Raw genomic sequence first — 230,686 nt, 5'->3', positions numbered from 1 at the left:
TAGCTACAGCGTTTACCCGTCTTAACGAGACTGAGCTTTCTCAAGTGATGAGTTTATTAGCCCTTGCGCATTATCAAACTTCACCAGACGATCTCATGCGCCTAATGGACAGCCCTGACCTTATTTTATTCGTGCACTTTCACCATTCTCGTGTTGTGGGCGCCGCGGTAGTCAATAAAGAAGGCGGTAATGCGCTTCAAGAGTTGGGGGATGATATTGCCATAGGGAAACGAAGACCTAAAGGTCACTTGAGCGCTCAACGAATTACATTGCTCACCGCTAATGGTAAAAATGCTGCGTTAACCTACTGGCGTATCAACCGTATTGCTGTACACCCTAAGTATCAAAGAAAGGGATTTGGTAAAGCTATTCTTAGTGAGATAAAGCAGGCGGCAAGCAGAAAAAAAGTGGATTTTTTAACTACCTCTTACGGAATCGACGAACATGTAAATATGTTTTGGGATGCCAATCATTTCAAGTGCGTGTATAGGGGTGAAAAAAGAAATAAAGCTAGTGGAGAAGTGAGTGCGCTAAGCATTTATTCACTTTCAAGCCGCGCAGAAGAAGAAGAGTCTATACTTAACAATATCTACGAGAGTCACCAAAAACAACTTCCTTTCACTTATATTAGCTACCAGTTGCAAGACCTGTACATCAAAAAGCTATCGCACTTTGTAAGCGGATATAGGCATCTAGAAAGCGTTTGGCCTATAGTCTCTTCTCTGGCAAAATCTATATCCGAAAATACGTGTAGATATAACAATACGATTAAGCGGCAAGATACTTGTTCTAAACACCAGGCGAGCTCAATCAACTTTGGCGATTGCTTTAACGATGCAATATTCGCAACCTACCCCCAATGCACTAGTGAAAAACTAATACCCTTGTTATCAAAACAAGAACTCGACTATGCAATACTGGCAGACGTTATAGAAACCTCAGGAAAAAAGGAGACTAATAATAGCCTCAAATGCTTAGTACAGCGCTTTTTGTGCAATGTAGAAAGTCAAAAGGATTAGTAAAACAAAAAAGCCTCCGTGAGGAGGCTTTTTGAACAAGCAAATCGATTAAATGCTTATGCCGCGATTTTTCGCTTTTTCCATGATGTAAGGTTCCCACGCCGATGCGTTGCGGCGAAGAGAGCGATCTTTCTTAGCTTCTTGAATATGTCTGAAGGCTTCTTTGAAGTTACCCGCGTAGAAATTCGCTTCCATAAGTGTGAAGTGAACTTTAGCAGGCTTTTCAACACCTCTATCAAGCGCATTTTCTAATGCCTTAATAGCGCCTTTATAGTCTTCAGCAACAAGTAAAAGCGTGCCTTGCTTTTTGTAAAGCTCTGGATCAGAACTCATCTCAGCAGCTTTACCATAAAGCGACGCCGCTGTTTTAAATTCCTTCGCAGAGTGATAAGCATTAGCTAGACTAGCTAACATTTTTTCATCTTCTTCAAGCAAGCCGGACTTTATGTACTTTTCCATAACCTTGGCACCGCGATACGGCATGCCATTTGTTTGGTAAAGTTGAGAAAGTGCTTTTATCTCGCTTTCTTTTTCAAGATAACCTTGAATGTAAGCAAGTTCGAATGTAGACAAAGCTTTCTTATAATCTTCAACAGAAAGATAGAAGAAACCTAACTGACTCCACCAACGCGGCTCTTCAGGGAATTTACGTACAAGTTCCTCTGCCACAGCCACAGTTTCTGGATACATCTTACGCTCGTAGAAAGACGTCAGTTTCAATACATACGGGTTTTTGTTTGGCTCTTCGTATAAAGCTATTGCTTTATCTGCTGGCTCTATCATCTTGTCTAATTGCTTAGATTCATAATAAGCCTGAGTCAAACGCGTATATACATCGGCGTCTTCTTTACAAGTGAAATCCATCCACGCGTTATACCACTTAACGGCGTCAGTAAACTTCTCTTCCTGCATACTCAAATCGCCCAATAACTTGAGAGTCTGAGAATGCTCCAGATCGTTTAGTACCTTCGGCTGAACAGAATCAGCCAAGAAACCGTAAGCCTTCATCCCTTTGCCTTCTTGAGAAGCAAGTAAGTTACCAATGAAGCGTTTTACATATGCTTTGTCAAAATCATCAGAAGGGTCAATATCGTATAGGATATTCAACGCTTCATCGACTTGGTCTTCATTGTAAAACTCAAACGCTTTCTGTACTTTTTTACCAGTACGCTCGCCTACCAACGTAGTTTTGCCCTTTTCATATCCAGGACACACCACTGCAGAAGACTGCGCTAAGGCAGCAGACGATGTGAACATCGCCCCCGCGCCTAGCACTAAAGCAACAGCTGACATTTTAAATGAACGTATCATCATAATCATTGCTCCAGTTTGAAGTCTAGTTGTACGAACATACCAGTTTGTTTAACAGCTTTGCCATCAACAATCTTAGGCTTGTATTTCCATTTGCGAAGGGCACGGCGTGCCTCGCGGTCGAAAATACGCTTTGGTTCAGCTTCGATAACTTCGATATCATCAACACCACCAACTTCGTTGATAGTGAACGACAACCTAACCCAACCTTCACGGCCATCACGCGCCGCTTGAGGTGGATACTTAGGATCGATACGAACGATAGGCGTTGCTTCACCATCACGCTGCATTGCACCAACGCCACCAATGTTTACACCAACACCACCTGTGTCTACAGCTGGAATAGCTAGGCTAAATCCGTCTGTGTCAGGTTCCGCAGCTTCCGGCTCAACTTGCTCCATTTTTGGAGGCTGAGGCGGTGGAGGCGGAGGTGGAGGCGGAACACGTTGACGCGTTTGCGTCTGGTCGTCTGGTTCCTGCATCACAATATCGATCACTGGCGCAGGCGGCACTTCGTCTGCAGGCCTAGATGAGTTTTCAATCAACTTAGCCATTAGAACGAATAGGGCAAATGCAACACCAGCACCTAATAATATAGATACAATTATACGTAACATCTTATCCCCTTGCCGCTACCGAGACTCGGTTAACGCCAGCGGCTTTAACCTGATCCATTATCTCAACTACTAAACCATGCTTTGCTTTAACATCAGCTTGGATGATTACGTAGTCAGTTGGCTGCTCGGTAAGCAGTCTTTCAATATTCGCTCTTACGCTGTGCGGCTCTACTTCACGTTTATCTAACCAAACGTTTCCATCTTCAGTTACGGCGATAAAAATGTTGGCGTTTTTGTGAAGAACCGCCTGGCTCGCATCTGGCTTGTTAACTTCAATCCCTGCTTCTTTAACGAAAACAGTGGTAACGATAAAGAAGATAAGCATGATGAAGACAATATCCAACATGGGAGTCATGTCTATCTGTGCATCTTCTTCCTCGGTTCTGACTTTTCGAGCCATAATCTCTCTCTCTAATGATGTGGCAGGCTATCAACTAGCCCTTCTCTTGCCAGCTTCACTTTCGCTTCAAGACGTGAACTGATGAACAGTCCAGATAGCGCTGCTACCATTCCCGCCATAGTTGGGATTGTAGCCATAGAGATACCAGCAGCCATAAGACGTGCGTTACTGGTTCCTTGTGTGGCCATTGTCTCGAAAACGCTGATCATTCCGGTTACCGTTCCAAGTAGTCCAATAAGAGGACACATTGCAATGATGGTGCGTATTATCAGCATTCTTGCGGTTAAGTCGTCTGACGCTTGAGAAATCCACGCGTCACGGATTCTATGCGCATACCATGAAGTGGTATCAGCTCGTGCATCCCATTTAGCGATGATGTCTTTCTTCACCTTTGGAAAAACAGAGGTTAAATACCAATAACGCTCAATCATTAAAACCCACATGAGAAAGAGCGCGGCAGCAACGAAGTAAAGTACGTCACCGCCGGTAGCGATAAAGTCCCTGACCGATTCGAATAATCCAATCAGGTAATTCATATTACGCCTTCTCCGACTCTGTATGAGCAGCAACGATGCCCGCTGTTTGCTCATCAAGAATGTGGATGATTGACTTGCTGCGAGAAGCTACGATGCTGTGAGTAAGAATTAGCGGAAGTGCCGCAATAATACCCTGAGCAGTAGTTACAAGAGCCATTGAGATACTTCCTGCCATCATACGTGGGTCACCAGTACCGAATAATGTGATGGTTTGGAACGTCTCAATCATACCAAGTACTGTACCAAGTAGACCAAGTAATGGTGCAATTGCTGCGAAGATCTTAATTACGTTAATGCCGCTTTCGATACGTGGAAGTTCACGAAGAATTGCTTCATCAAGTTTAAGCTCTAAGTTTTCTGCATCGGCATTTTTGTTCTCTTTGTATACTTTCAGAATACGACCAAGAGGGTTGCCTTCAGAAGGGTTGCTTACATTCTTGAGCTGTGAGCGCATTTTGCCGCCAACAATAGTAAGCGTGATCAGTTTATACACACCAATCAGTAGACCAATAGCTAGCATTAGCGTGATGGTATAACCAACTGGGCCACCTGCGTGGTAACGCTCTGACATAGTTGCTTTTTGCTTCAATAGGCCAAGAATTGCACCTTGTGAAGGGTCAGCATAGAAAGGTACAAGACCAGACGTTGCATCAATTAGGTCATTAGCAGACGCTACAAAGTGCGCATCAGGCTGACGGCCAAGAGGCTGTACAACTTCTGCTTCAGGATCGTATGCCAAGTAACCGTCTTCACCGATTAGGTTAAACGTACCGATACGAACGATTTCTTGCTGTGATGAACCACCGTCTAGGTTTACTACTTCAGTAGTGAACTTAACAACGTCACCGCCTTCAGTCATTTCTTTTTGAAGTGCAAACCATAGGTCTTCTAGTTCTTGAATGTTAGGAAGACCTTTAGAGTCTTCAGACATTGCTGCTAGGAATTCACCGCGGCCTTCAAACTGAGCACTAACAATTGATGTAGAGATACGACCGTGAGCTTCAGAAGATGCTTGACGAACAACACCGAACATTTCGCCAAGAGTACCTGTTGCTTGGTCTAATTCAGCTGCCTTTTCGTTCAACGTTACTTCGTTATCAGAAAATTGCTGCTGTAGACGATCGCCACGATCTTCTTCAGCTTTAAGTTCGCTTTGTGCTTTTCTTAAAAGCGCCTGCTTATCAGCACGAGCAGATTGGAACTCCGCCTCACGCTGTTTGTCTAGACGTGCTTCAGATACACGATTTTGCTGGACCTGGTCTAACAGATCCTTAAGGCTCTTTGCTTCCTGAGCCTGTGCTCCGGTTGCCGCAACTGCAACTGTTGCAGCGGCTAAAAGAGATTTGAATACTGGTTTCATTAACAATTACTCCGCTGCACTAATTGGTAGTTTGATTAGATCTGCAGGAATGACGTTGTTAGCCATCTTAACTGCATCAACAACTGATGAAAGATATTCATCACCAAGTTTTTCCCATGTGCGGCTCTCGTTATTCCATACCCACGCGTGAGTTTGGTCTAGTGAAAGCGCTACTAGTGCTGCACGGCCTAGGTTAAAGAAGTCAACAGTAACTTCTGTACCTGCATCGTCAATCGTACCTTGGTAAGAGTTGATCTTAGTGCCGTATTCAACTTCAACTAAGTATGCTTCAAGAACCTGACGGAACTGCTCAGAAACAGTAACGTTAGAGTTAGCCATAAGGTCACGTAGACGTTCTACACGCTGAAGACGCTCTTCAAGGTGAATAGGACGGTCTAGTTTGATGAACTTCTCTAGACTGTCGATCATACGGAACATAAGCGGAACAATGCCCTGCTTAGTTTCTTCGATGCTGTCAATTTGACGCTGCAAAGAATCGATCCCGCGCTGCTGGTCAGCAACAAGGCTAGCTAGATAATCATTGTAGACTTTTAGGTTTTCTGTCTGATCTACTGTTTGACGATACTCTACAAGTAGCTCTTGAGATTGTTCAAACAACGTGTTGATTTTTTCTTGCGATTTCGCCGCAGCCGCATGAATTTTCGCTTCTTCTCTGTGAAGATCTTCAAGCGTATCTGCAGAGACTGCGCTACCTGTTAGTGCGAATGCACCCATAACAGTAGAAGCAATAAGAGTTCTCTTGCTCATTTTGGACATAGTTCCCAACCAAATTTCTTATTTGAATCCTCGCCGATAGGAAAATATTCGGGCAAGGGGCGTATTAAATTTTTACAATGTTGTTTCAAAAATGTGGTACCTGTGGCGCTAACCAGTACCACGAACCTATTATACTCACATGGAATGTAAGGGTTAGTCAAGCAACACTACACGGCTAGCAAGGAAATGGCGCGCTGCCTGAACAAAAAACAGACACCTCGGAACGTACAACCTCGTACTTTAGTTTTGTTACTTACCCATTTAAAGTTTCACGCGTATTTTGTTTTAAAATTGTTGCGTTATCGTTTACCAAACCAGCCCGTAAGAGCATATCGTGGTTTTTTAGCGAACGGCATGAGATAAGTTACGCTGTGAATATTTTCTACTGTGAATATGCTTAGGGTATTAAAATTCGGAGTCCAACTTTCAGTGGTAGTACCATCTTCATTAAATAATTGCACCAATCCGCCCCAGTCTGGATGCCATTCTGGCGACAAGTTAAATACGTAAGCTAATTTTCTTCCTTCTTGTTCCACCACATCTTTGTGACGAGTGAGAAATTGGCCAGGTACAATCCGAGTAGCCTGCATACTGGCATAATTCAAATCTCCCACCCCAGTCATTTCACTCATAGCGCTTAATACCCTTTAGCTGTTTATCGCTGAAAAGAAGTGGTTGAGTACTGTATTAGTCTCATTTTCACTAATATCGCGTCGCCCGAAAGAAAAGCCATTTCCTTTCGCCGCATTTTCCACGAGATTGAAATAGATTTGCTTTCTTTGTTCGTCATTCAACGCTTTCCACTCTTAAGCAGAAACCACTATGCGTTTGCCATCAACCGTCATAGCAGTATCGAAAGTCACATTTTCACTCAACGCTTGGTATAAGTGAGCTGCTTCTTCAAAAGACAAAATGTCGCAAACACGAAGTTTTTTGAGTTAGAAGTGACGAGGCAATCAAAATATCGAGTAGGGTGAGGCTTGCGCCTCATCCCTCTTATATGGACTCCCTGAAGTAATCAACATCTTTTGAAAAATTAGTAGTAGATGCGCTCTTATATACGGGCTTTAAATGGAGAGCTACTCCTGCCCTTCGATGTATACGCACCAACAGTTCAATTCTCACACACAGTGTTTAGTCACTTGAGAGGACTGGCTGAATTCTGCTGGTTGGTCTTACCATTTATTTTCGCAATTTGTTGATTTACTAACTCTTAGGCTGCTAACAGTATCGGATTGTAATCGTCATTATTCTTTATTAGAGCAACAGCGGTTCTCACCGTTTTATTTGCTAACGCGATGGCAGCAACCTTCTTTCCCCTTCGGTCAACTAACGCCTTCAGCCACTGCTCTTTCACAGTCTTAGGCTCTCTGGATACTGCTTTATTCACTACCGACATTGCTCCCTGATAGAGCAAACTTCGCAATCTTTTATCTGCACAGTTTTTAGAAATATGTCCCAATCGCTCTTTACCGCCGGTCGAATGCTGCTTCGGTGTCAAACCTATGCATGCTGATGCATCCCGGCCTGTATTGAACTCTGTCGCATTTCCCAATCGAACGGTTAACCCCAAAGCAATCAAAGGGCCTACGCCTTCGAGTTTACTTAATTTCTGGCAAACAGGATTATGCCGCGTGTGTTCTGCTATGAGCCTGTCATAACTTTCTATTTGAGTCGTATAGAGTTGTAACATTTGTGACTGCGCAGCCAAAGCCTGACGATAATTCATCGGCAAGCCGTTTTCTGCATCTTCTAAAATGTCAGGCAGCGCAGTGACTAAATGATTTAACCCCTTTGCTATCACAATCCCGAATTCCGTCAACAGTCCTCGTATCTGGTTTGCCAACGCCGTCCTTTGCTCCAACTGCAGCATTCGCACCCGCTCCAGGGCCTGAAGACCCTGTTCATCTTCCTCCATGATGCCACAAGAGTTTATATGAGGTAATTGAGCCGCAATACCGATAGCGTAGGCGTCATTTTTATCTGTTTTTTGCTTTAATTGCAGCCCTTTTACTGCGCGAGGATGAATGATTTTTACTTGATGACCATGCCGCCTCGCTAAACGCGCCCAGTAATTCGAGCCACCACAGGCTTCCATTGCCACTAACGCTGACACATGGTTTCCCAGAAGTGCTATCAATGCTTTACGACTCATTGCTTTGTTATAATCAATTTTTCCGTCACTGTTGAACTTGCAAACCTGAAAGGAATGCTTTGCAAGGTCAATTGCAATAATTGTATTCTTAATCATGTATGGACCCCTTTGGCTAATTTGACAATTAAGACCGTACCCCTTTCAGGGAAGGGAGTCCATACATCTCACAGAACCGTACGTACGGGCCTCGTATACGGCTCCTGCATACTTCATATCACTTGCTAAGTGACACAATGCTAATTTGCAATCTAGTATCGTGCGCCCTATGGACATCGTTCATTTTCTAACATTGTGGTAACTTTCATTGCAGGGTTTGGCGTTCTAGCACTGAGGCAATCTACCAAATTTGACTACAATTACTTCCCATATACGGCCTGTCTCACCAGACATCACTATTCCTAGCGCACCGATTCGACTTGTCCCGCTGATCAGGCGGCTTGTGTATCAATGATAAAAAAACTCACAACTCATCAGAGTCTTAAAGTCTGCTTCCCCCCTTCGCAATCCATTTAAGCTTTTGGCTAAAATAGATCCTATCAAACACAATGCTGATAGTCGGCTTGGTTTTACCCTCCACACCATTACTGGCTTTCATCGGCCTAGCCTTACTCACTACTACGGGTTCTATCTGGTAACCACGTTATGCCACCTCACACTCGCAACATTCTTGGATCACTCCTTGAACGATACGTCCAACCATTTGATTGGATCTAATGCCAGGCTTCCCCAGTTACTGTGCTGGTAACCACGTTATGGCTCCCTGTTAGAAATTCCACCCTCAAACACAAAACAGGACTGACTGAGTATCGGGCTTCGCGCTATTTTGCACGCTTACCCTCCTGTCTTGCCGAATCAGGTTCACTTGCGTTGTGTACCTCTAACTTCCTATGGCTTGCTTCGGGCCGGCCCCCGGAGACCCTGCCGTTGGCCAACAACGCCCTTGCCATTCGGATTATCTTCCCCTCAGTCAGGGTGATTCAGGTTTCTTTCAACCTGACGGGTTTGCCAGCTTCGCTGGGCAAACAAAAAAGCCGCCCTTCGAAAAAGGGCGGCTTTGTTTACTTTTTATACTCAGCAATATGTTTACTGAAGAGTACTAAGCTTTTTTACTTAAAACTTATGGTTAACACGTAGGCTGAATCGACGGCCTAAACGCTCATCAATACCAAAATGGCCTGCAGCAAATGCAATATCGCCATTTTCGTCTGGTTTGCGATCAAGAAGGTTCAGTATGTTCAGCTGTATATTTGTCGATGAATCCAGAGTATATCCGATACTTAGCTCATGAATCGCACGCCAATCAGTCTCGTTGGTGAAGTTACCTTGGAAAGTACCATCTTCAAGCTCAGTATAACTATCCGCGTATAGACGCTGATCTAACGCATCAATTTTAACTGGGTTCTGCCAACGAATACGATGACTTACGATCCAGTCTTCGTACAACCAGTTGATATCAACCGTACCAATCCAATCAGGGTCGGCAAAGTCACCAACATCTTCCGTAACTTCTGCGGCAGGAGTTGCCTGGAATTCGTTAGTAATATTATTTTGCGTCGATGAATTCACACTCAAGTTACCGTACTCGCCTAAATCATGAGTATAGAACAATGAGATAGAAACCGCTTCAAACGTAGAAAGTGCAACGTTCGCCGGCTGATTACGAGCTTCAATAACTTGGAAGTCATCGCCACGTACAAATGTATTACAAGCTGGTTCATTCGGGAAGTTATTGGAGTCATAACATGTCGCCGCCAACGTTTCAAAATCAACTTGAGCAATAAAATCTTCAATTTCTAGATTATAGTAGTCAACACTCAGCTGAAGGCCCTCTACAAACTCAGGCGTGTAAGCGAAACCGTAAGAGTAGGATTTATTAGTTTCAGCGCCTAGTTCTGGGTTACCCGAAATCAAGCCTGTTGGGATGGTTCCGTCTTGAATGCTTGAAACAAAGGTGTCGGTATCAATACCTTGTGATTCACAGTTGGCTTTTCGTGCTGCTGGATTTGGACCTAAGCCCACAGAGCGTGCATCACAAGGGTCATCTCCAGATATGAATGATTGTTGCTTAGGCTGGAACAATTCATTTATAGATGGGTTCCTAAACGCCGTTGCATAGGTAGCACGGAACGAGAGGTCATCAATTACCTGCCACTTCATGCTGGCTTGGTAAACGTCCTCTTCTGTTGTTCTGTCTTGGAAACCTGCAGGCGCATTTGTATTGAACTCTTGATTTCGGAAAGCACCGCTTAATTCAAAATATTGAACAAAGGGGATGTCCATATCTTCAGATACGATTGGTGCAACAACCTCAACATAATATTCATTAGTGTCGAAACCACCGCTTACAGGACGGTCAATAGTTGAACGAGTAATAGGAACACGTCCGCCTACTGCAGGCTCGTAGTCACCCTTTTCTATACGACGCTCAACACCAACTACGAAATCTAGTGGGCCTGCGGGAAGTTCGAACGCTGTACCACCAATGTTTGCCGTGTAAACAGTTTGCAAGTTACTCGCTTGAGACATTTGCGAACCACCAGTGATGAAGTCTAGTGCCTCAGGCGATGCTTGAGACCCGAATAGGTTAAGCGGTTGACAGCCATCTAGGAACGGAAGGTCCTCATCAACAAGACCCGAACCAGAAGCACGTGAGTTAAATCCTTCTAGTGTTCCTGCCGCTAAATCTGCATAGGCACCACAAATAATGTCTCCACGCTGGAAACCACCGGTGAACTGAGAGCGAGCTCCCTGTAGAGCAGCCAACGCATCATCTAGTGTGTCTAGACCCTGTTCATCACGAATTCGTTCAAGCATAGTGTCGTCGACACGCTGTGCATCAACTGCATTTAGGAAGCGACCATCGACAATACCTGTAGTTCTGATATTAATATCTGAACGGCCGTGAACTACAGACACATCCCAGTAGAAATCTCTGTCTAAAGCTTCGAATTCGCCCTCTAACATACTGCTTGCACGCCAAACGTGTGTTTCGTTTGAGTTGCCACCAAGGCTCACTAGATCATTGTTAAACCGGTGAACAGAAAAGCTGTCTGCGCCGTACCCAGTATTTACTATCGTCGAGCGCGCCTGTTCAGATAGGAATGGGTTGTTGATACTCATGTTAATAGCAGCAGATGTCCCGCCGAAGAAACCGGTTTGGAAACCACCTTGGTTTACCAATTCACTTCCTTTTGTGTTCGCATACATGAAATCGTTTTTAATTCTCACATTATCGGCAAGGTCATAATTAAATGACGCGTATGTGTTCATACGTGAGGTAGGAGAGCGAATTTGCGCCACGCTGTCGAAGAAATCTAAACCACAAACGCCTTCGCCACCTTGGGTAATCAAGCTACGTGCTTGTACTGTACCTGGCTGGCACTGTTGTAGGTCCCCATTTTGGCTGAACTCGTAAAAGTTTCCGTCTGGCATAGAGCCCAACCCAAACGCCGGAAGAAAACCACCGCCGGCAGGAGTGATAGCACCATTCTGTGTAAACAGCTGTAGATTTAATTCATTATAAACAAGACTTACAGATTGTCTGTCGGCTGCGTCAACCGTACCGTCGCCATTGAAGTCATCTGGCAAACCATCTCCATCTAAATCAAGCAACTCGTTTTGTGCAGAGTCAAAACCTGGATTGTTGTTACACAAAAAATCTTGGTCGCACAGAAGCAAACCATTGTTTCGTGTATACTCAATACCGAAAGTTATATTACCGCGACCATCGTCGAAATTACCACCACCTAGTGCGCTAATTTGGAATGTTCTAGCATTGCCATCTTCGTTACCGTCGTACTGCGCAGTTACCTCAAAGCCTTCATAATCATCTTTCAAGATTACGTTAACGGTACCTGCGATTGCATCAGCACCGTAAGTCGCAGCACCGGTTAGTGGAACCACTTCAATACGTTCAATAAGCGCAACTGGTATGGCGTTAATGTCAACCTGAGAGCCACCCTGAGAAGCAGATTGAGAACTTACAAAACGCTTACCATTCACTAGTGTAAGCGTTCGTGAGGTTCCAAGGTCAAACAAGTTTGCTTGGTTTTGACCAGCATTCTCAGCATCCTGAGCGCCAGCAGGAGTTAGTGAGCCACCGAACAATGGCGATGCATTAAGTAGGTCTGCGGCGTTTGTGAATCCACGCACATCTAAATCTTGTTCACCAAATGAGAATACAGGTGCACTCTCGCTCAGCTCAACGCGGCGTATACGAGAACCTGTGACCGTGATTTTTTCAACTGCTTCATCAGCAGTTGCGTCGTCGTTCGTTGTTTCTTGTGCCAATGCAAGATTACTTGCTGATACTGCGAGTGCAGAACCAAATACGCAAGCTAACTTGACTGACGTAGCCAACTTAGAATTTTTAAACATGTAAGTCTCCCTGGACCTAGTATTTTTGTCTGTGTGTTTTTTTTCGCTTTTGCGAATATTTTTGTAAGGCTTTCGCCCAGCTTCTATAGAATACAAAAAACGACTGGGGGTCAATACGCAGTGGTACAATTGTTTGCTGAAAAGTTCAATTTTTTTTTGAATAAAGTCACGAATTGTAAAGCCTTGCGTACAAAACATACTTTTATTACATTTTTCTTAATGCATGGCTACTTTTTACACTAAAGTATAAAAAGTAGCCATGCAGCAGCGTTATCGAAAACGAGAAAAAGCTTTTTACAGTCAAAAAAGTCGACGCTTGAGTCTTAGCTTATCGAATTTAAATAAAATCCAAGCTTTCGTTTTATGGCATTCGGTAACTCGGGTAAGGCCGATTTTGGCAACAAAAAAGTAGCCATATTAAAAAAATCGAGAAATATGCGATTAGACTCAGTAGTACGTTTTAAATAATGATGGCCAGAAGACCCACCGGTACCAATTTTGGTACCCAGCATTCGTTGTACCATCATGGCGTGCCGATAACGCCAGATGGTTAACTGTTCATCAATTTCAGTTAATGCTGTAATAAGTTGAAAAGGTAGATTGAATACTGGCTCTTCAGAATATTGCTTTATAAATAAGGCTGACAATAAGGCTTCGTGGCTAAGCCTAAACTTGTCTTCTTTGCGCAGCTTTTCGAACTTTTCATGGTCGAACAGTGCATCAAAGTTTTCTGTGGTAGACTGCCAATCTTTCAGCTCTTGACGCTTATCTGCAGTTGAGAGAGTGTCGTTTGTAGATATTGTGTCGTGGTCATCGGTAAGCATTTCTGCGGTGGCTTTTTTATAATACTCCCAAAAGTCGAAATCATCGGTTTTTAGTAATGGCATTCTTGATAGCCATTTATCGACCAAATCGAATAGGCTAGGCTTTTTCTCTAAGCCTTCAAGCAATGCTCTGTCATCATCTGTTAGGCGACTATAAAAACTCTGCTTATCAAAATCGACGCGAAACTCTCGCTTTAACCCAAGCGAAATTTCCAACCGCTTGAATTGAATGCTTTGGAAACCAGAGGCAGGCACCAAATAATCTCTAAATGAAAGAAACTGCTGCGGCGTCATGGTTTCCATTACCGCAATTTGATCATTCATTAATCGCTGAATGGTAATCACTCGCTGCAGGCGATGCACAACCTGAGTGAGCTGCTGGTCTTTCACTACCTCTTGATTGAACGTATCAATTGTGGCGTTTAGCTCGTGTAGAATTTGTTTAAACCACAACTCATAAACTTGATGCACAATAATAAATAGCATTTCCTCGTGCGCTGCATCTGAATACTTTTCACTTTGAAGTTTTTGTGCGCCGAGGATTTTGTCTAACTGTAAGTAGTCACCGTAATAGCAGGGCTCTATATTCTTTTTCATAATGTTTGTCTCTGTCTGGGTACTGATATACGCGAAGCCGTTTTATATAAACCTTGCCACTTACTTTTGCTTTTCTTTCTATTAAATTTTCCCTTTATTTATTTTTCATTGTGGCGTATTCGACTTATATAGAATACAAGCTATACCTTAATAGTGACAGGGCACTGTCTATTGAGTAACGTAAACGACTGTAGAAAAAAGTGTGCAATTTGAGCGATATGCATACATTCAAGCGCGCTATCAAATTTTTTGCTGAACCGCAACGAGTGGCGGTTACCCAACGGATGAGAGGTAAATTTAATGAAACTTGATGATGATATTCATAACTATTACGAACATTTGGTTTTGGAGCGAATAGCAAAGTTAGGATTGGATAAATCAAAGTCGGCAGACTATCTTGCAGACTTGTGCTGTTTGGCACTGAATCAAGTGCCACCCCGCTATATTAGGTTTGAAGTAGACATGGCATTTTACCTGCCTCAGAGCGAACGGAAACAAATGGAAATGAACGTGGAGTATGCCATAAGCAAAGCGCTGCGGTTTTTGAATGATGCCGAACATGACGCTGAAAGAAGCGAATCACAAAAAGAAGAACAAGCAGACTAGTTGTAATTATGAGAGGAGTTTGGGTGGCAGGCCTCCAGCCACATCCCGGCACATGAGTCGTCTGCTGCGGCTGCTCCCTTCCAGGCCTGACCGAGTTCACAGAGTATCATTGCGGGAGGACCAAAAGCCCACCATAGAAAACTGCAATTAACGAGTCGCTTGCGCCCTCCTAATTGCGGGGCGCATTATGACTATTTGAATGCTAAGTTTCAAGCCTTATTAGAAAATCTCTCTTCCGCTATTACATTTGCAATTCGATTGGTGGCTGTATTTTCTTTTTCGGCGCGAACATATATTTCTTTAAGCGTGTCGCCAATTTGTTCAATGTGTGCACGCAATGCTTCATTCGAGCTAGATTCCATGCGCTGATGGAAAATATCAATAACGCCACCAGCGTTAATAACATAATCAGGCGCATACAGAATGCCTCGCTGGCTTAGCAGCTCACCCATCTCTTCTCTGGCTAGCTGATTATTTGCCGCGCCTGCAATGACTTTCGCTTTGATATCTGGCAACGTCTGGTCGTTTATCGCCGCCCCTAATGCGCAAGGTGCAAGTACATCTACATCAAGGCTTAGTATGTCTTCTGGGGCAATTACTGTAGCACCTAGCTCTTTTTCGGCTTTTTCTAGACCTTCAGGGAAGATGTCAGCAACGTAAAGTTTCGCGCCTTCCTCGTAAAGGTGCTTGGCTAGTCTGTAGCCAACGTGTCCCATTCCTTGAATAGCAACAGATACACCATCTAAGCTGCGCTTTAAACCGAACTCTACTGACGCTTTAAGCCCAACAAAAACGCCGTATGCCGTCGATGGTGCTGGATTGCCATTCGCCTCTTCTCCAGCGTAGTGATACTTTGCGCTAACACCAGCGATATAGTCAGATTCTTCTGCCATGATTTGCAAATCGGTTACCGCAATACCCGAGTCTTCCGCAGTAAAGTATTTGCCGCCTAACGAATCAACAAACTTACCCATTGCTCGCATCATTTCGGGTGTTTTGGCTTTTCTAGGGTCGCCAATAATCACTGACTTACCACCACCCAGTTCAAGATTTGCCAGTGCTGCCTTGTATGTCATGCCCTTTGATAATCGCAACACATCAGTCAGCGCTTCGCTACTATTTACATACGGCCACATACGGCACCCGCCAAGCGCTGGTCCAAGGTTAGTATTATGAATAGCAATTATTGCACTAAGCCCCGCTTTCTCATCGTGATAGAAAGCCACGTGCTCATGATTATCGAATTCTGAGTGGTCGAAGACTGACATACATTCCCTATTTTTTATTTGCCGATTATTCGCTCTAGTCTAGCCGAAGACTCTGAGGACAAGCGTTGCGAGTTTCTTACATGGTTTTTGTAAACCGAAAGACAAAGGAAATGAATACTATTTTACTAGGACAGCTATCCTATAATTTTTTTTACTATATAATAGCTATCATAAGAATGATGGAAATAGCTGTTATGAAATTAGATAAGTTTGACCGTGAAATTTTGCGCGTCCTACAGCAAGATGCCACAGTTTCTATGGCTGATTTAAGTCAACAAGTAGGACTTTCTCACACACCGTGTTGGCGCCGCGTAAAACGGATGGAAGCCGACGGTATCATTTTAGGTAAAGTCACCTTACTCAACAGTAAAAAGTTAAATTTAGGCGTGTCGGTTTTTATCTACGTCACACTAAAAAATCACGATGGCGACTCGCTGACAGACTTTGAAACTGCGGTACAAAACATCGATGAAATTGTCGAATGCCATACGACCAGCGGAGAGAAGGATTATTTGCTGAAAGTCATTGTTGAGAGCATTGAAGAGTATGAATTTTTACTAAAAACCAAATTGACTCACTTACCTTTGGTTGATCATTTAAGCTCCACGTTCGCGCTTAAACAGGTGAAGAACACGACAGAACTGCCGATTAAGCGTCAGTAGATATTCAAATAAAGAAGGGGCCACATAATCGTAGGCCCCTTAAAATTGAATGTCGTTTTGACTATTTGCTTTTAAACACGCTTCTTTTTACTTCACTTCGACAACAACGTTCACGTAGCATCCACTTGGTTTTCTGGTCGAGCCTTTTCAAACGCATCTAATTCGTTGCAATTATCTGCAATCTTGCTGATAAGCGGATAGTGGTTCATATCAACATTAAAACGCTTTGCATTGTAAACTTGCGGCACTAGGCAAATATCAGCCATAGTAACGTTGAAATCGAAGCAGTACTTCCCTGCTTGGGTTTGAAGTCGCTTTTCAATTGCATCAAAGCCTAATGTGATCCAGTGGGCCGCCCACGTTGCCACATCGTCTTGGCTTGCATCAAAGCTTCCTTTAAGTGCGTTTAACACACGTAAATTACCTACAGGCTGGATGTCGCAGGCAATATCTTGCGCGAGGGCACGAACTCGTGCTCGCTCATTTTTGTGCTCTGGTATGAGTTGATGCTCACTGTCAAACCGCTCGTCTAAATACTCAATGATAGAAAGCGATTGGTTTAAAATGATATCTTCGTCTTCATCGACCAGCGTAGGCACAAGTTCAGCGGGGTTCAGGCGCGCATAATCCATACTGTGCTGCTCACCGCCGTTAGCCACTAAATGAACCGGCACATATTCGTACTCTACGCCTTTCAAATTAAGTGCGATTCGAACTCTATACGTTGCCGTAGAGCGCCAATAGCCATACAGTTTAATACTCATCTCACTGTTGCTCCCATACATTAAATAGGGTTGAAAATAGCATCAAATTTTAGCGCAACGGCTTAACTTGCTGTTCGATTGCACCAAAAATGCTAACGCCATCTTTGTCGAGCATTTCCATGCGAATGCGGTCGCCAAACTGCATAAATGGGGTTGACGGTTTGCCGTCTCGAATTGTCTCAATCATTCTCACCTCAGCAATGCAGGAATAACCTACGCCGCCTTCCGAGATAGCTGAACCATGTTCTGTTCCCTGTTTGTTCGACACCGTTCCTGAACCGATAATTGCACCGGCACCTAAATTGCGACTTTTAGCTGCATGGGAAACGAGCTGACCGAAGTTAAACGTCATGTCTTGGCCAGCTTCAGGCTTGCCAAACAACTCGCCGTTATAAATAGAACGCAGCGGTAAATGCACTTTACGGTCTTGCCAAGCATCACCTAATTCATCTGGTGTCACGGCTACCGGGGAGAAGCTAGAAGCAGGTTTAGATTGAAAAAAGCCAAATCCTTTCGCTAACTCGCCTGGAATAAGTCCACGAAGAGACACGTCGTTTACTAACATGATTAAACGGATGCGCTCGGCGCCCTGCTCAGGTGTACACGCCATTGGTACATCATCAGTAACAACGGCCACCTCACCTTCAAAGTCGATTCCCCACTCGTCACTGGGCAAAATGATATCGTCATTAGGGCCAATGAAGTCATCTGAACCGCCTTGATACATCAGAGGATCGGTCCAAAAGCTTTCTGGCATTTCAGCACCGCGAGCTTTTCTCACCAATTCAACATGATTAACATAGGCGCTGCCGTCTGCCCATTGGTATGCTCTGGGTAGTGGAGACTCACATCGGCTCGTGTCGAAAGAAACACTCTCGCCAACATTGTCGTTTAGTTGCTCGTAGCGGCTTTGCAGTTGCGGAGCAACCTCTTGCCAATTATCGAGTGCATGTTGCATTGTAGGTGCAATGTCGCTAACTTCGCAGGCCCTTGCTAAATCTCGTGATACCAACATCAAGATTCCATCTCGGCTTTCGTTTTTATACGTTGCAAATTTCATTATTTTTCCTCGATAAACAATTGGTATGTTAACAATAATTACATTTATGCCATTACATGCGGGTGAAAGAGAAGTAAGTAGAGGCACAAGTTTATCGTGGGTGTAAGAAAGGGTGTACGCGTAGATTATGAAAATGGCAGGTAAACACCTAAGCTAGCTTGCCGTAGACGTGTTGTAAACCAAACACAACACGTCTATATCGGTAATAATCACTTAGCTAAAAAAAACAAATTAACAGCGTATTATAGTGAAGCCTAGAGTTTTACCGTCGCTTTATTTATGCCGTATTCTCGTAACTTGTTTGCTATGGCCGTGTGACTTAACCCCAGCTTTTTTGCCAGTTGGCGAGTACTTGGGTAAAAAGGGTAAAGACGCTTGAGGAGGTCTTTTTCAAATTTTTTCACCTCTTCGTCAAGTGTCCCTTCAAAGTTCTCATCAATATACGTAACACTAGGAGCACAACTAGGCAACTGAATATCTTCTTTGGTAATTTCTTTCCCATCAAGAAGCGACAGAGCGCGATAAAGCGCATTTTGTAGCTGCCTTACATTTCCAGGCCATGGATATTGCTGTAAGAAGTCGACACAAGACTTACTTAATTTCGCAGGTCTGCGCCCTAGCTTGGTACTGTGCTGCAAAATAAATGACTCGGCTAACGGCACAATATCCTGCCTTCTATCTTTCAGCGACGGCATAACAAGGCTTAACACGTTAAGGCGATAGTAAAGCTCTTTTCTAAATCGCCCCTCTTCTACTAGCTGACCTAAATCTCGACAGGTTGTGCAAATAAAACGTACGTCCACAGAAACCGGCTGTGCATCCCCTACTCTTCTGAACTCGCCGTCTTCTAGCACCCTAAGCAATTTAGCTTGAAGCTGGGAAGACATGTCTGCAATTTCGTCTAGTAGTAGTGTTCCCCCCTTGGCCTGCTCAAGCAGACCCACTTTACCGCTTGACTGATTGTAAGTGCCAGCGGCACATCCAAATAGTTCGGTTTCCGCTACGCTGTCTGGTAAAGACGCACAGTTTAAAGCAAGGAAAGCGCCTTCACTGCGCCGACTCGACTGATGGCAAGCCCGCGCTATCATCTCTTTACCTGTACCGGTTTCACCAAAAATCAAAATGGGCGCGTCTAAATCAGCCACGCGTTTTGCTTCGTGAACAGCGCGCTTCATAAAAGATGACTGAGTGACAAACCTGTCAAAACTGTCTGTGGGAGACTGGTGAAAAGCAGTAAACTGCTGGCCTAGCCGCATTTCAGATTTCAAAATAACCACGGCTCCCGCCATGATACTTTTCTGCTCGCCATCAGCTACAGTAATGGGCAACATATCTGCAAGATAATCTTGTTGAATAAATTTTACTTTTGACGATTGCGGGCCGGGCGCTTTGCCGTCCATCCACTTCGTAAAGTTAAAACCTTTGACAACTTCACTTATCTCCATGCCGATTATTGTTTCTGAGGGAAGCTCTAATCCAGCACTCACCGCTTCATTGCAAAGAAGAATATGGCCTTTTGCATCTACAGAAAATACTGGGTCTGGCAATGTGCGAAGTATGGCCGACAGTTGATTTTTTTCACGCTCGCCGGGCATAAATAACGTGGTTTTGACATCGTCGATACCGTCAATTCTACGAATTTGGGGCATGAGATGTTGAAAATCTTCAAATTCAATGTTTGGGAAATTAAGAAAGATTTTTCCTACCGGATCTATTTCGATTCCGCGTAAGTCTATTTCTTTGTTTACGAGAATATCCAGTACGTCTTGAGCAATACCAAGACGGTCCTGACAGCTGATTTCTAGTCGCATAGGGTAAATTATTTATTTGTAAAGATATATGTACAAGATATCATACTTTTACAAAAAGATAACAAGATAATTGTTACTAAAAATTAAAAAACGGGACAGTAGGAAAAATACTACCACTAAAAAAGGGAGACATATTCTGTCTCCCTTTCTTTAATAAGTTTGAAGCGATTTAGACACTTTCGGTTAATATACACCCAGGACTATTAATGTTTTGGGCAGTTTCTAGCACCTAAAATTAACCTGCTTTTTTCTCTTTCGGCTCGAACAAGGGTTCGAACAAACCTAGCGATTTAGCTTTACCAACAAGCGCCATAATGTCCATCTCTGCCAGCTCAAAAAGATGATCAAACTCTGGAAGTATATAATACAGGGGCTGCATGATATCTATTCGGTAAGGCGTTCTTAGCGCATCCAGTGCCAATAGAGGCTTTCTCACAGGCACATCACTATCTAGCGCATAAATGGTCTCACCCGGGGACGACAATATACCGCCACCATAAATTTTTAACTCGTCCTTTGCTTTCACTAAACCAAACTCGACGGTAAACCAGTACAGGCGTGCAAGATAAATCCTGTCTTCCTTACTCGCAGCAAGGCCAAGCTTTCCGTAGGTATGGGTAAAGTGCGCAAAAGCAGGGTTTGTCAGTAATGGACAATGACCAAAAACCTCATGGAAAATATCGGGCTCTTGAAGATAATCAAACTCTTCTCTTGAGCGGATAAAGGTAGCTACTGGAAATTGCTTGTTCGCCAGTAGGCGGAAAAATTCTCCAAAAGGAATTAACGCGGGCACTTCAGCAGTTTGCCAACCGGTTTTCTCTTTGAGCACTTTGTTAATATCCGGCAATTGAGGAATGCTATTCTCACTCAAATTCAGCAGGTTCAAACCGTCTATATATTCATCGCACGCTCGCTCTTTCACTAACGGAATTTGCCGTGCGTAAAGCTCAGACCATATCTGATTTTCTTCTTGCGACCAGGCTATATGACCTTTATCGTCAGATTCTCGCGATGCATATTGCGTTGTTTTTGGCATAACTTCTAAACCAATAAATTGCTGATTAACTTGATGGTTAGTCTAACCAAAAAGAATCTTCCGAAAAGCATTCCACTATATTGAGCTGCTCGAAACACTGTAACAATGTTTTTACATAAAGCCATAAAGGGCTGATTAAAAACAAAAAAGCCACCTACATTGAGGCGGCTTCTTGTTACTATGAGCTAAAGTTATAGCCTGCTAATTTCTCTGTTTAACTGGTATTCTTTTGAGGTGACATAGGTTTCTATTTTACGTAACCGAACTTCGGTTTTTTCAAAACGTTTTTTTATGTCATGAAATGCTTGCCTCGGCGGCTCACCGGCTTGCCAAACCTTGGTTTTCACTTCCACTTTTGCTTCTTTTGTTTGGCTACTCGCGGGGTTTACCCAGCCCTTGCCCTTTGAAAACTCCTGTGGGGCGGCTTTGCTGCCCTCTAGGTGTTTAGGTTTTTTATCCAAGATAAACCAAGCGGCTATGTACGCAACAAAGATGAACGGACCGGCTAATAAAAAGAAACCGGTGACAACGAGGATCCTTACAAGCCATGTTTCTAATCCAAAGTATTCAGCAATACCTGAGCATACTCCGGCTATTTTTGCGTTGTCTGAATTGCGATAGAGCTGCTTTCCATTTCTCATGCTCTATTCCTCCACTCTGGAGCCTCACTATCGAGAATAGATTCAAGAGTCTCGATACGTTCACTCATTTTCTCAGCTTTGTCAGCCAGCGCACTTAACTCTGCATACTCTTCAGAACTTAGACCCTGATTCACTTGTTTTTTACTTCGATAGTGCAAAATTAACCAAATTGGGGCGACAAAAATAGTAAACACGACTAAAGGCATTACTAATATCGCAATCATTCCTTCTTCCATCTCGAATTCTCCAACAGTCTCTGATTTACCAGCTTCGCTTAGTCGCGAAGCTGGACGCAAGTTCTTATTATTTATTCAGATTTTTCAGTATTTTTATTGGCGCTTTTCATTTTTGCTTTAAGCGCAGCAAGCTCATCATCAACCTTGTCACCAGCTTCCAGTTCAGCAAACTCATCGTTTAACGATTTTCTGCCCAAGTCATAGGCATCTACTTGCGACTCTAAATCGTCAATTTTACGCTCATACTGCTCAAAGCGCCCCATTGCGTTATCGACCTTGCTGCTATCGAGAGTTTTCTTAACCTCAAGACGCGAACTCGCTGTCTTTTGACGCATAATAATGGTTTTTTGACGGCTTTTCGCATCGGCAAGCTTTTCTTGAAGCTGACCTATCTCGTCCTGTAGCTTGCTAATTTGCGCCTCAACATTAGCGAGTTCGTTTGATAACGTTTCTGCTGCGTCTGCAGACTTTTTCTTTTCTTGCAGCGCTGCTCTTGCTAAATCGTCTCTGTCTTTGCTTAATGCAAGCTCTGCTTTTGACTGCCAGTCTGCGGCATCGCTCTCATATTTAGAAATCTGACTAACAATTTCTTTCTTGTTAGCAAGGGTCTTTGCTGAGGCAGAGCGCACTTCAACCAGCGTGTCTTCCATTTCCTGAATGATAAGTCTTACCATCTTTTCCGGATCTTCCGCTTTGTCTAAAAGCGAATTGATATTTGAGTTCACAATGTCTGTAAAACGCGAGAAGATACCCATAATAATTACCTCTTAATAGAAATCTGGTCATCATGTAATCTTGAGAAAATATGACTGAGCCTGTTTTAGTACACTATTGATACGTGAAAGTCTTAGTGGACCACTGATACTGATTATTTTGTATTGAAACTTACCCTTCTTGTGTATGTCGCTTTTCAAAATACTTGTTGGTATGTTTATTCAATATGCTTGCCAACCTTACCAAACCTGTAAGCGCCTAAAATTTCAGCCTTTTTTTAATTTCAAATAATACTCGTTTATCAATTTTTTTTGTTCTACACTATTTGTTAGTCGAAATGACTAACTAATGAGAGATTTAATGAGTAGGTATCGCCAGCAAGACAATTTGCTAGGACAAGCAAATAGTTTCTTAGAAGTATTAGAGCAAATTTCACAAATTGCCCCACTAGACAAGCCGGTGTTAGTTATTGGCGAACGCGGTACAGGTAAAGAGTTAATTGCAGCACGCCTGCACTTTTTATCGAAGCGCTGGGATCAGAATTACGTAAAGCTGAATTGTGCAGCATTAAACGAAAGCTTACTAGAAAGCGAGTTATTTGGTTACGAGGCTGGAGCTTTTACGGGAGCAGCTAAGCGGCGAGAAGGTAGGTTCGAAGTTGCGCATAACGGCACACTTTTTCTTGATGAACTTGCAAACACTTCAGGGCTAATTCAAGAAAAGCTGTTGCGCGTGGTGGAATACGGTGAGTTTGAACGTGTTGGAGGGAGTAAGTCGGTAAAAACTGACGTACGCTTGATAGCTGCTACCAATGAAGATTTACCCGCCTTAGCCGATGCCGGTGAGTTTAGAGCGGACCTACTCGACCGTCTTGCTTTTGACGTTATTACCATTCCTCCTCTTCGCGAACGAAGAGAAGATATAATGATGTTAGCTGAAAACTTTGCCATTAATATGGCCAGAGAAATGGAAATGGAGCTTTTCAGTGGTTTTACTGAAAAGGCCAAGCGCACATTACTCGAATACGAATGGCCGGGTAACATTCGCGAATTAAAAAATGTAGTGGAGCGTGCTGTTTACAGAACGAATAATCCGCATCTTCCGGTACATGAGATTGTTTTAGATCCATTCGAGTCGGCATTTAGACCAAAGGGAAGAGTTCGCACTCAGGATAGAGTAACAAGCGGTGCCACCAAAGAAGCCCCTAAGCCTGAGGCAGCACCTGCTAACGTGGCAGACACGGTTCAGGAGGTTTCCTCTAACAAAAATTCACTGCTCACAGATTACCCCATCGATCTTAAAGAACGTTCACAGCAATTTGAAATTGATATTATCAAACAAGCTCTCTCAGACAGTCAGTTTAATCAGAAAAAGACAGCAGAAAAACTGAGCCTAACGTATCATCAGCTAAGAGGTTACTTGAAAAAGTACAATCTCTTAGACTCATCTGCACAAACCAGTGAGGATTAATTGATGTTAGCCAGTATGTTAAAACGCGTTGCAGTATGTGCCTTAACGGCAGTGTGCGTGGTGTCTTGCGCAAAGCAAAACAAGCAACCCTTTTACAGTACTGGTGTGGTTTACTGCTCTGAGAGTAACCCAGTTACATTTAACCCGCAGCTTGACACATCAAGCACAACATCTGATGCGACATCGCATCAACTTTACGACAGATTACTCGACTTCGATCCAGACTCTGGCCGTATTGTTCCTAGCCTCGCTAGCAGTTGGCTGGTGTCAGACGACGGTTTAACTTATGCCTTTCAATTACGTAGAGATGTTGAGTTTCACAATACCGATTACTTCACCCCTTCTCGTAACTTTAACGCCAGCGACGTGCTCTTCAGCATTAATCGGTGGCGATTGCCCACCCATCCATTTCACAACGTTTCGAATGGAAGCTATCCCTATTTTGAAAGCTTAGGATTAGCCGACAACATAGCTAATGTAGAGAGAGTAAATGGCTATCGCGTAGAAATTACGTTGAAACGCAGAGACAGTTCGTTCTTAGCTAACTTGGCTACTGATTTTTCTGTGATTTTGTCTCAGGAGTACGGCTCTCAACTTTTTAAAGAAGGCAACCCAAGCCAGATTGATCAATTGCCTGTTGGAACCGGCCCGTATAAATTCGAAAGCTTTCGAAAAGATAGCTATATCAAATACCTTCATCATGAAAATTATTGGCGCCGAGATATTAATGCTAGCGCAAATGGCCTTACTGAAAATATTGATGAAGGTATGGAAGGGAACACCGAGGACAATACTAAAGATAACAATGAGGAGCTTGGCGTAGCCAATGCCGACACTAGTGTAAAACAACTTATTTTTGATATTACGCCCCGAAGCTCTCTAAGGCTGGCAAAGCTGATGACTGGAGAGTGTGACGCTACCGCTTTTCCTGCGCAAACCGAGCTTGAAGTTATAAGAAATAGAGAAGACTTAACCCTTGCTGAAAAGCCTGGCCTGAACATTGGTTTTTGGGCTTTTAACACTCAACGGGCTCCTTTTGACAACCCAAATGTAAGACGTGCCTTAGCCATTGCAATTGACAAAAACACGCTTCTTGAAGCGGTATATTTCGACAGTGCTTCCCGAGCTAAGAGTCTTCTACCGGCGGCTAGTTGGGCGTATCAAAACGACGCTGACGATACAGCATACAACCCTGTTTTAGCGAGAAGACTGCTCGCCGAAGCGGGAATTGAGCCGGGCTTCTCAATGACAATTTGGGCAATGCCGGTAGAACGCGCATACAACCCTAACGCGATGAAAATGGCTGAACTGATTCAACGTTATCTGCGAGAAGTGGGCGTAGAAGCCAACATTGTGACTTATGATTGGAAAACGTTTAGGCGACACCTGCAGGAAGGATTGCACGATTCAGTATTAATTGGCTGGTCTGCAGATAACGGCGATCCGGATAACTTTTATCGCCCGCTACTGAGTTGTGGCGCTATCCCCTCTGGCACAAACCGAGCCATGTGGTGCGACAAAGATTATGATAGGCTAATTAATGAAGCGTTAAAAACAGAAGATCTCGACAAGCGTAGAGCCATTTATCATCAAGTAAATAGACTCATGTTTGAACGCCTTCCGCTTGTTCCAATTGCACACGCTTATCGCTATCAAGCATACAGAAATGAGGTGAAAGGGATGACCATCAACCCCTTTGGCGGCGTTCGTTTTGGTGGAGTAGAAAAAGTACTGTGATTCGGATCCTAGCTCGCTACAGCATTCTTTTTGTGCTAACCCTTCTGGTGTTGGCGGTGATGTCGTTTTCGCTCGCGTATCTATTTCCCGGTGATGTCCTGGCAAATCTCACTGGTATTGTGCCGGCTAACGACGAACAAAGAGCCGCTTTGGAAAAGCAATTTCGCCTAGATCGGTCTTACTTAGTTCAGTTTTTCTATTACATGGGAGACTTGTTTAGTGGCGAGTGGGGTTACAGCTTTACTTCCGGCATACCACTGCGCGAAGAAATTGGAATTGCCATGCCGGCTACTATTGAGTTAGCCACTTACTCCATGTTGATGGCACTGGTTATTGGTATTCCGCTTGGATACTATGCTGGCATGCGTTGCTACTCTTCCTCCGACTACATCATTAACACCACCAGCATTACAACTTACTCTTTTCCGGTATTTTGGTTTGCATTATTACTCATACTCGTTTTCAGTCTTCAGTTAGATAAGGCACCGCTTTCAGGCAGAATAAGCTTGTTATTTGATGTTGAGCCCGTGAGTGGGTTTATATTAATAGACATTTTACTCTCAGATTTGGAGAACAAGCGATTAGCATTTAAAGATGCTATGTCTCATCTCACACTTCCTACTATTGCCATTGGTGCTATATCTACAGCATCGATAGTGCGAATCACGAGACGCTCGGTGATTGACGCAAAAAACCAGCCTTACATCGCCGCCGCAATGTCTAGGGGATTGTCTGGGAGCCAGATTTTTTTTAGGCACATACTCAGAAACGCGCTGCTTCCCATATTGCCGCTAATGGCGATTCAAATAACCACGCTTATCACTAATACTATGATTGTGGAAACTCTTTTCTCATGGCCTGGTATTGGCAACTGGCTCATTCAGGCTATTTATCAACGGGATTATCCGGCTCTTCGCGTGGGAATGCTGGCGGTATCCTCGCTGGTGATTATGCTCACCATTACAGTTGATATGTTCAACAGACTTATAGATCCAAGCAGAGAGAAGTACGAGCATGCCGCAATTTAGTTTGTACGAAGAAGAGTTTCACCCCTCTCCTTGGCAACGTACATGGCGAGCGTTCAGAGCCAGCCACATTGCCATGGCCGGCGCTGTGCTGCTTGCCATATTTGTGATTTTTGCTATTTTCGCACCGCTTCTTACGCCATACGGTGCCAATGAACAAAACATAGACGGCCTTTTAGTACCGCCTAGTTGGATGGGTAATGGCTCCATATCTCATCTCTTCGGCACCGATTCGCTGGGAAGAGATTTATTTACTCGAGTTATTTATGGGTGTCGTATCACCTTGGGCTCCGCCTTTATTACGGTGGTACTCGCTATGCTAATTGGCGTAAGCCTTGGCGCTTTTGCAGGCATGCTTCGCGGTGTGCGTTCAAGTATTGCCAATCACTTTCCCGATGCGCTTATGGCAATTCCAACATTACTCATTGCTATTATCATCGTTGCTATATTCGGCACTGGGCTAGTCAATAGTATGTGGGCAATTACGTTGGCTCTCATTCCTCAGTTTGTTCATCATACCCGCAGCCTTGTGCGCAGTGAAATGAAAAAAGACTATATTGTGGCATCCAAGCTTGATGGTGCAAACAAGTGGCAATTGTTCACTTACTCAATATTACCCAATATGACTGAAATGCTAGTAGTTCAAGGCACTATTGCGCTATCAATAGCAGTAATCGATATAGCGGCTCTTGGCTTTTTAAATTTAGGCGCACAATCTCCGCTACCTGAATTAGGTGCCATTTTATCTGATGGTCTGGATGTAACCTACTTAGCTCCATGGAATGTTGCTCTACCCGGAATGACGATTTTTCTTCTCGTGCTTTCTATAAATGTAGTAGGCGACGGACTCCGTTCTGCCTTAAGAAAAAGGGTTAATCACTAAAATGCCAATGTTAGATATTAAAAACCTGACGCTAGAGATGCATAGCAGTGAGGGCACTATTAAGGCATTAGATAAGGTCAACCTGTCTGTAAGCAGCGGCGAAATTCGCGCGTTGGTTGGAGAATCAGGCTCTGGTAAGAGTTTAATTGTGGCGGCAATTTGCGGAGCTCTTCCCACGGAGTGGACACTTACTGCAGATAGAATGAGCTGGAATGGTGATAACTTACTGGGCATGTCGGCTCAGCAGCGTCGGGAAGTTATGCGTCGTGAGATAGCGGTGGTTTTCCAAAATCCTCAAGCGAGTTTGGACCCCTCTGCCACACTAGGAGAGCAACTAGAAGAGAGTATTCCCAGTGAGTTTGTGCAGGGAAACTGGTTTTGGCAGCGAGCTCAGCATCGTAAAAAAATTGCCATCAGTACCGTTCATAAAGTAGGAATTAAGCACCATAAGCATTATTTAAGTGCCTATCCCCATCAAATACCCGCAGACATTGGTCAAAAGTTTATGATTGCCATGGCGCTTGTGTCTCAACCTACACTTCTTATTGCAGACGATCCCACACGAGGAATGGAGCCTACAACCAAAACACAAATTCTAAAGCTCTTTACTCGACTAAACCAAACCCGTTCTTTATCTATTTTGTTTGTGAGTCACGACCTGCTTGCCATTGCCAGTATGTCGCATACCATGACGGTGCTTTATGCTGGACAAACCGTTGAATCTGGCAGAATGAAGCATATTAAAAAGCGTCCGCTGCACCCGTATACAAAGGCTTTGCTAGACAGCGCACCGAGCTTTAGGAAAGATTTACCTCCTAAGTCTCACCTGCCGACTATTGCTGGATCAATTCCTACTTTGCAACATTTACCCATTGGCTGTCGACTTGGACCAAGATGCCCGAGAGCTCAGCGCGCATGCGTTCAAACGCCTGTAGTACGCAAAATTCACGACCACAGTTATAGTTGCCACTTTCCGCTACATATGGAGAAGCTATGACCGACGTAATGCACGTTAAGCAATTAACCTTTTTGCACAATGAAAAAAAGCGTTGGTTAAAGCGCCCTGAAGTTTTTAAATTGGGCCCCATTGAGCTTACCGTTAAACGGGGAGAAACCGTGGCTATTATTGGCGAAAACCGCTCTGGTAAATCACTATTGGCAAAGCTGCTTGTGGGCGCCGTTCGTGCCGACGAGGGTGAAATAGAAATTAATGAACACAAGTATTTAGCCAAATATAAATCTAAAGATGGTCAACGCAAGCGCACTCATGACATTCGCATGATTCTACAACATAGTAGTGAAACCATGAATCCATCGGTGCCCGTTGGACGCATTCTTGATGAGCCTTTGCGTTTGAATACTCAGCTAGATGCCTCTGAGCGTAAAGAAGTGATAGAAGATACTCTGGTTAAAGTGGGCTTGTTACGGGAGCACTATTACTTCTATAGGAATATGCTTTCAGACGGTCAACAACAACGCATTGCGTTAGCACGAGCAATAATGCTTAAACCTAAAGTACTTGTGGCAGATGAGCCTTTTGCTGCGTTAGATCCTTCCATACGCTCACAAACCGTGAACTTAATATTGGCTTTACAGCAAGAACTTGGGTTAGCCTTTATCTTTATTAGTCACAACTTAGGAATTGTGCGTCACATCGCAGACAAAGTGATTGTGATGGAAAAAGGGCAAATTGTTGAAGAGGGCAAAACGGAAACAATCTTTCGCTGGCCTCAGCATACCAGAACCAAAAAATTGGTTACGGCTTACCATTCTCTCGTACCCCAGCAAACCATTCGATAACAAAAAACGGTGCCTCATTAAGCACCGTTTTTGATATCTGAATTGAGGACGATTTTACGTCAGTCCAAGAGACAAATTATGTTGTACCATCAGTCCGCATAGATAATTAACCTACCAACGCGAGAAGTATTCCTGCGGCAACGGCCGAGCCAAGTACACCTGCCACATTAGGGCCCATGGCGTGCATCAACAGAAAATTATGAGGATTGGCTTCCAGACCCACTTTATTTACCACCCTAGCTGCCATAGGCACCGCAGAAACACCTGCAGCACCTATGAGCGGATTAATATCTCCGCCGCTCAGTTTGCTCATTAACCTGGCCATAAGTACCCCAGTGGCGGTACCAATTGCAAAAGCGATAGCCCCTAAACCAAGAATACCGAGGGTTTCTACCGTAAGGAAAGCTTCTGCTGACAGTTTCGAACCAACCGCAAGACCAAGAAATATGGTAACTGTATTAATAAGTTCATTTTGAGCCGTTTTGCTTAAGCGGTCTACCACCCCACATTCTTTCATTAAGTTTCCAAAGCAAAACATACCAACAAGGGGCGTTGCTGCAGGTAAGAATAAAATAGTAAGAAACAATACCGCCAGAGGGAAAATGATTTTTTCTCGCTGGGACACAAATCGTAATTGCCCCATCTTTATTTCGCGCTCAGCCTTTGAGGTTAACGCTTTCATAATAGGAGGCTGAATAATGGGAACTAACGCCATATACGAATAAGCGGCTACGGCTATTGCTCCCAATAAATCTGGTGCTAATCGCGATGCCAAAAAAATGGCTGTAGGACCGTCCGCGCCGCCGATAATGGCAATTGCACTGGCATCTTTTAACGTAAACTCAAATCCGGGCAACAAATTCAATGCAATAGCACCAAACAGAGTGGCAAATATTCCAAACTGAGCGGCGGCCCCTAACAGCAGCATTTTAGGGTTAGCAATTAATGCGCTGAAGTCAGTCATTGCACCAACGCCCATAAAAATAAGCAGTGGAAATACTCCGGTATCTATGCCAATTTTGTAAATATAATGCAGCAACCCACCGGCCTCTGAAAAGCCGGCTATGGGGATATTAGTAAGCAACGCGCCAAAGCCTATGGGCAGTAGCAATAGCGGCTCAAACTTCTTTACAATAGCCAAGTAGAGCAAGCCGAACCCCACTAGCATCATAACAAGCTGTCCCATCTCAAAATGGGCAAGCGCAGTACTTTCCCAAAGCAATAGTAACTTATCCATGTACTACCCCAACGCAATCAGTGGCTGCCCACTGCTTACGGCGTCGCCATCATTCACCAGAATATCGCTCACTGTACCTGTATAGGCCGAGCGAATTTCCGTCTCCATTTTCATCGCTTCTAATATAATGACCACATCGCCTTCTGAAACGGAATCTCCCTTGCGAACGAGAATTTTAAACACATTTCCAGCCAAGGGCGCATCAATAGACTCGCTCGCCTGAGATGGTGCAGGGGTTGACGATGAAGTGGTCTGCGATGAAACCTCTTTGGGTGTTTCATTTTGCGCTGCGCCTGAGGTTGCAGATGTAACACTGGTAAGCGTTCCAGATGGGGCCACTTCTACATGGTATACTTTACCATCAACATTAACGTCGTAAGAGGCTGTTTTTTCTGATGCTATGTTTTCAGAGGCTATGTTTTCAGAAGCCCCGTTATTAGAACCTATCTCATTCAAACCAATAGTGTTAGACGCAGTTGTTGCATCTGCTGATTTATCATCTTGTTTAGATGTCTTAGCAGGCGCTGCATCATAGACTTCGGGGGGCGCCTCAAAAGCATCAGGATTACCGCGATTAGTCAGAAATTTAAGCCCAATTTGAGGAAAAAGTGCGTAAGTCAGCACATCATCAATTTTGGCGTCGCACAGCGTTATGTTCTTTTTGTCCGCTAGCTCGTCTAACTCTTTTTCAAGCTTATCAAGTTCTGGCTCGATATTATCAGCAGGTCGGCATGTTATCGGCTCACTGCCATCTAACACACGCGCTTGTAACTCAGCGTTAACGGGGGCGGCGGTAGCGCCATATTCACCCTTTAACACCCCCGCGGTTTCTTTAGTGATACTTTTATAGCGTTCGCCGGTTAATACATTTAATACCGACTGAGTACCTACAATTTGCGACGTCGGCGTAACAAGAGGTATAAAGCCGAGATCTTCACGAACTCGAGGAATTTCTTTTAGCACCTCTTCAAACTTATCTTCTGCTCCTTGCTCTTTAAGCTGGCTTTCCATATTCGTAAGCATACCACCTGGAACTTGGGCGAGAAGTATACGCGCATCCACCCCCTTTAAGCTGCCCTCAAATTGACTGTATTTCTTTCTTACCTCTCGAAAATAGCTCGCAATCTCTTCTAAATGTGGCAGCGAGATACCTGTATCTCGCTGCGTTCCCTCCACAATCGACACCATGGTTTCAGTGGCGGTGTGCCCGTAGGTCATACTCATAGAGGATATTGCGGTGTCAAGCATATCAATGCCTGCATCAACGGCTTTTTGATAAGTTGCAGTACTGAGGCCAGTAGTAGCGTGACATTGCATAGCAATGGGCACGTGAACTGTTTCTTTTAGCCCCGAAATTAATGCCTCACATTCATAGGGTTTGAGTAAACCTGCCATATCTTTAATGCATATGGAATGTACACCAAGGTCTTCCAGCTGTTTGGCCATGTCTAACCACAATTCTAAACCGTGAACAGGACTTACTGTATAGGAGATAGTTCCCTGAGCATGTGCTCCGCTGTCGATTGTGGCTTTAACCGCTGTTTTGAGGTTTCGGATATCATTCATTGCATCGAAAATTCGAAAAACATCGACGCCACTCTCGTGCGCTCGTTCAACAAAGCGCGTTACTACGTCATCGGCATAGTGCCGGTACCCCAGGAGATTTTGTCCACGCAGCAGCATTTGTTGTCTAGTGTTGGGCATCGCTTTTTTTAGTTGTCTAATGCGCTCCCAAGGATCTTCTCCCAGATAGCGGATACAAGCATCAAAGGTTGCTCCTCCCCATGACTCTACAGACCAGAAACCAGCGCTGTCTAACTTCTCTGCAATGGGAAGCATATCTTCAATACGCATTCGGGTTGCCAGTAACGATTGATGCGCATCACGTAAAACAAGCTCAGTAAGGGCAAGAGGCTTAGTCATGGTAAATCCTTGAAATTATGAATTCTTATTGGTTTTTCGATGTGCGTGTATAGCGGCAGAAATTGCGGCGATGACATTCTTTTCGATGCCTGAGCCATCAGTGATTGAACCTTCAACGCTTGGTTGTTGCGCATTAGCCCTTCTGTCAGCCACAACTGATTCTGAGGCTACTTCGCCTGGAAATACGCTACAGAATTTCGCTATTAAATGAATGCCTAATATAAGCAAGCCAAGAAAAGAAAAGACAAACACCATGCCTATTAGCATTAAAGAAGCGGCCTCTAATAGAAGGCTAGCAACAGAATCGGTATTCATGCGTGCTCACAAGTTTGTTGTTGTGGTTAAATAACTATCACGGGGTCACTCAAACTTCAACAAAGCTAAGGAACATTTAGTAAAAAGCGAGGAAATAGATGGAGGACGAGTAAGAGAAATGACTATCTCATGGCATGCTGTTTTGACAGAGATAAAAAAACCCACCTCAATGAGGTGGGCTCTCTTATATGGCGCGTGTGGAAGGATTCGAACCTCCGACCGCCTGGTTCGTAGCCAGGTACTCTATCCAGCTGAGCTACACACGCGTAAACTGTTTTACTTTCAATTTTTACATCGAAAGGTGACGCTTCAAGTAAGTGGCGCGTGTGGAAGGATTCGAACCTCCGACCGCCTGGTTCGTAGCCAGGTACTCTATCCAGCTGAGCTACACACGCGCAATAAACTTTTTGTCGACCGCCACTATCAACGAATAATGGCGGAGAGGGAGGGATTCGAACCCTCGGTACGAATTAACGTACGGTTCCTTAGCAGGGAACTGGTTTCAGCCACTCACCCACCTCTCCTTGAGTGCGGGATGCATTTTACGGATTCACTGGCTTGAGTCAAACCTTTTTTAGGAAGAAAGTGTTCGTCCGCTGTCATTTTAAACGATTCGTTTAAAAAACACGTAATTTGAATGCTGGTTAAACAGTATAAACACGATTTCAAAGAATGCCATGCATAAATTGGCTTATACCGCTGTGTATAGATATGTGTATAGATGCTTACCCACTCAGCGAGACTTAAAACGTTGGAGTGGTTCTACATCAAGGTGACCCAACAATAATAAAAACACCAACAAAAAAGGCCGGCGTGCGCCGACCTTTCCCAGTGAAGCTCTATTAACGCTTACTCTGCAGAATCGGGCTGTCCGCCCTTTTCAGCTTGAATGCGCATATATATCTCTTCACGGTGCACAGAAACTTCTTTTGGTGCGTTAACACCTATTCGTACCTGATTCCCTTTTACGCCTAACACAGTAACAGTAACATCGTCACCAACCATAAGCGTTTCACCAACTCGACGAGTCAAAATAAGCATTCGCTTGCTCCTGTTCCTTTATATTTAACGTTTCCATTATAGTTCGCTTACTCGCCGGCACGACCCAGCGGAAGCACAGTGATTCCCTGTCTCTGTGTCACTTCAAAAACTCACTGTTATATGCACTTATCATTATAGCTTATCTTGTAACCAAGCGTTAACCGAATCTAACGCCTTATTAAGATTTTCCGGTTGGTCTCCACCAGCTTGTGCCATATCTGGCCTACCGCCGCCTTTACCACCAACCTGAGAGGCTACAAAGTTAACCAATTCACCTGCTTTAACTTGTCCGGTAAGTTTTTTGGTTACGCCAACAATCAGGTTAACTTTAGATTCGTTCGCTACACCTAATACTACGATACCTTCGCCTATTCGGTTCTTTATATCGTCCATCATTGAACGTAACGACTTGGCCTCAACACCTTCAAGGTTCGCAACAAGTACCTTAACACCGTTTATTTCTACCGTATTACTAAGCATATCAGCACCCTGCTGACTTGCCAGTTTTTGTTTCGCCGCAGTGAGCGATTTTTCTAATTCTTTAGTATGACTTTGCAATACAGACACGCGATCTACTACATTAGTTGGGTCTGTTTTCAACATTGCAGACAGTGAAGCTAGCGTAGTTTGCTGGTTCTGAATCATTTCTATTGCATATTCGCCAGTGACAGCTTCTATCCGACGCACGCCTGAGGCTATACCGGCTTCGCTTACTATTTTGAAAAGACCGATATCACCGGTTCTTTCAACGTGAGTACCACCGCAAAGTTCTACTGAGAATGGCCCCATGGTAACAACGCGAACTTTTTCGTCGTATTTTTCACCGAATAATGCCATGGCACCTGACGCTTTAGCATCTTCAAGTTCCATAAGTTGAGTGGTTAGCGCATGGTTAGCCCTTACTTCTGCATTTACTCTTCGCTCAATCTCAGCAATTTGCTGTGCAGAAAGCGATTCGAAATGAGAAAAATCAAAACGCATACGAGGCGCCTCAACAAGAGAGCCTTTTTGTGTGACGTGGTCGCCAAGAATTTCACGCAGTGCCGCGTGTAAAAGGTGCGTTGCACTATGGTTCTTTTTAATCGCTTCTCGGTTTGCAATGTCAATAGCAGCTTTAACGGTATCTTCTTTCTTCACCGTACCTTTTGCCACGCCTCTATGAGCAAAGGCTTTACCCATTTTTTGCGTGTCAGAAACCACAAACTCGCCATTAGCAACTCGTAAAACTCCTTTGTCACCCGATTGACCACCGCTTTCCGCATAAAACGGCGTATTATCTAGCACCACTACGCCCTCTTGGCCGTCTTCTAAGGTACTTACAAACTCATTGTCAGCAATAAGTTCAACGACAGTAGCGCTGCCTTCAACTTCCGTGTAGCCGGTGAAAGCAGTTTCTTGCTCTACCACCAACCTGCTGTTGTAGTCGGTTCCAAAGTTACTGGCTTGTTGTGCTCTTGCGCGCTGCTCTTGCATTGCGGCTTCAAAGCCTGCTTCGTCTATTTTTAGCTCGTGCTCGCGGGCAACATCGTTGGTCAAATCAACTGGGAAGCCGTAGGTATCGTAGAGTTTAAATACGATATCGCCTGGAATAGTATCGCCTTTTAACGACTCAAGCGTATCGTTCAGCATTGCCATGCCGCGAGCTAGTGTCTTGCTAAACTGCTCTTCTTCTACACGAAGTACCTTTTCAACCACTGGCTTTTGATCAACAAGCTCCGGATAGGCTTCTCCCATTTCACTCGCTAGAGATGCGACTAACTTGTAGAAAAAGATGTCGTCTGCGCCAAGTTTGTAACCATGACGTACAGCTCGGCGGATAATTCTTCTAAGAACGTAACCACGACCTTCGTTCGATGGCATTACCCCGTCGCAAATTAAGAAACTACAAGAGCGAATATGATCAGCAATAACGCGCAGCGATTTGTCTTCCAAATCAGTGGTACCAACGATATCAGCCGCTGACTTAATAAGGTTTTGAAACAAGTCTATCTCATAATTACTGTGTACATTCTGGAGTATTGCAGAAATGCGCTCTAGTCCCATTCCCGTATCGATAGAAGGTGCCGGAAGCGACTCCATACTGCCATCGGCCTGCTTGTTGTATTGCATGAATACAAGATTCCAGATCTCGATAAAGCGATCACCATCTTCTTCTGGCGTTCCAGGAGGGCCACCCCAAATATGTTCACCATGGTCGTAAAAGATTTCAGAACAAGGGCCGCAAGGTCCGGTATCACCCATAGACCAAAAGTTGTCAGATGTACTTATGCGAATAATTTTCTCTTTAGGAACGCCAATGTGGTTTTCCCAAATATCAAAAGCTTCATCGTCTTCAGAGTAAACCGTAACTAACAGCTTTTCTTTCGGTAGGCCTACTTCTTTAGTCAGGAAAGTCCACGCAAACTCAATGGCTTCTTTTTTGAAATAATCACCGAAGCTAAAGTTACCTAGCATTTCAAAGAAAGTATGGTGACGGGCTGTATAACCTACATTTTCCAAATCATTGTGCTTACCGCCAGCTCGAACACAGCGCTGTGATGAAACCGCGCGGTTGTAGCTTCGCTTATCAGCACCAAGAAGCGTATCTTTGAACTGGTTCATACCTGCATTAGTAAAAAGAAGCGTAGGGTCGTCTGCCGGCACGAGTGAGGAGCTTGCTACGGCGTGATGGCCATGACTTTTAAAATAATCGATAAACTTATTGCGTAAGTCAGCAGTTGATATTGTCATTGAAAACCTAACTTCCTTTATACTAGTAATGGGACGGTGCGAAACATTTCCTCATAAATAACTGCCGAGCGAAATGTTAACAAAGGGATATTCACAAACAGTTGTGTTTATCTCGCACAAATTTGCGCAACAATACCACGATTCAGTCATTTCTGTTAAGTGTAAGACGCTTTGTAATGGCGCAAATCTGTCATATATTTCGCTAATTTGAGGGTGTTTGGGTGCTTACTCGTTGCTCACTGCGTAATCGATATGGTCTTGATAAAAACCACGGTATTGTAGAAAGCGTTTTTGCTTTTGGCGCAGTGCGTAGTCGGTTTCAAAAAAATCACCGAACTTTTTGGTCTTTACTTTTTTCGCGCTTTCAAACCAATCGGCTTCTATTTCAATAAGCGCGTCTCGCACTATGCCCTCATCTACGCCGTATTGCTGCAGATCTAACTTTATGACTCTAGGCCCCTTCCCCTTTAAGTAAAGCGTGCGCGCTCTGCTACAGGCAAACCGGTGATCGCTTTGCAAGTCTCTGTTGCGAAATTCATCCAATATGGGCAGGAAATCATCGCTTTCAATTCCCTTTTGAGAAAGCTTGCGCACTACCTCACTGTAACTATGCTCTCGTCGTGCCAGCATGCTAGTAATCGCGTCAATAATGATCTTTCTGTCAAACTCTGACATTTTTGTGAACTAGCCCCTTATCAATTTTCGTAAACATTTTGTTTAATATAAACGTGGCGTGTCGTTTTTGTCATAAAGGTTTTTGTCATAAAGGTTTTTGTCATAAAGAAAGTCCGCAATAACAAGTAGCCATAAATAATGAGCACATTCTAGCTTTACCGCTTGAGAGTCGCACCCCCTAACGCAAAATTACTGCTGAAATAACAATGTGCGTAAATCAATGAACGAAAAAATAGTAATACATGACAGCATAGCAACCATTGCGAAAGAACAGTGGAACCAGCTTGCACACAATGCTGGGCCTTTTCTTCAGTATGAATTTTTAAGCGCATTAGAGGTTTCTGGTTGCTGCGGAGGCGACACGGGTTGGCAGCCCTTTCATGTTACGGTGGAACGCGAGGGCAGTATTGTTCTTGCCGTTCCCGGCTACCTCAAAACTCATAGCTACGGAGAATACGTCTTCGATCATGCCTGGGCCAACGCTTATCATCAGCATGGATTGGAATACTACCCTAAATGGATTGCGGCGGTACCTTTTACACCGGTTACGGGACCACGACTATTAGTAAAAGAGGAAAACCTACTTAGCGCTGATCTCGTTCACGATATTGGCAATTCATTGAAGACAGAATGTGAATCTCGATTCGGTGAAAGCCTTTCCTCTCTTCACTGGTTGTTTGTCGGCGAAGATGAAGACCAGGCTCTCGATGAAGAACGCCAATACTTAACTCGCCACAGCGTTCAGTTTCAATGGCATAACTACAATTATGCCGGTTTCGATGACTTTCTTAGCGCACTGACGTCAAGAAAGCGAAAATCTATTAAAAAAACTCGAAAAGCGCTGTTAGGCAAAGGGATCCGCTTTTCACATCGAACTGGCCGTAGTATTGATGCAGACACTCTCTCTTTCTTTGTTAAGTGCTATCAATCGACTTATCTAAAACGAAGCGGTCATGTGGGATATCTTAACAAAGCATTTTTTGAAACCCTGGTGAACACGATGAGCGAACGCATTCTTATTGTTACCGCCGAAGAACACCAAGTGCCCATTGCCAGCGCTCTATTTTTTTATGACAGCTCAGGCCTTTACGGCAGATATTGGGGAGCGTTAAAGCAGGTTGATAGCTTACACTTTGCCTGCTGCTATTTTGAGGGAATAGAGTTCGCCATTAACAACAAGCTACCTCACTTTAACCCCGGTACCCAGGGCGAGCACAAAATACTCCGGGGCTTTGAACCCGTTTACTGTAAATCTAAACATCAACTTTTAGAGTTTGCTTTTCACGATGCTGTCGCAAATTTTTTACAGCAAGAAAACCAACATATCGTTCACTATTTTAATCAGGCACAGAATGCTTTACCTTTTAATCAGGAATTTGTGCCTACTTTAAAAACAAAAAGTGTCATTCATCCTAACGACGACACATAAAATCAAAACGAGAAATCTTATGAAATATAAATTATTAGCCGTAGCAGTTGCGGCATCACTAGGCCTTGCCGGTTGTGGTCAACCAGAACAAGCAAAAGAACAGATGACCAAAGCAGAGCCTGCGGAACAACCAAAAACGGAAGCTGAACTGGGGTCATTCGGTGTAGACCTTTCTGCACGCAACGAACAAGTGAAGCCTGGTGACGACTTCTTTATGTATGCAAGCGGCACTTGGTACGACAACTATGAGCTACCCGCTGACAAAACTCGCTACGGTGCCTTTACGGCACTTGCAGAGCGCAGTGAAGAGCAAGTAAAAACCATTATTGACGGGCTAACAGAAAAAGAAAACCTGAATGCTGACGAAAAGTTAGTGAAAGACTTTTATGTTTCATTCATGGACACAGACACAATCAATGAAAAAGGAATTGCTCCGATCAGCGATGTGTTGGACACCATTAACAACATCGAAAGCACAAAAGATCTGACCGCAGCATTTGGTAAAAGCTGGCTATACGGTTACAGCACGCCTATTGGCGGTGGTATGTGGTATAACCGACTCGATCCTAACGAATATCAGCTAAGCGTTGGTGTGGGTGGCTTAGGTTTACCCGACAGAGACTACTACTTAAGCGATAGCGAGCGATTTGTAAAAATTCGCGAAGCCTATGTTGCGCATATTGAAGAGATGCTTACCCTTGCTGGCGAAGAGAACGCTGCTGAAAAAGCGGCAAATATTATGGCCCTTGAAACACAGCTGGCAGAAGTACAGTGGCCGCGTGAAAAACGCCGTAACCGCGATCTTACTCTTAACCAGATAGAGCGCAGTAAGCTTACAGATACTTACCCTGGCTTTGACTGGGATGTTTACTTCGCACAAATGGACTACCAAGTACCTGAGCTAAACATCACTCAGCCAGAACCGGTGAAAGATGTCATCAAGCTTATCAATCAAGCAGACCTTGCAGATTGGAAATCGTACCTTAAGTATCACACCATCTCTAATAATGCGGACTTGCTCTCAGAAGATGTCTATATGGCCAACTTCGATTTTTACGGTCGCACGTTAAACGGTCAGCAAGAGCCACGTCCGCGCTGGAAGCGCGCGCTAAGCCAGATGTCTAGCACCCAGTCACTTGGCTTTGCGATAGGCAAAATTTATGTTGATGAGTACTTCCCTGAAAGTTCTAAAACTCAGATGGCCGAATTGGTTGAAAATCTTCGCGCAGCCTTGGGTGAGCGCATAGACACACTAGACTGGATGGGTGAGGAAACAAAAGTAAACGCTAAAGAAAAGCTGATGGCTTTCCGCCCGAAAATTGGCTACCCAGATGAATGGCAGTCTTTTGATGGCGTCACGATTAGTGATAGCGACCTGGTTGGTAATGTTCGCAATTTACGTGAATTCTTCCATGCAGAGTCTGTTGAACGTGAGCTTAAAAAAACCGACCGTGAGCGTTGGGGCATGACACCACAGCGAGTTAACGCTTACTACAACAGTTCGTTCAACGAAATTGTATTCCCTGCTGCTATTTTGCAGCCTCCGTTTTTCGATCCCAATGCCGACCCTGCGGTTAACTATGGTGCAATTGGTGCCGTCATTGGACACGAAATGGGACATGGTTTTGATGACCAAGGCTCTAAGTCAGATGCAAACGGTATTCAAACTAATTGGTGGACAGACGAAGATCGCGCCGCATTTGAAGAAAAAGCAGACGCGCTTGCTGCTCAATACAGCAAATATGAGCCAATTGAAGGCAACTTTGTAAACGGTAGAAACAGTTTAGGCGAGAACATCGGTGATGTGGGCGGCTTGGCAATGGCATATCACGCTTACAAATTAAGCCTTAATGGTAAAGAAGCGCCCGTTATCGACGGACTTACTGGCGACCAACGCTTTTTCTTAGCATGGGCTCAAGTTTGGAAAGAGAAACGTACTGAGCAAAGTATGCTAAATCAGCTTCGCGCAGGTACTCACGCTCCAGGGCGCTTCCGTGCACAAGCACCTCGTAACCACGATGCGTGGTATGAAGCGTTTAACGTGCAGCCTGGCGATGAACTGTACCTTGCTCCAGAAGAGCGCGTACGTATTTGGTAATAGGTATTGAAAGACTGTATTCAGCCGAACTAGTAAGGATTGCTGGACGGATTCAGTTCAGCTGCTATACATGATTTAAACTGCTTAAGTTAAGAGGCATCATAGTAATCTATGATGCCTTTTTTATTGGGCCTAGGGTAATTTAGCGATGGAGATACGTAAAAACGTTACTAGATCTGTAATGTAAGCCCTGGAGTTGAATAGCACTTTTGATTTAGGTTTAAGGCTGATTAATAGCCCAAAATAACAAAACTTACGATTTGCCGTGTTGTGCTATCAAGTCTCTTACGTATTGTTTGATTCGAGTGACTGGCTCTGCAAAATCGCCATGTCCAACGCTTCCCATAGAATAGCGTAACCAGTAGCCATCAATTAATGCTGACGTTGATGCCGCTGCATGTCTTGCATGTGCTTTTGGCAAAAGTTGACGGTAGCTAAAGGCTAAATTGCTCTCTAAACGCTTATGATTAATACATTGAAGCCTGTGCAAGTTTTCATTATGAAGTGAAAGAGCCCAAAAGTTAAACCATGTATTCGTTGCGGAGGCTGCCCCTTGCGTTTGAGAGAAGTTATTTTCGATTATAAAATCTATGCGAGCTAGAGGGTCTGAAATCTTTTTGGTTATTTTTAGCGCCTCTAAAAGATAACGCATCGTCGCTTCAATCAGGCCCTGCTTATCGCCGAAATAATGGCTTATAATGCCTGACGACAACCCGGCTCGTTTGCTAATTAAGCTAATTGTTGTGCCGTGATACCCCACTTCGGCCATGACAGCTAAGGTTGCATCTATTAACTGTTTTTTGCGAATCGATTCCATACCGACTTTGGGCATACTACCACTCCTGCTTATCAACTTAACACGCGTCTCTGTGCGTTAAATGCCTCATAATTTTATGCACGCATTGTAAATATCAACACTCCTTTATTCCACTAACTTCACTCAGTAAGGCATAAAATGCGATTGTTGCACAAAAATAAACGACACAATTAAACTCACAAATAAAAAAGCTCCCTGTTCGTGAAGAACAGGGAGCTTTGTATATTAAACATTGCTTTGGCGGTTTACTCTTAACCGCGTAGCATCAATTAAGATTGAGCGGCTGCTTTTAAAGGCGCTTGATCGTCGGCATCACCATTACCGCCCACTTTCTTTTTTGCAAATACCAACGCTTCATGCAAAGTTTCAAAATTAGGTATACCTGGATGAGCTTCATTCACCCCTTCTAAAACCTTGTTAAGCTTTTCATTGGCTCCGCACAATATTAACTGCCTACCTGCCGCTAGAGCATCAGAGGTTACCGTATCAACCGCCATTGCGGCAGAAACATCCATAAGCGGTACGCGAGAGAAGTCTAGAATCGTGAACTGAGAGCCTGCAGGCACTCGTTCGCGAACGCGATGGCCAAGGTCTGCTGCAGCACCAAAGCTTAGCGGGCCGCCAAAACTAAAGATAGAAACCTTGTCTTTAAGCTCTTCAAACAATGCGTTCTCTTTCGGGTCGTTGAGCTCTTGAGGTATTTTTTGCAGCTCTTCAATTTGCAATTGCGCAACCTGCCTAACATACGCTAGCGCGCCAAGTACCACACCAACACCTACTGCGGTGATAAGGTCTACAAACACCGTTAAAGACAGCACTACTAGCATTAGAGCGAAGTCCCATCTTGGGCCTTTGTGAGCACGTTTTAGGTAGCCCCAGTCAATGATGTCTAGGCCAACCTTGACCAGAATACCCGCAAGTACTGCGTGCGGTATCTGTGCTGCAAGTGGGCTAAGACCCAACACGATGGCAAGCAATACGAGTGCATGCACCATACCCGACACGTTGTATTTACCGCCACTACGAATATTAACTACGGTACGCATGGTGGCACCTGCGCCAGCGATACCGCCAATTAAACCTGCAAATGTATTACCAATACCTTGACCAATAAGTTCTTTGTTACTGTCGTGGCGGGTACGCGTCATGTTATCCGCAACAAGAGACGTTAACAGACTGTCTATTGCACCAAGCAACGCTAGTACGAACGCAGCTTCTATCACCAACCATAGTTTACTTTGGTCGTATACAGGTAGCTGTAAGCTTGGTAAACCCGTTGGAATATTTCCAAGCACAGGTACACTTAACGCCAAACTCACTAAGGTACCGATAATTAGTGCCGCTAAAGCACCAGGAACATACTTTCCTAGCGACGCAGGCCATTTATAAGCAATGATAAGCGTGCCCAAACCAAGCGCTAGTGTAGAGAAATTGATATCTGCCAACGCAGTTGGAAGGTAAGAAAGGGCACCAATTGTTCCACCAGGAGGCTCATGGCCAAGCAATCGACCAATTTGCAGAATAATAATGATAGCGCCTATCCCTGACATGAAGCCAGATATCACTGGATAAGGAACAAGCCGGATGTACTGTCCTACGCCAAATAATCCGAAGGCTATTTGGAAAACACCGGCTAGCATCACTGCTGTGAAAATTAAGCTAGCGTCACCTGATAGACTGGCAAACAAGCCCGCCAGCACAACAACCATAGGGCCCGTTGGACCAGAAATTTGAGCGGGTGTACCGCCAAAAAGTGCAGCGAAAAAGCCCACTGCAATTGCGCCGTACAGGCCAGCCATAGGCCCAAGACCTGAAGCTACACCCAGTGCTAGCGCTAAGGGCAATGCAACGATACCGGCGGTTAAACCACCAGTAAGATCACCCCTTAAATTTGAAAAATTAACTTTTACCACAAATGTTCCCTCTTATTCAGCAGCGTTTGCACGTTTAAATCTAGCTTCAGCTTCTGACTGATCCATAGTGATAAAGTCACCTGTTTCACTGCTGTAACAAAGCATGTCACCGCTACCGATATTATACACCCAACCATGAAGTTCAACTTGACCTGTTGCAATTTTTGCTGCAACCGCAGGGTGAGTGCGAAGGTGCTGTATTTGTTGAAGTACATTTTCTTTGGTTACGGCTTCTAAATCGTCAATAGACAATTTATCGTGACCGCAGCGCTCTTTTACCACATCAGTGGCTACACGGCAGTGACCTAGCCACTCTTTTACATGAGGTAGAGAATCAAGCCCTTCTGGGTTAATTGCCCCTTTCATAGCGCCGCAGTCTGTGTGTCCACAAACAACAATGTGAGAAACGCCTAACGCTGCAACGGCAAACTCGATAGACGCTGTCATACCGCCTGTTTGATTACTGTGCGGTGGAACGATGTTACCCGCATTACGGCAAATGAATAGCTCACCCGGCTCTGTCTGGGTCACTAAGTTGGGGTCGATGCGAGAATCTGAGCAGGTTATGAAAAGAACTTCTGGATTTTGACCATTAGCTAGCTTTTGAAAGGTCGCCTTTTTGCTAGGGTACACTTCCTTTTGAAATTTGGTAACACCTGAAAAAACATGATCCATAGAATACTCCCGGTATTTTAATAGTTATAATGATATTAATACTCTAGTGTCACTTGATAGATTAATAGTTTAATATAGTAGCTCGTGATACCCAGTCGCTATCACGCTAGCGTTTTTTATTGAAAAATATAGTCGAAAGTAGGAAATATCAGCATGCAATTAGGCGGCAAAGCCCCTTCGTTTAACCAGATACGCTACTTTGTAGCTGTTGCTAAATACCTCAATTTTCGACAGGCTGCCGGCGCACTAGGTATTAGCCAACCCACGTTGACTAGCCAAATAAATGCGTTGGAGGACACACTCAATTTAACGCTTTTTGAGCGCTCCCGCACTGGAACCCTACTTTCACCGCAAGGTAAAGCCTTATTGGCGAGTGCAGAAGAGGTATTGCAATCAACTCAACGTTTTACCGAAATGGCTAGAGATCTGTCTAAAGGGGAAATCATTACCTATCGCCTCGGCATTCCCCCTACACTAGGCCCTTATCTACTTCCGTTTGTGCTACCTGACTTACACAAACTTAAACCGGGGTTGAGATTTTACGTGAGGGAAGCCTCTCCTGATGATCTACAACACGGTTTATTACGAGGAGAATATGATCTGATTTTGTCGCCACTTTCGACAGAAAACTCCCAATTAATTACCTATCCCCTTTTCAAAGAGCCACTTAAATTTGTCACGCCTTCTGACCACTTCCTATCCGGCAAAGCCTTCGTGCATCCACAGGATATCAGTGGTGAAAAAGTACTTACGCTGGAAGATAGACATCATTTCCATCATCAGGTACAGCGAATATGCGAAGATATTGGTGCAGATTTACAGCGTGATTACGAAGGAACGAGCTTAGATACATTGAGGCAAATGGTTGTGATGGGAATGGGAGTGGCATTTTTGCCCGGCCTTTATATTCACTCAGAACTGCACAAACCTGAGGCTCTGCATGTCTGTGAAATTGCAGATATGCCTATAGAAAGGCAGCATTCACTAGCATGGCGAAATACCTCACCCAGCAGACAAACATTCCGAGAGATATCCATAATTCTAAAGCGGATAATCGAGGCGAGACTGGCAGATGCCGTAAGCATGTGTGATTAGGGCTTTATTGAATGATTGATAGACAACACCTGCGTATTGTAAAAGCAATACAAACACACGGAACAATGACAGAAGCAGCTAAGTCGTTGTTTTTGACACAATCAGCGCTAAGTCATGCTATGAAAAAATTAGAGCATGAGTTTGACGTTCCTTTGTGGCAAAAAGAGGGAAGGCATTTAATACTCACTCAGGCAGGAGAGAGTTTGCTGGGCTTGGCTCAGCGCATACTACCTCAGTTCGAACATACCGAATCGCAGCTTCGTAGATTTGCACAGGGAAAGCAGGGAATTTTGCGTATTGGTATGGAGTGCTACCCTTGTTTTGAATGGCTGCTCAAAATAGTGGCGCCTTTTTTAAAAGCGTTCCCCGATGTTGATGTGGATGTACGAAGGGCCTTTTCCTTTGGTGGGCTTCAGGCATTGCATGGGTATGATATTGATGTGCTGATCACCCCTGACCCTTTGCATTTAGATGCCATTACTTATACGCCCGTTTTTAGTTACGAGCAGGTATTAGTGATGCACAACGACCATGAGCTGGGCGATAAAGCATTTATAACACCGCGAGATTTAGTTAAAGAAACACTTATTTCATATCCAGTAGAGAGAAGTCGGCTAGATATCTTTTCGCAATTTCTAACGCCTGCCAACGCGTCGGTGAAAAGCCATAAAACAATAGAAACGACTGAGATCATTTTACAAATGGTGACGGCAGGCAGAGGAGTAACTGCGTTACCGAAATGGCTTGTAGAAGAATCGAAAGAATGTGAGAGCCTTATATATAGGTCTCTTGGCGAGAAGGGTTTAGAGAAAACCTTGTACGTGGGGCATAGGAAACAGTCAGATACACTAGGGTTTATTGACAGTTTCGTTGCTATGGCCATAGAGCAAGGTAAACAAGCAAAACGCACGGAGTAATGCCTCCGTGCACAATAACTATATATGTATAGAATACCTGGCTTACAATGCGCTTAGCTATAAAAACAAAGGTATGCCGAAGCTGACGACACTTTGACATCAAAAGACACATTCGCATCTACATTAAACTCGGTGCCCGCTGGAAAAGACTCCCAACTTTCACTGCCTGGTAGTTTTACTGTAAGTTCGCCCTCAACAACTTTCATAAGCTCTTTTTTAGTCGTATCGAAAGTATATTCCCCCGGCGACATAACGCCCGATGTACAAGGCCCGCTAGCCGATTCAAATGATATTGAGGTGACTTTGTTATCAAAGTAGTGATTCACTGCAAATGTCATGGTGTGTTCCTATCTGTGTTTTAAGAAAAAGAACGTTTTTAGTTAAAACGTCATTGTTGCATTGGCGGTTTTGCCGTGCGATTTGTCGCAATGCTTCAGAGCATTGCGTTTATGAGTTTATGTATAAAGAAAATTAGGGGGTTTACTAGCGCGCTTTTGACCTAGCTTTTAGTCCAAACCAGCATCATATTGTTTGCTGGCATCGATATTTGCTCACTTAGCATTAAATTTGGCGCCCAACTCAACAGGTCGTCAATATCACGGTAACCGCCATAGCCTCGCTCAACAAGCGATTTATGAAATTCTTCATTACTTGCTGATGAAAAAGCCCCAGCTTGGGTAAAAGGCCCGTATTGGCAAAACACTCCCCCTTTGGGCAAGTGGTTCATTACCGATTTCATCAACAATTCTACTTCGTCTTTCTGCATGATATGGGCGGTATTGGCGCTAAAAACTCCGTCGAAACTACCTTCTGGAAATGAATCAACCCCAACGGTATACTCTATTGGCTTAGCTAAGTTGGGTAGTGAAGACTCACTTACCCATGCATTAATTCCGTCGTGATAATGTACTTGGTCGCTTGTTTGCCACAATAAATGAGGCAAATGAGCAGAAAAATATGACGCGTGTTGGCCAGTACCACTGCCAATTTCAAGCACCTGTTTACTGTTAGCAAACGCCCTTTTTAACACGGCTAAAATAGGGCGCTTGTTGTTTTCACATGCTTGACTAAATGGCTTATCCATAACTTTGTCATCCATTCTGATTATTAACGACAGCGGCAGTTAGCGGGCTCTAATCGCTTAAATTTGGCCCCAGCCATTTTTCAGCTTCTTCCAGCGTCCAGTTTTTACGCTTCGCATAGTCTTCAACTTGGTCAGCTTGAATTTTTGCTACTGCGAAGTATTTGGACTCTGGATGGGCAAAGTACCACCCGGACACTGACGCTCCCGGCCACATTGCGTAACTCTCGGTAAGTTTCATCCCGGTATGTTCCTGGGCAGCAAGCAGATCCCAGATAAGCTGTTTCTCAGTATGCTCTGGACATGCAGCATAGCCTGGCGCAGGTCTAATACCCTGGTACTTCTCTCTTATTAACTCATCGTTATTCAGAGTTTCATCTGGCGCATATCCCCAGTATTTCAGTCGAACCTGTTGATGCAGATATTCAGCAAAGGCCTCAGCGAGTCGATCAGCTACCGATTTAACCATGATCCCGTTGTAATCATCGCCCGCTTTTATATAAGTGTCTGCTAGACTGTCTTCACCTATTCCACTAGTCACTGCAAATGCACCGACATAATCGGCAATGCCGCTTTCTTTATCCGCAACAAAGTCGGCAAGGCAGTAGTTGGCAAATTTGTCCTTCTGGGTTTGCTGACGCAGGTGATGGGCGACGCCTTTCACAGTAGTGCGGCTCTCATCTGCGTAAATCTCAATATCATCCCCCAACCTATTGGCAGGGAACAACCCAATAACCCCTTTTGCCTGCAAGGCTTTATCTGCAATGATTTTGTCTAGCATTGCGTTCGCATCTGCAAACAGTGAAGTTGCCTCTTCACCGACTACCTCATCATCTAGAATACGGGGGTACTTACCCGCCAGTGACCAAGTTAAAAAGAAAGGAGTCCAATCTATGTATTCACGCAATGTGGCTAGATCAGCGGTAATCGGTGTAACACCAAGCTTTGCAGGCGTTACCGGCGGTGTGGAAAAATCAACCTGACAGCTGTTCTCCCGCGCTTTTTCTAACGTGACGGGTTTACTGCGCGGCTTCTTGCGCGCGTGTTGGTCGCGCACGGTATCGTACTCTTTAGCTAGCTCTGTCGCATAGATATCTCTAGAGCCTTTATTGAGTAGCTTCTGACACACTCCCACGGCGCGGCTTGCATTAGGTACATAAGCAACTGGGGCGTGATAATTTTGCTCGATTTTCACCGCGGTATGAGCTTTAGACGTAGTAGCTCCGCCAATTAACAGCGGCATATCAAAGCCCTGTCGCTCCATTTCTTTTGCCACATGTACCATTTCATCGAGAGACGGTGTAATGAGGCCCGATAAACCTATCATGTCCACATTCTCTTCTTTGGCTTTTTGAAGAATATTTGCAGCGGGTACCATCACACCCATATCGATGACTTCAAAGTTATTACATTGCAGTACAACACCTACGATATTCTTACCAATGTCGTGTACATCACCTTTTACCGTTGCGAGCAATATCTTTCCATTACTCTTATTGTCATCTGACTTTTCTGCTTCGATGTAGGGCTGCAAGTGAGCAACCGCTTTTTTCATAACTCGCGCAGACTTCACAACCTGTGGCAAAAACATTTTGCCTTCACCAAACAAGTCCCCTACTACATTCATGCCATCCATCAATGGCCCTTCAATAACATGAAGAGGGCGTTCTGCTTGCTGTCGAGCCTCTTCAGTATCGTCAATAATATAGTCGGTAATACCCTTTATGAGAGCGTGTTCTAAACGCTTGTTTACACTCTGCTCTCGCCATGAGAGATCTTCTTTTGCAGCGGCTTTGCCGTCGCCCTGAAACTGTGGCGCAATATCTAACAAGCGCTCTGTACCATCGCTGCGTCTATTTAAAATAACGTCTTCTACAGCTTCGCGAAGCGCTTGTGGAATTTCGTCATAAACTTCAAGCTGACCCGCGTTAACTATTGCCATATCCATACCGGCTCTAATAGCGTGGTACAAGAATACAGAGTGCATGGCCTCGCGAACCGGGTTGTTGCCGCGAAAAGAGAACGAGATATTCGATAAACCGCCTGATATATGGGAATAAGGGCAAGTTTGGCGAATAACGCGAGTGGCTTCAATAAAATCTACAGCGTAATTGTCGTGTTCTTCAATACCCGTTGCTACAGCAAAAATGTTGGGATCGAAGATAATATCTTCTGGAGGGAAACCAATTTCTTCTGTTAGAACCTTATAGCTTCGCTGACAAATTTCTACTTTACGCGCTTGCGTATCTGCCTGCCCCTTTTCGTCGAAGGCCATTACTACCGTTGCAGCGCCATAGCGTTTAATTTTCTTTGCCTGGGCGAGAAATACCTCTTCACCTTCTTTTAAGCTGATAGAGTTAACGATAGCTTTGCCTTGGACACATTTCAGTCCAGCTTCAATCACGTCCCATTTTGAAGAGTCAATCATAATAGGTACACGACTAATATCAGGCTCAGACGCAATAAGATTTAAAAACGTCACCATTGCCTGCTTAGAATCAAGCATGGCCTCGTCCATGTTGATATCTATTATTTGTGCCCCGCTCTCGACTTGCTGGCGTGCAACGTCTAAGGCAGCTTCATAATCGCCTTCTAATATAAGCCGTTTAAAGCGAGCTGAACCGGTAACGTTCGTTCGCTCACCAATATTAATAAATGTAGAAAATCCTGCGCTCATATTGCCCTCCTAGTGTACAAACGGCTCTAGGCCTGACAGACGCATTTTTGGTTCAAAAGCTGGTACTACTCGAGGTTTAATGTCTGCTACTGCCTCTGCAATATCCCGAATATGATCGGGCGTGCTACCACAGCACCCCCCCACAATATTAACCAGCCCTGACTCAGCCCATTCTTTGATATGTGTGGCCATTTCAGGCCCTTCCATATCATATTCTCCGAACTCGTTTGGTAACCCTGCATTAGGGTGGGCAGAAATAAAGCATTCGGCGATAGCCGCTACTTCGTCAACATACTGACGGAGCAAGTCTGGACCCAGTGCGCAATTAAGGCCGAAAGAAAACGGGTTAACATGACGCATCGAATAATAAAACGCTTCCGCTGTTTGGCCAGAAAGCGTGCGACCGGAGGCATCGGTAATTGTGCCCGATACCATGACTGGTAAGGTAACGCCTACTTTTTCAAATGTTTGCTCAACCGCAAACGCCGCTGCTTTTGCATTTAATGTATCGAAAATAGTTTCCAGCATAATGAGGTCGGCTCCGCCCTCAATTAGCGCTTCTGTTGATTCACTGTAAGCCTCCACCAATTCATCGAAGGTAACATTGCGTTTCCCGGGGTCATTAACATCAGGAGAAATCGATGCCGTGCGATTAGTGGGCCCTAGCACGCCAGCAACAAAACGAGGTTTATTTGGTGTTTTAGCGGTATATTCTGCTGCCGCCTTTTTAGCTAGCTTTGCTGCCGACACGTTTATGTCGCGAGAAGTAGCCTGCATATCATAGTCGGCCATAGCGATAGTGGTGGCGTTAAACGTGTTTGTTTCGATAATGTCAGCGCCTGCATCTAAATAATCACAATGAATTTGATAAATAATATCAGGCTGAGTGAGGACAAGAAGATCGTTATTACCTTGAACATCGCAATGCCAGTTAGCAAACTGTTCACCGCGGTAATCAGCCTCTTCTAGTTTATGCTGTTGGATCATCGTGCCCATAGCACCATCAAGCACTAAAATTCTTTCCTTTGCTGCACCGGCTAAACTTGCCTGTGCATTTGAATCAAAAACGTTTTTCACTCATTACCTCTTTGGCTGTGATTTTTCAGCTAACTGACTCAGATCGTAAGGTGTAGTTTGGTAAACGTAATAGTTTAACCAATTTGTAAATAACAAACTTCCATGAGAGCGCCACTGAACTATTGGCGACTTGGTTGGGTCGTTGTCAGTGAAATAATTTTTAGGTATCGCCGGGTTTTGACCCGAGTTCAGATCCCGTAAATATTCATCTTTCAACGTCTCTGCTTCGTACTCAGGGTGTCCGGTGACAAACACCATTCGCTTGTCTTCAGACGCTACAATATAGGCTCCAACTTCATCCGACTCGGCTACAACGTTAAGCCCCTCTACACCGTTATACAGTGAGGTATCGATATGGCCATAGCGAGAATGTGGCGCTGAAAATGTTGGGTCGAACCCTCTGAGTAATTCGTTGTTCGGGTCGTTGACGTTATGCTGATAAACACCTGAGAACTTTTCTTCTCGCAGCTGCCGCGTTACACCGTAAAAATGATACATTGCTGCATGTGCAGCCCAGCACAAGTAAAGCGTAGAATTAACGTGACGCTGAGCCCACTCTAGGATTGTTGTCATATTATCCCAGTATTTCACGTCTTCATAGTCGAGTAGCGCAAGGGGGGCACCAGTTACAATTAAACCATCGTATTTTTTGTTCGCCACACTGGAAAACTCGTGATAAAACGCATCCATGTGCGACTGCGGCGTATTTTTGGGCGCCTGATTGTCAATACGAATAAAATCTACATTGATTTGAAGGGGAGTATTCGACAGCAAGCGCAGCAGCTGCACTTCAGTCTCAATTTTGTTTGGCATTAAATTAAGAATGCCAACTTCAAGAGGGCGAATTTCCTGACTTGATGCTCTATCCATATCCATGGTGAATATATTTTCACCCAGTAAAACATTCTGAGCAGGAAGTTGCACAGGAATACGGATTGGCATAATTAACTCCAGTCGAAGATTGCGATGACTGTATTGTGGCGAATACTATGAATATGTCAACATCTTTACGTCTAGACGTCTAAACAGAAAGTGAGTGCCTGCCGAGAGTGCTACAAAAATTAGTTATCCGCTAGCGCACTGAAGGTGAGCAATTAACGGCTCATATATTCGTGATATTCACTATTTTTGCGACTTGTGAACCATTACCAACATTTCGGCTTCAGCACGAGGTATATCACAAGACTCTATGATTTCTTCTATACTCGCACCTTTTTTAACTAAATCTGCAGCACGCTGATATAACTTTAAAGAAGGATCTTGAAATTTGAGGTCGCGAACCTGACTTTCCAGCTCTTGTTGCTTTTCTTCAACGCGTTGTAAATGCTTGCTTATTACCAAACTTCTCGCCTGCGCTTCTGTTTGTTGGTTATTCGCATCAGTTACTTTTGTTGACATCACTGCAAGTTCGCTTGTCATGCTACCCTGCAATTCTTTTAACAACCCAGCCGTGCGGCGTAAGTTTGCATATAACACGCAAGTAACCGCAATAAGCCCAAGAAGGACAACAGCAATGATAATTTCGACAAGAGAAGGAGCAGCAAGCTGCAAATCCATGTGCTACACACCTAACTGAGGAAGAGATACAAAGAAAAAGCTGACGCAATCAGCGTCAGCTTCGCTTTAAATTAAATACTACTTAGTTCATCCCATTCTTCGTCGCTTAGTAACTTGTTCAAGTCAACAAGAATAAGAAGCTCGCCATCGCGATTACTAACACCTTGAATGAACTTAGCACTTTCTTCAGTGCCCACGTTAGGCGCACTGTCGATTTCAGAAGATTTCAAGTAAACCACTTCTGCTACGCTGTCCACCAGTATGCCGACCACCTGCTCGTCTGACTCGATAATAACAATTCTGGTGTTATCGGTAACTTCCGTAGGCGGTAAACCAAAGCGCGCTCGCGTATCAATAACGGTAACCACGTTACCACGCAGATTGATAATACCCAAGACATAGTCAGGCGCGCCCGGAACCGGTGCTATCTCGGTATAACGCAGGACTTCTTGTACCTGCATAACATTAATACCGTATGTCTCATCACCTAGGCGATACGTCACCCATTGAAGGACTTCATCGTTGGTGTCCGTACCGTTATTTTTCATTTTTTCATCGCTCATGAACCTGGCTCCCGTACTATGGCGTCTGGTCGTTGCTGCCTAAGCCTTTGTTAAGCATAGATATTAATTCTTCAACGTCAATTAATGCACACATCTTTTCTTTAACCATCCCTGCTAACCAAGGACGTTTACCTGTAGATTCGCGCCATTTGACATCATCTTTTGTTAAATTAACGGTGTTTACCAGCTTTTCGCTAGCCAACCCCCATGCACTTTCTCCCAACATGATTAGGTAACGATAGTCGAGAGATTCAGCAAGTGCCTCGTTATATTTCTCTGGCATCACCCACTTCGCTGAGTCTACTACATTCAGTTTAGACTCTCTGTGTAACATTACACCCATAAACCAGTCTGGTTTTCCAAAAAGTGGTGCAATTTTATCAATTTGGTGGATACCACCAAGCGTAGTTAATGGAACCGCAAGCGTTAAACCCGCCACCTCAAAGAATAATGCTTGAAAGCGAAAATCTAGACTATCCTTTAATGCAATTTTTGTTTGCGCATGTGCGGCGTTTTCATCTGCTGGAGTGATATCGTCTTCAACACGAGTTTCTCGTATTTGCACTTCTTCAATATTCAGCTCATCTTCTACAGCAGTGCTTTTTTCTGACGCTACCGCAGGCTCAATTATTTCAACATTCTGCGAAAGTGGCACATCGCATTTGACCACAGGTTCATCAGCGATATGCTGTGATGCCTGCTCTAAAAGTTTAGCAGCTCTTACCGTTGCATCATCCACTTCCACATTATCGGACACCACCTGATTTGCACTGATATCTACGGATACAGCGGGCTCTTTCAGCAGGCTATCTAGGTAGTCTTCCATAACGTCTTCACGGGCAAATGGAGATTGCTTACTCATTGCTATTTATTTCTCCAACTCTTCGAGCAGTTTTCCATAAGCTGCGACGCCTCTGGTTTTGGGATACGCCGCTGATATTGGTAATTGAACCAAACTCGCATCTCGAAAATGCGTGTCTACCGGAATAACACCATGCCAAACTCGTTCACCGTAGTCGTTCATCAATCGCTTTCGCGATGCTAAAGCGGCATTTGTTCTTTTATCGAACATGGTTGGAATAATGCACGTATCGAAGGATTTACCTAGGGAACGCCCCATTATTTCCATTGTGCGGATCATCCTATCCAACCCCTTTAGCGCTAAATATTCTGTTTGCGTGGGTACAATCACCTTATCGCATGCAGCCAGAGCATTCACCATTAGAACACCGAGTACGGGCGGGCAATCAATAATGGCAACGTCGAATTCATGATGGACCTTGGCGAGTGCTTTTTTCAGCACCAACCCCATACCCTGTTCGCTTCCCATGGTTCTATCGAGAGTGGCAAGGGCCATAGTTGCCGGTAAAACATAAAGATTATCTAGCTTTGTTGGGCACAAGCAATCCATTACGTTATCGGCAGTAAGACTACCGGACTTGATAAAAATATCGTAAACAGATTGACTTAGCGCCTCAGCATCTATGCCAAAATAATAACTGAGCGAAGAGTGGGGGTCGGTATCAATCAACAGTACCCGCTTTCCTTGCTGCGCTAGCAAGCCGCCCAAGCTTACCGTGGTGGTTGTTTTTCCTACTCCACCCTTTTGATTCGCGACTGTCCACACTTTCATGACAACAAACCCACTAGGCTATCCATTCACTACATCATTTCAGTAAGAATACAGCTGCTCATATCATCAACATTTATATTTTGAGTCGAGATATTTGCCACAGCAACCGCTTGGGGCATTCCGTACACCACGCAAGAGTCTTGATCTTGGGCCCAAATTGTAGCGCCCTTTTCTTTAAGCTTTCTGCAACCCTCTCGACCGTCTGCGCCCATTCCCGTTAAGATAATGCCTAAAACATCTCCAGAGAAAGCTCTCTCTAACGAACTGAATGTCAAATCGACACTAGGCTTGTAATTTACTTTATCTGCAATGCTTGCATCTACAATTGAAATCTTTTTCTGGGCGCCAACAGTCTCTATTAGCATTTGCTTACCGCCGGGCGCTAAATAAGCTTGACCGGGCATGAGAATGTCACCGTGCTCAGCCTCTTTTACGCTGATATCACAATTCGCGTCTAGGCGCTGGGCAAATGCTGTGGTAAAGGTTCCGGGCATGTGCTGAACCAACAGAATTGGATATGGGAAGTCTGCTGGTAAAGGCATAAGCACCTTCTGCAGCGCTACTGGACCGCCCGTTGAGGCACCAATAGCTAAACATTTATACCGCTTCCCTGTCGCCCTGACCGAAGAAACAGTTGGCTGCTTTGCCGCGTCTTTGTGCCCAGAAAGTAAACCTGACGTTTTAAAAAACGCCTGCTTAGGTGCGTTAGGCGGTAATCTACGAGTTTCCTGTGAGCGAAATGTTGGACGCTTTAACCCAATTCCTCTACGCGCAATGAGCCTCACTTTGGTACACAACAAACGTGTCGCATCTTTGCGGTCTTGCGATATATCTTCAAACTTTTTAGGAAGAAAATCGAGTGCACCGGCTTCAAGGGCATCAAGCGTTGCTTGTGCCCCATGATGTGTTAATGATGAAAACATGAGAATAGGAATAGGCTTTTTTTCCATAATCGCCTTTACAGCAGAGATACCATCCATAACGGGCATCTCAACATCCATTGTAATTACATCGGGAGCCAACGCGTCAATTTTATCTAGTGCGTCTCTACCATTTCTCGCTTCACCTACAACCTCTAACTCTCTGTCTTCGTCTAAAATTTCTCTCACTCGACGACGATAAAATGTAGAGTCGTCCACGACCAGGACTTTAAAGACCATGGATTACTGTTCCTATTGTTTGTAAGCCTTTGCTATTAAGATTTCTGTTAAGGCTTACGAGCATACCGTTTTAGAAGGCTCGGAATATCTAAAATAAGCGCAATACCGCCATCTGACGTAATTGTTGCGCCTGCCATACCAGGTGTTCCTTGCAATAACGCATCAAGCGGTTTAATGACTACCTCTTCTTGACCTATTAGCGCATCAACCACAAAACCCACTTGGCGAGTGCCCACCTGAACCACAACCACGTGGCCTTTTTCTCTATCTATTGATTTTTGGCCTCGAATCAGCCAATCGCCAAGGAAGAAGAGCGGTATAGCTTTTGAGCGAACAATCATGGTTAGCTGGCCATCAACTGTGTTGGTCTTTTTGATGTCCATATTAATAATTTCGCTTACTGAGCCCAGGGGCAAAGCGAAGGTTTGTTTACCCACGATGATCATAAGCGTTGGCAATATTGCCAGCGTCAGCGGTACTTTTATTTCTAAACGGGTACCTTTACCAAGCTGTGAGTCGATATTAACCGTACCGTTGAGTTGATTGATTTTGGTTTTCACCACATCCATACCAACGCCACGACCCGATATGTCACTTATCTCTGTCTTTGTAGAAAAACCTGGTGCGAAGATAAGGTTAAAAGCTTCCACATCTGACATACGTGCTGCCGCGTCTGCGTCTAGTACGCCGCGATTGATCGCAATCTCTTTTAGCTTCTCTGGGTCCATCCCCTTACCATCATCTTCGATAGTAAGCAGTATGTGGTCACCCTCTTGTGAAGCAGAAAGCTTAACCGTCCCCATTCGTGGTTTGCCAGCCGCAGCACGTTCATCCGGCATTTCAACGCCGTGATCCACGGAGTTTCTCACCAAGTGAACAAGTGGATCGGCCAATGCTTCTACCAGATTTTTATCTAAATCCGTTTCTTCACCTACAAGTTCTAGCGTAATTTCTTTTTTAAGGCTTCGCGCTAAATCTCGAACAACCCTAGGAAAACGACCGAATACTTTCTTGATAGGCTGCATTCGGGTTTTCATTACCGCACCTTGAAGGTCGCCGGTGACTACATCTAAGTTTGCTATCGCCTTAGACATACTTTCGTCGTTTGTATTGATGCCGAGGCTAATTAAGCGATTTCGCACTAATACCAGCTCGCCCACCATATTCATAATTTGATCGAGACGCTTAGTATCAACACGAACCGTCGTTTCAGCAGGTGGAGCAGAAGGTGCTTTCTTATCATCTTTTTTCGCAGCTTCACGGCTTGGCGCTTTTGGCTCTGCTTTGGCAGCAGCTGGTGCAGGTGTGCTCGCTGGAGTGGGTGACGCCTGCTTGGCCTTTTGAATCGCATCAGTCGCTGCTTTGTCCACAGCAGGCTCTGGTGCTTTCGCCGGTGCCGCTTCTGGTGCACTTGATGCTTGGTTTGTGGGGCCTTGTCCTGAACCATGAAGCTGATCTAAAAGAGCCTCAAACTCGTCATCGGTGATTTCATCGTCGCTTGATGAAGCATTTTGGGCTGGTGGTGCGGCTGGCGCTGCAGGTTCTTCTGCTGCGCTAAATTTGCCTTTGCCGTGAAGGTCGTCAAGGAGAGCTTCAAATTCGTCGTCGGTAATATCTTCTGCGTTGCTGTCTGAAGCTGAAGTACTGCCCGCGCTGGGAGTTGGTGCAGCTTCTTGCTTAGGCGAAGTACTCTTACCTGGCGCAGATGAGCCGTGTAGCTCATCGAGTAAAGCTTCAAACTCGTCTTCGGTGATTTCGTCAATTTCACCGTCGCCTTTTGAGGTATTGTCACTTGATGAAGATGGCGTCGCTTCAACCAACTCCAGTTCAGGCTCCGAACTGAAATCAGGTTCAGCAGCTTGTGGAGCGGGAGCATTATCAAAAATGTTCTCGTCTGGTGTTTCTGGGCGACTTAACTTGTGCAATTTGTCTACAAGCTGTGCATCAGCCGGCTCAAGCGGCTCCTGCGCTTTAACTTTCTCAAACATGTCAACAACGACATCAGTAGCCTGCAGAATAATATCCATTAGCTCTGGTGTCAGTGTGCGCTGTCCGTTTCTCATTACGTCAAAAACGTTTTCAGCGCCATGACAAATTTCAACAAGCTCAGTGAGGGACAAAAAGCCCGCACCGCCTTTTACCGTGTGATATCCGCGAAAAATTGCATTTAGCAAATTCGCATCTTCAGGATTGTTCTCAAGATCAACGAGCTGTTCTTGTAATTGTTCAAGTATCTCTCCGGCCTCAACCAAAAAGTCCTGTAGTATTTCCTCGTCAACATCAAACGACATGCGCCCGCTCCCCTAAAAACCTAAGCTAGACAGAAGATCATCAACATCATCTTGGCCAGATACAACATCATCGCGAGACTCAGCGTCAATAATTGGCCCTTCTGCTTGTACACCATCAACCTTATCGGCTTCGCTAGGTAATGGTTTAGTTTGTTCTAAACCGTCCCGCTCACCAAACATGGTGAGCATGTTAACTAAGCTTTCTTCGACTTCTTTTACTAAGTCGATAACACGGCGGATTACCTGACCGGTAAGGTCTTGATAACCTTGTGCCATCAGCACTTCTGTCAACAACTGCGTAAGTTTAGCTGACTGAGAAGCTCCCTCCTCTAGCAATTCGTCTAAATCTTTGCACAAGGCTTTGAATTCGCCCACTTCAATTTGCCTTGTCATGAGCTTTTTCCACTCTGGCATCACATTCTCTATACGAGATGAAAGCAACTCGGCAATTGGCATGCTGGCTTCAACGGCATCCATTGTAGTATTAGCAGCTTTTTCAGTTTCTTCAATAACGTAAGTTAGGCGGGTCTGTGCGTCAGGGATATCATCTGTGGCTAAGTTCTTGATGCGATCATCTATTTGAAAGTTGTTTAACGCGTCGTGAAGTTGACGGGTAAGCTTTCCAACCTCGGCAAAAAGCTCTACGTTTTCTTTCATCGACGCTGCTTCAAAGAGCGCATTGGCTGAAGCGTTATCCCCAGCTTCAAGATAAACAACAAGCTGTTTAGCTTCTTCTAGTGATAATGGAACGTTTGCATTCGTTGTCATCCAGTAAACCTCGTTTCTCTGGTGAGCGTCTGGATCAACCTAAACGTTCGAATATTTTATCTAACTTTTCTTTTAACGTAGCGGCTGTGAAAGGCTTAACTACGTAGCCATTAACCCCAGCTTGCGCTGCGGCAACAATCTGCTCTTTCTTCGCTTCCGCCGTTACCATCAGTACCGGCAGATGCTTAAGTTTATCGTCGGCACGAATTGCACGAAGCAAATCGATACCCTGCATACCCGGCATATTCCAGTCGGTCACAACAAAATCGAAATCACCCTGTTGTAGCATGGGTAACGCCGTACTTCCGTCGTCCGCTTCCTGGATGTTTGCGAAACCCAAATCTTTTAATAGGTTTTTAATGATACGTCTCATGGTAGAGAAATCGTCTACCACAAGAATCTTCATGCTCTTATCCAAAATAGCCTCCATTGAGGGGTTAATTGTTTTAATTTCTATTCTTCGTCAGCTCGCCACGACTTCATTCGTGATTTGAGTTTTAACATGGCCTGACTATGAATTTGACTCACTCTCGATTCACTTACATCAAGAACTTCACCAATTTCTCTAAGATTCAGTTCTTCATCATAGTACAAGGAAAGCACTATCGCTTCTCGTTCGGGTAAAGTAGTGATTGCTTGGGCCAATGATTTTTGAAACGCGCCTTGCATCAGGTCTTCAAGGGGAGCATCGCTTCCTCGACTTTGCTCGGTGGTGATGACGTCCTCAGAGACACCTAAATCTTCAATTCCAACTAACTTCCCTGCGTTTACCTCATTGAGCATCTGATGATAATCTTGCAAGCTAACGTTTAGTTTAGTGGCAATATCAACATCTCTTGCATCTCTGCCCGTTTCACTTTCAACCTGCGAAATCGCTTCTGTAATCGCCCGTCCATTTCGATGAACAGAGCGTGGAGTCCAATCTCCTTTGCGAATTTCATCTAGCATCGCGCCGCGGATACGAATGCCTGCGAAGGTCTCAAAACTCGCTCCCTTCGAACCGTCAAAATTCCGCGCAGCTTCTAAAAGGCCAATCATTCCAGACTGAATAAGATCGTCAACAAGCACACTTGCTGGCAATCTTGCCATTAAGTGGTGTGCTATGCGCTTTACTAGGGGCGCATGTCGCTCGACTAACTGCGACTTATCAGTTTGTTGTTGATAAGCGGCCGCCTTACTATTCAACGTTGATTCCCTACTGCTTTTTCTGCGATTAACTGCTCAATAAAAAATTCTAGGTGTCCGCCAGGCTGAGTCGGGATTGGCCAAGATGCCGCCCTATTTGCTAGCTGACTAATTGCTACTGATGCTGGTGAACCTGGGTAAGCATCGACAATAGCTGTTTGTTTTCTCACCGCACGACGAATATTTTCATCAAATGGTATGGTTGCCACTAATTCTAGCGCAACATCTAAGAAGCGCCCGGTAACTTTACTCAGCTTGCTGAAAAGCTCTTGGCCTTCGCGCACATCTCTAACCATATTGGCGACAACTTTAAACCGAAAAACACCGTGTTCGCGGTTAAGTAGTTTTATCAGCGCATAAGCATCGGTAAGTGATGTAGGCTCATCACACACCACTACCATGATGTCCTGAGAGGCTTTTGCAAAGCTTAGCACCATATCTGAAATACCGGCCGCGGTATCAACAAGCAATACGTCTATCGGCGAGCGTAGTTCGCTGAATGCACGAATAAGACCCGCGTGCTGTGTTGTAGACAACTCTGCCATCGACTGAGTGCCCGATGTAGCAGGCGCAATCTTTATACCGTGAGGCCCAGTGACAAGTACATCGTCTAAGGTGCATTCACCAGATAAAACGTGAGAAAGGTTTTTTTCAACGCGAAGCCCTAACATGACATCTACGTTGGCCAATCCTAAATCGGCATCGAGCACCATCACACGTTTGCCCTGCTTAGCCATAGCAATTGCCGTGTTAAGCGTGATATTTGTCTTACCAACGCCACCTTTACCTCCGGTGACGGCGATAACTTTGATTAACCGTGATTGCTTCATTTTTCTTAAGCTACTCGCTTGGTCGTCAATCATACTACTTATGCTGTTTTAATATCGTTGTTATTACTAGTATGATCCAAACCATATTTTTTATAAAGCTTTGCAGCAGCGGAAACTAAAGATTTCGCTTCTGCAATCTTAATGTCTTCCGGTACTTTTTGACCGTCGGTGACATAACTAACCGGTAACTGGTACTCAACTGCCGCGCTAAGCACTTCGCCTAAAGAATAGCACTCATCTAACTTAGTGAAAATACAACCACTTAGCTCGATGTCATCATAGGCCTTAATGATCCTCTGTAACGCAGGATATTGTGTATTTGCTTGCGCTACCAAATATTTTTTCACTGGCGGCATCTGACCATTGTCAAAATGCTTAATTTGTTTAATTAGTCGGCTATCTCGTTGACTAAAACCAGCCGTATCAATCAATACTAGTCGCTTATGGCGAAGTTGAAACAATAAATCTGCAAGTTCTTCACTCGACTGCGCTTTTCTCACCGTACAACCAATAATTTTACCGTAGGTTGCCAGCTGTTCAAATGCAGCAATTCTGTATGTGTCTATGGTAATCATAGCAACAGAGTCGGCGCCATACTTCTGCGCATAGCGTGCGGCCAGTTTCGCCACAGTAGTTGTTTTACCCGTTCCTGTTGGCCCGACTAATGCCACCGCACCTTGTGCAGTGAGTATATCGTTTCCTGTTACATTTATGCGATTAGCCAATAGGTTAAGAAGATAAACCCATGCGTCTCGTTCATTGTAATGCCCTGGAGTATAGCTGATTAACTGCTTAGATAATGCTTTGCTAAGCCCCATTTCAGTTAAACGAGCAATAAGATATTGATGGACGGGTTTTTGACGGCTCTGTTTTGCTTCCATTAAGTCTGCAACTTGGTGTTGAAGAACACCTCGTAAAGACGCGAGTTCTTCTTTTATTTGAGCGAGTTCTGCAGACTGAGTTGGCACATCATTTTCTATGCTTGAAGCCTGATGCGTGGGGAACGCATCGTCTTCATTCGTTTTTGAAGCATTAAATTCTCGGGCATTAGCGTCGCGGCTGTTAAAATAGCCATTTGCAGGTTGCTGCGCTTCCACTTCGTCAATAAACGCATCTGAGAAGTCGAGATGTGATGCAATATTATTGGCGTGCTGGGCATTTACTGAAGCCGGCTGGTTAACATTCGCTTCTGAATTTTTATTTAACGAGGCCGAGCCAAGGTGCGCAGACGAGTCACCTGGCGCTGCAGTTTGGTTATAAGGTGCTGCACCGCTATGCTGTTTTTCCAGTAATGCTTTTAAGCTGTCTGGGCCATCATCGCCAATGATTTCGCTCAAACTCGGTGTAGCACTTTTAGCTGCCCCTTTTGACGGCGTTTTGGATATGTTAAGCTTTGCTTCTGGCTCTTTGTCATAAGCGGCAACCAGTTCAATACCGTCTGCCACTTTGCGATTGGACATAATAACCGCGTCGCTACCTAACTCAGCCTTAACTTGGCTTAGCGCCTCGCGCATGTCTTTGCCAAAAAAACGTCTTATTTTCATTGCAACTTCTCCACTCGCCCCAGTGTCAGATTATTGACCGACCGAACTGACTATTTTTATTTGTTTGTCATCAGGTACTTCTTGATAGGAAAGAACATGTAACCCAACAACAGAATATTTTAAGAAGCGAGATAGCACCGGCCTTAGCATTCCAGAAGTAAGTAACACTGCGGGCTCTCCCTCTAGTTCTTGCTGCTGACTGGCTTGCTGCAAGGACTTTTGTAACTTGTCTGCAAGACCAGGTTCAATACCTGCACCATCTTCACCACCTGCTTGAAGTGACTGGTGCAACATCTGTTCCAACTCTGGCGCCAAGGTTATGACAGGTATCTCTTTGGCACCCTGCGTGATTTCCTGAACAATAAGCCGTTTAAGCGCAATACGTACCGCTGACACCAACACATCTGAGTCTTGGCTACGAGTGCCATATTCACTTAATGTTTGCACTATCGTACGCATGTCGCGAATAGGAACACCTTCAAACAGTAATGTTTGCAGTATTTTTACTACCGTGCTTAACGGCAATATATCGGGCACCAAACCTTCAACCAATTTAGGATGCTGCTTTGCTAACATGTCGAGTAGTTGTTGGGCCTCTTCGTGTCCAAGCAGTTGATAGGCATTATTGGTAAGTAGTTGACTTAAATGAGTAGCAACCACTGTGGCCGCGTCTACCACCGTGTACCCAAGAGTTTGAGCATGCTCACGTTTATTGGGCTTAATCCAAACGGCATCTAGGCCAAACGCCGGATCTTTTGTCGCTCTCCCCTCAAGCTTCCCAAAAACTTGGCCAGGGTTAATGGCGAGTTCTTCATCGTGACTTATCACCGAGTCTCCAATAGTCACTCCCAGCATAGCGATAGTGTAAGTATTGGGTTCTAAATCTAAATTATCGCGAATGTGTACTGGTGGGATAAGAAACCCGAGTTCTTGAGATAGTTTTTTACGTACGCCTTTAATGCGGGTTAACAGCTCACCACCCTGGGATTTATCAACTAGCGGAATCAGCCTATAACCCACCTCAAGCCCAATGGTGTCGACCTGCTGAACATCATCCCAGCCAAGTTCTTTGACTTCTGGTGCCACGGTTTCATCTCTAGAGAGTGTATCTGGCACCTGTGGTTCAGCAGCTTTCTTCTTGGCATTGTGGGTCTGAAGAAAGGCTACTCCAGCGGTAAGAGCAGAGAACCCTAAAAATGCAACATGGGGCATACCTGGAATAATACCCATCACAAATAAAACCCCTGACGCTATGTATAAAGCTTGATTGTTTCCAAGCTGCCCACGAATTTCCTTACCCATTTCTTGGGTTTCATTCTCGCGAGTAACTATAATTGCGGTTGCAACGGAGAGTAAAAGAGAGGGTATTTGTGCCACTAACCCATCACCGATGGTGAGCAACGTATAAATTTCAATGGCATCGCCAAACGAGAGATCGTATTGAATCATGCCAATAAATAATCCGCCCACGATATTGATGAGCATGATAAATAGACCGGCAACGGCGTCACCTTTTACAAATTTTGACGCACCGTCCATTGAGCCGTAAAAGTCTGCTTCTGCTGTTATCTCTTCTCGGCGCTCCCGCGCCTGGTCTTGGTCGATGTAACCCGCATTTAAGTCGGCATCTATTGCCATTTGCTTACCCGGCATGGCGTCAAGGGTAAAGCGAGCATTTACTTCAGATATACGCCCTGCACCAGCAGTAACAACCTTAAAGTTAATAATTAGCAAAATGGCAAATACAACGATACCCACGGCATAATTACCACCAATTACCACAGCACCAAAGGCCTCGATGACTTTACCCGCCGCATCACCACCCTCATGACCATACAATAAAACAACTCGCGTAGAGGCGACGTTTAGTGCCAGTCTTAAAACGGTTGCGATAAGCAAGACCAGAGGAAAAATACCAAAATCTACAGGCTTTTGTGTTAATACTGCTACAAGAATAATCACTAACGACAGTGCGATATTAAAACTAAACAGCACGTCGAGGAGAAAAGGCGGCATGGGGAGAATAACCATCCCCATAATAGCGAGTAAAACTACAGGTGCACCTAAGCCAGCGGTGAAATTTTGTAACTGATTCTTATCGAACCGCTGAAGATAACCGGATAACTGCATCGTTGGGTGTCTCTCTATCAGAAAATTGACGCTTAACGTTAATCTAATAGTTGCATTACAACTAACGTGCCAGCTTTAGTAATTTACTTATTGCTTAGAGAGAGCTTTTTGAAGAAAACGTGCCAGAGTAGTTTTTTAACCACTATTAAACAGAAGCTTATATCCAAAACATCTGGGCACAATGAAGGTTATAGCCTACAACTTTTAAGTTTAAGCGTTTCGTTATCGTCGGTATTCTGGTGGTATAAGAAGGTCCCGTTTTAACGGTTTAGGGCGTTTGCCCTTTCCGGCTCTGTGAGCTTTAAGCTGATAAACGTGGGCCAGTACTTGTGCCACAGCCATAAACAATGCGTTAGGCACTTCGTCGTCGACTTCTGTGGAATAGAAAATAGCGCGAGCTAGCATAGGTGAAGGAATAAGGGGTACGTCATTGGCCGTAGCAATTTTTCGAATATGCATGGCTAACTCGTCAGCACCTTTTGCTACAACCACCGGCGCTCTGTTTCCATTATCGTCATATTTTATCGCCACAGAGAAGTGGGTTGGGTTGGTCACCACCACATCAGCATTAGGTACTTCTTGCATCATTCTTTTGGTGGCAGCTTGATATTGCAAACGGCGAATACGACCTTTAACCATGGGGTCGCCTTCGGCGTTCTTGCGTTCGTCTTTCACCTCTTGCTTAGTCATTTTCATTTCTTCATTGTGCTTATACATCTGATAAGGAACATCAATAAGCGCAATGGGTATCATGCCGCACACAAGGAGAAGAAACGCCCACTTGAGCATATCTAGGGCGTGAAATATATTGCCTGGATAAAGCTCCATATCAAGGTGAAGAGCTTCGTCTTGAAAGAAGAGTAACGCCGCGATAGCCATACCAATAATGGTGATTACCTTTGCGATAGATTTTAATAGCTCTACCAGGCCGTTGGTTCCAAACATACGCGTGAAACCCTGAATTGGGCTCATTTTTGAACCTTTGGGTTTCGCGCCATCCCATGTAAAGTTATAGCCACCTAACGCAATAGACCCGTAAATTCCAGCGATCATAGCCACTATCATATAAAGCAGTACGGGGGCACTTATTGTGGTGAATGCTTCACCCCACGCTGCAAACATATGTGTGGTGTCGTATGTCTCATCACGAGAGAGAATAAACATGCGCTGGGTAAGAGAAAACACTGACTCAGCAATCCACCCACTGACAAACAAAAACATAACCGCGCTGACGATAAGAACTAACGTGGTAGACAATTCTCGGGATCGGGCAAGCTGCCCTTTTTTTCGGGCATCCTCAATTTTTTTCCCCGTGGGGTCTTCTGTTTTTTCAGCTGAATCTGCCATTTAACGTCTTCGCCTATTTTTGATGCTCTTCATAAACAGATAGTCTTCATTAACAAAAAGTATTCATGGGCAAATTCTCAATAATTCACACATATATTGTTGTGCTCGCATCCACTGGGTTTCAAAGTGCGCCGTAAAATTACTGAGTGTTATCCATATAATTAGCAGCCCCATAACCTGTGCAATAGAAAAACCAATACTGAAAATATTCAGTTGCGGCGCCGCCTTTGTCATTACGCCAAAGGCTAAATTAACCACGAGTAAAGATACGATAGGCGCTAAGGAGAGAGTAACCGCGGAAATAAACATCCAGCCGCCCCAGTGGGCAATTCCCTTAAACTGCTCTCCTGTCCACCAGGCTTCTCCAATAGGAAAGGCTTCAAAACTCATCACTATCATTTGAATCATAGACAAGTGACCGTCTAGCGTCCAAAACAGCAGCGTTGCTAAAATGAGATAGAACTGCCCAACCGCGGGTACATTTATACCGTTGACAGGATCGACAATTGACGCGAACCCTAAACCCGTTTGCATAGCAATTATCTGCCCTGCTAAAACAAAGGTATTCAGCACCATCATGGATATAAAGCCAATTGCTATTCCAATAAGCAACTGTTGAATTATGATAAGGAAAGTACCGAGGCTGACTAAATTATCGATAGGCGAAGGAGGTACTACAGGCATTATAATTAATGTGAGCATTATTCCTAATAGTGCTCTAACCTGAGGCGGGATAGACTTTGCACTTAAACCAATCATAGCAACAAACAGCCCGCTTATTCGCATGAATGGCAGGATCAAGTCGGCTAAAAACTGATTGATTGTGGCTAACTCAACTTCCACTAAAAACCTCGAATAACCATGGCAACAATATCGCTACCCAACAACTTGAGGGATCATTTCAACCATGTGAAACGTGAAATCCATCAGTTGCTGTACTAGCCAATTACCGCCCCAACTCAGCGCTAAAAGCGTGACCAATAAACGGGGTAAGAAACTCATGGTTTGCTCGTTGATAGAGGTAGCCGCTTGAAAAACCGCAACGACTAAGCCCACAACTAAGCTAGGTACGATAACCGCAGACACTAACATAATAACCATAAACATGGCTTCTTTGAGTATTTCGACAAAGACTTCTGGTGACATACGCTCCCCTAAACGCCCATACCGAAGCTAGTGGCTAAGGTACCAAAAATAAGATTCCATCCATCAACCAAAACAAAGAGCATTAGCTTAAATGGCAGCGACACTATCATAGGCGAAAGCATCATCATCCCCATTGCCATCAAAATAGAAGCGACTACCAGGTCAATAATCAAGAATGGAATAAACAGCATAAAGCCTATTTGAAAGGCAGTTTTAAGCTCACTAGTAACAAACGCGGGTATGAGAATTGTAAGCGGAACTTCATCAGTATCGGCATACTTACCCTCATCACCGGCAATTCGCACGAATGTTTCTAAGTCTTTCACTCTGGTTTGAGACAGCATAAAAGCCCGCATTGGTCCCTTGGCTTGCTCAAGGGCGTCTATACTTGGCATTTCCTCGTTCAAATAAGGTTGCAACGCTCGCTCATTAATTTCGTCGAACACTGGCGCCATAATGAACATAGAGAGAAACAAGCTTACCCCTATGAGAATTTGGTTGGAAGGAGACTGCTGTAAACCAATAGCTTGGCGAAGGATAGAAAGTACAACTATGATGCGTGTGAACGATGTCATCATCATGATAAATGCAGGGATTAGACTGAGCGCCGTCATGATAAACAACGCCTGCAATGTCATGGTGTAATCTTGGGTGCCATCTTCGTTAGTGGTTACGGTAACCGCCGATATCCCCTGTTGCGCCTGTACTGGCTCTGCAAACAAGACTAGTGAGCCAAGAGCAAGCAGTAAAAGAACGATATTACGCATTATTTGAGTCTTCCTTTTGCTTGTTATCATTAGTCTGTGGATTTAACTTTCCTGACATAGCCGCCACTAACTTTTGTTTAAAGGCGTCATGGCCGTTAGTTGTTGTGCCTTTAAGGGGAACCTCTAGATTTTTGTCTAGCTTGCTAAGGTGGGAAATATTGTGACTGGTTACACCAATGAGATGCTGTTCATCGCCTACCTGTATCACCATGATTTTTTCTTTAGTGCCCGCCACCATGCTCGCCACCACCTTCATGTGATTGCTTCCCATTGCAGTGACATTAAATCGACGCATAACGTAAGCAAGCGCGAAAATAACGCCAACCACCACCAACAAAGAGAGGAAAATTGACAGTACCGATGTGGGATTGGTAATAGATTGGGTAGTTTGTGCGCCAGCAATTTGGCTGATAAAAAGGGGCAGCATTGCGCAACCCCTTACTTTGTAAGAAGTTTTATCTGAGCTTCTTGATTCTCTCAATTTGACTAATAACATCCGTTAATCGAATACCGAACTTGTCGTTGACTACTACTACTTCACCATGAGCAATCAACGTGCCATTAACTAATACATCTAGTGGCTCACCGGCTACGCGATCCAGTTCCACCACAGAACCCTGGTTCAACTGTAGCAGATTTCGAATACTAATTTGACTACGGCCTACTTCCATGGAGATAGTAACCGGAATATCGAGAATAGTATCTAGCTTCTTTTTCTCTTCCTGGGTTATCGGCGCATCATCGGTCAGTTCATCTAGTTCGGCAACTTGAACATCATCGTTCTCACCTTCTTCTTGCTCTGCCTCAGCATCAGCCTGCTCAGCCATGGCCGCAGCCCAATCGTCCATACCGTCTTCACTCATGGGAACTCCCCTTACCTTACAGGTCTTCTTCGAGTACTTGTAGCTCAGCATCATTATCGATAATGCGCCCGCCACGGGTTAATAATTGCAGCTCAGACTTCACTGAAGTCGGCCTTGCGATTTTTTCTACAATCTTTAACGCTAAGTTGTCTCTTGAGCGACCAAGCTTAGCCCTAAAGGTGGGTAAATCTTCTATTAGCACTGTGATAGTTTCTGGCATTTCAACGGGAATAATATCGCCCGCCTTAAACTCCATAACTTCTCTTAGCGGAACGTCTACATCTAGCATGTGCGTGGTTAACGCCACCTTAACGTCCATGATTTCATCGCGAAGCGCTTTACTCCAGCGCAGGTCGGTGTCTTCTTTGTCGCTTTGTACACCCGCGTCGAGTAACTCGCGAATTGGCTCTAACATTGAGTATGGCAAGGACACATGGAAATCGCCACCGCCGCCGTCGAGCTCTATATGAAACGAGCTTATTACTACCACCTCTGTGGGGCTTACAATATTCGCCATAGCGGGGTTTACTTCCGAGTCTAAATACTCAAAAGAAACGTCCATTACAGGCGCCCATGCTTCTTTGTAATCTTCAAAGATAATTTTGAGAAGCATTTGAATAATACGACGCTCTGTGGGAGTAAATTCTCTACCTTCTATCTTTGCATGATAGCGACCGTCTCCCCCGAAGAAGTTATCAACGAGAATGAATACTAAACGCGCTTCCATTGTAATAAGGCCAGTGCCTTTTAAAGGACGAAAGCGCACCATATTCAGACTGGTTGGAACAAACAAGGTGTGAATGTATTCGCCGAATTTAATCATTTGAATGCCGTTAATAGACACTTCAGCAGAACGGCGCATCATGTTAAATAGACTAACGCGCATATGACGAGCGAACCGTTCATTAACGATTTCAAGGGTAGGCATACGCCCACGAACAATTCTATCCTGCGAGGAAAAATCGTACTCGAGCGTTGAGGCGTCAGAGTCAGCACCACCCGCACTAACCTCTTCTTCCTCTACATCGTCCACCCCGTGTAAAAGGGCGTCGATTTCATCTTGAGATAATAAATCGCTCACAGTGCTCTACCCATATTTGCATAAATTGCTGCGTAAATTATTGCATAAACTGCTGCATGAAAATTACACATGCAACTACTGCATTACAAAGCCAGTGAATAACACTCGCTCCACCACGTTGCTACCAATGTCATTTTCCTGAAGTGCCTTTTTAACCTCGGTGACCGCCAGCTCACGTAGCTCAATTTTGCCGGCTTCCGTTACTAAGTCATCTGCGTTAGACATACTAAAGGTTTGTAACAAGGTTCCCTCAATTAAAGGGATGTGTGTTTTTACTAGCTCTTCGTTGTCTGACCCACGCACGAGAAGCTGGACTTTAATTTGCACTAATCTATCTCGCCCGCTGCTGCCAGGTACATTAAATACAAAAGGCCTCGGCATAGCGACATACAATGCGGTTCCAATTTCAGCATTTGCGCCAGGTGTTGCAGGTGCTGATGCTGTCTCTGCAGCCTCAGGCAGTTGCTCTGCCGCAGGCTCATCGCCACCGGCAAAAAGGAAAAAGTAAGCACCTGCTCCACCGCCAACAAGTACAAGCGCGATAATGATGATAAGCATCATTTTACCTTTCTTCTTGCCGCCTTCTTCTACTTGTAATTCTTCATCAGCCATGTGTATCTCTTCTTAAATACGTTAAAACTTGTATTATCAAGCTTCATGTCAAAATCGCAATGCTGCCTTAGTCATATTTTGACATATTTTTGTTTTTTCACTTTTCAGTGATTGGTTGGCCAAAAAGTCTATATTTACCTAGGTGAAGCCTAGGCGTAAAAATCTATACCGCCTTTCGCTTCTCGAGTAACGGCCTGCTCTATTACATGTCCATTATCTAGCTCAGCGTCATTTTCTGAACGATGACTACCACTATTTCCGTTTTGCCCAGCAAGTTGCTGACCACTTTCGCTATTTGATGAGTTATCTTTTCTCACCTGCGCATCGCCTAATTCAATTCCTTGCTCAGACAGCATATCTCTAAGCTTAGGCATAGATTCAGCAAGCGCATCTTTAGCTTGTTGAGACTGTACAACAAAACTCACGCTGGCCGCTTCGCCCTGTACATTAACCCTCACCTGCATACTGCCTAATTCAGGCGGGTCGAGTCGAATTTCTGCCATCGTGTTTCTGGCATTCACCATCCAACGAATTTTTTCGCCTAGTTGCTGCTGCCCCTCTGGCTTATGAATATTGACAGCTTTATCGAACCCATCGAATTGCTGTTGAGATTTTGACGATTCTGAACGAATTTGGTTATTTTCATTAATGGCGGCATCTGCTTGCGTAAACTGCTGTTGAACCATTTGCTGAATACTATTTTGTGCATTGGTCATCAACTGCATAAACTGACCAGCCTGAGTCTCTACTCTTGCATTAAGGGCGCTTGACACTTCAGCAGACAGCGAAGCGTCTTTTGCTGCATCTGCAACAATGGCCGAGAGTTCAATGCCCGGCTGATGCCCCTGCTCTACCTGCTTTTGAAACTCGTTGATACCAGCAATTATGTTCGATTTCACAGCCTGCTGCTGTTGACTATTAGGCACGAGCGCAACCATACGTTCGGCAAGGGCTTCCGTTGCCTTCTGAGCACTTTCAGGGCTTAGCTTGCTGATAGCCATTAAAAGAGAATCGTCTTGTGTTTCGAGTGCTCCCATGTCAATTTGCTGACCTTCTAATGCTTTTTCAGTTGAAGGCTTCATACCTGATGCTGTGATATTTTCTCCATCAACGGCTGCAGATGATGAATTTATCTTTGCAGTAACACCGGTCAAATCGGCGGCAATAGCCTCTCCCTCATGAAGCTTGTCAAAATTAGCGCCATGTTGCACTGTTGCTTTTTCACCCGCGTTGGCTGCCGACAATGCTTGACTGAGTCTGTCATCCCCATTTTCTTTTAGAGCATCGTTTATTAAGCTTAGTAGAAGCTCGTTCTGCGTACTTTCTTCATCACTTAGGTCGGACAATGGCAGATTTTGTGCTTCTTCGCTTCCTTGTTCGAGGCTTGAGCGTTCATTGCCTTTCTGTTCAGCTAAGGACTCTGAATTCGTGAGTTGTGCTAGAAGTACACTGAGGTTATCTTCACTTTCATTACTCACTCCGCCTTTTGCTTCAGCACTCTCAACCTGTTTATTTAACAGGTTGCTTAGAGTGCTTAACTTGTCTGTGATCGCTGGATTGACTTTAACATTTTCATCTTCTAGAGATTTCAACTGGGTTATTAGATCAGATAAAACGTCAGTAATTTCGCTGTTATCCATTGCATTAAGCTCAGCGGGCATCTTTCCATTAGTTAGGGCCTCAAGTTCTCCAGCAGCTTTTCCTACTCCACCTTTGGTAATTCCCTCCACAAATGCAATCCAATCTGTTCCATCCACTACATCTTCCATTGGCATAACAATTGGAGAAACAGGCTCTCCGACTATTGGAGCACTCTTTTCTCTTTTGCCATCAGTACCTATCGAGAGCTCTTTTTCAGTTGTCTTTTTTATCGAAGGAGAATTTCCTTGCTGCGGCTTCAAATCATTACCCGACTTGCTAGCTTCATTGTTTTGTGAAATGACATCTTTCTCTTTATTGATGTCTTTTGTTTTAAATGAGGAGCTTTCTGCCTCAGTCACATTTTGAGAAGGAGCTTGGTCAACTTTATTTTGCTTGTCATCATTTCGCGGGAGATCCGTGTGATATCTATCACTATCTTTAACTCTGCGTTTGGCGTTTTCATTTAATACAAAATCACGGCCACCAGATTTTGCTTCTTGATAAAGGCTGCTAAATGCTTCGCTATTTTGTCCTTGCGAGTGACTATCTAAACCGTTACCCACGGCTTTCGCCGTAGATGTCGCCGAAAAGGGCAATGCGGCAATGTCTGTTTTATTTACGGCAACTTGTTGCATAATTCTCTACCGTCCTACACTTCCACCATTAAATGGGTGATAAATTTGTTGTATCGCTGTAATTATGCAAGGCAAACTTTAACCAACTGATTAGTAATACTTTTTAATCTATATTTATATTACTACTGTGTTTTTAGTATCTTTTTTGCATCTACAACGGTTTAAAAAGCGTGTCGCAATTTCTGAAAAACGCCGTCAAAACCAACCGCTTTGTTAAACGTCATTCAAAGACAGTGAGAACTTTGCAAAGGCCGCGCCAATTATTTAAAAAGAAGACTTGTTAGCGAGTACTAAATTTACATGAACTGCGGCATTTTAATGGGGAAGCACGGAATTAAGACGTGCTAAAAAGAGGAGCTTTTAGATCTTATGAAACGTTGCGTAGCGAACTCATCGAGCATGGCTTGTTCAGCTTTTGCCTCTTTTTTCTCTTTCGCTAAACGCTTTTTGTCGAGAAGAAGCGTAACGGCCTTAACCTTTTGTTGTTGTTTAAGCCACATTTGCTTGCGCTGATCTGCTGCCATCTTTGCTTGAGCAATGACTTGCATTTGTTGTTCGCACGCCTTGTCGAGCTTACCCACGAAAGAAAGGTGTTGTTGGTAATAAGTAGCTGTTACACCCGACTGTCCGGTTTGCTGAATACCTTTTATATAATCAACGCGATATTGCTCTAAACTCGCTAGCTTTTGTTTATGCTGATTCACGTTAAGCTGCGCCTGTTGATAAAAGCGCGACTCACGTTGTTCTTTCTCTTTTTCGAATTCAGCTAAACGTTCTAGTTGTTTAGACATTATCTAATCGCCTTTCAATGCTTGGTTCATATTCACTGGCCCTGCCCTAAGCCTTTTGCCAACGCAGCCATACCCTCTAAGCTTTCATCATAGGGTAGTACCTGTTTCATCCCCTGCTGTAGGAATGCATTAATGGCAGGCTCTGCTCTTATTGCAAGATCGATACGTGGATCTGACCCCTTTGCATATGCGCCAATAGATATAAGATCTTGGTTTTGCTTGTAATGAGAATATACCTGGCGAATTCGTCTAGCCATGAGCTGGTGTTCTTCACTGACCACTTGCGGCATTACTCGACTTATCGACGACTCAATATCAATAGCTGGGTAGTGGCCACTATCTGCCAAAGAACGAGAAAGCACTACGTGACCGTCCAGTATTGCGCGAGCAGCATCGGCAACCGGGTCTTGTAAATCGTCACCTTCTGTAAGCACTGTAAAAAAGGCGGTAATGGAACCCTGCTTTTCACTCCCGTTTCCCGCTCGCTCTACAAGAACTGGAAGGCGCGCAAACACTGATGGCGGGTAACCTCTCGTTGCAGGCGGCTCTCCTACCGCCAGCGCTATTTCCCGCTGAGCCATGGCATAACGAGTGAGAGAGTCGATAAGTAGCAACACTTTCAACCCTTTATCACGGAAGTACTCTGCTATTGTCATTGCGGTTTCGCATCCTTTTAAACGCATTAACGGCGACGTATCTGCCGGAGCGGCAACCACAACAGCACGCTTGCGCTCTTCTTCTGTAAGGATATCGTGAATAAACTCTTTTACTTCGCGACCACGTTCACCAACTAGCCCAACAACAACCACGTCGGCTTCACAGCCCCGTGTCATCATGCCTAAAAGAACACTTTTACCAACGCCACTGCCTGCAAATAGTCCCATCCGTTGGCCGACACCCACAGTATTAAGTGCATTTATCGCTCTTACACCAACATCCATAGCGGCATTGATTGGTCGTCTTATTAATGGATTCATTGGAGGTCGGGTGGTAGGTGCACGGTGCTCTGCTTCTATTTCTCCCAATCCATCAAGAGGCTGGCCATTCCCGTCAACCACGCGCCCTAATAGCGACATGCCAACAGGCAATCCACTCTGGCGATTTAGTGGCATAACCCTACTACCAGGCACAATGCCCCTTACAGCTTCAGTAGGCATTAAATAGGTAATATCTTCACCAAAACCAACTACCTCTGCTTCAATTTCGCCTTCAATCGTTTGTACTAAGCATTGACTGCCTACTGGAAGCTGACACCCTACGGCTTCTAATGTAAGGCCAATTCCACGCACTAGCTTTCCCGCTGCAACAATTGGCACCGTAGTGACTTGTTTGGTTAAAGATTCAAAATGCGTGTGCCAAGGGCTAGTCATCGTTTAGCCCTTGATTTAATAAAAAGCGCTCAATCACTTCACGACAACGCCGCTCCACAGAAACATCCACCGCATTTTGCGTAGTAACAATGTCGCAACCGCCACGTTCCATGTTAGGAGACGCTACCAAATTCCAACCTTTTTTTGTCATTTCTTCTTCAGAAAAATGCTCTTGAATAATCGATATGTCATCTGGATTCAGGTGTATCTGGTATTCGTTTTGATTAATAGGAAGCGCTTTAATGCCTTCGCTCAGTGCCTGAACAATGACGTCATTATTGGTACTTATTTCAGTTTTGATAACGGCTTTAGCAAGCGTGACTGCTAACTTTACCAGTTGATCGCGAGTATCGTCGTTAGCCTGAGACAGCGGATCGTGAAGTTTTTCCACCAACATTTGCCACTGCTCGGTCTGCTTCGCGATTTGAGACTGTCCTTCTTCTAAGCCCTTTGCAAGACCCTCTTCATGTCCTTTTTCGCGCCCCTCTTCAAGCCCTTCTTCTAACCCTTGAGCTTTACCCTCTTCATAACCTGTTGCTTTGCCTTCGCTGTGTCCTTCGTCAAAGGCCGCTTGTCGAATGGCTTCTATTTCGTCAGCGGTAGGAGGAGAAATTTCTTCAACTTCTTCAGGCGGTTCATATTTCCAATCAGAACGCCGGTTTAGTGCGTTGGTGGTCGCATCTTTTTTTCGAGCGTTTGCATCTTCAACAAAAGGTAAGTCCCATGTTTTAGCATCGTTTGCTTCGCTTTCACTGAAACTTTTGTTTGTAGACATTACTGTTCTCAAATTTAAAAATATTAGGCGTAGGCTTTAAAGTTAAGTTAGGGCGTTGAGCTTACAAGAACTCTTCGCCACCTCCGCCACCAAGCATAATTTCACCAGAATCAGAAAGTCGGCGGGCCACAGAAAGTATTTCTTTTTGTGCCACTTCCACTTCTGATATCCGCACAGGCCCGAGAGCTTCAAGGTCGTCGTTGAGCATTTCGGCAGCACGCTTGGACATATTGCGCATAATTTTCTCTTTAAGCTCTTCATCAGCACCTTTAATTGACTTAAGAAGCGCATCTTGTTGAACTTCACGAAGAATAGCTTGAATACCTTTATCATCCACATCAATAAGATTGTCAAACACGAACATAAGATCTTGAATTTGCTGACTCATTTCTTCATCTTGTTCGCGAATTGCATCCATCAACTGACCTTCAATAGAGGTATCTAAGTAGTTCATGATGTTCGCTGCAGACTTCAGGCCGCCCATTTTCGCTGCTTGCGTTCCGGCTTGTCCCGCGAACTGTTTCTCCATGATTTCGTTAAGCTCTTGCAATGCTGCTGGCTGCACTTCTTCAAGGTTTGCTATGCGCATGAGTAAGTCTAAGCGTACTTTTTCTGGGAACTGGGCGAGTATTTCTGCACTTTGCTCTGGCTCTAGGTAAGACAGTACGATTGTCTGTATCTGTGGATGCTCGTTTCTGATAATGCTAGCAACCTGTTTGGAATCCATCCACTTGAGCGAGTCGAGACCTTTCGCTCCGCTTCCCATAAGGATTTGATCGATAAGATTGGCGGCTTTATCCTCGCCAAGAGCGGCAGTAAGTGCTCGCTTAACGAAATCTTGGCTTTGAAAACCAATGGTACTGTAGTTCTGAATTTCTTCGATGAAATGCTTGTGCACCGCTGTGATCTTGGTTTGCGTCATGTCATCGACTTTAGCCATTTCGGTGCCTAACTTTTGCACTTGCTTCGGCTCTAAGTGCTTAAGTATTTGCGCAGCGTCCTCTTCCGACAAGCTCAAAAGCAATATTGCAGCTTTTTCAACGCCTTCTAGTTTACTAACGTCGTAAGATTGTTCTTCAACATTGGCAAGTTCTTCAGCCATAATAATTTCTCACTACTCGTCTTGCATCAACCAGCCCTTTACAACTTGGGCTGACAATTCTGGTTCGTTCGCAACTAGGGCACGCACGGCTTTTAATACATCTTCATCTTTGTGTAAGTCAGGTAACATTAACGAGCCATCGGCGGCAAACCCAACTTGACCTTCATCAAAATCGGTGGATAGCATACTAATGGTATCGTCACCTAAATCTAAGCCTTCGTCCGCATCAAAATCTTCAACCTCTTTGGTCTCGTCTGGATTAATTAGACGGCGCAACATGGGGCGAATGACAAAGATAATTAATACAATTATAACCAATCCACCGACGACAAGCTTGAGAATAGGTAAAAAGCCTGGCTGCTCCCACAATGGCACATCTTCAACTTCCCCGGTGTCCATGCGCATAAAGGGCACGCTAACAACTTCTAGAGAGTCTCCGCGAGTGACATCAAAGCCCACACCACCTTGCAAGAGGCGGCGAATATTCAAAATTTCTTCCTGCTTACGTGGCGCAGGAACCATAGTGCCGTCCTCGCCTGCTACTTGCGTGTAATCGACAGCAACAGAGACGCTTAACCTACGAATAACGCCAGACTGCTTTTTAGTGTGGCTGATAGTGGTATCAAGTTCATAGTTTCGTGTTGACTCTTTTGCCGTTCTGCCCGGCATTGTTTGTTGAGCTGCGCCGCCTGTAGCGTTCTCAGGAATATTTGAGTCTAACGGTGGCTGATTTGACAGTGCGCCTGGAATACCACCAACACCGCCGCCAACGCTGTTTTCTTCTACAATCATTTCACTGCGAACTGCTGGCAAGTCTGGGTTGTAGCTGCGCTGTGTTTGCTCCATAGCGGTGAAATCCATTGAAACATCTGCTTGGGCAGTGTAATTACCAATTCCTAGTACAGGAATAAGAATGGCATCAATCTTTTCTAAATACTCTTGCTCTCGTTGGCGTTCAATTTCGTATTCTTTACGCGCTCTTGCACTTAATGAATCTTGTGAGCCTGAGTTAAGTAAACGACCATTGCTATCTGTAACTGTGACTTTTGATGGATCTAAATTTTGTACCGCAGACGCAACAATATCGACAACGGCATCCACCTCTTCACCGGTTATCACAGAGCCCCGTTTAGCAGTAAGAACCACGGTTGCAGAGGCTTTTTTCTCCCTGCGAGCAAAAACATTTTCTTTTGGCATCGCAAGCAATACACGTACTTTTTGAATGCTTGCCATATCTTGAATTGTGGAGGCTATTTGCTGTTCGCGGGCATGTTTTAGTCTTTCCATTTCAACCCGCTGACTGACACCAAACCCCATATCTTGCATGATAATGTCGGTACCAGTTTCGGTAGGGTTATTTAAGCCTTGGCGTGTCATTCCAAGTTTGATGTTTTGAAATTCGTCGGCTCTCACGTAAATGGTGTTACCTTCAAGCTTGTATTCAATTTGATTTGCATCCATGTAATCAAGAGTTTCAATCAGCTCCTGAGTTTCCATTTTTGCAAGAGGACGATAATCCGCTTCTTGTGACCAGATTAGAATAAAGATAGCAATGGCCACACAGATAACTAACACAACAACCAGCGCCATCTGGCGCATCATGTCTGCGCTACCCAGTGTATCCATAAAGCCAGATTTATTTTCCGGCTCGCTGTCCATTCCAACGCCCTGATCTGGAACAGATAAATTTGTGCCTGTAGCCTCAGCCATAACCTACTCCACCTAAACCGGCATATTCATTATTGTTTTGTATGCTTCAAGCACTTTATTACGCACCTGAACCGTTGCCTCAAAGGCAATACCTGATCTCTCTTTCGCCAGCATAACTTCAGCAAGACTCAGGTTAGGATCGCCCATTTCGAACCTTTGCGTCATATTCTTTGATTCTAGCTGCATGCTATTTACGCCATCTACTGCATTTTTTAGCATGGTAGAAAATTCGCTTGCCGATGTATTGACTTCGTTAGTTGGTTGCAGCTCGTTTACTGGAAGACGAGTTTGCCCAATCATATTTTGCATTTCTTGATACAAACTGTTGGCTTTAACGTCCATAACCACTCCTAAGAATCAGTGCGTTGCGACAACTTTTGGTCACATGTTCATTATATAAGGAAGGTTTTGCAAAGGGCTTGCCAACTTGTAAAAACAAATAAAATCATACAGTTGCAAAGAATAAGAGCAGAGAGCCAAAATAATGGCGGCTGAGAGTGATAGGTGCAGTTTCTGAAGACAACAAAAAACCGTCATCAAAAAGTTATGTTGATGACGGTTAGTGTACCTAAATTGTTAAGCCGATATGACGGTGGCTTTTGAGTAAATAATCTTTCTAACGTTAGGCTGGCACCCTAATGTTATGCTGGGACCTCGATGCCGTCGTCGCGCATACGAGCAAGCTTATAACGAAGTGTCCTTGGGCTAATTCCTAACTTTTCTGCTACATCTTTTCGTTTGCCGTTGCAGGAAGCTAGCGTATCCAAAATTATCTGGTGCTCTTGGTAGCGCAACTCTGAGCCGAGGTGGCTATCCTCATTTTGCTCAATAGCACTATTCGTGTCCGTTGACAGTGCTTCGCTTTCATCAATCATCAAATCACTTGAATCAATTTCACCGTTCTCGCACAAAATAAGCGCTCGTTGTACAACATTTTCAAGCTCACGTACGTTTCCAGGCCATTGATATTGAGACAACTTGCTTCGCCCTGCTGCACTCAACCTTATGTTACCCAGTCCTTGCTGACTTGCATGGCGCTGAATGAGGTGCTCAGCAAGTGGCACGATATCGCCTGGACGCTGCGCTAGCGGACGCCATTCAATAGGAAACACGTTAAGTCGATAGTATAAATCTTCTCTGAATTCACCATTATCAACCGCTTTACGTAAATCTCGGTTACTCGTTGCAATAACTCGCACATTCAGTTTTACTGTTTTTCGACCGCCCAATCGCTCTACCTCTCGCTCTTGCAATACCCGTAGCAGCTTGGCCTGCAGAGCTAAATCCATTTCTGTGATTTCATCGAGAAGTAATGTGCCGTCTTGCGCTTGTTCGAATTTTCCAGGACAGGCTTGTACAGCGCCGGTAAATGCACCTTTTTCATAACCGAACAAGGTTGCTTCAAGCATATTTTCAGGAATAGCGGCACAGTTAATAGCGACAAAAGGCGACTCACTTCGATTTGACTGATCGTGTATGTAGCGTGATATCACCTCTTTTCCTGAGCCACTAGGGCCAAGTACCATAACAGTGGCCTCTGATTTTGCTACCTTACGAGATAGCTCAAGAAGCTTGATACTAGAGGGATCTGCAACAATTGGTGTACGCGACTCTATTTTTTGTGCAGGTGCATAACGCCCCACTAAATTCAGCAACACTTCCGGTGCAAAAGGTTTCGATAGGTAATCTGTCGCGCCATCTCTCATGGCCTGCACCGCATCATCTATTGTGGCGTAGGCTGTCATTAGTAGCACTGGCATACTTGGATACTTCGCCTTAATACTCTTTAGCAGAGTAAGACCGCTCATTTCACCCATTTGAATATCACTCACCACCAAGTCTACTTTTCTAGCGGAAAGGATCATAAGTGCAGACTCCGCACAATCGGCATCTATGACGTCGTAATCGCCAAGCAATAGCGTATCGAGGAGCGCTTCGCGAAGACCTGCGTCATCTTCAACAATTAAAATAGTAGTTTTAGACATTGGAGTTCTCCCGTTTTATTACGCGACATTCGTCATCACAGTACTTTTTCTTCCAAGCTCAGTATTATCTGATAACTTATCGCCCGATGAAGGCTGGCAGGGCAAGCTTATGCTGAAACACGCGCCCCCATTTTCCGCATCGCTAATATGTATTGAGCCATCGTGTGCATTTACCACTGACTTAACAACAGCTAACCCCAAACCTGTTCCGTGAGTCTTGGTTGTGAAAAACGGCTCAAATATTTTCGACTTTATCGCATTGGGCACGCCTTCCCCTCTATCGATGACCTCTATCACCAAAGCATCATTAATCTGATTCGCTTGAACGATAATCTCAAACCCTTTCGGTGTTACCTGGCTGGCGTTGTGGATAAGGTTCAATATTGCACCTTGGAGAGCCGTTAAGTTTCCGGTTAAGGTTAATGGAGTGTCGAAACCTTCAAATGACAATGCTTGCTGTTCTTGTGTCGCCATGGCAGTGGCACTTGGCTCAATGGCGTTAAATAATTCAGAAAGAGAAATTTGACTAACTACTTGCTGCTCGCCTGATTTGGCAAAGAGCAGCATATCGTTCACTTGGCTTTCAAGATCTTTAAGGCGGTCGGTAAGTTTATGGGCAAATTGCTGAGAAGCACTCTCTGGTAAGTTTTTTCTCTTGAGGTTAGATGCATACAGAACCGCAGCCGACAAAGGTGTACGTATTTGATGCGCTAAAGAAGCTACCATTTTACCTAATGAGGATAGTCGCTGCATATGACTTACACGCGCTTGAAGTTCACGAGTCTCAGTAAGATCGGTGATAACAATTAGCTGGCCCGGCTCGTTCTCAAGTGGAGTAATAGATAGCTTTACCCTTCGCCCATCAGCAAGTGATACTTCATGGCCATCATCTGCTCGTGGCTTAAAAGAGCGCGTAATAATACTCCGCCACACCTCTTCTTCGAGAGGCTCACCGAGTAACGCTTTAGCCTGATCGTTGGCTTGGCGGACAATACCTTTACCGTCTAGAACAATAACGCCTGCTGGCATCACCTGTAAAAGATGCTCGAGGCGGCTAGCTTGCAATCGTAAAGAGGTTAACTCTTCTGAAGAAGAGAGCTTATTATTGGGTGCGCTGTAATCAGTTGATGTGAATGTATGCTCTCGCTTGTTTTTCACACCGTGAAAAACAAAGCTTGAAGCCGCGTATTCGGATATTGATTGTGAGCTGTCGTAAGCCATATTACCCTCGTCAAAATGCAGACGTTAACGAAATATGAACTTACTAAAGCAGAAGACGTGCCACTTTTATTTTTCTATAAATTTCAAAATGATAGGAGAGAAAAAACGGGAGTTTGAGAAACGTCAAATAGATGACGTTACGCTTCTTCCGTGCGCTGGATATCGTATTTCCGCATTTTTTCTACTAGTGTGGTTCTGCGCATCCCTAATTTATCTGCAGCCCTTGCGACAACCCAATCTTGACTTTCTAACGCTTGTTTTATCAGCGTTACCTCAAGCTCAGACAAATATTCTTTCAGGTTAACCCCCTCTTCAGGCAATGTAGACGACACCACACTCTCTGAAGGTGTCTCTTGAGACGCTGTTTGAGACGCTTCTTCCTCTAATCTTTCCTGTGCAGCAGACTCGGCAAATAAATCATTAAATGCTTCTCGCTCAAGAATTTCTTCCGGATAATCCGGTTCGTAGGCTGCCGTATCGCCATATTGATATTTCGGCGGAAGATCGCTGACATCCACAATCTGACCAGGGTACAAAATAGTAAGGCGTTCAACCAAGTTAGATAACTCACGCACATTACCCGCCCACTCGTGTTCCATCAAAGACGATATAGCTCTTTCTGTAAAGCGAACCCCATCAACTCCATCGCCCTTTATTCGACTGTTGATCTCTTGCAGCAAAAGCGGAATATCGTCTTTTCGCTGGCGAAGAGCTGGGCTGTCTATTGGAAAAACATTAAGGCGATAATATAAATCTTCACGAAATTTGTCTTCGCTGATCATCGTTTCTAAATTGCGGTGTGTAGCAGCAACGATACGAACATTACACTTGATAGGCTTGTTCCCGCCCACTCGCTCAAAGGTTTTCTCCTGCAGAACCCGAAGTAACTTTACCTGCATTTGAAGCGGCATGTCGCCTATTTCGTCAAGAAACAGGGTGCCGCCTTCGGCCAATTCAAAGCGCCCCTTCCGAGCACTGATGGCTCCAGTGAAAGCGCCTTTTTCATGACCGAACAATTCACTTTCTAAAAGCTCTCCCGGAATAGCACCACAGTTAACGGGTATAAACGGGCCGTCTTTACGTTCAGAGAAGAAATGAACGTTTCGCGCAACCACTTCTTTACCAGTGCCTGACTCACCAAGGATTAGCACTGTGGCGTCGGTGGGTGCAACCTGCTCCACCAAACGGCGCACAATTTGTATTTGGTCGCTTTTACCCACAAGACTTCTAAACAAGCGTGTTTTTGTACCTGCTGTTCTTGATAAGTTAGGTTTACGGCTTGAATACTCTTGGCAGCGGTGGATAGCTTGAGTAAGAACGGGATAAGTGAGTGGCGTACTTAACACGCTCACCATATTGCAGTTAACGTTGGCCTGCCCTTCATTTTGAACCAGCGCAACAAAAGGTATGTGAGGAAAATTTTCAACTAATTGTGAGACAGTGGTTTCACACGCATACTCGATGAGTACAGCGTCTGCGCCGGATTTAGAAAGATACTCATGACAATCACTGAGTCCTCGTGATAAACACGATTCTCCCATGAAGGTCACTATAGTTTCTAAATTTTGAATAAGTTCCTGATTATCACTAACCAGCAATATGTCCTTCATCTATTCCCCAATGACGCTTTGTTATTATTTATAGTGTAGCGCATAAGCAAATTGTAACGGTAAAAGATAACTCTGCAACCAATGTTTGCGGAAATATAGCAATAAAAAAAGCAGGTTACCCTGCTTCTTTTGGTTAATTTGTAGAAAATATCGCTGTTGGCGATACTTAAAATGCAGCATCAAATGCAACGTTGATTAATTAAGTAACGCCAGTACCTGACCTTCCTGCTGATTAGCTTGGGCTTGAACAGCTAGAGCAGCTTGCGACTGCACATCGTTCGATGCACGCTGCGAGGAAGCCTGTGCAAAATCAAGATCTTGTATTCTGCTGCGCGCTTCAGCGGTGTTAACATTAGCTTGTGTTAGCGTTCTCGCTGCGCTTTCAAAACGATTTTGCGTAGCACCGAGCTCCCCTCTTGCGCCACCAATTATTTCAAGCGCAGAATCGGCTGCCGATAAAGCATCATTTATGCTCGTGCCCGACGTAATATCGATATTGAGCACACCACCTAGTTGCGCAGCAATATCTTGAGTTTGCACACTGATAGATTGTTCGGAATTTGCACCAGCCTGAAAATTTAACGAACCGTTATCAGATAACAGAGGCTTGCCAGCGAAATTTGTCTGCTCGATGGTTTGCGATATATTTTCTTGAAGCTGAGTAATTTCAGACTGGATAGAACGGCGATCACCTGCGCTTAAAATGCCATTACCTGACTGAATCGTGAGTTCGCGTATTCTGTCGACATCGGAATTGATGCTACCTAAACCACCCTCTGCCACCTGCGCAACTGAGATACCGTCATACACATTATTAACAGCTTGGCGGTTACCTTCAACTTCGGAGGTTAAACGGTCGATGATTTGCTGTGCAGACGCGTCGTCCAGCGCATTGTTGACTTTTTTACCAGAGGCGAGCTTCTCGAAAAGGTTGTTTTGCTTTTCTTGAATTTGCCCAATTAGCGATGATGGGCCGCTGTTATCTATTTGCATAATTCTGCCTATCAGAAAAATCTTAGTTTGAGTATAGCACAATACTGCTCAACATCTAACCAACCACTTCTTATAAGCATTACCAATTGGTATTAAAATTCAGTGCATTATATGTAGCGTTATACTAAAGAATGTAATCTTGGTGAGAAACGAAAATCATAAACAAAGCTAAGGGGTAGGCTCTGCCCTACTTTGGATAGTCTTTTTACGAACATGTGAGCTAGCTAAAGTATAAAAATACGTGTGAATTTCACATAAAAACTAATGGTTTATGGCATTACCGCCGACACATGATATATTTATTTCATAATCATAAAGTAGCGGCAGATTTATGTTTGATGGGAAATCAATACTGATAACTGGTGGGACGGGGTCTTTTGGCCACAAATATACAGAGATTCTGTTAGCTAAATACACACCAAAGCGTTTAATTATATATTCTCGTGACGAACTAAAACAGTTCGAAATGCAGCAAAAGTTTAATGCTAACTGCATGCGTTATTTCATTGGCGATGTTCGTGACAAAGACAGACTAACGCGCGCAATGCAGGGCGTGGACTTTGTCATTCACGCGGCAGCCATGAAACAAGTTCCAGCAGCAGAATATAATCCGACTGAGTGTATACGTACCAATATTAATGGTGCCGAAAATGTAATTAACGCAGCAATTGACAATGGCGTAGAAAAAGTCATAGCACTTTCAACAGACAAAGCGGCAAACCCGGTGAATTTATATGGTGCAACAAAGCTTGCATCAGACAAGTTATTTGTTGCGGCAAACAACATGGTGGGTACTGAGAAACCTCGATTCTCTGTGGTGCGATATGGAAACGTTGTCGGATCTCGAGGTTCGGTTGTCCCCTTTTTCAAGAAGCTTATTAAAGATGGTACAGACCATATCCCTGTTACACACCAAGAGATGACTCGGTTTTGGATAACTCTTCAACAGGGTGTTGATTTTGTACTTAAGAATTTTGAACGAATGCTGGGTGGAGAAATATTTGTTCCAAAAATACCGTCCATTAAAATCGTAGATCTCGCAAAAGCGATGGCACCACATTTGCCAATACACATTGTGGGCATTCGACCGGGTGAAAAGCTTCATGAAATGATGTGCCCTGGTGATATGGCCTTCCACACATTTGAATACGAGGATCACTTCGTTATAGCGCCTGCCATAAAATTTTTCCATCGAAGTAACGATTTTACGAAAAATGCTATTGCCGAAATAGGCAAACCAGTCGACGAAGGATTTGAGTATGTATCAGATACTAACTCTGACTTTCTTTCTGTTGAAGACATCGCACTGCTTAATAAGGAGACACAAAGTGATTCCATATGGTCGCCAACACATTGATGACGATGATATTTCCTCTGTAATAAAAACACTGAGCTCAGACTGGCTCACACAAGGTCCAAAGGTGCCCTTGTTTGAACAAGCTCTCGCTGCCTACTGCTCGGTTCAGCATGGCGTTGCTGTTAATAGCGCGACCTCTGCACTTCATCTAGCTTGTTTAGTACTTGGCATTAACGAAAACGATACTGTTTGGACATCCCCTAACTCTTTTGTCGCATCGGCAAACTGCGCTCGTTATTGTGGTGCGACTGTAGACTTTGTAGACATAGATATTGCAACAGGGAATATGTGTACCATTGCGCTTGAAGAAAAACTAAAACTTTCACAGGAAATGGACTGTTTGCCAAAAGCTATCATTCCGGTTCACTTCGCGGGGCAGTCTTGCGATATGGAAAAAATTGCTGAACTAGCAAGGCAATATAATTTTAAAGTCATCGAAGACGCTTCCCATGCTGTTGGCGCAAAATATAAGGGAAAGCCGGTAGGCAGCTGTGAGTTTTCGGATATCTGTGTTTTTAGCTTTCATCCAGTTAAAATAATAACCACTTTAGAAGGTGGAATGGCGATGACAAACAACATTGATTTCGCAAATTCGATGCGTTTACTCAGAAGTCACGGAGTAACTAACGACCCAAGTCAGATGCAGGGTGACTCTCACGGTATGTGGTATTATCAACAGATTGAGTTAGGCTTCAATTATAGAATGAATGATGTTGAAGCCGCACTAGGGCTAAGTCAACTCATTAAACTTAATGACTTTATCACTCAGCGACAGTGCATTGCCAAGCGTTATCAAGATTTACTGAAAGATTCAATAGATGTAGTCCCCCTTTCAATCTCACCAGATAATTACAGTAGTTTTCATCTTTTCGTGGTCAAAGTAGACGTAGCGACGAGCGAAGATAAACGCCATTTGGTATCACTAATGCGCCAAAGTGGTATCTTTGCCCACGTACACTACATTCCTATACACATGCAACCCTACTATCAAAAATTGGGCTTTAGTCAAGGTGACTTTCCTCAAGCAGAATGCTATTACAACCAAGCTATCACGTTACCTATTTTTCCGTCATTAACAATGACTAGTCTTGATGCTATCATTCAAACTTTGAAGAGGCACCTTCGAACAATAAAGGGAGCAAATAGCTAGGGCATTGAGCTTTGATGTACGAACTTTCCGTAAACTTTGATGACCTCGCAGAATTTCATCTTTGGCTGAACCAAAGCCCCCCACATGGCTAACCTATACCAAAGCCAGACGTTAACAAACGATTTGTTTTTTATAGTAAGCTTTGACGACAAACTCAACGTTAGAGCAGAGGAATTGATGCAGAACTACTATTACAAACATGACTTATTGATACTACACGTTGCTTTTCATAAAAGCCAAGTTTCTTTCCCAAGCGTTCTAAAATCATTTTATTTGTTTGATGAGGAATACAAAAATCTGATTGCTTGCTATCCCAATGCAACGAATTTTGGCATTCGATAATACTTCGCGGTATCTCTGAGTGTAGGAGCGAACACTTGAATCCCATCCATAACCCCTTGCCTCTGAAGCAGGTAGCCTTGCTGCACTTTATAGCGATTCTGATAATGTCGCCAGTGCACTCTTACTGTTTGAGACTGCCATTGCGGTTTTCTTCAACAGCATTGTCATGACATTTTCCGTTGCGACTCATACTGCCCACAAAGCCGTGTCCGTTGGGTAATCGGCGTTAAGACTCGCTGGCATATTGGGTTCCATGTCAGAGTGCACAAGCAATCCCTCTGGTGTCTTATGTTGCCATATTGCCATAGTCACCACATCGCAGACCAACTTGGCTTTCATTCTCGAACCCAAGCTCCAGCCAACTACACGGAGGCAGATTAAATCAATAACAACAGCCAAATACAACCAGCCTTCTTGTGTTCAGATATAGGTAATATCCTGCACGTAACCTTGGTTTGGTGCGCACACATCAAATTGTCGGCAAAACACATTGTCAAACACAGGCTTTCTATGATTATTGTTGGTCGTCACTTTGTATTTCTTCTTGTAGCGAATCTGTATATCTGCGTCTTTCTTTAATCGCCTGACATATCGTTTGCAGACATGATAACCTGCGAGCTTCATAGTTTTTTTCATTCTGCGGCTGCCGTAGCTGTATTCTATCTCTTCGGCGATTTTACGCATCCACTCAGTTATCTCTATATGCTTAACATCATCTGGCTTTAGCTGATACTGCACTTTCAGGTAACGGTAACATCCGTCACAATTTACGCTTAATAGTCGACACATTAAATCGAATGGGTAGGTCTTCTTTCTGCAATAAACGCGTACCTTACTTCGTTTCTTTGGCCGAGAAGGTCGCTTCCTTTAAGATGCGTTTCCCCATATCAATCTGTTTGACCTAGTTTTTGAGCTTTCTAATCTCTGCCTCCTCGTGAATCAGCTTGCCATTGTCTCTAAACAAATGACCATCATCATAGGCTTTATATTCCTTTACCCAGCGCCCTAGCAATTGGCTACTGATATCTAACATCTTAGACGCACTGGTGCCGGTATGGCCTTGGTCCAACACTAAACTGCCAGCATATAATTCAAATTCTTTGGTGTACTTTTTTCTTTCAGGCATTTACTCTCTTCAAGAGAAGGGTAATTATATCTTGGTCTGGGCAAATCAATTAGACCAAGTCGATGTTTTACTCAAGGATATTGTACAAATGCCGAAAACTATTTTAAGGGAGCAATTACTCTTCCGCTGCATCAGTCTTTAACTGCTGAACAACAGCAGAGTGTAATAGCTGCATTAGCGAGTTAAATTAAAGAAGTAACAGAACAGAATGTCATTACATCAAAAATGTAAATTTGTGTCAGAAGTTTCAAGTAATCATCATCAAGATATTGAACGATGTTACGACTTCATTGAAGCCTCGGCACGTATAGGGTGCGATGCTGTAAAATTTCAGCTGTTTAAAATAGATAAGCTTTTTGCTGCAGAAATTCTTAAAAAAAGTGAGACACACAGAGCGAGAAAACAGTGGGAATTGCCAGAAAGCCATATTTCACTGTTAAGCGCACACTGTAAAAAACATGGCATTGAATTCTCTTGTACACCCTTTTACCTTGAAGCTGTAGATGTTCTTGCTCCACATGTAGATTTTTTCAAAATAGCATCGTATGAACTATTGTGGGATGAATTGCTTATAGCTTGTGCAAAAACAGGCTTACCAGTAGTTATTTCTACAGGTATGGCGACAGAACTAGAAGTAAGGCATGCTGTTGATGTATTAAAAAGTAAGGGATGTACTCCTACAGTGCTTCATTGTATATCCTCTTACCCTACCCCCCAAAATGAATGTAACCTAGCCACTATTGGTTACTTAAGAGAATTGCTCGACTGCCCTGTAGGATGGTCGGATCACAGCCGAAGTCCAGAGGTAATTCGACGAGCAATAACACACTGGCAATCGTCATTTGTTGAATTCCATATCGACCTTGATGGCAAAGGTGGAGAATATAGCGCTGGACACTGCTGGCTCCCCGAAGAAATGCAACCTATCATTGAAGAGTTTTCAAAAATTAAAGAGATGGATGGAGAGCCCGGAATTTACATTTCCCCCAGTGAAGACCCCGACAGATTGTGGCGGGCTGACCCCAGCGACGGCCTGAGACCTTTCAAAGAAATACGCAGTAAATTTTGATTGACATGTGTTTAGCTTCCTAGTGAGTTATTGAACCAAAGGCTCGTCAAAAATAATTTAAGATTTAACGGTCAATATAATCCATTGATTTTAAAATTTAAATAGAGATAACAATGAAAACACATCAACAATTAGCCGATATTGCGCAGACTGTCAGAAAGTTGACCGTAGCAGCAATTTACAACGCAGAGTCAGGCCATCCAGGCGGCGCATTGTCTTGCTCAGACCTATTAACTTACTGTTTCAATAACATACTAGACATAACCCCAAACAATGCCACAGAATTAACTAGAGATAGATTTGTTTTATCAAAAGGGCATGCAGCACCTTCTCTATATGCTATCGCAGCTACGCAAGAATTAATGACTCCCGAAGAAGCGCTTTCACTGCGTAAATTGGGCTCAGTTGCACAAGGGCACCCGGATAAGTTAAGTATGAATTGGCTAGACGCCTCTACTGGTTCACTAGGGCAAGGTTTTGCTAATGCTCTAGGCATGGCGATGAGTTATCAGTATCAAAGTCTTGGTGCCAAGGTAGTCACTTTACTTGGGGATGGAGAACTACAAGAAGGACAAGTTTGGGAAACAGCAATGTGCGCGGCGCATTTCAAGCTAGGAAATCTAACTGCAATTATTGACTATAACAAACTCCAATCTGATGACTTAAATAAAAACATTATGGGCCTGGAACCGCTCAAACAGAAATTTGAAGCCTTTGGTTGGCACGTGATGGAAATTGACGGGCACAGTTTTTTGGAAATTGAAAATGCCTTTAACGAAGCACAAAACGAAACTTCAAAACCCAGCGTGATTATAGCCCACACAATTAAAGGAAAAGGTGTCAGTTATATGGAAGAGGCCCCAACTTGGCATGGCAGTGTGAGAATGACGAGGCAAGATACTATCTCGGCTTTAACGCAATTAGGTATGTCTGAAACTGCAGTAGAAGCTTGGTTGTCAGAATCAGTTCAAAGAGTAAACTAAATATGAGCAATCCCCCTTCATTAATTGGCAAGCAAGGTGACTCTTTGCGTGAAGCATTTGGCAAAGCTTTAGTTGACGTTGCTTACGATAGGCCAGAAGTTGTTTTACTAGATGCAGATATTGCCGGAGGTACCGGGGCACACCATTTTAGAACGGCCTTTCCAGATAGGTTTTTTCAATTCGGTATCGCGGAACAGAACATGATGTCGGCTTCAGCGGGTATGGCCCAGACGGGCTTAATACCGATTGTAACCACATTTGCGGTGTTTTGCCTAAGAGCTATAGAACAATGTCGCCTTTCTATCGCTTACCAAAACCAAAACGTAAAAATTGTTGCCAGCCACCCTGGTCTAGACACGGGACCAGATGGAGCTTCAGCGCAATGCTTAGAAGATTTAGCTTCATTTCGTGCAATTCCCAATATGACAGTAATATCACCCTGTGACCCAAAGGAAATGGCACTAGCAACAAAAGCTATACTGGCACATGAAGGTCCTGTATATATGCGTACTGGACGCTCTCCATCCCCCACCATATTACCGAAAGATACTACTTTTAAAATAGGTAGAGCGACCGTATTAAAGCCGGGCAGCGATGTGACAATTATCGCTACCGGAGTAATGGTGGCAAGAGCTCTGGATGCTGCAGAAAAGTTAACAGAACAGGGGGTAAAAGCGAAAGTCGTTAACATGTCTACCATAAAGCCTATTGATAGTGACACTATAATTAAAAGTGCGATAGATACCGGTGCAATTGTTACAGCAGAAGACCATAACGTTATTGGTGGGTTAGGTAGCGCTGTTGCCGAAGTCCTAGTTCAAAACACTTTTTGCCCAGTTGAATTTGTAGGTGTAAAAGATACTTTTGGTGAATCTGGAGAACCTGATGAGTTAGCCACAGCCTACCAAATTGATGCAATTTCCATTGTCGAAGCGACACAAAAAGTATTGAAAAGGAAAGTTGAATAATATGGCAAATCTAGATGAGAAAATTGCCTTGGTTACAGGCGCTTCAAGCGGTGTTGGTAAGGTTGTAGCGAAGCACTTGGCTAGTCAAGGCTATTGTGTGGCTGTCGGATATACACACAATGAGAATAATGCGCGAGCTGTGGTTAAGGAAATAAAAACCATAGCAAACAATACTGGATTAGCAATTCACATAGACTACAGCAATTTATCGTCAATTAAACAAGCAATCTCATCCGTAGAGCGACATTTTGATGGTAGTATTTCTTTACTTATCAATAACGGAGCCATCGCACAGGAAAAAGATTACTTAACCATCACTGAAGATGATTTTAATCGCATGATGTCTACCAATCTGGCCGGCCCTTTTTTCACTTGCCAGCAAGTTATTCCAGCGATGCTAAAAAATCAGTATGGAAAAATCATTAATATTTCATCAATAGGTGGACAGTGGGGTGGCGTAAACCAGCTTCACTATGCAGCAGCGAAAGCTGGGCTTATCAACTTAACCAAATCACTTGCTAAGCTTTACTCGGCTAAGGGTATTAGCTCTCACTGTATTGCTATTGGCTTAGTTGAAACAGAAATGTCAAAACGAGAGTTGGCAACTGAAGCTGGAAAACAAAAAGTCGCAGGCATTCCCTCTGGTCGCTTAGCAACAAAAGAAGAAATTGCAGAAACAATTTCGTTTTTAGTTTCTGACAATGCTAACTATTTATCAGGTCAAACACTCAATATGAACGGCGGCATGCTTTTTAATTAAGGGAGTACTATGGGTAACCTACAATCATTAATCGAAAGCACTACAACATGGCAAACCCCGGAAGACATTCTGGCCGAATATGACACTTTCGCCGTTTTTGGTACTGGTGGTTGTGGACTCGAAGTAACTAAAGTACTGACTCAATATGGTAAAAAAATCTCTTTCTACATTGATAATGACATTAATAAACACGACACTAACTTTCTGGACAGACCAGTATTGAGCATTGAACAGGCGGCAGAAAAATCAATATTTACACTTATTGCAAGTTATCGGGCAAGAGATATAGCGGCCCAATTGTCTGAGTATAAAATGGCATATGCAGATTTTAGCTTTTGTGTTGACTGGGATCGCTGGAAAGATCATTTTAATCCCAGAGTATTTGATGCAAAATCAGCTTTAGCCACTGGCTTGAAATTCTTTAGCGACGAAGATTTAACTATGTACCTATCATGCATTCGCTATCGCCAAACTTTGAACCCTCTTGACCTACAAGCAAATAATATAGAACACTATCATCACCCGAGAGTAAGCCCAGAAGCAAAAGATGTATTTATTGACGGTGGTTCATGGCAAGGTGATACGCTAGAATTACTTAAACAGAATATAGGCGATATCGACGTACACTGTTTTGAGCCAGACAGTGAAAATTACGATATTTTATCGGCGTTAATTGACCAGAAAGAATATTCTCAAGCAACGGCAAATATGTTGGCACTTTGGAGTAAGAAACACACGCTTAAGTTTATAGCCTCGACCGACACAGTTCATACAATGCAAGCAAGAGTAATGGATGAAAGCGACGCCGTAAGCGAAGTATTAGTGCCAGCAGATTCATTAGATAATTACGTAGCGAGTAAAAGTATAATACCAAGCTTTTTTAAACTAGACATCGAAGGCGCTGAGCTAGAGGCAATTGAAGGTGCAAGGGAAACGTTAACTCACAATAAGCCTAAAATCGCTCTAAGTGCTTACCACGAACCAAATGACATATGGCAGATCCCTGAGTTGGTTAATGAGATAAATCCTTTCTATCAATTTTATTTTTGCCATCACTCACAACACCTCTTTGATTCAGTCGTATATGGCCGATAAGGACTTATTTGTGGAAAGAAAATGTTTTCTGTGTCAAAGCGAATTAGAAAAAATATACAATCACCAATGGGTTTTACCAGGGATAGCGACCTCTACAATTGGATTTAGTGTATGCCCTAGCTGTGGTTCAGTGTCACAAAGTCCATCTGTTAGTTTTGACGACATGATGGCTTACTATGAAACCGTTGCGGTATACACTAACCCAGGCAGGGAAGAGCTTCCAAGCGCAGCTAAGGTCCGTGATCTTGATGAACAAATCAACTTTATCAAACGCGGAATTGGTAAATTGCCAGACAAAGTTCTACAGATAGGTAGCTCTGATGGCTACACTTTGTCTAGATTTAGAGCGGCAGGAGTAAAAAGGGTACTTGGTGTTGAGCCAAGTATTGCTTCTGTAGATATTGCCAAACGTTTGTATGACGTTGAGTCTATCAGAACAACTGCAGAAAATTTCGATACAAAAGAAGAGTTTAGTTTAATATTAATGACTCATGTATTGGAGCACTTCTATGCACCGCAAGAAGTGCTAAAAAAATGCTTCTCACTGCAAGAAAAACTAGACGATGGTTATATTTATATAGAAGTACCATTGTTGACGCATGAGGATAGCATGTGCCCAGGTTTCTTCTCTTTCGAACATATCAACTATTATACTAAAGGTAATTTAACCCGCTCTTTAGAAGAGGTTGGTTACTACCCTATTTCAGTTATTGAGCACTACCAGAGTAATCTATCACCCGTTATCGGCATTTTGGCAAGCAACAATAAGCCTAGGCATTACCTTGCTGATAATAATGAATATCAAGAAAACAAACGCATTTTAGCGAGTTATCGGAAGAAAGAAATCGAACAATGGCAATCAAAGCTCGATGTTATCCAACCTACCTTAGAGTCTGCAGAACGTTTAATTCTCTGGGGAGCGGGTATTCACACGACTCAACTTTTAGCCAATACCAATTTATTAAAAAGTAAGGCAGTAAATGATATTGTAGATTCCTCCAAATTAAAATGGGGCATCAAACAAGGCGATTGGGTATGTAAAAATCCAAATCATATAGACTGGCAAGAAGGCGACGCAGTGATCATTTCATCCTATGCCTCAGAACAAGAGATCTTTGATTCTTTGCAATGGTTGCGAGACAAAGGAGTTAAAACGTTAAGATTACACAATATTGTTGATTCAAAGGCACATTAATGAATAAAACACTTGCTGTTATTGGTGCCGGTGTTGAAGCAGTACACGGTATTCTTACTGCGAAAGAAATGGGACTCAATCTTGTAGTTATTGATGGGAACCCGCAAGCTCCTGGTTTTGAATACGCTGATATAAAGTTAGTCATAAGTACTTATGATGCAAATAAAATAACTAGTGCATTGACTGAAGTAAACTCGTTAACACCTATCGATGGTGTAATCGCAATGTGTGCAGATGTACCACTTTCTGTGGCAACCGCTGCCCAAGCCCTAGATTTACCTGGCTTAACTCCTGCTGATGCCCAAGCATTAGCAGATAAATACCTTATGAAAGAAAAGCTGTCTGCTGCTAATATTGCTATCCCCAAATACTTCGCTTTAACAAAAGAAGCTGAATTACCAACTATTGCAAGTAAACTAGGCTTTCCTTTTGTAATAAAGCCCGTTGACAGTCGCGGCGCTCGAGGCGTTCAGCTTATCGACAATGAGAGTCAGTTCAAAGAGAGCTTTCAATTAGCATTAGATGAATCTACCTCTGGTGTAGTAATCGCCGAAGAGTACATATCTGGCCCTCAAATTAGTACCGAAACATTAATTGAAAATGGTCGTTGTTATACTATCGGGTTTTCAGATAGAAATTACGAATGGTTAGAACAAACTAGACCATTTATGATTGAGAATGGTGGAGATGCACCTAGCTTTCTTAACGACGAAGAGCAGCAACAAATCTGCGAACTAGCGGAAAAAGCCTCGATAGCGCTCGGTATCTCTCATGGAACTTCAAAGGGAGATATGATTCTGTCCCCACAAGGCCCCAAAGTCATCGAAATAGCTGGAAGGCTTTCAGGCGGTTTCTTTGCTACTCATCAAATACCGCTTAGCACAGGAGTTAACTTTATTCGTTCTGCGATTAAACTTGCCTTAAACGTGCCATTGGAAAAAAGCGATTATGAAGTCGAACACCGTAGACCTGTTGCCATTCGATATTTAACAAGCCCCCCTGGCAAGATTTCCACAATTAGCGGTGTTGAAGCCGCTAAAAATTTGTCCGGTATAGTCGAAATTGATATTCAAGTTAACCCTGGACAACAAGTTTCGCCACTTGCAAATCATACAACACGACTAGGGTATGCCATAGCAACTGGAGAAAATAAGCAAAGTGCAATTGATAACGCAAATGGCGCACTTGCCAGCCTGATTATTAGCTATGAATAATACGAGAGTTGCCTATAACATTTTTCACTGCAATTTAGCCTTCTCTTCTATTGAAGAAGAGGCACATATACATGTTATAGAGAAATGCTATTGGCCATTACTTAAGTTAGCTGAGAAATACCCTATTGCCATAGAGGTAACGGCTTATACTCTTGAAAGAATCATTAATTTAGATAGCGAATGGGTTGAAACTTTTGCACAACTTATTAAGTCAGGAGATTGCGAACTAGTAGGCAGTGGTGATACGCAAATTATCGGGCCGTTAGCACCAGAAAAAATTAATTATTGGAACCAAAAGCTAGGTATTGAATGCTATCGAAAATTGCTGAATGTAACCCCTAAAGTTGCTTACATAAATGAACAATCCGTTTCTTCAAGCTTGCTTGATACGTACATAGATGCAGGATATGAAGCTGTCTTTATTGAATGGGACAATTTATATAGCCACAATGCTGATTGGTCTAAAACATTGTTCAATACTCCACAGCGTCTGCTGGCAGCTTCAGGAAGAAGCATCAATGTACTTTGGAATTGGAGTGTTGGCTTTCAGAAACTCCAGCGGCTATGCCATGGGCAACTTCATATTGACTCTTACTTGCAGTTTATTCAAAGTACGATCGCCAATGGCCTAACAGCAGTCCCTGTTTATGGAAATGATGCGGAAGTATTCGACTACAGGCCAGGGCGCTTTCAAGAAGAGTCTTTAGTTGCGTCTGGTGAATGGGATACTCTCGAAAAGGCATTTGAAAAAGTAAAACAATTTGCCAAGTGGCAATTACCTTCAGAAGTTGTTCTATCCCATAATTCAAACCAAACATTGTCAGCATTCAATGCTATGCTTCCAGTTGCTGTAAAAAAGCAGCAAAAATATAACCTAACTAGATGGTGCCTTAGTGGAAGAAACGATTTACTGTTAAATACCCTGTGTTTCAGTATGTATAAGCAGTTAATAGGTAATAATGTCGACAAACAGGCATGGCAATCTTTGTGTCGCCTGTGGGCTAGTGACTACCGTACTCATTTGACTGAGAAGAAGTACAAAAAAATAGAACCGCTTTTATTTGACTTTCACCAGCAATTGATAGCCCAAGAAAAATACCTGCCTAAGTTTGGCCCTGCAAGCGAAAATTTACCCTATATTGAACAACACCATCATGACGTTATCATTGATTATGGCGGTATTTGTTTAGTCATCAATATCATGCGTGGTGGTGCGATAAAGTCTCTCAGGTTTAACGGGCAACCAGCACTTATTGGTACAATTGAGCACGGTGATTTAGATCATATTGCCCTGGCTGCTGACTTCTATTCGAATCATTTTGTTGCTGAGTTAGTCACTGAAAGACGCAGAATAACAGACCTCAATAAGGCAAACGTTACATATCACCTTCGCAATGACGAACTTATAGTGCAGTGTAAAGTACCTATTGGAGAAGACGTTCTTATTAAAAGCTATAGGCTAACTAGCTGTGGCCAGCTGTTTTGTGGATTTAAATTCAATAACTATATTCGCCCACTGGGAAGTATTAGACTGGGTTATTTAACGCTATTGAACAATTGCGAATCTGTTTATTACGCTTGCCACAATGGCAACCATGTACTTGAGCCTTTTGAATTGAAGCAACCGTTACATCAAGGACAAGCTGTATCTGCTTTGATTTCGTCTTTAGGTTGTTTAGGCGCCACCGAAGGTGAGTTCCATTTTGGCAATGAAAAACAGCGTATCAAAATATCGTGGGATCCAGGTAAATGTGCAGCAATCCCAATGATACAAAGACAAGTGTACCAAGAAGAGCAGTTAAACCGGATGTGGTTTTCATTGGTTGAACTAGATGAAACTCTGAAAGAAAACGGTAAACTGCCAAATTTTGAATTCTGTGTGGAGCCGATATGCTAGATGCGGAACTATTAATTGTTATAGGCGCAAGATTAAACTCTAGTAGGTTACCCAAAAAGCATTTATTAAATCTTGCAGGCAAAACACTAATACAACGCCTAGTTGATAGGCTATCCCATATCAAAGTGCCGCATAACATTGTTATAGCAACTACAAATGATGATTATAATCAGGCACTAGTGGAACTTGCCAACCAGATAAATGTTAATTGTTTAGCGTATCCTGGCAGTGTCGATGATTTAGTTGGCAGAATAGATACAGTAGTGAAAAGTACTAATTCAAAATACGTTGCCTATATTTGTGGAGATTGCCCCTTAGTTGAACCAACACTTATAGAAAAACTATTCCTTTCACTAAAAGCCGACTCTTCAGCCAACTTTAGCGCACTAAAAGATAGTCGCAAGTCGATACATGAAGGTATAGCTGTATATAGCCATAAAGGTTGGCAACATCTAGTTGATATGTGCAACGAAGCAGCAGATAGGGAGCATGTAGGCTTATCCCTTAAAAAAAGTCCCGATCTATCAACACAAACGGCCTATGTAGAGGAAGATGAAATCTATTTTACATGTGACCATAGGATATCAGTCGATACACAAGCTGACTATCAATTCATGTCTGCCGTTTATGAACGATGGTACGCTGAAAATGATGACTCTAGTATTGTACCGCTTAGTTGGGTTATCAAAACCCTAACTAGCGACGTATCACTCAAGTCTATCAATCAACTCGTTGTGCAAAAATCAGCCGACAAAGAATATCAAAAAATCGTAATCATTACGGAAACTGGTACTGATAAAGGTTTAGGACAACTATCAAGGTGCCTAAACTTGAGCCAATATCTTCAAGAAAATCATGGTTTAGGGACGAAGCTATTAATTCTTGCCGATGGTGTACCGGTGAATAGATTAGCGCTCGTCAATCATAAGGTTTTCAACACTGAAGCGAGTTTACTCAATTACCTTGCCACTCAAAAGAACAAAACTCTTTTGTTTGACTTGTTTCCATCAAGACTAATCATTCAAAAAAAATGGCAAGAGCATCTCAAAAAATTATCTGAAACCAACAAATATATATTGGGCATTGACCGTTGTGCGGAATGGCAATCGTTATTTGACCATATCTGGATACCAAGCTTTTATTGCAATCGCATAAGCATCGACAACATCAGTTATGGCTGGAATCATTACATGGTTAAGCCGGTAGAGCGAAAACCAATCGCAAATCGCCTCCTAATCTTAACAGGCGGCTCTGATGCTTTGGGCTATGGTAGCTGGTTACCTAAGTGGCTAGATACACATTTACCTTCAGAAGTTCAACCAACTTGGGTTCAGGGCCCATATTCATCGCCACCAAAATTACCAGAGCACGAAAATCTTAGTTGGAAAGTTTCAACGCAATCAGATTGCTTACATCAGCACTTATCTGAAGCTACTTGGGTAATGACTGTTTACGGTGTCACTTTATTCGAAGCACTCGCCAGTAATATTCCATCGATTGTATTACCGAGTATCCCGATTATAACACAGGAAGAGTATGACGCCTTCCAACAGCAGAATGTTGCGGTATGCTTAGACGATAATTTTAATGAAGAAACGGCAAATACATTGAGTGCTGCATTTGTCAATTTAATTGAAACTAACGATAAGCGTGAAGAACTAGCTTTAAAAGTTCGCAGTGGCCTAGAGAACATATGTTCATCTATTGCAGATTTTATTAATTGAGGTGTTTGAATTACTTTTAATTAAATTACAGTGCCTATTGGATAGACGATTATTCATCTATACAAATTAAGCCCATATCACAAGGTTTCTTCATATGAATAGAGCATTTTTACTAGTGGGCAATGCATACCCCTTTAACATGTGGAAGGTTTGATTTAGGGCAGAATATATACCCATTACACTTCAAGATGCATGCTTTAACACCTGAAAATTTTCGTTGCTCCTAGTGATTAACGAATAAGCAATATTGGGCAGCGTCATTATAAAAAAGTTTTCTATTGAATTCCTAAACGAATTTGCCTAGCAAAATAACGATCACTACTGGCGTTTTCATTCATAATCTTCCATAACCTCTCTATTGGATTCGAGCTGTAACAAACGCGGCCTGCTGTTCTTAATCTGAATCGAACTTATACGGCACGCCTTTAGACTGTTCGCAGCAAAATCCATGCTAGTGAAGCCTCTTATTTAAACCCGATATCGAGTACTGAATATTATAGGTCTGTTTGATATACGCCACTACCTGATAGCTGTACTGATAGGTATGCTCACTTAAATGCACATCAACTCATCCGTTTGCACACCATTAAGATACGATTATGAGCCGCCATTCTCTGGCTTGACTTTGTTCAATTCCTGATAGTCTTTGAAGTGCTGACAAACTGTGGTTTCGTAGATAAGCAAGGCATCTTCAATTCCGAGGGACGACCAACCGTTACTGGCATAAACCACGGACTTGATACGATCACATACTCGACTATCTAGCGTCGCAGAATGTTGCGCAAGCAACTCTTGCTTCTCTACAAAGGTCAATGTCATATTCAGGACACTAGCTCGCTCCTCTATTCACAAAAAATCAAGCGTCTTCATTGAACAAGGATATATATACACTGGAACTAAGGGCAAACGGACCTAATTCAATCAGTTTTTATACACATTTGTTATAGATTGAGTTGACCGCGCCCATTGCTCGTTGTTTATAGTGGTCTTTACCTAACTTTTACTAAGAAAAAAACACTATCAGCCGGACATTAAGCCAGCTTAAAGGCCCACGGATAGCTGGCAATCAGCGCCGTCCGTTAGTCAATATTATCACTATAACACTGTGCGCCGTTATCTGTGATTACAATGACTTTTTCTCCATTGAGGGATATGGAAGATTCAAAGAAGAGTAGTTCAACGACCTACTCGATAAAGCCAATGGCAATACTACCATCATTAAGTTAGCACTTGGTCCTTCAAAAATAATTTGTGCTTCGTACAGGTAAAAGTATCAGAAAAAATAATGAAATTACCGCTACTCCCAACCTTCTGGACTTATTGAATATAGAAGGCGTTACCGTGGCGGCCGATGCAATGGAGTATCATGTGATGCTTGCCTCTTAACACATGACCATCGTCATCGGCCTTATATTCCTGTACCCAGTGCCCAAGCAATTGGCTACTGAACTCTAACACCTTAGCCGCAAATGTGGGCGTATGCCCTTACTCCAACACTGACGTGGTCAACCAAAATTGACCAACCCAGTTAAGCTACTTTCTTCTGTTTCAATGCTGCCACTTCATACTGATTCGGACTCATATATCCTAAGTATGAATGTAACCGCATCGGATTATAAAACATCGCGATGTACTGCAAGATATCTTGCTGTGCTTCGAGACGGGTTTGATATGACTTCCAATGCACACGTTCTTGTTTCAGTGTACCGAAGAAACTCTCTACCACGGCATTATCCCAACAGTCGCCTTTTCGACTCATGCTGCCAATAAAACCATGGCCTTTCAATAATCGACGATACTGGTCACTTGCATACTGACTTCCTCTGTCAGAATGAACAATCAATCCTGGCTTCGGGCGACGTTGCCAAATCGCCATTGTCAGTGCATCGCAAACAAGCTTGGCCTTCATTCGTGAACCCATACTCCAGCCCACAACCTTCCGCGAGAACAGATCAATAACCACGGCTAAATACAACCAACCTTCACGTGTCCAGACGTAGGTAATATCGCAAACATACGCTTGGTCCGGTGCGTTAACGTCAAACTCACGGTTGAGTACATTGTCGAATACGGGCTTGTCGTGATCACTATTGGTGGTGATTTTATACTTCTTCTTGTATCGAACCTTTACGTTGGCTTCTTTCATTAACTGCCGCGTTTGCTGTCGGCCTACTGGATAACCTAAACAGTTCAATGCTCGCTGCATTCTGCGGCTACCGTATGTATGCTCACTCGCAACATCTATGGCTTCAATCCATTCGAGCATCTCAGCTTTTTCGTTATCCTTCTGCGTCTGCGGCCATTCCTGCTTCTTCATATACCGGTAGAAGCCATTTCTATTCACGCCCAACAGTCGACACATTAAATCGACTGGATAGGTCTTTTTACGTTGCGCGATGAAACGATATTTTATTTCGTTTCCTTGGCGAAAAAGACCGTCGCTTCCTTTAATATGCGCTTTTCCATTTCAAGCTGTTTGACCTGCGCTTTAAGTCGACGGATCTCTTCTTGCTCTGGTGTTAATTTACCGTTGCCCCTAAATGCTTGCCCATCATCATCTTGCTGGTATTCCTTGACCCAGCGACTGATCATCTGATTGTTAACATCTAACATTTTGGCAACATCGGTTCTGCTATGGCCTTGATCAAGCACAAGACTAACCGCATCGAGTTTAAATTCTTTGGTGTAACGCTTTCTTTCAGGCATCTCTTTCTCCAGTTAAGCTGATATTATACTCTTAACTGGACTGGTCAATTCAATTGGACCACGTCACACTAAACTGACAGCATCTAACTTAAATTCTTTGGTATACTTTTTTCATTCAGGCATTTACTCTCTCCAGATAAGGGGTGATTATACCCCTAACTGGACTGGACTGGTCAATTCAATTAGACCAAGTCACCAATTTATCTTCCTACAAGGGAAAAGTGAAAGCATTACCGTTAATTATGAAAAATATGGCAATCCATAACGCCATCCATAGAGTTATGGCTAATACTTGTTTTAACGTTTCCCATACGTTTGTTCAATAGTTATTCAAAAAAGTAAATATATGAATCAGAACAGTTTCCAAAAGACATGCACCCTTGCCTTTGATGTAATGAGGCTACAGTCGACATTATACCAACCTACCGAGTTTTGGGCTGAAGCTTCAGAGCTGCTATATGAAAACATGGTAAGCCATGGCATTGATAACTTTCGTCGTTCTCCATATCCACTTTCCTTTTTTGTTCCTACATACGGTAAGCGTGGAAATGGATTAGATAATTTTATCGAAGAAGTTATCGAACCGTTACAAAAAGAGAATCGACTCTCAACAAAACAGATACTAACACTAAACGCCATACTCAGCGGAAGAAACCAAGCAGAAGCTGATTATCGCGTGTTGCTTGCAAGCTATACTCCCGAAAGAAAGACAAACCTCTTGAATTTTTCGGAAAGCGAAGTGGGCTCTCCTATTGAGCACTTCGAGTTTGATGGAAACATGTATAGCCGTTCAGCGTTAAACTATTTGCTAGGCCTTTCATTTTTAAGCCAAAATACTTCGCTTGATAATATTAACACCGTCGTAGAGATTGGTGGTGGTTTTGGTTCGCTAGGTGAAATACTTGCGAAAACCAAAAAGCAAGTAATCTACATGGACTTCGACATTGCACCTACGCTTAACGTAGCCGATTATTATTTATCAAATGTATTCGGAAGAGATAAAGTCGGAGGTTTTCTGCAACAAGAATCCCCTAAAGACGTAGTAAAAAATAAAAGGCCAATAAGTATTTTTGGTGCATGGCAAATAGAAGACTTAGATGACCCCATAGACCTATTTGTAAACTTCATCTCTTTTCAAGAGATGGAGCCCGAGGTTGTTCAGAATTATTTAAACCATGTCGATAGAATAAAAGCAAAATGGGTTCTGCTGCGGAATATTCGAGAAGGCAAACAAACGACTAAAGAAAGCAAATATGGTGTGAATGAACCAGTTTATACCGATGATTACAAGAGAATGTTGCCAAACTATGAGCTTGTGACCAATAATGTCCGACCCTTTGGACTAAAGACAATAGATGGCTTTCATTCAGAGCTTTTATTATTAAAACGCAAGCCTTAACTTCCACAGCTGACAACTTAATGTCTCATCTATTCGACATAAAATATGTATAAACAAAATGAGTGTGATTACCAATATGCAGTCACACTCATTTAATGAGGCTAGGGAGCATCCTTTGTATTGCACCTCCCCTGCGATACCAAAAACATTAATATATGCCAAAAACCGACACTAAGTTCTCTTCTCTTATGCATGGTAAAAATCTAAACCGGTCGTCGACAGCGGTGATCATCTCGTTATCAGTTAAATACCTATCAGAAAACGCGGTATAGTAATAAGACTCATAAGTTTTATAAGCAGACAAAAATTCAAAGTCGTCGAGGTAGTCAGACAACACATCTAGCGCATCTTTTTCTACAAGTTTAGGTACGACCACTTTTATGGATTCACTACACGTAGCAGCAACTAAGGCGATAAATAATGCATAATTGTCCCTATTTTCAAACGTTCCATAATTATGGCTGTCGTTATTAAAGTATTGAGGCAAGTAAACAAGCAAAGACGCATTATTTGTATCTAATAAATATAGTAAGTCCTGCTGGTTTGTTACTATTAAACAAACTTTCTCATCATTATCCGATGATACCTCGATATCACTGCCGAAAAACTCAATGCGAAGCTTTTTACAGGTTGAAGAAAACTTTTTGAACTTTATGCCAAGTAAGTTTGAAGCGCTCTCTAATGCCGTTTTAGCGTCTTCACTACATGCCGTTAAGTTCTGCTGAGCATAATATTCAGGCACTCTGATCTGAGCACGCTCTAGTGGGCTACACGATATGAAGTCGAGTTCGTAAGGCGCAACTTCCATGCTCACGCTTGCATCAGCCAAAAACAACACCCACTGTTCTCTTATTGCGTTGAGCAGCTCTAAACATTCTGTATCGTCTGACATGTTCAGTGTTTTACTTAATACGGTATTTACGTAGTTTACCGAGCCATGCAGGTAATAAATTACTATCGGCTTGTCGTCTCTAAACAGGTCGATAATGACCTTCCTACTGTTTATTATCGCTTTTTCTGCGTCAGCTCTTTCTTTGAATGGCTTTCTCATGACTTTTTCGAGCAAGCTAAGACCGTAAAGTAAATCACTGTTTTTAATTTTGTCACCAAAACGTTGCGCAAAAACGTCCTTATCTAGCATTTGGTGTGCCGTATTTTCTATCCAGTTTATTGCTTCGGATTTTTTATGAGCATCTGAAATTATCAGAATATTTTCAGGCTCTAACGGAACAGTACGTTTTATTTTGGCGCCGTCATTTAAATTGTAGACATCAACATCAGCACTGGCGTTCTCTAACGCCAATTCAATAATGGTTTTGGACATTTTGAATTCGTACTTGGTATTGACAAACGGTCTCAAGTTACCCTCTACAGTTAAAGACGTATTGTAAGCTCGTGAATACTCAATGTATTCCGCTCCATCCTCTAAATAGTATCCGGATTGTTTTGAATGGTGGTGTCTGAGGTCAACGAAACCCAAGTCGACGCCAAAGAGATAAATTTGTTTAAAACCAAGCTCTAATGCACAGTCAATCGCAAAGTTAGAAACTGTGGGGTAAGAATATTTTAATGAGACAAATTTGTGTTCGCTAAACAAAGACTCAAGAATAAGTGTCGCTGGCTCCCCTTTTTTTAAAGACAAGAACGCGTTCTTGTACGCATTGATGACGTCGGGGTGGACACCATTACCACTGATGAGAGTGATTTTTTTTAGGTATTCTTTATCATTTATTCTGACCAACCAGTCGTAGGGCGACCTATTTACTTCCAAATCAACGTGATAATCGGGCACGATGTGGTTTTTATGCAGTACCTGTAAGGCCGTGCCACAGCTAATGACAATCGCATTCGCATGCTCTTCTCTCAAAATAGGGAGAAGGTTATCTAAGGATGGGCCATTGCCTACGATAAATACCGGTACGTCATTGAGGACGGGCGGTTTCGTTTCAGTTTTTAACAAGTATTTAAAGCTATTCTCGACTGACCACTTGCTATGCGACACGATATAGCGAGAGTTCTCAAAGTTATCACTTAACCCTATAACGAGCCTTATTTCCTCTCGTAAGTTATTGAGCGTGGGTTCAAGCACGTCGTTATCATAACTTTTGAACAAAAACATGTTCGCCAAGTTATAACTGCCTACCCTATCAAACTGAGTTAGAAAATCGCGTACTAAATTTGAACCATCGTCGCCGATATTGAGATAAATACTGCTTTCATTGGCATCCATTTTGTTAAGCAGCGCTGTCCAGTCTATTGAGTACAAAGAGGAATAGAAAAAGTCACGATTAGGCTCATAAACAAACAATTTGCCAATTTCGTGGGCGTCCAACAAACACTGCAGCTGGTAGCCATTCCCTATACCAAATAGAAGTAACGATTTAATATCCTTCTTTAAGACAGCGCTATCTGTCGTGTACTTTTTTAATTCGTTTTGAATTCTTACAACGGTGCGATAGTGAAAGTGAGGATAAAGTTTTCCACCAGTGTAGTTCAGAATTAATTCATCTCTACTCGGATTGTCCTTAAACATCGTATATATATTCTCAGACTCTTTCTTAGCATTATCACCTAATAAGTAAGATTGGTGTTTAATGTTTAGCAAATTGACTTCGCCGGCCGAGTTAGCCACTACTTGCCAATGCTGTGGAGTATATTCTGCAAATTCATCAGCAATTTCGGGAAAGTACTTTTTGAAAGCCTCCAGGTTGCGTTCGAAGGTAGTGCGATCAAGGTTATCTGGGCTCCACGACGATGACCTTACTACAGGTGTCCACTTGGGCACATAGTTTTCAAAACGAGGATTTTTTACACTTGACCTAAGATCTCCGCTTAAAGACCAATTATTGGATGCTAACTCGTCGTGGATATCATCAAACTCGCTGCAGTGATAATGAAAATAAACCAATGAGGATGAGATACCAAAGGCGCTGTGTAGTTCATTTAAGTCTGAAAAAAGCGATTTACCACTATTGGGTATTTGCAGATAAAGCGATACCTTTTTTCTTTGCGCGATGTCAAAAATGCGTGGCCACAAACCGGCATAAAGTGAACAAACCAAATAATCCACATTGGGTTCATAAACGATCATGTGCTTTATATCAGTCGCGTTTAGCAGTTCAATAAGATGCTGTCCCAGTCCTACACCAAACACCACTAGAGCGCGTTGGCTTGATGGGGCGTGAGTGACAGTCGAGCTCCCTTCAACGGTTGAGAGCTCTAACAGCTGTGGTCTCGTTAAAAACTGACCGACGTGACGAGTTATTGATTCTGATACTTGAGAACCGTAAAACACCATCCCTGAACTCGACTCCACGATGTCGAGTTCACCGTCTTTATTAACGAACACTGAGTTATGTTGGAATGTGTAGTTTTTAAGGACCTTATGAATAGAGGGAACAGTGCGCTCGAAGCTAGTTAGGCTTTTGTTGTAGTTTTTAGTAATGACCGGAAGTAGCGCTTCCTCTTTTTCCAATTGTGCTTGATCGTCTTCGATAAAAAGCTGAATGGCTTTACGCATTGTTATTTGTATCTCTTGACTGCATATTTCGCTCGTTTGAGATTTATTACCTCACTTTTTGCCTCTTCAAGCAACTGTAATGTACAAACTTCTAAGCGCTTATTCTGTTCAAGCTCTTGCGCTATAAACTTTTGCTTGCGTTCTCCGGTTAGTTTAATAATCTCTCGGCTAACAAGTTTGTGTCTTATTGAAACAAGTCTAAGTAAGGCAGTTAACTCTCCATCCGTGCCCCTTAACTCTTCTTCTATCTTGCTGTTCACTAAGCTCAAAAAAAGAGGACTAGAAGTGTGAATAAGACATATTTTTCTGTCATCATCCATTCGAGGCAGCCATGCTCTTTTTCTCGTATGCTTCTAACTTAGCGCTTTCAGGAATAGAAACCCACGCATCTCTTATCGGTTCTAACAAGCTATAAGCTTCATCGAGCTTTGAAGTATCATTGTTGAAATGCCCCTCGTTTACAGCATCGATAATATAGTCATAGAGTGCGTACAAATTTTCAGCAACCTCTCCACCGATATCAATATCCAACGTGTCTCTCAAGTACATAACAATTGACGTTGCTTTAGTCACAAGTTTAGATTTATTAACGAAATCTTTTCGCTCAATAGCGCCTTTCGCATAGGCAATTCTGTCCATGGCACCCTGAAGAAGTAATAATGTGAGCTTATGCGGATCAGCGGTAGACACATCTTGTTTTACACTTGTTTTTTGATAAGCTTTTATACCACGTAAAGACATAATGTTCTCAAACCTCTTTTAAAGCAAAGCTGCAAACAAAGCTGAACCGGTTTGGTTAAGCTGAGCTATAGTTTTATCTAAATTCACATACCTCGATCGCACAGTTTGTTCGAAGCTCGACATCCTTAACTCCAATGTTTCTCGCGCAGTATCAACACTTTCTTTTTCATCACGAGCACTGCGCTCTCTTAAACTAATCAAACCACTTGATGAAGAGTACTGTTCAATCAATTCATCAAGCCTAACAGCGATACCGTCATTCTCTTGGTTGAACAGTGCAGAAATATCGTCGAATCTATCTTCAAGAGCGTCGTCGAGCCGCGCCTGACCGGTACCTAATCCAAAATCAGTAGAGCCTATTTCTAGTCTTCCGTCTTTATTGAGCTCTATGCCCAGCTCAAATAAGCTGCTTACTGATGAACCTGAAATATCTTCACCAACGATAGTAGCTATTCCCGATTGTAAACCTCGTAATAGTGAGTCCCCTGCTAATGGACCATCACTATCCTCTTCAGTAGCTCCGTAGCGAGTAAGCTTTTCTATCTCATCGATTAATGAGTTATAGTTGCTGATAAAGCTTTTGATATTTTCTTCTACACCTTCTTTATCAAAGCCGATAGTCAATTTAGTTGCTATTTGTAAGCCGTTATTGTCGCTCGGAGACAATTCATTGACGGTAAAGGATACGTTTTGGATAGTATTTTCGAATTCGTTGCTAGCGCTCTGCACCTCAATTCCATCGATTACCGCAATAGCGTTCCTAGCCCCTTGAATGTTGTTGGCTTCAATATTATTGGTTCCACCGGTGGTTGATAAGCGATCAAGTTCGGCATTTCCGGAATCATTCGTTATTACCAAATCATTACCGGCTCCAGCTTTTTCAGACTGAATGACTAGGCGGGGTCCATCGCTAGTACCTGTATCGATAATATTTGCAGTGACGCCGAAATTATTGTCTGAGCTATTGATCAGTTCTCGAAGTTCAGAGAGCGTTGTTGATGCATCTATCTCAACTGTGAAGCTGTCATCTGCTCCAACGCTGAATGTCAGAGAACCAGTTCCTGAGGATAATAAAGTATCAGCACTGGATACAAAAGCCCCTGAATCTGTGGTAATTCGGCTCCCTGCCGCCAATTGCTGCACAGTGATATCATACGAGCCTCGCAAAGCTGACGTAGAAGCATCTGCTGAGAGCGTATCATTTTCTTCAAAAGGGTTGATTACAGAGGCTTGACGACTCTTGAGATTACTGCCGTTCCGTAGCTCTTCAATTGCATTTTGGAATTCTGAAACTTTTGACTTTATTTTTCCTAACGCTGAGATTTCAGCATCAACGGCCTTTTCCCTCGCGTTGATACGATTTTCTTTTGGTTGCCTTTCAGCTGAAATGAGTTGTCGTACTAAATCATCGAGCGCTAGGCCCGAACCAACACCAAGAGAACTTATTGACATAACTCACCTTTTACTAAACTTTATTGTTTATGAACACTCCAACACTACTTCCGATATCCTGCTGCAAATTCTGGATACGCTCTGCAAGCATCAGTATTTCCTCTGAAGGTATCTGTCTAATAACATCTCCGGAATCAGAATCAAGCACAGTTACTACTGACCGCTTAGTGTTTTCGTCTATAGAAAACGATAAGTTGCGATTTTGTCCCTGTAAAAACGACTCCACACGAGATATAGCATTACCCAATTGACTATCGTCTTCTAAGTTATTCTTTATATCGGTCGTACCTTGGATAACTTGAGGTAAATCTTGTGTTACGTTTCTTAGGTTTTCTGTATTTAAAGGCACAGACTGTGAACTTATCTCATTACTGTTACTGACTTCGCTTTGCTGAACCTGTGGCGATTGCAATGACATTTCACCTTTGACGGGTAAAGCAGTAGCAAAAACCTGACCACCTTGAGTATTTTGAATGTCCATCAACGACCTCTCTTCTTAAATGACAAAAAGGGCGCTTACATTTTAGTAAACACCCCTTGCTTTTCAACATTAAGTATAGTTGCCAAAAGTATACTTAACCGAGTAAAGACAACGCTGCCTGAGGGCGCTGATTTGCCTGACTCAAAACAGAAAGAGATGCCTGCTGAATGATTTGGTTTCTTGTTAAGTTTGCCGTTTCTGATGCGAAATCTGTGTCTCTGATTTGTGCACGCGCAGCGGACACATTTTCAGAGATACTACCTAGATTTCGGATTGTGGACTGGAATCTATTTTGAATCGCACCAAGCTCTGCTCTGGTCGAACCAATCCTAGATATAGCACTGTCAACCTGCCCCATAAGTGCCGATGCATTATCTTCAGTTGTTACGTCGCCAGTTATCGCTAGATCGGTAACGCCAAAACCAGTCCCGCCACCAATTGAAACATCAATAGTCTGACCTTCGTTGGCACCCACCAAGAAGCTAGCACTGAAACTTCCACTCAATATGGTTAAACCACCAAATTCGGTATCTGTACTAATGCGCGATATTTCTTCTTTCAGAGCTGTAACTTCTTCGTTTAAGGCATTCCTATCAGAAGTACTATTAATTCCGTTTTGCGCTTGCACCGCTAAAGTACGAATTCGCTGCAGTGCGTTCGTAGTCTCTGATAATGCTCCCTCAGCGGTTTGAGCTACAGACACTCCGTCATTGGCATTGCGACGAGCCTGGTCCAAACCTTGAATTTGAGACGTTAGTCTATCCGAAATCTGGAGACCCGCAGAATCATCTGCGGCGCTGTTGATACGGAAACCTGACGATAAACGTTCAAATGATGTACTTAACGAGTTGCTTACGTCAAATAACTGACGTTGTGCATTTAATGACGACGCATTTGTGTTTACAAATAAAGACATAAATTACCTCCTGGCGATCTGACGCGCTACTTAGCTCGGCAAGATCCTTTCAGTTCGAGTTGAATCGGTCACTACTCCGGTACAACCCCTATTCAAAAGTAAATTGAATTACCCCTCAACAAAGTTATCGACAGCATTCTGAACTTCTTTAGTATTTTTTCATTGTTTTTTACACTTGATTATCATCATATTGATTTTATAAGGTTTATTTGCAAGGTTTTTATATCAATAATTATCAGAAAAGAGATATTTGATGAAAAGAACGTGATTATTTGTCTAGCGTCCCACTATCGCCATCAAGAGAGCATATCGCGTTAACTTGGGTGTTTGAGCATGATAAGCCATGAATATAGCTTTGAAGGTAGAATTCACCTTTCAGATAAATAATGTAATCCCATAATTCAAAGTTACACATTGGTACAAAAGCTGCTTAATTTCATATGGAGCGGTTATGCTTATCTACAATTGCTTTTGGCAGGGGTTCCGGCAACAATAAAAAAAAGCCGAGACAAAAAGCCTCGGCCAACTTGCTCTAGTTAGGAGATTGAGCAAATGCTGTTTCAGTCTACGAACACATATTTATTAGGATGAACTGGCCTCTCAACCAACGCTTCTAATTACTGTTTGTAGGCCTCTTTGTATGATGGCGGCCTCTATGGCCGCCATTTTCAATAGGGAATGGCCTCTCAATTTATTCAGTTATTCCAAGAACTCTGCCCTATTAACCACCTAATAGAGACAATGCAGCTTGTGGGCGCTGATTAGCCTGAGACAAGATTGTTGTGGTAGCTTGCTGCAATATCTGGTTGCGGGTCAATTCTGCCGTCTCAGCGGCAAAGTCAGTGTCTCTGATACGCGATCTTGCCGCTGAAACATTTTCCGAAATGTTTGCAAGATTTCTTATTGTAGATTGAAACCTATTTTGAATCGCACCAAGTTCAGCTCTGGTCGAACCGATTCTAGATATAGCCGCGTCGACTTGCCCCATAAGTGTAGAGGCGTTATCTTCATTTGTTACATCGCCAGTTATCGCCAGGCCAGTGACGCCAAAGCCAGTACCGCCCCCAATTGAAACATCAATCGTCTGACCTTCGTTTGCACCTACTAAGAAGCTTGCGCTAAAACTTCCACTCAATATGGTTAAACCACCAAATTCGGTATCTGTCCCAATACGCGATATTTCCTCTTTAAGCGCGGTAACTTCCTCGTTCAATGCCACTCTGTCAGCAGTGCTGTTAATACCATTTTGCGCTTGAATAGCCAGAGTACGGATACGTTGTAGCGCATTTGTACTCTCCTGTAGTGCCCCTTCCGCTGTTTGTGCTAGTGATATACCGTCATTAGCATTACGCTGAGCCTGATCCAGCCCCTGGATCTGCGTTGTTAGCCTATCAGAAATCTGCAAACCAGCGGCATCATCTGCTGCACTATTGATACGGAAACCTGATGACAGCCTCTCAAAAGCCGTACTTAGATTATTACCTGTTGTAAACAACTGGCGCTGAGCGTTTAGTGACGACACATTAGTATTTACGAATAAACTCATTTTCTTCTCCTAACTGTTTATGGTAATTACGCTATTCTTATTGTTATGCATAATTTTTTGGTATGACTCTTGCCTTAATATAATGTCAGATTAAACTGATGCTCTATTGGCACACTACCAATAGAACTTACTGAATAGAGAATAAAGTTCTCTTTGCTAACTGGTGAGCTTGTGTCTTCAGACATCAAACCTCTCACTACCTCCTGGCTTCACTCTCGCCAGTTAGCAGCTCCAACCGTCTAGCAAGCACTCCTATTTATCGACATTAAAAAACAATTACTTTAGAAATTTTTAAACTGCACTTTTCTATCTCAAAATACTGATTTTAAAAACCTTTAATTAAATCTACTTTTTATACATTACACATATAAAGTCTTTTTTAATGCCCTAATAATGTTGTTATTAACACTTGGAAAGTAAAAACGTTTTTTATCTCTCCCTGTAATAGTTATCGTCCTATTATCAATTTTCCTTTAGTCTTTTTTTGCACTGAGTAAAACTTTTTTGATAATCAATAAAAGCACTATTTTTCAGAAACTTAATGAGAAAACAGGAGCATTAAATAGAAGTGAGCAAGAAAAAAATAAAGAACTTGGAGCATAGTTAACCCATGCGACCGTTGGACTGATGATAAAATTTGAACTTATATTCATGAAGCCCTCAGATGATAAACAGCCAACTGAAAAATTTATTGAGTTTCTAGGAGAAAAACTAATGAAATGTGTACTCCCGAATTCAGATAATAAGTGCACCACTCTTGGTTAAATGGTGAGAAGAGATAAACTGCCTATTGGTGGTACTCTGTAATCGCCAAGAAACAAGAGTAGTTACCATGAGTTACAAGCAGTTGACCAAGGGACAACGATACCAGGTAGCAGCCTACTTAGGCGAGGGGTTCCGTTACCGAGAAATTGGAAATCGTTTGAAGTGAGCCACAGTACAACTAGTCGAGAGATTCGGCGTAATAGATTTCGTGGTACACACTACCTTTCAGAGGTTGCGCAATGAAAAACGGTAAAGCGACGGCGAGGTGCAGCAAAATATCGTGTATCAGCACTAACTATTGTCTTTGTCGATTTGGGGCTGAATGAAAAGTGGAGTCCCGAGCAAATATCAGGTGTGGGTAAACTTATCGGTCACCCAGTGAGCCACGAGTGGATTTACGGCTATGTGCAACGCGATAAATTATCGGGAGGCAAGTTACACAAACAGCTGCGTCATGGCCGACGTAAGTACCGAAAAGGCAGTCGCGCGACACGCGTGATTATCCCGAACCGCGTTGGTATAGAGCATAGATCTGCCGTCGTTGATAGAAAGAGACGATTTGGTCATTGGGAAGCCGATACTGTATTAGGGAAAAATGGAACGGGTGCGATTGTGAGTTTGGTTGAGCGAAAAAGTAAGTTGATTTTAATTGGTAAGGTGCCTGTGAAGAGCGCAGCGGAGGTCAGTCGTGCAGTGATTGGTATGTTATGGCGCTATCGCAGGCATGTGCACACTATTACCGCAGACAACGGCACGGAATTTTGTGGTCACGAGCTGGTTGCTGAAAAGCTGAAAACAAGCGTCTACTTCGCCAATCCCTATTCGTCTTGGGAGCGAGGTTTAAATGAGAACTTTAACGGGTTACTGCGGCAGTACATCAGCAAAGGCAAAGACCTAAGTACAGTAACAGATGAGCAGATTGCGCAACCTGCTCTTAACTTGAGACCAAGGAAGTGCCTTGGTTATAAACAACCTGCGGTCATCTTTAACGAATTACGTAGAGCAGCCTAATTTAGTAGGTGGTGCACTTCGGACTTGAATTCGCGCTAAGTAATATCTTCAAACTTTATTAAAAAAGCCAGCAAGTAAATTAATTTCAACTTGCTGGCTTTTAGCTAGATAACAAGAATTAGGTCACTACCCCCTGGCTTCATCCTCGCCATAATCGATAGCTAAAAATGCTTATCCTAAAAGCTGTAATGCTGCCTGTGGACGCTGATTAGCCTGAGACAACACTGTTGTACTTGCTTGCTGAATAATCTGATTTCTGGTCAAATTAGCAGTCTCAGCAGCGAAATCTGTATCTCTAATTTGTGCACGTGCCGCAGATACGTTCTCAGAAATATTGCCTAGATTTCGGATTGTGGACTGGAATCTATTTTGAATCGCACCAAGTTCAGCTCTGGTCGAACCGATTCTAGATATAGCCGCGTCGACCTGCCCCATAAGTGTAGAAGCGTTATCTTCAGTCGTTACATCGCTACCTATCGCTAGGCCGGCAGCACCAAAACCAGTCCCGCCCCCAATTGAAACATCAATCGTCTGATCTTCGTTTGCACCCACTAAAAAGCTAGCGCTAAAACTACCACTCAATATGGTTAAACCACCAAATTCGGTATCTGTTCCAATACGCGATATTTCTTCTTTAAGAGCAGTAACTTCCTCGTTTAAAGCCACTCTGTCAGCAGTGCTGTTGATGCCATTTTGCGCTTGAATGGCCAAGGTACGAATACGTTGTAGCGCATTAGTAGTCTCTGACAATGCGCCCTCGGCAGTTTGAGCTACAGACACCCCGTCATTTGCATTGCGGCGAGCTTGGTCCAAACCTTGAATTTGCGACGTTAGCCTATCAGAAATCTGAAGACCTGCAGCATCATCTGCAGCGCTGTTAATGCGGAAACCTGACGATAGTCGTTCAAAAGACGTATTTAAAGAGTTACCCACATCAAACAGCTGACGCTGCGCGTTTAATGAAGACACGTTGGTATTGACAAATAAAGACATGTTGTCTCTCCTACTTTTTTAATCCAGCAACCGCTGGCAATCGGATTAACCGAAATTTTTGTTTTAGTAGCCATCAACACCTGAGGGGTAATTGATGAACTGGCTCTCTCACAAACTGTATCGACACTATGTGAATTCCCTTTAGAAAAAATTACGATTATTGCCGGTAGGGGGAAATTAGTTGCCGTCAATGCTATGGTTTTAACAATATAAATCAGAGAGTATTGATAAGAGAATCGATGTGATAAATAGCTTGAAAACAAAAAATATAAAACGCATATCGCGCTCAGCCGAACACGCAGCATTTACAGATTTATGTGAAAACCCGTTTGATGGTACATCTTCATCATTACTTTGCGTTTACAGAGAAGCAGATACGCATGTCAGCCCTAACGGTAAAATAGTGTTGTGCGAGATTGATAAAAAATCCATGACGTCTAACACCCTAAAAGAATTGCAAATACCAGGAAGTGACCTACGAGATCCCAAGTTCTCGTTTGATGGAGAATGCCTTTTCATCACCGCTTACGCAAAAACCTTGCTAGACAACGGAAGTATCTCTCGCCACATGGTGAGTTATAGCTCTACAAATGGTAAGACCTGGTCTGCCCCTAATCACTTTGGAGATGATGCTTGGTGGATTTGGAATTGTGATAGGTATAAGTCATATTTTTACGGCTTTGCCTACAACCGAGCAGCTGAATCAATCAGCCTATACAGGGGTAATCTTGATAACTCTATGCATTGCTATAGAGAAAATGTGTTTGGCTTAGAAAAATCCGGAAAAGGCTATCCCAACGAGAGCGCGCTGTTATTCGACGGTCAAGGAAACGCCAATGTTTTTTTACGACGCGATGCAGATACTTTCAGTGCACAATTTGGATTTTCTCAACCTCCCTATTCTGAATGGGAATGGCATGATTTAGGAGTTTATATTGGAGGTCCGGCAGCGGCAAAGCTGGAAAACGGAAATTTTTTGGTTGCCGGAAGACACGTCGATTGGGATAGTGAAAGTTTTTCTACAAGACTCTGGCATTTTGATACTAAAACAAAAACATTGTCAGAGTTACTCACTCTGCCAAGCAGTGGAGACACTAGCTATCCAGGGTTGGTTATTAACGACGATATTCTTTATGCCTCATATTATTCTAGTCATATTGATGGGCAATCACGCGTTTATCTCGCAAAGTTGCGCGGAGTTAAATCACTGAATATTACAAAATGACGATGGTTAGAAACCAGGCAAATTGCCTAAACAAGTATAACTTTTACGTTATTTAACTATATAGCTATTGATTTATCACTTAGTGAATTTTGCTTAGAATGTTGGTTCTCGCTAGATGAAGTTAAACAGCGATAGATTACTCACTTTAGGGAAAGTAGCTAGCGCTGCATTAAGTGCAGTTTCTTGCTTAGCAAACTCAGAAGACGCTTCCGCGTAATCAACATCTTGAATTGAAGAGCGCGATGCTTTTGCGGCTATTTCCATGTCGAGATTCGTCTCGTAGGATGATTGTGCAATATTCAAACGACTACCAATTGATGCTCTTTCAAGAGACAACCTCTCAAGACCATTATCTAGCCCAACAAGCGCATCTGCTATCGATTCTTGTAAAGCGCTATTATCGATTGTGCTATCAAGCAGGATTTCCTGAATTTCATGGATAGACTGTGCCATACTTTTCTTTTCTGGCGTATCGAGTGAGAAATCTATGTTATTGCCTGGCACAGCAGTGGCATTAAATTCCATGCCTTTTATGGTAAAGGGCTGACCAGAGGTAAAACCAACTGTATCCACCACGGCTCCAGTCCCTTGATTAACGAGCTCTGCTTGCCCACTAGCTAAAAAATTAACGCGATAATTATTATTTGCGGGTGTTACAGGGTCATAATTCTTATCAAAAAACGTATCAAAGGTACCCTGCTCTTTCACCGAGGCGCTTTCTAAGCTCGTAACAGAATTGCCGGTTACAGAAAACTTGAAACGAGAAAGTACATTTTCAAATACTTCATACCCATTACTTGTTGATTGGATTTTAGAGCTATTCGATAACTGAATGAAACTCACACCAGCATCTCCTGAAAAGGATATTGCGTTTCCGTTAGCCGCTGGATTAAATGTAAATGCCTGATTTCCAGATTGGTATCCTGCGTATAGGTAATTACCATCAGCATCTTGTGTGTTCATTAAATCAAACACTTCTAACTTTATTTGCTCTAACTCAGCGCCAATAGCTCGCTTATCAGGATCGGCTAAAATACCATTACCAGATTGAACAATAAGGGTTCGAGCTCTGTTAATTGAGTTTGTAATATTGGTAAGCACAGCTTCTTGTTGTTCAAGAGAACCAGTCACCAAGTCATTATTTCGTTGAAACTGAGTAAGTTCATCAATTTCTTCCGTCAAGCGAAGCACCTTCGCAGCACCTACAGGGTCATCACTGGGTGTAATGATACGATTTCCCGACGCCAACTGCTCTTGGGTCTTAGATAGCTCTCCCTGATTATTCATGATAGAGCGGATATTTTGATCATAAATTTGGTTTGTAGAAATGCGCATTTTTTAACTACCTCGCAGACTGTAATATGGTGTTAAAAAGCTCTTGTGCTGTGGTGAGAATGCGGGCTGCAGCGGCATAGCTTTGCTGATACTTTATTAAGTTAGCGGCTTCTTCATCTAAACTTACCCCAGAGACAGACTGAAACCAGTTTTCTGATTGCACTTGCATAGCCTCTGCAGAAGCTAGCGACACTTTTGCCATAGATGCATCTTCACCAATTCTTCCTACCATAGAGGCGTAGGCATCTTGAAAGGTTCGCTGTGTATTTGTTGCCTCGCTACTTACCTGAACAAGGTTTTCGTTTTGTAGTGCTGCTAAATTTAATGCGTTGCTGTTATCGTTAAATCCATCAGTGTTGTACTCTATCGAAAAGCTATCCCCTGCTCTTGGCACGCCATCTAAACTTATATCAAAACCAGGCGCAGGAGTTATTCCAGCTTGGCCTATAAGGTTGTTTAAATCAGAAATGCCCGACACCGATGCTACTACAGAACCTGTGCCATCAATTACGTCGTAGGAATCCACCGCGGTAAACCGAATCTGCGCGGGCGCGGTGTTAAGTAATCCACCTGCACCGTCGAATGCCGAAGTTCCAACCTCTGTATTGTTCACCGAAACATTAACAACATTGGCATCTCCGAGGTTTGTATTATCGGCTTGGCCGCGAATGGGTGTAGCGAACGCAAGATCCTCAGGTCGAGTAGTGTTAAAGTCGATTTTTGACGCAATAGTTTTCGTAGGTTGAATCAAGAACTCGTTGCCAACCGTGTAACTAGAAGTTCCTGAGAAATCTACTTCTATTCCACCAGGTAGCTCATTAAAGCCCGATGACACTGCAAAATTGGAAAATACGACATCGTTGCCTGAGCCATCTTTCTTTGGCGTACCGTCAGCGTTTAACAGCGTGATTTCAATTTCTGAAGGGACACCAGCCGATACCGCTGTTACTTCAACCTTGTAATCTGCATCCGTTAATTGCGAGCCCATTCCCTCGGTGACTTGTGCAGTGACAATATAATCACCATTAGTGTCTTCATATGCTAAGCCTCTGAATGTAGGAATATCAAAAATATTGCCACCCAACTGGCCATCTAGGTCCATACCAAGTTTATTTTGTTGGTTCATCGAGTCAGCAAACGCTACGGATAATTGCCCTACATCACGCATCGTTGGCCCAAGCACTTCATTTCTGTATTTGAACAGGCCGCCTAAGGCTCCGCCTAAGTCACTTTCTTGTACTCGCAAAGAGGCATCGCCTTTGGTCTGAGAACCAAAATTAGTCTCAAGAGTTAACTGCTTTAACGATAAATCTGCATCCGTATTGACTTCGAATAAATTGAACGCACCATCCTCTAGTACCAGCGATTCTCCTGAGGTGAGATTAATTGTTATAGCACCGTTTTGCGATTGACTCTCTTTTACATTAATCCCTATTATTGATGATAACTCATCAACTGCCTTATCGCGTTCGTTAAGAAGCGCGCTGGGTTGGTCGCTTGTACTGTTTCCGTTGGCAATTACAATGTTCCTATTCAGGTCGCCAATATTGCCAATTAGGGTATTTGCTCTGTTTACTAAAGACGTGAACTCTAGATTTAGCTCTTCCTCTTTTTCAATCATGTAATCGGAAAGTGTTCTCATACGCTGAAGTAGAGATTCAGATTTGCCCAATACTTGCTCTCGAGATGCTAAATTTGTTGGATCATCAGCAGCAGTTTGCAGTGCTGAAAAGTATTCACTCAAGCCTTTCGAAATTGAATTAGCATCTCCAGCAAGGAGAGTATCGATTGCTGAAGTTTTTGAAGAAAACGCCTCTAGTTCGCCTACCGCAGTAATATCTCTGCGTAGCTGACTTTGCGCAAAGACATTAATAACTCGCTCTGTGTTTCCAATTTCAACACCAAAAACTTGACTGTTATTTAGCTCAGTGCGCTCGCGAACATAGCCAGGTGTGTTGACATTTGCAATGTTATTACTGGTTGTTTGCAGCAGCTTTCCGCTAGCATTAACACCGCTAGTGGCAAGGGAAAATAAATCTACTGAACTCATATGTTTTATCTCCCTTATTTCGGCGGTACGAGGTTGTTAAGTCGATCGCTGTTATAAACAGCCATAATCTTATCCGCGTATTGCGGATCCGTAGCGTAACCTGCTTCTTGCAGCGCTTTTGTATACCCTTGTGCGTTGTGACCAGTTTTCACCGCATCACTGTAACGTGGTTGGCTGGCAATAAATCTACCGTAGTCGTCCATTGCCTCCCCTATAGACTCGTATGATCTGAATGCCGCTTTTTGCTTTTGCGGTACCAAACCATTAAATTCAAGGGTATCAACAACGGCTTGCTCGCCTTTCCAATCGCTGCTCGCTTTTATTCCAAAAAGGTTGTGCGAGCTTTTACCGTCTGCCAAATGGATAACAAATTTTCCCCAGCCAGTCTCAACTGCAGCTTGAGACACAATGGCTTTTGCATCTAAACCATACTTTGCTGCTATTTTTTCCGCATGAGGCATTAGCGACTTTACAAACTGCTCAGGACTGTCAAACATCGCATCTTTATGTGCGCTCTTTGTACCTACTGAGTGCGAATCTAGGGCTATATCTTGCGCATGTGCAACAAATTTTGCTCTATCTGTATTCAGCGATGAAAGGTTGCCATCACTACGGATAACGCTTGCTGGCGTGTAGCTATCTTCAGTGCGCCCTAATTGTTTTACAATTACATCTGCTAATCCCATACCGCCGTTTGCGGTAAGGTCGGTGGCTAACTGCTGGTCGTGCATATCACGGTAGAACTTTACCTGCTGAGAATTGAATGGGCTGTCTTCATCAGCTAGCGCATCTTGCGCCTTACGCATCGACTTAAGCATCATCTGTACAAAAATCGCTTCAAACTGTTCTGCTGCTTCTTGCAAAACAGTTTCATCGCCCGACGCAATGGCTTCGCGCATCTTATTGATACTGCCCATGTCGTGAACGTTGCGAGCCATATCTAGCTGGCCTTTCGTACTGAGTGAATCCATTAGCTATTACCCTTAAATGATAATCAGTTCACCGCGCAACGCGCCGGCTTGTCTTAATGCTTCTAGGATTGCCATTAAGTCGCCCGGCGCTGCGCCTACTTCATTAACCGCTCGCACTAGCTGATCAAGCGTTACCCCAGGTTCAAACTTAAACATGCGACTATCCGCTAAATCTACGTCTACAATGGACTGTGTGGTAACTGCTGTCTCGCCGTCGGCAAATGCATTAGGCTGAGCTACTTGCTGATTTTCAGAAATAGTTACAGTAAGCCCGCCATGTGTAATAGCCGCTGGTAAAAGCCTGACTTCACTGCCAATGACGATGGTTCCCGTACGGCTATTTATCACCACGCGGGCAGGAGCATCTGCTGGTGTGAACTCGAAGTTTTCTAATGTGGCTAAAAAGCCAACTCTCTGACCGGCATCGCGAGGGGCTGTTACTCTTACCGATGCAGCATCAATGGGAGTAGCAATAACGTACCCACTTTCAGGGCTTGCGCCTAAACGCTCGTTAATTGTGTCTGCCAAAGACTTAGCCGTAGTGAAATCAGGGTAATGTAAGTTGAGTGTTAATGAATCACCGTTGGCAAAACCACTTGGAACTGCTCGCTCCACCATTGCGCCGTTTGGGATTCGTCCAACGGTTGGCGTATTTACGACAATTCGTGAACCGTCTCCACCCTCGGCACCAAAGCCGCTAACCACAAGGCTACCCTGCGCTACCGCATAGACTTCGCCATTTACACCGCGAAGAAATGTTTGTAATAAAGAGCCGCCTTGAAGGCTTTTCGCTTCACCCACTGACGACACTGTCACGTCAATGGTTTGGCCTGGCTTACTAAATGCGGGAAGCTCCGCGTGTACTGCAACGGCCGCAACATTTCGGACGTTTGGCCGAATATTAGGGTCCATCCTAATTCCAAAATTAGCCAGCATCGTTCTAAAGCTTTGCTCGGTAAACGGGTTCTGCTCACCGGTACCTGGAAGTCCTACAACCAAGCCGTAGCCAATAAGCTGGTTAGAACGGACGCCTTGGATAGACGCAACGTCTTTTATTCTTTGCGCACTCGCCGCGCCTGAAAGACCTGAAAGACATAATGCAATAATGAGAACCACTAAAGAGCGCATAACAAAACCCACCATATTAAAGAGGCCACCAAGGAGAAGAGAAAAACTTCGCTAACCAGCCCTTTTCTTGCGCACTAGCAAATGAACCAGTACCGCTATATTGAATTCTTGCATTGGCAATACGTGTAGATTGCACTTGGTTATCGGGGTCTATATCAAGGGGCCTGACTATCCCAGTAAGTCGAATGTATTCATCTCCATGGTTTAGGGTCATCCACTTTTCTCCCCTTACTACAAGATTACTATTAGGCAATACATCTACCACAGTAACGGATATGCTACCTTGAAGACTGTTAGTTTGATTAGCTGCGGCGTCTCCAGCAAAGTCATTAGAGCCATCAATGCCAAGTTGAATTGATTCGGAGCCAATATTTACCGCATTGCCTCCAAGACCAATGATGGGATCAAGCTCGGCAGAAGTTTCTCTCGACGTTGTGGTATTTGCGGACTTTGTAGCAGCAGTATTTTCACTGAGCACAACGGTGATAATGTCACCGATTTGGCGCGCTGTAACATCTGAATAAAGGCTTCTCGCTAAATGTCCACGGAACAAGGAACCATCCTCTATGATAGTTTCTTTCGGATAGTCTGGAATAATAGGAGCGTAAAAAGGATCATTCGCTTGTATTGGTTGCTCTGGCGTACTCTCACACCCAGATAGCGTAGCTAATACAACAAGAGCAAATAACAAGAAGCCAAAACGATGCATAATAAGCACTCCTACAACTGCTGAATAACTTGTCCGAGCATCTGATCCACTGATGAAATAACTTTCGAGTTCATTTCATACAGACGCTGGCTCTCAATCAAGTTAACCAATTCTTCAGTCACATTTACGTTAGACGTTTCAAGCGCACCTTGCGCTAACATTCCAAGTCCCTGAAGCCCTGGAACGCCTCGCACCGGAAACCCACTAGATACTGTTTCTGCATAAAGATTCTGACCTATAGGCTGTAATCCCGTGGGGTTCACAAAATCAGCGATATTTATCTGACCTAACTGTTGAGGTTGCGCTTGCCCGCGAATACTCACGCTTACCTGACCATCTTGAGAAATAGTAATCTGCTGTGCATCTGGCGGAATTGTAATTTGAGGTTGAAGCAAATAACCGGCGCCAGACGTTACAATTTGTCCTTGATCATTTAGACCAAACTGTCCATTACGACTGTACGCTGTTGTGCCATCGGGCTGCAAAATTTCGAAATAACCACGTCCTTGAATAGATAAATCTAACGCATTATCTGTGGTAAGCAGGTTTCCTTGTGTATGAGCCTTCTGTGTTGAAACAACTTTCGACCCAGAGCCTAGCATGAGGCCTGAAGGCAGCTCGGTATCCGCAGATGAGCGTCCGCCAGGCTGGTTAATGTTCTGATAGAGTAAATCTTCAAACACGGCGCGATCTTTTTTGAAACCTACCGTAGAAGCATTTGCTAAGTTGTTAGAAACCACAGACACATCGGTTTGAGCGGCATCTAATCCGGTTTTACTAATCCACAGTGCTGGGTGCATGTTAACCTCCAAACAACGCGACATTGCGCGCCATTATTTATCAAAAAAAGAGTGACTATAAAATTCGCAACATCATGTTGCCGCGGGTATCGAGTTCTTCCGCTTGCTTCATTACTTTAACTTGCAGCTCGTAGTGACGCTGCAGACTGATCATATCTACCATTTCTTCAACGGCGTTAACGTTAGACCCCTCTAACATGCCAGACATGACTTTTACATTGGCTGACGGGTCTGCAACCGAACCGTCTTTCATATGAAATAAACCGTCTGTGCCTCTTTCCATATCGGCATAGTTAGAACTAACAAGTTTAATTCTGCCTACCGTTTCTATAACGTTAGCCGGTGCCCCAACCTGTCTCATGGATAGCGTACCGTCCGTCGCAATAGTAAGGTTATCTAATGGCACCGGAAGAAAAAGTGGACCGTTATCACCTAACACAGCCCGCCCATTTACGTCTGTCAATATTCCGTCACTACCCAATTTGAAGTTGCCGTTTCGAGAGTAGGCTTCTTGACCGTTTTCATCTTGAACTGCAAACCAACCGTCACCCTGTATCGCTACATCTAAGTCGCGATCGGTTTTAATCATCGGACCTGATTCATAGTTGTTTGATGGACTCTCTGTCATTGAAAAAACGCGGGTAGGCAAACCTTCGCCGTACGCCGGCATTGCTCTAGCCTGCTCTAGCTGAGCACGAAAACCTGTCGTTTGCGCATTGGCTAAGTTATTAGAGCGAATCCCCGTTGCCATAAGGTCTTGAGACGCACCGCTAGCTGCAATATAGAGAAGTTTATCCATGACTGACTTTTGACTCTGTTCAAACCATACACAGTTGTTGCAAAGGCAGTGCCACATTGCTTTGCTCTAGATAAGGAGTGAAAAACTAGAAGAGGTCATATTGTTTTACAAAGAGATTTTTGAAATAAAAAAGCCGTAGATGACATCTACGGCTCAGTTTTTTTACTTAAGAAGAGCAACTTACTTAGGAAGAGCAACCCACAAAAGCTTTTCTCTTCAGAGTTAGAAATCAGCAAATCATAGATTAGGCGATTATCTAATATTCAGAATTGTCTGGTTGAGCGAGTTGTTAATCTCAAGCGCTCGAGAGTTTGCCTGGAAGTTCCTCTGAGCAATGATCATATCGATGAGCTCGGTGGTTAAGTTAACGTTTGCTTGCTCAAGAGAAGATGAATTAATTTCACCAAATGTTCCCGTGGTGGCTTCGCCCGCTAACGCTTCGCCCGACAAAATACTCTCTTTCCACTGAGTTCCACTCTCCTGCGTTAGACCTTGCTCATTGGAAAAGCGAACTAGTGCAACTCGCACAATAGGCTCTGATGTACCGTTTGAGAATGTCGCTCGAACCAAGCCATCGGGACCAATATCAATACCGGTTAGACGTCCAACCGGCAGGCCGTCCTGCTCAAGTGACGTTACTTCGAAAGCAGAAGCAAATTGAGTTGGCTCATTTGGCGTGGCGTTATTCACATCTAAATTAAAATCTATGCTTATCTGTTGACTCGGGTCAGAACCGTTAGCAAGGATTGTTGCCCCTAGTGCCTCAGTTTGCATTTTAAAGTCTAGGGTTGGAAGTCCGTCAGGCGTCTCCATTCCGTTGAAGTCACCACCTTGAGAAAACAACAGTTTTGAAGCAGTTACTGCATTACCTGTATTTCCGCCAACAGAGTTTACTGCGGTGGCAGGGTCGGTATCTGCCCCTGTTGAGTCGGTCATATCTACCAATTGATCATCAACAGCTGTTACCACATACCACTCGTTGTCTGCGGTAGGCGCACTATCTTTAATGAAGTAATACGTCATTACATGACTATCGCCTAATGAGTCATAGACAGTAACAGACGTTGCTGCGTTATACGTCAGTGGATCCTGTGGGTCAAAATCCTGAGGATCCAAACCAACATCTCCTGCAGGTAAATTCATTCGAATATCCACCTCTGAGGTTTGTTGAGGCGAACCAGATGAATCAGGGATCCGAACAGGCTCGGTGGTACTCAACGCAACTGAAGCGCTTGTTCCGTCGGCGTTTACTGGAAAACCAAGCAGGTTATCACCATTACTATTTACAACGAAGTTATCGTCATCTAGTTTGAATTGGCCCGCGCGAGTAAAAGAGAAGTCTCGAGATGTTATCTCCGGCACAGTGGCAAAAAAGCCATTCCCTGTTATAGCTAAATCAAGAGATGTATTGGTAAACTGTAAGCTACCCTGTGAAAACTGTTGCGCAACCTCCTGTGTGAGTACACCATCACCGACTTTGGTTTTACCGCCAGCAAGCAGTGATGCTGCATACACATCCCCAAACTCAGCTCTGGATTCTTTAAAACCTACAGTGTTCACGTTTGCAATGTTATTGGCTGTGACATCCAAATCTTTTTGCGCGGCTGAAACGCCGCTCAGTGCAATATTAAAAGACATTATTTGTTCTCCTACTAACTGCCGATTTGAATGACGTCGTCGAGATTAATACTGACATCACCATCCAAATTCAAAATTACGCCCTGCCCGCTACCGGCCAGACTTACGCTACCTACGTGACGGTTTACTGCTGTATTAAGCTGTACACCCTCACCGTTTACCTCGCCCGTGGCGCTAATAACATACTCACCAGCCTGCATAGGGTTGCCACGCTGATCTCTGCCGTCCCAGTCAAACTGAATATTACCGGCGGTCTGAGTACCAGCATCAATGGTTTTTATAACTTCACCAAATTGGTTTTGGATAGTGATAGTCATATTCTGGACCGTTTCTTCATTTACCACGACACCAGAAATCCCACTTGAATCATTCGCCATAAAGCCAACATTACCTTGTACAAGCACGTTCTGACCTATAAGGCTCGATGCTTGGAGTGCTTGGTTTGACGTCATAGAAGAGGCAAACGATTCAAATTTTTCGTTTAGCTGGGAGATACCGTCGGCCATCGTAAATGACGTCATCTGCGCTACCATTTGATCGTTATCAACCGGCTTAGTCGGGTCCTGATTAGCAAGCTGCTCTGTAAGCATTGCGAAAAAGTCTTCCTGATTAAGCTGCTGCTCGGTGCCATCCGCAATTTTCACCTTCTCCTCTTGCCAGTAGAGGTCGGTGTTTAGCCCGGTATTATTAATTGTGTTCACTGGTTTTTCCTCACGTTAACCAAACGGCACATTATTGTCCCTGCCCTAACTGTAAAACACGGCGGAATATGCGTTTCGTTGTATCAGCTACCTGAACATTCGTTTCGTATGCTTTCGAGGCTGACATCATGTTTGCCATCTCCTCGACAATGTTTACATTTGGTTTATAGATATACCCTTCAGCATCAGCCATCGGGTTGTTTGGCGAATACTCCACTTGTAGTGGTGCATCACTCTCTACAATGCCCTTAACCTCAACACCGACACCTTTTGATTGGTCGCTCATTGCATCTTGCAACGCAGAGGCAAAAACTGGATGACGAGCACGGTAGGTTTCTTCATAACTACTGCTCACTGAATTTGCGTTGGCAATATTACTTGCAATGGTGTTAAGACGGACGTTTTCCGCCTCCATTCCAGTGCTAGATATCTGCATAACATTAAATAAACCCATTGCTACTGCCCTCCAGGACCAATTGCTTTTTTCATGCCTTTAATTTTTCCGTTCAAAAACTGTAGGCTTGCTTGATAACGAAGCCCATTGTCTAAAAAACGGTTCCTCTCAGACTGAACTTCAACAGTGTTGCCATCGCCTGTGTCAGGCTGGGTTGGAATGCGATACTGCATGTCGAAATTTGCCGCTACTGACGAAGGATTGCCGCTTAAGTGGCGTTCATTGGTGCGCACCAGCCCACCACTATTCTTATGTTTGCCTTGAACACCTTCGTTCATGGCTGACTGCATTGCTTTGTTAAAGTCTATGTCTCTTGCTTTATAACCAGGGGTATTTGCATTGGCTAGGTTGCCAGATATGACCTCCATCCGCTCAGTACGTATTTTCAGTGCTGATTCATGGAATCCAACTAATTTGTCTAAATTGATCGCCATATGAAATGACCCCTGCTGTTCAAACACCTCTGCTAACTAAGTTGTGATCAATTGTCAGTTAGCGTTTTAGTGAAAGAATTAGCAAGCAGAATGCCATGTTGAATAATTGACGATGTTAAAGGTAGAACAAAAAGAAATAGGAAAGGATAAAAGTACTTAAATTTCAGCAACAAAGTACTTTTATTTTTTCTGGTAATAAAGACCTGGCTGACATTTCACCATAGAGTATATTTCGCTCGCCGAACTTATCGACTCGGAAGCGCCAAGGAAAAGGACACCTTGGGGCTGCAGTTGACCGGCAATTTGTTGCAGGATACGCTGTTTGACATCAGCAGAGAAATAAATCAAAACATTACGACAAAAAACAATATCAAAACGCCCCAATGCCGCATAGCTCGATAACAGATTAAAGCTTTTAAACGTTACCATGCGTCTAACTTCAGGCTTTATTTGCATTCTGCCCGTTTCGTGTTGCTGAAAAAATGCATGTCGCCGCTGGGGCGATAATCCGCGAGCTAAAGAAAGCTCATCGTAAACGCCAAGTTCACATTTTTTAAGCATCTCAGACGATAGGTCGGTGGCAACAATGTCAACACCACCACGCAAAATACCAGGTCGCTGTCGTTGAAACTCTAAAATCGACATAGCAATCGAATAGGGTTCTTGCCCTGATGAACAGGCCGCGCTCCAAATCTTTATATTTCTATTTGTTTTGGCGAGGCTGGGCAATAACTCTTTGACCAAAAGATCAAAGGGATAGTTGTCGCGAAACCATAAGGTCTCGTTAGTTGTCATAGCGTCAATAACGCTTTGAAGCAACGCACGGTCGTGCCCACGCACAACCACATTGATCAGCTCGTCGGCAGAGTTATATTTAAACTTGTAGAGTAATGAGGCAAGTCGGCTCCGCACCAGGTATTGCTTGTTCTCTCCAAGCACAATCCCGCATTGTTTCTCTAAAAACTGTCTAAATTTCAGGTAGCTTTCTGGCGAAACATCTTTGTTAATCAATCCGTTGGTGCTCCGTTATTCGCATTCAGTCATTAACCACTTTTGAACGGCAGTAGCCAACTCGTCAGGATGGAATTTAGCGATGAAGTCATCTGCTCCCACTTTTTGAACCATAGCTTGGTTAAATACACCACTTAGCGATGTATGAAGAACAACATGTAGCTTTTGCAGTTCTGGAGTGTTTTTAATCTCGGCAGTAAGCGTATATCCATCCATCTCCGGCATTTCAATATCCGAGACTAAAACCCCCACTCGCTTGGTAATATCGCCATACTCTTCGGCAATCTCTTTCAATCGCTTAAGTGCTTCAAGCCCGTTTTTAGCTAGCTCGATTTCGAGACCCAGTGACGTTAGCGCTTTTTTAACCTGGTTTCTGGCTACTGTAGAATCATCAGCTATGAAAATAATCTTATTTTCTTGCCCTTCAGTGGTTAACCCTTCGGCAACCTCAGAGCTTACCTCTGCGTTTAACGGAGAAATTTCATTGAGTATTTTTTCAACGTCGAGGATTTCAATAAGTTCGTTTTCGACTTCAGTTACCGCAGTAAGATAGCTTGCTCTTCCGCTGCCTTGCGGGGGCGGCATGATGGCATCCCAATTAGTATTAATAATGCGCTCAACGGCGCCTACTAAGAACCCTTGAACCGAACGATTGTATTCCGCGATAACAATAAACGCGTTAGATAAATCTTCAATTTTTCGACCTTTCGTTGCCATACTCAAATCGATTACCGAAATAGTCTGACCACGAATGTGCGCAATGCCGCGCACTAAAGGATTGAGTTTTGGCATAGAGGTTAACGGAGGACATTGAAGAACCTCTCGGACTTTAAATACGTTTATACCAAAACGCTGGCGACCGTTTAATCTAAATAGCAATAACTCTAAACGATTCTGCCCCACAAGCTGTGTGCGCTGGTTAACTGAATCTAAGATCCCCGACATAAGTCACCTCTAGGTAATTCTGGGCATGAACATTGCGTCATGAACATTACATCTTTGTATTTCTATACAAAATAGACAATATCATTTGGTTTTTGCAGATTAAACGACAAAAAAATGACAGTAGCGTTAACAACTCTCAAAAGCAACTGTCGGTAAAACCCGCGTTTACCTTTTAAGCATAGCCAATAACTCACGAACTGAACACGAAAAGTCACAATGAAAAAACAAAATAGTAAAAGTCATGTAAGAAAACTCGCTGTTTGTGCACTTTTAGTATCAAGTGCCGCAACGAGTGTAATGTCATTTTCCATTTTCGCGATGGAAAATTTGCATCGCGTTGTAGAAAACGGCGCTCGTGAATATCTAATCACGCAACTAACTGAAAATTCGCAGGATACTAACATCGATGTTGCCATAGTAAAAATAGACGATAGGATAAATATCCCTGAGTGCTCTACCGGATACCGCTATCACACTTCAGAAGACGCACTGAAGCAGTCCTACATATCGGTGCGCGTGAGTTGTGAAACCAATGATTGGTATTTGTTTACTAGCGGCCAAGTATCGAGAACAAAAGATATTGTTGTTACCAGCGGGGCAGTAAGTCCTGGTACAGTTTTATCGTCGTCGAATTTAACAATGGCGAGCGTGGATGTTCGTCAACTCCGTTACACGACGTTCACAGAAATTGACTCGCTGGTGGGCGCTCGAATGAAGAGGCGAGCAACAAATGGTCAAGCAATCCAAGCAAATATGCTTTGCTTTGTATGCAAAGGTGACCGGATCACCATTTCTGCCGAAGTAGGTAAAATGAAAGTGAGAACTGCGGGTATCGCACAGCAAGATGGCGTGGTTGGCGATAGTATTCAAGTACTTAACGCAAGCTCTAAAAAGACTGTTATAGCCAGAGTCGCCAGTACAGAGAAAGTCGTGATACAATTATAAAACTAGCATAGAAAAACTATCCTTTTTTCGCTATTTAAAGCTAAAGATAACGGGGCTTTCGCCGATACCCTATACAGAGGTGAGAAGGTAGTGAGGAACTATTATGGCTATTAACAATATAAACAATGGGTTACCGAAAAATCCCGTTGATAACGGAAAAGTGTCTCAGCAAAATCAGACACAACAAGCGCAGCAGCAAGCTGCGTCAAAAACTGCAACGGCAGCTCCAGCACCCCGTCAAGATTCCGTTTCATTAACGCAATCTGCTCAGCAGTTAAACCAAGTTCAGAAGAAAGGTACTGAAGCACCAGTGAATCAGGAAAAAGTGGACCGTTTGAAAAAAGCAATTCAAAGCGGTGACTACCAAATTAATCCTGAAGTACTGGCGAACAAGATAGCGAAAGCAGAAGCAGAGATTTTCGGTTCTAAGTGATTTTTGTTACTGATGACTTTTGCGAATACACTCAGTGCTCAGTAGTGAGGGTGCAAATGAGTATTCTTGAAGTATGTCGCAGCATTTACAGAGAAAGTCACAGTGCTATGCTATCTGTAACATCTTTTTCAACGTACCGTATTTAAAAGAGAGCTTTCAGTGAGCGAGCAAACAGTAAATTTAACATCGATACTTCAAAACCAAGTGGACAAGTTAACTGCGTTGTCGACACTATTAGAAAGAGAGCTACAGTTAATTAGCTCTCGCGAAGCTGAATCCCTCATGGCTTTGTTAGACGAAAAAGCTCAGTTGTTAGAAGACATCCAAAAGATAGATTCAGCGGCCGAAGCCTTAATTGACCAAGGGCAAACATATAGTGAGGAAGATGATGTGCTTACAGAAAAAGCAAAGGCTCTTCTCGATGACTGCAAGTACCGCACACAGGTAAATCAAAAAGCCGTTGAGCAGGGTCAACTTCGGCTAACCCACCTTCGTAATTTAATGATGGAATTGCGCGCAAAAGAATCACTCACCTATGATAAAAAGGGAAAACCTAAAGGCGGTACTTTGGGTTCAGGAGTAAGTGCATAGCTAGCAGGTGCATAGATAGTAGGTGCATAGCTACTAATTAAATAGCTAAGCGCGTAATGGTGCAATGTTGTCTTTAAAGTGATTTAGCAATCAGTAATAAGTGACGTTTTTAACTCTACGGGGTTTTGCTGTAGTCAAATAGATGTCGTAAACCCTTTTCATATCCAGCGTCAATTCTGTGACATAAGTGTCTTCTCCCACTGGATAGGTTTTTACCACTTTTGCTCCTCGAATAACGCCGTCTACAGAAGCTCGTAAAGACTCGCTATTCACTACTAAGCTTGAAAGCGACTGCGAACCTTCGATACGCTGGCCATAAACTTGCTCTGCAAGCTCTCGGTAAGCTTCTAGTTTTGACGCCTTCATTGCCATTAGTCGCTTTACATTTGCATTGCTACCTTGCTGAGACTCGATGGGCGCATAACCAACAGCGGTGAGCACAGGATACGTATTTGGCTCGACACTTTCCCACTCAATATGTTTATCAATAACACCGCAACCTGTAAGCCCCATAGTAACGCCAATAAATAGGATGATTGTTCTCACTATTGCACTCACTGTTGATGTATGGACTGTTAGTAACTTCATGACACATATTCCTGTCTTAGCTATTGCCTTTTGGTTGCCACTTCTCGTTTTGCTTTAGAACTCTGACAAGAGTGAAGTGCTTTAGCACCCTAGCTTGCGTTTTAACCTATGTGACAAAAAAGAAAAGCAAAATTTGTACCTAAACATCTTTACACTGGTAAACCCCTTCCAATATTTCCACCTAATTGCATTAAGACACTTCTCAGTAAAGATATGGCATTGTTCTAGCATAGCTCAGGTCATGTGCTCAGGTCATGTGCTCTGGTATCTCAGCGCAAAGTTTGAATTTCGCTTTACGTTTACTTTCTTTTAAAGCCAATTTCTAGCTAAACATGCTTCTGAGTTAGCACCTAAGTAATATCAAGAGGTCGACATGTTAAGTAACAAATCGAAAGTTTATGTCATGCTGCTTAATGCGGTCGTGGCATGCGTTTGCCTAGTGGCCTTTTTACATGGGCAGGCGCATGCCATGTGGTATGAAGCCAAAGGTCAGGCAATTATCTTAAATGGCGATAAAGAAGCGGCGAAGCGAGAAGCTATTGAAGAAGCGCTCAAGCAAGCCATGCTTTTCTCCGGAGCATCAGTGAATAGTGTTCAACAGCTCACAAATGGGCTTCTAGAAAACGAAGAACTGACAATTCGCAGTAATGGCGAAGTAGAACAAATTGAAATTATCGATGAAAGATACAATGGCGAGATTTTTACTGTCAGTATTAGAGCAGATATATTTCCAGCAACCAGAACATGTAATGCAGGTAATGATAAAAAACTTTTCGCCACTACATACTTTTTAACCCCAAATAGGCAGCAACTAACAGAAGGTAATATTAGACATTTTGATGAGGCTGTAACGAATAAGTTTGCCAAACTTATGTCTGAAACCACTGATAACCTCAGGCTTGCCTATATTGCTCCTCATACTGCGAAATTTAAAAGCGAGTACACTGAACAAAATGTTCGCTCGCTAGCACAATATGGTAATTCACAGTTCGCTATCATCGGCACTATCGATGACTTGAGTATTGATAGACAACCCGCCTCAGTATTCACCCCATGGAGCGACGACAAAGTAGATAGATACTTTGCTATTACATTAGAAGTCTTTGATGGCATCAACGGCGGAAGATTATTTACCAAATCGTATAATACACATGCAGAGTGGACCTTCGACCGATTTGAGCAAATTGACGAGCATTCAAATTATTTTTGGCAATCTATTTACGGCAGAAAAACTCAAGATTTATTACTTGACGCTATTCAAGATATTAAAGAATCGATTGCGTGTCAGCCAACGACCGGACGGGTAATTAATGTAGCAGGAGACATCATTTCTATTTCTCTTGGAAGGGATAATGGTATAGAAGAAAATGATGAGCTAATGCTATATCAGGCAAAAGAGATAATGGACAACAAGGGTAAAAAATTCCTCCAATACTCGCTCTACCCCGGTACATTTGTTGTCGAAAATACGTTTGCTAATTCTTCTACCATTATTCACAAACAGTCTGGACTTGTAGCCAACATTCAAGAAAATGACTTTGTTGTGAAAAAATGAAGATAAAAAGTAAGTAAACCAAAGGGTTCCGTATTCATCTTATCTAAGTATAATATCGCGCTGTGTCCCTATAGTTTAACAGGATAAAACTGCGGCCTCCTAAGCCGCTGATCGAGGTTCGAGTCCTCGTGGGGACGCCACCACCGAAGAGTATCGAGCCAGAGCACTCATTTTTTCAGCGTGGATGCATTTCATTGTAAAGAATCTCATCCATTGTCTCTTAGGTAAAACTTGTCTGGCCCCCATTATTTTTTGTTATTTGCATAAAGTGGGTAATACTTTAATAAAAAGTAGCTTTGTGAACCGAAAGAATAATATGAATAACTTAAGTGAGTGCTGTTCATCTGAAAGTAATGAATCAGAAACAGAGGGTGGCACAAAAGACGTCTGGGACGTGATAGAAATGCTCAATGAACCGGGCGCTATTTTTTAGCTTCCTATTTAAATGTTATTGGCTAATCCCTACATTGTGTTTTAGTGTATAAAACTATCCTTAGTAAGCATTATGAGTCTTTTTATTTGCTCTGTGCAGATTCAAGGTATTCACAAGGGGAATGTTAATGAGCCATTTCGAACGCGAAGAGCTAGATTCTTTTTTTGCTGAAATGCAAGATGTAAAACCCATTACCTCTAACGACAAAGCGTTACTGCATGACCCCAACGCAGCGCTGGCTGAAAAACAAAAGCGAGCCTCTCAGCAAATACAGGTTCGCGATACGCTCAAAAATCCATTAAGTATGGAAGGTGTAAAGCCAGTACCTCCCGATGAATTTATTCAGTTTCAGCAACCGGGAATTCAAGACGGCGTATTTAAAAAGTTAAGGCTAGGTAAATACCCTCTCGAGCTGGCTGTCAGTTTAGCGGGTAAAACACTGCAAGAAAGCCGAGAGCTTCTTTACAAGCAAATTTGTGCAGGTCATGAACGAGGTATACGAGCACTCATTGTGAAGCATGGAACAGGTGAAAACAGTAAGCCTTTCCCGGGTTTAAAGAAAAGCTATGTAAACCATTGGTTGCGTGAACTTGAGGAGGTTATTGCGTTTCACACTGCACAGCCTATGCACGGAGGTTTTGGCGCTACCTATGTTCTGCTAAAAAAGCATCCGCAACAAAAGCTAATAAATAGAGAAAAAAACAGAAAAGGCTGAGATGTTTACTGGATAGATTTGCTATGAAAGTCGACTAAAACAGAACCTAGATACGATCTTTGAAGTAAATAAGTAGGTTTGCCCAGAATGATTAAAGCCCGCCGTGAGTGACCTCATTGCGGGCTTTATTGATTTTTCAGACTACTTAACTGAAGATTGCACACTTAGCGTTGTTGGAGCTTCAGCAGATTTCGCAGAAGTACTAAATACAGCAGTGATAAACATCAACACCACAGCTACTGCGACTCCAGTCAAGCCAAACCCTTTTGAGGAACGATTCATTGTTCGTCTCTTATTATTTAAACTAGCATTGTTACCAATTGCTAGTGCAACCCAATTCAACTCCTGTAACCTAATAGCGTTCCGTGCTGCACTACAATAGATCAGTGACAAACCTATGACAAGGGTTAAAAACAACTTTTTGACACCTAAGCCAATGGTTTGACACTAATTCCCCCTAAATGATTACCCCACAAACTTACGGGCGTTTCTGAATATACGCATCCACGCTCCGTCTTCCTGCCAATCATCAGGGCACCATGAATTCGCTACCGCTCTGAATACACGCTCAGGATGCGGCATCATAATAGTGCTTCGCCCGTCTGCTGATGCTAACCCCGTGATCCCTTGTGGCGATCCATTCGGGTTAGCTGGATACTGCATGGTCTGGTTACCATAATTGTCCACGTATCGAAGCGCAACATGTTCGCCAGCGGCTTTCAGCATATCCTCAGACGCAAACTCAGCCTGTCCTTCACCGTGCGAAACCGCAATTGGCATACGAGAGCCGGCCATTGAGTCGAGTAGTACAGAATTAGACTTAGTCACCTCCACCATAGCGACACGAGCTTCAAAACGAGCCGACTGATTCGCAACAAAGTGTGGCCAATGTTCAGTACCAGGAATAAGTGACTTCAAATTCGACAACATCTGACAGCCGTTACATACACCCAAGCTAAACGTGTTATCTCGAGTAAAGAAACTCTCGAATTGATCTCTTGCCATGCTGTTAAACAAAATTGATTTTGCCCAGCCTTCACCGGCACCTAACACGTCACCATATGAAAAACCGCCGCATGCTGCTAAACCAGCGAAATCTTCAAGAGAGCGTCGTCCGGACAAAATATCGCTCATATGAACATCAATCGCATCAAAACCTGCTCGAGTGAAAGCAGCAGCCATTTCAAGATGAGAATTCACGCCCTGTTCTCTTAATATCGCAACTTTCGGTTTAATGCCCTTAGCAATATATGGAGCAGCAATATCCTCGTTTACATCGTAAGACAAAACAGCATGTAGCCCCGGATCTTTTGCATCCTGCTTGGCGATATGTTCTTGTTCAGCACATTGCGGATTATCACGCAGTTTTTGCATTTCAAAGGTGGTTGAAGCCCATGTTGTTCGCATTGCGACTCTACTATCAGCGAATACTGCCAACCCATTGCGATTAAACTCAATCATGTCGGTGGTATTAACAGTGCCAATTTCGTGCGTAATAGCAGCAATGTCGTTTTCAGCTAATACAACACTCACCTTTTCAATGTCGCGGTCTAGCACCTGAATAACAGCACCAAGCTCTTCGTTAAACAAGACAGAGATATCACTACCAGACAATTTATCGAGAGCTATTGTTACTCCAGTTTTGCCTGCAAAAGCCATCTCAGCCACAGTTGTAAACAGACCACCGTCTGAACGGTCGTGATAAGCCTGGACCAGGTCTTGGCCAATTAATTTCTGCATGGCGTCAAAAAAGCTTTTTAGCCTAGGAGCAGAAACAACATCTGCTGGGCTATCACCCAACTGATTGTAAACCTGCGCTAAACAACTTGCACCTAAGCGGTTATTGCCTTCCCCAAGGTCGATAAGTAAAAGCTTGCTTTCGCCCTTGTCTGTTCTAAGCTGGGGTGTTAGCGTTTTGCGAATATCTTTCACCGCGCCAAAAGCAGTAATTACCAAAGATAATGGCGACGTTACTGCCTTTTCTTCTCCATCGTCTTGCCATGCCGTTTTCATCGACATGGAGTCTTTACCTACTGGAATAGTGAGTCCTAACGCAGGACAAAGTTCTTCACCCACCGCTTTAACAGCCTCATAAAGGCCAGCGTCTTCACCAGGATGCCCTGCCGCTGTCATCCAGTTTGCTGATAACTTAATACGCTTGATATCGCCAATGTAAGACGCGGCAATATTGGTTAGCGCTTCGCCAACGGCCAAACGCGCAGAAGCGCCATGAGACAACAAGGCAACAGGAGTTCTTTCACCCATAGCCATTGACTCGCCGTGGTACGTATCGAAAGCACTCGCCGTTACCGCTACATCGGCTACAGGTACTTGCCAAGGGCCAACCATTTGGTCGCGATGAACTAACCCTGTTACTGAGCGATCGCCAATCGTGATAAGAAAGGTTTTTTCCGCCACAGTAGGAAGTGACAACACACGTGATACTGCTTCACTTATACTGATGTCGCTGTCATCGAATGCAGGAGAATGTGATGTGGCCGAAGTAACATCTCTATGCATTTTCGGCGGCTTACCTAGCAATACATCTAAAGGCATATCGATAGGTTTGTTATCAAATTGACTGTCGTTAAGGTTTAAGTGCTCCTCAACTGTAGCTTCACCCACAATTGCGAAAGGCGCTCGCTCGCGATGACAAATTGCCTCGAAGACAGGCATGTTTTCCGGCGCCACAGACATTACATATCGCTCTTGAGACTCGTTACACCATAATTCTAGTGGTGTCATCCCTGGCTCATCAGACAGCACTTTTCTAAGTTCAAAGTTACCGCCACGCCCCCCATCGCTTACAAGTTCAGGTAAGGCATTTGATAAACCACCTGCACCGACATCATGAATAAACTGAATCGGATTATTTTCACCTAGCTGCCAACACGCATCGATAACTTCTTGACAGCGGCGTTCCATTTCAGGGTTTTCGCGCTGAACTGAAGCAAAGTCTAAATCTTCGTTAGATTGACCCGATGCCATAGATGACGCTGCTCCGCCACCTAAACCAATGTTCATTGCTGGACCGCCTAGAACAATAAGCTTGGCGCCTACAGTAATTTCACCTTTCTCAATTTGATCGCGGCGGATGTTTCCTAAACCGCCGGCTAGCATGATTGGCTTGTGATAACCACGCACTTCTACGCCATTAAAGCTATTCACTTCCTGTTCGTAGGTACGGAAGTAACCCAAAAGGTTTGGACGGCCAAATTCGTTGTTGAACGCAGCGCCACCTAACGGACCTTCCGTCATAATATCGAGTGCACTAACAATGCGCTGAGGTTTACCATATTCGGTTTCCCATGGCTGCTCTAACCCAGGAATACGAAGGTTTGAAACAGTGAAACCCACTAAGCCTGCTTTGGGTTTAGAGCCGCGACCTGTGGCGCCCTCGTCGCGAATTTCTCCACCTGAACCTGTTGCGGCGCCGGGGAAGGGAGAAATGGCTGTAGGGTGGTTATGAGTTTCCACTTTCATAAGAATATCGATATTCTCATGATGGTATTCATATTGATGAGATTGGGGGTTGGGGAAAAATCGGCCAGCCTGCCACCCTTCCATTACTGCAGCATTGTCCTTGTAAGCAGAAAACACATTGTCTGGCAGTATCTCATAGGTGTTTTTGATCATTTTGAAAAGAGACTTTTCCTGATCTTCTCCATCAATCGTCCAGCTAGCGTTAAATATCTTATGACGGCAATGTTCAGAGTTTGCTTGAGCAAACATATAAAGTTCTACGTCGGTTGGGTTTCTTCCCAATGTGGTAAAGCTGTCAAACAGGTAATCAATCTCATCATCAGCAAGGGCTAATCCTAAAGACACATTAGCTGCTATCAACGCACCTTTTCCATGTTCTAGTATTTCAACCGAAGTGAAACTTTTTGCCATTGCTTGAGCAAACAATACGTTGGCGTCATCGGTATGTGTAAATACAGACTCTGTCATGCGATCGTGCAAGAAACTGGCAATCAAAGCAAAGTCCGCTTCACTCAACGCTTCTTCAGTATCTACGTAATATGCACAACCACGTTCAATGCGGTTAATATTTTCAAGGCTGCAATTGTGAGCAATGTCGGTGGCTTTTGAAGACCAAGGAGAGATAGTGCCGGGGCGAGGAGTGATAAAGAAAAGTGTTCCAGAAGCTGACTGCGTCTGCCTTGCGGGCCCATAAGTGAGCAATTTCTCAAGTATTTCTATTTGCTGTTTGGACAAATCACCTTGAGAATCTACTAGGTGAACATATTCACTGTAAAGGTTTTTAACCTTAACGCCGGATTGACCCAGCTTTGCAATCAGTTTAGTTTGGTTAAACTCTGATAGTGCGGGAGCGCCTCGAAGGACCAACATAGTGCTTTACCTGGTTGTTTGGAAACAACGACCACCAATGCGACGCGTTGCCTCTTAGATTGATGAGTAATTCGGCGCGGATTATAGAGCAATTATGGTCACTTGGTAACCTCAATACGCCCATACATGAATTTTTTTTGAAAATTTTTTAACTAACAATAAGAAAAGCGCTATGCAGGCACAATGCTATAAAAAGCACATTCGTACGTATGCCCTAATCCTACTTTCTATCATATCTATTAGCTGTAGTGCCCCCTCTGTGCCCACTGCACTGTCACAACTACTCGATAGGAACTCTATCAAAGTAGGCACTGTTTATGGTGCTGGCACATTCTACAATGGCGCAGGTGGGCCACAGGGGTTCGAATATGAACTGCTGGCAGGGTTTGCAGACTTTCTTGGCGTAACGCTAGATTTATATCCGTTTTACAGTTACGAGGTCATGCTTGAGCAGCTTGAAGAAGGTAACCTCGACATTGTTGCAACAGGAGATGCAGTGACATCAGATTTGCAGCAACGTTTCGCCTACGGACCAGCATATCAGTATGTTGAGCAGCAGCTTGTTTTCAAGGCGGGAACAGACAGACCAAGAGATATTCAAACCCTCTCATCTCCCATTGTCGCTGTATCTGGAAGTAGTCAGGTTCACATACTCAATCAATTACTGGCTGATCAGCAAAAACCAGATTCACAAACAGCTATAGTCACTACCGAAGATTCTGATTCTGAAGAATTGCTTCAACAAGTGGCGCTAGGTGACATCGATTACACTATTGCCGATAGTAACCGTCTTGCACTTCAGCGCAGGCGTTACCCTAGTCTGGCTGTTGCAAAAACACTTCAAAGCGAGATGCCAATGGCGTGGGCAATTCCCCTTAATCAGGACGACTCTGTGAAAGCCGCCATTATCGAATATTTTGGAACTGTACATCAATCCGGTTGGTTTACTGTTTTAGAAGATAAGTATTTCGGCCATATTCGACAGTTCGACTACGTCGACAGTCGAGCATTTAAGAACGCAGCAGAGTCTACGCTCAAGCAATATCTGCCCTTATTCAAAAAATATTCTGGCGACTTAGATTGGCGTCTTCTCGCCGCGATGAGCTATCAAGAAAGTCACTGGGAACCCAACGCGGTTTCTCGTACTGGTGTGAGAGGCTTAATGATGCTCACACTAGATACTGCAAGCGATTGGGATGTTAGCGACAGAGTTGACCCTGAGCAGAGCATTCGCGGAGGCTCTCGCTATTTTGCTAGTCTATTAAGTCGAATTCCTGCGCGAATTGGCAGCCCAGATAGAACTTGGATGGCAATGGCCGCCTACAACATAGGAATGGGTCATTTAGAAGATGCGAGGGTGCTTACCGAACGTCAAGGTGGCAACCCAGATTTGTGGGTAGATGTAAAGAGGAGGTTGCCTCAACTACGACAGAAGAAGTATTACCGTACCACTCGCTATGGCTATGCTCGTGGCGATGAAGCACTCCAGTATGTTGAAAATATTCGTCGTTACTACGACAGCTTAGTGTGGCTCGATGAACAAGATAAAATATAAGTCTATTGGCTATTGAAATATGTCATTTAAATGTCATCTCTGTACCGTAGGTTAACTGCGAAATTAGAATGACATATCCGTCATTTAACTTCCCAGCATTATTAATTAAGGAAGTTTATATGAAGAAAAATAGATTTATGAAAAAAGGAGTTAGATTGAAAAACACTAACAGACGCAGACTGCTTATAAAACGCAGTCACCAGAAAGTATTACATAGACGCAGACTATACGTTACCAACGACATGTTCACACAGTTAACACGAAGCACAGACTAATCTTGTTGTTGTGCTCTTTTTGCTTTTTTAGCCGCTTTAATTTCCTGCCTTCGCTTTTTAAAAAAAGCTGATATCTTCTCTGCGCATTCATCGGCAAGCACTCCCGAAACAATTTCAGCCTGGTGATTTAACGCCGGATGCTGGAGCAAGTTCATAACAGAGCCTGCTGAGCCGGTTTTTGCGTCCCACGCACCAAAAACTACCCGCTTGACTCTTGCGTGTATTAACATGCCTGCGCACATTGAACAGGGCTCTAGCGTAACGTAAAGCGTAGCATCGATAAGTCTGTAATTCTGGATATGTTTCGCCGCTTGAGTAACCGCATGCATTTCTGCATGTGCTGTAGGATTGTGATCTCGTATCGGCGTATTCCATCCTTCTCCGACCACGGCTCCATTGATGACAACACAGGCTCCCACAGGTACTTCACCAATAGCTTCAGCCTTGTCTGCTAGCGATAAGGCATGTTTCATCCAGAACACATCGTTCTCTTCTGTAGGTGTATTAACAGACAGCATCGTTTTTTCGTTAACCATTTATTCTTTTACCGTTTCTTCATTGACTTGCGGCAACATACCTTCAAGGCTCAAGCTGACTACTATTTTGATACTCATTATTTTGACGATTTTAGTTACTAGTTCGTTAAACTCACTATTTAGATTGGTGAGTTTCATCAATGACAAGGTTGCTAAAATTCAAAAATACTTCTTAACCCACTAATAAGTATGAATTTTCTAAAAATGGCAATAAGCTTGCTTAGTAATTATTAAAACGTAGATACACGCTTTTCACCCTAGACACGGCAAAGCATGTAGACGCTGATAGCACAATGAAACTGTGGAAGGCCAATGTTTGATAGATTTCTATCTGCCTATAATCTGCCAACTATCAGCCTAATACCAAAAAATTACGTGCTGCGTTTTCTACTAAAGGCGTCAAAATTTTGCGTATAGTAACAAAAAGCGTGTACTGGTTGGCTAGCTAAATTAGTTAAACGAGACAAGTTTCTTGTTATCGACTACACTTTTTTAAAACTGTTTGAGAGGGATCACACTGTGAATTTAACTGCTATTGCTATCGTTGCTATCTGTGCTTGGGCGCTTGTGAGTATTATTGAAACTGCAAAAGACAAAAGTAAAAAGAAGATTAATGACAAGGAGTTAGGTACGTACAAAGCAGAAATTGCCGAATTGAAAGAGCGAGTTTCTGTGTTAGAAAAAATAGTTACAGACGAAAAGTACGACCTGAAAAAACAGTTTGCTGACCTAGAAAAAGACCGCGTTGCATAGAAAGCTATCTAACTCGCACTACCCTATATTCACAAACGCCGGCATTCACAAACGTCGGCTAATTGCTTTATTTATAAACGAAGGCTGACTGCGCTACTTATCATCGAGGGCTAATTGCCCTCGAGAAGTTTGCGCTCTGCTCGCTCTACGCGCCTAGGCTTGCCCGCAATAACGAGCACATCTTGCGCCTGTAATACTGCGTTTTCATCGGGCTCTTTTACTTCTTTACCGTTTCTGCGCAATCCTTTCACCGTGACGCGCATTCGCGCAAAATCAATATCCTTTATGGGCTTGCCGACATATGCCGCGTGCTCAGATAATACAACAGCGTGAATAAACTCAAGTTTATCCTCTGTGCCATAAGTTATCTCAGTGGTTTCACCAGGGTAGAAGCCGTGCATATGGTCGTAACGTCCTTTACGCTCTGCGCGCACTCTTTTTAGGATCCTAGACATAGGAACGCCGGCATAATGCAGCACTTGAGAAACGAGCATAAGGCTGCCCTCTTGCAACTCAGGCACAACTTGATTTGCACCTGCAGAATAGAGACTGTCTAGCTGATAATCTCGCTTAGTCCTCACCATAACATCTGTTGTTGAAATAGTTCTTGCCTGCGTAATCACCTGCTTAGCTTTATCGACTTGGTCGAACGTAACTAACACTAATTTAGCTTGCTCAATGGCTGCACTAATTAAAATATCTTTCTGGCTGGCATCGCCAAACACGACAGGCTCACCGGCATTACGACTCTCGTGCACACGAACAGGGTCCATATCAATGGCAACAAATTTAATGCCTTCCATCTTCAACATTCTCGCGACTGATTGTCCGACACGCCCAAAGCCGCAAATAATAACGTGGTTACTCAGCGTATCATGCCTTGTGGGAGAGTCATCATCAGTTAGCGTCATATCGCTTTTCACGATACGTTTCGCAATCACTACGCTGTTACTCATTAACCATGGCGTTAAAGCCATACTAATGACCCCCATACTTATAATAAGCGAGGACTGCTGAGTGGTTAGCACACCGTGGGTTGTCGCAAGGGCTGCAATAACAAAGCTGAATTCGCCAATTTGGCAGAGTTTAACGCCAGCAGACCAACCGTCGATAGGATCTGTTTTTACCAGCATTGACGCCACTCTAACTAATATGACTTTCACTAGCATCAATGCAAACACGCCAAAAACAATTTCGAATAGACTGTCCCACAACACGGTGAGATCGAGCTGCATACCAACTGTTACGAAGAACAAACCCATTAAGATATCTCTAAAGGGTCGAATATCCGCCTCTAGCTGATACTTGTATTGACTTTCTCCCAGCATCATTCCCGCTAAAAACGCACCCAGCGCCATTGATAGACCAAAATAATAGGTTAACCCACCTGCCAATAGCGCAATTAAAATAGTGGTTAACACAAACAGTTCATCGGTTCGTGTTCTCGCCACCTCCCTGAACACCCAAGGAAGCACCCACTTACCCACCGACATCAGAAAAGCGATGACGAAAACGCCTTTAAGCAACGCTTCACCGAGCGCTAACGCGATGCTGACCTCTCCTGTTTGTGCCAGCAATGGAATAGCGATAAGAAATGGCACCACAGCAAGATCTTGGAAAAGCAAAATACTAATAGCGAGTTGCGTGCGCCTGTTATTCAGAATTCCCATTTCCGTGGCTTGCTTGATAACAATGGCTGTGGAACTTAACGCAAGTGTGCCCCCTACGATGATTGATGCGCTAAGGGATAAGCCAAAAAAATAGGGAATACACGTAAACACAGCAGTTGTAATAAACATTTGCCCTAAGCCCACACCAAAAACTAAGGAGCGCATAGCAAGCAATTTGGGTAAGGAGAACTCCAGACCCAGTGAAAATAGCAGAAAAACAATGCCGACTTCAGCAAGAAGATGCATCTGCTCGGGATGAGCAAAAACAGATAAGATTTGTGGCCCGGCGAGAACGCCCGCAAAAAGGTAAGCGAGAATTGGTGGTAAATGTACGCGCTTAAAGATGGCAACAGCACACACAGATATAAACATTAGAATAACTATATTTATAAAGCTCGTTCCCACGTTACCTCCGTTATTTGTTGTTAAATTTAAGAGCACAGCAGCGTCAAAAAAGAATTGGCACTTAGTTTGCTAATTCATAGTTAGATGTCTCGAATGACGACGTTTCAGAGCAATTAGGCTCTAGTTTATGACGATCTTTGCCGTCTTTGGCTACGCATGACGGCAAACCTAGCTTTTGTGTCAGTGATTTGACACACAACCGATGCAAAATATTGCGAAAAAGGGTACGCCGTGGAATTTTCAATGACAGTATACGATAGCACACACCATAGCAGCTTTTATCCAAGAGAGTCACAAGCACATGGACTTTCTGTTGCTGAGTTGACCTTGTTTATCAATCGGCTACTTTCAACGCTTGAGCTTGAAGAGCTTGGAACTTTATATTTTCAACAGCTCAATGCACTGCTTCCCGTTGCCGGTCTAAGTTTGACCGACTTCGACTCTCGCTGGGTGTTCGGTAATGCAAAAATATCTTCAACGCTCATCGATTTACCATTACAAGGCTCTGCGTCAAGCAGCGGCGAACAAGCTCACGCTTATTATTACATTAGCTCACCCCTATCCTTGTCGCAACGAGAAATTTTATTCCAACTACATGATTTATTTGGGAAACAAGCAAAACATGCGGTTTCACATTTGCGCATGAAAGGAATGGCAACGAAGGACGCACTAACGGGCTTGGGAAATCGTATCGCTTTTGAGCAGTCAATGATGAGGCAGCGCAGTTGGGCTCAGCGCAGAGACGAACCGTTTTCACTGTTGGTGCTCGACCTTGATAATTTCAAGCAAGTTAACGACAACTTCGGTCATAGTGAGGGAGATAGAGTTCTGGCTCATGTCGCTACACACTTGGTTAACGTATTGCGTGATGAGGACGAACCCTTTAGATTTGGCGGCGATGAATTCTGCTGTATTTTAGATTGTCAGACCGACCAACAGCTGTCGTGCGCAGCGGAACGCATTAAAACGAGCATCAGCAGCTCTGAGTATTTGGCCAAACTTGGCGTATCATGCAGCTTAGGCGGTGCCCTTTATCGTATAGGCGACAGTACCAACAGCATGTTCGACCGTGCCGATAGCGCATTGTATAAGGTTAAAAATTCAGGAAAGAATGATTATCAAGCGGCCTAACAAGAACAGATAAACATAAAGAGTATAAAAACTTAGGCTGAATAGTAATTATCGTTTTGGCTAGAGGCAATAATTTGCCGTTAAGGACGACATGTCTTTTTTGATGCTCTGTGCCAAGGCTTATTTTGCTTATCACCGCAAAAAACGCGTTCTATTTATGTTCTATGTGCACCTGCGTGTCGATACCAAGATTGTTTTTTAAATACATACACTCGCCGTGCACGATTAAAGCAACAGGCTCTTCCCCAACAAAAATAACAGGTACCCCCTCTCGCTCCCAACGAGGTATCTTCCAGACTTTAAACCAGTTTTTTAACTCTTTAGACACACCAGAGTGTTCTGGTTTAATTTTGAGGCTACGCATATCAGTCTTAAGTGATATTGTCGATTGGGCATCGTCAACCTTCACAGTCACCTCAAGCGAGAGCCACGGAAGAAGAACAGGCTTATTATTTTCAAAAGAGAGCGTTTTAGGAATGTCTAGGGTGCGCTTTGGTACCCAATATAAATCACCGTTCGAGCGCGCTACTTTGCCCCACTTAAACGTCATCTCAGGTGTAGCATCTTGCTTTGCGTTTAACATAGAGAGTAATTCTTCAAGCTGCGCTTTTGATGGCGCTAACTGCCCATTTTGCGTAAACCACAGTCGAATAACCGCCTTACGCCAGGATACAGATAACTCCGCTAACGCTGCACCATCGAGCTGTGTGGGTGATAACTGACAATGATTTAAATAACTTGCAGCAGCATCAGTAATTAAATGAGATTGCTCGGCGCACAGAAGCGCGCTGCGGCTCACGGTTTTTGCCAGTTCTGGCCAACGGGCAACTAAATGGGGAATGATGTCATTTCGCAGAAAGTTGCGCTCGAAACTTGTTTCAAAGTTAGACTCATCTTCAACCCAACTTAAACCTTCCTCTCGGGCAAAACTCACAATATCCTGCTTTTTTAGATTCAGCATTGGTCGTAAAACCAAGGTGTTATTTCGCCACTGGGCTTCTGCCATTCCCGCAAGTCCCTGCGGTCCTGCTCCTCGTTTAAGCTGCAGCAGCACGGTTTCTAGCTGATCTTCACTGTGTTGTCCAAGTAGCAAAACACCGCCAATTTGTTGGCAAACATTGAGCAAAGCATGATATCTCGCTTTTCTTGCTTCGGCCTCGATGCTTTTTCTCGCTGAAGTATCTACGTCGACTTTTTTAGAATGGAATTCAATGTCGTTTATTCGACACTGCAGGTCGCAATGCTTAGTCCAGGCATCTGCGTTATCACTAAGGCCGTGATGAACGTGCACTGCGTGTAAATCACAGTGATGCTTATCTCGGTATTCTAATGCGGCATGAAGGAGTACAGATGAATCCACTCCCCCGCTATACGCGATAACGAGGGGAGCATCTAATGGTTGGTTAGCCTCTAAAAGACTTGCAGCAATAGCATCACTAATCTGCACAATGACATTCGTCATTGTTGAGGGAACATCGTTTTCATACTTTGATTAGCAATAGCCAAATGACATAAGGCGCTGATAGCGCTCATCCAATAGCTTGCTGTTATCAAGTTCTTTAAGCTGGCTTAGCTGCTGCTTTAACACTGCTTTTAAGTTGGCGGCCATACCGTTATGGTCACGATGCGCGCCACCTAAAGGCTCTTCAACAATGCTGTTGATAAGCCCTAGTTCTTTTATCTGCGGTGCACTTACACCCATTGCCTCAGCAGCTAATGGTGCCTTTTCTGCGCTTTTCCACAAAATAGACGCACAGCCTTCGGGTGAAATAACCGAGTAGGTTGAGTATTGAAGCATGTTCACTCTGTCGCCGACACCAATAGCTAGCGCGCCGCCAGATCCACCTTCACCGATAACAGTACAAATGATCGGAACCGTTAACTCCGCCATCTCAAATAGGTTCTTAGCGATGGCTTCACTTTGACCGCGCTCTTCAGCGCCAACTCCCGGATACGCGCCCGGAGTATCGATAAAGGTAATAATAGGTAAATTAAAGCGCTCAGCCATTTTCATCAGGCGTAGTGCCTTGCGGTAACCTTCAGGCTTAGGCATACCAAAGTTGCGCCTGACTTTTTCGTTGGTATCTCGACCTTTCTGATGACCAATAACCATAACCGGTTGGCCGTCTAACATGGCCGGTCCGCCAACGATAGCTTTGTCGTCAGCAAAGGCTCTATCGCCCGCCAACTCATCAAATTCGGTGAAAATTCGCGGAATGTAATCTAGCGTGTAAGGACGCATTGGATGCCTGGCTAGTTGAGAAACCTGCCATGCCCCGAGGTCAGAAAAAATCTTTTTAGTCAGATCTGCGCTCTTGCCACGCAGCTTATTTATTTCTTCCTCAATACCTACGTCGAACTCACCACCTTGATTAACCAACCTTAGCTCTTCTATTTTTGCTTCTAATTCGGCTATGGGTTGCTCAAAGTCCAAAAACTGTATGCTCATTTTATGTCCTATTCTTTCTACGCTCGTTTATACAAACGCGAGATGTCCAATCTATCGAACTCTGACCATTAATGGTAGAGAATTGAAACGGCTTTTTCTCCCAAACACTGTTTGAGGTCGTGCAATAGTTGATCCTCCGGCGTTACATACCATTTAGCACCACATGCTAACGTTACCTCAGCATCTGGGTGTGTAACCGCCATTTGAACGGGACAACTGCCGCCATTAAATGCCTGTAGAATAGATTGCATCTGACTCATTTTTTTCGTTTCAAGCGTCTGGGTATCTACTTTTATCGCCAGCGCTTTCGCGTTTTTCTCTCGTGCCTGAACAATGTCCATAACATCACGGGCGGTGATTGTATTGCCCCCGGAGAAATCATCAAAGCTGACCTGTCCCTTTATGAGCAATATTTTGTCTGTTTCCAACACACTTTCGAACTGTTCGTAAGTATCGGGGAAAAAACGTACGTCCATTCTGGCACTCTTATCATCCAGTGTCACTATTGCCCACCGGCGTCCTCGCTTGTTTGTCATCACCCGAACACCAAGCACCAGACCAACGGCGCTAGCCATTTGATCTTTATTTGTTGGTTTTAAATCAACAAGGCGACCATCGGTGTAATAACGAAGTTCATCGGCGTACTGATTTATTGGATGCCCAGTAAGGTATAAACCTAGAGTGTCTTTTTCACCCTCAAGCCAGACCTTCTCAGGCCACTCTGGTACATCGGCGAATGCCTGCTCTACCTCATCAGGCTCTGTGGTTAAAAGCCCGAACATATCTGACTGACCGAAAGACTCAGCTTTCGCATGCTGCCCAGCAGCAGCAAGAGCCTCTGGCAATGTTGCCATTAGCGTCGCTCTATGCGGTCCTAAATTATCCATTGCACCAGATAATACTAGCTTTTCTAAAACTCGTTTATTTACTTTCTTGGTGTCTATTTTTGCACAAAACTCGAACAGATCTTTAAACGCACCGTGACTACTTCGGGCCTCTATGATGGCCTCAATAGGACCTTCACCCACACCTTTAATAGCGCCAATTCCATAAACAATGCGGCCTTTGCTATCTACCGTAAATTTGTATTTTCCGGCGTTAAGGTCTGGCGGTAAAATCTCAATACCCATGCGCTCGCATTCGTCTACTAGGGTCACTATTTTGTCTGTATTATCCATATCAGCAGACATAACAGCGGCCATAAACTCAGCCGGATAGTGTACTTTTAGCCATAAAGTTTGGTATGACACCAAAGCGTATGCCGCAGAGTGAGATTTGTTAAACCCGTAACCTGCAAACTTTTCAACCAAGTCGAAAATTTTCATGGCCAAGTCGGGGTCAATATTATTTCCCTTTGCCCCTTCAGCAAAAGCGCCTCGCTGCTTAGCCATTTCCTCTGGCTTTTTCTTACCCATTGCCCGACGAAGTAAGTCAGCGCCGCCAAGGGAATAGCCTGCCATTTCCTGGGCAATCTGCATCACCTGCTCTTGGTATAAAATAATGCCGTAGGTTGGCTCTAGAATTTCTTGCAAACACTCATGTTGATAATCTTTATCGGGATATGAAATAGCCTCCCGGCCGTGCTTACGATCGATAAAGTTATCTACCATGCCCGACTGCAGTGGGCCGGGGCGGAACAACGCCACCAGTGCAATGATATCTTCGAAACTGTCGGGTCTAAGGCGCTTGATTAGCTCTTTCATGCCCCGAGATTCAAGCTGGAACACTGCGGTGGTTTCAGCATTTTGAAGAGTTCGAAAACTTTTAGGATCGGCGAGAGGTATAGCAGAAATGTCGATATCAATATTTTTGCCTTCTTTGACCATATCAATAGCCCACTGAATGATGGTCAGCGTTCTCAGTCCCAAGAAGTCAAACTTAACTAGCCCCGCAGTTTCAACATCATTTTTGTCAAACTGGGTGACAGGGTTGTTCCCCTCGTCATCGCAGTACAATGGTGAAAAGTCGGTGATGGTGGTGGGCGCAATAACAACACCACCTGCGTGCTTACCTGCGTTACGGGTAACACCTTCTAAAATACGCGCCATATCAATGAGGTCTTTTACCTCTTCATCTTGCTCGTATACTTGAGGTAATTGTGGCTCTGCTTTGAACGCCTTTTCTAGCGTCATACCGGGATCGGAAGGGATAAGCTTTGAAATTCTATCAACAAAACCATAGGGGTGACCTAGCACGCGGCCAACATCACGAACCACGGCTTTTGCCGCCATCGTTCCAAAGGTGATAATTTGTGATACTGCTTGGCGGCCATAAAGCTCAGCAACGTGATCGATAACCTCGTCTCGTCTGTCCATACAGAAGTCAACGTCGAAATCGGGCATAGATACACGTTCGGGGTTCAAAAATCGCTCGAAAAGCAAATCGAATTCAAGGGGGTCGAGATCGGTAATTTTTAACGCATAAGCCACTAACGAGCCGGCACCTGAACCGCGACCTGGCCCAACGGGTATTCCATTATCTTTACTCCATTGGATAAATTCCATCACGATGAGGAAGTAACCGGGAAAGCCCATTTGGTTAATCACTTCAAGCTCTACGCGAAGACGGTCGTCATACTCTGGGCGCTTTTCTTTTCGCTCGTTTTCATCAGGGAACAAAAACTCAAGCCTGTCCTCAAGTCCTTCTTCAGAGACCTTGACCAAGAAGTCTTCGGTTGTCATGCCTCCTGTTGGAAACTGGGGCAAGAAATATTCGTTGAGACGAACCGTCACATTACAACGCTTTGCTATTTCAACGGTGTTTTCTATGGCTTCGGGAATATCGCTAAACAGCTCTATCATTTCATCTGCGGTACGAAGATATTGCTGCTCGCTATAGCGTTTAGGTCGGCGGGTATCATCTAACGTGTAGCCATCGTGAATACACACCCGAATTTCGTGCGCCTCGAAGCCCTCTTTATCGATAAAGCAAACTTCATTAGTCGCAACAACCGGTAAGTCTTTCTGTTGGGCAAATTCCACTGCTCGGTGTAAATAGTCTTCTTCGCCCGGGCGGCCAGTGCGCACTAACTCTAAATAGAAACGATCTTGAAAATGGGTTTTATAAAATTGCAAAGAGGAATCAAGCAGCTTGATGTTATTTTTGGTAAGCCCTACGCCAACATCGCCATGCAAACCACCAGATAGCACGATAATACCTTCGCTATGTTCAGCAAGCCATTCTTGGTCAATCACCGCACGGTGGGAAAGATGACCGCGTAAATAGGCTTTAGAGATAAGAACGGTAATATTCTTATAGCCCTCGTTATTCATAGCTAACAGTGTCAACCTGAATGGTTCGTCACCAAATACTTCGTTGGTTACCCAAAAATCGGTGCCAATTATGGGTTTGATACCGCGGGAGTGAGCTTCTGAGTAAAACTTCACCAAGCCACACATATTCATTTGATCGGTAATGGCCACCGCTGGCATCTCTAGCTCGGCAACCTTACTCAAAATAGGCTTAACCTTATTAAGCCCATCCATCATTGAATAGTCGCTGTGTACACGTAAATGAATAAATGGCGAAGACATGATTTTTTCTCTTTTATTTTGCGGCGCTTTATCTGTTTTACGAAACTAACTATTGCCCGTAAGCATTGCCTTGACCGGCTTAAAGCTCTTACGATAACAATCTAACACACCAAATTCGGCTAACGCCGCAAAATGTGCTTTTGTAGGATAGCCTTTATGACCTGCAAAGTTATATTGAGGATAAGCTTCGTGAAGCGCCAGCATATCATTATCGCGCTCCACTTTCGCAATGATGGATGCAGCCGATATTTCTTGATGTAGGCCATCACCTTTTACAATCGCTTCTGATGGGTAGTTCCAATCAGGCAAGCGATTACCGTCCACTCGAACAAAATCTGGAGTAACTTGCAGTCCGTCTACTGCGCGAACCATAGCCAGCATAGTGGCGTGTAGAATATTGAGGTTGTCAATTTCAGCGGGGCTAGCTCGGCCAATATTCCAGTAAAGCGCTTTCTCTCGAATTTCTTGTGCTAGAGCAACGCGCTTTTTTTCACTTAGTTTTTTAGAATCGTTCAGGCCCTCAATAGGATTTGAAGGGTCAAGGATAACGGCTGCGGTGACAACATCACCCACCAGCGGACCGCGGCCTACCTCATCTACACCGGCTATTAATTTATCCAACTAACTCCTCCACTACCGCTTTTGCTGCTGTCTTATCAGCGTCACATTTTAGCGTATGGTGGAGTTCGGTGAAACGGGAAATAAGCGCTGAATTATCACTTTCGAAAAATTCAAGAAGCTGGCTGCACATATTCTCAGCATTTACCTGCTCTTGAAGAAATTCAGGCACGATTTCATCGTTAGCCAATAGATTAGGTAGAGCAAAGTAAGGTGCTTTGTAAAGACGCTGCATTATTTTATGTGTAAGCGGGGCGAGTTTATAAGCAACCACCATAGGGCGTTTACACAACATTGCCTCTAAGGTGGCTGTACCCGAAGCCAACAATATAACGTCGCTGGCAATCATAGCATCTCTTGACGTTGTGTTCGTAATATGGATAGGTAATCGCGCTAATGCATCATTAGTCTGTGATAAAAACGTTTCGATTTGCTCAAAGCGATGATCATTTGCTGCGGGTATCACAAATTGGATATCGGGGCGCTTTTTGTGGATAGCTTCAATCGTTTCTAGAAATACTGGAAGAAGCGTTTCTACCTCACCTCTTCGCGAGCCTGGCAACACAGCTAACACGGGTTTATCAAGCTCAAGATCCAGCGCTATTCTCGACTTTTTTTGATCTGGCTTTATGGCAATAGTATCCGCCATTGTATGGCCAACAAAGGTATAAGGTACCTTATACTTGTCATACACTTTCTGTTCAAAAGGGAACAGTCCGAGAACGCGATTAGCAGCTTTTGCTATTTTGTGGATACGCTTTTCTCGCCATGCCCATACTGTAGGACTGACATAATGAAGCGTTTTTATACCTCGAGCTTTCAACGCTTTTTCAACACGCAAATTAAAGTCTGGGGCATCTATCCCAACAAAAATATCCGGTGGGTATTGTTCAAAATACGCAAGCAGCTGCTTTTTAACTTTTAGAATTGCGGGAAGATGAGAAATAACTTCGACAAGCCCCATTACCGACAGGGTTTCCATGTCAAATAATGTCTTAAAGCCCTGGGCCTGCATATTTGGCCCGCCAATTCCCTCAATGATGGCATCAGGGTATTGGCGTTTCAGTTCAGCCACCATTCCGGCAGCGAGTACATCGCCAGAAGGCTCTCCGGCCACCATGCCGATACGTAATGGCTTGGTCATAATTATCGAATAATGCCCCGCTCGGCATGACGAAGAAAGTCAGCCATACGGGCTACGCTTTCGTGGTCTTTCGCTGGAGATTCAAGTGCCTCTATGGCTTCTTCGATAGTATTGCCTGCACGGTAAATCACCTTATACGCACGCTTTATCGCCAGCACTTCATCTTTTTCAAAGCCTCTACGCTTGAGGCCTTCGGAGTTAATGCCCTGGGGAATGTTTTTGTGTCCACTCACCATCACAAAAGGAGGGACATCTCTTAAAATGATACCTCCGGCGCCGAGGAAAGCGTGAGCACCAATTTTACAGAATTGATGAATACCCACTGCACCACCAACAATAACAAAATCGTCAATGTGCACATGACCTGCGATTGCACAATTGTTGGCAACAATAATATCGTCGCCTAACACACAATCGTGTGCGATATGGGCATTTACCATAAATAGGCCTCTAGAGCCTATTTTTGTAATACCTTCATCTTGAACCGTGCCGCGGTGAACAGTCACGCCCTCGCGAAACTCATTATTATCACCAATGATAAGTTCCGTGGGTTCGCCGGCATATTTTTTGTCTTGGCAATCTTCGCCAATAGACGAAAATTGGAAAAACTTATTGTTTTTGCCTATTCGCGTTTTACCGCGAACAACTACGTGTGATTTCAATATGCAACCATCACCAATGGTTACGTTATCGTCTACCACACAAAACGGGCCAATAGTGACATTTTCACCAATGGTTGCGCTATCTGAAATTACCGCAGTTGGATGGATCACGTTATGCTATCTCTCTCATCGCACACATAAATTCTGCACTGCAAACTAAGTCTCCCTCGACAGTTGCAGTACCTTTAAACTTCCAGATCCCTCTTCTTTCCTTCACTAATGCCACGTCAAACTCAAGCTTATCACCAGGCACAACAGGACGCTTAAAACGCGCATTATCTATTCCCGCGTATAAATACAAACTATCATTTTTCCCCATGGTTTTAAAACCGAGAACGCCAGCCGCTTGGGCCATTGCTTCTAAAATAAGTACGCCTGGAAAAATAGGCTGGCCAGGAAAATGCCCCGTAAAGCAAGGTTCATTTATTGTGATATTTTTATACGCTTTTATTGATTCACCGAGTACATAGTCGGTGACACGATCGACTAACAGAAAAGGATAACGATGAGGCAAAAGTGCCATTATTTCCTGTATTTCGATGGTATTAAGTGAATTGGCCAAAAACTTTCTCCTGTATTCAAGCATGACCTAGCAACTGATTTATGGTCAAACTCGCCGTAAAAACTAAATTCGGCGGCAACCATACGCTGTTAAACGCGAAAAACAAATCAGACCAACACCTTTCGGTTGTTGGTCTGATGAATTGTCACACACTACCAGCCGTGGCAATGTTTTAGTTAGCTTTGCTAACCTGTTCTAGAACTTGCTCAGATAAGTCGTGCTCTTCTTTTGCAAACGCAACAGCACCAGCATTAAGGACAAGGTCGTAACCCTGTTTAGCCGCTACTGAATCGATAGCCTGCTTGATAAGACCTAACAACTTGTTACGCTCTTCGTTGCTGCGACGCTGAATGTCCTGCTGAAGAGGCTGACCCTTTTTAGAAAGCTCTTCACGAACAGATAAGATCTTTTGTTCTAGTTCTTTTTTCTCTGAGTCGCTCATTGTTGCTGCATCGCGCTGAAGGCGTTCTGCGTAGAACTGACCGTCACGTTGAAGCTGATTAACTTCTTCAATTTGATCTTTAAACTCTAATTGAATTGCGTTTTGCAACTCTGCAGCCTGAGGCATAGCTTGGAAAATACCTTGCACGTCCACCACGGCCATTTTCTGTTCTGCCATTACTGACGTACTGACTAGTGCACTACTTAACATTGCACCTGCAACGATATGTTTAACCAACTGTTTCAAAGGGAACTCCTTTTTGTATCTTCTTGTTTGGGACACACGAAGTGCGAGCCCGCTTTTCTAATTAAAAAGTATTTAAAAAGTTTGACCGATGTTGAAGGTAAAGAATCTCGCATCATCACCGTCACGCTCTCGTATCATTCTAGAGAAGCTAAATACCATCGGCCCCATGGGTGATACCCACTGAACAGACACACCTGCTGCACTGCGATACAGAGTCCAATCAGAATAGTCCAATAGCTCACCACGCTGATTCGGGCTCACCTCTAACTGACTGAATCGGTCGAAATCGAACTCAGTATCCCATACGTTACCCACATCCACAAACAAACTTGTACGTACTGAGTTGTCCATATCAGCTTCAACAAATGGCGTCGGTACAATAAGCTCTATACCACCAAGTGCCATTGCGTTACCACCAAGGCTCTGTCGAGACCAAGATATCACTGCATCGGCAGGGTCGCTCGGGAATGTCTCGCCGTCTGGACCAACGATATTACCCGGTGATGATACTAGTAAACCTCTAGGCCCCACGGTATTGTTTTCGAATCCACGAAGTGAATCTGCACCACCTGCGGTGAAGTTTTCGGTAAACGGGAGAATTTGCTCATTACCGTCAATATCGCCATAACCGTTACCATAACCCAAACGAATTCGGGCAAGGAACGACCAGCGCTGATTACGTGATAGTGGGAAGTACCACTTACCGTCAAACACAGACTTAAAATAAGTTACATCTGAATTTGGTGTTGTTGCACTAAACGAAGCGCGCTGTGATGAACCTGCAGTTGGAAACAAACCGCGGTTCAAAGTCACTCTACTCCAGCTTACGCTAGCTAAGTAGCTGTCGTATTTTACCGCCGCGTCAGGATCGTTGCCATCAGGGAACTGATTATAAAAACGTTCGGTTTGCTCGTAAAATCCACGGTTGAAAAGCTCTACATTACTGTATGTAAGACCAAAATTAATACGGTTTACTTCGTTAATTGGATAACCAATGTTTGCGCCTACAGACCAACGTTTCGAGTTGTACTGAATAACGTTAAAGTCGGAACCGTCAAATTCGCTGTACCCGATACTTCCACCCAAACTGATGCCGTCAATCGTGAAATAAGGGTCGTTATAGGTTATTTGCGCTGACTTCTGATAAGAAACTGTACTTAGATTAAGCCCAACTCGTTTACCGGTACCTAGGAAGTTGTCCTGTTGTATACCCGCTTGCAGACTCAATTTCGTTCTTTCGCCGTAACCGATACCTGCGTTAAATGAGCCAGAAGGCTGCTCTTTAACGTTGAAGTTTACGTCTACTTTGTCTTCTGAGCCAGGAATTCGTACTGTTTCAAATTCTACGTTTTCCATATAAGTAAGACGAGACAGCTGGCTTTTTGATACCTCAAGCTGACTATTAGATAGCCAAGTACCTTCCATCTGACTCACGTTTTGGCGAAGAACGTCATCGGCGGTAACCACGTTTCCGTTAAATTTGATACGGTTAACGTAGATGCGCTTACCCGGGTCGACGGACAATGTCAGTTTTACCGTTTTGTCTTCATCATTGATATCAGGAACAGTAGTCACAGTAGGATACGCATAACCAAATCGGCCAAGGTACTTACTTATAAACTCTTCTGTGTAAGTCACTTCTGCTTGGTTATAAAGTTCACCAGGCGTAAGCGGTAGCACACGCTCTATGTATTCTTCGTGTCCGAGAACATCACCGACAAGCTCCACTTCGGAAATAGTGTACTGCTCGCCTTCTGTCACGTTCATGGCAACGTAAATGCCGCTTTTTTCTGGCGTCATGGACACCTGTGTAGAATCGACATTGAAACGCAAATAACCACGGTCGAGGTAATGGTTTCTCAACGACTCCATATCGCCCTGCAGCGTTTGCTGTTGATAGCGCGTTTCAGATAAAAAGTCCCACCATGGAGTATCGTATTGAAGTTCAAACGACTCCATTAACTCTTCATCGGAAAACAACTCATTACCAACAATATTGATTTGCTCAATTTCTGCCGCGTCGCCCTCTTCAAAAAGAAGCTTTAAATCGACGCGATTACGGGGCAATGGGGTAACAATAGCGGTTACATCAGCGTTGTATTTACCAATACTGTAGAAAAAATCTTTAAGCCCGTTTTCAATTGAAGTGAGTACCGTTTTATCGAGCGGTTCACCCACTCTCACACCGTTACCGTCAAGACTCTCTTGTAATTGTTCATCTTTAATATCATCGTTATCTTCAAAGATGATATTACTAATGGTTGGGCGCTCTGATACGCGAACAACAAGAGTATTACCATCTCGTAAAATTTCAACGTTTTCAAAGTGAGTGGAAGAATATAACGAACGGATAAGCTGTGTTACACGAAATGTATTTAGCTCATCACCTACCTGTACAGGTAGATAGGTTAACGCCGCACCAAGTGCTACACGCTGTAACCCTTCAACTCGAATATCTTGTACTACGAATTTACTGTCTTGCGCCGCAGCATTGGCAAAGCTAGCACTGGATAATACTAATCCGGCTGCTACTAACTGTTTTAACTTCATCTATTTTTCTTTTCCTGGCCGCGTTTCATATTTGCTGTTTTGTACTTCCTGACTCTCATCAGGTTATGCGAGCAATATCGTTAAAAATAGCGATACCCATAATCATAAACAGAAGCACGCCACCTATTCGGTAACCCCATTCCTGTACCGCTTCAGGCACAGGCTTGCCGGTGATCCATTCCACGATGAAAAACATCAAATGACCACCATCGAGCATAGGCAGGGGTAATAAATTTATAATGCCTAAATTTACGCTTATTAAGGCAAGAAAACTCAAGAAGTACGCAAGCCCGTAACCGGCACTTGTACCTGCTCCTTGAGCAATTGAGATAGGCCCACTTAAGTTTTTAACTGACACATCGCCAGTAAGTAACTTTCCTATCATTTCGACACTGAGTGTCATTAAGCGCCATGTTTTATCTAGCGCAATTCCTATAGCCTCTATAATGCCATACTGATGCGTAAACACATACCCCTCAGGCCAAGGCTCAAACGTTGGGCTTACACCGAGATACCCACTTTGCCCCTGTGCTGTATCGCGGCGCGCTATCGTGGCACGTAGGGTGCGTTGTTGTCCATCCCTTTCAATTGCAAGAGAAATAGTCTCACCGGGATTATCAACAATCACATCGACTAACGCATTCCATGATGAAAGCTCATCGCCATTTAACGCAGTAATTTTATCACCTGGCAAAAGGCCGGCTTCTTGCGCTGCACTGCCCTCTCCAACAAAACCCACGGTTAATGTTGGGTCAGGTCGAAATGGCGTTAAACCCAAACTGCTTAGTGGAGACTCAATATCTGGATCAAAGTTCCAAGTAGTCAGGTTAAATGTCACTTCTTTTTCGCTATTTGATGCATTTCTGACCGTTACTACCGTATTCTCACCACCGATGTTGGAAACCATTTCCAAATTAACGGCTTCCCAATCTGGTGTGCGTCGGCCATCGATACTAATAATTTCATCGCCCGCTTTTACGCCTGCAATTTCCGCAATACTGTTATCTTCGACAGCTTTTACCACCGGCTTTACTGTCTCTAGCCCAACTAAGTACATAAGCCAAAGGGCAAAGAACGCAAATATAAAATTGACGCCAGGGCCGGCCGCAATAATAGCCATGCGCTGCAGCACCGGCTTATGATTAAACGCTTTTTCTTCGAGTTCTGGAGGGACGTCGTCTATACGCCCATCGAGCATGCGCACGTATCCACCTAATGGGATCATGGCAATAACATACTCGGTACCTGATTTACCCTGCCTGCGCCAAATAGGCTTGCCAAAGCCAATTGAAAAACGTTCTACCTGTACACCGCATTTGCGGGCCACGTAAAAATGGCCCCACTCGTGTACGGCAACAAGAATACCGAGGGCAAGAATAAATGCGCCTAGGCTCCAAAAAAATGCTAGCACTGAAATTTACCTCTGATTAACTCGTTTGCTTTTACTCTTGCCAACGAGTCTTGTTCTAATAATTGCTGAATGGAGTTCATTTCTACCATCGACATCGCGTTAAGCGTTGCTTCATTAACCTTTGCGATGTCACAAAAACTAATATTTCCGTGCAAAAAGTGCTCTACAGCAACTTCGTTAGCCGCATTGAGACTAGTGGTGGCACATTGGCCAGCTTCACAGGCTGCTATGGCTAACTTCAAGTTTGGATAACGCTCATAACAAGGGGTTTTAAAGCTAAAATCAACAATCTCTTTAAAATTGAGCGGCTTGACGCCAGCCTCTATACGCTGAGGGTGAGCTAATCCATAGGCGATAGGTGTGCGCATGTCTGGATTTCCCATCTGAGCGATCACAGAGCCATCAACATATTGCACCATGGAATGAATAATACTTTGAGGGTGAATAACGACGTCTATATCTTTGGACTTAACGCCGAACAGCCAACATACTTCGATAAACTCAAGCCCTTTATTCATCATGGTGGCAGAGTCTATTGTAATCTTTCTCCCCATTGACCAATTGGGGTGAGTGCTGGCCTCGTCAACCGTGATATTGCCAAACGTATCAAGCGCTCTTTCTCTGAAAGGGCCGCCCGACCCAGTAAGTAGAATTTTTTCAATACCTGAGTTACCCAAGTCGCCGTAGGTAAAATTGTGGGGTAAGCATTGAAAAATCGCGTTATGTTCACTGTCAATTGGCAGTATTTGAGCACCGCTTTTGTTCGCGGCGTCAATGAAGAGTGCGCCAGACATTACGAGCGCCTCTTTATTTGCCAGCAACACGCGCTTTCCTGCTTTCACCGCAGCCATAGTAGGTAGCAAGCCCGCGGCTCCCACAATCGCGGCCATAACTGAGTCAACTTCAGGAGCGCTTGAAACGTCTTCTAATGCCTGCTGTCCACACAGAATTTCAGCTTCAACTTGATACTGCTTTGCTAGCTCTAGTGCCGCGCTGTAGTGTGATGGGTCAGCAATAACCACATAGCGTGGGGAGCATTTGTTGGCCTGCTCCATAAGCAGCTTTAACTGATTGTTACCGGTAATGGCGAAAATACGGTACTTATCAGGATGACGATTAATTACATCAAGAGTATTGCAACCAATGGAGCCCGTAGCCCCTAAAACGGTGACTGTCTGCATTACGCCATCCAAGTAACATAACAAAACGCGAAGACAGGGAACGCAGCCGTAAGGCTGTCTATGCGGTCAAGCACACCGCCATGCCCGGGTAGAATTTTTCCACTATCTTTAATACCGGCACAGCGCTTGAGCATACTTTCGTTCAGGTCGCCAAGAGCAGACACTGCCACGGTAACTCCACCAATGGCTAAATGCAGCCAAATGCGAGAAGGCTCCACCTGATAGTGCAGCGCCGCGAATGCGATAATAGCAAACGATGCAGCAATTCCACCTAGTAGTCCCTCAAGGCTTTTCCCGGGTGATACATTCGGGCGAAGCTTGTGTCGACCAAATTTCACGCCCACAAAAAAGGCGCCAATATCGGCTGCCCATACAATGCCAAGCACATAAAAAATAAGGGACGCGCCGTAGAAAGGATCTACGTCGTGGAGACTTGTTCTCAGTGCTATCACTGCTACCCAAGTTGGAATAAGTGTTAACAATCCAAAAACAGTGCGAACAACCCTACTGTCTCGCCAAAATTTGGAGTATTTAGGGTACGCTAACACCATAGCAAGCGAGGCCCCCCACCAAATCACTGCCACGCTAAGGATACTGGTATATAAACTATGTAACTGTCCCTGATACCAGATCACGCTAGCATCAACAACAAAAGAAAGCGCGATACATATAGCAAAAGCGCCAGCCATAAAAAGAAGCTTTTTAGGACGTTCACAAACGCCAGCCATGGCTGCCCATTCATAAGCGCCAATACCTACAACACCGGCAATAGCAATTTCGAACCAAAAAATAGGTAGGAACAATATGGCGTATAACGCTGTTGGCGCAAGAATTAATGCAGTTATTATTCGTTGTTTTAGCATAATTTGCCCTTGGCTGTGATAATCAGGATGAAGCCGACAATCTTCTGAATGAGGTTAATCATCAGAAACGATAACCTGTTCACCAGTAAGGCCAAAGCGACGTTGCCTAACGTTAAAATCGTCAACAGCACGTTGAAACTCGTCTTCATTAAAATCTGGCCAAAGAACATCGGTGAAGAAAAGCTCGGCATAAGCACATTGCCACAAAAGGAAATTGCTAATACGGTGCTCGCCACCAGTTCTAATAAGAAGGTCTAATTCGGGGAGATTTGCGGTAGACGTGAACCGGGTAAACATGGCTTCGTCAATATCTTCTGCATCTATGTCGCCAGCTTTGACTTGATTTGCCAGCTGCTTAGTCGCATTTACAATGTCCCAGCGGCCGCCATAATTCGCTGCGATGTTAAGTATTAAATCCGCATTGTCTCGCGTCATCTCTTCAGCTTTGCGAATTTTTTCGACTAATTTAGGGTCAAAAGCACTTAAATCGCCAATAACTTGAAGGCGCACACCATTTTTATGAAGCCGCTTCGCTTCGCTATTTAACACAAGGTTAAACAACTCCATAAGTACGCTTACTTCTTCTTCCGGACGTTTCCAGTTTTCACTTGAAAATGCGAATAGAGTAAGCGATTCAATGGCGTTTTTTCTCGCAAAGCGCACCACATTTCTTACAGATTCGACACCCGCTTTATGACCGAAAGTACGAATTTTCCCTTTCTTCTGCGCCCATCGACCATTACCATCCATAATGATAGCAACGTGTCTAGGGCCAGCAACTGGTGCTGGCCCTATCACGCTAGTCTTTTTGGCTGCGTTTAAACGCTTTCCAATCATAATACTAACTTATACTTCCATTAATTCTTTTTCTTTGTCAGCCAGTAGACTGTCTACTTTCTTAATGATTTCGTTAGTGATCGACTGGATATTTTCTTCAGCTGCACGACTTTCGTCTTCGCTGATTTCTTTTTCTTTCAACAGCTCTTTGATATCGCTGTTTGCGTCGCGGCGAATATTGCGGATAGCAACCCGCCCACCTTCCGCTTCATTGCGAACTACGCGAATAAGATCTTTTCTTCGCTCTTCAGTTAGCGGCGGAAGCGGTATACGGATAGAACCGCCAGCGCTCATGGGGTTTAACCCAAGATCAGACTGCATGATAGCTTTTTCAACTGCTTGGATAGCCGATTTATCAAACACAGTTAGGGCAAGCGTACGGCTGTCTTCAGCAATTACATTAGCCACTTGCTTTAGCGGTGTATCTACACCGTAGTACGGCACCATAATACCGTCTAGCAGGCTTGGGTGCGCGCGCCCCGTGCGAATTTTGCTAAATTGGCCTTTGAGCGCCACTACGCTTTTTTCCATACGCTCTTGCGCATCTAATTCAATTTCATCAATCACTGTTGTGTGTCCTATATGTCTTTACTTATCATTGCCAGCGTGGCTAATTACGGTGCCTTCTTTCTCGCCCATTACAACACGCTTAAGACAGCCGGGTTTGTTCATATTGAAAACGCGAATTGGAAGGCTGTGGTCACGAGCCAAAGTAAACGCTGACAAATCCATTACTTTTAGTTCCTTATCCAGCACTTCATTATAACTGAGGTGCTCGTACAGGGTAGCGTCTGGATTTTTAACCGGGTCGTCACTATAAACACCGTCGACTTTAGTCGCTTTTAACACGGCGTCTGCTTCAATTTCAATTCCGCGTAAGCACGCAGCGGAATCCGTTGTGAAAAATGGGTTTCCGGTACCTGCTGAAAAAATAACGACTCTACCAGACTTCAGTAAGCTAATTGCTTCTGCCCAATTATACGCATCGCAAACGCCGTTTAAAGGAATTGCTGACATCATGCGTGCATTTACAAATGCTCTGTGTAGTGCATCTCGCATTGCCAAACCGTTCATCACAGTAGCTAGCATACCCATATGATCGCCTACTACGCGATTCATACCCGCTTTTGCTAAACCTTCGCCGCGAAATAAGTTACCGCCACCAATAACAAGGCCCACTTGAACACCAAGTTCAACCAACTCTTTAATTTCTTGTGCCATTCTATCTAGCACTTTGGGGTCTATGCCAAAGCCTTCTTCACCCATAAGGGCTTCACCGCTAAGTTTTAACAGAATGCGTCGATATGCTGATTTAGGTGTGATACTCATTATTCGATATGTCCTCGTAAACCCGGTTTGTGCTATGTATTTTAAATATATGCCTTAGCATGAAAAAACATAGAACAAATCGCGTTAGTTTTTTGAAAGGTTTATGCTTTCTTAACCCAGCGCCGCTTCAAAGCCGTATTTTCAAATGACTTGCAAAAACGTCACTCACACTAACGTGAAACCGCTGCAATAGAAAGAGATTCGGCTATAAAAAAGCACCCCCGAAGAGGTGCTTTTAGTTTATCTGACATTCTCTGAATGCAAAAGAAAAACGCTCAATTATTTCTTAGCGGCTTCCATTTGCGCAGCTACTTCTGCTGCGAAATCTTCAGTTTTCTTCTCGATACCTTCGCCTACTTCAAAACGCACGAAGTTGATAACGTCTGCACTGTTGTTCTTAAGAAGTTCAGCAACTGTGATCGACGGATCTTTAACGAAAGGTTGGCCAGTAAGACTCACTTCACCAGTGAACTTCTTCATACGACCTGCAACCATTTTTTCAGCGATGTCTGCTGGCTTACCAGACTGCATTGCGATATCGATTTGGATTTCTTTTTCTTTCTCAACAACTTCAGCCGGAACGTTTTCAGGCTTAACATATTGAGGGCTTGCCGCTGCGACGTGCATAGAAACGTCTTTAGCTAGCTCTTCGTCGCCACCAGTAAGAATAGCGATAACGCCAATACGACCACCGTGAACGTAAGCACCTAGTGTGTCACCTTCAACGTTGATAACGCGGCGAGGTGAAATGTTTTCACCAATTTTTGCTACAAGCGTGTCACGTGCATCGCTAACTTTTGAGCCGTTTAGTTCAGCGTCGTTAAGTGTTTCGATGTCGTTGATGTTGTTAGCAGAAGCTAATTCAAGTAGGTCATTACCAAACTTAAGGAAACTCTCGTCGCGAGCAACGAAGTCTGTTTCGCAGTTTAGTTCAAGCATAGTCGCGCGACCCGCTTCAACTTTAGTTAGAATTACACCTTCAGCTGCAATACGACCTGCTTTTTTAGCCGCTTTTGCTTGACCTGATTTACGCATGTTTTCAATGGCTAATTCAATGTCACCATCTGTCTCAACAAGCGCTTTTTTACAATCCAGCATACCTGCGCCAGTACGTTCGCGCAGTTCTTTAACTAGTGCTGCAGTCACTGCCATTTTTCAATTCCTCAGCAATAAATATAAATTCGTTAGGTAAAAGGGGCTAATCGCCCCTCTCAATACGTCTCGTAGCAAATTCGCTTCCAATTTAAATTGGCAGCGAGTGTACAGAATTACTCTGCTGCTTCTACGAAGTCGTCTTGCTCAGCTTGTACTTCAAGGTTGCTCTCGCGACCAGAATTAACAGCGTCTGCAGCAGCGTCCAAGTAAAGTTGGATAGCGCGGATAGCATCGTCGTTACCAGGGATGATGTAATCAACACCGTCTGGGTTAGAGTTAGTATCTACAACACCAACAACAGGGATACCAAGGTTACGTGCTTCCGTAACTGCAATGTGCTCATGGTCTGCATCAACAACAAAGATTACGTCTGGAAGACCGCCCATGTTTTTGATACCACCAAGGCTGTTCTCAAGCTTATCCATTTCGCGTTGAAGCATAAGCGTTTCTTTTTTGGTTAGCTTTTCAAACGTTCCGTCTTGGCTCTTTTGCTCAAGCTCTTTAAGACGCTTGATTGACTGGCGCACTGTTTTCCAGTTAGTCAACATACCGCCCAACCAACGCTTGTTTACGTAGAACTGGTCGCATTTTACAGCAGCATCTTTTATCGCATCACCAGCGGCACGTTTAGTACCAACAAAAAGGATTTTACCTTTTTTTGCTGAAACACTTGAGATGTAGTTCAAAGCGTTGTTAAACAGTGGAACTGTTTTTTCTAGGTTGATGATATGAACTTTGTTACGAGCACCAAAGATGTATGGTTTCATCTTTGGGTTCCAGTAACGAGTTTGGTGACCGAAATGCACACCGGCTTTCAGCATGTCACGCATAGAAACATTAGCCATTTTATTTTCCTCTTGGGGTTAGGCCTCCATATACCCCTTGTATCGATCCACCCTAGCGAAAAACGATAGTGTGGACACCCCGATAACAAGTGTCGGTATATGTGTGTTTTAATAAGAAATATACCCTCTACGACGACTTCGCTTTCACAAAAAAATACGAGCTTTCCGTCAGGGCGCGCGCTTTATACCATAAAGCTTTAGTGGTAACAAGTTTTCAGCCCTGCTTGCCTGTTGTTTGTCATTATTTTCTGAAAGACGGTTGAACGCATGTTTACTGCATATCCAATAGTGGTCATATTGGTGATATACTGCGTAAAACTGTTTATTAATCAAAAGACGATTATTGAGAGGCATTGTGGCAGCAATTATCAAATCCCCTGATGAAATCGAAAAAATGCGCGTTGCTGGTAAGCTAGCAGCCGAAGTTCTTACTATGATCACGCCCCATGTAAAAAAAGGCGTAACGACCGATCAGCTCAATACGCTTTGTCATGACTTTATTGTGAACGAACAAAAAGCGATACCTGCACCGCTAAACTATGGCAACCCACCTTTTCCTAAGTCAGTGTGTACTTCGGTGAACCATTGTATATGTCATGGTATTCCGTCTGACAAAAAGCTAAAAGATGGTGACATCATTAATATAGACGTAACTGTTATTAAGGACGGTTATCACGGCGACACATCAAAGATGTTTACTGTGGGCAAACCTACTATTCTGGCTGAGCGTCTTATTCGTGTAACGCAAGAATCGTTATACAAAGCCATCGAGCAAGTTAAACCTGGCATGCGTTTAGGTGATATTGGGCATATCTGCCAAACTCATGCAGAGGCGCATAACTATTCAATAGTTAGAGAATATTGCGGCCATGGTATTGGCTCCAGTTTTCACGAAGAACCACAAATTGTGCATTACGGCAAACCAGGAACAGGCGAAGAGTTAGTACCGGGTATGTGTTTTACTATCGAACCTATGGTCAATGCAGGTAAGCGCTATTCCAAAGTACTTCCAGACCAGTGGACTGTGGTAACGAAAGATAGAAGCTTAAGCGCTCAATGGGAACACACGCTGCTAGTCACTGAAGACGGCGTTGAGGTACTTACGTTGAGAGAAGAAGAAACATTACCTCGCGTTATTTCTCACAAATAACTGTTGCGCTTTCGAGCCATTTCAATAAAAGTTTCATACGAGTTAAGAGCTTGGCTATTGACGACAATAACCAAGCTTTTTTTCGAATCTATATTATCGCTTAATTAGCGCTTATTTTTGGGCTTCGTCTCATTCCTGCTTTTACTATTTTGTGCAGGTGAAATTGCCTTATGAAATAGCGTTTAGAGCTGCTCACTACCCACTTTTTTCGATATTGCTCACGTGTCAAAAACGACGATTTAGACAATCATTCACCGCGCTATAACGTTTTTCCATATTTATTCATAAATAGACCTAAAATATGCACCCAATCGATACTGCGATTTTGTGCTAAATCGTGATAAAGTTTATAGCGTTTACACTTAAGCAATTCAAAGGTGCAGTTTGACGCTCCAATCTCTAATCCAAGAAATAGACAGTATCAGTAGTGTTGATGACATTCCTAAAATCAAAACATGCGTTGAGAAAAACTACGCGTGGATTACAGACTCGTTTAATTCCGCTCCTGTCAATCAATTAGTTACAGGCAGAGCACAATTTGTCGATGCACTGCTTTGTCATTTGTGGCAACTGTTCGGCCTAAGTTCTATCAACGATTTATCGCTTTGTGCCGTCGGTGGATACGGTCGTGGTCATTTGCAGCCTTATTCTGATATCGATCTACTTATTGTTAGTAAGAAGAAGCTTAGCGCCGATGCACAAGACAAAGTCGGTCGCTTTATTACGCTGTTGTGGGACATCAAATTAGATGTTGGCCAGTCGGTGCGAACGATTAAAGAGACCGTCAAGCTCGCAAAAGATGATATTACCATCGCCACTAATTTGGTTGAAAGTCGCCTTCTATCCGGTAGCGAAGAAACCTTTGAGAAGCTTTGGGAAGAAGCGAATGGAAGAAATTCGTGGAGTAGTAAAGCGTTTTTCTCTGCTAAATACGAAGAACAGAAAAAACGACATGCCAAATTTAACGGCACTGCATACAACTTAGAACCCAACATAAAAGAGAATCCTGGTTGTCTTCGAGACATTCAATCTATTGGCTGGGTAGCTAAGAAACATTTTAAAGAATACGATGGTTGGAACTTGGTAGGTCATGGTTACTTCACTGAACAAGAACACAGTGAGCTCATCGCCTGCCGCATGCACCTTTGGAAAATGCGCTGTGCACTCCACTTGGTTGCCCAGCGAAGCGAAAACCGTCTATTATTCGATTATCAGCCAGATGTAGCGGAGATGATGGGCTACGGTGAAGAAGGTAAATCATCAGTAGAAAAGATGATGCGAGACTTCTTTCGCACTGTGGCTCGTGTAACAGAGCTCAACCAAATGCTGCTTCAGCGTTTTAAATACGACATGCTGAATCAAAGCGTTCAACACAGTGCCGTTATCAATGAAGACTTCGAGCTTCTTGATTACATGATTTCTCCTCGCCATGAGCGAGTGTTCTCGACTCCTGAAGCTATTCTCGATTTCTTACACCTGGTAACCAATACACCAGATGTTAAAGGCCTCAGCACCACGTGTATTCGTCAACTGCGCAATGCCCATAGGGAATTTGAAAGTACCTATTATGTCGAACGTCCAGCGTGTCGTGAGAAATTTATGATGCTGATGAAACAACCCGATTTTTTTAATTTTGGTTGGGACATAATGCATCAATATGGAATTATTCAGGCTTACTTACCTGAGTGGGACGCTATTGTGGGCATGATGCAGTTTGATTTGTTTCACGCTTACACTGTTGACGAGCACACCCATAGGCTTGTTAAGCATGTTAATTACTTTTTTTCGAAAGAGAATAAAGACTTTCCCCGATGTGGCCGAATTTGCCGACATCTCGATAAACCAGAAGTGTTGTATATCGCCGCTATTTTTCACGATATAGCGAAAGGCCGCAATGGCGATCACTCGAAACTTGGTGCCAAGGATGTAGCCACATTTTGCGAACTTCATAATGTTCCATCGTCCGATGCAGAGATGATTGCCTGGCTTGTTGAAAATCACTTGCTGATGTCTGTAGTCGCTCAGCGAAGAGATATTTACGATCCGGATGTCATCAGTGAGTTTGCCAGCGCAATACGAAGCCACAACCACTTGAACCTGCTCTATACATTAACGCTTGCAGATATTCGTGCCACCAATGATAACTTGTGGAATGACTGGAAAGCATCTTTGCTAAGAGAATTGTATCTCATGACGCAAAAGGCTTTAGATAACGGTCTTCAGTGTCAGGTGACGCTTAATGAACGAGTTGCCACGCACAAACATCAAGCGCGACAAATATTGCAAGAGCGGGCTATCAGCCCTGTTTCTGTAGACGCTCTCTGGGCGCGTTTGGACGATGACTACTTTGTACGTTTTAAGCCAACACAGGTGGCCTGGCATACAGAAGAAATTATAACGGCTCAGGAAGATTGGTTAACGCCAGATAACGACGCTTTATTAGTTAGAGCCAATGACAATAGCGCCAAGGGTGGAACGGAACTATTCGTTTATGGCAAAGACAGAAAGGCATTATTCGCACAGGTTGCCTCTGTACTAGATAGCAGAAATTGCTCTATCCACGATGCACACGTTACCGTTACACGAGACGGCTACGTATTCGACAGTATGATAGTGTTAGAAAATGACGGTACGCGTCTTTCATCTGAGTCTCGTATCATGTCGCTAGAAAAAGCCGTCTCTACCCAGTTAGAAAAACCTGGCCGCTCCCACGAAAATAAGCGAAAGCTACCCCGTCAGATGAGGCAATTAGACGTTCCTACCAAGGTGCGCTTTTTTAACTTAAACGACGAGGCGACGCTTGTTGAGCTTGAAGCACTAGACGCGCCCGGCATTTTAGCTAAAATTGGCCACGCGTTTGTTGACACCAACATGACATTAAAGCTTGCTAAAATAGCAACCATCGGCGAACGCGCCGAAGACATTTTTATCGTCAGCAACGAGGCTGGCACCGCATTAACCCAAGAACAACAAGTTAGCTTGAAAAAGCGTATCTTGTTTAAACTCGACCAACTTGAAGATATTACAATACCATGAATGAATTGAAAGCCATTATTGAAGACGCCTTCGAAAACCGCGATGCCATTAGCCCAAATGAAGCTCCTGACGAGGTAAGAAACGCCGTTGCAGAAGCAATTTCACTGCTAAACAGCGGTCAAGCTCGAGTCGCCGAGAAAATTGCAGGGGAATGGGTAGTTCACCAGTGGTTGAAAAAAGCTGTGTTGCTTTTTTTCCGACTTCACAACAACGAAATGATTGACGGCGCCGAGAGCAAGTATTTTGATAAAGTGCCATTAAAATACACCAACTACACAAATGAACAGTTTGTTGCAGATGGCGCCCGTATAGTGCCACCAGCTGCAGTTCGTACCGGTACATTTGTAGGCAAAAACGCAGTAGTAATGCCGTCTTATGTCAACATTGGCGCCTACGTTGACGAGGGTACTATGGTAGATACATGGGCAACTGTTGGCTCATGTGCACAAATCGGTAAAAACGTTCACCTTTCTGGTGGTGTAGGTATTGGTGGCGTACTAGAGCCATTACAAGCAAACCCTACCATCATAGAAGATAACTGCTTTATCGGCGCTCGCTCTGAAATTGTAGAAGGCGTTATTGTTGAAGAGGGCGCGGTTATCTCAATGGGTGTTTATATTGGTCAAAGTACGCGTATTTATGACCGTGAAACTGGAGAGATCCACTACGGACGCGTACCTGCAGGTTCGGTAGTGGTATCTGGAAACTTACCCAGTGCAGATGGTAAATACAGCCTTTACGCTGCCATAATCGTTAAGAAAGTAGATGCCAAAACCCGCGCTAAAGTAGGAATCAATGCCCTGTTGCGCGGCGTAGAGTAATTAAAACTGTTCTGAAAAATAAATATCGAGTAGGGTGAGGCTTGCGCCTCATCCCTCTCACAGAACCGTACGTACGGGCCTCGTATACGGCTCCTGCATACTTCATATCACTTGCTAAGTGACACAATGCTAATTTGCAATCTAGTATCGTGCGCCCTATGGACATCGTTCATTTTCTAACATTGTGGTAACTTTCATTGCAGGGTTTGGCGTTCTAGCACTGAGGCAATCTACCAAATTTGACTACAATTACTTCCCATATACGGCCTGTCTCACCAGACATCACTATTCCTAGCGCACCGATTCGACTTGTCCCGCTGATCTGGCGGCTTGTGTATCAATGATAAAAAAACTCACAACTCATCAGAGTCTTAAAGTCTGCTTCCCCCCTTCGCAATCCATTTAAGCTTTTGGCTAAAATAGATCCTATCAAACACAATGCTGATAGTCGGCTTGGTTTTACCCTCCACACCATTACTGGCTTTCATCGGCCTAGCCTTACTCACTACTACGGGTTCATCTGCCACCTCACACTCGCAACATTCTTGGATCACTCCTTGAACGATACGTCCAACCATTTGATTGGATCTAATGCCAGGCTTCCCCAGTTACTGCACTGGCTCCCTGTTAGAAATTCCACCCTCAAACACAAAACAGGACTGACTGAGTATCGGGCTTCGCGCTATTTTGCACGCTTACCCTCCTGTCTTGCCGAATCAGGTTCACTTGCGTTGTGTACCTCTAACTTCCTATGGCTTCCTTCAGACCCTGCCGTTGGCCAACAACGCCCTTGCCATTCGGATTATCTTCCCCTCAGTCAGGGTGATTCAGGTTTCTTTCAACCTGACGGGTTTGCCAGCTTCGCTGGGCAAACAAAAAAGGGGCGCTAACATTCTTTAGCGCCCCTTTTTAATGACTTTGCCTCAACAGTTTATGACAAAAGCTTGTCTTTTATACTGTTTACCCAATCAACCACATCTTTTTCAGGCTCAAGGGTTTCCATTGCATCCACCTCTAGCATCTCAGACGCTGGCTTGCCCTGCAGCTCAACAAGAAGCGCTTGAAATTGTTTACCCGCACCACAGAAACTCTCCCCATAGCTGCTATCGCCAAGGGCGGCAACAGCAAAGGGTTTGTCTTTCAGCAGGGGCGCGTCGTCCTTTAAGTCTGAAAAAACAAACTCAAGGTTAGGTGGAACATCCCCTTGCCCTGTTGTAGAGGTGATAATTAATATAGCGTCTGCATCAGTAAAATCTTCAACCGACGGGTCGCTTTCAAGCTCGCAATCTACGCCTTGTTCAGCTAAGTTTTCTTCTACCTGTTCAGCGACATGCTGCGCGTTCCCATACACTGTGCCCGCTATTATCTTCAATGTACTCATTACTACCCCTACTAACTGTTTTATAAACTTTGCTACAACGTTTTACGAAGGAACAACGCGAAAGTTTTCTAAACGACGTATAAACATCGCCATTTCATGATGAAAATCTGAAGATATTGTCACCCACTTTTGAGAAGTTGGATGATAGAACCCCATACCTGTACAGTTTAAGGCCAAATTATTAAAACTAAAGTGCGACTTAGCGAATTTATTCTGCTTTCCGTCGCCATGGGTCGTGTCACCTATAATAGGGTGTCGAATATGTGCTAAATGCCTACGTAATTGATGCTTTCTGCCCGTACTTGGTGATAATTTTACTAATGAATATCGCGCACTTTGATATTTTCCGACAGGCTGTGGTACTTCATAACAAGCTACAGATTCATACACTGTTGTCGCTATTTGCGGTGGCTGCTGTGGCCGCTTGTGCTTGTCTGCTATTTTGTCGTACTTGTATTTAAGTGCGTAATCAATGAATCCAGTATTATGCACAAACCCTCTCACCACAGCATGATAGGTCTTATGCACCTGTTTTTGCATCATCTGCTGTCCAAGTTCCCCCGCTAACTGACCATCGAAGGCAAATAGAAGAACGCCAGACGTAGGTCGGTCTAACCGATGTGCAGGAAAAACGCGCTTACCAATTTGGTCTCGCAAGGTTTGTACCGCGAATACTTTTTCGTGTTTATCTATTGGGCTTCTATGCACCAACATGCCAGGCGGCTTCTCAATAGCAACAATATCCTGGTCTTGATACAAAATTTTTAACGGATGAGGTGTTGCACTTATTTCAACGGAGCGACTGTTGGCAGACATGCCTTCTCTACTTTCGTCTTGGCCGGTATCTTTTTCTCCAAGCTTCTCTTGCGAGTCCTCTCTCATTGGGCCATTCCTTGCTCAACTCTCGCTGTCTGAACTAAACCATCTATAGCCGCTATCTGCTTAATGATAGGGGTTGACCTGTCTTCCAAATACAGCCGAGCCGCCGGCGTGATTTCCATCTCAGGCAGTGCGGCATCAGAATGAATTAGTTGCGACATTTTTGGAATAAATATAAAAGCTAGCCAGCTCTCAAAATCCATAGCATCAACCGCAAAAGGAACAGTGCTATTTAGCGCTTCATTAGAAGGACTAGTTGAAGGCCATACGCCCTCTTTTCTCATCGATAATGCCAATGCTTCAAGGGCATTTAAAATAGCCTGTTTACCGGGTGTCATATGTCAGTTTCCAACGAGGTGTTTTTAAGTGAATTTTTTCTAACGAGCAGCATAAATTAGAGTAAGCCAAAGCGATCGGCCTTGTTAGGCACTTTTAAGAGTTATCAGTATACCAGCCTTCAAAAATTACTGTCACCGCAATGATTCTAGAGATAGACGCGTGACAGACAATAATTTATCTGTGATAAACTAATCGCTATTGATTTTGGGGCGGTGCTATTTTCTCGGCGCTGCTATCTGCTCGGCGCTGCTGTCTGCTCGATATTTGAGATCGAGGTGCAGGTCGGTGTGCTAGAACGTTATTATAGAGTTCATTTACAGAGCTTTAACGAGACCCCAGTGGTAATTTGCAGTATTTAGGATGTTTTGATGAGCGCAAACACAATTAATTCCATCAGCGAGTTTTTACTCCACGCTGGTACAGAATACAAGATATTTGATATCGGGCGAAGGCTAACTCTGACCGACAATCAAACATTCTTAGATATTGAGAATGGCAAAGCCTATGCGCCATTCCCTCGTCAGCAACACGCGTGGTTTGGAATTGTTTTTTGGAATAAAAACGCATCGTCAGAGCACTACATTTGGTTTGTTAAACTTCCTACAGATGAGCAAGGGTTGGTAGTTTCGGCAGCTCGAAATCACTTTCTTGATATAATTGTAGATGCATTAGGTCAGTCAATTTTAGAAGACACAGAAAAGGCCCAAAAGCTGCCGGACAACCCCTACTCTTTTGTGCCCAATCAATCCCTACTCGCCCAGTTCAACGCAGCGGTTAAACAAGCACTGTTACAACCATTGAGTGATGAAGCAAGGCAAGTAGAAGCCTATATTCAAGCGCCGCAGTTAGTAGATTGGCAGCGTTTGTCAATGCAAAGCGTTGCAGACTTTGCCTCTTCTTTACCAAAACACAGCAAGCAAGATATGTTAGAAAAAGCTGTTGCCAAAAACTCGACCTTATATTCTGAAGTATTTTTGAATACGCTCATGGAGATGCTCGAATATGTGCCTTTAAGCGCTACCATGAAAGAATTTATTACCACACGCTTTTTCAGCAGTAATCACACAAGTGAAGTTAATCTTGCCGCTTTACGTGCTCTATCTACTGGTTCATTTGACCAAGATGTGCACAGCGTCTTACAAAGAGTGCTCGAGAACGAGAGCTGTGCTCGCTTAGATATCCTGAGTGTCATCGCCGCTCGCCATTATGAACAAATGGATGACTCACTCCTTACATTGTTTTTAACACAGGCAGCCAAAGCAGATAATCAAAGCGAACATGCTGGCGCATTTTTTTCCGGTTTCTTTTCTGACTTGGTACAGATTCCAAAGTTACGTCGGCAAGTTTTATCACTTCTTCGTTCACCTGACAGGCCCGCAGAATTAGCCTCTGCATTCAACAAACTGTTTGCGCAAACGGGAAAATAATATGACGCTTTTAGAACTCGTGTTGTGGCTAAGTATCGCATTCGTAAGCTATCAATTTTGGCGAATAAGAGAAATCTCGGAAAAGACCAATACGTATTTAAGACAATACTGTGACAAACACCAGCTTCAGCTGTTAAGCGTCGCGAGGGTCAAAACACGAATTTCATTAAAGTACGGAAAACCAGATTGGAATAGTGTTTTTATGTTCGAGTTTTCCAGCAACGGAGAAGACAGATACAGTGGAGAAGTAGAATTGGTAGGAAGTCGAATTATGCGAACTGATTTGCCGCCGCATCGTGTTTAATGCAGGCCATTTTGCGTTCATATGTTTGAATCGGACATATCGAGTAGGGTGAGGCTTGCGCCTCATCCCTCTCACAGAACCGTACGTACGGGCCTCGTATACGGCTCCTGCATACTTCATATCACTTGCTAAGTGACACAATGCTAATTTGCAATCTAGTATCGTGCGCCCTATGGACATCGTTCATTTTCTAACATTGTGGTAACTTTCATTGCAGGGTTTGGCGTTCTAGCACTGAGGCAATCTACCAAATTTGACTACAATTACTTCCCATATACGGCCTGTCTCACCAGACATCACTATTCCTAGCGCACCGATTCGACTTGTCCCGCTGATCTGGCGGCTTGTGTATCAATGATAAAAAAACTCACAACTCATCAGAGTCTTAAAGTCTGCTTCCCCCCTTCGCAATCCATTTAAGCTTTTGGCTAAAATAGATCCTATCAAACACAATGCTGATAGTCGGCTTGGTTTTACCCTCCACACCATTACTGGCTTTCATCGGCCTAGCCTTACTCACTACTACGGGTTCATCTGCCACCTCACACTCGCAACATTCTTGGATCACTCCTTGAACGATACGTCCAACCATTTGATTGGATCTAATGCCAGGCTTCCCCAGTTACTGCACTGGCTCCCTGTTAGAAATTCCACCCTCAAACACAAAACAGGACTGACTGAGTATCGGGCTTCGCGCTATTTTGCACGCTTACCCTCCTGTCTTGCCGAATCAGGTTCACTTGCGTTGTGTACCTCTAACTTCCTATGGCTTCCTTCAGACCCTGCCGTTGGCCAACAACGCCCTTGCCATTCGGATTATCTTCCCCTCAGTCAGGGTGATTCAGGTTTCTTTCAACCTGACGGGTTTGCCAGCTTCGCTGGGCAAACAAAAAAGGGAAAGTCATAAGACTTTCCCTTTTTCAGAATTTTGAGCATCCCTCTCCGCGGTCCCTTGCGATAAAAATCTTCCCGATCAGAATCCGTCTTCGCCCCTTTCCATCTTTTCTCACAATACCTTTTGTGAGCCACAAATCCCTTCGTGGGTCCCTTTCCTTTGTTCCCTCTAAACTGCAAATCCATTCTGCAGCGTTCCCCATTCCTAGGGCTGTCCTTGTCGGACTCCGCCGACATCCTTTCCATCAATCCTTATAAGCTACACATCCTGCTGTAGCGAGTGTCATCCCTGATACTTTCCTGATAAATTCCCTAATTTTACCTATCCCTGTCCGCTTGTCCTTTTCAAATACAAACAATAATCAATTGCTTGCCCACGTCCAACTGTGGTCCTTCTCTCTGCGTATATCCCTAAGTCCCTTACATCCTGTAAAAGCATCCTTCGCTTTTTCCATTTCCTTTTTCTTACTGCCCTGCAAGAATCTTATCCTTAAGTTGTCCTAGGTCATCCGTGTAAATCATCCTGACTCATCGTGTTTCCTTGTGACGAGATAAATAATATAGGCTTTGCATATTACTGCTATATGAAATTACAAAGTTTTAAGAAGTGATCGTTTGCTACTTTTGTATAAAAACAAAAAAATTATTATAAATCATTTGCTTTAGACTTTAGTCTAAAAAATTACTTCATAAAAAAAGGAGTAATGCTCACAAATTTTGTAGGAGATATCTTACATTCGTTTGAGCGATTATTGAGTTCCTAAGATTTTTGAGAGAGTCCCTCCGCCCACCTTATCCCGCTTTGCTGCTAAACTTTCAACTGAAAAAGCAAAGCCTTGTTCTAGAGGAAATTCACGAGGGAACCGTATGACAGCGATCTTTACTTATACAAAGAGGCAGCGCTCCTCTGCGGCACTACTTATGCTTAATGCTACCGTAGCGTTGCTTTTATATTTTGCAGCTCATAGATACCTGCCCAACCTTTCAAACGATAAAGCAGCGCTAGCTGAAGTTTTTTATATTTTGGATATAGTCATATGGTTAGTAGAAGCTGTTTTGGTTGCACTGGCGGCGTGGTTTTGGTTTGAGAATAAAACGATTAAAGTGTGCGTTACTTCAACGACACTTTGCTACTGCGACCCTACGTTTAGCGACATAGAATGGCAGGTCAAAATCGCTGATATTGCGGAAATAAAACAGGTAACAGATACAAGACGAGAGTACTCTTCTAACTACATCGTATTAAAAAACGGCGATAGAAAACAGATTATGTATGGCAATTATAAAAACTTTGACCGTCGGGCTTTTTTTGACGCACTTCTTTTTGCTAACTCAGATATTGTTTTGCCAGAAAAAACATACAGTTACAAAACACAAAGACCCGCATGGGCAAAACGAATCAGGAAAAAGTTTGGAAGAGATGAGTAACATTTAGCGCGGCAAACTGCCGTCAGTACCACGACAGGGTATCTTCGACAACGAGTACTGACCTTTGCGCCATTGAGTAACCACTTCATCCTTGTGGGCAGAATGGTTCAAAAAGCCGGGCTCGCATATCGGTTTTTATCCCCAGCCCTATGTATAAAACAAAAAGGCGTTACAGTTACATGAAATAAGGAGTACTAGCGCGGAACACTATTTGCCTCTGAACATGACCGCCCCATTGACGTGCGATAGAGACAAGTTGCCGACAACGCGGTATTTGTCGTCGCCGAAAAATGATTTGTGCTTCTCAACTGTTACAAACACCGCGGTTCCTTCACTCTTTTCATCATCCTCAACCACACTGTCGATGGCACCGAGCAATATGTGGCCTAAGCCATGCTCTTGGTAATCTGGATGGACAGCGATAAAGCTGAGCATATGAAAGTTCTTCGCCGGTACAAGTGTTCTTACCTTCTCTTCTTTTTCAAGCATTTGCTTGGTACCAAAGAGCCCAGCTGTTAGAAGCATGCGTAAACGCCAGTGCCAGTATCGCCCAGCTCCGAAAGCTGCATCGGGAGCAGTAAGACACGCCACAGCAATTAGGCGTTCTTGCTGAAATAAACCGATCATGGGTTGCTCAGCAACCCAGAACGCATTAATTTCTTCGCGTATAGCTGAGCGCAGCCTGCTTTCATAGCCTTCTTTTTCTGCTTGGAAGATATCTATAAACAGCGGGTCGTCAACATAGGCATTGTAAAGAATAGACGCCGCCACTTTTAAATCGTCAACTGAAAGGTAAATTGCTTTGACACTTTCAGTTGAAGGTACTAGAGCAACATCGTTCGATTCGATTTCCATAAGCAGGCCTCCATTTAGGCTAATTTAAGCAGGCTAATTTAAGAATCAGTCTGGAATATCATTATTATTTTATGACGTGAAAAGAATTATAAACCGCGGTCAAAAGCGCAAGTGAATAACTCCTTCCGATAATTCATTAACGACATTTACTAACTGTTACGCTAACCGACTGAATAATGATTAGCCTACGCGAAAACCAGCCAACTGTTAACCTTTTATTAACAAGCATGCCCTATCTATGCTGGTTATCCGTGACGACTAGCGCATTAAACTGTAAGCGCTGTCGCCCCACCCAACCAAATCACCATTTTTGAATACCAAAGGCGTGCATTCATCTTTCGTTGTGACGCCATCACCCATTGTTTTTTGCGTGCGATAATAGAGCACTCGAAATGTACCATCTGCCTTTTCAAAAAGTTCATTGAAATCAGCTACTCCCATTTTTCTGAGAACTGACTCATAACCCACACCTGTTTCTAAATTTGCAATGTGTTTACGATTATTAAACTCTCTGTCTTCCCAGTCACTACCATAGTGACTGTCTGATCCTCCCCCTACCGACACCACACAGCCAGAAAGCAAAAGAGAGGATGCAACTGCAACAGATAAAATGAGTGTTTTCATGTATATTCCTTAATTATTATTAGCATTTTTCCATCAGTTCGCCCAAGATCAACGATTGGGTGTATAAGTTATTTGTGACGAGTGAACGATGGTCTCAGGTTGATAACTATGAACTGATAATCAAAATTGACGCCAATATGTAAGACTTTGTTTTTGTTAAATTTTAAAAAGCGAAGGCATGCTAAAAACCGCAACAATTAGTAACTATCACAACTTATTAGTATTTTTCATTTATATTATTGTGCAGTAAGAGAAGTCATTTTGACGATCAACCGCTGCGCAAAACTCTAGTTTTAAGGTATTAATCACTCAATTATGAGCAACAACATCAACCAACTTATTATTCTTTGCCATAAAATGTACGAAGATGGAAAAATACCTACTGTTGGAATTCTTCGTTCTAAAGCGCCTTTCAAAACATCCGTTACTGAAGCAATCGAGGCTATTAAGCGGTTTAACGCCAGCAAGCCAAGTACGAGCAATGTTGAGACAAAGTCAAATTCATCTGCTGAAAATGAGCGAGTATCCCTTGCAAACCGTGTCGATATTCTTGAACAAGAAGTAAGTGAACTGAAGACTGCGCTAGCTCGGATATTGCAGGCGCGCTAGCTCAATTATTACAAGAAAAGGGATAACTCTAATACCGGGCTTTATTTCAGACTTTATATTCAGCTATTATGAGTTTTGCGGTGGTGCGGGCTTTAATACGCTCAGAAACTCGGCTAATGAGGGCGCTAAAATTTCTTTTGGTTCCTGACCTACTTGTTCAAGCGCTACCTCACCGGTGCTATTGATAACAGTTAAAATAAAATCGTCTTCATCAGTCAGACCAAAGAACAAGGTAGGCTGCTGCGACAAACGTTGCTTCATCAATAAATGACCGATAAGGTTTTGCTGTAGCCGCTCAAAATCGTCTTCGTTCCACACCTGCAGCAATTCACATTTCCCCTGAGGCGCCTGGGCTATGAGGTTATTGCTAAAATAACGCGTAAAATAATTGCAGTAAGCCTCATCCAATTCGAGTTCGAGCGCCGCTGCTACATTATCAAAGGATACCGATACACTTTGTCGAACAGGCCTCCATTGAACGAGTTGCCCTTGACTTGCTTCGCTCTGGTAACAAGACGACGGCCAATCTTTATCGAAAGGAACAGCGAGACCACATTCGTTGGCATTTTCTACATAAGATGATACAAAATTGTCGAGTTCTTCAGACATTGAAAGAGCCATAATTCAATTACCTTCGTATTTTTGAGTTACACTATACGTAAAGATGGCTAAGTCAACTGTTAGCCCCGATATACCCATTAAAGTCCTAGAGTTTTTATGCCAACAGACAGCAAGCAAGAAAAAATTACGATATCCGCACCAGACAATTTATCTCTGGGCAAAACAGTAGACTACGAGTTTGAATACAATCCTGAGTTGTTGCAGGGAGTGCCTCGTAGTTTAAGTAGAGACACATTATCTCTTACTTCATCAACGCTTCCATTTGAAGGCATTGATACTTGGACTGGTTATGAGTTGTCTTGGCTTAATGCAAAAGGCAAACCGCAAGTTGCTATACTTGAATGCATGGTTCCAATCAGCTCAATGAACCTAATTGAATCAAAGTCATTTAAGCTGTATTTAAACAGTTTTAACCAAACTAAATTTGATAATAGCGATGATGTAAAACAGGTTCTTGTAAAAGATTTATCCGCCTGTGCCGGAGAACAAGTGGAAGTGAACCTGATTTTACCCAGTGCATTTGAGGACCTGAAATTTCGTGAGTTTAAAGGCACATTGCTAGATGATCTGGATATTGAAGTTGATAACTATGAACCTGACTCGAGCTATCTGCGCACTTCTATATCCACCGAAAAGCCGCAAGAAATTAGCGAAACCCTTGTATCTCACTTACTCAAGTCAAACTGTTTAATAACCAGCCAACCCGATTGGGCAAGCATTCAAATTAGGTACGAGGGAGCGCCAATAGATCATGAAGGTTTGCTTCGCTATCTCATAAGTTTTAGGCAGCACAATGAGTTTCACGAACAATGCGTCGAGCGCATTTATACCGACATCTACACGCAATGCAAACCAAAAAAACTCACTGTTTGTGCTCGATACACTCGAAGAGGCGGGTTAGACATTAACCCATTTCGCACCAATTTCGAGGCCCCCTATCCAAACGATAGGCAGGCTCGACAATAATCCTGTTATCGATGCCATACGGCCCTTAATAATCATAATTATCCCGTAACAAAAAAGAAGACGGTACACATGAAAGATAAACAGCTGCAGGCAATTAAAAAAAATAATGCGCTTCTTTGCCAATTTATTGTGAAACTGTCCTCTTTCTACGAAGGCTTTTCAGATAGAGTTGATGGTGAGCTTCAAACCCTGAGAGGCCATCTCTCTGGAACACCCAATTTTAGCCTGGCGACAGTGAGTATTGGAAAGTTAAATACAGCCTTACAAAACCAGGATATTAGTCTTCGTAAATACAGTTTAGAGACTGTTTCATCTATAGAAGACGCAATGAAGCAGCTGCAGAAGATTGTGTTTGATGATGAAGACTTACGCAGGCTGGCTACACAAGAACTGATAAAGTTAAATCAGCCTGTGTCAGATATTTTTAGCATATATCGATTGTACGCCAGGGCCCTTCAGCTTCACCGTGTTGCATTAAACAAACAAGTAAAAGGGATTTTAAGCGAATCTAGCGCATGTTCTGAAACCAGTACGCCTGAAGAGAGCAAAGGCTCAATGGATGGCAGCAGTGAACGCAACATATCTGACAGTAAGCGTGGCAGTTCACACTTCTACCGTTCCATTTTTATAGAACTTAATCAGTTAGTTACTTCATATACTCAAAAAAAACCCAACGATAAACAGTTACTAGATATTAAGCATAGGCTCGATGAGGGCATGGCTGATGAGCAATTACTAGAAAGCTGCATTGTTATTCTTCGCATGATTGTACAAGATGCGATGACTGAAGCCAGTCTCACCGGTAAAGTTATTCAAGGCTTACACACTTCTTTAAGTAAGATAGGTGATGACGTTAACAAAAGCATTGCGGGGAGCCAGGCGCAATTTGAACAGCGTAATGAAAATAACGCAAAGCTTAAGTCTTACATTGACAATATTGAAGATGCCGTCTCAACAAGTGATTCATTTGATGCATTGAAAACGCAAACTCAATCTTGCGTTAAAGCATTATCTAAAACGCTAAGCGCAAGCCAAATAAGTGATAACGACGGTCAGGCGGCGTTAATCTCTTTGCTTTCATCAATGCAAGAACGAATTGATACTCTTCAGCAGCAAACAAACTCTTACCGTCGAAAATTGGCCGAGCAAGTAATACAAAGTAAAACCGATGCGCTTACTCGCCTACCCAATCGCCAAGCTTACAATGAAGAGCTTGAAAAAGCTTACCAGCTGTATAACGCAAACGGTGGAGAGCTCTCAATAGCCGTTATTGACATCGACTTCTTTAAATCTATCAACGATAAGTTTGGCCACTCTGCAGGTGACAAAACTCTGCAACTTGTAAGCCGAGTATTTAAACGCCATATAAAAGGTAATGAATTTTTAGCTAGGTGGGGAGGTGAAGAGTTTGTCATCCTTCTTCCCGATATTAATGAAGATAAGTTACGCCAGAGGTTAGAGCTTATTAGAAGTGACTTAGAGAATATGCAACTCAAGTTCAAGCAAGAGAGAGTTGTGATCACCGCATCGCTTGGCGGCACCTGCTTCATGGCAAAAGACAGCATTGATTCAGCGTTTGACAGGGCAGACAGACATCTTTACCAAGCCAAACACAACGGTCGTAATCAAGTTATTACCGACGTAAATGCCGATAAATAGGATGTAACGTGATAAAAAAAGTACAGCTAAACCCTTTAGGTTGGATGAGTCAGCTTTCACAAGCTGAGGTAGCACGCTTACAAGACGCTTCAGACAGCGAATTATTCTCCATGTTTCGAAATTGCTCACTAGCAGTGCTCAATAGTGGCGTAGATGAAGACAATTTTGAGACGTTATTTGCCCCTTATGAAAATTTCGACATTAAACTGATTCGCCGAGAGCGAGGGGTAAAAATAGAACTCATCAATCCCCCTGAAGTGGCATTTGTTGATGACAAATTGGTAAAAGGTGTGCACGAGCATCTATTTGCTGTACTTCGTGATCTGCTTTACATGGGAGATAAATACGATCTCTTGCATGAGCATGCTCCCTCAGACGGTGCTCAAATTACAGATATGGTATTTGACATGCTGCGCCATGCCAAAGCGCTTGAGGGGAATGACAATGTGAATACTATCGTGTGCTGGGGCGGCCACTCTATTAACCAAACGGAATACAAATACACTAAAGAAGTTGGCTATCAGCTTGGCTTAAGAGATATGGATATTTGCACCGGTTGTGGCCCTGGCGCGATGAAGGGACCAATGAAAGGTGCCGCCATTGGACATGCAAAACAAAGGAACAAAACCGGGAGATATATCGGTATATCTGAGCCCAGCATTATTGCCGCAGAGCCTCCCAACGCCATTGTTAATGAGCTCATCATTATGCCGGATATTGAGAAGCGCCTAGAGGCATTCGTCAGACTTGCCCATGGTATTGTCATTTTCCCCGGGGGCGTGGGTACAGCCGAAGAGTTGCTTTATTTACTGGGCATATTGATGAACGAGAGAAACGATCAGCAGCCAATACCCGTTATATTGACGGGCCCCGCCGGGAGTGAGGAATATTTTGAGGCAGTAGATAAATTTATTGCCGACACCTTGGGCAAAGAGGCTCAGAAGAAGTATCAAATTATAGTCAATGACCCAGAAGAGGTTGCCAGAGCTCTATGCAGCGGCCTTGAAAAAGTAAAAAGGTATCGCGGTGCTATGGGTGATGCTTTTAGTTTTAACTGGTCTTTAAAAATAGAGCGCGACTTTCAGCAGCCGTTTATTCCCACCCACAAAAGTATGTCCTCACTACAGCTGGATCATAATCAGGAGGGTAGCGATTTAGCCTCTAACTTGAGAAAAGCCTTTTCAGGTATTGTGGCAGGTAACGTGAAAGCTGAGGGCATAAAGCAGATTAAAAAACACGGGCCATTCGAGATAACCGGTGACAAAGCGCTAATGAGCAATATTGATGTGCTGCTAGAGTCTTTCGTAAAACAGCACAGAATGAAATTACCAGGCAGCGCTTATGAACCGTGCTATGTGGTTAAACAAAAGTAGCTTAAATAAAAAGATTTAAATAAAGTGACGTTAGTAAGCTGGGTTAAATGTACCGCGTAAGAATCTGCCAACATTACAACATACCGCAATATTGCTGTCGGCATTTTTACCGATAGAGTGCAGAAATTTATTCAAAGTAGAAGTTTTACAAGCGTGCTCTATCAGTCAATTATGCTTAGGATGCGTAGCAACTATTATCACTTATTATTCCTACGCATTTTAAGGTAGACTAAAACAAATAACAGAAATTGGGCTGCAGAAACTGAGGTTTTGCTAATTTTTATAACCAAGCGAACTCACTGCATTTTTCCCAAGGCTTATCAGATTAATATATTAAGAGACGAGAAGTAACGGTTATGAACACCAAAGTTATTCGGCTTATCTTTGCTGGCGTAGGACTTTACGCACTGTTTGTTTTTATGATCATTGCATTTTATCCCGACAAGCCCGAGAACATGGATTGGAAAGATCGAGAGGAATACAATCGTGTTCAAATTACTAAGTTAAAACTAGGCAGCACTCGCGAAGAAGTACTAGCGCTTCTCGGCTCACCAGATCTTACAGAGGCCAAACGCCAAGGCGTTAATGCTATTCAAGTTATGTTTTTTAGAACTCAACATGTTCGCGCAGATGGCTTAACCACCCAAGACGAATGCACACCGCTACTTTTCGAAAACGACAAACTAATAGCGTGGGGAGATGGTGCCTATTCTAGCTATCAAGAAAGCTAGCATATAATGGCAGAGGCCAGCATACCACCCCCGCTTTCCAATTTATTGACCGCCCCAGATAGCGATGAAAGCGCTGAAGAAAAAATTAATTTATGGCTGAAAAATGCAAAAGGTATTGTTGCCTTAGTTAATGAAGAGCCAGCCGTTGCTATTGCGACAATATCCATAAGTAGCACGTTACCATTCCAATTAAGTCACCTAATAAGTATTGCGATATTTGGCAAACTCAATCATTTTAACGATCATTATTTACAGCACATTATTGCGGCAGTTTATGCAACAAATTATCTTGCTAACACAAAAGCTCAAACTAGCTGTAAAAAAGCTATCACTCAATTTTTACGCTCAAAAGGGTTACTGCTGTGGCTTGACATAGTTCGTCTTCAGCGAGTTTTATTCACCACAAAAAGCAGCCATGCTCTCAGTCATATCAAGCTTAACAGTGCCCAGCGTTTATGTGTGCTTGCTAGTGTAGTAAGTAGTTGCAAGCAAGAACATCGCTCTGCGGTATTTTTGAGATGCATTCGGCTTATTCCGACACATCAGCGGAATTTAGTTAAGCCACTTATTGAACTGTTCGAGCGCCCCTTACCAGGAGCAAAAGTTTATGCCAACGGCATGCCGGCCACAGTTATAGATATAAAGCAGGGTCATAGCTTTGTTTATATCCAAACCGCTAAAAATACAAAGGAGAAAAGAGGCGCCCAAGTTAAAAACAGCAGCTCTAAAATCAGCGAGCCTCAAAATACCTGGATAGAAAATGCATCAATTCGTGCGCCTATTGCACAGCATATTGAGTTTGATGAGTTTATTGCTGTTTACTATAAAACGGCAGCGGATAGAGTTGCGACAGGAGGGCAAGGCTTTTTCCCTTCGACATATGGAGTTCAGAAACCTCCGACACCTTTGTTACACATTATTGATGAACTGCAAAAAAGGGACATCGACATACCATCGCTTTGCGAAAAAATCGAGCGAGTGCCTTCTTTCAATAACTTTTTAGTTTATACGGCCAGCCAAGATAATCGCCTTAAACTACCAGTTAAGAGTATCAAACAAGCAGTACTCACTTATGGCACTGAGCGCGTGGGAGATATGCTTATTCAATTTGCTTTGATGGAACGGCTAACGCAGCACAAATATCCTCTTGTAGAAACATGTAAGCATTTCACCTTATTGGCGAGCGCATTTGCTAGTAAACTTTCATCGCTAACAAAAACAAAGTTTTCGCCACAATCTGCAGCGCTGACCATGACATTTGTATGCTCGCCACTTTTTACGCAGCCAGAACTAAAAGTGATGACCAGATTACAAATTCGAGAAAAGGCGAAGTTCTCCATTAACACTACATTTAAAATAGCCTCCTCATCCACATGGCTTTCTATAGCGGGAGAACTGTCGGGAAACTGGCATCAGAGCTCTACTTGGCGTGCTTTGTTGCATCACTGCAATAAGACAAATGACAAAGTACCTAAGTCATTAAGAAAGGAGCACGCCATAATATTGTCTGCGTTTTATCTTGCTAAAATCTGTCTTTTTAACGACTACAACGCACTCAAGGGCGTTGATAAAGAAGTTGCCCCTTGGTTGTCTGTACTTTCGCTCTCACCTTTAGATTTATCACGAATTATTGATGAGCATCGAGAGCAATTTTACTGCCCTCTTCCCCACTGAAGAGTCTAATTATGGACTTATCGTTCACGCTCTTTACACTACAATGCTGCCTTCAGCCATAGAGCTACAATAGTTATCACTCACACCGCTTAATTTATATTTACGAATGGCTATAACTTATGCCCTGTATCGTATAAAATACGCAAACTTTTGCACTGCTCAACATAAATAATCCCTACGTTTTTCAGTTTAATAATAGGCAGGCAAGCGATGGCGTGTTGTGCCAGCAGCAATAAAGCAGTGCAATAAAAACCTAACGATTTAGACAACAGAATTACCAGAGGATCTCTCATCATGACTCAGCAACACATTACCGTCATCCGCGGTGACGGCATTGGCCCAGACATCATAGATGCAACCACAAAAATTTTAGATAAAGTTGGCTGTGACTTCGTTTACGAGTATGCCGACGCAGGTTTAGTTGCATTAGAAGAGCATGGCGAGTTGTTACCACAAGAGACACTCGATCTTATCGCAAAAAATAAAGTGGCACTTAAAGGCCCTTTGACTACCCCAGTAGGCGAGGGATTTACTTCTATTAACGTTAGCCTTCGCAAACAGTTTAAGCTGTATGCAAACCTTCGCCCTGTTATTTCTTTTAAGGGCACCAAGGCACGCTATGAAGACATCGACATCATTACAGTACGTGAAAACACCCAAGGCATGTACTCTGGTCTTGGACAAGTGGTATCTGAAGACGGCAACGAAGCAGAAGCTATGAGTAAGATAACTCGCGAAGGTGCTGAGAAAATTGTTACTTTCGCCTACGAACTTGCTCGCCGTGAAGGTAGAAAGAAAGTAACTGCTGTTCATAAAGCAAACATCCTAAAATCGACATCTGGTCTGTTCCTTAAAGTAGCGCGCGAAGTTGGCGAGCGTTACCCTGACATTGAGTCGGCTGAAATGATTGTAGACAACTGCTGTATGCAGCTTGTAATGAACCCTCACCAATTCGACGTAATCGTAACGACCAACCTATTTGGTGACATTCTTTCTGACCTATGTGCAGGTCTCGTTGGCGGATTAGGTATGGCCCCAGGCGCGAATATTGGCGAAGACTGCGCTATTTTTGAGGCAGTTCATGGTTCGGCACCTGATATTGCAGGAAAAAATCTTGCAAACCCAACGTCGGTCATCTTGGCCGCTGCGCAAATGCTTGAGTACTTAAATATGAGTGACAAAGCTGAAAAAATTCGCACGGCGCTTAAAGACGTTATTGAAAGTGGCGACCGCACTACTCGCGACCTTGGCGGTGAAGCCGGTACTATTGAATTTACAGACGCTTTAATCGAGCGCCTATAAATTCTCACTGAATTAAAAATAGCGGGCATTGCCCGCTATTTTTTTACCCGTCACCACCTCCTCGTTTTAAGAAGGCAGTAAAACTGTACTAAAACTGGACTACCCCTCTGTCATTAATCTCGTAACATTCGTTGTTGTACACACCGCGTACAAACGATATGCAAATGGTGCATATCGCTACAAACAAGGAATGATGATGAAAAAACAACTCTCAAGCTTAATGTTACTCACCGCAATTGCTTTACAAACACCTTTAGCACAGGCAGAAGTCGCTAAAACTGATCCAGTTTCTTCTACAAGTAGCGTTTCAATAGGCAATAAAATAGATTTAAACCTCGCGACTTTAGCAGAACTGCAAACCCTGCCTGGTGTAGGCATATCAAAAGCGAAGGCGATTATTAGCTATCGTGAGCAGGTAGGGCCTTTTTTGGAAGTGGCGCAACTCACTGAAGTCAAAGGGATTGGCAATAAGATGCTAGCGAAGATAAATGATTTAGTTGTGGTTAAATGAGACGTTTCGTTGACATAAAAAATGCGCCTTTTCATGGGCGCATTTTTATGTTTTAGAATGCAACTACTTTATTGTAGATAAAAACTCTTTGAACTCTTCGCCTAATGAAGGGTGACGCAATGCGTACTCCACATTAGCCTTCATGTAGCCAAGTTTACTTCCGCAGTCGTGGCTTTTGCCTTTCATGTAGTAAGCATCAACCTGCTCTAAATTCATAAGGGCATCGATAGCATCGGTAAGCTGCACTTCCCCACCTGCACCAGGAGGGGTAAATTCGAGTAGATCCCAAATTTTCTCCGATAGCACATAGCGACCCACAACAGCTAAATCTGATGGAGCTTCATCTAGAGGTGGTTTTTCTACCATTTTGTGAATCTTAGCAGATTCACCTTGAGTGATAGCTGCCCCATCAAGGTCTGCAATACCAAATTTCGAAATATCTTCTTGAGCAACTTGCTCTACCATAACCTGACTAACTCTACTGGTATTAAACTTAGCAACCATGTCGGCAAGATTGTCTTTTTTCGGATTGCTAGCAGCATCATCAATAATAACGTCAGGTAACACAACAGCAAAAGGCGCATCACCAATAAGGGGGCGAGCACACAAAACAGCATGCCCAAGACCGTTTGCTACGCCTTGGCGGATGTGCATTATTGTTACATCTTTGGGACAGATAGATTGAACTTCTTCAAGCAACTGTCTCTTAACCCGTGCTTCCAATGTAGCCTCAAGTTCGAAAGAGGTATCAAAGTGGTTTTCTATACTGTTCTTACTCGCGTGGGTTACAAGAATAATCTCTTTTAGCCCTGCAGCGACACATTCACTCACAACATATTGAATAAGTGGCTTATCAACAACGGGTAGCATTTCCTTTGGGATTGCTTTTGTTGCTGGAAGCATCCGCGTTCCTAGTCCTGCTACCGGAATAACAGCTTTTTTTACCTGACTCATAGTCTTTATCCTTTTGTTCAAATTCCTCGACGCAATCTCTGCAAGTCCGTTTAGCGGATTTGCGTTTCGAAAAAATGCGTGCACTTTTCGAAACAATGCAATCGATGTTCCAATTAACTAACTTTGCGCATAGATGACCTTTCTACGAGCAAAGCTTTAAATTCTGTCTCTTTTAAGCACCATATTGGGGTTGTAATGGTATAACACGCACCAAGATGGTGAAAGGTAATATACTTACGTCTTTCCAGTAAACACTGACTTTTTTAACCTTTAATGATGACCGCCAAAAAATCTTAAAGTATTTTTAAAGGCTATGTTCTGCTAAATTGTTGCTATACTGTATATGAATACAGTTATTGAGGGTTGATCATGATCCCAGCACAATTTACAAAGCTTATAGCCGAGTTAGAACACTTAACAGATAGTCAAACCCGTTATGTTGAGAAGCTGCTGAAAGGCACTGATAGCGTCTCACAGTTGATAACAGAGCTTGAGGAGCGGATGGTTGAAAACCCTGAATGTCCGCACTGCCATAGCTCACTGATCAATCGGCACGGCAAGGTAAACAAGATGCAGCGTTATCGCTGCAAGAACTGCGGCAAAACCTTTGTAGCGACAACGGCGACACCGCTAGCTCGACTGAGGTACAAAGAGCTTTGGTTAGAATATATTCGCTGTATGCTGGACAGTAAGCCATTGCGTAAATGTGCCGAAGAATGTGGCCTCCACCTTGAAACATCGTTCAGGTGGCGGCACCGATTCTTGGCGCTACCATCAGCACTGAAAGCGAGCAAATTAGAAGGCATTATCGAGGCAGACGAAACACTTTTTCCCTACTCAGAGAAAGGCTCAAAACGGATGACTCGTCAGCCCCGTAAAAGAGGGGTGAAAGCGAAAAAACGAGGGCGTTCAAAGGATGATTGGGTGCCAGTTTTAACGGTCAGAGACCGAGCTAAGAGTACGTATGAAGCCGTTGTGCCAAGTGTTACATCGGAAGCTTTGCATCAGGAGCTAGCAGGAAAATTAGAGAAAGACAGTGTGTTGTGTAGTGATGGCTATAAGCCCTACATAGCTCTTTCTGAGAAAAATGATTTAATACACAAGCGCTTAGATGTGGCAGGAGGAATTAAGGTGATAGATAAAGTCTTTCACATTCAAAATGTTAACGCCTATCACAGCCGTCTGAAAGCGTGGATAAAACGGTTTAACGGAGTAGCCACAAAATACTTGGAACACTACCTGGGTTGGTTCAGGTTTATGGATAATCCAGAAAACCTTAACGAAAACAGGCTCTTTTCGATTCAACAACAGTTAATCCGAACATAGCCTTTTTAAAACTTTGAGCAAAAAGCGTAGCCCGACAATTCAAGCATATTACCTCGCTTACGATAAATGATTTTTCAGTAAGCTTGCTCAAAACTTGGTCGGTTGACACCTAAGCTTAGTTCTTTATACGCATAATCTTGTGTCTTATGCCTAGCTCTAGTATAAGAAGTTATCCGTATTCGGACCATTATCAAAGAGCCAACCGACAGAGAGCTCTACAATAACAACCATAAGCAATGTGGAATTAAAAAATAATTATGAAACCATCTATTGATACAAGCTTTTTTGGTCATCCAGGGGGCCTGAGAACGCTATTCTTCACTGAAATGTGGGAACGCATGAGTTACTACGGTATGCGTGCTCTGCTCGTACTATTTATGACCGCAAGTCTTCAAACCCAGGGGCTTGGGTTCACCGTAGCGACAGCAGGTGCTATTTATGGCTTATATACCGGTGCCGTTTACTTTCTTGGATTACCCGGTGGTTGGTTAGCTGACAGACTTATCGGCGGTAAGCAAGCTGTATGGTACGGCGGCCTAATTATCTTTGCAGGGCATGTTGTACTTGCTATTGATTTACAGAACCTATTCTTCGTTGGTCTTATCTTAGTGGCATCAGGTACTGGGCTATTAAAGCCTAATATTTCTGCCATGGTTGGGCAGCAATATGGTGAAAACGATGGTCGTCGCGACAGTGGCTATGCCCTTTATTATATGGGTATTAACATCGGTTCTTTAATTGCCTATCTCGTTACCGGTTATCTTCAAGAAAACTGGGGATGGCACTACGCCTTCGGTGCTGCCGCCGTAGGTATGGCGATTGGCCTTATTCAATATTATTTCTCAAATCGCACACTTTCTGCAGAATCAGTTGCACCTGCAAATGCCTATCAAGGCGTAGCGAGAAAGCGCGCTTGGACAGGCGTGCTTGTGGTTGTTGCAGCTGCCATTGCTGTAATCATTATGGCTCATATGGGAACTATAATTATTGAGCCCGTTGCCCTTGCACAAAAAGTCGCAATATTTTTCACCGCTATATTCTTTTTATACTTCGGCTTTATTTATTTTAAAGGTGAACTATCAGAGAACGAAAAAAGACGCATGTGGGCTCTTTTCCTTGTTTGTGTTGCCTCAGCGTGCTTTTGGTCTGGTTTTGAACAAGCAGGCTCTTCGCTTAATTTATTTGCCCAAAATTATACCGATCGTGCGTTGAGTGATGGTTCGTTCCTTACCTCTTGGTTTGGTATGTCTGCCATACCTACGGTTTGGTTCCAGCTATCAAATTCATTATTTATCATCATACTATCGCCATTTTTTGCCGCGCTTTGGATCAACCTTGCCAAGCGTATGATTGACCCGTCTTACACCATCAAATGTGCCGTGGGTATCATTATTATGGCTTCAGGCTTCTTAGTTATGTTTATGGCATCGCAGTATGCAGCACAAGGTCTCAAAGTAGCGCCTATGTGGTTGGTAACAACCTACTTTCTACATACAGTAGGCGAGCTATGCTTAAGCCCCGTGGCATTAAGCGCGGTAAGCAAGCTCTCGCCTAAGCGATTTGCAGGACAAATGATGGGTGTATTCGTACTTACCTATTCAATTGGTAACATCATTGCGGGTCTTCTTTCTGGTAATTTCGATCCGGAAAATGTCCAAGAAATGCCTAACCTCTACTTACAAATCGCCTTGTTTAGCATTGCAGTAGGGATTGTCATTGCGCTTCTAAGCGTTAAGTCACGCTTTTGGGAGAAAGCGGGCATTGAAAATAAAGCCGAAGTTTAAGACTAGGCTTGGTTTTGGTTACATAACCTTAGGTTAGCAGAACTTTGGGTTAAAACAGTTTTATGCTAACGCTGTTTTAACTACCTAAAGATTGCCCTACAATAACCGCCGTAACAGTTGTGTTTCGGCGGTTTTTTATTGAAAGTAAATTTTTACTGAGAGTACGTAATGACGTTTTATTTTTCTACACGCAACATCCCAGCATTGAAAGGTTTACCTTTAGCTGAACGAGCACGTTTGCTCGAGCAAGCCTCTAAGCGACTTTCTGTTCCTGAAAAAACACTGCTCAATGTTCTAAAATTACTCGTCATAGTACCGGTATTTGCATTTATCCTTCAAACAGCAACAAATTGGACGTCGCTACTGTGGGCATTTGTGGTATTTTTATTTTATCCACTGGTCATAAAACCTATACAGTATTCCTTATGTGCTAAATACATAGCGCAACCTTCAAACAAGGAGAATGAATGAAAACCATCTTAGTCACGGGCGGTGCAGGTTACATTGGTAGCCACACCGTTTTACAGTTGCTCGAACAAGATTATTCTGTTGTTGTACTCGACAACCTGTGTAACGCCAGCCCCGAGTCACTTAGACGTGTTGAGGGGCTTACCGGGAAGTCAGTAACTTTCGTGCAAGGCGATATTCGCGACACAGCAGTTTTAGATGATATTTTCAGCGAGCACAGTATTTTTGCCGTCATACACTTTGCTGGTTTAAAGGCTGTTGGAGAGTCTGTAGCCAAACCACTGTCTTATTATGAAAATAATGTTTATGGCACGCTCACTTTGTGTAAAGCCATGCAAAAACATGGTGTTAAGAATATAGTATTTAGTTCTTCTGCTACCGTATACGGAGATCCCGCTTCTTTGCCTCTAAGCGAGCATATGTCCACAGGGCATCCAACTAACCCCTACGGTATGTCAAAACTTATGGTTGAGCACATGCTCAGCGACCTGTATAGCTCAGATAACGAATGGAATATCGTATTACTGCGCTACTTCAACCCCGTAGGTGCGCACAAATCAGGGCAGATTGGAGAGGATCCTAATGGTATTCCTAACAATTTAATGCCTTACATATCGCAAGTAGCAACGGGCAAACTTCAGCAGTTAAGCGTGTTCGGCGATGACTATGACACCAAAGATGGCACCGGTGTGAGAGATTATATCCATGTTGTTGATTTGGCCAATGGTCATTTAAAAGCTCTTGACCGCTTATCGCTAAACATGGGCTTAGATAAATACAATTTAGGTACAGGCCAGGGTTATTCAGTGCTTGAAATGATAGCCGCCTTTGAAAAAGGGTCTGGTAAAACCGTTTCTTACAAAATTGCACCAAGACGCAGCGGAGATGTTGCCGCGTGCTATGCAGACCCTACTAAAGCTGCCAAAGAGCTTAACTGGCACGCTGAAAAAGGATTAGAAGATATGTGTGCCGATACATGGAATTGGCAGTCTCAAAACCCCATGGGTTATCCTAAGGACTGAGTTAGCTTTCGCTAAATGTTGAAAAAACCATGCTCTCGCATGGTTTTTTTCATTAACTATTACGTTTTTTCTCTCTACATTTTTTCTCTCTGCGTTTTTTCTCTCGGCGTTTTTAGCAAAGAGGCGTCAAAACACTAAAGCTTTGACCTCATTTATCAGTACTCAATTTGATCATTATCTGAAGATTGGCTTTTGTCATCCTTTGGATTTTTATCTTTCTTAATCTCTTTATCATCTTCGGGCTCGTCGCTTTGTTCTTCTTCATAATCAAAGTCTTCAAAGCTGGAGTCTTCTAACATGGCCTCGAAGTCAGCAAAATCATCAAGCTGCTGTTCATCAATGGCTTTATCGCCACTTTTACCATCGGTTACGCGAAACGCTAAGTTTTCAAAATAAGCGTTTTTAACGAAAGCATAGTCATCTACAGATTGCTCAAGTTGAGCCTCTTGGTCCATTAATTGAGCACGAGTCTCAACTAGAGAAACCACATAGCGAGCGATAAAAAAGTTGCTAGCGATAACCGCCATAGGATAAACCGTGCCATCAACAAATTGACCGGCAAAACTTCTCGGATCGTTGGGGCCTAACACAGGCAGCATGGCAAATGGACCTGTTTCTACGCCCCATGTTCCTAAGGTTTCTCCAAACTCCTCATCTTTTCGCGCTATGCCGATGTCTGTTGCGACGTCGATAGTACCAAACAAGCCAATGGTAGAGTTTAATAAAAAACGGGCTATGCTATCTAAACCGTCGTCTACCTTCCCTTGCAATACATTGTTCATAAAGTTAGCAGGCTCTTGTAAGTTCCTTGAGGCATTCAGCAATCCAGTTCTCGCAAACTGAGGCATGACGGTTACATAGCCAACAGTCAAAGGACGCACAAAATAGGCATCAAGAACTTCCCAATTAAAGTCCCACATTAAACGGTTTATCGGCTCCAACGGGTCGCGAGGGTCTGATGAATCTATTGCAGCGCTGTTTGATGCTACTTGAGATGTCTGTTCTGACGCATTATTAGATGCACATCCGCTTAGAAGGCTACTAACAACAAAAGCGCCAGCCACCAGATATCTGGTTATATCCATTACTACAATTCCTTATTTATGATAACTGTTAACTCAGGCGTCTGCCCTTCTAATACCTGCGCTGATGCACTACCCTGCCACTCGCCTTCTGAGACAGACACATCGCCATCGATAGAGAGTCTTGCGGTAACATTGACCTGTGAGAGAGAAGTAATATTGTATTGAGGCATCATTGCATTTTTATTGGTCAAAGTAACTGATGTAGGCAGTGTGCCTATCGGCATTTTCACTACGGCAGCGGGCATTCTATTTTCAGATAAAGCATCCTGAGCAAATACAATAAGAAAACCTTCCTTTGGAGCTGCTTGCTTTGCCGCCTCAGATAGTTCGATGTTAATTAAGAAGCCGGTCTCGCTTACCTGTTCAGATGCAGCAGTAGCTTCAGAGTTTGAACTGGCATCACTCAGTTTGGCAACTTCGTTTGCACGCCCCTCTAGTTCGTCTATGCGTGATGTCAATCGCTTCGTCATGTCGCTATCGGCAGGAAGCTTATCTTTTACCTGCTCGTAATAACGCTTGGTTTGTTCCACATCACCTACTTGAGCTGATACTACCGCCATCATTAATGCTAAATTATCATTACCGGGGGTATTTGCTAGTAGGCCGCTGAGTATAGACTGCGCCCGTTGAAGATTATTCACATCTCCAGTCGTCATAAGCGCCTGTGCGAGTGTGACTTTGTGTGCGCTATTTTTAGGAGCCAGCTTGGTCGCTTTATCGATAGCTTCAATTGCCTGTACTTCTTGACCAATACTGAGCAGAAGTCTTCCCAAATACATCCACCCTGTATCGTCCTGAGGGTCTTCACGAAGCCGCTGACGAATAGCTAATGCTAAATCAGCAATATCTTGTTGAGTCAGGTTGTTGGCATTGCCAGTAGCCAACTGCTCGCTTAGTTGAGGAAGAGCAGCAATGGCATCTGTAGAGCGCTTTACTTGCGACATTTGATTAACTTGAGAGTAGACAATACCACCGCAAATAAGCGCAATAACACCACCCACTAACAATACAAGAGGGGCCGTTCCTGTTTTTTTCGATTCAAATGCGCTTTCGTCGACTAGCGCTACTTTGAGTTCATCAACTGCTTGGCGCTTATCTATTTCGCTTATTAGCCCTTCTTTAACTTCCCGCTCCAGTTCAACAAGGCGTTGCCTAATAATTTGCGTATTACTTAAGCTATCTTGCTTTGCGTGTTTTTTGTTGCGTAAAAATGGAAAGGCAACAATTAAAAGAACAAGCGTAATCAGCCCAGAAACTATTAAATAAAACTCAGCCCAACTCATTCTTTATCTTGCTCCAACATTTCATCGGCTTTCGCTAATTTTGCTGCCATATCTTGTGGCGGTTGATTTGATTTTCGCTTAACAATAAATATCATGGCTATAAACACAAAAAGTACTGGAATTGCCCACAACCATAGGGTAGCAATAGTAACGGGGGGCTGATAATGAACGAAATCACCATACCGCGCCTTCATATAATCAATGACCTCAGCTTCAGTCTTACCCTGCTTTAGAAGGCTATACACTTTGCGCCGCATATCGTGTGCAATCATGGCGTCGCTATCAGCAATATTTTGGTTTTGACACATTGGGCAACGAAGCTCTGCGGTGAGCTCAAGAAAAACAGCGCGCTGCTCTGGCGTATCGAAGGAAAAATTGTCCTGTGCTGAGTAAGCTTTTCCAGTGAGTAAAAAAACTCCCACCGCGATGATTTTTAGCGCCGTGATAAAAAAGTGCTTCATTATTTCACCGCATCCCTTGTGCTATTCAAAGAGGCATCAATGCCATTATCGGCGCTTGCACTTTTTTCAGTGCCCGTTTTAAGCCCAGCAGTAGACGCTTCAGCGACCAATTTATTGTAAAGCGGCCCCACTTTGTTGCGCCAAACGCGTTCATTTATATCGCCGATATAATGCATGCGAATTACTCCATTTGTATCGATAACAAAGTGCTCAGGCGCCCCTGTTACGCCTAAATCCAATGAGGTATCACGATAAACATCAAATATATTAAATGCATAGGGGTTACCATAGCGACTCAACATCGATGTGACTTCTTGTTGAACACGATTTAAAGTTTTAGTTCCAAAGTCGGGGTCTAAATCTTGATCGAAATACAACCCTACTATGTGAACACCCTGCTCATTTTTTAATTGAGTAAGATAAGGCATCTCCACGGCACACGTAACGCACCAAACGCCCCATACATTTAACAGCGTCACCTTACCTTTAAGACTATCGGGAGTGTAGATAACATCAGGCTGCATCAAATCCGGTAACGAAAACTCAGGCAGCATTTTGTCTTGTACTTGTGAATCAAGCTCTCTTGGATCTGAGAATAATCCTTTGAATAGAAACACAGCCAAAAGCAAAAAAAGTACGAGAGGTATTACAACTAAACGGGCATTTTTCATAAAGGTCCACCACTTTTCTCATTAGCAGGCGTATTAGTAGCAGCGTTGTGTGAAGATGCCGATGAGTGCGAAGTACCCGCACTAGACACTTTTACATTTTTCAGCGCGTTTTTAACCTTTTGCACTTTTGCGATCCTATAGCGTTTATCGCTAATAGAAAAAACACCACCTAACGCCATCACGACCGCGCCTGCCCATAGCCAGACAACAAAAGGCTTGATGTAAATTCGAATTGCCCAGGCACCATTATCAAGAGGTTCTCCCATAGCGATAAACACATCTCGTGTTATCGTAGAATGAATTGCTGCTTCCGTCATTGGCATACGCTGAACGGTATAAAGTCGTTTCTCTGGCTCTAGCCTTACCACTTTTTCGCCATCCTTATAAACGTCAAAAACCCCTGCATCGGCATTGTAGTTTGGACCATCCGCGCGCTTAACATCAGTAAAGGTGAAGTCGTAATCACCTAAACTTACTGTTTCACCCACGTCCATCCTGATATCCCGCTCTAGCTCATAATTAGAGACAAGCGTTATACCAATAATAGAAATAGCAAAGCCAACATGGCCTAACACCATGCCCCAGTGGCTGGGTGTTAATTTCTTAAGTGAGTGAAGTGTGCCACTCTCATTGGGCATAGACGACACCCTTTGAATAACCTCTTGCACTGTCATAACCAATATCCAAAATACCAGCACCATTCCGAGCACGCCCATATAGGTTGGCGTGTCATAGGCAAAATTCACAAGCACGCCAGCGCTTAACGCAATACCTGATGAAATGAGAAGCTGTTTCTTTAAATCACCTGCCTTTTGATGCTTCCATCGAGTTAATGGCCCAAGGCCAAGCATAAGTACAAAAGGTACAATCAGAAGTGTAAACATTTGGTTGAAAAACGGCGCTCCAACGGAAATGCTACCTAAACCTAACTCTTTGTGAACTAGAGGAAATAATGTCCCTAGCAGCACAACAAGGGTAGCGGCGCACAAGAAGACATTGTTCCCCATGAGCAATACTTCGCGCGAAAACGCTTGGTATCGGCCCGGACTTTTAAGTGACGCAGCTCGCATGGCATACAGTAATAAGCCAAAGCCACTGAGCACAATAAGGATCCCCAAGATAAATAGGCCTCGAGTAGGATCGCTGGCAAAAGAATGCACCGATACAATCACCCCAGAACGCACTAAGAAGGTTCCCAGTAAACTCATGCTAAAAGCTGCTATCGCGAGCAACACTGTCCATGATTTAAATGCTTTTCGCTTTTCAGTTACAGCAAGAGAATGCATTAGTGCCGTTCCTACCAGCCAAGGCATGAATGAGGCATTTTCTACCGGGTCCCAAAACCACCAGCCTCCCCAGCCAAGTTCGTAATAGGCCCACCAGCTACCAAGGGCAATACCTACGGTAAGAAATGCCCAAGCCGCGATAACCCATGGCCGAGACCACCTGGCCCAGGTTGAATCTAACTGCCCTGATATTAGCGCTGATATAGCAAATGCAAACGCCACCGAAAACCCAACGTAGCCCATGTAAAGCATTGGAGGGTGAATGATCATGCCAAAGTCTTGCAGCAGCGGATTCAAATCCCGCCCATCAACAGGGAAAAATGGCAGCATGCTGTCAAAGGGATTTGATGTCAGCAGCATAAACAAATAAAACCCAATGCCGATCATTCCCAGCACAGAAAGAACTCGTGCGACCATCGCCAAAGGGATCCCTCGGCTAAAAATGGCTACAGCTACCGTCCATAAAGAAAGCATTAGCACCCATAATAAAAATGAGCCTTCATGGCCGCCCCACACAGCGGTAATTTTGTAATATATAGGCAGCTTGCTGTTTGAATGCTGTGCAACGTAGGCCACGCTGAAGTCATCGGTAACAAATGCGTACGTTAAACACACATAGGCAATAAGTGTAAAAACGAAGAGCCCGATGGCCAAAGGTTTCGCTGTTGCCATAAGAGTTTCATGTTGACGATGAGCTCCCCATAACGGATATACAGCCAATAAAATAGACAGTACTAAGGCTAATGTCAGGGCAATGTTACCAATTTCAGGGATCATTAATACAGCCCTCCGTTTTTACCTGCCGAACTGCTAGCCTCATTGGTCGCCGAGTTATAGCCTAAGTTCTCAGTTGGCTTAACGTGTTTAATCCCTTTCATTTTTTCAGCCAATTCCGGCGGCATATATTCTTCATCGTGTTTAGCGAGGACTTCTTGGGCGTTAATCTGTCTTTTTTCAGTGAGTACACCTGTAGCAACAATTCCCTGCCCCTCACGAAACAGATCCGGCAAAATTCCTGTAAATGTCACCGTAACAGTTGGCCCTGTATCTACCAAATCGAAACTTACGGCAAGGCTTTCAGGATCGCGACTTACGCTACCTGGCACTACCATTCCGCCTATCCGTAGGCGCTGACCTACCTGTGGTTTTTGTCCGTTTTTACCCTCAATGATTTCGCTTGGTGTGTAAAACAGGTCGATACTGTCATTCAATGCGTAAAGCATCAGCCCAATTGCACTGGCAACTAAAAGGCCGATTGTAGCGACTACAGCTAAACGCTGCTTACGTCTTGGGTTCATTCAACTATCTCACTTCGATATATAGAAAATGGAAAAATATTAATCACAATCCGCGTCTCGTCGACGCTACTGACTTAGTCGATTTTATTCTGCGCGCTTTTATGCGCTCTTTGAATACGCGCTCTGCGATCTCGCTCTTTGATCACTGTTCTAAGCAGTGTTTTTTGTTTGAGGTAGCTTTGCACCGCAATCACGGCCATAGCTCCAAAGGTAATAAAAAACGATATCCAAACGTAAAACGCGTAGCCGCCCATGGCGATAAAGCTAGCAAAGGAGTCAAACTGCATTTTTAAGCCTCCTTTTCTAATCGCTGTTGAGCGAGCGCTTGTACCCAAGGACGGTGTAGTTCTCGCAGTACAATTTCATTGCGTAATCGAATTGTTGTTACTGCACCTATAAAAAGAGCAAAGCCCAATAAGTTAATAAGTAGCGGCCAAAGCATTTCCGGTGCTATGGATGGGTTATCAAATTTACTTATCGTCGCTCCCTGGTGAAGCGTATTCCACCATTCAACGGAATAATGAATAATAGGGATATTGACAACGCCCACCAACGCCATGACACCTGCGGCCTTGCCAGCCTGCTGTTTGTCCTCAAAAGCGCCATACAAAGCAATTACGCCAATATACAAAAACAATAAAATTAGTTCAGAAGTCAATCGAGCGTCCCACACCCACCAAGCGCCCCACATAGGTTTACCCCATGCAGCTCCAGTAAAAAGTGCGACAAACGTCATTACAGCGCCAATAGGGGCTATGGCTATCATAGTCATATATGCGGTACGCCACTGCCATACCATACCTACGAGCGCGGCCACCGCCATAGCTACATACGTGCCCATGGACAAAATAGCGCTTGGCACGTGGATATAAATAATACGAAAGGAATCACCCTGCTGATAGTCTTGCGGAGCGAAAGCAAGCCCCCATACAGTTCCAACAACAAGACAAATACACGCACCAGCCCAAAACCAAGGCTGTAACGTTATGCAAAGCTGATAAGCTCGCTCAGTTTTTGCGTAAGGATGTAACCACTTCCACATCAGTTTTGACTCACTTTTAAAGAATACGCTATCGCAAAAGGCGCTATTGCAGCAGAGAGCAATAGCATGGCGGCAATAATAGCAATTTGCGGGTAATAAGGTAATTGCAGTGCGGCAGATTCCACAGCAGATGTGGCAAAAATTAGTAACGGAATAAAAACGGGAATTAGCAACAGAGCCAACAATACCCCACCTTTCTGCAGTCCTACTGTTAAACCAACCGCAATGGCGCCAATAAATGACAGCAAAGGCGTGCCTAGTAACAAAGTAATAATAAGCGCCACATACATATCAAATGTTAAATTTAAAAACATCGCCAATAGAGGTGAGAGCACAAGCATAGGAACAAAGCTCACTAACCAGTGTGCACATACTTTCACTGCGCTGATGCCAGCCAAAGACATACCAGAAAGCACGTATTGCTCCATGGTGCCATCTTGAAAATCATCGCGAAACATACGCTCCATTGCCATGAGCGAAGACAAAATCGCAGCAATCCACAGTACTCCAGCACCAATCCTCTGCAACGTATCTGGCGATGGGCTAACCCCTAGTGGAAACAAAGTAACTACCATCAGCAAAAACATGATCGGCTGAACCAGCTCCGCTTTTTGCTTAAACGCTATGTGCATATCTCTGACAAAAATGCCTTGGTATAACGACATTAAAATCGATACTCCAAATCGAATACTCTGTACCTGCCCGCTTCTTCAGACAAAGCTTGGTGAGAGGTCGTTATAACAACCCCACCGTTTTCAACATGATGTTTCATAAATTGTTCAAGTAGTGCTACGCCTTTTGTATCGAGGGCAGTAAAAGGCTCATCCAGAACCCACACACTCGCTTTTTTTAACCACAATCGAGAGAGTGCAACTCGACGTTGCTGTCCTGCTGATAGATAACGCACAGGAACATCTTCAAGCCCTACCAACCCTATGCGCGCTAACGTTTCATAAAGTGCATCGTCATTCACATTAGTACTGTGTTGCGCAAGCCAGAACTTCAAATTATCTATGGCAGACAGGCTGCCGTTTGTACCGCTTTTGTGGCCTAAATACACCAAGTTTGACAAATACGCAGATGCATTTACGGCAATGTCTACAGAATTAAATCGTACAGTCCCCGAGTCAGGTGCACTCAGTCCTGTTAAAATTCGCAGCAAACTTGTCTTACCCGCGCCATTTGGCCCTCGCAAGTAAAGAAGATCTCCGGCATCTACCGACAAAGAAATACCCTCGAACAAGGTTCTATCTCTTTTGATGCAAGTTATTTCACATGCTTCTAGCACTACTAAGCCAGCCTTAGTCACAAAATAGGTCTTTAAAAAATGGCCATAGTTTATCACAGGATGACTTTTTCGCAGTCGCGAATATCAATTAAATATGATTTACTTCAAAGGTATTTCTAATAAAAAATGGCCATAGTTTATCACAGGATGACTTTTTCGCAGTCGCGAATATCAATTAAATATGATTTACTTCAAAGGTATTTCTAATAAAAAATTAAGCTCTTAGCCCACTAAATATAGGTTTCACCTGTGCATTTAGGCGGATAAAAGTGAACAGATATAACTAGGGCGTGAGGTGGATGTATAGATGGATAAATACATGGCTAAAGTCATAGCTAAAATCATCACTAAACTCATCGCAAAAGATATCTAAAAAACTAAAGGCCTGCTTTAATATCATTAAGGAAAACGACCTTTAGGCCGATAGTTCAACTATGACGCAGCAACTCTCCAACATCCTTGCCAACATTATGCAAAGCGCCTCGAAAGCTTCTGTGCAAGATGCTACACGGAGCGCTTCGCCAAACGAGGTTCAGAATAGGACCACTAGCACAGCACCAAGTGCAGTGTTGAATCCTGCGCAAAGTAAAACGCTTACGCAAGCGGCTGCTCTAGATAACGCGGCTAAAGTAATGATTGCTAAACTACCTGAAAATATTCTTGCCATTAATTCACCTCAATTAAGTGCAAACATACGCTTACCAAACGGGCTATCTTTTCAATCGTCACAGCAAATTCAGTTACTTTCTCTGGGCTCGGTTCAAACTAGTTCTGCTCAAGCTAACTCAGCGCAAACCCGATCGATACAAGCAGCCTTAACTTCAACAGGCATTGTTTCGCAAGAAATTAATATTCCATTTGATAAACAAGGCCAACTTTTCAAAGCCATTGCCGAGACTTTAAAGAACGTGGACGGCACAGCTGTATCACTGAAAGCACAGGTGTTTGCGGTAACCAACAAAGAAATCTCGCTCAATGTAAATGGTGAAAAGCCACTTAAATTCCCAACGACGCAGTTAGACAAAGTTATTATCCTCATTTCAAAGCCTTGTCGGTAAAAACGTGACATTAGCCATGAGTCGCACGCAAAGCGGTAATATTTCTCTAAGCCTATCTTCCAATCAGCCAGGTCTTAGCGGGCAGAATGGAAAAGGCATATCACTGGGAAATGTAGATATAAAAATGCAAAGCCAATTCATTGAGAGCGCCCTCAAACAGGGCGCTGTGGCTATATCGCAAAACGATAGGACGCCCTCGGCATTAAAGGCTTTTATGCCCACACCTTTGGATGCGGGAAACAACGCATTAAAAACGGTTAGCTTGTTATCTTTGTCTGCTAAAAACAGTTCAAACGCTACGCTTACTGTACATACGGCTAGGAACAATGTGGTAACTACATTTACCATGCCGGAAAGCGCACTTTAAACGCCCCCTCTAGCAAAAGAACAAATACGCAATATTGAGATAAAGAAGCTTCCAGTGTCGCAACTTATAGGCTCGGAATCGTTCAAGGCAAATAACAGCGGTAGCACTGCCGCTTCTCAAGATGCCTCCTTTCAATATACTTCGCCCAGCAAAATACAGTTAGACAATCTCAAAGCATCGCCAGAAGTACTCAAAGCGTCGCCAGAAGTACTCAAAAGTAGTGAGGTGCATAAGGCTATTCAAGCACTTTCCAGGGTACTCCTCAATCAAACTGGAAATACAACCACCGCATTAGCCTCGCTTATTTCCATTGTTGAGGGCAATCCGAACTCGTTATCCAATACTCAAGTTGAAGCTTCAATAGCGGACAAACAATCACCGTCTGCGGCAATATCAAGATTAATACAGCACATAAAAGGTCTTGATGTAGGTACTGCTCCCACTGCATTATCTAAACTGCATCAAGCAGAACAAAAACAAAACCTTTTACAAACCTCAACAAATTACCCGAGTAGCGAAGCCGAGAAACCTATTTCTGTGAATAAGGAAGTTGATGGTGGAAAGGCATCTTTAGGCAGCATTGCGCAATTACTGAAATCTGAGGCAAAAAATGCTTCAGTAAGTCTGATAAACAACCTTTTACAGCAACTTTCAAATACAAATAGTAAACAGCAAACAACAGGGGCTGAACGCCTAAATGGTCTAAAAGAAGAAGCAAATACTCAAGTAGGTACAGGAACAAAAGCGATAGACGATAGCGGAAAGAGCAAAGCACCGAATGTTGTATCAACACCGGAGTCAACGCTGCCGCAACGGATACAAAACTTATTAAGCAGCCCTGCACTTTTGGCAACGCCGTCGACACTAGCTTCACCGGTTGCGGTATCGAGCTTTGTGCAAGGACTTGTTGCACTGGTGCAACTTGCGTTAGCTGGCAGGGCATTGCAACGACAACCCAGCTTAAAAGCACAGCTCGATGCACCTGATTCAATCGTTTCTAAAACGTTGGCAAGTGTGGGTGGAAACTCACAGCCAAGCAAAGTAAGTCAAGATTTGCATCAATTAGACAGTCGTCAGCAAATTCTCAGCCAGCTCAAAACGTTATTGGCAAATCATCAGCAAAGTAAATTGACACAAGCCGACGCGCGTATTCAAGGCCAAGATAGTTTTTACTATGTACTCCCCTCGCTCACCCAACATAATACGCCACCAGAGCTTCTCATTCAGCGCGAGCCTAAAAAGCAGCATGAACAACAAGAGAGTAAAGGGCAGCAGTCTCTGTGGAACGTTACCATGAAGTTGGATATAGGCACTGTTGGACAAGTACTTGCCAAGTCAAAAATAGACAAAGAGACAATTACCCTCGACTTATATGCCTCAAATGAAGTTATCTTGGCAAGAGTTGCCGACACATTGCCTTACCTCACTAAACGCTTGGAGGAACTTGGATTACAAGTAGAAAAGAGTAGTTTTCAGCGCGGGCATATTCCAGATACCCTCAATAGCCGTCCTCATCAAATTTTTGAGACTAGAGTATGAGTGCTAATTGCGAGAAGACAGTATGAGTACTGACAAACAGAACAAAGCTAAGCGGGCAATTGGTCTCAAATATGAAGGCGGAGACAAGAAAAACACCCCAAAAGTGGTAGCAAAGGGCTATGGCGACTTAGCCGAAGCGATAATTGCTATGGCTGAAGAGACAGGCATACTCATACATGAAGATCCCTATCTTAGCGAAGTGCTGGCTACATTGGATGTAGGTCAAGATATACCAGAATCCTTGTACTATGTTATCGCCGAACTTCTTGCCTATTCTTACGTGTTACAGGGGAAAATTCCTCCTGGTTGGGAAAGTATAATCAAGAGAATTGATTTTGAGGTTTAAACAGTACAAACAAAAACGCCACAATGTGTTTATAACAAATCTCTAAAACAACACGTGGCGTCTTTTTCTTTAACGTGATTTCACTTCGTTAACTTTCTCAATTACCTGCTATTACCTAAACAGTACTTTCTCTTTATTAAACCAATGAATACAAAACATTATTAATCCAATAGCGATGACTGCGGTAGAGGTAAAAATGCCAAACAATGCGAAGTAGTCCATCGTTCCTTTGAACAGCTCCTTCATAGCAAGTGCAACATTAGTCAGGGGCACCCAAACCCATGCTCCTTTTAACTCAACGCCCGGCATCATGGCAATTAGCACGGGGAAGATCACGACCATGATTAAAGACCCCATGTAACTTTGCGCCTCTTTAAACGAGCGTGCATATATCGATAGTGAGAGTAGGATCGCGGCAAACACAGCAACAATCGGCACGAGCATAAGAAAGATAAGTACAAAATCGACTATGCCTATCATCGACATAACTTCAACAACAAATTCAATTGCCATGCCCTGAGATAAAACAATACCCCAAATAGCCATGGAAGATACGGTGATGAGAGCAGTAATGATACCCGCGGCGCTTACCGTAAAGAACTTGCCAAGTACCAGTTTGTACCTGTCCATTGGTGAAATAAGCAGTGTTTCCAGCGTACCTCTTTCCTTTTCCCCTGCACCCAAATCAGCAGCGGGTGCCATAGCCCCCTGTAAGCACAAGATAAAAATGAAGTAAGGTAAGAAGCCGCCAATACGCTCGCCCCAAACCTCTCTATCATCAGCTACGTTTTGCTTTTCTATCGAAATAGGTTTTAGCAAAGCTTCTTGTTGCGCTTCATTTAACCCCAGCTCGGTAAATGCCGCTAGCTGAAATTCGTCCATATAAACGTCAATGATTTCGGCTACTCGCCCATAGACTTTGTTAAGCCCTGCATCATTTAAATAAAGCCCAATTTTATGCTGTCCCGATGCCAAAATATCTGCATCAAAAGTGTCAGGTATTACTAACACAAAGTCTAAAGTTTCGTTTTTGATAAACTTGGCATAATCACTCTCGCTCTCAAAAGCACCGTCAACACTTACCAATTCAAACTTTTCAGACGCCTCAGCAAAAGATTCTACAATGTCAGGCGCATATGCTTCACCAACGATGGCATATTTTAGAATTTCATTTTCCGCTTTTTCAGCGGCGTTACTCATAAAGAAAATGCCTACGCCGAAAATAGCAGGGAACAGTAAAAGCGGTAACAGAATCATAAAGATAATGGTTTTTTTATCCCGCAATAACTCTTTAAATTCCTTCTTAAAGATTAACCACATTGCTCTTCTCCTGTGATTCTGTTGACAGTGTTTTAAGGAAACTCTTATGCATTTGCCCATCAGACAGTGCGCTGAACGCAGCAAGTGAGTCATTAAATACAGTTTCGCCCTGATTGATGACGGTGACCTTGTCACACAGAGCTTGCACCTCATCTAAGTGATGGGTGGAGAAGATCACCGGTGTTCCCTTATCTTTCAATCGTTGAATAAACTCCATAACGGTACTGGTCGCCATAATGTCCAGGCCGGTAGTGGGCTCATCAAGTACTACAAGCGAGGGCTCGTGAATAACAGCACGTGCAATGGATACTTTTTGCTTCATACCTGATGAGAAATTCTCAGCGCGTCTTTCCAAAAAGCTCTGCATATCGAGCAAATCAGCCATTTCTTCTATACGCGCGTTAATGGTACTTTTCGACAAACCATGCAACTCACCAAAATAGCTGATATTTTCACGACCTGTTAATCTGCCGTACAGACCAGTAGAGCTTGATAAAAAGCCGATTTTCTTTCGTGCAACATTTGGATTTGCCAATACGTCTTGACCGTCTATCGTCACGCTTCCGCTATCAGGGCGTAGCGCTGTAGACAGCATGCGAAGTGTGGTTGTTTTTCCTGCGCCGTTAGGCCCTAGCAGTCCGAGTACCTCACCGCTTTGACAGGCAAATGATACATCTCTTACAGACTGGAAGTAGCGTCCTTTTAAGCGTGGGTCTTTTTTCTCTTGCTCGCTAAGCTTTTTGGGGTTTTCCACCTCAAAACGTTTAGCGAGACCAGTTATTTCAATCATGGATGCGTCCCTCTCCTCGTTTATTATTATTTTCTTCAACTATGCTTATCGAAATGTCGACTCACAGATTTCTATTTTGATGTAATACGAACTCGTTTTATTACTTTTATAGCGATGGCAACTACTTATACTAAACAGTAAAACTGCCGCCTCTACAAATCTATAGTCTTTGTTTTTTATTCTTAATTACAGAATTCATTTAATTTTTAGCTCACGCAAGATAACTACCAATAATAAGTGTTAGCAAATGTGTTATCTGAAAGCCGTTTTTCGTTTACTGGCCATATCGAGTAGGGTGAGGCTTGCGCCTCATCCCTCTTATATGGACTCCCTGAAGTAATCAACATCTTTTGAAAAATTAGTAGTAGATGCGCTCTTATATACGGGCTTTAAATGGAGAGCTACTCCTGCCCTTCGATGTATACGCACCAACAGTTCAATTCTCACACACAGTGTTTAGTCACTTGAGAGGACTGGCTGAATTCTGCTGGTTGGTCTTACCATTTATTTTCGCAATTTGTTGATTTACTAACTCTTAGGCTGCTAACAGTATCGGATTGTAATCGTCATTATTCTTTATTAGAGCAACAGCGGTTCTCACCGTTTTATTTGCTAACGCGATGGCAGCAACCTTCTTTCCCCTTCGGTCAACTAACGCCTTCAGCCACTGCTCTTTCACAGTCTTAGGCTCTCTGGATACTGCTTTATTCACTACCGACATTGCTCCCTGATAGAGCAAACTTCGCAATCTTTTATCTGCACAGTTTTTAGAAATATGTCCCAATCGCTCTTTACCGCCGGTCGAATGCTGCTTCGGTGTCAAACCTATGCATGCTGATGCATCCCGGCCTGTATTGAACTCTGTCGCATTTCCCAATCGAACGGTTAACCCCAAAGCAATCAAAGGGCCTACGCCTTCGAGTTTACTTAATTTCTGGCAAACAGGATTATGCCGCGTGTGTTCTGCTATGAGCCTGTCATAACTTTCTATTTGAGTCGTATAGAGTTGTAACATTTGTGACTGCGCAGCCAAAGCCTGACGATAATTCATCGGCAAGCCGTTTTCTGCATCTTCTAAAATGTCAGGCAGCGCAGTGACTAAATGATTTAACCCCTTTGCTATCACAATCCCGAATTCCGTCAACAGTCCTCGTATCTGGTTTGCCAACGCCGTCCTTTGCTCCAACTGCAGCATTCGCACCCGCTCCAGGGCCTGAAGACCCTGTTCATCTTCCTCCATGATGCCACAAGAGTTTATATGAGGTAATTGAGCCGCAATACCGATAGCGTAGGCGTCATTTTTATCTGTTTTTTGCTTTAATTGCAGCCCTTTTACTGCGCGAGGATGAATGATTTTTACTTGATGACCATGCCGCCTCGCTAAACGCGCCCAGTAATTCGAGCCACCACAGGCTTCCATTGCCACTAACGCTGACACATGGTTTCCCAGAAGTGCTATCAATGCTTTACGACTCATTGCTTTGTTATAATCAATTTTTCCGTCACTGTTGAACTTGCAAACCTGAAAGGAATGCTTTGCAAGGTCAATTGCAATAATTGTATTCTTAATCATGTATGGACCCCTTTGGCTAATTTGACAATTAAGACCGTACCCCTTTCAGGGAAGGGAGTCCATACATCTCACAGAACCGTACGTACGGGCCTCGTATACGGCTCCTGCATACTTCATATCACTTGCTAAGTGACACAATGCTAATTTGCAATCTAGTATCGTGCGCCCTATGGACATCGTTCATTTTCTAACATTGTGGTAACTTTCATTGCAGGGTTTGGCGTTCTAGCACTGAGGCAATCTACCAAATTTGACTACAATTACTTCCCATATACGGCCTGTCTCACCAGACATCACTATTCCTAGCGCACCGATTCGACTTGTCCCGCTGATCTGGCGGCTTGTGTATCAATGATAAAAAAACTCACAACTCATCAGAGTCTTAAAGTCTGCTTCCCCCCTTCGCAATCCATTTAAGCTTTTGGCTAAAATAGATCCTATCAAACACAATGCTGATAGTCGGCTTGGTTTTACCCTCCACACCATTACTGGCTTTCATCGGCCTAGCCTTACTCACTACTACGGGTTCTATCTGGTAACCACGTTATGCCACCTCACACTCGCAACATTCTTGGATCACTCCTTGAACGATACGTCCAACCATTTGATTGGATCTAATGCCAGGCTTCCCCAGTTACTGCACTGGCTCCCTGTTAGAAATTCCACCCTCAAACACAAAACAGGACTGACTGAGTATCGGGCTTCGCGCTATTTTGCACGCTTACCCTCCTGTCTTGCCGAATCAGGTTCACTTGCGTTGTGTACCTCTAACTTCCTATGGCTTCCTTCAGACCCTGCCGTTGGCCAACAACGCCCTTGCCATTCGGATTATCTTCCCCTCAGTCAGGGTGATTCAGGTTTCTTTCAACCTGACGGGTTTGCCAGCTTCGCTGGGCAAACAAAAAACCCGCTTAAAGGCGGGTTTTTAAATGAATCTCATTGATAATAGTCAGTTTGGATAAAGTTCGTACTTACGACTCTTCGTTTACGTCTTCACTATTATCTACTGCAACCTTACTAGGCAAAAGCAATTCTCTTAACTTTGCTTCAATTTCATTTGAAACTTCAGGGTTGTTCTTCAAAAATTGCATGCTGTTTGCTTTACCCTGACCAATGCGATCAGAGTTGTAGCTATACCAAGCACCTGCTTTATCAATGAGCTTGTGCTTAACACCTAAATCAATCAATTCGCCATGCTTAGAAATACCTTCACCGTACTTGATGATAAACTCGGCTTGCTTGAAAGGAGGAGCAATCTTATTTTTAACAACTTTTACGCGAGTCTCGTTACCAACAACTTCATCGCCCTCTTTAACAGAACCAATTCTTCTGATATCCAAACGTACCGACGCATAGAACTTAAGTGCATTACCACCTGTCGTTGTTTCAGGGCTTCCGAACATAACACCAATCTTCATACGAATTTGGTTGATGAAAATCATCATTGTATTCGAGCGCTTCAAGTTACCTGTAATTTTACGCATGCTTTGCGACATCATTCTCGCCGCAAGACCAACGTGTGAATCACCGATATCGCCTTCAATCTCTGCCCGTGGTGTTAACGCTGCTACAGAGTCGACAACAATAACGTCTACAGCACCAGAGCGTGTCAGCATGTCACAAATCTCCAGCGCTTGTTCACCGGTGTCTGGCTGAGAAACCAGTAGCTCATCAATATTAACACCAAGCTTTTCTGCGTAAATTGGGTCAAGTGCGTGTTCTGCATCAACGAATGCACAAGTTTTGCCCTGACGCTGAGCTTCAGCAATAACTTCAAGTGTAAGCGTTGTTTTACCCGATGACTCAGGACCGTAAATCTCAACAATACGGCCTAGGGGCAATCCACCAGCACCAAGCGCAACGTCTAGCCCAAGCGAGCCCGTAGAAATGGTTTCTACATCCATTGTCTTGTTCTCGCCCAACTTCATAATTGAGCCTTTACCAAATTGCTTTTCAATTTGGGATAACGCTGCATCTAATGCTTTGCTTCTATTCTGATCTGTCATCTTAACTATGCCTATGCTTGATCTTTGGTGCGTCACATCTTTAATTATATGGACACGGGTGGGAGTGAGACCGCTGTTACTTGTTCTTACTCGCCTGTAATTTGTTATGCTGTTTAGCGATTACTTTACGCGCTTTATTTATTCCCAATAGGTTGCTACTTGCTTTTATGAACGCACTTTTAAATACGAATTTTTAAACAAGAGCTTCTATAATCATACCCTAACAACTTCCACACACATTCTATACTGTACAAGCATACAGTTTCAACCAGTGTTTTAATTATTTTGTCTTGCAAAACGGTACAACACAAAAAGACATTTAACCGCTGTCTAGCTGATACTAAAACTTTTACAAACAAGCTTAATATTCATGTTTGCGGCTGCTCAACAGTTACACTTCGCTAAGCATTTTCAATGCATAATTGAGAGCAAACTCCACCGCTTGACCGCGAACATCATCTCTATTGCCACTGAATACTTGTTTTACTTGCTGTGCATGCGTACCGCATATAAAACCGAACCACACAGTGCCAACAGGCTTACTTTCACTACCGCCACCGGGCCCGGCGATGCCGCTAACCGTTATCACTAGTTCTGCACCGCTTCGCTTTTGAACACCCGCCGCCATTTCAGTTACAGTCTGTTGGGAGACAGCGCCATATTTTTCCAACGTTTCGCTTTTTACCGATAACTCACAGTTTTTAGCCGCGTTCGAATAAGTAACCCAAGACTGATTAAACCAGTCTGAACTGCCTGCAACACTAGTAAAAGCAAACGCAATTCCTCCACCTGTACACGACTCTGCAGTCGATGCCGTCCACTTTTTATCACGCAATACATCGCCAATAGCCATCACTTGAGTAGTTAACGCGCTATCAATCGTTAAAGATATGGTTTTTGTTTCGGAATCGGTTGAAAATGGCGTAGTCATGTCAATTTATCATCAGCGTGTTTGGTAGCGGAGAGTTTATCATTTATTTGTTACCATACGCATTAACACCGTAAACAAATCTATTGAGGTCGTTTTTTGGAATCACATACTCCTATGATGCGCCAATACCTTACGATTAAGGCGCAGCATCCGAATATTCTCTTGTTTTATCGCATGGGCGATTTTTATGAATTGTTTTTTGATGATGCCAAAAAAGCCGCAGAACTCCTCGACATTTCGTTAACTGCCAGAGGTAAATCTGGCGGCGACCCCATCCCAATGGCTGGGGTACCCTATCATGCGGTAGAAAGTTACCTTTCTCGCTTGGTTAAAATGGGGGAGTCGGTAGCGATATGTGAGCAGGTTGGCGATCCGGCTACCAGCAAAGGGCCAGTAGAGCGACAGGTCCAGCGTATTGTCACACCAGGTACGGTTACCGACGAAGCGCTTTTAGAAGAGCGGCGAGATAATATATTAGCCGCAGTGTGTGGCCACTCTATGCATTATGGCTTAGCCACGCTGGACGTTACTAGTGGGCGCTTTGTAGTATTTGAATGCGATAACGATGAAAATTTATTAGCGGAAATACAGCGGGTTAATCCAGCCGAACTGCTCTATCCAGAAGGCTTCGAGCAACTCTCACTCATTGAGAGCCGAAAAGGATTAAGAAGACGTCCTGAATGGGAATTTGATATTGATACCGCAGATGAGCAGCTTAATCTACAGTTTGGAACTAAAACCCTCGATGGTTTCGGACTTAAAGGTATCACCAAAGGCTTAGGCGCAGCGGGTTGCGTATTACAATATGTAAAAGACACCCAGCGAACCGCCCTACCTCATATTAGACAAATACAAACAGAACAGCAGGACAGCCGCGTTCAGCTAGATGCGGCTACCAGACGCAATCTAGAGCTCACCCATAACTTATCTGGCGGTCAAGAAAACACGCTTTTTAGTGTAATGGACACTACCACAACGGCCATGGGTAGTCGCCTGTTACAACGGGTTATCCACTCGCCGCTTACCGACCAACATGAGCTACAGAGTCGATTAGACGCCGTTGACGCCTTTATTGATGATAGCCCTGACGATATTCGCAGCGCCCTAAAACACATTGGTGATATCGAACGCATCATGGCACGCTTAGCTCTTCGCTCTGCACGGCCTAGAGATTTTGCCAGATTAAAAAACGCGTTTAACGCTTTACCTGATTTACACGACGCATTATCGCGCTATGAAACGGGGCAAATAAGGCAAATCAGCCAAACTGTCGGCACTTATCCCGAGCTGCAGACACTACTCAATCACGCCATTATTGATAACCCGCCGGTAATTATACGAGAAGGCGGCGTCATAGCACCTGGCTACAACGAAGAATTAGACGAATTGCGAGCCCTCTCTCAGGGTGCTACTGACTATCTTGAGGCAATGGAACGCCGAGAAAGAGAGCGTACTGGTATTTCTACCCTTAAAGTAGGATACAACCGAGTACATGGCTTTTTTATAGAAATTAGCCGCGCCAACAGCGCAAATGCACCATCGGAGTATATCCGTCGTCAAACGCTTAAAAATACCGAACGCTTTATTACCCCAGAACTAAAAGAGCACGAAGACAAGGTGCTTAGCAGTCAAGGCGCGGCGCTTGCACTTGAGAAAAAGCTGTACGAAGCACTATTTGATGAGTTTACGCCGCACTTAAATAACCTAATAGACAGTGCCGCGGCACTGGCAAAACTCGATGTTTTGTGTTGTTTCGCCGAACGGGCAATTGCTTTAGATTGGCACAGGCCAAGGCTCAGTAACGAGTGTGCACTTACTTATGAGGAAGGGCGCCATCCTGTTGTAGAAAATGTAATGAAAACACCATTCATCGCCAATCCACTGCAACTAGATACCGCTCGGCGAATGCTGATAATTACGGGCCCGAACATGGGTGGTAAATCTACTTACATGCGTCAAACAGCGCTTATTGCTCTGCTAGCGTGCATAGGTAGTTTCGTTCCAGCTCAGCAAGCGCATATAGGGAAATTAGATCGTATCTTCACCCGTATTGGTGCATCTGATGATCTTGCGTCAGGGCGCTCAACCTTCATGGTCGAGATGACAGAAACGGCCAATATTTTAAACAACGCTACAGAAAACTCTTTGGTGTTAATGGACGAAATTGGTCGCGGTACGAGTACTTACGATGGATTATCACTGGCGTGGGCATGTGCAAGTTACCTTGCTAAACAGCTTAATGCCTATACCCTTTTTGCTACCCATTACTTTGAACTAACCGAGCTGCCAGACACACAGCAAGGTGTGGTCAACGTGCATTTGGATGCTGTTGAGTTTGAAGATACTATCCGCTTTATGCACACGGTGTCAGAAGGAGCAGCAAGTAAGAGTTTCGGGCTACAGGTAGCCCAGTTAGCTGGTGTACCAAGAGCGGTTATTCAAGCGGCTCAACTTAAGCTAGCGGCATTAGAGTCTTCTCATATTATGACTCAAGGGGAAGAGAGTGCGCCCGATAAGGCAGCAAGTATATCGAAAGCTACATCAAAGGCTGCATCACAGGCTACATCAAACGCAAAGCCAAAAGGCCAAGCAGAATTGCTGTTTCCAGATAAACCCAACCCTGCTGTCGATGCTCTAGCGAACATATCTCCCGATGAACTCTCTCCGCGGCAAGCTCTCGACCTTATATACACCTTAAAGCGCTTAAGTCAGTCTTAGCCGCAAGGCCAAGTTTAGGTCACAACTGGCCTAAACTTGGTGTAAATCTGGCGTAAATTTGCACATCATGTGGGCAAATAGATTGTCTGTTTACATGGTTTTGCGTATACTATCGCCCCGTCCAAAGTGTAGATGGTTTCTTTCTGAAATCGGCCTATATTTACCATACAACCCTAACGTTCTAGGTTTCGCATGACACATTATATTTTCGTCACTGGTGGTGTAGTTTCATCGCTTGGAAAAGGTATTGCAGCAGCATCTCTGGCCGCAATTCTTGAAGCTCGCGGTCTCACCGTTACCATGTTAAAACTCGACCCTTACATCAACGTCGACCCGGGCACAATGAGCCCTATACAGCATGGTGAAGTATTTGTTACCGATGACGGTGCAGAGACAGACCTTGATCTTGGTCACTACGAGCGTTTTATTCGCACCCGTATGACTAAGCGTAATAACTTCACTACAGGTCGTGTTTACGAAGAAGTACTAAAACGTGAGCGTCGCGGCGATTACTTGGGGGCGACCATTCAGGTTATTCCGCACATTACTAACGAAATTAAGCGTCGCGTTATTGAAGGTGCTGAAGGTCATGACGTTGCCATCGTAGAAGTGGGCGGTACCGTAGGTGACATTGAGTCACAACCTTTCTTAGAAGCCATTCGTCAACTAGGTACTGAGGTGGGTCGCGAGCGTGCTATGTACATGCACTTAACACTTGTGCCTTATATGCCTGCGTCAGGTGAAGTGAAAACAAAACCCACTCAGCACTCGGTTAAAGAATTGCGCTCAATTGGTATTCAACCAGATATTCTTGTGTGTCGCTCTGTAGGTGCACTACCTACCAGCGAACGCTCTAAAATTGCGCTTTTCACCAACGTAGCAGACAAAGCGGTTATCTCGTTAAAAGATGTGGATAGTATTTATCGCATTCCAGCTGCGCTTAAAGCACAAGGCATGGACCAGCTTGTTGTCGATCGCTTCGGATTTGATTGCCCAGAAGCTGATTTAGTTGAATGGGAACAAGTACTTTACGCAGAGTCCAACCCAACTGCCGAAGTGAATATAGGCATGATTGGTAAATATGTTGAATTACCCGATGCTTATAAGTCGGTAAACGAAGCATTAAAGCATGCAGGCCTTAAAAATAGACTGACAGTCAACATTCACCATATCGACTCTCAAGATGTGGAGAGTAAAGGAACGCAAATACTTGAAAAGCTAGACGCTATCCTAGTGCCCGGCGGTTTTGGTGAACGCGGCATCGAAGGTAAAATTGCAGCAGCTCGCTACGCCCGAGAAAATAAAGTTCCATATTTAGGTATTTGCCTTGGGATGCAGGTTGCACTTATTGAGTTTGCTCGAAACGTTGCAGGCATGGCCAATGCCAACAGTACTGAATTCGACCCTGAAACTGCATATCCTGTAGTAGGTTTAATCACGGAGTGGTTAGACGCTGCTGGAACTACCGAAACACGCACTGAAACATCAGATCTTGGCGGTACAATGCGATTGGGCAGCCAGCTGTGCCATTTAATTGAAGGCACTAAAGTGCATGAGATCTATGGGAACGTTGAAATTTACGAGCGCCACCGTCACCGCTACGAAGTGAACAACAACTTACGCGATGAAATCGAAGCTGCAGGCCTTAAGGTAAGTGGTTTGTCCACTGACAAACGACTTGTAGAAGTTATAGAAATACCTGACCATCCTTGGTTTATCGCTGGTCAGTTCCATCCTGAATTTACTTCAACACCTCGCGATGGTCACCCATTGTTTAAGGGGTTTGTTGAAGCCGCGGGTAAATATCAAAAAGAAAATCACTAGTTTCTAATAAAGGGAACGCTTTCCCGTTGCGTTCCCACATCAAATGTTGAGGAAATAACATGGCGAAAATTAGTCGCATAATCGGACGTGAAATCTTAGATTCACGCGGTAATCCAACTGTAGAAGCAGACGTTTACTTAGAGTCTGGCGTAATGGGTCGTGCGGCTGCACCATCTGGCGCATCTACTGGTAGCCGCGAAGCATTAGAACTGCGCGACGGCGACAAGTCTCGTTACCTTGGTAAAGGTGTAACTAAAGCAGTAGCGGCTATTAACGACGCAATTGCTCCAGCGCTGCTAGGCAAAGACGCACTTGCACAGTCTGATATCGATCAGGTGATGATTGACTTAGACGGCACCGAAAACAAAGAGACTCTTGGCGCTAATGCTATTTTGGCTGTGTCTCTTGCAGTTGCAAAGGCAGCCGCGCTTGAAAAAGGCGTTGCACTTTATGAGCACATCGCTGACCTAAATGGTACGTCTGGCCAATACTCAATGCCGGTGCCTATGATGAACATCATCAATGGTGGCGAGCACGCAGACAACAACGTTGATATTCAAGAATTCATGGTTCAGCCAGTTGGCGCGAAAAGCTTTAAAGAAGCACTGCGTATGGGTGCTGAAATCTTCCACGCGCTTAAGAAAGTACTTTCAGCGAAAGGTCTTAACACCGCAGTAGGAGATGAAGGTGGTTTTGCACCTAACCTTAGCTCAAATGCAGAGGCACTTGCTGTTATCGTGCAAGCCGTTGAAAACGCTGGCTACAAAATGAATGAAGACATTACTCTTGCGCTAGATTGTGCCGCGTCTGAATTCTACAAAGACGGTAAGTATGTGTTGTCTGGTGAAGACAAGAGCTTCGATTCTGAAGCGTTTGGCGACTATTTAGCCGACCTTTCTTCACAATACCCTATTGTATCTATCGAAGATGGCTTAGATGAAAGCGACTGGGATGGCTGGGCGAGCTTAACGAAGAAGATTGGTGACAAAGTACAGCTTGTTGGCGATGACTTGTTCGTAACTAATACCAAAATTCTTAAGCGCGGTATCGATAACGGTATTGGTAACTCAATCCTTATCAAGTTCAACCAAATTGGCTCGCTAACAGAAACGCTTAATGCAATTAAGATGGCGAAAGACGCTGGCTTCACTGCTGTTATCTCTCACCGTTCTGGCGAAACTGAAGACGCGACAATTGCTGATTTAGCGGTAGGTACTGCTGCAGGTCAAATCAAAACTGGCTCTCTTTGCCGTTCTGACCGTGTCGCTAAGTACAACCAACTTCTACGTATCGAAGAAGCGCTTGGTAGTGCAGCAACCTATAAAGGCCTTTCTGAAATAAAAGGTCAGTAAAGCGTTGCCTAATATAGCTCAACGAGAGTAGACAGGCTCTACCTTTGAGAAGGCGTTAGTGCTACTTGTACTAACGCCTTTTTTGTTTTTAGTGCAACTGAGGGCAAATTTTAATTGGGCGCTGAGGGATGGTTATTCTCAAACAAAGACTAATTCTTGTTTCTAGAAGTGGCTAGCTTCTCATATTCTTGATACGGTTAGTGCAGAGACAGTCAAAACGCGATGTTAACGTGAGCACAAACAGTCATCCGCCAAAAACACAATCAGGTTTTTTTAACGACTTAGGCGAACTGGGTGGAAATCACGCACAGTTTTCTGAAGTGTGTACGGCGCTGTACGAAAGGGAGCTTTTGTTTATTGCACACAGCGGGATCACTAATGCGTCTATTCTTAAACGCCGAATCGGCGGATTACCTCATCACATTAGAAGCGTCGCTCGATATTTTGTCACTAACCCAACGCCTCTATCTACCGACACATACAACGGAAGCTGGTATGCCAAGCAGCCTAAAGCAGCACCTCGTTTACCTCAAGACACCGACGCAACTGCTCAGTGGTTTAGAAAACACGCAGATTATGGATTAATTGTTCCTGTATTGATAAAAACCATCGAAGGTATTCACCTTGAATTAGACGCTATCGACAAAACGATGTTGGTAGATGATGTCGTTCATTTGAATAAACACGGTTGGTTTACAGTTGATGGAATCAATCGGGGAAACAGTCAGGAAGCTGATCAAAGCGAGAAGCAGGCGAGCCCTCACGATGAAGACTCCTATAGAGAGTCACAACAAAAGGGACTTGAAAACCACGGCTCTTTTGATAGTAAAGTTCTTCTTAAACCAACGAAAACTATCATGGCGAGCGCCTGCTCAGGTCATGCTTGGAACTTCAAATCTCGAGTATCACCTCGTGCACTGTCTATTAGAGAGATGCGGCTGTCTACTCAAATAAACTGGAAGAACTTTACCTTATTAAAATAAAGGACTTGTCGACGCCGCTTCTTTCTACCTAAGCGACAGTAGCAATGCGCCCACGAACAAAAATATGAATAAAAATTCAAAAATAATAATTATTAATCCATTTAGCAACTTCCTCATACTAGTCAAAAAGAGTACAAACATACTAACCATGTCAAAAGTCAGACTCCTTATCTGCATTAGCAGCATTCAAACAGGCGTTTAAGACATGAAACCAGAGAGTCCCCACCACTAATTAGGACAGGCATCCTAATATAGGCATCAAGATCAACTATTTCATAAAAATATAATCATTATGGTAAACAATGGTTGACGTTTAAGGCTCACATGGTTAAATTGGCGCTATAAATTTTGGTCTGCAAAGATAACTGAAAAATGCGTATCCGTTTTCTTCTTACACTACTCCTGATGGCAGCTAGACTGCACGGGTAGATTGCGACCAGCGATTAATCACACAAAACCCGTGCACAGCACGGGTTTTTTTTTAACTATTCTATTGAGAGAGCGTCATGACAAATCAAGTGAAAATCTTTGATACCACATTGCGAGACGGTGAGCAGGCCTTGCCAGCAAGTCTAAGTGCCAAAGAGAAGTTACAGATTGCGCTGGCGCTCGAGCGATTGGGCGTAGACATCATAGAAGCAGGTTTTCCTGTGTCTTCACCTGGCGATTTCCAATCAGTACAAATGATTGCGAAAGAGATCAAAAACTCAGTAATTTGCGGCCTATCCCGCGCCCTTCCCGGTGATATCGATGCATGCGGCCAAGCCCTTAGCGTAGCTGAACAGTTTAGAATACATACCTTTATTGCCACATCGGAAATACACGTTGGTGCGAAATTACGCAAGTCTCATGATGATGTGGTAGACATGGCCGTAGCTGCGGTAAAGCATGCCCGTAAATACACCGATGACGTCGAGTTTTCATGTGAAGACGCTGGCAGAACGCATATCGACTACCTGTGCCGTATGGTAGAAGCCGCTATTACAGCCGGCGCCACCACGGTAAATATTCCTGATACTGTTGGCTACACAACGCCCACTGAGTTCGGCGGTATTATTCAGCAGCTGTTTAATCGAGTTCCTAATATCGATAAAGCCATTATCTCTGTGCATTGCCATAACGATTTGGGCCTAGCTGTTGCTAATTCTCTCGCCGCAGTAGAGCAAGGTGCTCGTCAGGTGGAGTGCACTATTAATGGTATTGGTGAGCGTGCGGGTAACGCATCGCTTGAAGAGATTGCAATGATCTTGCAAACCCGAAAAGGCTTGCTTGGTATTGATACCAATATTAACTCAACAGAAATCTCACGTACCTCGAAACTCGTCAGCCAGTTATGCAATATGCCAGTTCAATCTAACAAGGCTATTGTTGGGGCCAACGCCTTTAGTCACTCGTCAGGCATACATCAAGACGGTGTCTTAAAAGCGCAAAATACCTATGAAATTATGACACCTGAGAGTGTCGGTATTAACAAGAACAACCTTAACCTAACCTCTCGTTCGGGTCGCCATGTAATAAAACACAGGCTAACCGAGTTAGGTTACAAGCCTGAAGAGTTTGATTTAGAGGCCGTTTACGACGCATTTTTGAAACTGGCTGATAAGAAAGGACAGGTCTATGACTATGACCTTGAGGCACTGTTGTTTTTCGATAAACAAAAGCACGACCAAGCGCACTATCAGCTTCTTTACCTTCAAGCTAATTCAGGTAGAGAAATTATCCCTAGTGCTACCGTAAAGATGAAAGTAGGTGAGCAAGAGATTACGCAAGCATGTACAGGTAATGGACCAGTAGATGCAGCATTTAAAGCCATAATCTCTATTTTGGGTCATGAAGACTTAGAAATTGTCGACTTTAAACTAGACTCGAAGGGCGAAGGTGCAGATGCATTAGCGCAAGTCAGTGTTATTGCCACATATAAAGAGCGTCGGTTCCACGGTATCGGCTTAGCCACAGATATCGTAGAAGCCGGTGTAAAAGCATTGATATTCGTACTGAACAATACTTATCTGGCCGACCAGATTGATCAGCAAAAGAATCAACAAGAACGCGTTGTAGGAGAATAAATGAGCCAGTTTTCAATTGCCGTATTAGCCGGTGACGGTATCGGTCCAGAAGTTATGCAAGAGGCCAACAAGGTCTTAGATGCTGTAGAAAAGAAGTTTAGCATTACATTGAAGCGCACTGAGTTTCCCGTGGGTGGTTATGCTATCGATACCGAAGGCGAAGCGCTTCCAGCGAAAACGCTACTAGGTTGTGAACAAGCAGACGCGATTTTGTTTGGCAGTATAGGCGGGCCTAAGTGGGACACACTGCCACTTGAACAGCGTCCTGAACGCGCCGCGCTGCTTACTTTAAGAAGCCGCTTCGATTTATTCAGTAACCTGCGACCTGCCCGTATCTATCCTGGCCTTGAAGGTTTATCTCCACTTCGTGAAGACATCGCTAAGTCTGGCGTAGACGTATTGGTAGTGCGTGAACTTACTAGCGGAATATATTTTGGCCAACCCAAAGGTCGCGAAGGTGAAGGCGAAGAAGAGTTTGCCTACGACACCATGCGCTACAGCAAACGAGAAATTCGCCGCATCGCAGTGGCAGCGTTTGAAGCAGCGCAAAAGCGCCGCGGAAAAGTGACCTCAGTGGATAAAGCCAATGTACTGGTTACCAGTAGATTGTGGCGAGAAGTAGCAGAAGAAGTAGCAAAAGACTTTCCGGATGTAGAGCTAGATCATATCTACATCGACAATGCGACCATGCAAATAATGAAGAACCCCGCGCAATTTGACGTCATGCTGTGTTCAAACTTGTTTGGCGACATCGTATCTGATGAGTGCGCAATGATGACCGGCTCTATGGGGCTTTTACCTTCAGCTAGCATGAATGAAGAAGGATTTGGCTTATACGAGCCTGCAGGCGGTTCAGCGCCAGATATCGCGGGACAAGGTATTGCAAATCCCATCGCTCAAATTTTATCAGCAGCTATGATGTTGCGGTTCAGCATGAACCTAAATGACGCCGCAGATGCAATAGAAAAAGCAGTGGTAGCGACTCTTGAAAAAGGCGTACTTACCGGCGAGTTACTGCCTGAAGATAAAAGAGAACAAGCTTCAAGTACATCGCAAGTAGGCGATGAAATTGTTAAACAATTAATGGCGCAGGAGTAGAAATTCCACATGGCCAAGACCTTATATGACAAAGTATGGCAAGCACATATTGTTGACCAACTAGGCGATGACAGCCTAATTTATATCGATCGTCACCTAATTCACGAAGTAACTTCTCCGCAAGCTTTTGCTGGACTTAACGAAAAAGGCCGTAAAGTGCGACGCCCAGAAAAGACTGTTGGTACTATGGATCACAGCATTTCAACCCGTTCACTTGCGATTGATGCCTGCGGCCCAGATAACGCGCTACAACTTCACACTCTTGCAAAAAACTGTGAAGAGCACGGAATTCAGCTTTACCCTGTCGGCCATCAAAAGCAGGGTATTGTGCATGTAATGGGGCCGGAGTTAGGTCTCATTCAGCCTGGAATGACGGTAGTATGCGGAGACTCTCATACCGCTACACACGGAGCTTTTGGCGCTCTTGCTTTTGGAATTGGCACATCTCAAGTAGAGCATGTTTTAGCAACGCAAACCCTCAAACAAAGCCGCGCAAAAAGCATGCTTATTAATGTAAATGGCAAGCTTCCTGTGGGAATTACGGCGAAAGATATTATTCTTGCCATCATTGGCAAAATTGGCCATGCCGGCGCAACAGGGCATGTCATTGAATACGCTGGTGAAGCTATACGCAGTCTTACAATGGAAGAGCGTATGACCGTGTGTAATATGAGTATTGAAGCGGGTGCAAAAGCAGGTTTAATTGCGCCAGATGACATTACTTTTAATTACCTAAAAGATCGTGAATATGCGCCGAAAGACCAAGCATGGGATGATGCCCTAGCCTATTGGAAAACCTTATATACCGAAGAAGGCGCAAGCTTCGACACTTTTGTTGAATTAGAAGCTGCCGATATAGCACCACAGGTTACATGGGGAACCAACCCAGGCCAAGTAATTGGGGTTAATACGCCTGTTCCTGCACCTGAAGACTTTACCGACCCAATTGAAATAGAGAGCGCGAAAAAAGCGCTGAGCTACATGGGCTTAAAAGCTGGCGAAAAACTAGCTGACGTAGCAGTGAATCATGTTTTCATTGGCTCGTGTACCAATGGCCGTATAGAAGACTTGCGAGCTGCTGCTCACGTTGCCAAAAAAGGCAAAGTATCATCATCAGTTACCGCTATTGTGGTGCCGGGTTCTGGGGCAGTAAAACGCCAAGCTGAAGCTGAGGGTTTAGATAAGATTTTCGAAGAGGCTGGCTTTGAGTGGCGCTTACCTGGCTGTTCAATGTGTTTAGGTATGAACGATGACAAACTTGTTTCTGGCGATCGCTGTGCATCAACCAGCAACAGAAACTTTGAAGGACGCCAAGGTCGTGGTGCACGCACTCATTTAGTGAGCCCCGCAATGGCTGCGGCCGCAGCGATTAACGGCCACTTCGCCGATGTTAGAGACTATCAGGAGTAATACATGTTAGAGCAAGGTTTTACACACCACACGGGCATTGCAGCACCGTTAGACCAAGCCAATGTGGACACAGACCAAATTATTCCTAAGCAGTTTCTTACGGGTGTCACCCGTATAGGCTACGGCAAGCACCTTTTTCACGATTGGCGCTATTTGGATTTAAAAGAGCAAGAGCCTAATCCAGACTTCTCACTGAATAAGCCTGAACATAAAGGCGCTAGCATTTTACTCGCTAGGGAAAACTTTGGTTGCGGCTCTAGTAGAGAGCATGCCCCGTGGGCGCTTGCAGATTTTGGCTTCAAAGCTGTAATCGCAACAAGCTTCGCTGACATTTTTTATGGTAACTGCATCAACAACCAGTTGGTTCCAGTCGCTTTAACGAGCGAACAAATGGATGCGCTATTCGATGCGGTAAAAGCTGATGCTGCTATTACCATTACTGTCGATTTACCTGCACAAACCGTTAGTTTTGGCGATGTATCATTTAGCTTCGATATTGCCCCTCACCACAAAACTAACCTAATAAAAGGTCTTGATGCCATAGGTCAAACACTAGAATTAGCTGATGCCATCGATGCATTCGAGGCAAAGCAACCTAGTTGGTTATAGGCGTTTAGCATTACCTGCACTGTTGCTGAAGACTAAACTGGCCAGCTTGGCCTTAGACGCAACAAACTGATAGCAACAAACTGATAAAAGAAAAGCGAGCGTAATTTTATTACGCTCGCTTTTTTATGGTGACTGATCCGTCCTAACTTGTCACTGGTGTGCCGTCATCGTTGAATTTGGCAATATCAGCACCTGATGACTCCCACTCTTTTCGCTCTTCGTCAGTTGCTTTAGGCGAGAACCAGCCAACGTAAGCGTAAAATATTCCAATAAGCGGCGCTGTCCAGCATGCGAAAGCCAGCGGTATGTACAATAGGTTCTGCAAATTATCGCCAGAAATTCCAAGCCCTAGCGCCGAGATAACAAAAGCACCACCAGCGTTCCAAGGGATCATTGGCGACATAAGTGTTCCGCCCTCCTCAATGCCTCGGGAAAGATTAAGCGTTGAATACCCCATGCCGCGATAAACAGGAGAATACATACGTCCTGGTAGAGCAACAGACAAATAGGGGTCGCCGGCAACGAGATTAGTTGCAAACGCAGTTCCTACCGCTGCAACTTGAGTACCTGCGAACGTTTTTGCTTTACTTTTTATCGCATTAATAATGCTTCTCAAACAGCCTGTCGTCTCTAACGCCCCTCCAAACCCTAGTGCAATAAGCACCAATGAAATTGTCCACATCATCGACTGTATACCGCCGCGATTCAGCAAACTATCTATTTCGCTAATGTTTGTTTGAATTGAATATCCGTTGTTCGCATAATCAAAAACAGCTTGTAAGCTTTCACCTTGAGTAATCATGGCAAAAGCGGCACCTACTACAACCCCTGCAAACAAAGAAGGCAGCGGCGGAAATTTCTTTAATGCTAAGCCCATTACCACCAAAGCAGGCAGCAATGCCCATGCAGATATATAAAAGTTATCTTCCAGTGCGTTAGTTATGCCTTCAATTTTTTCAAAAGACACACTTTGAGCATCGATCACAAAAAAACCAACGGCAATATAAATAAGAAGAGCTATAACCATCGCAGGGATAGTGGTGGCCATCATATTTTTAATGTGGGAGAACACATCAGTGCCGGTAACCGCAGGGGCGAGATTAGTTGTATCGGAAAGAGGCGACACTTTGTCCCCAAAAAACGCACCAGATACCACGGCACCAGCTGTCCAATACATAGGTATGTCAAAGCCCTCGCCTATACCCATTAGCGCTAACCCAACAGTGCCCACACTCCCCCAACTCGTTCCTAAAGACACCGATACAACCGCACATATGATCATATCCGCTGCCAAGAAAATCTCGGGAGAAAGTGTTTTTAAGCCATAGTAGATAATGGTTGGAACCGTTCCGCTGGCAATCCAAATACCAATAATCATACCCACGGTAATAAGTACACTGACCGAAGGCAGTGCCACGTGAATAACTTTGAAAATGCCCGCGCGTATATTCTTCCAGCTAAGGCCGAGATAAATACCAACAAAGCTAGCCAAAGCCAACCCTATAGCAAGCGGGATATGAGGCTCAAAAACCCCAAAATAAAATATCTGAGTTCCCAAAATGAAAAGTGTTAGTACAACGGGCGTTAGTGCTAGTAATAAACCAGGCGTAACCTGTTGTTCATCTTTCATGCTAATTCCTTAAATGTTGAATCAAGGGCGTACTAAAATCACCCCTTACAAAAAAGCTAACCACTTTAAACTTTAGTCTATTTGCTACGTCAGGTTTTACAGAACAGATCGGGAACATGCATATGAACAAGTAGCTACAAATTTGCAAAGCCTCATTGCAAAAATACCAAAAGTGCCAAACTCGCTATTTAGATATGAATGACACAAGAAAACATTCAAATACATGAAGTATTATTTGGCATATTAAATCAAAGCACCCTATGCTACTTTAACTACGCTTGAAACTATCGAATTCAAAAATTGCAGTAAATGGAAAAACAAATGCTAGAACAAGTGCCTATCGATGAACTGAAGCCAGGAATGTATGTGACTCAAGTTCTCGAGCAGTCTGGTAACTTGCAAATACGCTCTAAAGGCGTTGTAAAATCGCAAAGCATCATACAAACATTGAAAAACAAGGGTATTTTATTGCTGGAGGTCGACTTAACAAAGTCAAAACACTTCAATGATAATAGTGCCGGCGATATAAACGCTAATACAGTCGAGCAAGCTGAGACTTCAGAAAGCGTAAGCGCGTCAAAGCCCAAACCTGTTGGCAAAGACTCCATCAGTGAAGCGAGCGAACTGTACGAAAATGCGCTTTCTATTCAAAGCAAGTTTATAACTGCGCTAAATAAAGGTGCAGTAACAGACTTGTCGCCAATGTCGTCCTTATCTCACAGTCTTATTGAAAGCGTATTTGATAACGGCGATGCACTTAGCTGCCTAACTCTTATAAAAGATGCTGACAACTATTTACTAGAGCACTCTATTAACTGCTCAATACTCACCGGTATTTTCTGCAAGTTTCTTGGCTACAATAGAGACACTATCGAACAAGCAAGCTTAGGTGCTCTGCTCATGGATATTGGTATGTCTTCAATACCAGCCGATGTGCGAAATGCCCAACTTCCGTTATCAGACGACGATTTTGCCGTGTTAAAAACCCACGTTGAAATAGGCACATCGTTAGTTGAACAATGCGGAGACATCTCAGATTTATCATTGCAGATTATCGAACAGCACCAAGAACGTATAGACGGCAGCGGCTACCCAAGAGGTCTAAGAGGAGATGAAATAACGGAGTTCGCCCGCATTGCTGCTATTATCGATAACTACGATGAAATGACATCAAACAACAATGCTCAGCCCAGTCTAACGCCAATTCAGGCGCTAAAACGCCTTTCAAGCTCTGACGGTCTCGACCAAGAACTTGTTAAACAATTTATTAAGTGCATCGGGGTCCATCCCGTGGGCTCTTTAGTAAAGCTGAAGAGTGGTAAATTGGGCATTGTAAGCAAGGTTAATCCAGCCGACCCGATAAGCCCGCATGTAATGACGTTCTACAGTTTAAAGGGCAACCATTTCAACGAAATCAAAAAAATCGATTTAAGCCATTACGATGATGAAGTGGTGTCGGGCGTAAAACCTGAAGAATTTAGTCTTAATCTTCCCAAATTTTTCAAAGAAGTATTTATTCATCAAGCCCCAAATTAAGAGAGACCTGTTGACTGCATCCCTAGCCTTTCATGCAGTCAACGCTCCCATTTAAACCCTACTATGGCGTCCTTACCAGTCAGTTAGCGCTGCCATGGTGAATATCTCATCTTCGAAAGCTAGCACTACGCGCTGCGCCTCAATATTGATTATTTGTACTTTATCAGCAATCCAGTCACCCTCAGAAAGTTGACGACCATTTACTCTTACCCAGCGATCACGAGGATTAGACGCATACATGTGCGCGCTAAAGTTCATAGTAGGTAAGCGAGTTAACAACCTAACCGGTAACTGATCTACGCGTAGTGTGTCATCACGAACTTTTACCTTTGTTTCAGGTTCAGCATTTGCGCTCGATGTTTTATCGTCTAGCGCTTCAACAGCTGCGTTGAACCTCGCCATAAGTTCGGGTGAAACTTCTATCTTTCCCGAGTCTTCTGATTCGTTTAATACCTTGCCTTCATATTCATTAGTAACATCTTTGCTAGTGCCATTGTCTGGCAACGGAGCTTGAGTGAGAAGCTCATTGTTCACTTCTGGGGTGCTAGAATTGCTAGAGGTCGTATTACTGGAGTTGGGGTTACTGGTGTTTCTATTAGCATTTGAAGCGGCAACTTGTGTTCCCGCAGGAGTTGATTCAGAAGCTTGCTCTATGCTGTTATATGTACTTTTATCTGTGCTTTTATCTGTAGTTGGCTCTGAAATTCGTTCAGTGCCCTGCCAGGGCATTTGACCACTATTATCAATAGCACCGTTTGAAGCACTGTCTCCTTCAGTTGAGTTAGCTGATGCCTCTTTCAAATCATCGCTTTTCTGAGCATTATTTACGTTAGCAACAGGCGATGTTGATGGCTCTGAAAACGATGCCGACAGTGCTGGCCACCAGTAGCTTTTCGTTGCAGCAGTGAACCCTAAAGCTAATCCTCCCACAATGACCACAGCGAAGGTTAAAGCTTGTTTTGCATATAGCGAAAACGACGATGGGAGACTTTCAACAGTAGGTAGAAACAAGCTGCGATTAAATTGATCATTCAATGATTTATCGAACCGCGCAGACGTGTCGTGCTGTCCGCGTAATAATGCCTGTGTCTGGGTTCGATGGTGAGTAGGTGTAGCAACCTCAACCGTCTGCTCTGGGTCAATCTCTACCTCTTGCACGCCCATTTCAGACAAACCTTGTACCATGGCGTCGCTTGAGACCAGCCCCGACTTACGAATTTTTACAGGGCCGTTTTGCTTGGTAATTTGAATTATTACCATGCCCGGCTTTACGTTCTCTATGGCAATAATGCTAGACATACAAACTCCCAATGCCATACCCGCACACAAGCGCTAGTACAAACGCACAAGCAAGATACCATCTGTTTTGCCCTCGTACCCTCTGGCTTACAACATCTTCTCCCAAGATTTGCTCGGCAGCGGCAAGAAAGATGGGCTTTTTAACCACAGCGTGCTGTTTTGTAAATGAGAGCGTTAGCGCCCTATCGCACAGCAAATTTATAACCCGAGGGATCCCTCCAGTTATTTGATGTACTGCACGCAACGTGCCCTTACTGAATATACTAATATCACCATCTGCCACGCTTAAACGGTGGGCAATATATGAACTAACTTCTGGTGCGGTAAGAGGCAATAAATGATACCGAGCGGTTATACGCTGCGCTAACTGACGCAACTCATTGCGTTTGAGAAGTTGTTGTAATTCCGGCTGACCAATCAATACAACTTTAAGTAATTTTTCTCTATTAGTCTCTAAGTTGGTTAGCAGTCTAAGTTGCTCTAAGACTTCGGGCAAAAGGTGCTGCGCTTCATCTACCATCAGTACAGTATTCATGCCAGACTGATGGTTCTCGGCTAGCTTAGATAAAATAAGGTCGGTGAAGTATTTAAGACTGGCCTTGTCAGAGGAATACGATAGCCCTAACTCGTCGCAAACCGTTGCCAACAACTCTAACGCTGACAGCGTGGGATTTAAAATCATCGCAACCTGAGTATTGTCGGGTAGCTGCTGTAATAGCTTTCGCGATACCGTTGTTTTACCTGTGCCCACTTCGCCAGTAAGCATAACAAACCCACCGCTTTCACGCAGTCCAAAGGTTAGGTGCGCAAGCGCCTCTTTGTGCCGAGGGCTCATGTACAGGTAATGGGGGTTGGGCGCTATCGAAAACGGGTTGTCATTTAACCCGAAGTAATTCAAATACATGGTATTCGCTAATTAATCAAAAAACGATGATTAAACTACCAGAGCAAGGCAGTAAGTAAAAGCGTCATTATGTGCAGCAACAAATTTATTTGTAACATTGGTATACTATCCACTGTTTCCTTTGATTTAGAAGAGCGCAAGTACATGCAAGTATATTTGGTTGGCGGTGCCGTAAGAGACGCACTTTTAGGACGGACCGTTACCGAACGAGATTATGTTGTGGTTGGGGCCACTGTTGAGGACATGCTAGCTAAAGGCTTTACTCAAGTAGGAAAAGATTTTCCTGTATTTTTGCACCCAAAAACAGGCGAAGAGTACGCTCTTGCGCGCACTGAGAGAAAATCTGGCGCCGGATATACAGGGTTTGTCTGCGACGCCTCCAAAGACGTGACGCTTGAAGACGACCTACGCCGTCGAGACTTCACTGTTAACGCCATGGCGCAGGACAACTTAGGCCACATTATAGACCCCTACCATGGCAAAGTTGATTTAGAAAAAAGATGTCTACGCCACGTATCAGAAGCGTTTAGTGAAGACCCCCTTAGGGTATTTCGAGGCGCCCGCTTCGCCGCCCGATATGCATACCTTGGCTTTCATATTGCCGATGAAACATTGGCGCTAATGTCGTCAATGTCGAAAAGCGGCGAATTAACAGCGCTCAGCGCAGAGCGAGTATGGCAAGAAACCAAACGAAGTCTTTTAGAGCGCTCACCCGAAGTGTATTTTTCAGTTTTAGTGAAAGTCGGTGCGTTAAATAGCTGGTTCTGCGAGTTAACGGACTTAATTGACGAAGCATTATCGTTACTGGCTAAAGCGCTAGAAACAAAAGATGACAATGCTCTTATTACTCGATTTACTTCACTATGTATTCCACTAGATGAGCAACAAGCCACTACATTGTGTAAACGCTTAAAAGTACAAAATCAGGTCTCTGAAATTGTTGAACTTGCCTGTAAGTATAAAAACCGATTGTTTACCAATAATATCGAAGCTGGAAATACTGACGCCGCTACACAAGAGGCAGAAGAATTGCTCTCGATTTTTAATGGTGCTGATGCATGGCGACGACCAGAGCGATTTGCAATGTTACTTGCGGCCATGTCACCGTCTGCCCAAGAAAAAGGAATAGACTGGACCAACAGGCAAGCGCTGATATCTCAAGCACTTTTTGCGGCTAATAATGTAAATGTTAAAGATATTATTGCCAGAGGGCATAAAGGGGCGGCTATCAAGGAAGCGTTGAATCAAGAAAAGCGAGTGGCAATTTGCAACGCCATTGAAAACCACACAAGGCAATAAAGCGCATAGGCAAACGCTCTATTTTTTAGCTCCCCCTGCTTTGTCACCCCATATATCTTCTAAACGGCTATCGCGACCGCAGCCCCAACGATATGTTGTGTAACGAATAGGGCTCTTTTTATAAAAATCTTGGTGATAGCTTTCATCGCCTTTGATGGGATAAAACTTAGATGTATTTAGAATGGGAGTGACAACCGTTTGATTAGGAAACATATCCATAACAGCTTTTTTAGACTGCTCTGCTAACTTGCGCTCTTTATCGTTGGCAACGAAAATCGCACTTCGATAACTAGGCCCTTTGTCACAAAACTGCCCTTTGTCGTCAAATGGGTCAATATTCACCCAGTAGTGGTCGAGAATATCTTGATATCTCAGTACACTGGTATCATAAGTTATCAATACCGC

211 protein-coding genes, 4 tRNA genes, 1 other RNA gene and 1 pseudogene (2 of these 217 only partly in view) are annotated in these 230,686 nt (G+C 43.7%); 73 read left to right on the top strand and 144 right to left on the bottom strand.

Annotated elements, in window-relative coordinates; translation table 11 throughout:
* On the top strand, window positions 1–1,019 hold the end of the coding sequence (locus tag CW735_RS05475) for a GNAT family N-acetyltransferase (RefSeq protein WP_100971232.1). 1,372 nt of this gene lie to the left of the window's left edge; the window shows 1,019 of its 2,391 coding nt (coding positions 1,373–2,391); its start codon lies off the left edge, out of view; the stop codon is at window positions 1,017–1,019.
* Window positions 1,020–1,067: 48 nt separating this feature from the next.
* Here the strand turns inward: CW735_RS05475 and CW735_RS05470 are convergent, their stop codons facing one another.
* The 8 genes from CW735_RS05470 to CW735_RS05435 all read right to left on the bottom strand — a co-directional run bounded on the left by CW735_RS05470 (window position 1,068) and on the right by CW735_RS05435 (window position 8,271).
* Window positions 1,068–2,333, bottom strand: coding sequence for a tetratricopeptide repeat protein (locus CW735_RS05470; protein ID WP_100971230.1), 1,266 nt, complete (start codon window positions 2,331–2,333; stop codon window positions 1,068–1,070).
* 2 nt (window positions 2,334–2,335) lie between these two features.
* Window positions 2,336–2,947 (bottom strand): energy transducer TonB, encoded by a 612-nt coding sequence (locus CW735_RS05465; RefSeq protein ID WP_071979604.1) that lies wholly within the window; start codon window positions 2,945–2,947, stop codon window positions 2,336–2,338.
* Between the two features lies 1 nt (window position 2,948).
* Window positions 2,949–3,347: an ExbD/TolR family protein gene (locus CW735_RS05460; RefSeq protein WP_071979605.1), complete on the bottom strand. Its 399-nt coding sequence runs from the start codon at window positions 3,345–3,347 to the stop codon at window positions 2,949–2,951.
* 11 nt (window positions 3,348–3,358) lie between these two features.
* Window positions 3,359–3,883, bottom strand: coding sequence for a MotA/TolQ/ExbB proton channel family protein (locus CW735_RS05455; protein ID WP_071979606.1), 525 nt, complete (start codon window positions 3,881–3,883; stop codon window positions 3,359–3,361).
* 1 nt (window position 3,884) lies between these two features.
* Window positions 3,885–5,243 carry a MotA/TolQ/ExbB proton channel family protein gene (locus tag CW735_RS05450; RefSeq protein WP_071979607.1) on the bottom strand — a complete coding sequence of 453 codons (1,359 nt, stop codon included), beginning with the start codon at window positions 5,241–5,243 and terminating at the stop codon, window positions 3,885–3,887.
* Between the two features lie 6 nt (window positions 5,244–5,249).
* Window positions 5,250–6,011: a DUF3450 domain-containing protein gene (locus CW735_RS05445; protein ID WP_071979608.1), complete on the bottom strand. Its 762-nt coding sequence runs from the start codon at window positions 6,009–6,011 to the stop codon at window positions 5,250–5,252.
* A 308-nt stretch (window positions 6,012–6,319) separates the two neighbouring features.
* The gene (locus tag CW735_RS05440; RefSeq protein ID WP_083595251.1) at window positions 6,320–6,652 is read right to left on the bottom strand and encodes a 2OG-Fe(II) oxygenase; all 333 of its coding nucleotides are present in this window, start codon (window positions 6,650–6,652) and stop codon (window positions 6,320–6,322) included.
* A 581-nt stretch (window positions 6,653–7,233) separates the two neighbouring features.
* Complete coding sequence (locus CW735_RS05435) at window positions 7,234–8,271, bottom strand: IS110 family transposase (RefSeq protein ID WP_100970721.1); 1,038 nt, start codon at window positions 8,269–8,271, stop codon at window positions 7,234–7,236.
* Between the two features lie 639 nt (window positions 8,272–8,910).
* On the opposite strand from CW735_RS05435, the gene CW735_RS19525 reads away from it, so the two are divergent.
* On the top strand, window positions 8,911–9,309 hold the full coding sequence (locus CW735_RS19525; RefSeq protein WP_157812651.1) for a hypothetical protein: 399 nt from the start codon (window positions 8,911–8,913) through the stop codon (window positions 9,307–9,309).
* On the opposite strand, the gene CW735_RS05425 is transcribed toward CW735_RS19525, so the two are convergent.
* Together CW735_RS05425 and CW735_RS05420 are read right to left on the bottom strand one after the other, a co-directional pair.
* Complete coding sequence (locus CW735_RS05425) at window positions 9,286–12,552, bottom strand: TonB-dependent receptor domain-containing protein (RefSeq protein WP_071981249.1); 3,267 nt, start codon at window positions 12,550–12,552, stop codon at window positions 9,286–9,288. The two genes, CW735_RS19525 and CW735_RS05425, sit on opposite strands and share 24 nt — an antisense overlap.
* Window positions 12,553–12,875: 323 nt before the next feature.
* Window positions 12,876–13,973: a tryptophan 2,3-dioxygenase family protein gene (locus CW735_RS05420; RefSeq protein WP_071979609.1), complete on the bottom strand. Its 1,098-nt coding sequence runs from the start codon at window positions 13,971–13,973 to the stop codon at window positions 12,876–12,878.
* Window positions 13,974–14,273: 300 nt separating this feature from the next.
* On the opposite strand from CW735_RS05420, the gene CW735_RS05415 reads away from it, so the two are divergent.
* Window positions 14,274–14,579 (top strand): late competence development ComFB family protein, encoded by a 306-nt coding sequence (locus CW735_RS05415; RefSeq protein ID WP_071979610.1) that lies wholly within the window; start codon window positions 14,274–14,276, stop codon window positions 14,577–14,579.
* Window positions 14,580–14,608: 29 nt separating this feature from the next.
* Here CW735_RS05415 and ffs read toward each other — a convergent pair.
* Window positions 14,609–14,705: signal recognition particle sRNA small type (gene ffs / locus CW735_RS05410), an RNA gene on the bottom strand.
* Between the two features lie 83 nt (window positions 14,706–14,788).
* On the bottom strand, window positions 14,789–15,847 hold the full coding sequence (locus tag CW735_RS05405) for a Glu/Leu/Phe/Val dehydrogenase dimerization domain-containing protein (RefSeq protein WP_071979611.1): 1,059 nt from the start codon (window positions 15,845–15,847) through the stop codon (window positions 14,789–14,791).
* A gap of 194 nt (window positions 15,848–16,041) precedes the next feature.
* On the opposite strand from CW735_RS05405, the gene CW735_RS05400 reads away from it, so the two are divergent.
* Window positions 16,042–16,509 carry an Lrp/AsnC family transcriptional regulator gene (locus CW735_RS05400; RefSeq protein ID WP_032094572.1) on the top strand — a complete coding sequence of 156 codons (468 nt, stop codon included), beginning with the start codon at window positions 16,042–16,044 and terminating at the stop codon, window positions 16,507–16,509.
* Window positions 16,510–16,619: 110 nt separating this feature from the next.
* Here the strand turns inward: CW735_RS05400 and maiA are convergent, their stop codons facing one another.
* The 7 genes from maiA to pspA all read right to left on the bottom strand — a co-directional run bounded on the left by maiA (window position 16,620) and on the right by pspA (window position 22,812).
* On the bottom strand, window positions 16,620–17,273 hold the full coding sequence (gene maiA / locus CW735_RS05395) for a maleylacetoacetate isomerase (RefSeq protein WP_071979612.1): 654 nt from the start codon (window positions 17,271–17,273) through the stop codon (window positions 16,620–16,622).
* A gap of 49 nt (window positions 17,274–17,322) precedes the next feature.
* Complete coding sequence (locus tag CW735_RS05390; RefSeq protein WP_071979613.1) at window positions 17,323–18,333, bottom strand: fumarylacetoacetate hydrolase family protein; 1,011 nt, start codon at window positions 18,331–18,333, stop codon at window positions 17,323–17,325.
* 254 nt (window positions 18,334–18,587) lie between these two features.
* A complete protein-coding gene (tyrR, locus tag CW735_RS05385) occupies window positions 18,588–20,144 on the bottom strand; it encodes a transcriptional regulator TyrR (RefSeq protein ID WP_071979614.1) in 1,557 nt (518 codons plus the stop codon).
* A gap of 235 nt (window positions 20,145–20,379) precedes the next feature.
* The gene (gene phhA, locus CW735_RS05380; protein WP_071979615.1) at window positions 20,380–21,180 is read right to left on the bottom strand and encodes a phenylalanine 4-monooxygenase; all 801 of its coding nucleotides are present in this window, start codon (window positions 21,178–21,180) and stop codon (window positions 20,380–20,382) included.
* Between the two features lie 191 nt (window positions 21,181–21,371).
* Complete coding sequence (gene pspC / locus CW735_RS05375; RefSeq protein WP_071979616.1) at window positions 21,372–21,821, bottom strand: envelope stress response membrane protein PspC; 450 nt, start codon at window positions 21,819–21,821, stop codon at window positions 21,372–21,374.
* On the bottom strand, window positions 21,818–22,057 hold the full coding sequence (gene pspB, locus CW735_RS05370) for an envelope stress response membrane protein PspB (RefSeq protein ID WP_071979617.1): 240 nt from the start codon (window positions 22,055–22,057) through the stop codon (window positions 21,818–21,820). The genes pspC and pspB overlap by 4 nt, the downstream gene beginning before the upstream one ends.
* 71 nt (window positions 22,058–22,128) lie before the next feature.
* Complete coding sequence (gene pspA / locus CW735_RS05365) at window positions 22,129–22,812, bottom strand: phage shock protein PspA (protein WP_071979618.1); 684 nt, start codon at window positions 22,810–22,812, stop codon at window positions 22,129–22,131.
* A 319-nt stretch (window positions 22,813–23,131) separates the two neighbouring features.
* Here pspA and pspF point away from each other — a divergent pair, with 319 nt between their 5' ends.
* Genes pspF through CW735_RS05335 form a run of 6 tightly spaced genes read left to right on the top strand, consistent with a single transcriptional unit; the run spans window position 23,132 to window position 29,686 of the window.
* Entirely contained in the window at window positions 23,132–24,241 is a 1,110-nt protein-coding gene (pspF, locus tag CW735_RS05360) for a phage shock protein operon transcriptional activator (RefSeq protein ID WP_100971228.1), read from the top strand.
* Between the two features lie 3 nt (window positions 24,242–24,244).
* Window positions 24,245–25,978, top strand: a complete 1,734-nt coding sequence (locus CW735_RS05355) for an ABC transporter substrate-binding protein (RefSeq protein WP_100971226.1) — start codon at window positions 24,245–24,247, stop codon at window positions 25,976–25,978.
* Window positions 25,975–27,006 carry an ABC transporter permease gene (locus CW735_RS05350; protein WP_071979621.1) on the top strand — a complete coding sequence of 344 codons (1,032 nt, stop codon included), beginning with the start codon at window positions 25,975–25,977 and terminating at the stop codon, window positions 27,004–27,006. The genes CW735_RS05355 and CW735_RS05350 overlap by 4 nt, the downstream gene beginning before the upstream one ends.
* Window positions 26,993–27,886 carry an ABC transporter permease subunit gene (locus CW735_RS05345; RefSeq protein ID WP_071979622.1) on the top strand — a complete coding sequence of 298 codons (894 nt, stop codon included), beginning with the start codon at window positions 26,993–26,995 and terminating at the stop codon, window positions 27,884–27,886. Before CW735_RS05350 ends, CW735_RS05345 begins: the two co-directional genes overlap by 14 nt.
* 1 nt (window position 27,887) lies before the next feature.
* The gene (locus CW735_RS05340; protein WP_071979623.1) at window positions 27,888–28,883 is read left to right on the top strand and encodes a peptide ABC transporter ATP-binding protein; all 996 of its coding nucleotides are present in this window, start codon (window positions 27,888–27,890) and stop codon (window positions 28,881–28,883) included.
* A complete protein-coding gene (locus CW735_RS05335) occupies window positions 28,880–29,686 on the top strand; it encodes an ATP-binding cassette domain-containing protein (protein WP_071979624.1) in 807 nt (268 codons plus the stop codon). Before CW735_RS05340 ends, CW735_RS05335 begins: the two co-directional genes overlap by 4 nt.
* Before the next feature lie 106 nt (window positions 29,687–29,792).
* Here the strand turns inward: CW735_RS05335 and CW735_RS05330 are convergent, their stop codons facing one another.
* From CW735_RS05330 to CW735_RS05290, 9 genes are all read right to left on the bottom strand, one after another.
* Complete coding sequence (locus CW735_RS05330; protein WP_071979625.1) at window positions 29,793–30,923, bottom strand: sodium ion-translocating decarboxylase subunit beta; 1,131 nt, start codon at window positions 30,921–30,923, stop codon at window positions 29,793–29,795.
* Between the two features lie 3 nt (window positions 30,924–30,926).
* Window positions 30,927–32,846 carry a sodium-extruding oxaloacetate decarboxylase subunit alpha gene (gene oadA, locus CW735_RS05325; RefSeq protein WP_071979626.1) on the bottom strand — a complete coding sequence of 640 codons (1,920 nt, stop codon included), beginning with the start codon at window positions 32,844–32,846 and terminating at the stop codon, window positions 30,927–30,929.
* 15 nt (window positions 32,847–32,861) lie between these two features.
* Window positions 32,862–33,161, bottom strand: coding sequence for an OadG family transporter subunit (locus CW735_RS05320; protein ID WP_071979627.1), 300 nt, complete (start codon window positions 33,159–33,161; stop codon window positions 32,862–32,864).
* Between the two features lie 189 nt (window positions 33,162–33,350).
* Window positions 33,351–33,427 (bottom strand) — tRNA-Arg (locus CW735_RS05315).
* Between the two features lie 52 nt (window positions 33,428–33,479).
* Window positions 33,480–33,556, bottom strand: a tRNA-Arg gene (locus tag CW735_RS05310).
* Window positions 33,557–33,595: 39 nt separating this feature from the next.
* Window positions 33,596–33,685 (bottom strand) — tRNA-Ser (locus tag CW735_RS05305).
* A gap of 325 nt (window positions 33,686–34,010) precedes the next feature.
* Complete coding sequence (csrA, locus tag CW735_RS05300; protein WP_032094439.1) at window positions 34,011–34,202, bottom strand: carbon storage regulator CsrA; 192 nt, start codon at window positions 34,200–34,202, stop codon at window positions 34,011–34,013.
* Window positions 34,203–34,334: 132 nt separating this feature from the next.
* Window positions 34,335–36,932 (bottom strand): alanine--tRNA ligase, encoded by a 2,598-nt coding sequence (alaS, locus tag CW735_RS05295; protein ID WP_071979628.1) that lies wholly within the window; start codon window positions 36,930–36,932, stop codon window positions 34,335–34,337.
* A 225-nt stretch (window positions 36,933–37,157) separates the two neighbouring features.
* Window positions 37,158–37,607: a regulatory protein RecX gene (locus tag CW735_RS05290; protein ID WP_100971224.1), complete on the bottom strand. Its 450-nt coding sequence runs from the start codon at window positions 37,605–37,607 to the stop codon at window positions 37,158–37,160.
* Window positions 37,608–37,827: 220 nt separating this feature from the next.
* Between CW735_RS05290 and CW735_RS05285 the strand changes: the two genes are divergently transcribed.
* Together CW735_RS05285 and CW735_RS05280 are read left to right on the top strand one after the other, a co-directional pair.
* Window positions 37,828–39,036, top strand: coding sequence for a GNAT family N-acetyltransferase (locus CW735_RS05285; RefSeq protein WP_071979630.1), 1,209 nt, complete (start codon window positions 37,828–37,830; stop codon window positions 39,034–39,036).
* A 19-nt stretch (window positions 39,037–39,055) separates the two neighbouring features.
* Complete coding sequence (locus tag CW735_RS05280) at window positions 39,056–41,134, top strand: M13 family metallopeptidase (RefSeq protein ID WP_071979631.1); 2,079 nt, start codon at window positions 39,056–39,058, stop codon at window positions 41,132–41,134.
* Window positions 41,135–41,387: 253 nt separating this feature from the next.
* Here the strand turns inward: CW735_RS05280 and betI are convergent, their stop codons facing one another.
* The 3 genes from betI to CW735_RS05265 form a co-directional block, all read right to left on the bottom strand.
* Window positions 41,388–41,951, bottom strand: coding sequence for a transcriptional regulator BetI (betI, locus tag CW735_RS05275; protein ID WP_083595383.1), 564 nt, complete (start codon window positions 41,949–41,951; stop codon window positions 41,388–41,390).
* A gap of 269 nt (window positions 41,952–42,220) precedes the next feature.
* A complete protein-coding gene (locus CW735_RS05270) occupies window positions 42,221–43,864 on the bottom strand; it encodes a SulP family inorganic anion transporter (RefSeq protein WP_071979633.1) in 1,644 nt (547 codons plus the stop codon).
* 12 nt (window positions 43,865–43,876) lie between these two features.
* The gene (locus CW735_RS05265) at window positions 43,877–44,539 is read right to left on the bottom strand and encodes a carbonic anhydrase (protein WP_071979634.1); all 663 of its coding nucleotides are present in this window, start codon (window positions 44,537–44,539) and stop codon (window positions 43,877–43,879) included.
* 153 nt (window positions 44,540–44,692) lie between these two features.
* On the opposite strand from CW735_RS05265, the gene CW735_RS05260 reads away from it, so the two are divergent.
* On the top strand, window positions 44,693–45,634 hold the full coding sequence (locus tag CW735_RS05260) for a hydrogen peroxide-inducible genes activator (RefSeq protein ID WP_071979635.1): 942 nt from the start codon (window positions 44,693–44,695) through the stop codon (window positions 45,632–45,634).
* An 11-nt stretch (window positions 45,635–45,645) separates the two neighbouring features.
* Window positions 45,646–46,551, top strand: a complete 906-nt coding sequence (locus CW735_RS05255) for a LysR family transcriptional regulator (RefSeq protein WP_071979636.1) — start codon at window positions 45,646–45,648, stop codon at window positions 46,549–46,551.
* Window positions 46,552–46,604: 53 nt separating this feature from the next.
* Here the strand turns inward: CW735_RS05255 and ppnP are convergent, their stop codons facing one another.
* From ppnP to CW735_RS05075, 36 genes are all read right to left on the bottom strand, one after another.
* On the bottom strand, window positions 46,605–46,889 hold the full coding sequence (gene ppnP, locus CW735_RS05250; RefSeq protein ID WP_071979637.1) for a pyrimidine/purine nucleoside phosphorylase: 285 nt from the start codon (window positions 46,887–46,889) through the stop codon (window positions 46,605–46,607).
* A 161-nt stretch (window positions 46,890–47,050) separates the two neighbouring features.
* Window positions 47,051–47,635, bottom strand: coding sequence for a DUF938 domain-containing protein (locus CW735_RS05245; RefSeq protein WP_071981250.1), 585 nt, complete (start codon window positions 47,633–47,635; stop codon window positions 47,051–47,053).
* Window positions 47,636–47,684: 49 nt separating this feature from the next.
* The gene (gene metH / locus CW735_RS05240; protein WP_083595252.1) at window positions 47,685–50,309 is read right to left on the bottom strand and encodes a methionine synthase; all 2,625 of its coding nucleotides are present in this window, start codon (window positions 50,307–50,309) and stop codon (window positions 47,685–47,687) included.
* Between the two features lie 9 nt (window positions 50,310–50,318).
* Window positions 50,319–51,386 carry a homocysteine S-methyltransferase family protein gene (locus CW735_RS05235; RefSeq protein WP_083595253.1) on the bottom strand — a complete coding sequence of 356 codons (1,068 nt, stop codon included), beginning with the start codon at window positions 51,384–51,386 and terminating at the stop codon, window positions 50,319–50,321.
* Window positions 51,387–51,389: 3 nt separating this feature from the next.
* On the bottom strand, window positions 51,390–52,328 hold the full coding sequence (gene metA / locus CW735_RS05230) for a homoserine O-acetyltransferase MetA (RefSeq protein ID WP_071979638.1): 939 nt from the start codon (window positions 52,326–52,328) through the stop codon (window positions 51,390–51,392).
* A gap of 180 nt (window positions 52,329–52,508) precedes the next feature.
* Window positions 52,509–52,943, bottom strand: coding sequence for a DUF2802 domain-containing protein (locus CW735_RS05225; RefSeq protein ID WP_071979639.1), 435 nt, complete (start codon window positions 52,941–52,943; stop codon window positions 52,509–52,511).
* Window positions 52,944–53,014: 71 nt separating this feature from the next.
* On the bottom strand, window positions 53,015–53,506 hold the full coding sequence (locus tag CW735_RS05220; RefSeq protein WP_071979640.1) for a chemotaxis protein CheW: 492 nt from the start codon (window positions 53,504–53,506) through the stop codon (window positions 53,015–53,017).
* Between the two features lie 16 nt (window positions 53,507–53,522).
* Complete coding sequence (locus CW735_RS05215) at window positions 53,523–54,368, bottom strand: chemotaxis protein CheW (protein ID WP_071979641.1); 846 nt, start codon at window positions 54,366–54,368, stop codon at window positions 53,523–53,525.
* 6 nt (window positions 54,369–54,374) lie between these two features.
* Window positions 54,375–55,139, bottom strand: coding sequence for a ParA family protein (locus CW735_RS05210; RefSeq protein WP_071979642.1), 765 nt, complete (start codon window positions 55,137–55,139; stop codon window positions 54,375–54,377).
* Between the two features lie 29 nt (window positions 55,140–55,168).
* Window positions 55,169–56,299: a protein-glutamate methylesterase/protein-glutamine glutaminase gene (locus CW735_RS05205; protein WP_071979643.1), complete on the bottom strand. Its 1,131-nt coding sequence runs from the start codon at window positions 56,297–56,299 to the stop codon at window positions 55,169–55,171.
* A 47-nt stretch (window positions 56,300–56,346) separates the two neighbouring features.
* Complete coding sequence (locus CW735_RS05200; RefSeq protein WP_071979644.1) at window positions 56,347–58,590, bottom strand: chemotaxis protein CheA; 2,244 nt, start codon at window positions 58,588–58,590, stop codon at window positions 56,347–56,349.
* A gap of 12 nt (window positions 58,591–58,602) precedes the next feature.
* The gene (locus tag CW735_RS05195; RefSeq protein WP_071979645.1) at window positions 58,603–59,358 is read right to left on the bottom strand and encodes a protein phosphatase CheZ; all 756 of its coding nucleotides are present in this window, start codon (window positions 59,356–59,358) and stop codon (window positions 58,603–58,605) included.
* A gap of 34 nt (window positions 59,359–59,392) precedes the next feature.
* A complete protein-coding gene (cheY, locus tag CW735_RS05190; RefSeq protein ID WP_025254383.1) occupies window positions 59,393–59,776 on the bottom strand; it encodes a chemotaxis response regulator CheY in 384 nt (127 codons plus the stop codon).
* A 35-nt stretch (window positions 59,777–59,811) separates the two neighbouring features.
* Window positions 59,812–60,543, bottom strand: a complete 732-nt coding sequence (locus tag CW735_RS05185) for an RNA polymerase sigma factor FliA (RefSeq protein WP_071979646.1) — start codon at window positions 60,541–60,543, stop codon at window positions 59,812–59,814.
* Window positions 60,540–61,406, bottom strand: coding sequence for a MinD/ParA family protein (locus CW735_RS05180; protein WP_071979647.1), 867 nt, complete (start codon window positions 61,404–61,406; stop codon window positions 60,540–60,542). Before CW735_RS05180 ends, CW735_RS05185 begins: the two co-directional genes overlap by 4 nt.
* 5 nt (window positions 61,407–61,411) lie before the next feature.
* Entirely contained in the window at window positions 61,412–62,917 is a 1,506-nt protein-coding gene (gene flhF / locus CW735_RS05175; protein WP_071979648.1) for a flagellar biosynthesis protein FlhF, read from the bottom strand.
* 30 nt (window positions 62,918–62,947) lie between these two features.
* Window positions 62,948–65,047 (bottom strand): flagellar biosynthesis protein FlhA, encoded by a 2,100-nt coding sequence (gene flhA / locus CW735_RS05170; RefSeq protein WP_071979649.1) that lies wholly within the window; start codon window positions 65,045–65,047, stop codon window positions 62,948–62,950.
* 222 nt (window positions 65,048–65,269) lie between these two features.
* Window positions 65,270–66,394, bottom strand: coding sequence for a flagellar biosynthesis protein FlhB (flhB, locus tag CW735_RS05165; RefSeq protein WP_071979650.1), 1,125 nt, complete (start codon window positions 66,392–66,394; stop codon window positions 65,270–65,272).
* A gap of 63 nt (window positions 66,395–66,457) precedes the next feature.
* Window positions 66,458–67,237 carry a flagellar biosynthetic protein FliR gene (gene fliR / locus CW735_RS05160; RefSeq protein WP_071979651.1) on the bottom strand — a complete coding sequence of 260 codons (780 nt, stop codon included), beginning with the start codon at window positions 67,235–67,237 and terminating at the stop codon, window positions 66,458–66,460.
* 33 nt (window positions 67,238–67,270) lie between these two features.
* A complete protein-coding gene (gene fliQ, locus CW735_RS05155) occupies window positions 67,271–67,540 on the bottom strand; it encodes a flagellar biosynthesis protein FliQ (protein ID WP_071979652.1) in 270 nt (89 codons plus the stop codon).
* 8 nt (window positions 67,541–67,548) lie between these two features.
* A complete protein-coding gene (gene fliP, locus CW735_RS05150) occupies window positions 67,549–68,307 on the bottom strand; it encodes a flagellar type III secretion system pore protein FliP (protein ID WP_071979653.1) in 759 nt (252 codons plus the stop codon).
* On the bottom strand, window positions 68,300–68,734 hold the full coding sequence (gene fliO, locus CW735_RS05145; RefSeq protein WP_071979654.1) for a flagellar biosynthetic protein FliO: 435 nt from the start codon (window positions 68,732–68,734) through the stop codon (window positions 68,300–68,302). Before fliO ends, fliP begins: the two co-directional genes overlap by 8 nt.
* Before the next feature lie 28 nt (window positions 68,735–68,762).
* Window positions 68,763–69,170 carry a flagellar motor switch protein FliN gene (fliN, locus tag CW735_RS05140; RefSeq protein WP_071979655.1) on the bottom strand — a complete coding sequence of 136 codons (408 nt, stop codon included), beginning with the start codon at window positions 69,168–69,170 and terminating at the stop codon, window positions 68,763–68,765.
* A 16-nt stretch (window positions 69,171–69,186) separates the two neighbouring features.
* On the bottom strand, window positions 69,187–70,251 hold the full coding sequence (fliM, locus tag CW735_RS05135) for a flagellar motor switch protein FliM (protein ID WP_071979656.1): 1,065 nt from the start codon (window positions 70,249–70,251) through the stop codon (window positions 69,187–69,189).
* 75 nt (window positions 70,252–70,326) lie between these two features.
* Window positions 70,327–70,863 carry a flagellar basal body-associated protein FliL gene (gene fliL, locus CW735_RS05130; protein ID WP_071979657.1) on the bottom strand — a complete coding sequence of 179 codons (537 nt, stop codon included), beginning with the start codon at window positions 70,861–70,863 and terminating at the stop codon, window positions 70,327–70,329.
* Between the two features lie 149 nt (window positions 70,864–71,012).
* A complete protein-coding gene (locus tag CW735_RS05125) occupies window positions 71,013–73,139 on the bottom strand; it encodes a flagellar hook-length control protein FliK (protein ID WP_100971222.1) in 2,127 nt (708 codons plus the stop codon).
* A 344-nt stretch (window positions 73,140–73,483) separates the two neighbouring features.
* The gene (gene fliJ, locus CW735_RS05120) at window positions 73,484–73,930 is read right to left on the bottom strand and encodes a flagellar export protein FliJ (protein WP_071979659.1); all 447 of its coding nucleotides are present in this window, start codon (window positions 73,928–73,930) and stop codon (window positions 73,484–73,486) included.
* A gap of 32 nt (window positions 73,931–73,962) precedes the next feature.
* Window positions 73,963–75,300 (bottom strand): flagellar protein export ATPase FliI, encoded by a 1,338-nt coding sequence (fliI, locus tag CW735_RS05115; RefSeq protein WP_100971220.1) that lies wholly within the window; start codon window positions 75,298–75,300, stop codon window positions 73,963–73,965.
* Window positions 75,293–76,075, bottom strand: coding sequence for a flagellar assembly protein FliH (fliH, locus tag CW735_RS05110; RefSeq protein WP_071979661.1), 783 nt, complete (start codon window positions 76,073–76,075; stop codon window positions 75,293–75,295). The genes fliI and fliH overlap by 8 nt, the downstream gene beginning before the upstream one ends.
* A 61-nt stretch (window positions 76,076–76,136) precedes the next feature.
* Window positions 76,137–77,177: a flagellar motor switch protein FliG gene (gene fliG / locus CW735_RS05105; protein WP_071979662.1), complete on the bottom strand. Its 1,041-nt coding sequence runs from the start codon at window positions 77,175–77,177 to the stop codon at window positions 76,137–76,139.
* A 12-nt stretch (window positions 77,178–77,189) separates the two neighbouring features.
* The gene (gene fliF, locus CW735_RS05100; RefSeq protein ID WP_100971218.1) at window positions 77,190–78,887 is read right to left on the bottom strand and encodes a flagellar basal-body MS-ring/collar protein FliF; all 1,698 of its coding nucleotides are present in this window, start codon (window positions 78,885–78,887) and stop codon (window positions 77,190–77,192) included.
* Between the two features lie 12 nt (window positions 78,888–78,899).
* Window positions 78,900–79,229 carry a flagellar hook-basal body complex protein FliE gene (fliE, locus tag CW735_RS05095; RefSeq protein ID WP_100971216.1) on the bottom strand — a complete coding sequence of 110 codons (330 nt, stop codon included), beginning with the start codon at window positions 79,227–79,229 and terminating at the stop codon, window positions 78,900–78,902.
* Between the two features lie 299 nt (window positions 79,230–79,528).
* Entirely contained in the window at window positions 79,529–80,872 is a 1,344-nt protein-coding gene (locus tag CW735_RS05090; protein ID WP_100971214.1) for a sigma-54-dependent transcriptional regulator, read from the bottom strand.
* A gap of 18 nt (window positions 80,873–80,890) precedes the next feature.
* Window positions 80,891–82,093, bottom strand: a complete 1,203-nt coding sequence (locus CW735_RS05085) for a sensor histidine kinase (RefSeq protein ID WP_100971212.1) — start codon at window positions 82,091–82,093, stop codon at window positions 80,891–80,893.
* Window positions 82,094–82,230: 137 nt separating this feature from the next.
* A complete protein-coding gene (locus CW735_RS05080) occupies window positions 82,231–83,703 on the bottom strand; it encodes a sigma-54 dependent transcriptional regulator (RefSeq protein WP_100971210.1) in 1,473 nt (490 codons plus the stop codon).
* Between the two features lie 195 nt (window positions 83,704–83,898).
* Window positions 83,899–84,696 carry a flagellin gene (locus tag CW735_RS05075; RefSeq protein ID WP_100971208.1) on the bottom strand — a complete coding sequence of 266 codons (798 nt, stop codon included), beginning with the start codon at window positions 84,694–84,696 and terminating at the stop codon, window positions 83,899–83,901.
* Window positions 84,697–85,027: 331 nt separating this feature from the next.
* Between CW735_RS05075 and pseB the strand changes: the two genes are divergently transcribed.
* Both pseB and pseC read left to right on the top strand, forming a co-directional pair.
* Window positions 85,028–86,053, top strand: a complete 1,026-nt coding sequence (gene pseB / locus CW735_RS05070) for a UDP-N-acetylglucosamine 4,6-dehydratase (inverting) (protein ID WP_100971206.1) — start codon at window positions 85,028–85,030, stop codon at window positions 86,051–86,053.
* Complete coding sequence (gene pseC / locus CW735_RS05065; RefSeq protein WP_100971204.1) at window positions 86,025–87,203, top strand: UDP-4-amino-4,6-dideoxy-N-acetyl-beta-L-altrosamine transaminase; 1,179 nt, start codon at window positions 86,025–86,027, stop codon at window positions 87,201–87,203. The genes pseB and pseC overlap by 29 nt, the downstream gene beginning before the upstream one ends.
* A gap of 160 nt (window positions 87,204–87,363) precedes the next feature.
* Here the strand turns inward: pseC and CW735_RS20105 are convergent, their stop codons facing one another.
* The 4 genes from CW735_RS20105 to CW735_RS05050 all read right to left on the bottom strand — a co-directional run bounded on the left by CW735_RS20105 (window position 87,364) and on the right by CW735_RS05050 (window position 88,671).
* Window positions 87,364–87,471, bottom strand: a complete 108-nt coding sequence (locus tag CW735_RS20105) for a hypothetical protein (protein ID WP_442857503.1) — start codon at window positions 87,469–87,471, stop codon at window positions 87,364–87,366.
* 260 nt (window positions 87,472–87,731) lie between these two features.
* On the bottom strand, window positions 87,732–87,944 hold the full coding sequence (locus CW735_RS19520) for a hypothetical protein (RefSeq protein ID WP_157812650.1): 213 nt from the start codon (window positions 87,942–87,944) through the stop codon (window positions 87,732–87,734).
* Window positions 87,945–87,965: 21 nt separating this feature from the next.
* On the bottom strand, window positions 87,966–88,334 hold the full coding sequence (locus tag CW735_RS05055) for an IS3 family transposase (RefSeq protein WP_157812649.1): 369 nt from the start codon (window positions 88,332–88,334) through the stop codon (window positions 87,966–87,968).
* A gap of 112 nt (window positions 88,335–88,446) precedes the next feature.
* The gene (locus tag CW735_RS05050; protein WP_100971198.1) at window positions 88,447–88,671 is read right to left on the bottom strand and encodes a transposase; all 225 of its coding nucleotides are present in this window, start codon (window positions 88,669–88,671) and stop codon (window positions 88,447–88,449) included.
* Window positions 88,672–88,906: 235 nt separating this feature from the next.
* On the opposite strand from CW735_RS05050, the gene CW735_RS05045 reads away from it, so the two are divergent.
* The 9 genes from CW735_RS05045 to CW735_RS05005 all read left to right on the top strand — a co-directional run bounded on the left by CW735_RS05045 (window position 88,907) and on the right by CW735_RS05005 (window position 99,576).
* Window positions 88,907–89,740 carry an N-acetylneuraminate synthase family protein gene (locus CW735_RS05045; RefSeq protein WP_232368366.1) on the top strand — a complete coding sequence of 278 codons (834 nt, stop codon included), beginning with the start codon at window positions 88,907–88,909 and terminating at the stop codon, window positions 89,738–89,740.
* Window positions 89,741–89,853: 113 nt separating this feature from the next.
* Window positions 89,854–90,723, top strand: coding sequence for a transketolase (locus CW735_RS05040; protein ID WP_100971194.1), 870 nt, complete (start codon window positions 89,854–89,856; stop codon window positions 90,721–90,723).
* Window positions 90,724–90,725: 2 nt separating this feature from the next.
* A complete protein-coding gene (locus tag CW735_RS05035; protein ID WP_100971192.1) occupies window positions 90,726–91,691 on the top strand; it encodes a transketolase family protein in 966 nt (321 codons plus the stop codon).
* A 1-nt stretch (window position 91,692) separates the two neighbouring features.
* Window positions 91,693–92,451 carry an SDR family oxidoreductase gene (locus CW735_RS05030; RefSeq protein WP_100971190.1) on the top strand — a complete coding sequence of 253 codons (759 nt, stop codon included), beginning with the start codon at window positions 91,693–91,695 and terminating at the stop codon, window positions 92,449–92,451.
* A gap of 9 nt (window positions 92,452–92,460) precedes the next feature.
* Window positions 92,461–93,546, top strand: coding sequence for an FkbM family methyltransferase (locus CW735_RS05025; RefSeq protein ID WP_100971188.1), 1,086 nt, complete (start codon window positions 92,461–92,463; stop codon window positions 93,544–93,546).
* A gap of 10 nt (window positions 93,547–93,556) precedes the next feature.
* Complete coding sequence (locus CW735_RS05020) at window positions 93,557–94,741, top strand: class I SAM-dependent methyltransferase (RefSeq protein WP_100971186.1); 1,185 nt, start codon at window positions 93,557–93,559, stop codon at window positions 94,739–94,741.
* The gene (locus CW735_RS05015; protein ID WP_100971183.1) at window positions 94,741–95,955 is read left to right on the top strand and encodes an ATP-grasp domain-containing protein; all 1,215 of its coding nucleotides are present in this window, start codon (window positions 94,741–94,743) and stop codon (window positions 95,953–95,955) included. The genes CW735_RS05020 and CW735_RS05015 overlap by 1 nt, the downstream gene beginning before the upstream one ends.
* On the top strand, window positions 95,948–97,852 hold the full coding sequence (locus CW735_RS05010; protein ID WP_100971181.1) for a glycoside hydrolase: 1,905 nt from the start codon (window positions 95,948–95,950) through the stop codon (window positions 97,850–97,852). Before CW735_RS05015 ends, CW735_RS05010 begins: the two co-directional genes overlap by 8 nt.
* Window positions 97,846–99,576 carry a cytidylyltransferase domain-containing protein gene (locus tag CW735_RS05005; RefSeq protein WP_100971179.1) on the top strand — a complete coding sequence of 577 codons (1,731 nt, stop codon included), beginning with the start codon at window positions 97,846–97,848 and terminating at the stop codon, window positions 99,574–99,576. The genes CW735_RS05010 and CW735_RS05005 overlap by 7 nt, the downstream gene beginning before the upstream one ends.
* A 597-nt stretch (window positions 99,577–100,173) precedes the next feature.
* On the opposite strand, the gene CW735_RS20100 is transcribed toward CW735_RS05005, so the two are convergent.
* The gene (locus CW735_RS20100) at window positions 100,174–100,395 is read right to left on the bottom strand and encodes a hypothetical protein (protein WP_442857495.1); all 222 of its coding nucleotides are present in this window, start codon (window positions 100,393–100,395) and stop codon (window positions 100,174–100,176) included.
* A 200-nt stretch (window positions 100,396–100,595) separates the two neighbouring features.
* On the opposite strand from CW735_RS20100, the gene CW735_RS20095 reads away from it, so the two are divergent.
* Complete coding sequence (locus tag CW735_RS20095) at window positions 100,596–100,751, top strand: transposase family protein (RefSeq protein WP_157812730.1); 156 nt, start codon at window positions 100,596–100,598, stop codon at window positions 100,749–100,751.
* A gap of 353 nt (window positions 100,752–101,104) precedes the next feature.
* Here the strand turns inward: CW735_RS20095 and CW735_RS04995 are convergent.
* Window positions 101,105–102,282, bottom strand: a protein-coding gene (locus CW735_RS04995; protein ID WP_100970927.1) for an IS3 family transposase whose coding sequence is annotated in 2 segments (ribosomal slippage) — window positions 101,105–102,033 and window positions 102,033–102,282 — 1,179 coding nt in all. Because the reading frame shifts where the segments join, the coding sequence is not laid out codon by codon here.
* 346 nt (window positions 102,283–102,628) lie between these two features.
* Between CW735_RS04995 and CW735_RS04990 the strand changes: the two genes are divergently transcribed.
* A complete protein-coding gene (locus CW735_RS04990; RefSeq protein ID WP_100971177.1) occupies window positions 102,629–103,681 on the top strand; it encodes a putative sugar O-methyltransferase in 1,053 nt (350 codons plus the stop codon).
* Window positions 103,682–103,829: 148 nt separating this feature from the next.
* On the opposite strand, the gene CW735_RS04985 is transcribed toward CW735_RS04990, so the two are convergent.
* From CW735_RS04985 to CW735_RS04955, 7 genes are all read right to left on the bottom strand, one after another.
* Window positions 103,830–107,201, bottom strand: a complete 3,372-nt coding sequence (locus CW735_RS04985) for a motility associated factor glycosyltransferase family protein (protein ID WP_100971175.1) — start codon at window positions 107,199–107,201, stop codon at window positions 103,830–103,832.
* A gap of 2 nt (window positions 107,202–107,203) precedes the next feature.
* Complete coding sequence (locus tag CW735_RS04980) at window positions 107,204–107,521, bottom strand: hypothetical protein (RefSeq protein ID WP_100971173.1); 318 nt, start codon at window positions 107,519–107,521, stop codon at window positions 107,204–107,206.
* Window positions 107,514–107,942 (bottom strand): flagellar export chaperone FliS, encoded by a 429-nt coding sequence (gene fliS / locus CW735_RS04975; protein WP_100971171.1) that lies wholly within the window; start codon window positions 107,940–107,942, stop codon window positions 107,514–107,516. Before fliS ends, CW735_RS04980 begins: the two co-directional genes overlap by 8 nt.
* Before the next feature lie 18 nt (window positions 107,943–107,960).
* Window positions 107,961–109,394 carry a flagellar filament capping protein FliD gene (gene fliD, locus CW735_RS04970; protein WP_100971169.1) on the bottom strand — a complete coding sequence of 478 codons (1,434 nt, stop codon included), beginning with the start codon at window positions 109,392–109,394 and terminating at the stop codon, window positions 107,961–107,963.
* Window positions 109,395–109,407: 13 nt separating this feature from the next.
* A complete protein-coding gene (locus tag CW735_RS04965) occupies window positions 109,408–109,875 on the bottom strand; it encodes a flagellar protein FlaG (protein WP_100971167.1) in 468 nt (155 codons plus the stop codon).
* Between the two features lie 94 nt (window positions 109,876–109,969).
* Window positions 109,970–110,791: a flagellin N-terminal helical domain-containing protein gene (locus CW735_RS04960; RefSeq protein ID WP_100971165.1), complete on the bottom strand. Its 822-nt coding sequence runs from the start codon at window positions 110,789–110,791 to the stop codon at window positions 109,970–109,972.
* Between the two features lie 721 nt (window positions 110,792–111,512).
* Window positions 111,513–112,337, bottom strand: a complete 825-nt coding sequence (locus CW735_RS04955; protein ID WP_100971163.1) for a flagellin N-terminal helical domain-containing protein — start codon at window positions 112,335–112,337, stop codon at window positions 111,513–111,515.
* A gap of 832 nt (window positions 112,338–113,169) precedes the next feature.
* On the opposite strand from CW735_RS04955, the pseudogene CW735_RS04950 reads away from it, so the two are divergent.
* Window positions 113,170–114,113: pseudogene (locus tag CW735_RS04950) on the top strand (IS30 family transposase).
* 171 nt (window positions 114,114–114,284) lie between these two features.
* Here the strand turns inward: CW735_RS04950 and CW735_RS04945 are convergent.
* A complete protein-coding gene (locus CW735_RS04945) occupies window positions 114,285–115,106 on the bottom strand; it encodes a flagellin N-terminal helical domain-containing protein (RefSeq protein WP_100971161.1) in 822 nt (273 codons plus the stop codon).
* A gap of 241 nt (window positions 115,107–115,347) precedes the next feature.
* On the opposite strand from CW735_RS04945, the gene CW735_RS04940 reads away from it, so the two are divergent.
* Entirely contained in the window at window positions 115,348–116,331 is a 984-nt protein-coding gene (locus tag CW735_RS04940; protein ID WP_100971159.1) for a hypothetical protein, read from the top strand.
* 111 nt (window positions 116,332–116,442) lie between these two features.
* On the opposite strand, the gene flgL is transcribed toward CW735_RS04940, so the two are convergent.
* The 13 genes from flgL to CW735_RS04875 all read right to left on the bottom strand — a co-directional run bounded on the left by flgL (window position 116,443) and on the right by CW735_RS04875 (window position 129,306).
* The gene (gene flgL, locus CW735_RS04935; RefSeq protein ID WP_100971157.1) at window positions 116,443–117,666 is read right to left on the bottom strand and encodes a flagellar hook-associated protein FlgL; all 1,224 of its coding nucleotides are present in this window, start codon (window positions 117,664–117,666) and stop codon (window positions 116,443–116,445) included.
* A 7-nt stretch (window positions 117,667–117,673) separates the two neighbouring features.
* The gene (gene flgK / locus CW735_RS04930) at window positions 117,674–119,716 is read right to left on the bottom strand and encodes a flagellar hook-associated protein FlgK (protein ID WP_100971155.1); all 2,043 of its coding nucleotides are present in this window, start codon (window positions 119,714–119,716) and stop codon (window positions 117,674–117,676) included.
* 14 nt (window positions 119,717–119,730) lie between these two features.
* The gene (flgJ, locus tag CW735_RS04925; RefSeq protein WP_100971153.1) at window positions 119,731–120,687 is read right to left on the bottom strand and encodes a flagellar assembly peptidoglycan hydrolase FlgJ; all 957 of its coding nucleotides are present in this window, start codon (window positions 120,685–120,687) and stop codon (window positions 119,731–119,733) included.
* 12 nt (window positions 120,688–120,699) lie between these two features.
* Window positions 120,700–121,815: a flagellar basal body P-ring protein FlgI gene (locus tag CW735_RS04920; RefSeq protein WP_071981255.1), complete on the bottom strand. Its 1,116-nt coding sequence runs from the start codon at window positions 121,813–121,815 to the stop codon at window positions 120,700–120,702.
* 16 nt (window positions 121,816–121,831) lie between these two features.
* Window positions 121,832–122,524 carry a flagellar basal body L-ring protein FlgH gene (gene flgH / locus CW735_RS04915; RefSeq protein ID WP_071979696.1) on the bottom strand — a complete coding sequence of 231 codons (693 nt, stop codon included), beginning with the start codon at window positions 122,522–122,524 and terminating at the stop codon, window positions 121,832–121,834.
* An 11-nt stretch (window positions 122,525–122,535) separates the two neighbouring features.
* Window positions 122,536–123,324 (bottom strand): flagellar basal-body rod protein FlgG, encoded by a 789-nt coding sequence (gene flgG, locus CW735_RS04910; RefSeq protein ID WP_071979697.1) that lies wholly within the window; start codon window positions 123,322–123,324, stop codon window positions 122,536–122,538.
* Between the two features lie 55 nt (window positions 123,325–123,379).
* Complete coding sequence (gene flgF, locus CW735_RS04905) at window positions 123,380–124,123, bottom strand: flagellar basal-body rod protein FlgF (RefSeq protein WP_071979698.1); 744 nt, start codon at window positions 124,121–124,123, stop codon at window positions 123,380–123,382.
* A gap of 252 nt (window positions 124,124–124,375) precedes the next feature.
* Window positions 124,376–125,761, bottom strand: a complete 1,386-nt coding sequence (gene flgE / locus CW735_RS04900; RefSeq protein WP_100971151.1) for a flagellar hook protein FlgE — start codon at window positions 125,759–125,761, stop codon at window positions 124,376–124,378.
* Window positions 125,762–125,775: 14 nt separating this feature from the next.
* Entirely contained in the window at window positions 125,776–126,462 is a 687-nt protein-coding gene (locus tag CW735_RS04895) for a flagellar hook assembly protein FlgD (RefSeq protein WP_071979700.1), read from the bottom strand.
* Window positions 126,463–126,493: 31 nt separating this feature from the next.
* On the bottom strand, window positions 126,494–126,916 hold the full coding sequence (flgC, locus tag CW735_RS04890; protein WP_100971149.1) for a flagellar basal body rod protein FlgC: 423 nt from the start codon (window positions 126,914–126,916) through the stop codon (window positions 126,494–126,496).
* Window positions 126,917–126,918: 2 nt separating this feature from the next.
* Complete coding sequence (flgB, locus tag CW735_RS04885; RefSeq protein WP_071979702.1) at window positions 126,919–127,350, bottom strand: flagellar basal body rod protein FlgB; 432 nt, start codon at window positions 127,348–127,350, stop codon at window positions 126,919–126,921.
* Window positions 127,351–127,530: 180 nt separating this feature from the next.
* Window positions 127,531–128,361 (bottom strand): CheR family methyltransferase, encoded by an 831-nt coding sequence (locus tag CW735_RS04880; protein ID WP_100971147.1) that lies wholly within the window; start codon window positions 128,359–128,361, stop codon window positions 127,531–127,533.
* Window positions 128,362–128,376: 15 nt separating this feature from the next.
* On the bottom strand, window positions 128,377–129,306 hold the full coding sequence (locus tag CW735_RS04875) for a chemotaxis protein CheV (RefSeq protein WP_071979704.1): 930 nt from the start codon (window positions 129,304–129,306) through the stop codon (window positions 128,377–128,379).
* 216 nt (window positions 129,307–129,522) lie between these two features.
* On the opposite strand from CW735_RS04875, the gene flgA reads away from it, so the two are divergent.
* The 3 genes from flgA (at window position 129,523) to flgN (ending at window position 131,275) form a co-directional block, all read left to right on the top strand.
* On the top strand, window positions 129,523–130,251 hold the full coding sequence (flgA, locus tag CW735_RS04870) for a flagellar basal body P-ring formation chaperone FlgA (protein ID WP_071979705.1): 729 nt from the start codon (window positions 129,523–129,525) through the stop codon (window positions 130,249–130,251).
* Window positions 130,252–130,354: 103 nt separating this feature from the next.
* Window positions 130,355–130,684 carry a flagellar biosynthesis anti-sigma factor FlgM gene (gene flgM, locus CW735_RS04865; protein WP_071979706.1) on the top strand — a complete coding sequence of 110 codons (330 nt, stop codon included), beginning with the start codon at window positions 130,355–130,357 and terminating at the stop codon, window positions 130,682–130,684.
* Window positions 130,685–130,843: 159 nt separating this feature from the next.
* A complete protein-coding gene (gene flgN / locus CW735_RS04860; protein ID WP_071979707.1) occupies window positions 130,844–131,275 on the top strand; it encodes a flagellar export chaperone FlgN in 432 nt (143 codons plus the stop codon).
* Window positions 131,276–131,365: 90 nt separating this feature from the next.
* Here flgN and CW735_RS04855 read toward each other — a convergent pair whose 3' ends face one another.
* A complete protein-coding gene (locus CW735_RS04855) occupies window positions 131,366–131,863 on the bottom strand; it encodes an LPP20 family lipoprotein (protein ID WP_071979708.1) in 498 nt (165 codons plus the stop codon).
* Between the two features lie 373 nt (window positions 131,864–132,236).
* On the opposite strand from CW735_RS04855, the gene CW735_RS04850 reads away from it, so the two are divergent.
* The 3 genes from CW735_RS04850 (at window position 132,237) to smrA (ending at window position 134,566) form a co-directional block, all read left to right on the top strand.
* Window positions 132,237–133,418: a flagellar assembly protein T N-terminal domain-containing protein gene (locus CW735_RS04850; protein ID WP_071979709.1), complete on the top strand. Its 1,182-nt coding sequence runs from the start codon at window positions 132,237–132,239 to the stop codon at window positions 133,416–133,418.
* Window positions 133,419–133,482: 64 nt separating this feature from the next.
* Window positions 133,483–133,558 (top strand) — tRNA-Arg (locus CW735_RS04845).
* Window positions 133,559–133,978: 420 nt separating this feature from the next.
* Complete coding sequence (gene smrA / locus CW735_RS04840; protein ID WP_100971145.1) at window positions 133,979–134,566, top strand: DNA endonuclease SmrA; 588 nt, start codon at window positions 133,979–133,981, stop codon at window positions 134,564–134,566.
* A 141-nt stretch (window positions 134,567–134,707) separates the two neighbouring features.
* Here smrA and CW735_RS19715 read toward each other — a convergent pair whose 3' ends face one another.
* Both CW735_RS19715 and purL read right to left on the bottom strand, forming a co-directional pair.
* Window positions 134,708–134,848 carry a hypothetical protein gene (locus tag CW735_RS19715; protein ID WP_198033550.1) on the bottom strand — a complete coding sequence of 47 codons (141 nt, stop codon included), beginning with the start codon at window positions 134,846–134,848 and terminating at the stop codon, window positions 134,708–134,710.
* Window positions 134,849–135,031: 183 nt separating this feature from the next.
* Entirely contained in the window at window positions 135,032–138,919 is a 3,888-nt protein-coding gene (gene purL / locus CW735_RS04835) for a phosphoribosylformylglycinamidine synthase (protein WP_100971143.1), read from the bottom strand.
* A 172-nt stretch (window positions 138,920–139,091) separates the two neighbouring features.
* Here purL and mltF point away from each other — a divergent pair, with 172 nt between their 5' ends.
* Window positions 139,092–140,474, top strand: coding sequence for a membrane-bound lytic murein transglycosylase MltF (mltF, locus tag CW735_RS04830; protein WP_100971141.1), 1,383 nt, complete (start codon window positions 139,092–139,094; stop codon window positions 140,472–140,474).
* 271 nt (window positions 140,475–140,745) lie between these two features.
* On the opposite strand, the gene tadA is transcribed toward mltF, so the two are convergent.
* Window positions 140,746–141,285: a tRNA adenosine(34) deaminase TadA gene (gene tadA, locus CW735_RS04825; protein WP_100971139.1), complete on the bottom strand. Its 540-nt coding sequence runs from the start codon at window positions 141,283–141,285 to the stop codon at window positions 140,746–140,748.
* Between the two features lie 519 nt (window positions 141,286–141,804).
* On the opposite strand from tadA, the gene CW735_RS04820 reads away from it, so the two are divergent.
* On the top strand, window positions 141,805–142,038 hold the full coding sequence (locus CW735_RS04820) for a hypothetical protein (RefSeq protein ID WP_100971137.1): 234 nt from the start codon (window positions 141,805–141,807) through the stop codon (window positions 142,036–142,038).
* Between the two features lie 110 nt (window positions 142,039–142,148).
* Here the strand turns inward: CW735_RS04820 and CW735_RS04815 are convergent, their stop codons facing one another.
* Window positions 142,149–144,113: a cation:proton antiporter domain-containing protein gene (locus CW735_RS04815; RefSeq protein ID WP_100971135.1), complete on the bottom strand. Its 1,965-nt coding sequence runs from the start codon at window positions 144,111–144,113 to the stop codon at window positions 142,149–142,151.
* A gap of 243 nt (window positions 144,114–144,356) precedes the next feature.
* Here CW735_RS04815 and CW735_RS04810 point away from each other — a divergent pair, with 243 nt between their 5' ends.
* Window positions 144,357–145,244 (top strand): GGDEF domain-containing protein, encoded by an 888-nt coding sequence (locus CW735_RS04810; RefSeq protein ID WP_232368365.1) that lies wholly within the window; start codon window positions 144,357–144,359, stop codon window positions 145,242–145,244.
* A gap of 151 nt (window positions 145,245–145,395) precedes the next feature.
* Here the strand turns inward: CW735_RS04810 and tilS are convergent, their stop codons facing one another.
* The 17 genes from tilS to rpsB form a co-directional block, all read right to left on the bottom strand.
* Window positions 145,396–146,691 carry a tRNA lysidine(34) synthetase TilS gene (gene tilS, locus CW735_RS04805; protein ID WP_232368364.1) on the bottom strand — a complete coding sequence of 432 codons (1,296 nt, stop codon included), beginning with the start codon at window positions 146,689–146,691 and terminating at the stop codon, window positions 145,396–145,398.
* A 45-nt stretch (window positions 146,692–146,736) separates the two neighbouring features.
* Window positions 146,737–147,693, bottom strand: a complete 957-nt coding sequence (gene accA / locus CW735_RS04800; protein ID WP_071978868.1) for an acetyl-CoA carboxylase carboxyl transferase subunit alpha — start codon at window positions 147,691–147,693, stop codon at window positions 146,737–146,739.
* 68 nt (window positions 147,694–147,761) lie between these two features.
* Window positions 147,762–151,226: a DNA polymerase III subunit alpha gene (gene dnaE / locus CW735_RS04795; RefSeq protein ID WP_100971131.1), complete on the bottom strand. Its 3,465-nt coding sequence runs from the start codon at window positions 151,224–151,226 to the stop codon at window positions 147,762–147,764.
* Window positions 151,227–151,271: 45 nt separating this feature from the next.
* Window positions 151,272–151,847 (bottom strand): ribonuclease HII, encoded by a 576-nt coding sequence (rnhB, locus tag CW735_RS04790; RefSeq protein ID WP_100971129.1) that lies wholly within the window; start codon window positions 151,845–151,847, stop codon window positions 151,272–151,274.
* Window positions 151,840–152,988 carry a lipid-A-disaccharide synthase gene (gene lpxB / locus CW735_RS04785; protein WP_100971126.1) on the bottom strand — a complete coding sequence of 383 codons (1,149 nt, stop codon included), beginning with the start codon at window positions 152,986–152,988 and terminating at the stop codon, window positions 151,840–151,842. Before lpxB ends, rnhB begins: the two co-directional genes overlap by 8 nt.
* Window positions 152,989–152,990: 2 nt before the next feature.
* Window positions 152,991–153,761, bottom strand: a complete 771-nt coding sequence (gene lpxA / locus CW735_RS04780; RefSeq protein WP_071978864.1) for an acyl-ACP--UDP-N-acetylglucosamine O-acyltransferase — start codon at window positions 153,759–153,761, stop codon at window positions 152,991–152,993.
* 1 nt (window position 153,762) lies between these two features.
* Window positions 153,763–154,212: a 3-hydroxyacyl-ACP dehydratase FabZ gene (gene fabZ, locus CW735_RS04775; RefSeq protein ID WP_071978863.1), complete on the bottom strand. Its 450-nt coding sequence runs from the start codon at window positions 154,210–154,212 to the stop codon at window positions 153,763–153,765.
* Window positions 154,213–154,384: 172 nt separating this feature from the next.
* Complete coding sequence (locus CW735_RS04770) at window positions 154,385–154,900, bottom strand: OmpH family outer membrane protein (RefSeq protein WP_071978862.1); 516 nt, start codon at window positions 154,898–154,900, stop codon at window positions 154,385–154,387.
* A gap of 72 nt (window positions 154,901–154,972) precedes the next feature.
* Window positions 154,973–157,450, bottom strand: a complete 2,478-nt coding sequence (gene bamA, locus CW735_RS04765) for an outer membrane protein assembly factor BamA (protein WP_100971124.1) — start codon at window positions 157,448–157,450, stop codon at window positions 154,973–154,975.
* A 58-nt stretch (window positions 157,451–157,508) separates the two neighbouring features.
* On the bottom strand, window positions 157,509–158,861 hold the full coding sequence (gene rseP / locus CW735_RS04760; protein ID WP_100971122.1) for a sigma E protease regulator RseP: 1,353 nt from the start codon (window positions 158,859–158,861) through the stop codon (window positions 157,509–157,511).
* Window positions 158,855–160,042 carry a 1-deoxy-D-xylulose-5-phosphate reductoisomerase gene (ispC, locus tag CW735_RS04755; RefSeq protein WP_100971120.1) on the bottom strand — a complete coding sequence of 396 codons (1,188 nt, stop codon included), beginning with the start codon at window positions 160,040–160,042 and terminating at the stop codon, window positions 158,855–158,857. The genes rseP and ispC overlap by 7 nt, the downstream gene beginning before the upstream one ends.
* The gene (locus CW735_RS04750) at window positions 160,042–160,905 is read right to left on the bottom strand and encodes a phosphatidate cytidylyltransferase (RefSeq protein WP_071978858.1); all 864 of its coding nucleotides are present in this window, start codon (window positions 160,903–160,905) and stop codon (window positions 160,042–160,044) included. The genes ispC and CW735_RS04750 overlap by 1 nt, the downstream gene beginning before the upstream one ends.
* A gap of 54 nt (window positions 160,906–160,959) precedes the next feature.
* Window positions 160,960–161,742 carry a polyprenyl diphosphate synthase gene (uppS, locus tag CW735_RS04745; protein ID WP_100971118.1) on the bottom strand — a complete coding sequence of 261 codons (783 nt, stop codon included), beginning with the start codon at window positions 161,740–161,742 and terminating at the stop codon, window positions 160,960–160,962.
* A 9-nt stretch (window positions 161,743–161,751) separates the two neighbouring features.
* On the bottom strand, window positions 161,752–162,309 hold the full coding sequence (gene frr / locus CW735_RS04740; RefSeq protein WP_071978856.1) for a ribosome recycling factor: 558 nt from the start codon (window positions 162,307–162,309) through the stop codon (window positions 161,752–161,754).
* 21 nt (window positions 162,310–162,330) lie between these two features.
* Window positions 162,331–163,071, bottom strand: a complete 741-nt coding sequence (pyrH, locus tag CW735_RS04735; protein WP_071978855.1) for a UMP kinase — start codon at window positions 163,069–163,071, stop codon at window positions 162,331–162,333.
* 279 nt (window positions 163,072–163,350) lie between these two features.
* Window positions 163,351–164,223 (bottom strand): translation elongation factor Ts, encoded by an 873-nt coding sequence (gene tsf, locus CW735_RS04730; protein ID WP_071978854.1) that lies wholly within the window; start codon window positions 164,221–164,223, stop codon window positions 163,351–163,353.
* Between the two features lie 116 nt (window positions 164,224–164,339).
* Window positions 164,340–165,071 (bottom strand): 30S ribosomal protein S2, encoded by a 732-nt coding sequence (gene rpsB / locus CW735_RS04725; protein WP_100971116.1) that lies wholly within the window; start codon window positions 165,069–165,071, stop codon window positions 164,340–164,342.
* Between the two features lie 355 nt (window positions 165,072–165,426).
* On the opposite strand from rpsB, the gene map reads away from it, so the two are divergent.
* The 3 genes from map (at window position 165,427) to dapD (ending at window position 170,078) form a co-directional block, all read left to right on the top strand.
* The gene (gene map / locus CW735_RS04715; protein ID WP_071981158.1) at window positions 165,427–166,221 is read left to right on the top strand and encodes a type I methionyl aminopeptidase; all 795 of its coding nucleotides are present in this window, start codon (window positions 165,427–165,429) and stop codon (window positions 166,219–166,221) included.
* 384 nt (window positions 166,222–166,605) lie between these two features.
* Complete coding sequence (glnD, locus tag CW735_RS04710) at window positions 166,606–169,257, top strand: [protein-PII] uridylyltransferase (protein WP_071978852.1); 2,652 nt, start codon at window positions 166,606–166,608, stop codon at window positions 169,255–169,257.
* Window positions 169,254–170,078: a 2,3,4,5-tetrahydropyridine-2,6-dicarboxylate N-succinyltransferase gene (gene dapD / locus CW735_RS04705; RefSeq protein ID WP_071978851.1), complete on the top strand. Its 825-nt coding sequence runs from the start codon at window positions 169,254–169,256 to the stop codon at window positions 170,076–170,078. The genes glnD and dapD overlap by 4 nt, the downstream gene beginning before the upstream one ends.
* A gap of 371 nt (window positions 170,079–170,449) precedes the next feature.
* On the opposite strand, the gene CW735_RS04700 is transcribed toward dapD, so the two are convergent.
* Complete coding sequence (locus CW735_RS04700; protein WP_015068459.1) at window positions 170,450–170,656, bottom strand: hypothetical protein; 207 nt, start codon at window positions 170,654–170,656, stop codon at window positions 170,450–170,452.
* Between CW735_RS04700 and CW735_RS19510 the strand changes: the two genes are divergently transcribed.
* Window positions 170,657–170,968 carry a hypothetical protein gene (locus CW735_RS19510; protein WP_157812648.1) on the top strand — a complete coding sequence of 104 codons (312 nt, stop codon included), beginning with the start codon at window positions 170,657–170,659 and terminating at the stop codon, window positions 170,966–170,968.
* A 41-nt stretch (window positions 170,969–171,009) separates the two neighbouring features.
* On the opposite strand, the gene CW735_RS04690 is transcribed toward CW735_RS19510, so the two are convergent.
* From CW735_RS04690 to CW735_RS04680, 3 genes are all read right to left on the bottom strand, one after another.
* Window positions 171,010–171,459, bottom strand: coding sequence for a flavodoxin domain-containing protein (locus CW735_RS04690; protein ID WP_071978850.1), 450 nt, complete (start codon window positions 171,457–171,459; stop codon window positions 171,010–171,012).
* A gap of 42 nt (window positions 171,460–171,501) precedes the next feature.
* Window positions 171,502–172,275 (bottom strand): pseudouridine synthase, encoded by a 774-nt coding sequence (locus CW735_RS04685; protein WP_071981157.1) that lies wholly within the window; start codon window positions 172,273–172,275, stop codon window positions 171,502–171,504.
* A gap of 62 nt (window positions 172,276–172,337) precedes the next feature.
* Complete coding sequence (locus tag CW735_RS04680) at window positions 172,338–172,676, bottom strand: YqcC family protein (protein ID WP_100971112.1); 339 nt, start codon at window positions 172,674–172,676, stop codon at window positions 172,338–172,340.
* 369 nt (window positions 172,677–173,045) lie between these two features.
* Here CW735_RS04680 and CW735_RS04675 point away from each other — a divergent pair, with 369 nt between their 5' ends.
* Together CW735_RS04675 and CW735_RS04670 are read left to right on the top strand one after the other, a co-directional pair.
* Window positions 173,046–174,104, top strand: a complete 1,059-nt coding sequence (locus CW735_RS04675) for a DUF3549 family protein (protein ID WP_071978848.1) — start codon at window positions 173,046–173,048, stop codon at window positions 174,102–174,104.
* Between the two features lies 1 nt (window position 174,105).
* Window positions 174,106–174,408 carry a DUF3301 domain-containing protein gene (locus tag CW735_RS04670; RefSeq protein WP_071978847.1) on the top strand — a complete coding sequence of 101 codons (303 nt, stop codon included), beginning with the start codon at window positions 174,106–174,108 and terminating at the stop codon, window positions 174,406–174,408.
* A 385-nt stretch (window positions 174,409–174,793) separates the two neighbouring features.
* On the opposite strand, the gene CW735_RS04665 is transcribed toward CW735_RS04670, so the two are convergent.
* Window positions 174,794–175,000, bottom strand: coding sequence for a hypothetical protein (locus CW735_RS04665; RefSeq protein ID WP_015068459.1), 207 nt, complete (start codon window positions 174,998–175,000; stop codon window positions 174,794–174,796).
* Here CW735_RS04665 and CW735_RS19505 point away from each other — a divergent pair, their 5' ends adjacent.
* A complete protein-coding gene (locus tag CW735_RS19505; RefSeq protein ID WP_157812647.1) occupies window positions 175,001–175,315 on the top strand; it encodes a hypothetical protein in 315 nt (104 codons plus the stop codon). It abuts the gene before it with no gap.
* Window positions 175,316–176,169: 854 nt separating this feature from the next.
* The gene (locus CW735_RS04655) at window positions 176,170–176,730 is read left to right on the top strand and encodes a hypothetical protein (RefSeq protein WP_157812646.1); all 561 of its coding nucleotides are present in this window, start codon (window positions 176,170–176,172) and stop codon (window positions 176,728–176,730) included.
* A gap of 207 nt (window positions 176,731–176,937) precedes the next feature.
* Here the strand turns inward: CW735_RS04655 and CW735_RS04650 are convergent, their stop codons facing one another.
* Together CW735_RS04650 and CW735_RS04645 are read right to left on the bottom strand one after the other, a co-directional pair.
* Entirely contained in the window at window positions 176,938–177,585 is a 648-nt protein-coding gene (locus CW735_RS04650; protein WP_071978831.1) for a GNAT family N-acetyltransferase, read from the bottom strand.
* 258 nt (window positions 177,586–177,843) lie between these two features.
* The gene (locus CW735_RS04645) at window positions 177,844–178,209 is read right to left on the bottom strand and encodes a DUF3192 domain-containing protein (protein ID WP_100971108.1); all 366 of its coding nucleotides are present in this window, start codon (window positions 178,207–178,209) and stop codon (window positions 177,844–177,846) included.
* 315 nt (window positions 178,210–178,524) lie between these two features.
* On the opposite strand from CW735_RS04645, the gene CW735_RS04640 reads away from it, so the two are divergent.
* Entirely contained in the window at window positions 178,525–178,818 is a 294-nt protein-coding gene (locus CW735_RS04640; protein ID WP_071978829.1) for a hypothetical protein, read from the top strand.
* Between the two features lie 66 nt (window positions 178,819–178,884).
* Here the strand turns inward: CW735_RS04640 and syd are convergent, their stop codons facing one another.
* A complete protein-coding gene (syd, locus tag CW735_RS04635) occupies window positions 178,885–179,439 on the bottom strand; it encodes a SecY-interacting protein (RefSeq protein ID WP_071978828.1) in 555 nt (184 codons plus the stop codon).
* 96 nt (window positions 179,440–179,535) lie between these two features.
* On the opposite strand from syd, the gene queF reads away from it, so the two are divergent.
* From queF to CW735_RS04595, 7 genes are all read left to right on the top strand, one after another.
* A complete protein-coding gene (gene queF, locus CW735_RS04630) occupies window positions 179,536–180,405 on the top strand; it encodes an NADPH-dependent 7-cyano-7-deazaguanine reductase QueF (protein WP_071978827.1) in 870 nt (289 codons plus the stop codon).
* Between the two features lie 69 nt (window positions 180,406–180,474).
* The gene (locus tag CW735_RS04625) at window positions 180,475–182,064 is read left to right on the top strand and encodes a GGDEF domain-containing protein (protein ID WP_071978826.1); all 1,590 of its coding nucleotides are present in this window, start codon (window positions 180,475–180,477) and stop codon (window positions 182,062–182,064) included.
* A gap of 11 nt (window positions 182,065–182,075) precedes the next feature.
* Complete coding sequence (ppnN, locus tag CW735_RS04620; RefSeq protein WP_071981154.1) at window positions 182,076–183,437, top strand: nucleotide 5'-monophosphate nucleosidase PpnN; 1,362 nt, start codon at window positions 182,076–182,078, stop codon at window positions 183,435–183,437.
* 356 nt (window positions 183,438–183,793) lie between these two features.
* Window positions 183,794–184,168, top strand: a complete 375-nt coding sequence (locus CW735_RS04615; RefSeq protein WP_071978825.1) for a DUF3192 domain-containing protein — start codon at window positions 183,794–183,796, stop codon at window positions 184,166–184,168.
* Between the two features lie 6 nt (window positions 184,169–184,174).
* Entirely contained in the window at window positions 184,175–185,842 is a 1,668-nt protein-coding gene (locus CW735_RS04610) for a histidine kinase (protein ID WP_100971106.1), read from the top strand.
* A gap of 294 nt (window positions 185,843–186,136) precedes the next feature.
* Window positions 186,137–187,144 (top strand): isocitrate dehydrogenase, encoded by a 1,008-nt coding sequence (locus tag CW735_RS04600; protein WP_071978822.1) that lies wholly within the window; start codon window positions 186,137–186,139, stop codon window positions 187,142–187,144.
* Between the two features lie 196 nt (window positions 187,145–187,340).
* A complete protein-coding gene (locus CW735_RS04595) occupies window positions 187,341–187,655 on the top strand; it encodes a ComEA family DNA-binding protein (protein ID WP_100971102.1) in 315 nt (104 codons plus the stop codon).
* Window positions 187,656–187,718: 63 nt separating this feature from the next.
* Here the strand turns inward: CW735_RS04595 and galU are convergent, their stop codons facing one another.
* Entirely contained in the window at window positions 187,719–188,609 is an 891-nt protein-coding gene (galU, locus tag CW735_RS04590; protein WP_100971100.1) for a UTP--glucose-1-phosphate uridylyltransferase GalU, read from the bottom strand.
* Between the two features lie 369 nt (window positions 188,610–188,978).
* Between galU and CW735_RS04585 the strand changes: the two genes are divergently transcribed.
* From CW735_RS04585 to galE, 4 genes are all read left to right on the top strand, one after another.
* The gene (locus CW735_RS04585) at window positions 188,979–189,935 is read left to right on the top strand and encodes an IS1595 family transposase (protein WP_157812624.1); all 957 of its coding nucleotides are present in this window, start codon (window positions 188,979–188,981) and stop codon (window positions 189,933–189,935) included.
* Between the two features lie 257 nt (window positions 189,936–190,192).
* A complete protein-coding gene (locus CW735_RS04580; protein WP_100971098.1) occupies window positions 190,193–191,719 on the top strand; it encodes a peptide MFS transporter in 1,527 nt (508 codons plus the stop codon).
* 168 nt (window positions 191,720–191,887) lie between these two features.
* Window positions 191,888–192,190, top strand: coding sequence for a DUF6170 family protein (locus CW735_RS04575; RefSeq protein WP_071978818.1), 303 nt, complete (start codon window positions 191,888–191,890; stop codon window positions 192,188–192,190).
* The gene (gene galE / locus CW735_RS04570) at window positions 192,187–193,209 is read left to right on the top strand and encodes a UDP-glucose 4-epimerase GalE (RefSeq protein WP_071978817.1); all 1,023 of its coding nucleotides are present in this window, start codon (window positions 192,187–192,189) and stop codon (window positions 193,207–193,209) included. The genes CW735_RS04575 and galE overlap by 4 nt, the downstream gene beginning before the upstream one ends.
* A gap of 155 nt (window positions 193,210–193,364) precedes the next feature.
* Here galE and CW735_RS04565 read toward each other — a convergent pair whose 3' ends face one another.
* From CW735_RS04565 to ccmA, 10 genes are all read right to left on the bottom strand, one after another.
* Window positions 193,365–194,294 (bottom strand): MlaA family lipoprotein, encoded by a 930-nt coding sequence (locus tag CW735_RS04565; protein ID WP_071978816.1) that lies wholly within the window; start codon window positions 194,292–194,294, stop codon window positions 193,365–193,367.
* A 2-nt stretch (window positions 194,295–194,296) separates the two neighbouring features.
* On the bottom strand, window positions 194,297–195,577 hold the full coding sequence (gene ccmI / locus CW735_RS04560) for a c-type cytochrome biogenesis protein CcmI (RefSeq protein WP_071978815.1): 1,281 nt from the start codon (window positions 195,575–195,577) through the stop codon (window positions 194,297–194,299).
* Window positions 195,574–196,038 (bottom strand): cytochrome c-type biogenesis protein, encoded by a 465-nt coding sequence (locus CW735_RS04555; RefSeq protein ID WP_083595200.1) that lies wholly within the window; start codon window positions 196,036–196,038, stop codon window positions 195,574–195,576. The genes ccmI and CW735_RS04555 overlap by 4 nt, the downstream gene beginning before the upstream one ends.
* Window positions 196,038–196,709, bottom strand: a complete 672-nt coding sequence (locus CW735_RS04550; protein WP_071978814.1) for a redoxin family protein — start codon at window positions 196,707–196,709, stop codon at window positions 196,038–196,040. Before CW735_RS04550 ends, CW735_RS04555 begins: the two co-directional genes overlap by 1 nt.
* Complete coding sequence (locus CW735_RS04545) at window positions 196,706–198,772, bottom strand: heme lyase CcmF/NrfE family subunit (RefSeq protein ID WP_071978813.1); 2,067 nt, start codon at window positions 198,770–198,772, stop codon at window positions 196,706–196,708. The genes CW735_RS04550 and CW735_RS04545 overlap by 4 nt, the downstream gene beginning before the upstream one ends.
* Window positions 198,772–199,293, bottom strand: coding sequence for a cytochrome c maturation protein CcmE (gene ccmE / locus CW735_RS04540; RefSeq protein ID WP_071978812.1), 522 nt, complete (start codon window positions 199,291–199,293; stop codon window positions 198,772–198,774). The genes CW735_RS04545 and ccmE overlap by 1 nt, the downstream gene beginning before the upstream one ends.
* Window positions 199,294–199,367: 74 nt before the next feature.
* Entirely contained in the window at window positions 199,368–199,580 is a 213-nt protein-coding gene (gene ccmD, locus CW735_RS04535; protein ID WP_071978811.1) for a heme exporter protein CcmD, read from the bottom strand.
* 2 nt (window positions 199,581–199,582) lie between these two features.
* Window positions 199,583–200,335 (bottom strand): heme ABC transporter permease, encoded by a 753-nt coding sequence (locus CW735_RS04530; RefSeq protein WP_071978810.1) that lies wholly within the window; start codon window positions 200,333–200,335, stop codon window positions 199,583–199,585.
* Window positions 200,335–201,000: a heme exporter protein CcmB gene (ccmB, locus tag CW735_RS04525; protein WP_071978809.1), complete on the bottom strand. Its 666-nt coding sequence runs from the start codon at window positions 200,998–201,000 to the stop codon at window positions 200,335–200,337. The genes CW735_RS04530 and ccmB overlap by 1 nt, the downstream gene beginning before the upstream one ends.
* Window positions 201,000–201,623, bottom strand: coding sequence for a cytochrome c biogenesis heme-transporting ATPase CcmA (ccmA, locus tag CW735_RS04520; RefSeq protein ID WP_071981152.1), 624 nt, complete (start codon window positions 201,621–201,623; stop codon window positions 201,000–201,002). Before ccmA ends, ccmB begins: the two co-directional genes overlap by 1 nt.
* A gap of 434 nt (window positions 201,624–202,057) precedes the next feature.
* Between ccmA and CW735_RS04515 the strand changes: the two genes are divergently transcribed.
* From CW735_RS04515 to CW735_RS04500, 4 genes are read left to right on the top strand one after another with little or no spacing between them, the layout of a single operon-like run.
* Window positions 202,058–202,681, top strand: a complete 624-nt coding sequence (locus CW735_RS04515) for a hypothetical protein (RefSeq protein WP_100971096.1) — start codon at window positions 202,058–202,060, stop codon at window positions 202,679–202,681.
* A gap of 16 nt (window positions 202,682–202,697) precedes the next feature.
* Window positions 202,698–203,048 (top strand): hypothetical protein, encoded by a 351-nt coding sequence (locus CW735_RS04510; RefSeq protein ID WP_100971094.1) that lies wholly within the window; start codon window positions 202,698–202,700, stop codon window positions 203,046–203,048.
* A gap of 54 nt (window positions 203,049–203,102) precedes the next feature.
* Window positions 203,103–204,587, top strand: a complete 1,485-nt coding sequence (locus CW735_RS04505; RefSeq protein ID WP_100971092.1) for a flagellar hook-length control protein FliK — start codon at window positions 203,103–203,105, stop codon at window positions 204,585–204,587.
* A 22-nt stretch (window positions 204,588–204,609) separates the two neighbouring features.
* Window positions 204,610–204,933, top strand: coding sequence for an EscU/YscU/HrcU family type III secretion system export apparatus switch protein (locus tag CW735_RS04500; RefSeq protein WP_071978808.1), 324 nt, complete (start codon window positions 204,610–204,612; stop codon window positions 204,931–204,933).
* A gap of 111 nt (window positions 204,934–205,044) precedes the next feature.
* On the opposite strand, the gene CW735_RS04495 is transcribed toward CW735_RS04500, so the two are convergent.
* The 3 genes from CW735_RS04495 to CW735_RS04485 form a co-directional block, all read right to left on the bottom strand.
* Window positions 205,045–206,253: an ABC transporter permease subunit gene (locus CW735_RS04495; RefSeq protein WP_100971090.1), complete on the bottom strand. Its 1,209-nt coding sequence runs from the start codon at window positions 206,251–206,253 to the stop codon at window positions 205,045–205,047.
* Entirely contained in the window at window positions 206,237–207,043 is an 807-nt protein-coding gene (locus CW735_RS04490) for an ATP-binding cassette domain-containing protein (RefSeq protein WP_071978806.1), read from the bottom strand. The genes CW735_RS04495 and CW735_RS04490 overlap by 17 nt, the downstream gene beginning before the upstream one ends.
* A gap of 535 nt (window positions 207,044–207,578) precedes the next feature.
* On the bottom strand, window positions 207,579–208,616 hold the full coding sequence (locus tag CW735_RS04485) for an IS110 family transposase (RefSeq protein ID WP_100970721.1): 1,038 nt from the start codon (window positions 208,614–208,616) through the stop codon (window positions 207,579–207,581).
* 583 nt (window positions 208,617–209,199) lie between these two features.
* Between CW735_RS04485 and CW735_RS19500 the strand changes: the two genes are divergently transcribed.
* Window positions 209,200–209,559 carry a hypothetical protein gene (locus CW735_RS19500; RefSeq protein WP_198521025.1) on the top strand — a complete coding sequence of 120 codons (360 nt, stop codon included), beginning with the start codon at window positions 209,200–209,202 and terminating at the stop codon, window positions 209,557–209,559.
* Window positions 209,560–209,587: 28 nt separating this feature from the next.
* On the opposite strand, the gene recA is transcribed toward CW735_RS19500, so the two are convergent.
* Window positions 209,588–210,622, bottom strand: coding sequence for a recombinase RecA (gene recA / locus CW735_RS04470; RefSeq protein WP_071978805.1), 1,035 nt, complete (start codon window positions 210,620–210,622; stop codon window positions 209,588–209,590).
* Window positions 210,623–211,013: 391 nt separating this feature from the next.
* Window positions 211,014–211,553 (bottom strand): CinA family protein, encoded by a 540-nt coding sequence (locus CW735_RS04465; RefSeq protein WP_083595198.1) that lies wholly within the window; start codon window positions 211,551–211,553, stop codon window positions 211,014–211,016.
* A 114-nt stretch (window positions 211,554–211,667) separates the two neighbouring features.
* On the opposite strand from CW735_RS04465, the gene mutS reads away from it, so the two are divergent.
* The 8 genes from mutS (at window position 211,668) to leuD (ending at window position 223,613) form a co-directional block, all read left to right on the top strand.
* Window positions 211,668–214,271: a DNA mismatch repair protein MutS gene (mutS, locus tag CW735_RS04460; protein ID WP_071978804.1), complete on the top strand. Its 2,604-nt coding sequence runs from the start codon at window positions 211,668–211,670 to the stop codon at window positions 214,269–214,271.
* A 192-nt stretch (window positions 214,272–214,463) separates the two neighbouring features.
* Window positions 214,464–216,095, top strand: a complete 1,632-nt coding sequence (locus CW735_RS04455) for a CTP synthase (RefSeq protein ID WP_071978803.1) — start codon at window positions 214,464–214,466, stop codon at window positions 216,093–216,095.
* Window positions 216,096–216,154: 59 nt separating this feature from the next.
* Window positions 216,155–217,447, top strand: coding sequence for a phosphopyruvate hydratase (gene eno / locus CW735_RS04450; RefSeq protein ID WP_071978802.1), 1,293 nt, complete (start codon window positions 216,155–216,157; stop codon window positions 217,445–217,447).
* Between the two features lie 230 nt (window positions 217,448–217,677).
* Window positions 217,678–218,430 (top strand): hypothetical protein, encoded by a 753-nt coding sequence (locus CW735_RS04445; protein WP_071978801.1) that lies wholly within the window; start codon window positions 217,678–217,680, stop codon window positions 218,428–218,430.
* A 506-nt stretch (window positions 218,431–218,936) separates the two neighbouring features.
* Complete coding sequence (leuA, locus tag CW735_RS04440; RefSeq protein ID WP_071978800.1) at window positions 218,937–220,496, top strand: 2-isopropylmalate synthase; 1,560 nt, start codon at window positions 218,937–218,939, stop codon at window positions 220,494–220,496.
* Window positions 220,497–221,594 (top strand): 3-isopropylmalate dehydrogenase, encoded by a 1,098-nt coding sequence (gene leuB / locus CW735_RS04435; protein ID WP_071978799.1) that lies wholly within the window; start codon window positions 220,497–220,499, stop codon window positions 221,592–221,594.
* A gap of 9 nt (window positions 221,595–221,603) precedes the next feature.
* Entirely contained in the window at window positions 221,604–223,004 is a 1,401-nt protein-coding gene (gene leuC, locus CW735_RS04430) for a 3-isopropylmalate dehydratase large subunit (RefSeq protein ID WP_071978798.1), read from the top strand.
* A gap of 3 nt (window positions 223,005–223,007) precedes the next feature.
* The gene (gene leuD, locus CW735_RS04425; RefSeq protein ID WP_071978797.1) at window positions 223,008–223,613 is read left to right on the top strand and encodes a 3-isopropylmalate dehydratase small subunit; all 606 of its coding nucleotides are present in this window, start codon (window positions 223,008–223,010) and stop codon (window positions 223,611–223,613) included.
* A gap of 142 nt (window positions 223,614–223,755) precedes the next feature.
* Here leuD and nhaC read toward each other — a convergent pair whose 3' ends face one another.
* The gene (gene nhaC / locus CW735_RS04420) at window positions 223,756–225,243 is read right to left on the bottom strand and encodes a Na+/H+ antiporter NhaC (protein WP_100971088.1); all 1,488 of its coding nucleotides are present in this window, start codon (window positions 225,241–225,243) and stop codon (window positions 223,756–223,758) included.
* 321 nt (window positions 225,244–225,564) lie between these two features.
* On the opposite strand from nhaC, the gene CW735_RS04415 reads away from it, so the two are divergent.
* Entirely contained in the window at window positions 225,565–226,779 is a 1,215-nt protein-coding gene (locus tag CW735_RS04415; RefSeq protein ID WP_071978795.1) for an HD-GYP domain-containing protein, read from the top strand.
* 72 nt (window positions 226,780–226,851) lie between these two features.
* On the opposite strand, the gene CW735_RS04410 is transcribed toward CW735_RS04415, so the two are convergent.
* Entirely contained in the window at window positions 226,852–228,078 is a 1,227-nt protein-coding gene (locus CW735_RS04410; protein WP_071978794.1) for a general secretion pathway protein GspB, read from the bottom strand.
* On the bottom strand, window positions 228,071–228,982 hold the full coding sequence (locus tag CW735_RS04405) for an ExeA family protein (protein ID WP_071978793.1): 912 nt from the start codon (window positions 228,980–228,982) through the stop codon (window positions 228,071–228,073). Before CW735_RS04405 ends, CW735_RS04410 begins: the two co-directional genes overlap by 8 nt.
* 144 nt (window positions 228,983–229,126) lie before the next feature.
* On the opposite strand from CW735_RS04405, the gene CW735_RS04400 reads away from it, so the two are divergent.
* Complete coding sequence (locus CW735_RS04400; protein ID WP_071981149.1) at window positions 229,127–230,281, top strand: CCA tRNA nucleotidyltransferase; 1,155 nt, start codon at window positions 229,127–229,129, stop codon at window positions 230,279–230,281.
* Window positions 230,282–230,299: 18 nt separating this feature from the next.
* On the opposite strand, the gene msrA is transcribed toward CW735_RS04400, so the two are convergent.
* Window positions 230,300–230,686, bottom strand: the 3' portion of a protein-coding gene (gene msrA / locus CW735_RS04395) for a peptide-methionine (S)-S-oxide reductase MsrA (RefSeq protein WP_071978792.1). Its footprint extends 222 nt past the window's final position; the window shows 387 of its 609 coding nt (coding positions 223–609); the start codon falls outside the window, past its right edge; the stop codon is at window positions 230,300–230,302.

This window comes from Alteromonas sp. MB-3u-76, from assembly GCF_002831605.1.
Lineage (GTDB): Bacteria > Pseudomonadota > Gammaproteobacteria > Enterobacterales > Alteromonadaceae > Alteromonas > Alteromonas hispanica.
Note: the sequence above shows the minus strand (reverse complement) of the source record. Positions and strands in the feature narration are given on the sequence as shown.

Coding starts and splice junctions, on each gene's coding strand:
- CW735_RS05470 (WP_100971230.1), bottom strand. CDS start 2,333: ATGATGATACGTTCATTTAAAATGTCAGCTGTTGCTTTAGTGCTAGGC.
- CW735_RS05465 (WP_071979604.1), bottom strand. CDS start 2,947: ATGTTACGTATAATTGTATCTATATTATTAGGTGCTGGTGTTGCATTT.
- CW735_RS05460 (WP_071979605.1), bottom strand. CDS start 3,347: ATGGCTCGAAAAGTCAGAACCGAGGAAGAAGATGCACAGATAGACATG.
- CW735_RS05455 (WP_071979606.1), bottom strand. CDS start 3,883: ATGAATTACCTGATTGGATTATTCGAATCGGTCAGGGACTTTATCGCT.
- CW735_RS05450 (WP_071979607.1), bottom strand. CDS start 5,243: ATGAAACCAGTATTCAAATCTCTTTTAGCCGCTGCAACAGTTGCAGTT.
- CW735_RS05445 (WP_071979608.1), bottom strand. CDS start 6,011: ATGAGCAAGAGAACTCTTATTGCTTCTACTGTTATGGGTGCATTCGCA.
- CW735_RS05440 (WP_083595251.1), bottom strand. CDS start 6,652: ATGAGTGAAATGACTGGGGTGGGAGATTTGAATTATGCCAGTATGCAG.
- CW735_RS05435 (WP_100970721.1), bottom strand. CDS start 8,271: ATGATTAAGAATACAATTATTGCAATTGACCTTGCAAAGCATTCCTTT.
- CW735_RS05425 (WP_071981249.1), bottom strand. CDS start 12,552: ATGTTTAAAAATTCTAAGTTGGCTACGTCAGTCAAGTTAGCTTGCGTA.
- CW735_RS05420 (WP_071979609.1), bottom strand. CDS start 13,973: ATGAAAAAGAATATAGAGCCCTGCTATTACGGTGACTACTTACAGTTA.
- CW735_RS05415 (WP_071979610.1), top strand. CDS start 14,274: ATGAAACTTGATGATGATATTCATAACTATTACGAACATTTGGTTTTG.
- CW735_RS05405 (WP_071979611.1), bottom strand. CDS start 15,847: ATGTCAGTCTTCGACCACTCAGAATTCGATAATCATGAGCACGTGGCT.
- CW735_RS05400 (WP_032094572.1), top strand. CDS start 16,042: ATGAAATTAGATAAGTTTGACCGTGAAATTTTGCGCGTCCTACAGCAA.
- maiA (WP_071979612.1), bottom strand. CDS start 17,273: ATGAGTATTAAACTGTATGGCTATTGGCGCTCTACGGCAACGTATAGA.
- CW735_RS05390 (WP_071979613.1), bottom strand. CDS start 18,333: ATGAAATTTGCAACGTATAAAAACGAAAGCCGAGATGGAATCTTGATG.
- tyrR (WP_071979614.1), bottom strand. CDS start 20,144: ATGCGACTAGAAATCAGCTGTCAGGACCGTCTTGGTATTGCTCAAGAC.
- phhA (WP_071979615.1), bottom strand. CDS start 21,180: ATGCCAAAAACAACGCAATATGCATCGCGAGAATCTGACGATAAAGGT.
- pspC (WP_071979616.1), bottom strand. CDS start 21,821: ATGAGAAATGGAAAGCAGCTCTATCGCAATTCAGACAACGCAAAAATA.
- pspB (WP_071979617.1), bottom strand. CDS start 22,057: ATGGAAGAAGGAATGATTGCGATATTAGTAATGCCTTTAGTCGTGTTT.
- pspA (WP_071979618.1), bottom strand. CDS start 22,812: ATGGGTATCTTCTCGCGTTTTACAGACATTGTGAACTCAAATATCAAT.
- pspF (WP_100971228.1), top strand. CDS start 23,132: ATGAGTAGGTATCGCCAGCAAGACAATTTGCTAGGACAAGCAAATAGT.
- CW735_RS05355 (WP_100971226.1), top strand. CDS start 24,245: ATGTTAGCCAGTATGTTAAAACGCGTTGCAGTATGTGCCTTAACGGCA.
- CW735_RS05345 (WP_071979622.1), top strand. CDS start 26,993: ATGCCGCAATTTAGTTTGTACGAAGAAGAGTTTCACCCCTCTCCTTGG.
- CW735_RS05340 (WP_071979623.1), top strand. CDS start 27,888: ATGCCAATGTTAGATATTAAAAACCTGACGCTAGAGATGCATAGCAGT.
- CW735_RS05335 (WP_071979624.1), top strand. CDS start 28,880: ATGACCGACGTAATGCACGTTAAGCAATTAACCTTTTTGCACAATGAA.
- CW735_RS05330 (WP_071979625.1), bottom strand. CDS start 30,923: ATGGATAAGTTACTATTGCTTTGGGAAAGTACTGCGCTTGCCCATTTT.
- oadA (WP_071979626.1), bottom strand. CDS start 32,846: ATGACTAAGCCTCTTGCCCTTACTGAGCTTGTTTTACGTGATGCGCAT.
- CW735_RS05320 (WP_071979627.1), bottom strand. CDS start 33,161: ATGAATACCGATTCTGTTGCTAGCCTTCTATTAGAGGCCGCTTCTTTA.
- csrA (WP_032094439.1), bottom strand. CDS start 34,202: ATGCTTATTTTGACTCGTCGAGTTGGTGAAACGCTTATGGTTGGTGAC.
- alaS (WP_071979628.1), bottom strand. CDS start 36,932: ATGACAATATCAACTGCTGACTTACGCAATAAGTTTATCGATTATTTT.
- CW735_RS05290 (WP_100971224.1), bottom strand. CDS start 37,607: ATGTCAGAGTTTGACAGAAAGATCATTATTGACGCGATTACTAGCATG.
- CW735_RS05285 (WP_071979630.1), top strand. CDS start 37,828: ATGAACGAAAAAATAGTAATACATGACAGCATAGCAACCATTGCGAAA.
- CW735_RS05280 (WP_071979631.1), top strand. CDS start 39,056: ATGAAATATAAATTATTAGCCGTAGCAGTTGCGGCATCACTAGGCCTT.
- betI (WP_083595383.1), bottom strand. CDS start 41,951: ATGGAATCGATTCGCAAAAAACAGTTAATAGATGCAACCTTAGCTGTC.
- CW735_RS05265 (WP_071979634.1), bottom strand. CDS start 44,539: ATGGATCATGTTTTTTCAGGTGTTACCAAATTTCAAAAGGAAGTGTAC.
- CW735_RS05260 (WP_071979635.1), top strand. CDS start 44,693: ATGCAATTAGGCGGCAAAGCCCCTTCGTTTAACCAGATACGCTACTTT.
- CW735_RS05255 (WP_071979636.1), top strand. CDS start 45,646: ATGATTGATAGACAACACCTGCGTATTGTAAAAGCAATACAAACACAC.
- ppnP (WP_071979637.1), bottom strand. CDS start 46,889: ATGACATTTGCAGTGAATCACTACTTTGATAACAAAGTCACCTCAATA.
- CW735_RS05245 (WP_071981250.1), bottom strand. CDS start 47,635: ATGGATAAGCCATTTAGTCAAGCATGTGAAAACAACAAGCGCCCTATT.
- metH (WP_083595252.1), bottom strand. CDS start 50,309: ATGAGCGCAGGATTTTCTACATTTATTAATATTGGTGAGCGAACGAAC.
- metA (WP_071979638.1), bottom strand. CDS start 52,328: ATGCCAATCCGTATTCCTGTGCAACTTCCTGCTCAGAATGTTTTACTG.
- CW735_RS05225 (WP_071979639.1), bottom strand. CDS start 52,943: ATGGATTTGCAGCTTGCTGCTCCTTCTCTTGTCGAAATTATCATTGCT.
- CW735_RS05220 (WP_071979640.1), bottom strand. CDS start 53,506: ATGAGCGATGAAAAAATGAAAAATAACGGTACGGACACCAACGATGAA.
- CW735_RS05215 (WP_071979641.1), bottom strand. CDS start 54,368: ATGAGTAAGCAATCTCCATTTGCCCGTGAAGACGTTATGGAAGACTAC.
- CW735_RS05210 (WP_071979642.1), bottom strand. CDS start 55,139: ATGAAAGTGTGGACAGTCGCGAATCAAAAGGGTGGAGTAGGAAAAACA.
- CW735_RS05205 (WP_071979643.1), bottom strand. CDS start 56,299: ATGGTCTTTAAAGTCCTGGTCGTGGACGACTCTACATTTTATCGTCGT.
- CW735_RS05200 (WP_071979644.1), bottom strand. CDS start 58,590: ATGTCGTTTGATGTTGACGAGGAAATACTACAGGACTTTTTGGTTGAG.
- CW735_RS05195 (WP_071979645.1), bottom strand. CDS start 59,358: ATGACAACGAATGCAAACGTTCCATTATCACTAGAAGAAGCTAAACAG.
- CW735_RS05180 (WP_071979647.1), bottom strand. CDS start 61,406: ATGATTGACGACCAAGCGAGTAGCTTAAGAAAAATGAAGCAATCACGG.
- flhF (WP_071979648.1), bottom strand. CDS start 62,917: ATGAAAATAAGACGTTTTTTTGGCAAAGACATGCGCGAGGCGCTAAGC.
- flhA (WP_071979649.1), bottom strand. CDS start 65,047: ATGCAGTTATCCGGTTATCTTCAGCGGTTCGATAAGAATCAGTTACAA.
- flhB (WP_071979650.1), bottom strand. CDS start 66,394: ATGGCAGATTCAGCTGAAAAAACAGAAGACCCCACGGGGAAAAAAATT.
- fliQ (WP_071979652.1), bottom strand. CDS start 67,540: ATGTCACCAGAAGTCTTTGTCGAAATACTCAAAGAAGCCATGTTTATG.
- fliP (WP_071979653.1), bottom strand. CDS start 68,307: ATGCGTAATATCGTTCTTTTACTGCTTGCTCTTGGCTCACTAGTCTTG.
- fliO (WP_071979654.1), bottom strand. CDS start 68,734: ATGCTGCCCCTTTTTATCAGCCAAATTGCTGGCGCACAAACTACCCAA.
- fliN (WP_071979655.1), bottom strand. CDS start 69,170: ATGAGTGAAGACGGTATGGACGATTGGGCTGCGGCCATGGCTGAGCAG.
- fliL (WP_071979657.1), bottom strand. CDS start 70,863: ATGGCTGATGAAGAATTACAAGTAGAAGAAGGCGGCAAGAAGAAAGGT.
- CW735_RS05125 (WP_100971222.1), bottom strand. CDS start 73,139: ATGCAACAAGTTGCCGTAAATAAAACAGACATTGCCGCATTGCCCTTT.
- fliJ (WP_071979659.1), bottom strand. CDS start 73,930: ATGTCTAAACAACTAGAACGTTTAGCTGAATTCGAAAAAGAGAAAGAA.
- fliI (WP_100971220.1), bottom strand. CDS start 75,300: ATGACTAGCCCTTGGCACACGCATTTTGAATCTTTAACCAAACAAGTC.
- fliH (WP_071979661.1), bottom strand. CDS start 76,075: ATGTCTACAAACAAAAGTTTCAGTGAAAGCGAAGCAAACGATGCTAAA.
- fliG (WP_071979662.1), bottom strand. CDS start 77,177: ATGGCTGAAGAACTTGCCAATGTTGAAGAACAATCTTACGACGTTAGT.
- fliF (WP_100971218.1), bottom strand. CDS start 78,887: ATGGCTGAGGCTACAGGCACAAATTTATCTGTTCCAGATCAGGGCGTT.
- fliE (WP_100971216.1), bottom strand. CDS start 79,229: ATGGACGTTAAAGCCAACAGTTTGTATCAAGAAATGCAAAATATGATT.
- CW735_RS05090 (WP_100971214.1), bottom strand. CDS start 80,872: ATGTCTAAAACTACTATTTTAATTGTTGAAGATGACGCAGGTCTTCGC.
- CW735_RS05085 (WP_100971212.1), bottom strand. CDS start 82,093: ATGGCTTACGACAGCTCACAATCAATATCCGAATACGCGGCTTCAAGC.
- CW735_RS05080 (WP_100971210.1), bottom strand. CDS start 83,703: ATGAAGGACATATTGCTGGTTAGTGATAATCAGGAACTTATTCAAAAT.
- CW735_RS05075 (WP_100971208.1), bottom strand. CDS start 84,696: ATGCAAATAGATAACAGCGGCCCATCATCGCTAATTGGGCAAATTCAA.
- pseB (WP_100971206.1), top strand. CDS start 85,028: ATGTTTGATGGGAAATCAATACTGATAACTGGTGGGACGGGGTCTTTT.
- CW735_RS20105 (WP_442857503.1), bottom strand. CDS start 87,471: ATGATTTTAGAACGCTTGGGAAAGAAACTTGGCTTTTATGAAAAGCAA.
- CW735_RS05055 (WP_157812649.1), bottom strand. CDS start 88,334: ATGTGTCGACTATTAAGCGTAAATTGTGACGGATGTTACCGTTACCTG.
- CW735_RS05050 (WP_100971198.1), bottom strand. CDS start 88,671: ATGCCTGAAAGAAAAAAGTACACCAAAGAATTTGAATTATATGCTGGC.
- CW735_RS05040 (WP_100971194.1), top strand. CDS start 89,854: ATGAAAACACATCAACAATTAGCCGATATTGCGCAGACTGTCAGAAAG.
- CW735_RS05035 (WP_100971192.1), top strand. CDS start 90,726: ATGAGCAATCCCCCTTCATTAATTGGCAAGCAAGGTGACTCTTTGCGT.
- CW735_RS05030 (WP_100971190.1), top strand. CDS start 91,693: ATGGCAAATCTAGATGAGAAAATTGCCTTGGTTACAGGCGCTTCAAGC.
- CW735_RS05025 (WP_100971188.1), top strand. CDS start 92,461: ATGGGTAACCTACAATCATTAATCGAAAGCACTACAACATGGCAAACC.
- CW735_RS05015 (WP_100971183.1), top strand. CDS start 94,741: ATGAATAAAACACTTGCTGTTATTGGTGCCGGTGTTGAAGCAGTACAC.
- CW735_RS05010 (WP_100971181.1), top strand. CDS start 95,948: ATGAATAATACGAGAGTTGCCTATAACATTTTTCACTGCAATTTAGCC.
- CW735_RS05005 (WP_100971179.1), top strand. CDS start 97,846: ATGCTAGATGCGGAACTATTAATTGTTATAGGCGCAAGATTAAACTCT.
- CW735_RS20100 (WP_442857495.1), bottom strand. CDS start 100,395: ATGACATTGACCTTTGTAGAGAAGCAAGAGTTGCTTGCGCAACATTCT.
- CW735_RS04990 (WP_100971177.1), top strand. CDS start 102,629: ATGAATCAGAACAGTTTCCAAAAGACATGCACCCTTGCCTTTGATGTA.
- CW735_RS04985 (WP_100971175.1), bottom strand. CDS start 107,201: ATGCGTAAAGCCATTCAGCTTTTTATCGAAGACGATCAAGCACAATTG.
- CW735_RS04980 (WP_100971173.1), bottom strand. CDS start 107,521: ATGGATGATGACAGAAAAATATGTCTTATTCACACTTCTAGTCCTCTT.
- fliS (WP_100971171.1), bottom strand. CDS start 107,942: ATGTCTTTACGTGGTATAAAAGCTTATCAAAAAACAAGTGTAAAACAA.
- fliD (WP_100971169.1), bottom strand. CDS start 109,394: ATGTCAATAAGTTCTCTTGGTGTTGGTTCGGGCCTAGCGCTCGATGAT.
- CW735_RS04965 (WP_100971167.1), bottom strand. CDS start 109,875: ATGGACATTCAAAATACTCAAGGTGGTCAGGTTTTTGCTACTGCTTTA.
- CW735_RS04960 (WP_100971165.1), bottom strand. CDS start 110,791: ATGTCTTTATTTGTAAACACAAATGCGTCGTCATTAAATGCACAACGT.
- CW735_RS04955 (WP_100971163.1), bottom strand. CDS start 112,337: ATGAGTTTATTCGTAAATACTAATGTGTCGTCACTAAACGCTCAGCGC.
- CW735_RS04945 (WP_100971161.1), bottom strand. CDS start 115,106: ATGTCTTTATTTGTCAATACCAACGTGTCTTCATTAAACGCGCAGCGT.
- flgL (WP_100971157.1), bottom strand. CDS start 117,666: ATGCGCATTTCTACAAACCAAATTTATGATCAAAATATCCGCTCTATC.
- flgK (WP_100971155.1), bottom strand. CDS start 119,716: ATGAGTTCAGTAGATTTATTTTCCCTTGCCACTAGCGGTGTTAATGCT.
- flgJ (WP_100971153.1), bottom strand. CDS start 120,687: ATGGATTCACTCAGTACGAAAGGCCAGCTAGATATGGCTCGCAACGTT.
- CW735_RS04920 (WP_071981255.1), bottom strand. CDS start 121,815: ATGCGCTCTTTAGTGGTTCTCATTATTGCATTATGTCTTTCAGGTCTT.
- flgH (WP_071979696.1), bottom strand. CDS start 122,524: ATGCATCGTTTTGGCTTCTTGTTATTTGCTCTTGTTGTATTAGCTACG.
- flgG (WP_071979697.1), bottom strand. CDS start 123,324: ATGCACCCAGCACTGTGGATTAGTAAAACCGGATTAGATGCCGCTCAA.
- flgF (WP_071979698.1), bottom strand. CDS start 124,123: ATGGATAAACTTCTCTATATTGCAGCTAGCGGTGCGTCTCAAGACCTT.
- flgE (WP_100971151.1), bottom strand. CDS start 125,761: ATGTCTTTTAATATTGCACTGAGCGGCGTTTCAGCCGCGCAAAAAGAT.
- flgC (WP_100971149.1), bottom strand. CDS start 126,916: ATGGGTTTATTTAATGTTATGCAGATATCTAGCACTGGAATGGAGGCG.
- flgB (WP_071979702.1), bottom strand. CDS start 127,350: ATGGCGATCAATTTAGACAAATTAGTTGGATTCCATGAATCAGCACTG.
- CW735_RS04875 (WP_071979704.1), bottom strand. CDS start 129,306: ATGTCGGGGATCTTAGATTCAGTTAACCAGCGCACACAGCTTGTGGGG.
- flgA (WP_071979705.1), top strand. CDS start 129,523: ATGAAAAAACAAAATAGTAAAAGTCATGTAAGAAAACTCGCTGTTTGT.
- flgM (WP_071979706.1), top strand. CDS start 130,355: ATGGCTATTAACAATATAAACAATGGGTTACCGAAAAATCCCGTTGAT.
- CW735_RS04855 (WP_071979708.1), bottom strand. CDS start 131,863: ATGAAGTTACTAACAGTCCATACATCAACAGTGAGTGCAATAGTGAGA.
- CW735_RS04850 (WP_071979709.1), top strand. CDS start 132,237: ATGTTAAGTAACAAATCGAAAGTTTATGTCATGCTGCTTAATGCGGTC.
- smrA (WP_100971145.1), top strand. CDS start 133,979: ATGAGCCATTTCGAACGCGAAGAGCTAGATTCTTTTTTTGCTGAAATG.
- CW735_RS19715 (WP_198033550.1), bottom strand. CDS start 134,848: ATGAATCGTTCCTCAAAAGGGTTTGGCTTGACTGGAGTCGCAGTAGCT.
- purL (WP_100971143.1), bottom strand. CDS start 138,919: ATGTTGGTCCTTCGAGGCGCTCCCGCACTATCAGAGTTTAACCAAACT.
- mltF (WP_100971141.1), top strand. CDS start 139,092: ATGCAGGCACAATGCTATAAAAAGCACATTCGTACGTATGCCCTAATC.
- tadA (WP_100971139.1), bottom strand. CDS start 141,285: ATGGTTAACGAAAAAACGATGCTGTCTGTTAATACACCTACAGAAGAG.
- CW735_RS04810 (WP_232368365.1), top strand. CDS start 144,357: ATGACAGTATACGATAGCACACACCATAGCAGCTTTTATCCAAGAGAG.
- accA (WP_071978868.1), bottom strand. CDS start 147,693: ATGAGCATACAGTTTTTGGACTTTGAGCAACCCATAGCCGAATTAGAA.
- dnaE (WP_100971131.1), bottom strand. CDS start 151,226: ATGTCTTCGCCATTTATTCATTTACGTGTACACAGCGACTATTCAATG.
- lpxB (WP_100971126.1), bottom strand. CDS start 152,988: ATGACCAAGCCATTACGTATCGGCATGGTGGCCGGAGAGCCTTCTGGC.
- bamA (WP_100971124.1), bottom strand. CDS start 157,450: ATGAAGTTAAAACAGTTAGTAGCAGCCGGATTAGTATTATCCAGTGCT.
- ispC (WP_100971120.1), bottom strand. CDS start 160,042: ATGCAGACAGTCACCGTTTTAGGGGCTACGGGCTCCATTGGTTGCAAT.
- CW735_RS04750 (WP_071978858.1), bottom strand. CDS start 160,905: ATGCTAAAACAACGAATAATAACTGCATTAATTCTTGCGCCAACAGCG.
- uppS (WP_100971118.1), bottom strand. CDS start 161,742: ATGATTGGAAAGCGTTTAAACGCAGCCAAAAAGACTAGCGTGATAGGG.
- pyrH (WP_071978855.1), bottom strand. CDS start 163,071: ATGAGTATCACACCTAAATCAGCATATCGACGCATTCTGTTAAAACTT.
- tsf (WP_071978854.1), bottom strand. CDS start 164,223: ATGGCAGTGACTGCAGCACTAGTTAAAGAACTGCGCGAACGTACTGGC.
- rpsB (WP_100971116.1), bottom strand. CDS start 165,071: ATGGCTAATGTTTCTATGCGTGACATGCTGAAAGCCGGTGTGCATTTC.
- dapD (WP_071978851.1), top strand. CDS start 169,254: ATGAATGAATTGAAAGCCATTATTGAAGACGCCTTCGAAAACCGCGAT.
- CW735_RS04700 (WP_015068459.1), bottom strand. CDS start 170,656: ATGGTTGGACGTATCGTTCAAGGAGTGATCCAAGAATGTTGCGAGTGT.
- CW735_RS04690 (WP_071978850.1), bottom strand. CDS start 171,459: ATGAGTACATTGAAGATAATAGCGGGCACAGTGTATGGGAACGCGCAG.
- CW735_RS04685 (WP_071981157.1), bottom strand. CDS start 172,275: ATGTCTGCCAACAGTCGCTCCGTTGAAATAAGTGCAACACCTCATCCG.
- CW735_RS04680 (WP_100971112.1), bottom strand. CDS start 172,676: ATGACACCCGGTAAACAGGCTATTTTAAATGCCCTTGAAGCATTGGCA.
- CW735_RS04675 (WP_071978848.1), top strand. CDS start 173,046: ATGAGCGCAAACACAATTAATTCCATCAGCGAGTTTTTACTCCACGCT.
- CW735_RS04670 (WP_071978847.1), top strand. CDS start 174,106: ATGACGCTTTTAGAACTCGTGTTGTGGCTAAGTATCGCATTCGTAAGC.
- CW735_RS04665 (WP_015068459.1), bottom strand. CDS start 175,000: ATGGTTGGACGTATCGTTCAAGGAGTGATCCAAGAATGTTGCGAGTGT.
- CW735_RS04655 (WP_157812646.1), top strand. CDS start 176,170: ATGACAGCGATCTTTACTTATACAAAGAGGCAGCGCTCCTCTGCGGCA.
- CW735_RS04650 (WP_071978831.1), bottom strand. CDS start 177,585: ATGGAAATCGAATCGAACGATGTTGCTCTAGTACCTTCAACTGAAAGT.
- CW735_RS04645 (WP_100971108.1), bottom strand. CDS start 178,209: ATGAAAACACTCATTTTATCTGTTGCAGTTGCATCCTCTCTTTTGCTT.
- CW735_RS04640 (WP_071978829.1), top strand. CDS start 178,525: ATGAGCAACAACATCAACCAACTTATTATTCTTTGCCATAAAATGTAC.
- syd (WP_071978828.1), bottom strand. CDS start 179,439: ATGGCTCTTTCAATGTCTGAAGAACTCGACAATTTTGTATCATCTTAT.
- queF (WP_071978827.1), top strand. CDS start 179,536: ATGCCAACAGACAGCAAGCAAGAAAAAATTACGATATCCGCACCAGAC.
- CW735_RS04625 (WP_071978826.1), top strand. CDS start 180,475: ATGAAAGATAAACAGCTGCAGGCAATTAAAAAAAATAATGCGCTTCTT.
- CW735_RS04615 (WP_071978825.1), top strand. CDS start 183,794: ATGAACACCAAAGTTATTCGGCTTATCTTTGCTGGCGTAGGACTTTAC.
- CW735_RS04610 (WP_100971106.1), top strand. CDS start 184,175: ATGGCAGAGGCCAGCATACCACCCCCGCTTTCCAATTTATTGACCGCC.
- CW735_RS04600 (WP_071978822.1), top strand. CDS start 186,137: ATGACTCAGCAACACATTACCGTCATCCGCGGTGACGGCATTGGCCCA.
- CW735_RS04595 (WP_100971102.1), top strand. CDS start 187,341: ATGAAAAAACAACTCTCAAGCTTAATGTTACTCACCGCAATTGCTTTA.
- galU (WP_100971100.1), bottom strand. CDS start 188,609: ATGAGTCAGGTAAAAAAAGCTGTTATTCCGGTAGCAGGACTAGGAACG.
- CW735_RS04585 (WP_157812624.1), top strand. CDS start 188,979: ATGATCCCAGCACAATTTACAAAGCTTATAGCCGAGTTAGAACACTTA.
- CW735_RS04580 (WP_100971098.1), top strand. CDS start 190,193: ATGAAACCATCTATTGATACAAGCTTTTTTGGTCATCCAGGGGGCCTG.
- CW735_RS04575 (WP_071978818.1), top strand. CDS start 191,888: ATGACGTTTTATTTTTCTACACGCAACATCCCAGCATTGAAAGGTTTA.
- galE (WP_071978817.1), top strand. CDS start 192,187: ATGAAAACCATCTTAGTCACGGGCGGTGCAGGTTACATTGGTAGCCAC.
- CW735_RS04565 (WP_071978816.1), bottom strand. CDS start 194,294: ATGGATATAACCAGATATCTGGTGGCTGGCGCTTTTGTTGTTAGTAGC.
- ccmI (WP_071978815.1), bottom strand. CDS start 195,577: ATGAGTTGGGCTGAGTTTTATTTAATAGTTTCTGGGCTGATTACGCTT.
- CW735_RS04555 (WP_083595200.1), bottom strand. CDS start 196,038: ATGAAGCACTTTTTTATCACGGCGCTAAAAATCATCGCGGTGGGAGTT.
- CW735_RS04550 (WP_071978814.1), bottom strand. CDS start 196,709: ATGAAAAATGCCCGTTTAGTTGTAATACCTCTCGTACTTTTTTTGCTT.
- CW735_RS04545 (WP_071978813.1), bottom strand. CDS start 198,772: ATGATCCCTGAAATTGGTAACATTGCCCTGACATTAGCCTTAGTACTG.
- ccmE (WP_071978812.1), bottom strand. CDS start 199,293: ATGAACCCAAGACGTAAGCAGCGTTTAGCTGTAGTCGCTACAATCGGC.
- ccmD (WP_071978811.1), bottom strand. CDS start 199,580: ATGCAGTTTGACTCCTTTGCTAGCTTTATCGCCATGGGCGGCTACGCG.
- CW735_RS04530 (WP_071978810.1), bottom strand. CDS start 200,335: ATGTGGAAGTGGTTACATCCTTACGCAAAAACTGAGCGAGCTTATCAG.
- ccmB (WP_071978809.1), bottom strand. CDS start 201,000: ATGTCGTTATACCAAGGCATTTTTGTCAGAGATATGCACATAGCGTTT.
- CW735_RS04515 (WP_100971096.1), top strand. CDS start 202,058: ATGACGCAGCAACTCTCCAACATCCTTGCCAACATTATGCAAAGCGCC.
- CW735_RS04510 (WP_100971094.1), top strand. CDS start 202,698: ATGAGTCGCACGCAAAGCGGTAATATTTCTCTAAGCCTATCTTCCAAT.
- CW735_RS04500 (WP_071978808.1), top strand. CDS start 204,610: ATGAGTACTGACAAACAGAACAAAGCTAAGCGGGCAATTGGTCTCAAA.
- CW735_RS04495 (WP_100971090.1), bottom strand. CDS start 206,253: ATGTGGTTAATCTTTAAGAAGGAATTTAAAGAGTTATTGCGGGATAAA.
- CW735_RS04490 (WP_071978806.1), bottom strand. CDS start 207,043: ATGATTGAAATAACTGGTCTCGCTAAACGTTTTGAGGTGGAAAACCCC.
- CW735_RS04485 (WP_100970721.1), bottom strand. CDS start 208,616: ATGATTAAGAATACAATTATTGCAATTGACCTTGCAAAGCATTCCTTT.
- recA (WP_071978805.1), bottom strand. CDS start 210,622: ATGACAGATCAGAATAGAAGCAAAGCATTAGATGCAGCGTTATCCCAA.
- CW735_RS04465 (WP_083595198.1), bottom strand. CDS start 211,553: ATGACTACGCCATTTTCAACCGATTCCGAAACAAAAACCATATCTTTA.
- mutS (WP_071978804.1), top strand. CDS start 211,668: ATGATGCGCCAATACCTTACGATTAAGGCGCAGCATCCGAATATTCTC.
- CW735_RS04455 (WP_071978803.1), top strand. CDS start 214,464: ATGACACATTATATTTTCGTCACTGGTGGTGTAGTTTCATCGCTTGGA.
- eno (WP_071978802.1), top strand. CDS start 216,155: ATGGCGAAAATTAGTCGCATAATCGGACGTGAAATCTTAGATTCACGC.
- leuA (WP_071978800.1), top strand. CDS start 218,937: ATGACAAATCAAGTGAAAATCTTTGATACCACATTGCGAGACGGTGAG.
- leuB (WP_071978799.1), top strand. CDS start 220,497: ATGAGCCAGTTTTCAATTGCCGTATTAGCCGGTGACGGTATCGGTCCA.
- leuC (WP_071978798.1), top strand. CDS start 221,604: ATGGCCAAGACCTTATATGACAAAGTATGGCAAGCACATATTGTTGAC.
- leuD (WP_071978797.1), top strand. CDS start 223,008: ATGTTAGAGCAAGGTTTTACACACCACACGGGCATTGCAGCACCGTTA.
- nhaC (WP_100971088.1), bottom strand. CDS start 225,243: ATGAAAGATGAACAACAGGTTACGCCTGGTTTATTACTAGCACTAACG.
- CW735_RS04415 (WP_071978795.1), top strand. CDS start 225,565: ATGCTAGAACAAGTGCCTATCGATGAACTGAAGCCAGGAATGTATGTG.
- CW735_RS04410 (WP_071978794.1), bottom strand. CDS start 228,078: ATGTCTAGCATTATTGCCATAGAGAACGTAAAGCCGGGCATGGTAATA.
- CW735_RS04405 (WP_071978793.1), bottom strand. CDS start 228,982: ATGTATTTGAATTACTTCGGGTTAAATGACAACCCGTTTTCGATAGCG.
- CW735_RS04400 (WP_071981149.1), top strand. CDS start 229,127: ATGCAAGTATATTTGGTTGGCGGTGCCGTAAGAGACGCACTTTTAGGA.